The 225193-nt window shown below is 74.3% G+C and carries 199 protein-coding genes and 1 pseudogene (1 of these 200 running past the window's edge); 88 read left to right on the top strand and 112 right to left on the bottom strand.

What is annotated here, in order from left to right:
- On the top strand, positions 1 to 369 hold the 3' portion of the coding sequence (locus ABZ716_RS05965) for a rodlin (protein ID WP_358812647.1). Its footprint begins 42 nt before the window's first position; 369 of the gene's 411 nt are visible here — the last part of the coding sequence; its start codon lies beyond the left edge, outside the window; the stop codon is at positions 367 to 369.
- A gap of 67 nt (positions 370 to 436) precedes the next feature.
- Here ABZ716_RS05965 and ABZ716_RS05960 read toward each other — a convergent pair whose 3' ends face one another.
- The 3 genes from ABZ716_RS05960 to ABZ716_RS05950 all read right to left on the bottom strand — a co-directional run bounded on the left by ABZ716_RS05960 (position 437) and on the right by ABZ716_RS05950 (position 6427).
- Positions 437 to 3202, bottom strand: coding sequence for a LuxR family transcriptional regulator (locus ABZ716_RS05960; protein ID WP_358956896.1), 2766 nt, complete (start codon positions 3200 to 3202; stop codon positions 437 to 439).
- A gap of 257 nt (positions 3203 to 3459) precedes the next feature.
- Positions 3460 to 5235, bottom strand: a complete 1776-nt coding sequence (locus ABZ716_RS05955) for a S8 family serine peptidase (protein WP_358957092.1) — start codon at positions 5233 to 5235, stop codon at positions 3460 to 3462.
- A gap of 445 nt (positions 5236 to 5680) precedes the next feature.
- Positions 5681 to 6427, bottom strand: a complete 747-nt coding sequence (locus ABZ716_RS05950; RefSeq protein ID WP_358956893.1) for a DUF1838 family protein — start codon at positions 6425 to 6427, stop codon at positions 5681 to 5683.
- 161 nt (positions 6428 to 6588) lie between these two features.
- Here ABZ716_RS05950 and ABZ716_RS05945 point away from each other — a divergent pair, with 161 nt between their 5' ends.
- The 3 genes from ABZ716_RS05945 to ABZ716_RS05935 all read left to right on the top strand — a co-directional run bounded on the left by ABZ716_RS05945 (position 6589) and on the right by ABZ716_RS05935 (position 9039).
- Positions 6589 to 7575 (top strand): DUF1996 domain-containing protein, encoded by a 987-nt coding sequence (locus tag ABZ716_RS05945; protein WP_358812650.1) that lies wholly within the window; start codon positions 6589 to 6591, stop codon positions 7573 to 7575.
- Between the two features lie 118 nt (positions 7576 to 7693).
- On the top strand, positions 7694 to 8317 hold the full coding sequence (locus tag ABZ716_RS05940; RefSeq protein WP_358812651.1) for a sigma-70 family RNA polymerase sigma factor: 624 nt from the start codon (positions 7694 to 7696) through the stop codon (positions 8315 to 8317).
- Entirely contained in the window at positions 8314 to 9039 is a 726-nt protein-coding gene (locus ABZ716_RS05935) for a zf-HC2 domain-containing protein (protein ID WP_358812652.1), read from the top strand. The genes ABZ716_RS05940 and ABZ716_RS05935 overlap by 4 nt, the downstream gene beginning before the upstream one ends.
- 36 nt (positions 9040 to 9075) lie before the next feature.
- Here ABZ716_RS05935 and ABZ716_RS05930 read toward each other — a convergent pair whose 3' ends face one another.
- The 8 genes from ABZ716_RS05930 to ABZ716_RS05895 form a co-directional block, all read right to left on the bottom strand.
- On the bottom strand, positions 9076 to 10248 hold the full coding sequence (locus ABZ716_RS05930; protein ID WP_358956890.1) for an alpha/beta hydrolase: 1173 nt from the start codon (positions 10246 to 10248) through the stop codon (positions 9076 to 9078).
- A gap of 457 nt (positions 10249 to 10705) precedes the next feature.
- Positions 10706 to 11437: a hypothetical protein gene (locus tag ABZ716_RS05925; RefSeq protein WP_355966290.1), complete on the bottom strand. Its 732-nt coding sequence runs from the start codon at positions 11435 to 11437 to the stop codon at positions 10706 to 10708.
- Between the two features lie 54 nt (positions 11438 to 11491).
- Positions 11492 to 12742 (bottom strand): cytochrome P450, encoded by a 1251-nt coding sequence (locus ABZ716_RS05920; protein ID WP_358956888.1) that lies wholly within the window; start codon positions 12740 to 12742, stop codon positions 11492 to 11494.
- On the bottom strand, positions 12739 to 13968 hold the full coding sequence (locus ABZ716_RS05915) for a cytochrome P450 (protein WP_358812655.1): 1230 nt from the start codon (positions 13966 to 13968) through the stop codon (positions 12739 to 12741). The genes ABZ716_RS05920 and ABZ716_RS05915 overlap by 4 nt, the downstream gene beginning before the upstream one ends.
- Before the next feature lie 48 nt (positions 13969 to 14016).
- Complete coding sequence (locus ABZ716_RS05910) at positions 14017 to 14634, bottom strand: ATP/GTP-binding protein (RefSeq protein WP_351890836.1); 618 nt, start codon at positions 14632 to 14634, stop codon at positions 14017 to 14019.
- Positions 14615 to 14971, bottom strand: a complete 357-nt coding sequence (locus ABZ716_RS05905; RefSeq protein WP_358812656.1) for a DUF742 domain-containing protein — start codon at positions 14969 to 14971, stop codon at positions 14615 to 14617. The genes ABZ716_RS05910 and ABZ716_RS05905 overlap by 20 nt, the downstream gene beginning before the upstream one ends.
- The gene (locus ABZ716_RS05900) at positions 14968 to 15369 is read right to left on the bottom strand and encodes a roadblock/LC7 domain-containing protein (protein ID WP_351890831.1); all 402 of its coding nucleotides are present in this window, start codon (positions 15367 to 15369) and stop codon (positions 14968 to 14970) included. Before ABZ716_RS05900 ends, ABZ716_RS05905 begins: the two co-directional genes overlap by 4 nt.
- On the bottom strand, positions 15366 to 17006 hold the full coding sequence (locus ABZ716_RS05895) for an ATP-binding protein (RefSeq protein ID WP_358812657.1): 1641 nt from the start codon (positions 17004 to 17006) through the stop codon (positions 15366 to 15368). The genes ABZ716_RS05900 and ABZ716_RS05895 overlap by 4 nt, the downstream gene beginning before the upstream one ends.
- 234 nt (positions 17007 to 17240) lie before the next feature.
- Between ABZ716_RS05895 and ABZ716_RS05890 the strand changes: the two genes are divergently transcribed.
- On the top strand, positions 17241 to 18149 hold the full coding sequence (locus ABZ716_RS05890; RefSeq protein ID WP_358812658.1) for a hypothetical protein: 909 nt from the start codon (positions 17241 to 17243) through the stop codon (positions 18147 to 18149).
- Positions 18146 to 18934 (top strand): alpha-L-glutamate ligase, encoded by a 789-nt coding sequence (locus tag ABZ716_RS05885; protein WP_358956885.1) that lies wholly within the window; start codon positions 18146 to 18148, stop codon positions 18932 to 18934. The genes ABZ716_RS05890 and ABZ716_RS05885 overlap by 4 nt, the downstream gene beginning before the upstream one ends.
- An 86-nt stretch (positions 18935 to 19020) precedes the next feature.
- Here ABZ716_RS05885 and gap read toward each other — a convergent pair whose 3' ends face one another.
- Both gap and ABZ716_RS05875 read right to left on the bottom strand, forming a co-directional pair.
- Entirely contained in the window at positions 19021 to 20016 is a 996-nt protein-coding gene (gene gap / locus ABZ716_RS05880; protein WP_351890822.1) for a type I glyceraldehyde-3-phosphate dehydrogenase, read from the bottom strand.
- A gap of 122 nt (positions 20017 to 20138) precedes the next feature.
- On the bottom strand, positions 20139 to 21095 hold the full coding sequence (locus ABZ716_RS05875; protein ID WP_351890820.1) for a helix-turn-helix domain-containing protein: 957 nt from the start codon (positions 21093 to 21095) through the stop codon (positions 20139 to 20141).
- 100 nt (positions 21096 to 21195) lie between these two features.
- On the opposite strand from ABZ716_RS05875, the gene ABZ716_RS05870 reads away from it, so the two are divergent.
- Positions 21196 to 21681: a hypothetical protein gene (locus ABZ716_RS05870; protein ID WP_358812660.1), complete on the top strand. Its 486-nt coding sequence runs from the start codon at positions 21196 to 21198 to the stop codon at positions 21679 to 21681.
- On the opposite strand, the gene ABZ716_RS05865 is transcribed toward ABZ716_RS05870, so the two are convergent.
- From ABZ716_RS05865 to ABZ716_RS05845, 5 genes are read right to left on the bottom strand one after another with little or no spacing between them, the layout of a single operon-like run.
- A complete protein-coding gene (locus ABZ716_RS05865) occupies positions 21662 to 22324 on the bottom strand; it encodes an HAD family phosphatase (protein WP_358812661.1) in 663 nt (220 codons plus the stop codon). The two genes, ABZ716_RS05870 and ABZ716_RS05865, sit on opposite strands and share 20 nt — an antisense overlap.
- The gene (locus ABZ716_RS05860) at positions 22321 to 23415 is read right to left on the bottom strand and encodes an ABC transporter ATP-binding protein (RefSeq protein ID WP_358956883.1); all 1095 of its coding nucleotides are present in this window, start codon (positions 23413 to 23415) and stop codon (positions 22321 to 22323) included. Before ABZ716_RS05860 ends, ABZ716_RS05865 begins: the two co-directional genes overlap by 4 nt.
- Before the next feature lie 5 nt (positions 23416 to 23420).
- Complete coding sequence (locus tag ABZ716_RS05855; RefSeq protein ID WP_358956881.1) at positions 23421 to 24383, bottom strand: ABC transporter permease subunit; 963 nt, start codon at positions 24381 to 24383, stop codon at positions 23421 to 23423.
- Positions 24371 to 25270, bottom strand: coding sequence for an ABC transporter permease subunit (locus ABZ716_RS05850; protein ID WP_358956878.1), 900 nt, complete (start codon positions 25268 to 25270; stop codon positions 24371 to 24373). Before ABZ716_RS05850 ends, ABZ716_RS05855 begins: the two co-directional genes overlap by 13 nt.
- On the bottom strand, positions 25270 to 26433 hold the full coding sequence (locus ABZ716_RS05845; protein ID WP_358812665.1) for an extracellular solute-binding protein: 1164 nt from the start codon (positions 26431 to 26433) through the stop codon (positions 25270 to 25272). Before ABZ716_RS05845 ends, ABZ716_RS05850 begins: the two co-directional genes overlap by 1 nt.
- 231 nt (positions 26434 to 26664) lie before the next feature.
- Between ABZ716_RS05845 and ABZ716_RS05840 the strand changes: the two genes are divergently transcribed.
- The 4 genes from ABZ716_RS05840 (at position 26665) to ABZ716_RS05825 (ending at position 33544) form a co-directional block, all read left to right on the top strand.
- A complete protein-coding gene (locus ABZ716_RS05840; protein ID WP_358956876.1) occupies positions 26665 to 27417 on the top strand; it encodes a GntR family transcriptional regulator in 753 nt (250 codons plus the stop codon).
- An 82-nt stretch (positions 27418 to 27499) separates the two neighbouring features.
- Positions 27500 to 28384, top strand: coding sequence for a LysR family transcriptional regulator (locus ABZ716_RS05835; protein WP_358812666.1), 885 nt, complete (start codon positions 27500 to 27502; stop codon positions 28382 to 28384).
- A 93-nt stretch (positions 28385 to 28477) separates the two neighbouring features.
- On the top strand, positions 28478 to 32017 hold the full coding sequence (locus ABZ716_RS05830) for a hypothetical protein (RefSeq protein WP_358956874.1): 3540 nt from the start codon (positions 28478 to 28480) through the stop codon (positions 32015 to 32017).
- Positions 32018 to 32089: 72 nt separating this feature from the next.
- On the top strand, positions 32090 to 33544 hold the full coding sequence (locus tag ABZ716_RS05825) for a condensation domain-containing protein (protein ID WP_358956872.1): 1455 nt from the start codon (positions 32090 to 32092) through the stop codon (positions 33542 to 33544).
- Here the strand turns inward: ABZ716_RS05825 and ABZ716_RS05820 are convergent.
- The 4 genes from ABZ716_RS05820 to ABZ716_RS05805 all read right to left on the bottom strand — a co-directional run bounded on the left by ABZ716_RS05820 (position 33534) and on the right by ABZ716_RS05805 (position 36311).
- Entirely contained in the window at positions 33534 to 34769 is a 1236-nt protein-coding gene (locus tag ABZ716_RS05820) for an RNA polymerase sigma factor (RefSeq protein ID WP_358957090.1), read from the bottom strand. The genes ABZ716_RS05825 and ABZ716_RS05820 overlap by 11 nt on opposite strands.
- Positions 34770 to 34859: 90 nt before the next feature.
- Entirely contained in the window at positions 34860 to 35216 is a 357-nt protein-coding gene (locus tag ABZ716_RS05815) for a YciI family protein (protein ID WP_351890799.1), read from the bottom strand.
- A gap of 129 nt (positions 35217 to 35345) precedes the next feature.
- Complete coding sequence (locus ABZ716_RS05810; protein ID WP_358812669.1) at positions 35346 to 35966, bottom strand: hypothetical protein; 621 nt, start codon at positions 35964 to 35966, stop codon at positions 35346 to 35348.
- 75 nt (positions 35967 to 36041) lie between these two features.
- Positions 36042 to 36311 carry a hypothetical protein gene (locus ABZ716_RS05805; protein WP_351890794.1) on the bottom strand — a complete coding sequence of 90 codons (270 nt, stop codon included), beginning with the start codon at positions 36309 to 36311 and terminating at the stop codon, positions 36042 to 36044.
- 98 nt (positions 36312 to 36409) lie between these two features.
- On the opposite strand from ABZ716_RS05805, the gene ABZ716_RS05800 reads away from it, so the two are divergent.
- The 3 genes from ABZ716_RS05800 to ABZ716_RS05790 all read left to right on the top strand — a co-directional run bounded on the left by ABZ716_RS05800 (position 36410) and on the right by ABZ716_RS05790 (position 38312).
- Positions 36410 to 36787 (top strand): thioredoxin family protein, encoded by a 378-nt coding sequence (locus ABZ716_RS05800; RefSeq protein ID WP_358956870.1) that lies wholly within the window; start codon positions 36410 to 36412, stop codon positions 36785 to 36787.
- A gap of 107 nt (positions 36788 to 36894) precedes the next feature.
- Positions 36895 to 38097 carry a cytochrome P450 gene (locus ABZ716_RS05795; protein WP_358956867.1) on the top strand — a complete coding sequence of 401 codons (1203 nt, stop codon included), beginning with the start codon at positions 36895 to 36897 and terminating at the stop codon, positions 38095 to 38097.
- Positions 38098 to 38102: 5 nt separating this feature from the next.
- The gene (locus ABZ716_RS05790; RefSeq protein WP_351890787.1) at positions 38103 to 38312 is read left to right on the top strand and encodes a ferredoxin; all 210 of its coding nucleotides are present in this window, start codon (positions 38103 to 38105) and stop codon (positions 38310 to 38312) included.
- A gap of 67 nt (positions 38313 to 38379) precedes the next feature.
- Here ABZ716_RS05790 and ABZ716_RS05785 read toward each other — a convergent pair whose 3' ends face one another.
- Positions 38380 to 38583 (bottom strand): cold-shock protein, encoded by a 204-nt coding sequence (locus tag ABZ716_RS05785; RefSeq protein ID WP_351890785.1) that lies wholly within the window; start codon positions 38581 to 38583, stop codon positions 38380 to 38382.
- A gap of 437 nt (positions 38584 to 39020) precedes the next feature.
- Here ABZ716_RS05785 and ABZ716_RS05780 point away from each other — a divergent pair, with 437 nt between their 5' ends.
- Complete coding sequence (locus ABZ716_RS05780; RefSeq protein WP_358957087.1) at positions 39021 to 40397, top strand: DEAD/DEAH box helicase; 1377 nt, start codon at positions 39021 to 39023, stop codon at positions 40395 to 40397.
- A gap of 55 nt (positions 40398 to 40452) precedes the next feature.
- Here the strand turns inward: ABZ716_RS05780 and ABZ716_RS05775 are convergent, their stop codons facing one another.
- From ABZ716_RS05775 to ABZ716_RS05765, 3 genes are all read right to left on the bottom strand, one after another.
- Positions 40453 to 41394 carry a class I SAM-dependent methyltransferase gene (locus ABZ716_RS05775; RefSeq protein WP_358956865.1) on the bottom strand — a complete coding sequence of 314 codons (942 nt, stop codon included), beginning with the start codon at positions 41392 to 41394 and terminating at the stop codon, positions 40453 to 40455.
- A 108-nt stretch (positions 41395 to 41502) separates the two neighbouring features.
- Positions 41503 to 42132 (bottom strand): hypothetical protein, encoded by a 630-nt coding sequence (locus tag ABZ716_RS05770; protein ID WP_358956863.1) that lies wholly within the window; start codon positions 42130 to 42132, stop codon positions 41503 to 41505.
- 84 nt (positions 42133 to 42216) lie between these two features.
- Positions 42217 to 43224: an NUDIX domain-containing protein gene (locus ABZ716_RS05765; RefSeq protein WP_358956861.1), complete on the bottom strand. Its 1008-nt coding sequence runs from the start codon at positions 43222 to 43224 to the stop codon at positions 42217 to 42219.
- 276 nt (positions 43225 to 43500) lie between these two features.
- Between ABZ716_RS05765 and ABZ716_RS05760 the strand changes: the two genes are divergently transcribed.
- From ABZ716_RS05760 to ABZ716_RS05750, 3 genes are all read left to right on the top strand, one after another.
- The gene (locus ABZ716_RS05760; RefSeq protein WP_358956859.1) at positions 43501 to 43977 is read left to right on the top strand and encodes a hypothetical protein; all 477 of its coding nucleotides are present in this window, start codon (positions 43501 to 43503) and stop codon (positions 43975 to 43977) included.
- A 90-nt stretch (positions 43978 to 44067) separates the two neighbouring features.
- Entirely contained in the window at positions 44068 to 45816 is a 1749-nt protein-coding gene (locus ABZ716_RS05755; RefSeq protein ID WP_358956857.1) for an RNA ligase family protein, read from the top strand.
- A complete protein-coding gene (locus ABZ716_RS05750) occupies positions 45816 to 48662 on the top strand; it encodes a poly(A) polymerase (protein WP_358956854.1) in 2847 nt (948 codons plus the stop codon). The genes ABZ716_RS05755 and ABZ716_RS05750 overlap by 1 nt, the downstream gene beginning before the upstream one ends.
- 204 nt (positions 48663 to 48866) lie before the next feature.
- Here ABZ716_RS05750 and ABZ716_RS05745 read toward each other — a convergent pair whose 3' ends face one another.
- On the bottom strand, positions 48867 to 49784 hold the full coding sequence (locus ABZ716_RS05745) for an NADP-dependent oxidoreductase (RefSeq protein ID WP_358814383.1): 918 nt from the start codon (positions 49782 to 49784) through the stop codon (positions 48867 to 48869).
- A gap of 228 nt (positions 49785 to 50012) precedes the next feature.
- Here ABZ716_RS05745 and ABZ716_RS05740 point away from each other — a divergent pair, with 228 nt between their 5' ends.
- Entirely contained in the window at positions 50013 to 50756 is a 744-nt protein-coding gene (locus ABZ716_RS05740) for a glucose 1-dehydrogenase (protein ID WP_358956851.1), read from the top strand.
- 30 nt (positions 50757 to 50786) lie between these two features.
- Here ABZ716_RS05740 and ABZ716_RS05735 read toward each other — a convergent pair whose 3' ends face one another.
- Positions 50787 to 51515, bottom strand: a complete 729-nt coding sequence (locus tag ABZ716_RS05735; RefSeq protein WP_358956848.1) for a peptidoglycan-binding domain-containing protein — start codon at positions 51513 to 51515, stop codon at positions 50787 to 50789.
- Between the two features lie 420 nt (positions 51516 to 51935).
- On the opposite strand from ABZ716_RS05735, the gene ABZ716_RS05730 reads away from it, so the two are divergent.
- Positions 51936 to 52346: a hypothetical protein gene (locus ABZ716_RS05730; protein WP_358956845.1), complete on the top strand. Its 411-nt coding sequence runs from the start codon at positions 51936 to 51938 to the stop codon at positions 52344 to 52346.
- A gap of 17 nt (positions 52347 to 52363) precedes the next feature.
- Here the strand turns inward: ABZ716_RS05730 and ABZ716_RS05725 are convergent, their stop codons facing one another.
- On the bottom strand, positions 52364 to 52657 hold the full coding sequence (locus ABZ716_RS05725) for a hypothetical protein (protein WP_358814351.1): 294 nt from the start codon (positions 52655 to 52657) through the stop codon (positions 52364 to 52366).
- Positions 52658 to 52750: 93 nt separating this feature from the next.
- Between ABZ716_RS05725 and ABZ716_RS05720 the strand changes: the two genes are divergently transcribed.
- Entirely contained in the window at positions 52751 to 53206 is a 456-nt protein-coding gene (locus tag ABZ716_RS05720; RefSeq protein ID WP_358956842.1) for a hypothetical protein, read from the top strand.
- 16 nt (positions 53207 to 53222) lie between these two features.
- Here the strand turns inward: ABZ716_RS05720 and ABZ716_RS05715 are convergent, their stop codons facing one another.
- Complete coding sequence (locus ABZ716_RS05715; RefSeq protein ID WP_358956839.1) at positions 53223 to 55952, bottom strand: DNRLRE domain-containing protein; 2730 nt, start codon at positions 55950 to 55952, stop codon at positions 53223 to 53225.
- 125 nt (positions 55953 to 56077) lie between these two features.
- The gene (locus tag ABZ716_RS05710; RefSeq protein WP_358956836.1) at positions 56078 to 58018 is read right to left on the bottom strand and encodes a cellulase family glycosylhydrolase; all 1941 of its coding nucleotides are present in this window, start codon (positions 58016 to 58018) and stop codon (positions 56078 to 56080) included.
- 213 nt (positions 58019 to 58231) lie between these two features.
- Between ABZ716_RS05710 and ABZ716_RS05705 the strand changes: the two genes are divergently transcribed.
- Together ABZ716_RS05705 and ABZ716_RS05700 are read left to right on the top strand one after the other, a co-directional pair.
- Positions 58232 to 58702 carry a cyclic nucleotide-binding domain-containing protein gene (locus tag ABZ716_RS05705; RefSeq protein ID WP_358814355.1) on the top strand — a complete coding sequence of 157 codons (471 nt, stop codon included), beginning with the start codon at positions 58232 to 58234 and terminating at the stop codon, positions 58700 to 58702.
- A 246-nt stretch (positions 58703 to 58948) separates the two neighbouring features.
- A complete protein-coding gene (locus tag ABZ716_RS05700; protein WP_351889436.1) occupies positions 58949 to 59392 on the top strand; it encodes a subtilase-type protease inhibitor in 444 nt (147 codons plus the stop codon).
- A gap of 87 nt (positions 59393 to 59479) precedes the next feature.
- Here ABZ716_RS05700 and ABZ716_RS05695 read toward each other — a convergent pair whose 3' ends face one another.
- Together ABZ716_RS05695 and ABZ716_RS05690 are read right to left on the bottom strand one after the other, a co-directional pair.
- On the bottom strand, positions 59480 to 60322 hold the full coding sequence (locus tag ABZ716_RS05695) for a GNAT family N-acetyltransferase (RefSeq protein WP_358956832.1): 843 nt from the start codon (positions 60320 to 60322) through the stop codon (positions 59480 to 59482).
- Positions 60323 to 60344: 22 nt separating this feature from the next.
- Positions 60345 to 60842, bottom strand: coding sequence for a hypothetical protein (locus tag ABZ716_RS05690; RefSeq protein WP_358956829.1), 498 nt, complete (start codon positions 60840 to 60842; stop codon positions 60345 to 60347).
- A gap of 164 nt (positions 60843 to 61006) precedes the next feature.
- Here ABZ716_RS05690 and ABZ716_RS05685 point away from each other — a divergent pair, with 164 nt between their 5' ends.
- Positions 61007 to 61744, top strand: a complete 738-nt coding sequence (locus ABZ716_RS05685) for a Sir2 family NAD-dependent protein deacetylase (RefSeq protein WP_358956826.1) — start codon at positions 61007 to 61009, stop codon at positions 61742 to 61744.
- 10 nt (positions 61745 to 61754) lie between these two features.
- Here ABZ716_RS05685 and ABZ716_RS05680 read toward each other — a convergent pair whose 3' ends face one another.
- The 9 genes from ABZ716_RS05680 to ABZ716_RS05640 form a co-directional block, all read right to left on the bottom strand.
- Positions 61755 to 62246 carry a VOC family protein gene (locus tag ABZ716_RS05680; protein WP_358814360.1) on the bottom strand — a complete coding sequence of 164 codons (492 nt, stop codon included), beginning with the start codon at positions 62244 to 62246 and terminating at the stop codon, positions 61755 to 61757.
- A gap of 128 nt (positions 62247 to 62374) precedes the next feature.
- Positions 62375 to 65941: a bifunctional glycosyltransferase family 2 protein/CDP-glycerol:glycerophosphate glycerophosphotransferase gene (locus ABZ716_RS05675; protein ID WP_358956823.1), complete on the bottom strand. Its 3567-nt coding sequence runs from the start codon at positions 65939 to 65941 to the stop codon at positions 62375 to 62377.
- 197 nt (positions 65942 to 66138) lie between these two features.
- On the bottom strand, positions 66139 to 66513 hold the full coding sequence (locus ABZ716_RS05670; RefSeq protein WP_358956820.1) for a hypothetical protein: 375 nt from the start codon (positions 66511 to 66513) through the stop codon (positions 66139 to 66141).
- Positions 66514 to 66589: 76 nt separating this feature from the next.
- Positions 66590 to 67036: a roadblock/LC7 domain-containing protein gene (locus ABZ716_RS05665; protein WP_358814363.1), complete on the bottom strand. Its 447-nt coding sequence runs from the start codon at positions 67034 to 67036 to the stop codon at positions 66590 to 66592.
- A 71-nt stretch (positions 67037 to 67107) separates the two neighbouring features.
- Positions 67108 to 67911 (bottom strand): transcriptional regulator, encoded by an 804-nt coding sequence (locus ABZ716_RS05660; protein WP_358814364.1) that lies wholly within the window; start codon positions 67909 to 67911, stop codon positions 67108 to 67110.
- Positions 67908 to 68315 (bottom strand): hypothetical protein, encoded by a 408-nt coding sequence (locus tag ABZ716_RS05655; RefSeq protein ID WP_358956817.1) that lies wholly within the window; start codon positions 68313 to 68315, stop codon positions 67908 to 67910. The genes ABZ716_RS05660 and ABZ716_RS05655 overlap by 4 nt, the downstream gene beginning before the upstream one ends.
- Before the next feature lie 159 nt (positions 68316 to 68474).
- A complete protein-coding gene (locus tag ABZ716_RS05650) occupies positions 68475 to 70394 on the bottom strand; it encodes an APC family permease (RefSeq protein ID WP_358956814.1) in 1920 nt (639 codons plus the stop codon).
- A 136-nt stretch (positions 70395 to 70530) separates the two neighbouring features.
- The gene (locus tag ABZ716_RS05645) at positions 70531 to 70986 is read right to left on the bottom strand and encodes a (2Fe-2S)-binding protein (protein WP_351889462.1); all 456 of its coding nucleotides are present in this window, start codon (positions 70984 to 70986) and stop codon (positions 70531 to 70533) included.
- 18 nt (positions 70987 to 71004) lie between these two features.
- Positions 71005 to 73269: a molybdopterin cofactor-binding domain-containing protein gene (locus tag ABZ716_RS05640; RefSeq protein WP_358956811.1), complete on the bottom strand. Its 2265-nt coding sequence runs from the start codon at positions 73267 to 73269 to the stop codon at positions 71005 to 71007.
- Between the two features lie 302 nt (positions 73270 to 73571).
- On the opposite strand from ABZ716_RS05640, the gene ABZ716_RS05635 reads away from it, so the two are divergent.
- Together ABZ716_RS05635 and ABZ716_RS05630 are read left to right on the top strand one after the other, a co-directional pair.
- Positions 73572 to 73820, top strand: coding sequence for an SCO4226 family nickel-binding protein (locus ABZ716_RS05635; protein WP_351889467.1), 249 nt, complete (start codon positions 73572 to 73574; stop codon positions 73818 to 73820).
- 219 nt (positions 73821 to 74039) lie between these two features.
- Positions 74040 to 75476 (top strand): SpoIIE family protein phosphatase, encoded by a 1437-nt coding sequence (locus ABZ716_RS05630; RefSeq protein ID WP_358956808.1) that lies wholly within the window; start codon positions 74040 to 74042, stop codon positions 75474 to 75476.
- Positions 75477 to 75587: 111 nt separating this feature from the next.
- Here ABZ716_RS05630 and ABZ716_RS05625 read toward each other — a convergent pair whose 3' ends face one another.
- Positions 75588 to 77084 carry a hypothetical protein gene (locus tag ABZ716_RS05625; protein ID WP_358814369.1) on the bottom strand — a complete coding sequence of 499 codons (1497 nt, stop codon included), beginning with the start codon at positions 77082 to 77084 and terminating at the stop codon, positions 75588 to 75590.
- Positions 77085 to 77316: 232 nt separating this feature from the next.
- Here ABZ716_RS05625 and ABZ716_RS05620 point away from each other — a divergent pair, with 232 nt between their 5' ends.
- Together ABZ716_RS05620 and kstD are read left to right on the top strand one after the other, a co-directional pair.
- A complete protein-coding gene (locus ABZ716_RS05620; RefSeq protein WP_358814370.1) occupies positions 77317 to 78447 on the top strand; it encodes an aminoglycoside phosphotransferase family protein in 1131 nt (376 codons plus the stop codon).
- A gap of 196 nt (positions 78448 to 78643) precedes the next feature.
- The gene (gene kstD, locus ABZ716_RS05615) at positions 78644 to 80443 is read left to right on the top strand and encodes a 3-oxosteroid 1-dehydrogenase (RefSeq protein ID WP_358956805.1); all 1800 of its coding nucleotides are present in this window, start codon (positions 78644 to 78646) and stop codon (positions 80441 to 80443) included.
- 16 nt (positions 80444 to 80459) lie between these two features.
- On the opposite strand, the gene ABZ716_RS05610 is transcribed toward kstD, so the two are convergent.
- Positions 80460 to 80960: a hypothetical protein gene (locus tag ABZ716_RS05610; RefSeq protein WP_351889479.1), complete on the bottom strand. Its 501-nt coding sequence runs from the start codon at positions 80958 to 80960 to the stop codon at positions 80460 to 80462.
- A 353-nt stretch (positions 80961 to 81313) separates the two neighbouring features.
- Here ABZ716_RS05610 and ABZ716_RS05605 point away from each other — a divergent pair, with 353 nt between their 5' ends.
- From ABZ716_RS05605 to ABZ716_RS05590, 4 genes are all read left to right on the top strand, one after another.
- Positions 81314 to 81505: a hypothetical protein gene (locus ABZ716_RS05605; RefSeq protein ID WP_358956803.1), complete on the top strand. Its 192-nt coding sequence runs from the start codon at positions 81314 to 81316 to the stop codon at positions 81503 to 81505.
- 14 nt (positions 81506 to 81519) lie between these two features.
- The gene (locus ABZ716_RS05600) at positions 81520 to 82050 is read left to right on the top strand and encodes a toxin-antitoxin system, toxin component (RefSeq protein ID WP_358957084.1); all 531 of its coding nucleotides are present in this window, start codon (positions 81520 to 81522) and stop codon (positions 82048 to 82050) included.
- A complete protein-coding gene (locus tag ABZ716_RS05595; RefSeq protein WP_358956801.1) occupies positions 82047 to 83237 on the top strand; it encodes an MAB_1171c family putative transporter in 1191 nt (396 codons plus the stop codon). Before ABZ716_RS05600 ends, ABZ716_RS05595 begins: the two co-directional genes overlap by 4 nt.
- 143 nt (positions 83238 to 83380) lie before the next feature.
- Positions 83381 to 83956, top strand: a complete 576-nt coding sequence (locus tag ABZ716_RS05590; RefSeq protein WP_358814374.1) for a hypothetical protein — start codon at positions 83381 to 83383, stop codon at positions 83954 to 83956.
- Positions 83957 to 84055: 99 nt separating this feature from the next.
- On the opposite strand, the gene ABZ716_RS05585 is transcribed toward ABZ716_RS05590, so the two are convergent.
- From ABZ716_RS05585 to ABZ716_RS05565, 5 genes are all read right to left on the bottom strand, one after another.
- Positions 84056 to 84295 (bottom strand): DUF397 domain-containing protein, encoded by a 240-nt coding sequence (locus ABZ716_RS05585; RefSeq protein ID WP_351889489.1) that lies wholly within the window; start codon positions 84293 to 84295, stop codon positions 84056 to 84058.
- Between the two features lie 96 nt (positions 84296 to 84391).
- Positions 84392 to 85576, bottom strand: a complete 1185-nt coding sequence (locus ABZ716_RS05580; protein ID WP_358814375.1) for a thiolase domain-containing protein — start codon at positions 85574 to 85576, stop codon at positions 84392 to 84394.
- Positions 85573 to 86640, bottom strand: a complete 1068-nt coding sequence (locus tag ABZ716_RS05575) for a thiolase domain-containing protein (RefSeq protein WP_358956799.1) — start codon at positions 86638 to 86640, stop codon at positions 85573 to 85575. The genes ABZ716_RS05580 and ABZ716_RS05575 overlap by 4 nt, the downstream gene beginning before the upstream one ends.
- Complete coding sequence (locus ABZ716_RS05570) at positions 86640 to 87611, bottom strand: OB-fold domain-containing protein (protein ID WP_358814377.1); 972 nt, start codon at positions 87609 to 87611, stop codon at positions 86640 to 86642. Before ABZ716_RS05570 ends, ABZ716_RS05575 begins: the two co-directional genes overlap by 1 nt.
- A gap of 515 nt (positions 87612 to 88126) precedes the next feature.
- Complete coding sequence (locus tag ABZ716_RS05565) at positions 88127 to 88927, bottom strand: crotonase/enoyl-CoA hydratase family protein (protein ID WP_358956796.1); 801 nt, start codon at positions 88925 to 88927, stop codon at positions 88127 to 88129.
- 179 nt (positions 88928 to 89106) lie between these two features.
- Here ABZ716_RS05565 and ABZ716_RS05560 point away from each other — a divergent pair, with 179 nt between their 5' ends.
- The 4 genes from ABZ716_RS05560 (at position 89107) to ABZ716_RS05545 (ending at position 94190) form a co-directional block, all read left to right on the top strand.
- Entirely contained in the window at positions 89107 to 90744 is a 1638-nt protein-coding gene (locus tag ABZ716_RS05560) for an acyl-CoA synthetase (protein WP_358956794.1), read from the top strand.
- A 104-nt stretch (positions 90745 to 90848) separates the two neighbouring features.
- Positions 90849 to 92195, top strand: coding sequence for a phenylacetate--CoA ligase PaaK (paaK, locus tag ABZ716_RS05555; RefSeq protein WP_358956791.1), 1347 nt, complete (start codon positions 90849 to 90851; stop codon positions 92193 to 92195).
- A gap of 180 nt (positions 92196 to 92375) precedes the next feature.
- Entirely contained in the window at positions 92376 to 93254 is an 879-nt protein-coding gene (locus tag ABZ716_RS05550; protein ID WP_358956788.1) for a YhjD/YihY/BrkB family envelope integrity protein, read from the top strand.
- A 78-nt stretch (positions 93255 to 93332) separates the two neighbouring features.
- Positions 93333 to 94190: an oxidoreductase gene (locus ABZ716_RS05545; protein WP_358956786.1), complete on the top strand. Its 858-nt coding sequence runs from the start codon at positions 93333 to 93335 to the stop codon at positions 94188 to 94190.
- Positions 94191 to 94274: 84 nt separating this feature from the next.
- Here ABZ716_RS05545 and ABZ716_RS05540 read toward each other — a convergent pair whose 3' ends face one another.
- The 4 genes from ABZ716_RS05540 to ABZ716_RS05525 all read right to left on the bottom strand — a co-directional run bounded on the left by ABZ716_RS05540 (position 94275) and on the right by ABZ716_RS05525 (position 99727).
- Positions 94275 to 95774, bottom strand: coding sequence for a fatty acyl-CoA synthetase (locus ABZ716_RS05540; protein WP_358956784.1), 1500 nt, complete (start codon positions 95772 to 95774; stop codon positions 94275 to 94277).
- A 71-nt stretch (positions 95775 to 95845) separates the two neighbouring features.
- Positions 95846 to 96949, bottom strand: coding sequence for an ionic transporter y4hA (locus ABZ716_RS05535; protein ID WP_358956781.1), 1104 nt, complete (start codon positions 96947 to 96949; stop codon positions 95846 to 95848).
- A gap of 100 nt (positions 96950 to 97049) precedes the next feature.
- A complete protein-coding gene (locus ABZ716_RS05530) occupies positions 97050 to 98606 on the bottom strand; it encodes an acyl-CoA synthetase (RefSeq protein ID WP_358956779.1) in 1557 nt (518 codons plus the stop codon).
- Between the two features lie 5 nt (positions 98607 to 98611).
- Positions 98612 to 99727: a nitronate monooxygenase gene (locus ABZ716_RS05525; RefSeq protein WP_358811583.1), complete on the bottom strand. Its 1116-nt coding sequence runs from the start codon at positions 99725 to 99727 to the stop codon at positions 98612 to 98614.
- Positions 99728 to 100918: 1191 nt separating this feature from the next.
- Here ABZ716_RS05525 and ABZ716_RS05520 point away from each other — a divergent pair.
- Complete coding sequence (locus tag ABZ716_RS05520; RefSeq protein ID WP_358956776.1) at positions 100919 to 102949, top strand: serine hydrolase; 2031 nt, start codon at positions 100919 to 100921, stop codon at positions 102947 to 102949.
- Between the two features lie 68 nt (positions 102950 to 103017).
- Entirely contained in the window at positions 103018 to 103521 is a 504-nt protein-coding gene (locus ABZ716_RS05515; protein ID WP_358811585.1) for an NUDIX domain-containing protein, read from the top strand.
- A gap of 21 nt (positions 103522 to 103542) precedes the next feature.
- Here the strand turns inward: ABZ716_RS05515 and ABZ716_RS05510 are convergent, their stop codons facing one another.
- From ABZ716_RS05510 to ABZ716_RS05500, 3 genes are all read right to left on the bottom strand, one after another.
- Positions 103543 to 104874, bottom strand: coding sequence for an AMP-binding protein (locus ABZ716_RS05510; protein ID WP_358956774.1), 1332 nt, complete (start codon positions 104872 to 104874; stop codon positions 103543 to 103545).
- Positions 104875 to 104985: 111 nt separating this feature from the next.
- Positions 104986 to 105369, bottom strand: coding sequence for a VOC family protein (locus ABZ716_RS05505; RefSeq protein ID WP_358956772.1), 384 nt, complete (start codon positions 105367 to 105369; stop codon positions 104986 to 104988).
- 10 nt (positions 105370 to 105379) lie between these two features.
- Entirely contained in the window at positions 105380 to 106114 is a 735-nt protein-coding gene (locus ABZ716_RS05500) for a TetR family transcriptional regulator (RefSeq protein ID WP_358956769.1), read from the bottom strand.
- A gap of 80 nt (positions 106115 to 106194) precedes the next feature.
- Here ABZ716_RS05500 and ABZ716_RS05495 point away from each other — a divergent pair, with 80 nt between their 5' ends.
- Positions 106195 to 107430, top strand: coding sequence for an FAD-dependent monooxygenase (locus tag ABZ716_RS05495; RefSeq protein ID WP_358956767.1), 1236 nt, complete (start codon positions 106195 to 106197; stop codon positions 107428 to 107430).
- A gap of 50 nt (positions 107431 to 107480) precedes the next feature.
- The gene (locus ABZ716_RS05490; RefSeq protein WP_358811590.1) at positions 107481 to 107936 is read left to right on the top strand and encodes a nitroreductase family deazaflavin-dependent oxidoreductase; all 456 of its coding nucleotides are present in this window, start codon (positions 107481 to 107483) and stop codon (positions 107934 to 107936) included.
- A 50-nt stretch (positions 107937 to 107986) separates the two neighbouring features.
- Here ABZ716_RS05490 and ABZ716_RS05485 read toward each other — a convergent pair whose 3' ends face one another.
- Genes ABZ716_RS05485 through ABZ716_RS05475 form a run of 3 tightly spaced genes read right to left on the bottom strand, consistent with a single transcriptional unit; the run spans position 107987 to position 113756 of the window.
- Complete coding sequence (locus ABZ716_RS05485; protein ID WP_358956764.1) at positions 107987 to 109573, bottom strand: NAD(P)/FAD-dependent oxidoreductase; 1587 nt, start codon at positions 109571 to 109573, stop codon at positions 107987 to 107989.
- Complete coding sequence (locus tag ABZ716_RS05480) at positions 109570 to 112821, bottom strand: tetratricopeptide repeat protein (protein ID WP_358956761.1); 3252 nt, start codon at positions 112819 to 112821, stop codon at positions 109570 to 109572. Before ABZ716_RS05480 ends, ABZ716_RS05485 begins: the two co-directional genes overlap by 4 nt.
- Entirely contained in the window at positions 112803 to 113756 is a 954-nt protein-coding gene (locus ABZ716_RS05475) for an oxygenase MpaB family protein (RefSeq protein ID WP_358956758.1), read from the bottom strand. Before ABZ716_RS05475 ends, ABZ716_RS05480 begins: the two co-directional genes overlap by 19 nt.
- A gap of 210 nt (positions 113757 to 113966) precedes the next feature.
- Between ABZ716_RS05475 and ABZ716_RS05470 the strand changes: the two genes are divergently transcribed.
- Together ABZ716_RS05470 and lysA are read left to right on the top strand one after the other, a co-directional pair.
- Entirely contained in the window at positions 113967 to 114344 is a 378-nt protein-coding gene (locus ABZ716_RS05470) for an SAV_915 family protein (RefSeq protein WP_358956755.1), read from the top strand.
- Positions 114345 to 114359: 15 nt separating this feature from the next.
- Positions 114360 to 115694 carry a diaminopimelate decarboxylase gene (lysA, locus tag ABZ716_RS05465; RefSeq protein ID WP_358956753.1) on the top strand — a complete coding sequence of 445 codons (1335 nt, stop codon included), beginning with the start codon at positions 114360 to 114362 and terminating at the stop codon, positions 115692 to 115694.
- 375 nt (positions 115695 to 116069) lie between these two features.
- Here the strand turns inward: lysA and ABZ716_RS05460 are convergent, their stop codons facing one another.
- Both ABZ716_RS05460 and ABZ716_RS05455 read right to left on the bottom strand, forming a co-directional pair.
- A complete protein-coding gene (locus ABZ716_RS05460) occupies positions 116070 to 116546 on the bottom strand; it encodes an N-acetyltransferase family protein (protein ID WP_358957082.1) in 477 nt (158 codons plus the stop codon).
- 66 nt (positions 116547 to 116612) lie between these two features.
- Positions 116613 to 117032, bottom strand: coding sequence for an arsenate reductase ArsC (locus ABZ716_RS05455; protein ID WP_358956751.1), 420 nt, complete (start codon positions 117030 to 117032; stop codon positions 116613 to 116615).
- Between the two features lie 105 nt (positions 117033 to 117137).
- On the opposite strand from ABZ716_RS05455, the gene ABZ716_RS05450 reads away from it, so the two are divergent.
- Both ABZ716_RS05450 and ABZ716_RS05445 read left to right on the top strand, forming a co-directional pair.
- On the top strand, positions 117138 to 117452 hold the full coding sequence (locus tag ABZ716_RS05450) for a metalloregulator ArsR/SmtB family transcription factor (RefSeq protein WP_358956748.1): 315 nt from the start codon (positions 117138 to 117140) through the stop codon (positions 117450 to 117452).
- A 35-nt stretch (positions 117453 to 117487) separates the two neighbouring features.
- Positions 117488 to 118276, top strand: coding sequence for an MIP/aquaporin family protein (locus ABZ716_RS05445; protein WP_358956746.1), 789 nt, complete (start codon positions 117488 to 117490; stop codon positions 118274 to 118276).
- A 209-nt stretch (positions 118277 to 118485) separates the two neighbouring features.
- On the opposite strand, the pseudogene ABZ716_RS05440 reads toward ABZ716_RS05445, so the two are convergent.
- Together ABZ716_RS05440 and ABZ716_RS05435 are read right to left on the bottom strand one after the other, a co-directional pair.
- A pseudogene (locus ABZ716_RS05440) lies at positions 118486 to 118599 on the bottom strand (pyridoxamine 5'-phosphate oxidase family protein); the annotation flags it as partial.
- Positions 118600 to 118733: 134 nt separating this feature from the next.
- Positions 118734 to 118961 carry an SHOCT domain-containing protein gene (locus tag ABZ716_RS05435; protein WP_358956744.1) on the bottom strand — a complete coding sequence of 76 codons (228 nt, stop codon included), beginning with the start codon at positions 118959 to 118961 and terminating at the stop codon, positions 118734 to 118736.
- Between the two features lie 222 nt (positions 118962 to 119183).
- Here ABZ716_RS05435 and ABZ716_RS05430 point away from each other — a divergent pair, with 222 nt between their 5' ends.
- The 3 genes from ABZ716_RS05430 to ABZ716_RS05420 all read left to right on the top strand — a co-directional run bounded on the left by ABZ716_RS05430 (position 119184) and on the right by ABZ716_RS05420 (position 121099).
- On the top strand, positions 119184 to 119648 hold the full coding sequence (locus tag ABZ716_RS05430; RefSeq protein ID WP_358956741.1) for a cyclic nucleotide-binding domain-containing protein: 465 nt from the start codon (positions 119184 to 119186) through the stop codon (positions 119646 to 119648).
- Positions 119649 to 119674: 26 nt separating this feature from the next.
- The gene (locus ABZ716_RS05425) at positions 119675 to 120313 is read left to right on the top strand and encodes a CBS domain-containing protein (protein ID WP_358956738.1); all 639 of its coding nucleotides are present in this window, start codon (positions 119675 to 119677) and stop codon (positions 120311 to 120313) included.
- An 87-nt stretch (positions 120314 to 120400) separates the two neighbouring features.
- Positions 120401 to 121099, top strand: a complete 699-nt coding sequence (locus tag ABZ716_RS05420) for a response regulator transcription factor (protein WP_358956735.1) — start codon at positions 120401 to 120403, stop codon at positions 121097 to 121099.
- 15 nt (positions 121100 to 121114) lie between these two features.
- Here the strand turns inward: ABZ716_RS05420 and ABZ716_RS05415 are convergent, their stop codons facing one another.
- The 5 genes from ABZ716_RS05415 to ABZ716_RS05395 form a co-directional block, all read right to left on the bottom strand.
- A complete protein-coding gene (locus ABZ716_RS05415; protein WP_358956733.1) occupies positions 121115 to 122845 on the bottom strand; it encodes a GAF domain-containing protein in 1731 nt (576 codons plus the stop codon).
- Positions 122846 to 122924: 79 nt separating this feature from the next.
- Positions 122925 to 123206, bottom strand: a complete 282-nt coding sequence (locus ABZ716_RS05410) for a DUF1918 domain-containing protein (RefSeq protein ID WP_358956730.1) — start codon at positions 123204 to 123206, stop codon at positions 122925 to 122927.
- 2 nt (positions 123207 to 123208) lie between these two features.
- Positions 123209 to 125785, bottom strand: coding sequence for a cation-translocating P-type ATPase (locus ABZ716_RS05405; protein ID WP_358956727.1), 2577 nt, complete (start codon positions 125783 to 125785; stop codon positions 123209 to 123211).
- Positions 125786 to 125792: 7 nt separating this feature from the next.
- The gene (locus ABZ716_RS05400; RefSeq protein WP_358956724.1) at positions 125793 to 126656 is read right to left on the bottom strand and encodes a universal stress protein; all 864 of its coding nucleotides are present in this window, start codon (positions 126654 to 126656) and stop codon (positions 125793 to 125795) included.
- Positions 126653 to 127561, bottom strand: a complete 909-nt coding sequence (locus tag ABZ716_RS05395) for a universal stress protein (protein ID WP_358956722.1) — start codon at positions 127559 to 127561, stop codon at positions 126653 to 126655. The genes ABZ716_RS05400 and ABZ716_RS05395 overlap by 4 nt, the downstream gene beginning before the upstream one ends.
- 247 nt (positions 127562 to 127808) lie before the next feature.
- Here ABZ716_RS05395 and ABZ716_RS05390 point away from each other — a divergent pair, with 247 nt between their 5' ends.
- The 6 genes from ABZ716_RS05390 to ABZ716_RS05365 all read left to right on the top strand — a co-directional run bounded on the left by ABZ716_RS05390 (position 127809) and on the right by ABZ716_RS05365 (position 132787).
- Entirely contained in the window at positions 127809 to 128474 is a 666-nt protein-coding gene (locus ABZ716_RS05390; protein WP_358956720.1) for a CBS domain-containing protein, read from the top strand.
- A 33-nt stretch (positions 128475 to 128507) separates the two neighbouring features.
- Positions 128508 to 129377 (top strand): universal stress protein, encoded by an 870-nt coding sequence (locus tag ABZ716_RS05385; RefSeq protein ID WP_358956717.1) that lies wholly within the window; start codon positions 128508 to 128510, stop codon positions 129375 to 129377.
- Positions 129378 to 129534: 157 nt separating this feature from the next.
- Positions 129535 to 130167: a CBS domain-containing protein gene (locus tag ABZ716_RS05380; RefSeq protein WP_358956714.1), complete on the top strand. Its 633-nt coding sequence runs from the start codon at positions 129535 to 129537 to the stop codon at positions 130165 to 130167.
- Positions 130168 to 130180: 13 nt separating this feature from the next.
- Positions 130181 to 130777, top strand: a complete 597-nt coding sequence (locus ABZ716_RS05375) for a CBS domain-containing protein (RefSeq protein ID WP_358956712.1) — start codon at positions 130181 to 130183, stop codon at positions 130775 to 130777.
- Between the two features lie 111 nt (positions 130778 to 130888).
- Positions 130889 to 131767, top strand: coding sequence for a universal stress protein (locus tag ABZ716_RS05370; protein ID WP_358956709.1), 879 nt, complete (start codon positions 130889 to 130891; stop codon positions 131765 to 131767).
- Between the two features lie 30 nt (positions 131768 to 131797).
- Positions 131798 to 132787, top strand: coding sequence for a nitroreductase family protein (locus ABZ716_RS05365; protein ID WP_358957079.1), 990 nt, complete (start codon positions 131798 to 131800; stop codon positions 132785 to 132787).
- A 50-nt stretch (positions 132788 to 132837) separates the two neighbouring features.
- Here the strand turns inward: ABZ716_RS05365 and ABZ716_RS05360 are convergent, their stop codons facing one another.
- From ABZ716_RS05360 to ABZ716_RS05305, 12 genes are all read right to left on the bottom strand, one after another.
- Positions 132838 to 133659, bottom strand: coding sequence for an ABC transporter permease subunit (locus ABZ716_RS05360; RefSeq protein WP_358956707.1), 822 nt, complete (start codon positions 133657 to 133659; stop codon positions 132838 to 132840).
- Positions 133656 to 134573, bottom strand: a complete 918-nt coding sequence (locus ABZ716_RS05355; protein ID WP_358956704.1) for an ABC transporter ATP-binding protein — start codon at positions 134571 to 134573, stop codon at positions 133656 to 133658. The genes ABZ716_RS05360 and ABZ716_RS05355 overlap by 4 nt, the downstream gene beginning before the upstream one ends.
- 37 nt (positions 134574 to 134610) lie before the next feature.
- Entirely contained in the window at positions 134611 to 134895 is a 285-nt protein-coding gene (locus tag ABZ716_RS05350; RefSeq protein WP_358956701.1) for a dsRBD fold-containing protein, read from the bottom strand.
- 18 nt (positions 134896 to 134913) lie between these two features.
- Complete coding sequence (locus ABZ716_RS05345; RefSeq protein ID WP_358956699.1) at positions 134914 to 137589, bottom strand: cation-transporting P-type ATPase; 2676 nt, start codon at positions 137587 to 137589, stop codon at positions 134914 to 134916.
- Positions 137582 to 138178, bottom strand: a complete 597-nt coding sequence (locus tag ABZ716_RS05340) for a hypothetical protein (protein ID WP_358956697.1) — start codon at positions 138176 to 138178, stop codon at positions 137582 to 137584. The genes ABZ716_RS05345 and ABZ716_RS05340 overlap by 8 nt, the downstream gene beginning before the upstream one ends.
- A gap of 42 nt (positions 138179 to 138220) precedes the next feature.
- On the bottom strand, positions 138221 to 138718 hold the full coding sequence (locus ABZ716_RS05335; protein ID WP_099894140.1) for a flavodoxin domain-containing protein: 498 nt from the start codon (positions 138716 to 138718) through the stop codon (positions 138221 to 138223).
- Between the two features lie 42 nt (positions 138719 to 138760).
- The gene (ppsA, locus tag ABZ716_RS05330; protein ID WP_358956694.1) at positions 138761 to 141205 is read right to left on the bottom strand and encodes a phosphoenolpyruvate synthase; all 2445 of its coding nucleotides are present in this window, start codon (positions 141203 to 141205) and stop codon (positions 138761 to 138763) included.
- Positions 141206 to 141592: 387 nt separating this feature from the next.
- A complete protein-coding gene (locus ABZ716_RS05325) occupies positions 141593 to 142042 on the bottom strand; it encodes a universal stress protein (protein ID WP_358956691.1) in 450 nt (149 codons plus the stop codon).
- Between the two features lie 82 nt (positions 142043 to 142124).
- Positions 142125 to 144524, bottom strand: a complete 2400-nt coding sequence (locus tag ABZ716_RS05320; RefSeq protein ID WP_358956688.1) for a glycoside hydrolase family 65 protein — start codon at positions 144522 to 144524, stop codon at positions 142125 to 142127.
- Entirely contained in the window at positions 144521 to 145279 is a 759-nt protein-coding gene (locus ABZ716_RS05315) for an HAD-IA family hydrolase (protein ID WP_358956685.1), read from the bottom strand. The genes ABZ716_RS05320 and ABZ716_RS05315 overlap by 4 nt, the downstream gene beginning before the upstream one ends.
- Complete coding sequence (locus tag ABZ716_RS05310) at positions 145276 to 145473, bottom strand: hypothetical protein (RefSeq protein ID WP_358956682.1); 198 nt, start codon at positions 145471 to 145473, stop codon at positions 145276 to 145278. The genes ABZ716_RS05315 and ABZ716_RS05310 overlap by 4 nt, the downstream gene beginning before the upstream one ends.
- Complete coding sequence (locus ABZ716_RS05305; RefSeq protein ID WP_358956680.1) at positions 145474 to 146550, bottom strand: zinc-dependent alcohol dehydrogenase family protein; 1077 nt, start codon at positions 146548 to 146550, stop codon at positions 145474 to 145476.
- Between the two features lie 176 nt (positions 146551 to 146726).
- Here ABZ716_RS05305 and ABZ716_RS05300 point away from each other — a divergent pair, with 176 nt between their 5' ends.
- From ABZ716_RS05300 to ABZ716_RS05290, 3 genes are all read left to right on the top strand, one after another.
- Positions 146727 to 148148: an MBL fold metallo-hydrolase gene (locus tag ABZ716_RS05300; protein WP_358956677.1), complete on the top strand. Its 1422-nt coding sequence runs from the start codon at positions 146727 to 146729 to the stop codon at positions 148146 to 148148.
- Positions 148149 to 148243: 95 nt separating this feature from the next.
- Positions 148244 to 148543, top strand: a complete 300-nt coding sequence (locus tag ABZ716_RS05295; protein WP_358956674.1) for a hypothetical protein — start codon at positions 148244 to 148246, stop codon at positions 148541 to 148543.
- 10 nt (positions 148544 to 148553) lie between these two features.
- The gene (locus ABZ716_RS05290; protein WP_358956671.1) at positions 148554 to 149207 is read left to right on the top strand and encodes a CBS domain-containing protein; all 654 of its coding nucleotides are present in this window, start codon (positions 148554 to 148556) and stop codon (positions 149205 to 149207) included.
- A 536-nt stretch (positions 149208 to 149743) separates the two neighbouring features.
- On the opposite strand, the gene ABZ716_RS05285 is transcribed toward ABZ716_RS05290, so the two are convergent.
- The 3 genes from ABZ716_RS05285 to ABZ716_RS05275 form a co-directional block, all read right to left on the bottom strand.
- On the bottom strand, positions 149744 to 150934 hold the full coding sequence (locus tag ABZ716_RS05285; protein ID WP_358956669.1) for an acyl-CoA dehydrogenase family protein: 1191 nt from the start codon (positions 150932 to 150934) through the stop codon (positions 149744 to 149746).
- Positions 150935 to 151067: 133 nt separating this feature from the next.
- Positions 151068 to 151904: a class II fructose-bisphosphate aldolase gene (locus ABZ716_RS05280; RefSeq protein WP_358811603.1), complete on the bottom strand. Its 837-nt coding sequence runs from the start codon at positions 151902 to 151904 to the stop codon at positions 151068 to 151070.
- Entirely contained in the window at positions 151901 to 152806 is a 906-nt protein-coding gene (locus ABZ716_RS05275) for a sugar isomerase (RefSeq protein ID WP_358811604.1), read from the bottom strand. The genes ABZ716_RS05280 and ABZ716_RS05275 overlap by 4 nt, the downstream gene beginning before the upstream one ends.
- Before the next feature lie 167 nt (positions 152807 to 152973).
- Between ABZ716_RS05275 and ABZ716_RS05270 the strand changes: the two genes are divergently transcribed.
- A complete protein-coding gene (locus ABZ716_RS05270; RefSeq protein ID WP_358956666.1) occupies positions 152974 to 153753 on the top strand; it encodes a DeoR/GlpR family DNA-binding transcription regulator in 780 nt (259 codons plus the stop codon).
- 15 nt (positions 153754 to 153768) lie between these two features.
- Here the strand turns inward: ABZ716_RS05270 and ABZ716_RS05265 are convergent, their stop codons facing one another.
- The 3 genes from ABZ716_RS05265 to tdh form a co-directional block, all read right to left on the bottom strand.
- Positions 153769 to 154683 (bottom strand): LysR substrate-binding domain-containing protein, encoded by a 915-nt coding sequence (locus ABZ716_RS05265; RefSeq protein WP_351889569.1) that lies wholly within the window; start codon positions 154681 to 154683, stop codon positions 153769 to 153771.
- A 12-nt stretch (positions 154684 to 154695) separates the two neighbouring features.
- Complete coding sequence (locus tag ABZ716_RS05260; RefSeq protein ID WP_351889572.1) at positions 154696 to 155904, bottom strand: glycine C-acetyltransferase; 1209 nt, start codon at positions 155902 to 155904, stop codon at positions 154696 to 154698.
- Positions 155905 to 156148: 244 nt separating this feature from the next.
- The gene (gene tdh / locus ABZ716_RS05255; RefSeq protein ID WP_351883917.1) at positions 156149 to 157177 is read right to left on the bottom strand and encodes an L-threonine 3-dehydrogenase; all 1029 of its coding nucleotides are present in this window, start codon (positions 157175 to 157177) and stop codon (positions 156149 to 156151) included.
- Between the two features lie 229 nt (positions 157178 to 157406).
- Between tdh and ABZ716_RS05250 the strand changes: the two genes are divergently transcribed.
- A complete protein-coding gene (locus ABZ716_RS05250; RefSeq protein ID WP_358956663.1) occupies positions 157407 to 158318 on the top strand; it encodes an alpha/beta hydrolase in 912 nt (303 codons plus the stop codon).
- Positions 158319 to 158405: 87 nt separating this feature from the next.
- Here ABZ716_RS05250 and ABZ716_RS05245 read toward each other — a convergent pair whose 3' ends face one another.
- The gene (locus ABZ716_RS05245) at positions 158406 to 159131 is read right to left on the bottom strand and encodes a class I SAM-dependent methyltransferase (RefSeq protein ID WP_358956660.1); all 726 of its coding nucleotides are present in this window, start codon (positions 159129 to 159131) and stop codon (positions 158406 to 158408) included.
- Positions 159132 to 159233: 102 nt separating this feature from the next.
- Entirely contained in the window at positions 159234 to 160145 is a 912-nt protein-coding gene (locus ABZ716_RS05240) for a LysR family transcriptional regulator (protein WP_358956657.1), read from the bottom strand.
- Between the two features lie 222 nt (positions 160146 to 160367).
- On the opposite strand from ABZ716_RS05240, the gene ABZ716_RS05235 reads away from it, so the two are divergent.
- The 3 genes from ABZ716_RS05235 (at position 160368) to ABZ716_RS05225 (ending at position 165651) form a co-directional block, all read left to right on the top strand.
- Positions 160368 to 161786 carry an MFS transporter gene (locus ABZ716_RS05235; RefSeq protein WP_358957077.1) on the top strand — a complete coding sequence of 473 codons (1419 nt, stop codon included), beginning with the start codon at positions 160368 to 160370 and terminating at the stop codon, positions 161784 to 161786.
- A 4-nt stretch (positions 161787 to 161790) separates the two neighbouring features.
- Positions 161791 to 163929 (top strand): SpoIIE family protein phosphatase, encoded by a 2139-nt coding sequence (locus ABZ716_RS05230; protein ID WP_358956655.1) that lies wholly within the window; start codon positions 161791 to 161793, stop codon positions 163927 to 163929.
- Positions 163930 to 164244: 315 nt separating this feature from the next.
- Positions 164245 to 165651, top strand: a complete 1407-nt coding sequence (locus ABZ716_RS05225; protein WP_351883912.1) for an APC family permease — start codon at positions 164245 to 164247, stop codon at positions 165649 to 165651.
- A 72-nt stretch (positions 165652 to 165723) separates the two neighbouring features.
- On the opposite strand, the gene ABZ716_RS05220 is transcribed toward ABZ716_RS05225, so the two are convergent.
- Positions 165724 to 167511, bottom strand: a complete 1788-nt coding sequence (locus tag ABZ716_RS05220; RefSeq protein ID WP_358956652.1) for a glycoside hydrolase family 15 protein — start codon at positions 167509 to 167511, stop codon at positions 165724 to 165726.
- Positions 167512 to 167599: 88 nt separating this feature from the next.
- Positions 167600 to 168169 (bottom strand): DoxX family membrane protein, encoded by a 570-nt coding sequence (locus ABZ716_RS05215; protein ID WP_358956650.1) that lies wholly within the window; start codon positions 168167 to 168169, stop codon positions 167600 to 167602.
- 126 nt (positions 168170 to 168295) lie between these two features.
- On the opposite strand from ABZ716_RS05215, the gene ABZ716_RS05210 reads away from it, so the two are divergent.
- From ABZ716_RS05210 to ABZ716_RS05195, 4 genes are all read left to right on the top strand, one after another.
- Positions 168296 to 168760, top strand: coding sequence for a MarR family transcriptional regulator (locus ABZ716_RS05210; RefSeq protein WP_351883909.1), 465 nt, complete (start codon positions 168296 to 168298; stop codon positions 168758 to 168760).
- Between the two features lie 109 nt (positions 168761 to 168869).
- Positions 168870 to 169877 (top strand): dihydroxyacetone kinase subunit DhaK, encoded by a 1008-nt coding sequence (gene dhaK, locus ABZ716_RS05205; RefSeq protein WP_358956648.1) that lies wholly within the window; start codon positions 168870 to 168872, stop codon positions 169875 to 169877.
- A 36-nt stretch (positions 169878 to 169913) separates the two neighbouring features.
- Entirely contained in the window at positions 169914 to 170552 is a 639-nt protein-coding gene (gene dhaL / locus ABZ716_RS05200; protein ID WP_358811734.1) for a dihydroxyacetone kinase subunit DhaL, read from the top strand.
- Positions 170549 to 170947, top strand: a complete 399-nt coding sequence (locus tag ABZ716_RS05195; protein ID WP_351883905.1) for a PTS fructose transporter subunit IIA — start codon at positions 170549 to 170551, stop codon at positions 170945 to 170947. The genes dhaL and ABZ716_RS05195 overlap by 4 nt, the downstream gene beginning before the upstream one ends.
- Before the next feature lie 64 nt (positions 170948 to 171011).
- Here the strand turns inward: ABZ716_RS05195 and ABZ716_RS05190 are convergent, their stop codons facing one another.
- Positions 171012 to 171437 (bottom strand): RNA-binding S4 domain-containing protein, encoded by a 426-nt coding sequence (locus ABZ716_RS05190; RefSeq protein WP_358811613.1) that lies wholly within the window; start codon positions 171435 to 171437, stop codon positions 171012 to 171014.
- 133 nt (positions 171438 to 171570) lie between these two features.
- Between ABZ716_RS05190 and ABZ716_RS05185 the strand changes: the two genes are divergently transcribed.
- The 3 genes from ABZ716_RS05185 to ABZ716_RS05175 all read left to right on the top strand — a co-directional run bounded on the left by ABZ716_RS05185 (position 171571) and on the right by ABZ716_RS05175 (position 175033).
- Positions 171571 to 171966, top strand: coding sequence for a helix-turn-helix transcriptional regulator (locus ABZ716_RS05185; protein ID WP_042809951.1), 396 nt, complete (start codon positions 171571 to 171573; stop codon positions 171964 to 171966).
- A 183-nt stretch (positions 171967 to 172149) separates the two neighbouring features.
- Positions 172150 to 172965 (top strand): molybdate ABC transporter substrate-binding protein, encoded by an 816-nt coding sequence (gene modA / locus ABZ716_RS05180; RefSeq protein WP_358956646.1) that lies wholly within the window; start codon positions 172150 to 172152, stop codon positions 172963 to 172965.
- Between the two features lie 136 nt (positions 172966 to 173101).
- Positions 173102 to 175033, top strand: coding sequence for an ABC transporter permease (locus ABZ716_RS05175; protein WP_358956644.1), 1932 nt, complete (start codon positions 173102 to 173104; stop codon positions 175031 to 175033).
- Here ABZ716_RS05175 and ABZ716_RS05170 read toward each other — a convergent pair.
- Positions 175030 to 177705: a phosphodiester glycosidase family protein gene (locus ABZ716_RS05170; RefSeq protein ID WP_358956641.1), complete on the bottom strand. Its 2676-nt coding sequence runs from the start codon at positions 177703 to 177705 to the stop codon at positions 175030 to 175032. The genes ABZ716_RS05175 and ABZ716_RS05170 overlap by 4 nt on opposite strands.
- A gap of 224 nt (positions 177706 to 177929) precedes the next feature.
- Here ABZ716_RS05170 and ABZ716_RS05165 point away from each other — a divergent pair, with 224 nt between their 5' ends.
- The gene (locus ABZ716_RS05165; RefSeq protein WP_358956639.1) at positions 177930 to 178664 is read left to right on the top strand and encodes a DUF4328 domain-containing protein; all 735 of its coding nucleotides are present in this window, start codon (positions 177930 to 177932) and stop codon (positions 178662 to 178664) included.
- A 10-nt stretch (positions 178665 to 178674) separates the two neighbouring features.
- On the opposite strand, the gene ABZ716_RS05160 is transcribed toward ABZ716_RS05165, so the two are convergent.
- Both ABZ716_RS05160 and ABZ716_RS05155 read right to left on the bottom strand, forming a co-directional pair.
- Entirely contained in the window at positions 178675 to 180744 is a 2070-nt protein-coding gene (locus tag ABZ716_RS05160) for a SpoIIE family protein phosphatase (RefSeq protein WP_358956637.1), read from the bottom strand.
- Between the two features lie 65 nt (positions 180745 to 180809).
- Positions 180810 to 182120 carry a DUF6777 domain-containing protein gene (locus ABZ716_RS05155; RefSeq protein ID WP_358956634.1) on the bottom strand — a complete coding sequence of 437 codons (1311 nt, stop codon included), beginning with the start codon at positions 182118 to 182120 and terminating at the stop codon, positions 180810 to 180812.
- Positions 182121 to 182246: 126 nt separating this feature from the next.
- Here ABZ716_RS05155 and ABZ716_RS05150 point away from each other — a divergent pair, with 126 nt between their 5' ends.
- Entirely contained in the window at positions 182247 to 183512 is a 1266-nt protein-coding gene (locus ABZ716_RS05150; protein WP_358811620.1) for a streptophobe family protein, read from the top strand.
- 98 nt (positions 183513 to 183610) lie between these two features.
- On the opposite strand, the gene ABZ716_RS05145 is transcribed toward ABZ716_RS05150, so the two are convergent.
- The 3 genes from ABZ716_RS05145 to ABZ716_RS05135 are packed head-to-tail and all read right to left on the bottom strand — an operon-like array spanning position 183611 to position 187742.
- Positions 183611 to 184618: a serine/threonine-protein kinase gene (locus ABZ716_RS05145; RefSeq protein ID WP_358956631.1), complete on the bottom strand. Its 1008-nt coding sequence runs from the start codon at positions 184616 to 184618 to the stop codon at positions 183611 to 183613.
- Complete coding sequence (locus tag ABZ716_RS05140) at positions 184618 to 185328, bottom strand: hypothetical protein (protein WP_358956629.1); 711 nt, start codon at positions 185326 to 185328, stop codon at positions 184618 to 184620. The genes ABZ716_RS05145 and ABZ716_RS05140 overlap by 1 nt, the downstream gene beginning before the upstream one ends.
- Entirely contained in the window at positions 185325 to 187742 is a 2418-nt protein-coding gene (locus tag ABZ716_RS05135; protein WP_358956627.1) for an FHA domain-containing protein, read from the bottom strand. Before ABZ716_RS05135 ends, ABZ716_RS05140 begins: the two co-directional genes overlap by 4 nt.
- 159 nt (positions 187743 to 187901) lie before the next feature.
- Between ABZ716_RS05135 and ABZ716_RS05130 the strand changes: the two genes are divergently transcribed.
- The 5 genes from ABZ716_RS05130 (at position 187902) to ABZ716_RS05110 (ending at position 193164) form a co-directional block, all read left to right on the top strand.
- The gene (locus ABZ716_RS05130; RefSeq protein WP_358956625.1) at positions 187902 to 188966 is read left to right on the top strand and encodes a cation diffusion facilitator family transporter; all 1065 of its coding nucleotides are present in this window, start codon (positions 187902 to 187904) and stop codon (positions 188964 to 188966) included.
- A gap of 30 nt (positions 188967 to 188996) precedes the next feature.
- Positions 188997 to 189497, top strand: a complete 501-nt coding sequence (locus ABZ716_RS05125; RefSeq protein ID WP_358956622.1) for an NUDIX domain-containing protein — start codon at positions 188997 to 188999, stop codon at positions 189495 to 189497.
- Between the two features lie 48 nt (positions 189498 to 189545).
- Positions 189546 to 190802 carry a Tm-1-like ATP-binding domain-containing protein gene (locus tag ABZ716_RS05120; RefSeq protein WP_358957074.1) on the top strand — a complete coding sequence of 419 codons (1257 nt, stop codon included), beginning with the start codon at positions 189546 to 189548 and terminating at the stop codon, positions 190800 to 190802.
- A gap of 161 nt (positions 190803 to 190963) precedes the next feature.
- Positions 190964 to 192565 (top strand): serine/threonine-protein kinase, encoded by a 1602-nt coding sequence (locus ABZ716_RS05115; protein ID WP_358956621.1) that lies wholly within the window; start codon positions 190964 to 190966, stop codon positions 192563 to 192565.
- On the top strand, positions 192562 to 193164 hold the full coding sequence (locus ABZ716_RS05110) for a hypothetical protein (RefSeq protein ID WP_358811627.1): 603 nt from the start codon (positions 192562 to 192564) through the stop codon (positions 193162 to 193164). Before ABZ716_RS05115 ends, ABZ716_RS05110 begins: the two co-directional genes overlap by 4 nt.
- Positions 193165 to 193285: 121 nt before the next feature.
- Here ABZ716_RS05110 and ABZ716_RS05105 read toward each other — a convergent pair whose 3' ends face one another.
- Positions 193286 to 194572, bottom strand: coding sequence for a bifunctional GNAT family N-acetyltransferase/ATP-binding protein (locus ABZ716_RS05105; protein ID WP_351883869.1), 1287 nt, complete (start codon positions 194570 to 194572; stop codon positions 193286 to 193288).
- A gap of 256 nt (positions 194573 to 194828) precedes the next feature.
- On the opposite strand from ABZ716_RS05105, the gene ABZ716_RS05100 reads away from it, so the two are divergent.
- Positions 194829 to 195617, top strand: a complete 789-nt coding sequence (locus ABZ716_RS05100) for a trypsin-like serine protease (protein WP_358956618.1) — start codon at positions 194829 to 194831, stop codon at positions 195615 to 195617.
- Here ABZ716_RS05100 and ABZ716_RS05095 read toward each other — a convergent pair.
- From ABZ716_RS05095 to ABZ716_RS05080, 4 genes are all read right to left on the bottom strand, one after another.
- Positions 195614 to 196096 carry an NUDIX domain-containing protein gene (locus ABZ716_RS05095; protein ID WP_358956616.1) on the bottom strand — a complete coding sequence of 161 codons (483 nt, stop codon included), beginning with the start codon at positions 196094 to 196096 and terminating at the stop codon, positions 195614 to 195616. The genes ABZ716_RS05100 and ABZ716_RS05095 overlap by 4 nt on opposite strands.
- Before the next feature lie 12 nt (positions 196097 to 196108).
- Entirely contained in the window at positions 196109 to 197716 is a 1608-nt protein-coding gene (gene lnt, locus ABZ716_RS05090) for an apolipoprotein N-acyltransferase (protein WP_358956614.1), read from the bottom strand.
- A gap of 100 nt (positions 197717 to 197816) precedes the next feature.
- Complete coding sequence (locus ABZ716_RS05085) at positions 197817 to 198332, bottom strand: hypothetical protein (RefSeq protein ID WP_358811632.1); 516 nt, start codon at positions 198330 to 198332, stop codon at positions 197817 to 197819.
- 82 nt (positions 198333 to 198414) lie between these two features.
- Positions 198415 to 199215: an aspartate/glutamate racemase family protein gene (locus tag ABZ716_RS05080; RefSeq protein WP_358811633.1), complete on the bottom strand. Its 801-nt coding sequence runs from the start codon at positions 199213 to 199215 to the stop codon at positions 198415 to 198417.
- Between the two features lie 556 nt (positions 199216 to 199771).
- Here ABZ716_RS05080 and ABZ716_RS05075 point away from each other — a divergent pair.
- From ABZ716_RS05075 to ABZ716_RS05055, 5 genes are all read left to right on the top strand, one after another.
- Positions 199772 to 200941: a glycosyltransferase gene (locus ABZ716_RS05075; RefSeq protein ID WP_358956611.1), complete on the top strand. Its 1170-nt coding sequence runs from the start codon at positions 199772 to 199774 to the stop codon at positions 200939 to 200941.
- A 264-nt stretch (positions 200942 to 201205) separates the two neighbouring features.
- Positions 201206 to 201775 carry a DUF6643 family protein gene (locus ABZ716_RS05070; RefSeq protein ID WP_358956609.1) on the top strand — a complete coding sequence of 190 codons (570 nt, stop codon included), beginning with the start codon at positions 201206 to 201208 and terminating at the stop codon, positions 201773 to 201775.
- Between the two features lie 138 nt (positions 201776 to 201913).
- Entirely contained in the window at positions 201914 to 202741 is an 828-nt protein-coding gene (locus tag ABZ716_RS05065) for an MOSC N-terminal beta barrel domain-containing protein (RefSeq protein ID WP_358811636.1), read from the top strand.
- 376 nt (positions 202742 to 203117) lie between these two features.
- On the top strand, positions 203118 to 203735 hold the full coding sequence (locus ABZ716_RS05060; protein WP_358956607.1) for a hypothetical protein: 618 nt from the start codon (positions 203118 to 203120) through the stop codon (positions 203733 to 203735).
- Between the two features lie 144 nt (positions 203736 to 203879).
- Entirely contained in the window at positions 203880 to 206333 is a 2454-nt protein-coding gene (locus ABZ716_RS05055) for a right-handed parallel beta-helix repeat-containing protein (RefSeq protein ID WP_358956603.1), read from the top strand.
- On the opposite strand, the gene ABZ716_RS05050 is transcribed toward ABZ716_RS05055, so the two are convergent.
- Positions 206275 to 208704, bottom strand: a complete 2430-nt coding sequence (locus tag ABZ716_RS05050; RefSeq protein WP_358811639.1) for a hypothetical protein — start codon at positions 208702 to 208704, stop codon at positions 206275 to 206277. The two genes, ABZ716_RS05055 and ABZ716_RS05050, sit on opposite strands and share 59 nt — an antisense overlap.
- Before the next feature lie 238 nt (positions 208705 to 208942).
- On the opposite strand from ABZ716_RS05050, the gene ABZ716_RS05045 reads away from it, so the two are divergent.
- Positions 208943 to 209434: an SRPBCC family protein gene (locus ABZ716_RS05045; RefSeq protein WP_358956600.1), complete on the top strand. Its 492-nt coding sequence runs from the start codon at positions 208943 to 208945 to the stop codon at positions 209432 to 209434.
- Between the two features lie 24 nt (positions 209435 to 209458).
- On the opposite strand, the gene ABZ716_RS05040 is transcribed toward ABZ716_RS05045, so the two are convergent.
- On the bottom strand, positions 209459 to 210661 hold the full coding sequence (locus ABZ716_RS05040; protein WP_358956597.1) for a PLP-dependent cysteine synthase family protein: 1203 nt from the start codon (positions 210659 to 210661) through the stop codon (positions 209459 to 209461).
- Positions 210662 to 210860: 199 nt separating this feature from the next.
- Here ABZ716_RS05040 and ABZ716_RS05035 point away from each other — a divergent pair, with 199 nt between their 5' ends.
- On the top strand, positions 210861 to 211406 hold the full coding sequence (locus ABZ716_RS05035) for an ATP-binding protein (RefSeq protein WP_358811642.1): 546 nt from the start codon (positions 210861 to 210863) through the stop codon (positions 211404 to 211406).
- 45 nt (positions 211407 to 211451) lie between these two features.
- On the opposite strand, the gene ABZ716_RS05030 is transcribed toward ABZ716_RS05035, so the two are convergent.
- Entirely contained in the window at positions 211452 to 212723 is a 1272-nt protein-coding gene (locus ABZ716_RS05030; protein WP_351883840.1) for an ROK family protein, read from the bottom strand.
- Positions 212724 to 212764: 41 nt separating this feature from the next.
- Positions 212765 to 213424: an alpha-ketoglutarate-dependent dioxygenase AlkB gene (locus ABZ716_RS05025; protein WP_358956593.1), complete on the bottom strand. Its 660-nt coding sequence runs from the start codon at positions 213422 to 213424 to the stop codon at positions 212765 to 212767.
- A 38-nt stretch (positions 213425 to 213462) separates the two neighbouring features.
- Between ABZ716_RS05025 and ABZ716_RS05020 the strand changes: the two genes are divergently transcribed.
- A complete protein-coding gene (locus ABZ716_RS05020; RefSeq protein ID WP_358956590.1) occupies positions 213463 to 214206 on the top strand; it encodes a maleylpyruvate isomerase family mycothiol-dependent enzyme in 744 nt (247 codons plus the stop codon).
- Between the two features lie 138 nt (positions 214207 to 214344).
- Here the strand turns inward: ABZ716_RS05020 and ABZ716_RS05015 are convergent, their stop codons facing one another.
- A complete protein-coding gene (locus ABZ716_RS05015) occupies positions 214345 to 215043 on the bottom strand; it encodes a TetR/AcrR family transcriptional regulator (RefSeq protein ID WP_358956587.1) in 699 nt (232 codons plus the stop codon).
- 161 nt (positions 215044 to 215204) lie between these two features.
- Here ABZ716_RS05015 and ABZ716_RS05010 point away from each other — a divergent pair, with 161 nt between their 5' ends.
- Positions 215205 to 215663, top strand: coding sequence for a nitroreductase/quinone reductase family protein (locus tag ABZ716_RS05010; protein ID WP_358956583.1), 459 nt, complete (start codon positions 215205 to 215207; stop codon positions 215661 to 215663).
- 78 nt (positions 215664 to 215741) lie between these two features.
- Here ABZ716_RS05010 and ABZ716_RS05005 read toward each other — a convergent pair whose 3' ends face one another.
- Entirely contained in the window at positions 215742 to 216932 is a 1191-nt protein-coding gene (locus tag ABZ716_RS05005; RefSeq protein WP_358811736.1) for a geranylgeranyl reductase family protein, read from the bottom strand.
- 278 nt (positions 216933 to 217210) lie between these two features.
- Between ABZ716_RS05005 and ABZ716_RS05000 the strand changes: the two genes are divergently transcribed.
- Both ABZ716_RS05000 and ABZ716_RS04995 read left to right on the top strand, forming a co-directional pair.
- Positions 217211 to 218575, top strand: coding sequence for a dipeptidase (locus ABZ716_RS05000; protein WP_358956580.1), 1365 nt, complete (start codon positions 217211 to 217213; stop codon positions 218573 to 218575).
- A gap of 109 nt (positions 218576 to 218684) precedes the next feature.
- Complete coding sequence (locus ABZ716_RS04995) at positions 218685 to 219386, top strand: MBL fold metallo-hydrolase (protein WP_358956577.1); 702 nt, start codon at positions 218685 to 218687, stop codon at positions 219384 to 219386.
- A gap of 103 nt (positions 219387 to 219489) precedes the next feature.
- On the opposite strand, the gene ABZ716_RS04990 is transcribed toward ABZ716_RS04995, so the two are convergent.
- Positions 219490 to 220545 (bottom strand): NUDIX domain-containing protein, encoded by a 1056-nt coding sequence (locus ABZ716_RS04990; protein ID WP_358956575.1) that lies wholly within the window; start codon positions 220543 to 220545, stop codon positions 219490 to 219492.
- Between the two features lie 172 nt (positions 220546 to 220717).
- On the opposite strand from ABZ716_RS04990, the gene ABZ716_RS04985 reads away from it, so the two are divergent.
- Positions 220718 to 221707, top strand: coding sequence for a LacI family DNA-binding transcriptional regulator (locus tag ABZ716_RS04985; protein ID WP_358957072.1), 990 nt, complete (start codon positions 220718 to 220720; stop codon positions 221705 to 221707).
- A gap of 104 nt (positions 221708 to 221811) precedes the next feature.
- Here the strand turns inward: ABZ716_RS04985 and ABZ716_RS04980 are convergent, their stop codons facing one another.
- The 3 genes from ABZ716_RS04980 to ABZ716_RS04970 all read right to left on the bottom strand — a co-directional run bounded on the left by ABZ716_RS04980 (position 221812) and on the right by ABZ716_RS04970 (position 225087).
- Positions 221812 to 223110: an aldolase gene (locus ABZ716_RS04980; RefSeq protein ID WP_358956573.1), complete on the bottom strand. Its 1299-nt coding sequence runs from the start codon at positions 223108 to 223110 to the stop codon at positions 221812 to 221814.
- A gap of 171 nt (positions 223111 to 223281) precedes the next feature.
- Positions 223282 to 224244, bottom strand: a complete 963-nt coding sequence (locus tag ABZ716_RS04975; protein WP_358956571.1) for an electron transfer flavoprotein subunit alpha/FixB family protein — start codon at positions 224242 to 224244, stop codon at positions 223282 to 223284.
- 57 nt (positions 224245 to 224301) lie between these two features.
- Complete coding sequence (locus tag ABZ716_RS04970) at positions 224302 to 225087, bottom strand: electron transfer flavoprotein subunit beta/FixA family protein (protein WP_358956569.1); 786 nt, start codon at positions 225085 to 225087, stop codon at positions 224302 to 224304.
- Positions 225088 to 225193: the final 106 nt, after the last annotated feature.

The raw sequence follows: 225193 nt of genomic DNA, 5'->3' as shown, positions 1-225193 counted from the left end.
GTCCTGGGCGCGGGTGCCCTCACGGCCTCCCCGGCGATGGCGATCGGCAACGACAACGGCGTCAACACCGTCAACGGCAACGGCGCGCAGCAGATCTACGGCAACGCGGAGACCACCGGCGCCATGAGCCCGCAGCTGTCGGCGGTCCAGGGCTCGCTGAACAAGCTCTGCGTCGGCCTGCCGGCCAAGGTCAACGTCCAGTCGCTGGTGGCCCTGGTCAACGTCGGTGTCCAGGACATCAACGTCCTGTCCAACCCGCAGAACCAGCAGTGCGCCGAGAACTCCACCCAGGCCAAGGGCGACGAGTCCCTCTCGCACATCGCCTCCAACATCCCGGTCCTGTCCGGGAACCTGTCGGCCGGCAGCTGACCCAGCGGGCATCCGGAGCGGCGTGGCGACGCGGTCGTCACGCCGCTCCGGCGTGTCCGGGACCGGTTCAGTGGCCCCGTAGCGCGGTGGCCAGCTGGGCGCGGGAGCGGACGTCGAGCTTCTGGTAGATCCGGGTGAGCCGGGCCTCGACGGTCTTGACGCTGAGGAACAGCTTCGCCGCCGCCTCCTGGTTGCTGGCGCCCCCGCCGACCAGCTGGGCCAGCCGGGCCTCGGCGTCGGTCAGCACCCCCACCCCCGGGCGCGGGGCGCCGCTCTCGGGGGCGTTCTCCCGGGCCAGCTCCAGCCAGGGCTCGGCGCCGGCCCGCTCGAACACCGCGGCGGCCTCCCCCAGCGCCGCCCGGGCCGGCGCCCGGCGGCGGCGCCGGCGCTCCACCCGGGCCAGCGCGAGCAGCGTACGACCGTGCTCCAGGGGCAGGCCGAGGGCCTCGAAGCGCTGGGCGGTGGCCTGGAGCAGGGCGACGGCCGGCTCGGGCCGGCCCTGCGCCGACAGGGCGAGCGCCCGGGCCCGGTCCAGGGCGGCGAGGACCGGGATCCGCTCCAGGGAGCGGGCGACGGGGGTGACGGAGTCGAGGAACCGGAGGGCCCCGGCGGGGTCGTCGGCGGCGACCAGGGCCTCGGCGAGCTCTCCGTGCCAGCGCAGGATCGAGGGATCCACCACCTGCTGGGCCTCCTCCAGCTCGGCGACCCGGCGCAGGGTGGTGACGGCCTTCGCGGCCTCGCCGGTGGCCAGCTGGACGGTGCCGAGGGCGTACAGGCCCCGGGAGAGGAAGACCTGGTCGTGCTCCTCCTCGGAGGCGCGGATCCCGCGGCGGGCGTAGGCCGCGGCCCGGGCGAAGCTGCCGCCGGCCGCCTCGGCCGTGGCGGCGACGTACCAGGCGGGCCCCGGGGACAGGCCCGCCTCGATGGTCAGCTCCAGGGCGCGGCGGGCGTGCGCGGAGGCCAGGTCGCAGTGGCCGCGCCGCAGTTCGACCTCGGTGAGGCTGCGCAGCACCTCGAAGACGTCCTCGGCGGAACCGGTGCGCTGGACGGCGGGCAGCAGGGCGAGGAGCTGGCGGCGGGCGTCGGTGAGCCGGTCGTCGAAGAGGGCGTGGCGGACGGCGAGGTACTGGGGCGCGTTGCGCATACCGAGGGGGACCTCGGGGGCGGGCAGGGCGAGGGCCTCGGCCAGGATGTCCTCGGCGTCCGGGTCGGCGAGGATGCGGCCCATGCGGGCCCGGACGGTCAGGGCCATGGCCTCGGCGACCTCGTCTCCCCCGGCCTTGGCGAGGGCGCCGGCCGCGGCGGCGGCGTCGCGGGAGCGTACGGGGTCGCCGTCGCTGAGGTTGTGCTTCCAGGCGATGCGCAGCTGGACGGCGGCCAGCAGGGAGGGGTCGTCGGCGGCGTCGGCCTCGGCGCAGGCGAAGGCGAAGGTCTCGTCGAGGGCGGCCAGGGCCTGCCCGGCGGCGTCGATCACGGCGAGCCGCGCCCGTACCCGCTGGGCGGGTGAGGCGTCGCGGGCCAGGACGGCGCGGGTGGCGCGGCGGGCGAGGTCGGCGCGGCCGGCCCAGCCGGCGTCCTCGGCGGCGCCGACGAGCCGGGCGAGTTCCTCGGCGGGCAGGGCGGCGGGGGTGCGATCGGCGGCGAGGAGGCCCAGTTCGGCGGCGAGGGCCCGCTGGCCGCGGCGGCGGCAGGCGTCGGCGGCACGGGTGATCTCGGCGGCGAGTTCCGCGTCGGGGGTGTCGACGGCCAGGGCCCGGTGGCGTACGGCCTGGACGGGGTCGTCGACGGCGGCGGCGAGCGCGGCGTGTCCGGCGGAGCGCTCGGGCCAGCCGGCGTCGGCGGCGAGGGCGGTGGGCAGGGCGCCGGCGGTGAAGGCGACGGCTCCGTCCTCCCCCACGGTGACCAGCCCGGCCCGTTCGGCCCGCGCGAGGTCCGCTTCGGCGTCGGGGCGGCCGGCGCGGCGCAGCAGGGCGGTGGTGGGGCGGGTGGCGAGGGCGGCCAGCAGCAGGGTGGGGCGGGTGCGGGCGGGGGCTTCGGCGAGGAGCCGGCGGGCCACCTCGCGGGCCTGCCCGGAGACGGGCAGGGGGTCGGCGTGGTGGGCGCAGCCGCCCTGGCCGCCGGCGGCCTCGGCGAGGGAGTGGCCGAGGGCGAGGGCGAGCCGGGGGTTGCCTCCGCTGGCCTGGTGGATGCGGCCGGCGAGGCGGGCGGGCAGGCCGTGGCGCAAGAGCAGTTCGGCGACCTCGTCGGCGCCGAGGGCGGGGACGCGGACGGCGGGGGTGCCGGGGCCGCAGAGGGCTTCGGCGGCGGGGGCCGCGCCCTGGCCCCGTTCGGCGACGAGGACCCGGACGCGGGGCGGCGTCAGGCGCAGGGCGAAGCGGAGCAGGTCGGTGCTCTCGGCGTCGAGCCACTGGGCGTTGTCGATGAGGAGCAGGACGGGGCCGGGGGCTGCGAGGGTGCGCAGGATCTCGGCGAGGGCCAGGCGCAGGGCGATGTGGTCGCGTCCGGCGTGGGGCGCGTCGGTCTCGCGGCGCAGGAGGGCGACGGCCTCGCGCTGGGGTCCGGCGAGGCGGTCGAGGGCCCTGCGGGGGACGGTGGCGAGGAGGGCGGCGGCCGAAGCCTCGGGTATGTGCTGGTCGGCGGCTTCGGGGGCGAGCCGCAGGACGCTCTCGCCGCGGGCTTCGGCGGCGGCCGCGACGGTGTGGGCGACCGCGGTCTTGCCGGCTCCGGCGGGGCCGGTGAGGAGGGCGCGGCCGCACGTGGTCAGCGCGCGGCCGACGGCCTCGATGAGTACGCCGTGTCCGACGTTGGTGTCAGCGTTCGCCGTCGCCGCCACGCACAGCCACCAGCCTTTCGCTCCCCGCTCCGCACCCTTGTTGTGAGACGCGACAATACGAGGTCGGCCCCCCGGCGGACCCGGATTGTGACGCAGAATTCAGTCGGGTGACAGAAATGTCCCGCGGACCTGCCGGTACGGGAGGTATCGGCAGGTCCGCGGGGTGGGTTGGTCCGGACTATCACCCCGTCAGGCCGGAGGTGGGGGACTCCGGCGGGGGCCCGGACCGGGGGGTGTGGCGTGGGGGCCGGCGGGGATCAGAAGCCGAGGCTCCAGGAGTCGATCTTTCCGGTGTCGCCGCCGGCGTTGTCGTTCACGCGCAGCTTCCAGGTGCCGTTCGCCACCTCGGAGGAGGCGTCGACGGTGTAGGTCTGGTTGATGTTGTCGGTGCTGCCGCCGGCGCGGTTGTGGAGGGTGTAGACGGTGCCGTCGGGCGCGACCAGGTCGACCTTGAGGTCACCGATGTAGGTGTGGACGATGTTCACGCCGACCTTGAGGGTGGCCGGGGCGTTTCCGGTGACGCCGGAGACGGTGAGGGGGCTCTCCACCGTGCTGTTGTCCGCGATGGCGTAGTCCGCGGTGTTCTCGAAGAACGGCGTGGCGGGGGTGGAGGTCACCGCGTTGACGGTCGCGGCGGCGTCGGCGAGGCCGGCGCCGCAGCCGCCGGTGCAGGTTCCGGCCAGGGGTCGGGCGTTCGCCTTGATGGCGGCCTCGACCTGCGCCGGGGTGAGGGAGGGCTTGGCGGCCACGAGGAGCGCGGCGAGGCCCGCGATGTGCGGGGCGGCCATGCTGGTGCCCTGGTACGGCTTGTAGATCTCCGCGCCGGGGGTGGTGGCGCCGTCGTTCAGGGTGGAGAGGATGCCGTTCTCGGGCGTGGTGACGGTCCCGGGCGTGTCGGTGGCGCGGCGGGTCTCGCCGCCGGGGGCGGAGACGTCCACCTTGGCGCCGTAGTTGGAGTAGAAGGAGCGGTCGCCGGTGCGGTTGGTGGCGGCCACGGTGATGACGTTGTTGCAGCTGGCCGGCGTGAAGGAGCTCGCGTCGGCGTTGCTGTTGCCGGCGGCCACGACGACGGTGGTGCCGCGGGCGACGGCCGCGTTGATGGCGTTCTGGTAGCTGGAGGTGCAGGTGCCGGAGCCGCCGAGGCTCATGTTGATGACCTTGGCGGGGGTGGGGTTCGCCGGGACGCCCGCGACGGTGCCGCCGGAGGCCCAGGTGATGGCGTCGACGATGTCCGAGGTGGCGCCGCCGCACTTGCCGAGGACGCGGACCGGCTGGATCTTGGCGTTGTAGGCGATGCCCGCGACGCCCTTGCCGTTGTTGGTGGCGGCGGCGATGGTGCCGGCCACGTGGGTGCCGTGCCAGGAGGAGCCGCTGGCCTTGGAGCCGGTGCCGCACTCGTCGGCGGCGCTCCAGTCGCCCTGGTCGGCCGGGTTGTTGTCGCGGCCGTTGCCGTCGCGGGCGGCGGTGGAGTCGGAGATGAAGTCGTAGCCGGGGACGATGTTGGGGGCCACGTCCGAGTGGGCCACGTAGCCGGTGTCGATCACGGCGACGGTGACGCCGGAACCGGTGGTCTTGTTCCAGGCGGCGGGGACGTTCATACCGGCGGTGGGCTCGAAGAGGTCCCACTGCTTGGCGTACTCGGTGTCGTCCGGGGTGGCCATGGCGTAGGCGCGGGAGTCGGGCTCGACGTAGGCGACGTCCGGGTCGGCGCGGAACTGGGCCATCACGGCCGCGGCGTCGGCCGGGGCGGTCGCACCGCCCAGGCCGACGAGCGCGGCGCCGGTGCCCAGACGGCGGTCGAACGTGGCCTTCTTGCCGGCCTTCTTGCCCTTGGCGGTGGCGTCGGCGGCGGCCGCGGTGTTGGAGGCGGCCTCCGGAGCGGAGGACTTGTAGCCGACGATCAGGTTCTCGACCGGCGCGGCGGCGGGGGCGGCGGGGGCGCCCGAGGCCGGGAGGGCGTGGGAGCCCGGGTCGCTCGGCGGGGTCACGGCCACCGCGGCGGTGGCGGAGCCGGCGAGCAGGGTGACGGACATGGCCACGACGGATATGAGCCGTCGACGGGGTGCGTGCACGGTGTTCCCCTTACGGGCCGGTTCCGGGCAGGCCGGAGCGGCCGCTGTGTGCGGTGTGGGAGGCGGAACGGCGCGCCGCGGGGCCGGGAGGGCTGGTCGAACCGCCCCGGCCGCCGCCGCGCGAAGTCACCCGGCCGCAACGGCGGGGCTGGGTGACTCGTGTACCGGCGGTCCGCGCCACCCGCGCTCGGCTTCACACCATGTGGGGTTGGTGCGGGGGCAGTTCGGGGGTGCGGGAGACCGCCGGTGGGCAGACAGTAGGCAACGGGGGGATGAACCCGATACAGGGAAAACCCTTGTCCGGACCCTGCGCCATCCTGTGGGGTCCCTGTGCAACACCTGTGCAACACGCACGCAACACGCACGTGATCATCACCGCCCCGGGGGCCCCGGGGCGGCCGGCGGGCTACCGCGCCTCGGCGCGCGGGTGGAGGGCGCGGAAGTACGTCCAGCTGGTCTCGTTCGGCTCGGTCCACTTCTCGGGGGCCCGGGCGAACTCGGGGTGGCGGCCGGCGATGTAGGCGCGGGTGCGCTCGGGGACCTCGGCGTAGGAGCCGAGCTTGGCGCCCCGGCAGTGGAAGGTGAGGCCGCCGGGGCGCTGCCCCTGTTCCATCCAGGGCAGCCAGGGGGACATCCGCGTCCAGGACATGGCCGCCGGGACGCTCGGCGCCCCGCCGGCGAGGGCGGCGGCGGGGGTGAAGAACTGGAAGAGCTCCAGGGCCCTGTAGGTGTCGTCGGCGGAGTTCAGCGGATAGTCCGCCACGGGCAGCGGGGAGGGGTAGGCGAGCGGGATCTCCAGGCTGAAGCAGACCTGGTCGCCGAGTTCGGTCCGCGGGACGGGGAAGGGCCGCAGGCGCAGGTTCGCCGGGTCGTTCCAGACGTGGACCACGGGCTTCTCCTGCCAGGTCTCCAGGATCTCCCGGGTGACGGGGTCGAGGTAGAAGGCGGCCTCACGGGAGAGCATCCGGTAGCCGCCGCCCTCCTCCTCGGACACGAGGCGGGAGACGTTGACCCCTTCGAAGCCGAACAGGTGCCGGTAGGGCTCGCCGGGGGCCCACGCGTGGACGTCGCCGCTCCACCAGTAGGTGACCTCTTCTCCGTCGAGGGAGGCACGGGTGCGGGCGAAGTCGCGCAGCAGGTCGTCCGGTGTCATACGGAGAACTCTGGCCGGACGGGATCCGGCCGGGCAAGCGGCCCGCGCGCCAACTCCCGTACTCCGGTTCACGCCTGCCCCGACACCTACGAGCGGGCCGGGCGCCCCTCGTAGGGTCGCCCGGTTGACGGTTGTACGAGCGACCGGCGACCGTGACGGCCATGGGGAACCCCTTGGGGAAGGAACACCGGCTTCCGCTGCTGCTCGCCTGCCTGGTGCTGGGCCTCGGGCTGACCGCTGCCGTCCTGGGCGCCACACGGGCGGCGGCCCCCGCCTCCGTCGCGGGCCCGTACGTGGACCTGCGCCGGGTACCGCCCGGTCCGGCGGAACCGGCGCCCGGGCCGGGGGCCTCCACCGGCCGGGTGACGGTGGAGTGCGGGCGCAACGAGGAGGGGCACTGGAACGAGGACAACCTGGTGGTCTCGCCGGGGCTGCGGGCGGGCGCCCACCACACGCACGCGTACGTGGGGAACCTGTCCACGGACGCCCTGTCGACGGACGCCTCGCTGGCCGGGGCCGCCACCAGCTGCGCGGGCGGCGACCGCTCCACGTACTACTGGCCGGTGCTGCGCCGCACGGACCGGCCCGGGAGCGGCCCGCACGAGGGGGCCGCCGGGCACGGCAACGCGGGCGAGATCCTGCGGGAGGTCTCGGTGCGGGTGGAGTTCCGGGGCAGTCCGGTGAGCCGGGTGGTGGCGATGCCCCGGTTCCTGCGGGCGATCACCGGTGACGCCGTCGCCTACACGGCGGGCGGGGGCGCCGGGGTGCGGGCCCGCTGGGGCTGTTCCGGGCTGCCGGACCGGTCCACGACCGGCTACCCGCGCTGCCCGGCGGGTCAACTGCTCACCCGTACGCTGGTCTTCCCCAGCTGCTGGAACGGGCTGGACACCGCCACCCCGGACCACCGCTCCCACCTGCGGTTCCCCTCCGCCGACGGGGTCTGCCCGCAGGGCACCTTCCCGGTGCCGGAGCTGCGCCTGTCGCTGGCGTACGCGGTGGCGCCGGGGGTGCCGCTGGCGCTGGACTCCTTCCCCGAGCAGCGGCACAGCCCGCTCACCGACCACGCGATGTTCGTGGACGTGATGACGGACGAGCGGATGGGCGAGGTCGTCGCCTGCCTCAACGAGGGCCGCGACTGCCGGACGTGAGCCGAGTGACCCAGGTCACATGAACCGGCGCCGCCGCCAGGGCGTGTACGTACCGCACCAGGGACCGCACCCCTGGACACCGCACCCCTGAACCACCTCAAGCGGACGGAGAGCGTGAATGGCCGGACCACTGTGGCCCCGCGCGCGGCGGGGCTCGACCGACGAGGCGCTGATCAGGGCGGTGTACGAGGAACACGGCAACGCCCTGCTCGCGTACGCCACCCGGCTCACCGGCGACCGGGCCGCCGCGGAGGACGTCGTCCAGGAGACCCTGATCCGTGCCTGGCGGCATTCCGAGGCGCTGGTCAACGGCAAGGGCTCGGTACGCGGCTGGCTGCTCACGGTGGCCCGGAACATCATCACCGACCGGTACCGGGCCAGGGCGGCCCGGCCGGCGGAGGTCTCCGGCTCGGCGGCCGCCCCCGTGGCGGAGGGCGACCACGCGGAGTCCGTGGTGGACACGATGACCGTCCTGGGGGCCCTGGACCGGCTCTCACCGGAGCACCGCGACGTGCTCACGGAGCTGTACTACCGCCAGCACAGCGTGGCCGAGGCCGCCGACCGCCTGGGCATCCCGGCGGGCACGGTCAAATCGCGCTCCCACTACGCGCTCAAGGCCCTGCGCGCGGTGTTCGCGGACGGCGGCTCCGACGGGTCCGGCGCGTCCGCCGGGCCCGGCACCAACAGACGATCAGGCCGGCCGCCCCAGCAGCCCGGCGGACTGCGGGAGGTGGTGGCGTGAACGCGCCTCGGCACGAGGAGGAACTGCTCGGACCGTACGTGCTCGGCGTCCTGGAACAGGAGGACGTACGGCGCGTCGAGGAGCACGTCGGCGACTGCGCGGGGTGCCGGGAGGAGGTGGCGGCGTTGCGCGAGATGGAGAGCGTCCTGGGCGAGGTGCCCGAGGAGGCGTTCCTCGACGGGCCCCCGCAGGGCGGTGACCTGCTGCTCCAGCGGACCCTGCGGCAGGTGCGCGGTGAACGGGCCGCGCGGGCCCGGTGGCGGGGCGCGGTGGCGGGCCTGGCGGCGGCCGCCTCGCTGGCGGCGGTGTTCTGGGCCGGGGCGCGGCTGGGCGGGGACGCGGCGGGCACCGCCGCGCTGCCCCCGCCGCCGTCGCCGGGCGTGTCGGCCGCGCCGTCACCGCCGCCCGCGGGGACCCGGGTGGCCTCGGCGACCGATCCGGGGACCGGGGCGCGGCTGACCGTGCAGGTGACCCCGGCGGCGCGGTGGGTGCGGGTGCACGCGGCGGTGACGGGGGTGCCGGCGGGCGAGCGGTGCCGTCTGGTGGTGGTCTCCCGGGACGGTACGCGGTCCACGGCGGGCGGCTGGGTCGTGGGTACGGCGGAGCACGGCGAGGGCAAGGGAGCGGCCCTGGACGGCTCGGCGGCCGTGGACCCGGCGGATGTCCGGGCGGTGCTGGTGGAGAGCGAGTCGGGGCGGACGTTCGTGTCCGTGCCGGTATGAGGCCGGGCCCCGCGCGAGCGGGGCCCGTGGGGGCCGTCAGGGGGTGTGGAAGCGGACCTCGGGGGCCTCGGCGCGGGGGCCGTCCAGGACGGGTGCCGGCTTCCCCTTGAGGTGCCGGTCGAAGAAGGCGGCGAGGTAGGTCCGGGTCAGCTCGGCCGCGCGGGGGCCGGAGGTCGGCGCCTCGGGGTGGGGCAGGCCGAGCTGGTCGCGGATGGCGGGGAAGTCGGTGGCACCGAAGTGGTCGGTGCCGTCGACGGTGATCCAGCGCTTCCAGCCGTCGAGGTGCGGCCACGTCCTGCCCCAGTCGCCGTTCGACTGCCCCCCGGGCGCGCTGGCTGCGGAGCCGAACAGCAGGAAGGGACGGCCCGCGATCCCGGCGGGCGGGTAGGGGTCGGGCAGGCCCCCGTCCAGGTCGGCGCCCGCGCGGATCCGGGGGTCGGCGGCCATGGCGGGCAGGGCGGAGGCGCCGCCGATCGAGTGCCCGCCCATGGCGATGCGGCCGGGGTCGATGAGCCCCGCGTGCCGCCAGGCGGGGTGACGGCCGGTGAGGCGGTCCAGCAGGAAGGAGACGTCCGCGGACCGGGTCCGGGTGACGGCCTCGTGGCCGCCCGGGCGCTCCATCGGCTCGCAGGCCAGGCAGGTGAGGACGCGTCTGCCCGGGAAGGCGGTGGCGTCGCTTTCGTACGCGTGGTCGACGGCGGCGACGACGTAGCCGCGCGAGGCCAGGTCCTCGGCGAGCGAGGTGAGGGTGGCGCGGGGCACGGTGAAGCCGGGCGAGAGCACGATCAGCGGGTACCGGCCCTGGACCGGGCGGGCACCGACCCGGGCATGGGTGCGGGTGGCCGCGAGGACAGCGGGGTCGACGAGCTGGTCGAGGCCCCTCCGGACGAGGATCGGCAGCGCCTCCTCGGTGCTCAGATAGTGCGCCGGGGCGCGGCCGGTGCCGCGCTGCGCGGGATAGCGCAGGGTGACCATCAGCTCGCGCGGGCCGCTGTGGGCCCAGGGGTCGGTGCGGCTTCGGTCGGTGAGGTGCAGGTCCTCCGAGCCGACGGCGAAACGTCCGGTGGGGGCCGGGAGTTCGGGCCCGGTGACACGGGCGTCGACGGCGGCCGCGGGCGCGGCGGAGGCGGCGGAGGCCGCGAGGAGCGGGACCGGGAGCAGCAGGGCGAGTAAGGCAGCGGCGGCCGCGGTACGGCGTGTGGTGATCATGACGGGGAGCCTAGGCGGGCGGCCGGGGCGGTTCGTCGGTACGGAGGCGGACGCCTGCTCCTCCTGCGGTCGCAGCGGGCGTCACCGAGAAGTCGTACGGCGCGCCGCCGACCGGTCTTCAAAACGGTGACGGGGCCCGGGAATATGTCCAATTCCCGGGCCCCTGCGTGCCACCCAATTGCGCACACCGGCGGCGTTTAAGGGAGGGGATCATCCTGAGGCCGACGTGTTCTGCCTTTGAACTACCGCGCCGCGAAGAGGCGCAGGAGGGACTTGAACCCCCATCCGTCGGTGATCGTCCCCGCCCGGTCGGTCCGGTGTTCGGCGGCGAATGCTGAGACTGGAGCGATAGTCTGAGATTCAAGGGGCCGCGCTCGGGCCGCCCCTGTTCAGCTTCAACATCAGTTTCAGCTTGCGCTCTCGCGCACCCCCTGCGCTACAGGGGGCGTTCCGGAGGCTACCTGAACAGGTAGCCGAATACCGCGTCGCCCACCCGCTGGTCGGTGACCTCGGCGCCGTTGGCCTCCTCGCGGGCGAACTTCACGGCCTGCTGGAGCCGTTCCACCCGGTCGAGGAGCTCGTTGACCCGGCGGGCGGGCAGGGCGCCCGAGAACTTCACGGTCGTCCAGTAGCCGACCGCGACGTCCTCGTAGTACACCTCGACCTGCGCCGGGTGCTTGTCGGTGGCCTCGGCCTTGACGTGGTTGCGCGGCACCTTCTTGGTACGGATGGTGCGCACGGGTTCCGTCTTCCAGGAGTCCGTGGAGGGGTCGAGGTTCCAGGACTCCGAGGCGTCCAGGACCGGCAGCTTGCGCACGAAGGCGTGCAGGTCGGTCAGCTGCTTCTCCAGGAAGAGCAGGTAGGGCACCGGCACCTGGGCGAGCAGCACGGTGCCGTCGACGACCACGTCCGCGGCGGCGCTGCGGTTCGCCCAGTCCTTGGTCGCCGTCACGTCGAACAGCCGGGTGAGGGTGGTGGCCGTCGCGCGCAGTACGTCCTCCGCCTTGACCTGGACCCGGGTGGACTCGGGCGGCAGCTGTTCGCCCTCCTCGTCCTTGGGCTGGTAGGTACGCGAGATGCCGGCCAGCAGGGCGGGCTTCTGCACGTCGTGGTGAGCCTGCGAAAGCTCCTGGAGGGACTTGGACTTGACGCCCTTTTCGACTGCGATGATCTGATTCAGCTTCGGCACGTGAGCAACCTACCAACCGCTCGGGTACACATCTATTCGATTTTTCCGCGCAGGTCAGGGGTGCAGGCGCACCTGGAGGTCGAACAGGTCGTTCTGGGTGAGGACCGGCTTGTTGCGCAGCTCCTGGGCCGGTACGGCCAGCGACAGCCGCGGGAAGCGGGCGTAGAGCGCCGGGAGGGCCACGCCGGCCTCCAGGCGGGAGAGCGCCGCGCCCGGGCAGACGTGGGGGCCGTGGCCGAAGGAGATGTGCCGGTTCGGGGAGCGGGTGACGTCGAAGGCGCCGGCGTTCTGCCCGTGCTGGGCCTCGTCGCGGCCGAGGGCGCCGAAGGAGACGATCAGGCCCTCGCCCTTCGGCAGGATCCGGTCTCCGACCTCGATGTCCTCGGTGGCGAAGCGGATGAGGACGTGCGAGGTGGGGGTGGCCCAGCGCAGGGTCTCCTCGATGACGTTCTCCCAGGGGACCTCCCCCGCGAGGACCAGGGCCCGCTGCTCGGGGTGGGTCTCCAGGGCGACGACGGCGTTGACGATCAGGCTGATCGTGGTCTCGTGGCCGGCGGCGACCATCAGCTGGAGGGTGTTGGTGATCTCCTCGGTGCTGAGGCGGTCCCCGTCCTCGGAGGCGGCGATGAGCGCGCTGGTGAGGTCGTCGCCGGGGTTCTCGCGCTTGGCCTCCACGATGCGGGAGAAGAGCGCGCCGAGGTCCGCCATCATCTGCGGGACCTCCTCCGGCGGGGTCTGGGTGGAGAAGAACTTCTCGAAGAGGGCCTTCATCCGGGGGTGTTCGGCGGGGTCGACGCCCATCAGGTCGCTGATGACCCGCATCGGCAGCGGGTAGGCGAAGGCCGCCTTGAGGTCCACGGTCTCCCCGGCGGGCAGGGCGGCCAGCCGGTCGAGGGCCTCGGTGGTGAGGGCCTCGATGCCGGCGCGCAGCCTCTCCACGCGGCGGGCGGTGAGGGCCTGGGCGACGAGGGTGCGCAGGCGGCGGTGCTCGTCGCCGTCGACGGTCAGCATGGAGCGGCCGGGGTTGGCGAGGCCGATCAGCGGCCAGTCCAGGGGTATCTCCCCGCGCTGCCAGGCGCCCCAGACCCCGATGTCCTTGACGACCCGGGGGTCGGTGAGCAGGGCGCGGGCCTCGGCGTGGTGGGTGACGGCGTAGACGCCGACGCCGCCGGGCAGGACGACGCGGGCCAGCGGGCCGGCGGCGCGCAGGGCGGCGCTCTCGGCGTCGAGGTCGGCGACGAAGGGGTCGAGGGTGATCGGGGCGGCGGCCGCGGCGGCGCCGGTGTGGTCGATCGGGCAGCTCATCGGGTGGCTCCAAGCGCGGGGGTCGGGGTGTAGGTCACGGGGAGCGCGGTCAGACCGCGCAGCCAGGGCGAGGGGCGGCGGGTCAGTGCGTCGGCCGGTCCGGCGAGGTCGACGTCGGGGAGCCGGTCGAGGAGGACCTCGATGCCGGTCCGGGCGATGACCTCGGCGACCTCCTGGGCCGGGAAGGGGCAGCGGTGCTCGCCGTGGCCGAAGGAGAAGAACGCGTTGTTCCCGCCGGTGAGGGCGCCCGCGTCGGTGCGCACGTGCGGGTCGGCGTTGGCGGCGGCGAGGCCCAGCAGGACCAGGTCGCCGCGGGCGATGGCGCGGCCGCCCAGCTTGGTGTCGCGGCTGGTCCAGCGGCCGGCGACGTTCTGGGTCGGGGTGTCCTCCCAGAGCACCTCGTTCATGGCCTCGCCGACGCTGTGGCGGCCGCCGGCGAGGGAGGCGGCGAAGCGGTCGTCGGTGAGCATCAGGCGCAGGGAGTTGCCGATCCAGTCGGCGGTGGGCTGGTGTCCGGCGGCCATCATCACCATCAGGTCCTGGGCGACCTCGTCGAGGGTGAACCCGGCGGTGTTGGCGAGCATCCGGGAGGCGACGTCGGGGCCGGGGTTCTGCGCCTTGGCGGCGAGCAGCGCGTACATGGACTCACCGAGGTGGCGCTGGCCGTCCAGGGCGCCCTCCCGGCCGTTGATCATGTCGTTCATGGCGGTGACGAGGCCGGGGCCCTGCTCGTCGGAGAAGCCGTAGATCCGGGCGAGGACGCGCAGTGGCAGCAGCATGGCGTACTCGCCGACGATGTCGCAGGAGCCCTTGCCGCAGAGCCCGTCGATGAGCTCGTCCGCGAAGCGTTCGGCGTGGCCCCTGAGTTCGAAGGGGTCGACGGACTCCAGGGCCTCGCTGATGACGGCGGCGCGCTCGCGGTGGCGTTCGCCGGTGGTGTAGAGGATGGAGGGCTGCTTGCGGCCGATCATCGGCAGCAGCGGCCAGTCGGCGGGGATGCGGTCCCACTGGTTCCACAGGTCGGAGTCGCGGGAGAAGAGCTGCGGGTCGCTGGTGACCTGGTGCAGTTCGCGGTAGCCGAGGACCAGCCAGGCCGGGACGTCCCCGTCGAGGACGACGGGGGCGACGGCGCCGTGGTCGCGGCGCATCTCCCGGTACAGCTCGGCGGGGTCGCTCTGGAAGCGGGGTCCGCCGAGGTAGACGGGCTGCGGCTCGGGGGTGGTCACTGCGTGGGCTCCGGGAGGGTGCGGGGGACGGGGGCTGCGGAGGTGGCGCTACGGCAGGGGCTGGAGGCGCTGGACCTGCTGGAGGTGCTGGAGGTGCCGGACGAGGGAGATGAGCACCTGCTTGCTGGACTCGCGGGAGCGGGCGTCGCAGAACAGCAGCGGGATCTCGGCCGGCAGGTCGAGGGCCGTGCGGATCTGCTCGGGGGTGTGGGCGGGCCCGCCGAAGTCGTTGCAGGCGACGACGAAGGGCGTGCCGTGGTGTTCGAGGCGGTCGATGGCGTACCAGGAGTCCGCGAGCCGCCGGGTGTCGACGAGGACCACCGCGCCCAGGGTGCCGGAGAACAGGCGGTCCCACAGGAACCAGAACCGCTCCTGGCCGGGGGCGCCGAACAGGTAGAGCACGTTGCGGGCGTCGAGCGTGATCCGGCCGAAGTCGAAGGCGACGGTGGTGGCGGTCTTGGCGGCGATGCCGTCGGTGTGGTCGACGGCCTCGCCGGCCTGGGTCATCGTCTCCTCGGTGTTCAGCGGACGGATCTCGCTGACCGAGCGGACCATGGTGGTCTTGCCGACGCCGAAGCCGCCCACGATCACGATCTTCAGACCGTTGTCGGCGGTGCTGCTGAGTGCCGGCCGGGGCGCGCCGGGGTCAGAGGTTGCGGAGTCCAACGAGCACCTGTTCCAGGAGTTCGGGGTCGGGAAGGCAGTACGTCGTGGCGCGCGGGTGCCGGGCGCTGACGCGGCCGGCGGCCAGGAGGTCGGCGAGCAGGATCCGGACGATGGACACCGGCAGGCCCAGTCCGGCCGCCAGCTCCACCACGGCCGCCGGGTAACGGCACATCCGCAGGATGGCCGCGTGCTCCGACTGCATCCCCGGTACGGGGTCGCATTCGGCGACGATCAGGGTCACCAGGTCGAAGGCGTCGCTCCCGGAGCTGCTGCGGCCGCCGGTGAGGGTGTAGAGCCGGTCCGGGTTGTCGTCCCGGCCCGGCCGGACGCGGCTCATCCCCGGGGCCTGGCGATCAGATGCTCGCTCAGCTGCTCGACCAGTTCGGACATGTTGTGGCCGACGAGTCCGGCGTCGGCGTCCTCGGCGGCGACGAGGGCGAGGTGGGCGCCTTCGCCCGCCTCGACGATGAAGAGGATGCCGCCGTAGAACTCGGCCATGGCGGAGCGGACGCCGCCGGTGCCGTCGCCGAACTCGATGGAGGCGCCGTGGGAGAGGCTCTGGATGCCGGCGGCGATGGCGGCGAGCTGGTCGGCCTGGTCGACGGAGAGCTCGGGGGTGCGGCACAGCTTGAGGCCGTCGCGGGAGAGCACGAGGGCGTGCCGGGCGCCGGGGGTGCGCTCCAGGAGCCCTTCCAGGAGCCAGCTGAGCTTCTCGTCGGTGGTGGAGCCGGTCATCTCGTGTCGCCTTCCGGGTGCGGGGGGGTCGTGGGCTGCTGCCGCGCCGGCGCGTCGCGCACGGCCTGGCGGAAGCTGCCGAAGCGGGCGGCGGACCGGGAGGCACCGCCGGGGGCGGCCTGCGTACGGGCCGCCGTGGACGCGGCGTCGGGGCCTTCGGGGTGGGCGGCGGCCAGGGTGCGGCCGCGCCGCCGCTGGGGCAGTCCGCTCTCGCCGAGCAGCGGGGTCTGGTCGGTGGATTCGGGGTCGTAGGAGCCGTCGGAGCCGCCGGGGGCGGGCTCGGGCCGGGGGCCCGGGGCGGCGGCGGGCAGCGCCAGGGGCCGCTCCGCGCCGGCGGCCGCCGGGGGCAGGGCGGGGGTGCGGGCCGGGCCGGCCGCGGGCAGCGCCGGGGTGCGGGGCGCTGCGGCCGCGGGGGCCGCCAGGAGCGCCGGGGCGGGGAGGGGTTCGGCCGGGGCGTGGCTGATCAGCTCTTCCGGGATCATCATCAGCGCGCCGGTGCCGCCGCGCGCCGAGGGGCGGAAGGAGACGGTCAGCCCGTGCTTGCGGGCGAGGCGGCCGACGACGGCCAGGCCGAGGCGGGTGCCGGAGAGCCCGGCGAGGTCCAGGGTCTCGGCGCCGACGGCCTGTTCGGCGCGGCGCAGCTGGACCTCGCTCATCACGAGGCCGCTGTCCTCGACGGTGATGACGATCCCGGCCGGCACCTCCTCCACGTAGACGTGGACCTCGGCGCTCGGCGGGGAGAAGTTCGCGGCGTTGTCGAGGAGCTCGGCGAGGGCGTGCATGACCCCTTCGGCGGCGTGCCCGGCGACGGCGGCCTCACTGGTGGAGTGCAGGCGGACGCGCTGGTAGCCGCCGATCCGGCCCATGGCGCCGCGCAGGATCGACTCCATGACGATGGGCTTGGCCCAGCGGCGGCCCGAACGGGCGCCGGTGAGGACGGCGATGGAGTCGGCGAGGCGGCCGGCCTGGGCGGTGCGGTGGTCGAGGTGCAGCAGGTCGGCGAGGACCTGCTCGTCGGCATGCCGGTGCTCCATCTCGCGCAGGTCGGCGAGCATCCCGGTGGCCAGGGCCTGCATCCGGCCCGCCGCGTTGGCGGCGGCGGCCATGGCGGCGGCCCGGCCGGACTGGGCGCGCCGCAGCTCCTCGCCGAGGCGCTCGCGGGTGGCCTGCTGGGCGGCGGCCAGGTGGTCGAGTTCGGCGGTGTGGGCGGCGGTGAGCCGGGCGGCGTCGGCGCTGCGGGCGGCCGTCAGCCGGTCGGTCTCGGCGGCGTGCTCGGCGGTGAGCCGCGCGATCTGGGCGCTGTGGTCCGCGGTGAGCCGGGAGACCTCGGCGGTGAGGCCGGCCGTCTCGCGGGCCGCGTCGGCGGTCAGCCGGGCGATGTACCCGTCGCGGGTGGCGACTTCACCTCTGAGCAGGGCCAGCTCGGCGCGCAGCTGCCGGGTGGTGCGCGCCCACCAGGTCACGGCGCAGGCGGCGACGGCCAGCAGCAGGGTCCCGAAGGCGGCGAACCAGGCCAGGGGGGCGCGGACACCGGACGGTGCCGCGGCCACCGCCGCCGCGGAGATGGTGCCCGCGGCCACGGCCGTGACCAGCAGGGCGAGCGCGGAGGGGCGGAGGGGGGAGGGCGACGCCGTCATCAATCAAAGCCTCAAAAAAGGGGCGTATATGGAAGAGAGGGTTCCTGTGGCAACGAGCCATCACTATAAGAGGATTGGTGATCGTTTAGGAAAGCCCTTGGCAAAGATCACGCTCTGTAGCGCCCACTAAGGTTGCTTCTGAAGCGGTTTCGGGGCGTTGCCATGGCATCCTGTGACGTCACAACTCGCCGGACGGGATCGGCGGCGGACGTCCGGGGAATATGGGGAAGATCCATGAGGCTCTGCTTCCTGGTGGAGGAGCACTACCGCCACGACGGCATGCCGAACGAGGTGATCCGTCAGCTCACCGCCTGGGGCCACCAGGTGGACGTGGTGCGGCCCGGCGGCTCGCTGGTGCGCATGACGGACCTGGTCCGGGCCGGCACGCATGACGCGTGGGTGCTCAAGACCGTCTCGGGAGGCCCGGGGCTGACCCTGCTGGAGGCGGCGGCCGCCGCGGGGGTGACCACCGTCAACGACGCCCGGTCGATCCGCGGGGTGCGCGACAAGGCCCTCGCCGCCGCGCTCGGCAGCGCACGGGGGCTCCCCCTGCCGCGCACGTACGCGGTGGCCCGCCCCGAACTGCTGGCGGAGATACCGGACGCCGAGTACCCGCTCGTGGTCAAGCCGGCCGACGGCAGCTCCGGCCGGGGGGTCCACCTGGTGCCCTCGCCGGACCGGCTCGCGGCGCTGCTCCCCGAACTCGCGGCCGAGGGCGTGCTCATCGCCCAGCCGTACGTCCCGAACGCCGGGACGGACATCAAGGTGTACTGCGTGGGCGGCGAACTGCACGCCACCGAGCGCTGCTCCCCCCTGCACCCCGACGCGGCCGTCCGCGAACGCCGGGTGCCGCTGCCGGCCGAGGTCGCGGACATCGCCGCCCGGGTGGGCGAGGTGTACGGGCTGGACCTGTACGGGGTGGACGTGCTGCTGGGACCCGACGGGCCGGTGGTGGTGGACGTCAACGACTTCCCGAGCTTCCGCCAGGTGCCGCAGGCCGCGGCCCGGGTCGCGGGCGCCGTCCTGGACCTGGCCCGCGCGGGCGGCCGTACGCCCGCGCCGCTGTGCCCGCCGGTCCGCCCGTACGCCCTGCCGCTGGGCATACCGGCGCAGATGGGCGCGCGGGCGGGGGACGGCGCGTGAGGATAGGGCTGATCACCCCCGACCCGGGGCATCCGCTGCTGGCGGCCGCCGCCGCGCTGCTCGGCCAGCGGCACGAGGTGGAGGTGCTGCACCCCGGGGCGGGGTCCGGCGGGGCGCTCGCCGACGTGTACCTGCTGAAGGCGCGGACCGCCGAGGCGCTGGAACTGGCCCGCGCCCTGGAGCTGCGGGGCGCTCCGGTGGTGAACTCCGCCGCCGCCACCGAGGGCTGCCAGGACCGGACGGCGATGGCCGCTCGGGCCCTGGCGGCGGGTCTGCCGTTCGCCCCCACCCGCACCTTCGCCTCGCCGGCCCGGCTGGAGTCCGCCACGGATCTGGAATGGCCGCTGGTGGTCAAGAGCCGCCACAGCCGCAAGGACGATCTGGTGGTGCGCCTGGACGGCCCCGGCGGGCTGCGGGAGCTGGCGCCGCGCTGGGCCGGGGAGCCCGTCGTCACGCAGGCGTTCGCCCCCAACAGCGGCTGGGACCACAAGCTGTGGGTCGTCGGGGACGAGGTCTTCGCCGGCCTGCGCCGCTCCGAACTCGCCGACGGCGCCGGGCAGCCGCCCAGGGGCCCGCGGGGGCTGCCCGACGGGTGGGCCGGACTGGCCCTGCGGACCGGGCGGGTCTTCGGACTGGAGGTCTACGGGGTGGACGTCATCGCCACGGAAGACGGCAGGCCCCTCATCGTCGACGTCAACGCCTTCCCCGGTATCCGGGGCCAGTCGGGCGCCCCCGAGGCCCTCGCGGCCCTGACCCTGCGCCGGGCGGCCGCGGCCGCAGGGTAGGGCGACGGCCGGGGCCGGCCGGCGAGGGCCGGGATTCAGCCGCCGGGTTCAGCCGGAGGGCTCAGTGGGCGGCTCAGCCGGCGGGTTCAGCCGGCGAGGAGGGTGAGGGTGTCGATCACGCGGTTCGAGAAGCCCCATTCGTTGTCGTACCAGGCGACCACCTTGACGTGGCGGCCGTCGACGCGGGTGAGCTCCGAGTCGAAGATCGACGAGGCGGGGTTGCCGGTGATGTCGGAGGAGACGAGCGGGTCCTCGGAGTACTCCAGCACCCCGGCCAGCGGGCCCTCGGCGGCGGCGCGGTAGGCCGCCAGGACCTCGTCGCGGGTGACCTCGCGGGACACCGTCGTGTTCAGCTCGACGATCGAGCCGACCGGGACGGGGACGCGGATCGAGTCGCCCGACAGCTTGCCGTCGAGGTTCGGCAGCACCAGGCCGATCGCCTTGGCGGCGCCGGTGGTGGTCGGCACGATGTTCACGGCGGCGGCGCGGGCGCGCCGCGGGTCGCGGTGCGGGCCGTCCTGGAGGGCCTGCTCCTGGGTGTAGGCGTGGACCGTCGTCATGAAGCCGTGCTCGATGCCGGCCAGTTCGTCGAGGACGGAGGCCAGCGGGGCGAGGGCGTTGGTGGTGCAGGAGGCGTTCGAGACGATCGTGTGCAGCTCGGGGTCGTACGCGCCGGTGTTCACCCCGTAGGCCAGCGTCACGTCGGCGCCGTCCGAGGGGGCGCTGACGAGCACCTTCCGCGCGCCCGCCTTGAGGTGGGCGCGGGCGGCCTCGGCGGAGGTGAAGCGGCCGGTGGCCTCCAGGACGATGTCGACGCCGAGTTCGCCCCAGGGCAGCCGCTCCGGCTCCCGCTCGGCGAGGACCGTGATGCGCCGGCCGTCGACCACGAGGGTGCTGCCGTCGACGCTCACCGGGCGGCCGAGGCGGCCGGCCGTCGAGTCGTACGCGAGCAGCCGCGCGAGGGTGGCCGGCTCGGTGAGGTCGTTGACGGCGACGACCTCCAGGGCGCTGTCCCGTTCGAGCAGCGCGCGCAGCACGTTGCGTCCGATGCGGCCGAATCCGTTGATGGCGATACGAGTCATGAGCGGTGTCCCCTTCTTCTGTTCGCCCCCAGGTTCGCCCCGGCCGCCCGCCCACGACAGTGGCGAGATCGCCATGGTTCGAAAGGATCCCGCCAAGCCGCCGCCCGGGGCCGGCCGTCCGGCTACTCGCCCCGGGTGAAGGTGCGCCGGTACTCGGTCGGGGTGGTGCCGAGGATCCGCTGGAAGTGCAGGCGCAGGTTGGCGGCGGTGCCCAGCCCCACGTCGGCGGCGATCTGCTCGACGCTCCGCCCCGAGCGCTCCAGCAGCTCACGGGCCACGTCGACGCGGGCCCGCATGACCCACTGCATCGGGGTGTACCCGGTGTCTTCGGCGAAGCGCCGCGAGAACGTACGGGGCGAGACGGCCGCGTGCTGGGCCAGCGCTTCGAGGGTCAGGGGCTCTCCGAGCCGCCGCAGCGCCCACTCCCGGGTGGCGGAGAAACGCTCGCCGAGCGGCTCCGGCACGCTGCGCGGCAGGTACTGCGCCTGCCCGCCGCTGCGGTACGGGGCCGCCACCAGCCGCCGGGCGGCGTGGTTGGCCGCGGCCACGCCGAGGTCGCGGCGCAGGATGTGCAGGCACAGGTCGATGCCGGAGGCGGCCCCGGCGGAGGTCAGGACGCTGCCCTCGTCGACGAACAGCACGTTCTCGTCGAGCCGGATGAGCGGGTGCTTCGCCCTCAGGGCCCGCGTGTAGTGCCAGTGGGTGGTGGCGCGCTTGCCGTCGAGCAGGCCGGTGGCGGCGAGGGCGAAGGCGCCCGTGGAGATGGCGGCGAGCCGGGCGCCCCGGGCGTGGGCGGCGGTCAGCGCCTCGACCACCTCCCGCGGGGGCTCCTCGCGGTCGGGGAAGCGGTAGCCGGGGACGAAGACGATGTCGGCCCAGGCGAGCGCCTCCAGCCCGTGGGTGACGTGGTAGGAGAGGCCGTCGCCGCCGGTGACCAGCCCGGGGGCGGCCCCGCAGACGCGGACCTCGTACGGCATGCTCGCCCGGGTGCTGAAGACCTGCGCCGGGATCCCCACGTCGAGCGGTTTCGCCCCTTCGAGGACGAGGACGGCGACACGGTACGGGCGGGAAGCGGACACCCCGCCGAGGGTACGCGGGCGCGGCCCGCGCGCGTGACGGAGGCCGCGGGGGGGGTGCCCGGTCGACCGGGCACCCGGAGCGCTCCCATACTGGGTCCTCATGAGAGGGAAGGACAAGGACACCGCGCGCAGCAGCCCGCTGGTGCCCGCCGCGGTGGAGGACGAGATCGCACGGCAGGACTGGGCGTCCATCACGTGCGGCTGCGGCCGTTCGGCGGCCCATCTCCAGGACATGCTGTGGGATGCCGCCGAGGGGCATCCGGCCGCCTTCCACGCGCTGCAGGGGCATGTCTTCACCGGGCCCCGGCTCTGGCCGCCGGCCCCCGCCGCCTGTGCGGTGCTGATGGCCGTCTGGTCGGCCGGCCCGCCCCGGCTGGCCACCCGCGAGGTCCTGCTGCGGACGCTGCTCGCGCTGCTGACCGCCGAGGACGACGGGACCCCGTATGAGGCGGGGCTCTACGGGCAGTGCGCCGCCTTCGTCCGGGCCGGCCTCCCCCGGCTGAGCGGCGGCCGGGCGGGCCGGCCCGGCAGTGTGACCGCCGCCTACGCCGACGGCATCCGCGAGATCATCGGGCTGTGCGCCTGAGACCGTGCAGCAGCTCCGGGGTGACCTCCTCCAGGGAGGAGGCGAAGGTGCGCGCCGCCGAACGGGGCACCTCCAGCAGCGAGGGCACGACCAGCACCGGGCAGCCGGCGGCCTCGGCGGAGGCGGCCCCGTCCGGGGAGTCCTCCACCGCGACGCACTCCCCCGGCTCCAGGCCCAGGCGTGCGGCGGCCGTGCGGTAGGGGTCGGGGTGCGGCTTGGTGCGTACGGTGTCGTCGGCGGAGAGGGTGAAGGTGAAGGGGACCTGGGCCAGCGCCCCGCCCACCACCTGGTCGACAACCACCCGCGGCGAGGCGCTGACCAGGGCGAAGGGCACGCCCAACGTCTCCAGGGCGGTCAGCAGCCGCCGGGCTCCGGGACGGACGGGGGCGCCGGCCGCGACCCGGCGGAAGAAGCCCTCGGTGAGCTCCCGGGCCACCGCCCCCGGGTCGGCGGCGGCGCCGGCGGCCCGTACGAGGTGGGCGGCGGTGTCGGCGACCGCGCGGCCGACGACCTCGGGGGCGTCGGCCTTCCCGAGCCGGTGGCCTAGGCGGCCGGCGACCTCCTCGGTGGTCCGCCACCACAGCACCTCGGTGTCCACGAGGGTGCCGTCCATGTCGAAGAGGACGGCGGCGGGTGCGCTCACGCGGCCCTCGCCACGACGAGGACGGGCCGCTCGGCCAGGCCGACGGTGGCCCGGGCGCCGGGGGACAGGCCGCCCGCGTCCCGGGAGGGGACGTCGGCCTTGACGCGGGTGCCGCCGGGCAGTTCGAGGTGGAGGCGGGTGACGGCGCCGAAGAAGGAGGCCGAGGTCACGGTGGCCCCGCCGGCGGCGTCGGCGGCGACGGTGAGGTTCTCGGGCCGGACCAGCACCTCCACGTCGGTGGTGCCCGGGACCGGGCCGTCGACGGGCAGCCGGACCCCGGCGACCTCCACCTGTCCGGCGCCGGCGAGGCGGCCCGGCAGCCGGTTCATGGTGCCCACGAACTCGGCGACGAACGGGGTGGCCGGCCGCTCGTAGAGCTCGGCGGGGGCGGCGCACTGCTCCAGCTTCCCGGCGTTGAGGACGGCGACCCGGTCGGCCATGGACAGGGCCTCCTCCTGGTCGTGGGTGACGAACACGGTGGTGATGCCGAGGGAGAGCTGGAGCCGGCGGATCTCCTCGCGCAGGCTGGCCCGTACCTTCGCGTCCAGGGCGGAGAGCGGCTCGTCGAGCAGGAGCACGCGCGGGCGCAGCGCCAGGGCGCGGGCGAGGGCGACGCGCTGCTGCTGGCCGCCGGACATCTGGTGCGGGTAGCGCTCGCCGTGGGCGGGCAGGCCGACCAGGTCGAGGAGTTCGGCGGCGCGTTCACGGCGGCGGGCCGCCGGCACGCCCCGTACGCGCAGCCCGAAGGCGACGTTCTCGCGGGCGTTGAGGTTCGGGAAGAGGCTGTACGACTGGAAGACCATCCCTGCGTCGCGGCGGTTGGCCGGGACACCGGTGATGTCCTGTCCGTCGACCAGGACCTCGCCGGAGTCGGGGTGTTCGAAGCCGGCGAGGACGCGCAGGGCGGTGGTCTTGCCACAGCCCGACGGGCCGAGCAGGGCGAGGAGTTCGCCGGGTTCGACGGTCAGGTCGAGCCCGTCCAGGGCGGTGGTGGTGCCGAACGCCCGGCGCAGGCCGCGGAACTCGACGCGGGCGCCCCCGGGGGCGGCGGGCTGGGCCGGCTTCCCGGTCTCGGTCAGGGTGGTGGACATGCGGGTCAGGACTCCTTGCGGGAGGTGGCGGGGGCGGGGGCCGTGGTGGACGACGCGGTTCCGGCCCGCGAGAGGACGAGCAGCAGCAGCCAGGTGATCAGGAGGCTGAGGATGGAGACGGCCACCGACATCCGGGCCTGGGCGCCGGAGATGGAGACGATCCACACGGCGAAGGGCCGGAAGCCCAGCAGGGAGGCGAGGGTGAACTCGCCGAGCACCAGTGCCAGGGTGAGGAAGGCCGCTCCGGCGAGGGAGGTCCGCAGGTTGGGCAGCAGCACCCGCCCCACCACCTGGGGCCAGCTCGCGCCGCAGTTGCGGGCGGCCTCGACCAGGGTGGGCACGTCCACGGCGCGCAGGCCCGCGTCGAGCGAGCGGTGGACGAAGGGCAGCGCGAGCACGGTGTAGGCGAGGACCAGGACGACGGGGAACCGCTCGTCCTGTACGGCGATGAAGGTCTGGTAGAGCGGGGTCCGCGACAGGTGCTCGGGCCCCCAGCGGAGCACGGTGGTGATACCGGTGACCAGGGCGATGGGCGGTACCACCAGCGGCAGCATGCACACCACCTCGACCACGGGCCGCAGCCGGGGCGAGCCGATCCGTACGGCGATCAGCGCGGGCACGGCCAGCAGCAGGGACAGCGCGATGGTGGCGGCGGCCAGGCCCAGCGAGAGCAGGAGGCTCTGGGAGAAACCGTCGGCGCCGAGGAGCGCGGTGTACGCCTCGAAGGTGACGCCCTGGCCGGGGACGTGCACGGTGAACACGAAGGAGGCCAGGAGCGGCAGCAGGAAGTACGCGCCCGCCAGGGCGAGTACCGGGCCGCGCCACACCTGGGCGCGGCGGCGGCCCCTCGCCCTGGTGGCGGTGGCCGTCGCGGGGGCCGGGACGGCGGCGGCCGCTGCCGTCCCCGTGGTGGCCTCGGCGATCCGGGCGGTCTCTTCGCTCTCGGCGGTCTCGGTCATCGCAGCCATCGGGCGCTCCGTCGCTGGAGGGGCAGGTAGACCGCCATGACCAGGCCGGCGATCAGGATCATGTCGAGGCCGAGGGCGAGCGCCACGTTCTCCTGGCCGGTGAGCACATTGCCCGAGAGGGCGTCCGCGATCTTCAGGGTGACCAGCGGTACCGAGCCGCCGACCAGGGCGGCGGCCGTGGCGTGCGCCGCGAAGGCGGTACCGAAGAGCAGGACGAACCCGCCCAGCAGGGAGGGCGCGAGCACCGGCAGCCCGACGTGGCGCCAGAACTGCCGGGCTGTGGCCCCGTTGTTCTGGGCGGCCTCGCGCCACTGGGGGCGCAGCCCGTCCAGGGCGGGGACGGTGACCAGCACCATCAGCGGGATCAGGAAGTACAGGTAGACCACGGTGAGGCCGGTGAAGGAGTACAGGTCCCAGCCCAGGCTCGTGAGGTCGGCGAGCTGGGTGAGCACCCCGGAGATGCCGGCGGTGGCGATGAACGCGAAGGCCAGCGGGACACCGCCGAAGTTGGCGAGGACGCCGGAGGCGGTCAGGGCCGCCGAGCGCAGGGCGGTGGAGCGGGAGGTGACCAGCGCCTGGGCGATGAGGACGCCCAGGAGGGTGGAGAGCAGGGCGGTGAGCGCGGACAGCTCGACGCTGCCGGTCAGGGAGGCGAGGTAGGGGCCCTGGAGGGAGCGGGCCAGGTGCTCGCCGGTGAGCCGGGTGGCGCCGGTGGCCGGGTCGGTGCGGGTGACCGCGCCGAAGGCGATGGCGCCGAGCGGGACGCCGAAGCAGAGCCCGGTGAAGACGAGGAGGGGGAGGGCGGCGAGCCAGGTGCGCGGGCCGCGCCGCCGCCGACGGCGGGGGGTGCCGCCGCCGGCGGCCGGGTCGGTGGTGGGGGCGGACATCAGCTGAGGGCCTTGTCCCACTTCTCGGCGAGGACGGCCTTGGCCCGGTCGAGCTCGGCCGAGGCCGGGAAGGACGGGGTGCCCTGGACCTGGGGGAGCTTGGTGACGGCGTCCTTGTCGGCGGTGCCGTCCTGGGTCATGCCCGGGAGCAGCACGGGACGGGCGTGGCCCTTGAGCCAGATGTTCTGACCGTCGGTGCTGTAGAGGAACTCCATCCACAGGCGGGCGGCCGCCGGGTTGGGGGCGTCCTTGTTGATGGCCTGGGAGTAGAACTGGGCGTAGACGCCGTCGGCGGGGACGACGGTCTTCCAGTCGACGCCCTTGCCCTTGAACTGCTCGGCGTAGCCGGCGTTGAGGTAGTCCCAGTCGATCGAGATCGGGGTCTCGCCCTTCTCGACGGTGGCCGGGGTGGACTCGACGGGGATGAAGTTGCCGCTCTTGCGCAGCTGGCCGAAGAAGTCGATGCCGGGCTGGATGTCGGCGAAGGAGCCCTTGTTGGCGAGGGCCGCCGCGTAGACGCCGCCGAAGGCGGAGCCGGACTTGGTCGGGTTGCCGTTGAGGGCGACCTTGCCCTTGTACTCCGGCTTGAGCAGGTCGGCGAAGGTCTGCGGGCAGGTGGGGATCTTCGCGGCGTCGCAGCCGATGGAGACGTAGCCGCCGTAGTCGTTGTACCAGCGGGCGTCGGCGTCCTTCTGGGAGGCGGGGATCTTGTCCCAGGCGGTGACCTTGTAGGGGGCGAAGATGTTCTCGCCGGCTCCGCTGCGGGCGAAGGCGATGCCGAGGTCGAGGACGTCGGGGGCGCGCTTCTGGCCCTTGCGGGACTTGACGGCGGCGATCTCGTCGGCGCTGGTGGCGTCCGGGTTCTCGCTGGAGACCTTGATCTTGGGGTACTTGGCCTGGAACGCCTTGATCATCTCGCCGTAGTTCGCCCAGTCCGGCGGCAGGGCGATCACATTGAGCTGGCCCTCCTTCTCGGCGGCCGCGACGAGGGCGTCCATGCCGCCGAGGTCGGCCGCGGAGGCGGCGGTGGCCGGCTGGGCCTTGCCCTTGGCGTCGCCGCCGGCGGCGGGCTGGTCGGGGGCGGCGCCACACGCGCTGAGGGTGGCGAGGGCGGCGGCGCTGAGCAGGACGGCCGCACCACGACGGGCAGGGGAACGGAACACGGTCTCTCCCGGAGACGAAGGGGGGATCACTTGTCAGGCATCACTTGTCTGAACAAGTTGGCCCCAGTTCGCCCGGGCCGGCTGTACGGACGGTGAACGGAGCCTGGACCGGGGAGCACGGCTCGACGACAACACGAGAATGACCGGAATAAGCCGTGACAGAACCCGCTGGGATGATCATGAGTGGCGGTGCGGGAGGACCCGCACAGGGCGAGCGGGGGGGCGAACGGCATGGGTGTGGTCCGGTATCTGGAGATCGCGGAGGAACTGCGCCGGGCGATCCTGTCCGGCGTCTACCCGGTGGGCGCCCGGCTCCCGTCCGAGAGCGATCTGGCGGCCCGCTGGTCGGTCTCGCGCGGCACGGTCCGCCAGGCCGTCGCCACGCTGGCCACCGAGGGGCTCATCGGCTCCAGCCAGGGCGCCCGCAGGATCGTCCTGCGCCACGAGCGGCGGCACAGCTTCGGCGAGCTGAACAGCTTCGCGCAGTGGGCGGAGGGGGTCGGCCACGAGGCCCGCAGCCGCTTCCTGTCCCGGACCCGGCGGCAGGCGACGGCCGAGGAGGCGGAGCGGCTCGCGCTGGCGCCGGGTACGGAGATCCTGGCCGTACTGCGGCTGCGGCTGCTGGACGGGGAGCCCGTCATGGTCGAGCGGACCGCCTACGCCGACTGGGTCGCGGCGGCCGTCGAGGCGCTGGCGGAGGACTGCCGCTCGGTGATGGACGCCCTGGCGGCGGACTCCGGCATCGTGGCCCACTACGGGGAGCACCTGATCGACGCCCTCCCGGCGTGCAGTGAGGACGCCCGGCTGCTGGAGGTCCGGCGCGGCAGCCCGCTGCTCCGCCAACGGCATGTATCGGCCACTCGTACGGGCCGCCCGATCGAGTGGTCCGACGACCGGTACCGGGCCGGAAGCGTCACGTTCAGTGTGAGCAACTCGGCGGTAGCCGCCCCGTTGGAGCGGCACCCGGGCGGCGGGGAGCGCTGAGGGGCCTCCCGCGCCGCTGTATGCCTCCCCGCGCCGCTGTAGGGTCCGAACTCCCCCCTTCGAACGGCCCCGAGGAAGACCCTTGATCGATGTGCACCGGCTGCGCGTCCTGCGCGCCGTGGCCGACCACGGCAGCTTCAACCGGGCCGCGGCCGCCCTGCGGCTGACACCCTCGGCGGTCTCCCAGCACATCGCCGCGCTGGAGCGCGGCATCGGCCAGCGGGTGGCGGAGCGCAGCACGCGCGGGGTCACGCTCACCGAGGCAGGGCTGCTGCTGGTGGAGACGGCCGAGACGGTCACCGCCGAGCTGGACCGGGTCCGCGCGCGGATCGGCCGGCTGGCCGCCGGCCGGCCCCGGCTGACCGTCGCCACCTTCACCAGCGGGGGCCGCCACCTGCTGCCGGGGGCGCTGTCCGCCTTCGTCCGCGCGCGTCCGGAGGTGGAGCTGACGGTGCTGGAGGCCGAACCGGAAGCCGCGCTGCCGATGGTCCGCGCCGGTGCGGCGGACCTGGCGCTCGCCTACCACTTCGACGGCCCGCTGCCCTCCGCCACCGGGCTGTCCTGGCTGCCGCTGCTGGAGGACCCGCTGTACGCGGTCCTGCCGGCCGGGCACCGGCTGGCCGGGCGGGAGTCGGTCGAGCCGGCCGAACTGGCGGCGGACCGCTGGGTGCTGGGGTGCCTCAAGACGGAGGCGTACCTGCGCCGCTACGCGGACCGGGCCGGGTTCGCACCGCGGATCGCCGCCTCCACCACCGACTACTTCTTCGCCCAGACCCTCGCCGGGGCCGGCATGGGCGTCGCGCTGGTCCCGCACATCGCCCTGGCCCCGCCCGCCGGCGTGGCGGTGGTCCCCCTCGCCCCGCCCCGCCCGGCCCGCCACCTCGGTGTCGCCCTTCCCGCACGCTCCCCGCACCCCTGCGCCGAGGCCCTGTCCGAGGCCCTGCGGGCGTCGGTGGGCGACGGGTGACCAGGGGCGAGCCGGTCCGACCCGGGGACGGGAAGCCTCGGTTGCGGGGACGGCCCTCGCGGACCACGGGGGGCGCGGCTAGGTTCATCCCTCATGCAACGACGACCGCTCGCCCTGGTACTCGACGTCCTGCTCATGCTGGTGGGCGCCCTGCTGGGGATCGCGACCAACTACGCCACCAACGTGGAGGGCGAAGTACCGCTCCCGTTGCGGCTGTTGCGCCAGTGGTCGATCCCCCTCGTCGGGATCGGGCTCCTCGCGCTGGTCGGCGGCCAGGTGTGGCTGCGCTGGCTGGAGCGGCGCCCGGTGGCCGCGGCGCCGGTGTGGACGGTCGGGCAGCCGCCGTACCCGGGGCTGGAGGCGTTCGGGGAGGAGGACGCGGCCGTGTTCTTCGGGCGGGAGCGGGAGACCGCCGCGCTCGTGGCCCGGCTGCACCCGGCGGTGCCGGCCCGGGCCCACCGGTTCGTGACGGTGGTCGGGCCCTCCGGCTCCGGCAAGTCCTCGCTGGTCCGGGCCGGGCTGCTGCCCGCGCTGACCGGACGCCGGCCGCGCTGGACCGCGTACCCGGCGATCACCCCCGGCACCGACCCGGTCGGCGCCCTGCGGCGGGCCCTGGAGGGGGCCCCGGCGGACGGGCGGCCCCGGGTGCTGGTGGTGGACCAGCTGGAGGAACTGCTGACCCTGTCGGGGCCGGCCGAGCGGGACGCCTTCGCCGCCGCGGTGCGCGACGAGCTGGCGCGGCAGCCGAGGCTGTGGCTGGTGGGCACCCTGCGCTCGGACTTCCTGACCGGGTTCCTGGAGGCCGGACTCGCCTTCCTCGTACGGGATCCGGTGGTCGTCGGGGCCCTGGAGCGGGAGGCCCTGCACGAGGTGGTGGCCCGGCCCGCCGCGGCCGCCGGGGTGACCTTCGAGGCGGGCCTGGTGTCCCGGATCGTCGACGACTGCGGGGGCGGCGACGCGCTGCCGCTGCTCGCCTACACCCTCCAGGAGCTCTACCGGCGGGCCGGCGGCCCCGGTTCGGTGATCGGGTACGGGCACTACCGGGAGGTCGGCGGGGTCGCGGGGGCCCTCGTCGGGCAGGCCGACCGGATCCGCGCCGAGCTGCTGGGCCCCGGCGGGGACGGGGCGGCGGAGCCGGACCCCGTCATACGGACGTTGCTGCGGCTGGTCACCGTCCAGGGCGAGGAGCCCGTCCGCAGACGGGTCGCGCGGGCCGAACTGGAGCCCTCCGAGCGGGAGATCGCGGACGCCTTCGTCGCGGGCCGGCTGCTGACCTCCGACGCCGGGGTCCTGGACCTGGCCCACGAGGCGCTGCTGCGCCGCTGGCCACCGCTGCGGCGGGCCGTCGCCGAGCACGTCGGGCAGCTGCGCCGGCGCGGCGAGTGGGAGCGCTGGGCCCAGGAGTGGGAGTTCGCCGGCCGGGGTGACGCCTTCCTGCTGACCGGGGAGCGGCTGGCCGAGGCCCGTGCCTGGCAGGAGCAGGCCCCCGCCGGGCTGGAGGTGTCGGCGCTGGTCGCGGAGTACGTGGAGCGCAGCGCCCGGGCGGACGGGGCGGCCCGGGCGCGTACGGCGGACGCGGTGGCGGCGCGGGTGCTGGAGAGCCGTGAACCGGAGACGGCCGTCGCGGTCGCCCTGGCGGCGGTCACCGAGTGGGCGCCGACCCCGGCCGCCCTCCAGGCGCTGCGTACGGCGCTGGACGGCTCCCTGCTGCGGGGAGTGCACCGGGACTTCGGCGCGGCGGTGACCGGCGCGGCCTGGTCCCCCGACGGGTCGCGGCTCGCCGCCTGTGCGCAGGACGGCCGGCTCCGGGTCTGGCCGGCGCCCGCCCTGGAGGAGCCCGCCGCCCCGGACCGCGCGGCGGCGCCCGTCGTTCTCGACGTACCCGGCGAGTCGCCCCGTACGGTGGCCTGGTCGCCCGACTCGACCCTGCTGGGCTGCGCCACCGGGGACGGCCGGCTGACGGTCTGGGACACCGCCTCCTGGCGGACGGGGGCCGCTCTGCACCGGCCTCACAGCACCGACGGGCCCGTCGCGCTGGCCTTCTCCCCCGACGGCCGCAGGCTGGTGTGGGCCGACGGCGGCGGGGAGCCGGGGCTGTGGGACACCGCCGGCTTCACCCCGGCCGGGACCCTTGAGGGGGCGCCCGGCCCGCTGTGGTGCGCGGCCTGGTCCCCCGACGGCGGCCGGATCGCCGCCGCCGGGGAGGACGGGGCCGTACGGATCTGGCCGGCGGCCGGCGGAGCGCCCGTCGCGGCCTTCGCCGCCCACGCGGCGGCGGTGACGGCCCTGGCCTGGTCCCCCGACGGCGCCCTGGTGGCCTCGGCCTCCGCCGACCGTATGACGGTGATCCTGGACGCGGCCACCGGCCGGGGGGTGCGCGACCTGTCGGGCATGGACCGGATCGACTGCCTGGCCTGGTCCCCGGACCGGAGCCGGCTCGCCGCCGGCGACGGACACCGCAACGTCCGCGTCTGGGACCTGGAGGCCGGCCCGGCGGCCGACGGGGAGGTCCCGGCGCTGTGGCTGACCGGGCACCTGGACGCGGTGCGCGCCGTCGCCTGGAGTCCCGGCGGACGGCGGCTGGCCACCGCCTCGCGGGACCGGACGCTGGCCGTCTGGGAGCCGGGCGCGCCGCCCCGCGTGCTGCGCGGGCACACCGAATCGGTCTGGCAGAACGCCTGGTCGCCCGACGGAAGCCGGCTGGCCAGCGCCTCCGAGGACGGCACCGTACGGCTGTGGCCCGTACGGGAGCCGGGGCCCGCGCAGGTCCTGGCGACGGGGCAGTGCGGGGACCTGGCCTGGTCCCCGGACGGCACCCGGCTCGCCGTGGGCCGCCGTGACGGGACGGCCGCGCTGTGGCTGCGTGAGGGGACCGCCGCGGCCGAACTGCCGGGCGGGCACGGCGCGGAGGTGTCCGCGGTGTGCTGGTCCCCGGACGGCACCCGGCTGGCGACGGCCGCGCGCGACGGGCTCGTCCACCTCCGGGACGCGGCCGGCCGGGAGCCCTCGCGGGTGCTGCGCGGGCACGGGGACTGGGTCACGGGCGCCGACTGGTCGCCGGACGGCAGACGGCTGGCGACGTGCGGGACGGACCGTACGGTCATCGTCTGGGACGCGGGGACGGGCGAGCGGCTGCGGACCCTGGAGGGCCACGCCGACCAGGTGTGGGAGGTGGCCTGGTCGCCGGACGGGCGCCTGCTGGCCACCGGCTCCCGGGACCGCACCGTCCGCCTGTGGGACCCCGGTGCCGACGGCCCGGCCGCGGCGGTCGCCGTCCTGTCCGGGCACGAGGACCGGGTCCAGGACCTCGCCTGGTCCCCGGACGGCACCCGGCTGGCGTCCGTCTCCCGGGACCGGACGCTGCGGCTGTGGGACCCGGCGGCCCCCGGGCCGGTCGCCGTCGTCGGACTCCACGCCGACTGGATCAACGGCGTGTCCTGGGCCCCCGACGGCAGCCGGATCGCCACGTCCTCGCGCGACCGCACCGTCCGCCTGTGGACCCCGGTCCCCCCGGACGGCGCCGGACCGCTGCTGCGCCTCGCGGCGGGGCGCGTCCTGCACCCGCCGACGCCGGAGCAGCGCCGCAGCCACCAACTGCCCGCGAGCGGCCCCGGTCCGCGCCCGCGCGCGTGAGGGCGTCACTTCCGCGGTCCGGGTGTCGTTAGGCCCTCGGGGCTTGAAGCGGGGGACGAAGGGATGGCGTGAATGCGGCAGTTTCCACTGGAGATGCACGAGGTGGCGCCGGGGCGTCTGGTCGAGTGGCGGTTGCGCTCCACGACCACCCCGGCCGCGGCGGACCGGAGGGCTTCGTTCAATCAGGACAAGCACTTCACCGTCGCCGAGGAGTGCCGCGCGGACGGCGACCGCCTCGCCTCCTGGGTGGCCGTCACCTTCGAGGTCGAGGGCGCTCTGGACGAAGGAGTGCTGGCGCGGGCCCTGCTGGGCTTCGTCCAGCGGCACGAGGTGCTGCGGTGCGAGTTCCTGCGCCTGGCCGGGGAGGTGTCGTGCGCTCCCCTGCGGGCGGACGAACTCACCCTGGAGGCCCAGGAGGTGGCCGTGCACGGCTCGGCGGAGCGGCTGGGGGCCTTCCTGTCGGAGCGTTTCCAGCGGAGCATCGACACCCTGTCCTGGCCGCTGTTCGTGATGGGCGCCGTGGTGCGACCCGCCTCCGCGACCGTGTACCTGGCGTTCGACCACATCGTCTGCGACGGGATGTCGATGCCGGTCGTCGCCCACCAGGTGCTGACCTCCTACGAGGCGCTGCTGCGCGGTGAGGAGCCCGAGCTGCCGCCGGCGCCCAGCTACCTCGACTTCGCCGACGAGCAGCGCAGCCGCTACCTCTCCATCGGCGCGGACGACGAACGCCTGGGCTACTGGAAGTCCTTCATCGCCCGCAACGGCGCGTTCTTCCCCCGCTATCCGCTGGAGCTGGGCGTCGAGCCGGACCGGATGTACCCGATCGTCAACGAGGCGTCCTGGCTGCTGGACGCCGCCGAGGCCGAGGTCTTCGAGAAGGTGTGCCGGGAGACCGGCGGGAAGCCGTTCATGGGGCTGCTCGCCGCCGTCGCCGTGTGTCTGCGCGAGGCGGGCGGGCCGGGGGTGTACCGGGGGTTCATGCCGGTCAGCGAGCGCGGGCGGGAGAAGTGGACCAACTCGGTGGGCTGGTTCGTCAACACCCTGCCGATCGAGTTCGACGCCTCCCCCGGCAAGGACTTCGCCCAGGTGGTGGCCGGGGTCCAGGAGGGGTTCCGGGAGATGATGCGGCACCTGGACGTGCCGTTCGTACGGGCCTGGGAGCTGCTGGCGCCGGAGGAGTTCGCGCTGCGGTCCTGGCCGTACGCGGTGAACTTCTTCTCGTACATCGACATGCGCCGCTGTCCGGGCGCCGAGCGGCACGAGGAGTGGCGGCCGACCACGCACGTGTGGTCGGCGACCGGCAACGGGACGTGCTCGTGGTTCCAGCGGGACGCGGACGGGCTGCACATGAACTCCCTGTACGTGGACACCCCGGCCGCGCGGCGCACGATGGACGACTTCCAGGAGGCGCTGCGCAGGACGGTGCAGAGCATCGCCCGCACCGGCGGCTTCCGCAGGCCGGTCGGGCTGACCGCCCCGCGGCGGCCCGAGCCGGATCCGCGGCCGGCGGTCGTCAGGGGCTGAGGCCGGTCAGGGCGGCGGCCCGGCCCAGCAGCAGGTCCCGTTCGCGGGCGTTGCGGGTCAGGGAGGCCGCCCTCTCGAACTCGGCGCGGGCCTCGGAGCCCCGCCCGAGCCGCTCCAGCAGGTCTCCCCGTACGCTCGGCAGCAGGTGGTAGGAGCGCAGGGCGGGTTCCCCGGCGAGGGCGTCGACCAGCGGCAGGGCCGCTTCGGGGCCTTCGGCCATGGAGACGGCGACGGCCCGGTTCAGCTCGACCACCGGTGAGGGGAGCAGGCGCACGAGGCGTCCGTAGAGGGTGGCGATGGCCCTCCAGTCGGTGTCCTCGTAGCGCAGGGCCGCCGCGTGGCAGCCGGCGATGGCGGCCTGGAGGGAGTAGGGTCCGGTGCCGGCCCGCTGGAGGGCGTCGAGGCCGCGCCGGATCAGGAGCCGGTTCCAGCGGGAGCGGTTCTGCGCGGCCAGCAGGACCGGCTCGCCGTCGGGGCCGGTGCGGGCGGCGGTGCGGGACGCCTGGAACTCCAGCAGGGCGGCGAGGCCGTGCACCTCGGGCTCGTCCGGCATCAGGGCGGCCAGCTGCCGGGCCAGGCGCAGGGCGTCCTCGCAGAGGGCGGGGCGCAGGAAGTCATCCCCGGCGGTGGCCGCGTAGCCCTCGTTGAAGATCAGGTAGATGACTTCGAGGACGGAGGCGAGGCGCTGCTCGCGGTCGGCGCCGTAGGGCACCTCGAAGGGCACGCCGGCCTTGGCCAGGGCCCGTTTGGCGCGGACGACGCGCTGGGCGACGGTGGGCTCGGAGGCCAGGAAGGCGCGGGCGATCTCCTGGGTGGTGAGGCCGCCCACCAGGCGCAGGGTGAGGGCGATCCGGGCCTCGGTGGCGAGGACCGGATGGCAGGCGGTGAACACCAGCCGGAGCAGGTCGTCGTCGATGTCGTCCGGACCGGCGGGCTCGGCGGGCGGCGGGACGTCCTCCAGGGCGCGGCCGACCTCGGCGAGCTTGCGGGCGTAGGTCTCCTTGCGGCGTACGAGGTCGACGGCCCGGTGCCGGGCGGTGGCCATGAGCCAGGCACCGGGCCGGTCGGGGATCCCGGAGACGGGCCACTGTTCGAGGGCGGCCACCAGGGCGTCCTGGGCGAGCTCCTCGGCGATGCCGACGTCCCGCACGATGCGGGTGACACCGGCGATGATCCGCGCGGACTCCATCCGGAACACCGTCTCGACCGCCGCGGCCGTGGTCACTGCTGTCACGGCCACCCATCAGATCAGCCCCTGACCGGCGGGGCAAACGCGGTGCGGGGGGCGGCCGTGGCCGCTCCCCGCGGGCGGGGCTCACATCTCCTGGATCTCACGGAGCTCGGCGCCGACGTGCCAGGACGCCGGGTGGGTCTCCAGGAACCGCTTGGTCCACTCCAGGGCCTCGGCCTTGTCCTTGCACTGGAGGAGGGCGTACCCGCCGACGACCTCCTTGGACTCGGTGAAGGGGCCGTCGGTGACGCTGATCCTGCCTCCGGACCAGTCGAGGCGGGTGCCCTGGGCGGTGGGGAGCAGTCCGGCGGTGTCGAGCATGACCCCGGCCTTGGTGATCTCCTCCAGCAGGGCGCCCATGCGCTGCTGGAACTCCGGCGGGAAGTCCTGCGGGGGGAGGTCCTGCTCGTCGATGCGGATGAGCGACAGGAAGCGCGGCATGGTGACTCCTCGGTCGGGAGGGCGGGGACCGTTTCCCCGCCTCTCACCCCTGCGTCGAACGGGAGCGGCCGGGATCGACAGCCCCCGCGAGATTTCTTCCGGGGAATTCGTCAGGCGTGCCAGAAGGACTCAGGCGCACCAGAAGTACATCGTGTCCTGGCGGGCGCGCAGGCTCTCCTTCGTGGAGGCCCATTCCTCGGCCTCGCAGCGGATCGCCTTGAGGAAGACCTCGACGGTCTCCCGGACCTCCCGGTCCAGCCGGTCCAGCACCGCCTCGTGCGCGGCGACGAACTCGGCGGCCAGCTCCGTCGGGAAGGTCCCCATCCAGGGGGTGCTGTCACCGGGGTGGGGCAGGCGCACGGGCGGCCCGGACAGGAGGATCTGGGAGAGGGCGAGCCGGGCCGGGATCCCGGCGCGCGACACCTCCTCGTCCACCGTCCAGAACCAGGACTGGCGCGCCCAGTCCCCGAGGTCGTGGGGGTCCGAGAAGTGCGCGGAGATCAGCGCGTGCAGGGCGTAGTGGTAGCCGGGGCCCTGTTCGGCGCTGACGCGGCCGTCGAGGAGCTCCTCCAGGGCCTGGGCCACGGAGACGTCGAGGTCGATGCCCTCGGCGTGCAGCCGCCCGTCCACGGTCCGGCACTTCTCACGGACGGTGGCCAGCGTCCGCTCCTGCTCCGGCGTGCGCTCGACGGCGGTGAGCAGCCTCATCGGATCGCGCATACTGCCGGTGCTCATGACAAGGTGACCCACGGTTACTTCCTTCCCCAGGTGGTGCCTCATGATCCACGAACCGGGCCCTTCCGGCGAAACCGGCGCCGCGGACTCCTACCTGCTGTCCCCCGACCAGTCCCAGCGGGCCGGGTCCGCGGCGCGTCGGCGGTAGTGGGCGCGGCCGCCCGGCCCGTAGCGGCCTATCTCGGTGGGCAGCCGGGCCTCCTCGGCCAGCCGGGCGGGGCTCCAGCCCGTGACGTCGAGGAGCAGCCCGTCGAGGGGGCCGCCGACGAGCTCGCCGTAGGCGCGCCCGGGGCGGGGGCCCGGATCGGGGTCGTCGTGATCGGCGCCGTAGACCCTGCGGCGCGGTGTGCTGAGGTCCATGCGCCCAGGATCACAGGCGCCACTGACAACCGGGCCCGCCGCCGCGCGGCCTAGGCTGACGGTGAGCTGAGACCACTTGTCCGAGGAGAGCACCGCGCATGATCCACCGGGTACACCGTCCCCTGGAGGACCAGGAATTCGAGTTCATCACCGGGATGGCGCGGGGCGGCCCCGTACTGGCCTACTTCACCGGCACCTGGCCGAAGGCCGTCGCGGCCTCGCGGGCGATGGACGCCGTCGTCGAGGAGCTGGCGCGGGAGTACGGCGCCGGGCTGACGGCCGTCCGTACGGACATCACCCGCTGCCCGCAGACGACCCGCCGCTACGGGGTGACGGGCGCCCCCACCGTGGTCCTGCTCCGCGCGGGCGAGGCGGTGGCGACCCACGAGGGCCCGATGACGCCGGAGGGGCTGCGCACCCTCCTGGAGGAGGCGGGCGTCCGGGCCGGCGGCGCGGAGCCGGGGGCGCGCTCCTGAGGGTGAACTCGGGCAGGCTGGCCGAAAGTGGCATAGGGAAGATAGGTGCCTGAGGCATGTAATGGATTCCGGCGAGACGGAACCATCCTTGCGAGGTGTTGTTCTCCATGTCCGAAACCCTGCCCGCCGCAGCAGTCCCCTTCCCGCAGGACCGCACCTGTCCCTACCACCCCCCGGCCGCGTACCAGCCGCTGCGGGAGAACCGGCCGCTGACCCAGGTGAGCCTCTTCGACGGCCGGACCGTGTGGATGGTCACCGGCCACGCCGAGGCGCGGGCCCTGCTCGCCGACGGGCGGCTCTCCACCGACCGGACCCGTGAGTCCTTCCCGATCCCCACCGCCCGGTTCCAGGGCATCACCCGGCAGCGGACCGCCCTGCTCGGGGAGGACGACCCCGTCCACAACACCCAGCGCCGGATGCTGATCCCCAGCTTCTCGGTCAAACGGGCCAACGCCCTGCGGCCGCGGATCCAGGAGACCGTGGACGGGCTGATCGACGCGATGGTGGCGAAGGGCCCGCGGGCCGAGCTGGTCAGCGCCTTCGCCCTGCCGGTGCCCTCCATGGTGATCTGCGCCCTGCTGGGCGTCCCGTACGAGGACCACGAGTTCTTCCAGGCCCAGTCGCGGCGGCTGCTGCGCGGCCCGGCGCCCGCCGACGTCGAGGACGCCCGCACGCGGCTTCAGGACTATCTGCGGCAGCTGATCCTGCGCAAGCGCGCCGAGCCCGGCGAGGGCCTGCTGGACGAGCTGATCGTGACCCGGCTGGAGAACGGCGACACCGATGTCGAGGAGCTGGTCTCCCTGGCCGCGATCCTGCTGATCGCCGGGCACGAGACCACCGCCAACATGATCTCCCTGGGCACCTTTACCCTGCTGCGCCACCCCGAGCGGCTGGCGGAGCTGCGTGCCGACCCCTCCCTGCTGCCGGGGGCGGTGGAGGAGCTGATGCGGTTCCTGTCGATCGCGGACGGGATGCTGCGGGTCGCCACCGAGGAGATCGAGGCCGGCGGGGTCGTGATCCGGCCGGGCGACGGGGTGGTCTTCTCCACCTCGGTGATCAACCGCGACGAGGCCGTGTTCCAGGACCCCGACGCGCTCGACTGGAACCGCCCCGCCAACCGCCACCTGGCCTTCGGCTTCGGCATCCACCAGTGCCTGGGCCAGAACCTGGCCCGCGCCGAGATGGAGATCGCCCTGGGCACCCTCTTCACCCGGCTGCCCGGCCTGCACCTGGCGGCCGACCCGGAGACGATCCCGTTCAAGCCCGGGGACACGATCCAGGGCATGGTCGAGCTGCCGGTGGCGTGGTGAGCGGCATGCGGATCTCCGTGGACCGGGACGTCTGCATCGGCGCGGGCCAGTGCGTGCTGACCGCCCCCGAGGTCTTCACCCAGGACGACGACGGCCTCAGCGAGGTGCTCCCGGGCCGCGAGGACGGCCACGGCAGCCCGCTGGTCCGGGAGGCGTCCCGCGCCTGCCCCGTCTCGGCGATCACCGTACGGGAGGGGGCCCCGGGGAGGGAGTGACGCAGCGTGCCCCCGCCGGCCGGGCCGGCGGGGGCACGCTGTCACGCACGGGGTGTGCGGGGCGCGGTCAGAGAGAGCGCACCATCTCCGCCTGCGGGCCCTTGGCCCCCTGGGTGACCTCGTACTCGACCTGGGCGTTCTCGTCGAGGGACTTGAAGCCTTGCGCCTGAATGGCGGAGAAGTGCACGAACACGTCGGGGCCGCCGTTGTCCTGCTGGATGAACCCGAACCCCTTTTCCGCGTTGAACCACTTCACGGTGCCTGTTGCCATCGGTACTGATCCTTACTCGACGTTCCGCTCGGGCCGCCTGCGCGGCCGTCCCGATCCTTCCCGCCCGTCCCGCGCGCCACACCCGGGACGCCGCCAACCGGGGGCTGATCGAACATCCGGCCGACCCTGCCGCGGGGGTGGGAGGCCGCTGGTAAAATGGGCGGAAGACTTCAGGCGCGGGGCGCTTTCGCCCGGTGCGGACGCGTACGACGAGCCGGGGACCGTACCGACGGGTACGGACCCCGGCTCGTCGCCGTTGCGGACCCCGCCCTCGCTCCGTCCCCCCTCGTCCTCCTCACGGAAGGTTCTGCATGAAGAACCCGTCAGCTCACGGGCGTTTCGGCATCAAGGCCGGGGCGCCGGCAGGTTCCCGGTCCAAGGCCGGGGCCGGCGCCGGCAAGACCCCGCGGACCCTGGGCCCGCAGGGCGAGTTCGCGATGCCCCGGACGGGCACCCCGGCCCTGCCCCCGGTGGCCTCGTTCGACGAACTCGGGCTGCCCCCTGAGCTGGTGGAGACCCTGGCCGCCCAGGAGGTGCGGGAGCCCTTCCCGATCCAGGCGGCCACCCTGCCCAACGCTCTCGCGGGCCGCGACGTCCTCGGCCGGGGCCGCACCGGCTCCGGCAAGACCCTGGCCTTCGGCCTGGCCCTGCTGGCCCGCACGGCGGGCCGGCGTGCGGATCCGAAGCGGCCGATCGCGCTGGTCCTCGTCCCGACGCGGGAGCTGGCGCAGCAGGTGACCGAGGCGCTGACCCCGTACGCGCAGGCCCTGGACCTGCGCCTGGCCACCGTCGTGGGCGGGCTGTCGATCGGCCGCCAGACCGGGACGCTGCGCAGCGGCGCCGAGGTCGTGGTGGCCACTCCGGGACGGCTGAGCGACCTCGTCAAGCGGCGTGACGTGCACCTGGAGCGGGTGCGGATCACGGTGCTGGACGAAGCCGACCAGATGTGCGACCTGGGGTTCATGCCGCAGGTCACCGAGATCCTGGACCAGGTGCACCACGAGGGGCAGCGGATGCTGTTCTCGGCCACCCTGGACCGCAACGTCGACCAGCTGGTGCGCCGCTACCTCAAGGACCCCGTCTCGCACTCGGTGGACCCGCAGTCCGCCTCGGTGGGCACGATGGACCACCACGTGCTGCACATCCACGCGGCGGACAAGGTCTCGGCGGCGACCGAGATCGCCGCGCGCGAGGGCCGGGTCCTGATGTTCCTGGACACCAAGCACGGTGTCGACCAGTTCGTGAAGCACCTGCGCGCCATGGGCGTGCGGGCGGAGGGCCTGCACAGCGGGAAGTCCCAGCCGCAGCGCACGAAGACCCTCGGCCAGTTCAAGGACGGGCTGCTGACAGTCCTCGTCGCGACGAACGTCGCGGCGCGCGGTATCCACATCGACGACCTCGACCTCGTGGTCAACGTGGACCCGCCGGCCGACAGCAAGGACTACCTGCACCGCGGCGGGCGCACCGCCCGCGCGGGAGAGTCCGGCAAGGTCGTCACCCTGGTCACGCCCCACCAGCGGCGTGACATGGTCCGGCTGATGGCCGACGCGAAGATCCGGCCGACCATCACCCAGGTGCGCTCGGGCGAGGCGGCGCTGAGCCGGATCACCGGCGCGCGCAAGCCTTCCGGGGTCCCACTGTCCGGGGCGCTGCCGACCGACGCCAAGGGGCGGCCGAGCGGCACGGAGCTGGGCTTCCGCGGGCTCGGTACCCGCCCGGGCCGGACGGGCCGGGGCAAGGAGTCCCGTAAGACGATCGAGGCCCGCCAGGCGGCCGAGGCCCGCCGCGCGGCCCGGGTCCGCAAGGGGCTGTAGGCGCCTCCGGCGGTCCGGGGGTGTCCGGCCCTGACGCCGGACACCCCCGGGGGCCTCAGGCGCGGCGCCGCCGGGCGGTGACGATGGCGCGGGTGAGCACGGGCGGGAGCAGGTCCTTGGCCAGCTTGCGCCAGGCGGCTCCCGGCCGGGGCGCGGGCCTGCGCGCGGGCGGCGTCACCGGCGCGGCCGGCTTCTCCGGCTCGGCCGGGGCGTGGAGCGGCTCGGGGGCGGGCGGGGCGGTCACGCCGTGGTCCCCGACGCGCACCAGCGGGCGCCCGCAGACGATGTCCACGCCGTGCCACAGGCCGGGGCGGCCGTCCAGCCAGTCCCGCAGCGCCGCCTGGTGCGGTTCGGGATCGTCCCAGGTGGCGTACAGCTTGAGGCCGGACACGGCGATCACCCGCAGGCCGCCGACGGCCACCGCCTCCCAGACCGCGGCCGCGACGCCGGGACAGTGTTCGGAGCGGTAGTCGTCGAAGACGACGACGGCGCCGGGGGCGGCCACGAGCTTCGACGAGGCGATGTCCTGGACCACGTGCTCGTGCAGGTGCGAGGCGTCGATGTGGATGAAGCGGCAGCTGCCGGGGCGCACCCGGTCGGCCACGACGGAGGTCGGCGCCTGTATGACGGTCGGCAACTCCTCGTGGAAGGCGAGGTAGTTGGCCTCGAACCCGCGCCGGGTCAGGGTGGGGTAGGACTCCCGCACCTCTTCGAGGTTGTCGTCGTCGGGCGCGGGCGAGTCGAAGAGGTCGACGACGGTGAACTCCTCGCCCTCCCTGAGGTACCGGGCGAGGAAGATCGCGCTCTTGCCCATGAACGCGCCCAGTTCGAGGAGGTCGCCCTTCGCCTCTCCGGTGTCGTTCTGGCGGGCCAGGAACCAGTCGAAGAGCACCTGGTCGTTCGCCGAGAACCAGCCCTTCACCTCGTCGAAGGAACGGGGCGCGGGCGGTGCGGGCTCGACGTCGACGGTGACGGGAGCCTGGGAAACGTGCGACACGGAGAGTCATCCTCCAGCGGAATGGCATCGGTTCAACGCTGATACCCGGCCGGGTAACCAGACCTTAAACCCCCGAACAGCCGTATGGCGAGAACTCCCGCGTATTGATCATTCCCTTCCGGGGGCGGCGCGCCGGAGCAGCCGCCGGGCGGCGGCTATGCGGACGCGGCGACTCCGGGCGGAGGCGGCCAGCAGGGCGAGGGCCTCGTCGCAGACCTGCGACTGGACGGCGGTGCGCTGACACCAGTCGGAGGCGCCGGTGAGTTCGGCGGCGGACCAACTGCCGCCGCCGGTCAGCGCCTTGAGCAGGGTCCACTCGCGCAGCCGGCGCGCCGGGAAGGCGTGGCCCTCGAGTACGGGGCGCAGCGCGCGGGCCCAGTCACCGAACGCGGCATCGGCCGGCAGCCGGACGGCGCGGCGGTCGAGGTGGGTGACGACGGCGCTCTGCGCCATCACCGGGTCGAAGTCGCGCAGCACGTCGGCCACCGCCCCGGCCTCCCCGGCCGCACCGGCCGCCCCCGCGACGGCGAGGCGGTCGAGGTGGCGCGCGTACCGCCAGCGGTCGGGCGCCTCGGGCTGCGGGGCCGCTTGCGCGGGAGCCGCCTCCGGGGCGGCGTGCCGGGGGGCCGCCTCCGGCTGTCCGGCGGGCGGCCGCCGGTCCTGCGGTGCCGGCCGCCCGGCCGGGGTCTCCCGGGCGCCCCCCGGCAGCCCGCCCGTCTGTGTCTCACTGCTCCCCATACCCCCATTCCACACGACCCCCCGAGCCGCCCGGGGGCCGGGGGCCGTGAGGGCGGGGCGGCGGCCGTCACCCTCGCGGGCCGCTCACCAGCGCAGGCCCTGCTCGGGGAGGTCCGTGGGCGGGGTGCGGGGCGGGAGGGGGAGGCCGAGCTGGGCGCGGGCCGCGTGCACCGCCGCGAGCTCCTGATGGCCGGCCGGCCCCCAGTCGCTGAGCTCCCGCACCTGCTCCGGCGTGGCCAGCAGCCGGGCGTACGCCGGGTCGCCGGCCGGGGCGAGCCCCGTGAGGCGGGCGGCCGTACGGGCCAGGGCGGCCCGGTCGGCGTACCGGTAGCCGAGGGGCAGGGCCGCCACGGCGGGCTCCGCCTTCGGGGCGGGCAGGTACGCGGCGCCGGTGGCGCGGGCGATGAGCAGCAGGACCCGGCCGTCGGGGGCGAAGAGCCAGCCGGAGTGTCCGCGTACGGGCAGGTGCGTGGGGACGGGGCCGGGGTGCCAGGTGCCGTGCTGCGGGACGCGCCGGGTGCGCAGGACCCCGAGCCGGTCGAGGGCGGTGGGGGCGGTGGGACGGCCGTCCTCCAGCAGGACGGGGCCGCAGCCGTTGATCCGGGCCCGGAGGGCGGCCAGGGCGCGGCGGGCGTCGCCCGGCTCCATCAGCGTGCTCAGGTCGGCGGGCTCGGCGAAGTCGATGCCGGTGATCTCCTGGGCGGGCAGGCGGATGGAGCGGATCCGCTCAGAGCTCCAGGTGCCGCCGTCGTAGACGTGGAGGATCTCGCCGGGGAAGCCCATCTCGGGCGGGATGCCGGGGGTGTCGGCGGGGATCCAGTCCACGGCGAGGCCGCGGGGGTAGCGGCCCTCGACCCCGAGTTCCTCGCGCACCTCACGGGCGGCGGCCGCCGCGGGGGCCTCCCCGGCGTCGACCGCGCCGCCGGGGAGCAGCCGGTCGGGGCGGTAGTCGACGCTCTGGACGAGGACCCGCCCGTCGGCGTCGGTGACGAGAACCACCGCCGCGGCCCACAGGGCGGCGCGCGAGGCCCCGTATTCCGCCGGGGTCATCCATGTGCCCGCCCGTCCGGGGTCGTCGGTCAGCTGGGGCATGGGCACTCCGTTCACCGTGGGTGGGTCCGCCGCCTGTGCAACAGCGGGCGCGAGCACGGGGTTACGGCGCGCGGCGGGTGGTCGGGAACGGTCCGGCTTTACCCCCCGCATACCTTCCCGGTCTTCCTTATTTGCCCGTTATGTGGATCTTGATACGGTCCGTCGTGCGGGCTGGCGATGTGAAAGTCGCTGGTCCGACCACGTATGCGTCCCCACACTCACCCGTCCGTGTGAGCGGGGGCGCCGGACGGTGCTCCGGTGCGGCAGGGTGGATGGATGCCGTCGCGCCTCCGCCTCCCGCTCTGGGTCGCCGTCCTCCTCCTGGCCGCCGGATGTGTGACGGTCCGTCCGCCGGCGCCCGCCGGAGCTCCCGCGCGGGAGCCCGCCGCGTCCCGGCCGGCCGGGACGCCACGGCCGCCGGCGGCCCCCGCGCTCCCGCTGGGGCCCGCGCCGGATGCGCAGGACGCACCGCCCGCCGGGGAAGCGGACCCGCAGGACGTACCGCCCGCCGGGGAAGCGGACCCGCAGCCGCAGACCGGGCCGCGGCGGCCCGACGCCTCCGCCCGGCAGCGCTCCGAGGACCACCGGCCGCGCCGCTCCCCCGCCCGGCCGGCCCCCGCGGTCGAGCCCCGCACCCGGGAACCCGTACGCAGCGCGCCCCGGCCCGCGCCGAGGCGTTCGTACGACATGTCCGCGCTGTGCGAGGCCGCCAAGGGCCGCGTGGACCCGGCGATCGTGGCCCTCTGCCGATAGGTCCACCCTGGAGGAAATGGGTGGTGGCACCGGCGCCGGCTACCTACAGTGACCGGACGCCCTTCCCCCTCCCCCGAGCAGGAGCCGTCCATGCGCACGCCCTATCCCCGCACCGCGCACCTGCCGTGGTCCCCGGGCACCACGGCGGACGACCTGCGCGCCGGCGGGACGGCGGCACTGGCCGGCCGGGAGGTCGTCGTCACCGAGAAGCTCGACGGGGAGAACACCACCCTGTACGCGGACGGGCTGCACGCCCGCTCCCCGGACTCCGGCCACCACCCCTCCCGCGCCTGGGTGAAGGGCCTCCAGGGCCGCATCGGGCCCCGGATCCCGGCGGGCTGGCGGGTGTGCGGGGAGAACGTGTACGCCCGCCACTCGCTCGGCTACGACGCGCTCGACAGCTGGTTCTACGGGTTCTCGGTGTGGGACGCCGACGACCACTGCCTGGACTGGGACCGCACCGTGCGCTTCCTGCGCGGGCTCGGCGTCCCGGCACCCCGGGTGCTCTGGCGCGGGGTCTACGACGAGCGCGCCCTGCGCCGCCTGCGGATCGACACCTCCCGGCAGGAGGGGTACGTCGTACGGACGGCGGCCGGTTTCAGCCGCGCGGACTTCGGGCGGTGCGTGGCCAAATGGGTGCGCGGCGGGCATGTGCAGACCGACACGCACTGGATGTACGCGCCCGTGGTCGTGAACGGGCTGGGCCCCGCCGCCCCGCTGTGGGACGTCCGCTCGGGTTCGGAGCCCGACACGGGCGCGCTGCTGGCCGCCGTGGGGGCGGACGCCCCGGCCGGCCCCGAGGACGAACGGGCCGTGGCGGCGGTCGCCGCGCGGCTCGACGGCGCCGGCCGTACCGGCGAGGCCCGGCTGGCCGGCGTCCTCGCCGCCGCCCTGCGCCACGAACCCCGGGCCGTCCTCGGGGCCCGGCTGGCGGCGGGGCCGCTCGGGATGCGGACGGCGCGGCGGGTGGCGGACCTGGTGGGGCTCCACCCGCTGCTGCGCCGGCCCTACCCGGACGAGGAGCGGCGCGCGGGGCTGGTCCGGCTGGCGTCGTCCGCCGACCTCGGGGTGCTGCACGCGCTGGCGGCGGCGCTTCCGGGCGCGACGGCCGAGGAGAGGGAGTACGCCGAGTGGTCCGCGCTGTGCGCCGAGGAGGCCGGGCTGCTCGGCCCGGACCCGCTGGGCCCCCTGCGGGCCGGGCTGCGCGAGGCCCTCGGCGGCCTGGAGCCCGACGCCGCCGACCGCTGCTGGGCGCAGGCCCGCGAGGCGTTCGGGCGGGGCGCCCTGTCCACCCCGCAGGAGGCCGAGGCCGCGACCTGGCGGTGGCGCGACGGGGCGGCGTACCCGCGGCTGGTGCAGCTGTGCGGGCCCTCGGGCAGCGGGAAGAGCACCTTCGCACGGAACCTGCCCGGAGTGGACGCGTACATCGCCCTGGACGACCTGCGCGCGGCCCGGGGCGCGCGCGCCGACCAGCGGGCCAATCCCGAGGTGCTGCGCGAGGGACTGGAGCGGCTCGACCGCGCCCTGGCCGCCGGGGGCACGGTGGTGTGGGACGCCACCTCCCTGACGGAGCAGCAGCGCGGCCTGGCCGGGGCCGTCGCGCGGCGCCGGGACGCGCTGGTCACCCGGGTGGTGGCGCTCGTCGGGGAGGCCGAACTGCTGCGGCGCAACGCGGTGCGGCCGCATCCGGTGCCGGAGGCCGTACTGGCCGCGCAGCTGCGCCGGTTCAGCCCGCCCTACCCGGGCTCGGCGCACCGGACCTGGTACGTCGGGGCGGCCGGAACGGTGGAGGACGTGGCCGGCTCCCTCGGGGCGGCCGGCGAGGGGGAGGAACTCTGATGCGGACCAGCGAGCAGCTCTACCACCAGGTCGTCTGGGACCCCCGCTTCGATCCCGCCCGGTTCACCCTCGGCCTGCTCCAGCGCGGGGCCGCGCCCAAGCGGGTGCCGCTGCCCTCGTTCGTGCCGGGCGGGGAGATCCCCTGGCACCGGGTGCTGTTCGTCGAGGCCGACGGGGAACTGGTGTGGGACCGGGCCGGCGGGCTGGACCGGCTGGACGCGACGCGGGCCGGGCGGGTCCGCGGCCCGCGGCTGCTGCCCGAGCCCTTCTTCACCGCCCGCACCCCGCACGCCTGGGACCCGCAGGGCGGCGCCTGGCGGCCCCTCCCGTCAGATCCGGCCGCCTGCCCCCCGGCGCGGGTGCGGCTGCTGACCTGGAACACCCTGTGGGACCGGTACGACGCCCCGCGCATCGCCACCGCCCGGCGACGGCCGATGCTGCTGGCCGAACTGGCGGTGGCCGACGCCGACGTGATCGCCCTGCAGGAGGTGGAGCCGGCCCTGCTGGCCCTGCTGCTGGCCGAGCCGTGGGTGCGGTCCGGGTACGTCCTGGGCACCGATCCGGGCGGGGCGGACGTGGCGGACAGCGGGCTGCTGCTCCTGAGCCGGCTGCCGGTGCGCGAGGCGGGGCTGCACCTGCTCGGTCCGCACAAGGCCGTCGCCGCCGTCACCGTGGACACCGCCGGCGGCCCCCTGGTCGTCGCCGCGACACACCTCAGCAGCGACCACTCCGAGAACGGCGCCGTCCGCCGGGAGGCCGAACTGGCCCGGCTCGCCGGGGGGCTGGGCGGGATCGGCGCCGGGCTGGCGCTGCTCGGCGACTTCAACGACGGCCGCTCCGGGGCCGCCGGGCCGGCCCCCGCGCTGGGGCTGCGGGACGCCTGGAACGAGGTGCACGGCCCGGGCGACGACACGCCCACCTTCGACCCCGGCGCCAATCCGCTGGCCGCGGTCGGCTCCCTGACGGGCCGGGCCGCCCGGCTGGACCGCATCCTGCTGTCCTCCGCCGCCGGGGCCCGGGTGCGGGAGGCCGCGCTGCGGGGCGACTCCCCCGGCCCGGACGGCCTGTTCGCCTCCGACCACTTCGCGGTGGAGGCCACCGTGGAATACGGGACGCGGGAGGAGGCCGACGCGCTGCCCGGCGTACCGGCGACGGTGCGGACGGCGGTGGTCTGGCTGGCGCCGTACGATCCGGCGGTGGCGGAGCTGCGCCGGGCGCACGACCCGGGCGTGGAGCGCTGGCCGGCGCACGTCACCCTGCTGTTCGGCTTCGTACCGGAGTCCTCCTTCGAGCGGGCGCTGCCGTTGCTGGCACAGGCCGCGGCGGGGATACGGCCGTTCACGGCCCGGCTGGACGGGGTGCACTCCTTCGGCCGGCGCGAGGACGCCGTCCTGTGGCTGGACCCGGCTTCCGGCGAGGAGGGCGCCGCCCCCTGGCAGTCCCTCCGGCGCGCCCTGACCTCCCGCTTCCCCGCCTGCCGGGGCCGCTCCGCCGACTGGACCCCCCACCTCACCCTCGGCCGCAGCCGGGACCCCCGGCAGGCGGAACGCGACTGCGCCGAACGTCTCGCCCCGGCCGCCCCGCGCACGGCCCGCGTCGCCGAACTGGCCGTCGTGTCCCGCCGGGGCGACGGCCCGATGCGGGTCCGCGCGGTGGTGGAGCTGGGCACGGGAACCTGGCACTGGACGGACCCGGCGGCGTCCGGCGGCCTCCCCGGACCGGCCGGGTCCGGGGACCTCCCCGAACCGGTCATGGCGCGGCTCGCCGGGGCGCTGCCCGAGGGGATGGTGCGTGAGGCCGGGTCGCGGGCGATGGGGTGCGCCCTGCCGGGGGCCGACCTGGACCTGGTGGCGGTGCTGCCCGGTGCGGCCGACGCCGGGGCGGTGCGGGCGCGGGTGGCGGCCGCGCTGCCGGAGGCCGAGCGGCTGCGGGAGGTGACGGGGGCACGGGTCCCGGGGCTGCGGCTGCGCGCGTCGGGGCTGGACGTGGACCTGGTCGTCGTCGGAGCCGGTGCGCTGGACCCGGCGCGGGCCGTGGAGCGGCGGGCCGAGCTCGGTGAGGCGGCGGCGGCGGCGCTGAGCGCCCTCTCCGACGCGCGGGCCGTACGGGAGTCGGTGGGCGGCCGGCACCCCGCCTTCGCCCGGCTGGCGCGGGAGGTCAAGGCATGGGCGCGGGCCCGGGGTCTGGACTCGGCGCCCTTCGGCGGCCTGCCGGGGCTGGCCTGGGCCGTGCTGGCGGCGCGGACGGTGCGGGAGGCCGGGGACCGGTCGCCGGAGGAGTTGCGGCGGGAGTTCTTCGGCACCTGGGCGGCCTGGGACTGGCGCGAGCCGGTGTCCCTGGACCTGTCGGCCGCCGCCCCTGCGGCCGCTGCGCCGGTGACCGTCCTGACCCCCTCGGCTCCGGTCCGCAGCTGTACGTCCCAAGTGCAGCCGGGGATGCGCGACCTGATGGTCCGTGAGCTGTACGGGGCCTGGGAGCGGCTGGAGGCGGAGCCGGAGGGGCTCGCCGGGATCCTGACGGCGCCCCCGCTGCACCGCCGGCACGCGGCGTGGGCGGCGGTGACCGTACGGGGTGACGGCGCAGGGGAGTTCGAGGAGAACCTCGGCCGGGCGCGCGGGCGGCTGCGGGCTCTGCTGGCCGCGTTCGAGGAGGCCGGCATCGCGGAGGCCCACGCCTGGCCCCGCCCCTTCGACCGCTCGGCGACCTCGGCCCGCTACGCGGTGGGCCTCGGCACCACCCCGCCCCCGGCCACCGCCCTGGCCGCCCTCACGGCCCCGTGGGCGGCGACCCTGCCGGGGGTGGAGGTGACCTGGGCAGACGGCGGCGAGGTCCCGGACCTGCTCTAGGCCGTCTCTTCCGGATCCTGCCTGACCCGCGCCGCCCGGCACCGCACCTCGCCGCCTCGGCCGGGCACCAAGTACGCGCCGTACGGCGGCGCCCAGCCAAGGCGCCGACGCACGGCACCTGGGGGCACCTCCCAGCGGTAGCTGGGGGAACGACGCGGGCCTGACCGACAAGACCCGAAAGAGACGACCTGGCCCGCGGGTGCGTCAGGGTTCGACGATGATCTTTCCGGCCGTGTGGCCCTCCTGGCTGAGGGCGAAGGCTTCGGCCAGGCGGGACAGGGGGAAGGTCTCGGCGACCGTGACCGTCAGGCGGCCCTCGTCCGCGAGCCGGGCCAGGGCCGTGAGGTCCTCGCCGAGGGGGCGGACCCACATCCACTGGCCGCCCGCCCCGAGGACCGTGTGGTCGGCGATGGACGCGTGCCGGCCGCCGGCGGCGAGCACGGCGGTGGTGACGTCCAGGACCCCGCCGACGAAGTCCGCGACGACGTTCACCCCGTCGGGAGCGAGGGCGCGGACCCGCTCCGTGAGCCCGTCCCCGTACTCCACGGGCTCGCAGCCCAGCTCCCGCAGCCGGTCGTGGTTGCGCGGCGAGGCGGTGCCGATGACGCGGGCGCCGAGGGAGCGGGCGATCTGCACGCCGAGCGAGCCCACCCCGCCCGCCGCGCCGTGGATGAGGACGGTGTCGTCCTTCCCGGTGCCGAGGCGGGTGAGCAACTGGTAGGCGGTGAGCCCGGCCAGCGGCAGGCCGGCCGCCTGCCGCCAGTCGAGCGAGGCCGGCTTGCGCGCGAGGGCCCGTACGGGAACGGAGACGAACTCGGCGAAGGTGCCGCCGTGCACGTAGTCCTTCCGGGCGTACGCGATGACCTCGTCGCCCTCCGCGAACTCGGGGACGTCGATGCCGACCTGCTCGACGGTGCCGGACACGTCCCAGCCCGGCACCACCGGGTAGACCACGTCCATCAGGCCGTCGAGCCCGCCCGCCATGATCTTCCAGTCCACGGGGTTGACCGCCGCGCACCGGACGCGGACGAGGACCTCGCCGGGGGCGACCTTGGGGACCGGGAGCCTGGTCTCGGCCAGCACCTCCGGTCCTCCGTACCTCTCGTACGCCATCGCCCGCATGGTGGGCCGGCCGTCCTGGGAGTCCTGCGACATGGGTGTGCCCTTTCGGTGAACCGTCAACGAAGCCATCCCCTACCCATCCCACCACGAACCACACGGCGCCCTGCGGCGCGACCCGCGGCCGCTCCAGGGGCAACTGCGCTGGTCCAGCGGACATCCCGCTGTTGTAGCCTGCGCCGGGGCCGGCCCGCACAGCCGGCCCCGCGGCACGAGTCGGAGGACCATCCCATGCAGCAGCGCCCCGTCACCGTCGTCACCGGAGGAAGCCGCGGGATCGGCGCGGCCACCTGTGTCCGGCTCGCGGCCGAGGGCCACGACATCGTGCTGGGCTACGCGCGTGAGGAGGCGGCCGCCGAGGCCGTCGCGGAGCGGGTACGGGCAGCGGCCGGCCGGTGCGTGACGGTGCGGGGGGACACCTCGCGGGAGCGGGACGTGGAGCGGCTCTTCGACGTCGCCGGGGCCGAACTGGGCCGCGTCACCGGCCTGGTCAACAACGCCGGGGTGACCGGCCCGCTGGGCCGCCTCGCCGATGCCCGGACCGAGGACCTGCGGCGGGTGGTGGAGGTGAACCTGCTCGGCTACCTGCTGTGCTGCCGCCGCGCCGCCCGGGACATGGCGCAGGGGGGCGGCGGGGCCGTCGTGAACGTCTCCTCGGCGGCCGCCACCCTGGGCAGTCCCGGCGAGTACGTGCACTACGCGGCGACCAAGGCGGGCGTCGACGCCCTCACCGTCGGGCTGTCCAAGGAGCTGGGGCCGGACCGGATCCGGGTCAACGCCGTGGCCCCGGGCGTCATCGAGACCGATATGCACGCCACGATGGGGGACCCCGGCCGCCCCGCCCGCACGGCCGGCACGACCCCGCTGGGGCGGCCCGGGCAGCCGGAGGAGATCGCCGGAGCCATCGCCTGGCTGCTGTCCCCGGACGCCTCGTTCACCACCGGTGCCGTCCTGCGGGTCTCCGGCGGGCGGTGACCCGGCCGCGGGGCCGGGCCGGTGGCCGGGTCAGCCGAAGGCGGCCTGGGTGGCCGGGCCGTAGACGCCGTTCGGGTCGCCCTTGATGTCGCGGTCGCGCTGGAGCTGGGAGACCCCGCGCTTGGTCTGGCCGTCGTACACCCCGTTCACGTGGACGTAGGTGAACCCCTGGTCGTAGAGCCGCTGCTGGAGGGCTCTGACCTCGGGCCCCTTGTCCCCCGGACGCAGCGTCACGAACTCCGCCGGCTTCGCCGGCCGGCTCGTGCCGGCCGAGGGGCTCGGCGACGGTTTCGCGGAGGACGGGGAGGCGGAGGGGCCGCGTGTGGAGGCGGAGGCCGAGGGCTTCGCGGGGGCGGCCTTGCTGCGTACGTCGGGCTCCCCGGCGCCGGGGCTGCGGGCGGGCAGCGCCGGCAGCTCCAGGTCCGGGCGGACCGCGGCCCGGGTGGACTCCGGTTCGGGCCCGCTCATCAGGAACGCCGCCGCGCCCGCCCCGGCGGCCACCACCGCCAGCGCGAGGACGGCCAGGGGAAGCGGGCTCCGGCGCCGCTCAGGCGTATGGCGGGGCGCCCCCGCCACCGGGCCGGCCGGGGACGGAGAGGGCACGCGCGGCAGGGGCTGCGTCGTCTCCTCCGGCGTTTCGGCGAGCGTGGGCCAGGCGGGGTAGGCCGAGCCGTGCGGGCTGCCGGGGCCGGCGACGTACGGGCGTACGAACAGGCGGTCGTCGGGCTCGGGCCCGCTCTCATCGGGGTGTGGGGACACGGTCGTCTCCCGGCACGGTCGGGGTCCGGTGCGGCGCTGCGGCGCCGGCCCCCACCCGCCGGTCAGGCCCTGCGCCGCCGGGCAGCCGGGATCCGGCCCGCTCCGGGGGGCGGCGGAGTGAGCGGGGAGCGGGCGGATATCGGCATCTCAGGCGTCTCCGAAGTGCGGCTCTACGGTTGGTTCATACCGTCGGTTCATACGGTCGGTCTTGAGCGGACTCTTTCCCTCCAGGGCGGCTCCGGTCAAGCCGGGTGTCCGATCCGCCCCATCCATCCGCTCTCCATCCGCCCCACGGGCGCCGCTCAGCGGGGGCGGCGGACCAGCAGACCCGTCCCCCACGCGCCTGCGAGCCGGCCGTCGCCTCACCCGGACGGGTGAGCGGCGGGGCCGGGGCGGGCCGGACTGCGGCATGGTGGTCGGGTGCTGTTACGCCGGGCCGCCCTGCCCCTCTCCCTCCTGGCCCTCCTGGCGAGCGCCGGCTGCGTCTCCGTCGGCCCGGAGCACCGCGCCCCGGGTCCCGCCCGGGGTTCCGCACCGCCCGCCGGTGCCCCGGACGCCGGTGCCCCGGACGCCGACCGGCCCGAGGTGGTCCCTCCGCTCCCCCTGGGCGAGGCGCCCGATCCGTCCCCCTCCCCGGCAGCTCCGGCCCGCGAGGGCCGCCCTCCCGCCGCACGCCCGCCGAAGCCCGCCCCGCCCCGCCGCGCCCGGCCGCCCAAGCCGGTGCCGCAGCGCCGTGCGGCGCCGGCGCGCGGGAAGGAGCTGTGCGAGGCGGCGGAGGGAACGCTCCCGCCGTCCGTCGTGGACCTCTGCGTCCGCCAGTACGGCCGCTGACCGGCGCGAGCGCCCGGTCACCGACGCCCGGGAGCCGCCGGTTCCCTGAGGGCCCCGCACCGGCTGCGGACGCCGCGGCGGGCCGTGCGCAGCCGCCGCAGCGCGGCGTGTCCGCGCCGGCTCCATTCGCCGTGCGGCAGCCCGGCGGGCCGGCCGCCGCCGGTCATCAGGGCGTTGACCGGGCCGTGCGGGTCGGCGCCCGTCCCCTTGGCGACGAGGACCCCGACCACGAGCGGTACGAGGGCCACGGCGAGGGCGGAGCCGGCGCAGGTCACCCGCTGAAGGCGCGGGCGGGAGGATACGGAGGTCATGCGGCCCATTCCAGCAGCGGCGGCGCGGCGGGGAATCGGCGCGGATACTCAGGCCGTTGCACGGGCGTACTCAGGCGGCGGAGGGAGGGCGTGGTGACGGATCCCCAGGGGCGGGGTTTCGAACCCGCGACCGGTGACGGCCCGGAACCGGCGGGTCCGGCGCGGGCGGCCGAGCTGCGGACCGCGTACGAGGGGCTGCTGCAGATCCGCCGCCTGCTGACGGGCGGGACCTCCGCGCCCGCCCCGTGGGAGCTGCGGATGATGCCGCGCGCCGTGGCCCTCGTCCTGGAGGCGGCCGGTTTCCCGCCGTCGGCGGTCGACGCCGAGGGGCGGCGGTGCCGGGCGGGCTACCGGGTGGCGGCCGGGGCGGAGGGGCTGGTGGAGGTCACCTGGCCCGGTCCGCCCGGGAGCGGAGCGGCTGCCGAGGAGCGGGAGCGGCTGACGGCCTGCGCGGCGGAGCTGGAACGGCACGGCTGGGACTGCCTGCTCTACCGGGGCCGGCGCGGCCGCCGGTTCCTGGAGGTGGGCGCGCCCCACCCCGGAGGGTGAGGCGCGCCCGCCCCGCTTACGGCGTCCCGAAGGTGAGGGTCAGCCGCGGGGTCGCCTCCGAGGCGGCCGCCTCCGAGGACCACAGCCACAGGGCGTCGGTGCCGGTGCTGGTCAGCGCCAGGCTGTAGGAGCCGCCCAGCGCCGCGGCCACGGCGGCCGTGTCCAGTCCGGCGGTGTGGACCGCCGAGCCGTCCGGGATCCCGGGGAAGGCGCCGAGCGCGGGAGCGCCCGTACCGGGGCGGTTGGTGTAGGTGGTCTGGTCTTCCGTCCAGGCTGCGGTGACGGGGACGACCGAGACGGTGTCCGTGGTGCCGGCGCCGGCCATGGTGCTGGTCTTGACGCTGAGCGAGGCCGAGGTGAGCACCTTGCCGGCCGGGGCGGCCGGCAGGGTGAAGCGCAGGTAGCTGGTGTACAGGGAGGTGCCGCGGACGGCCAGGGAGCTGGAGCCGCCGTAGTTGGTGTCGGGGGCGCCCGCGTTGGCGTAGGTGTCCTCGGCCGCGGTGACCTGGACCGTCGAATCGGCGGGGGCGGAGGCGAGGGCGAAGTGGCGCTGCACCTGCGCCGCGCTGAGGACCGTCGGGTAGACGGCCGTCTCGTCCATCAGGCCCGCCCAGTGCTCGCTCGCGGGGCGGTCCGGCCAGCCGCCGAGGCTGTCGAAGCCGACGCGCCAGTAGCCGGTGTAGTTCTCGTGCGTGGTGACGTTCAGGGTGCCCCGCTGGACGCCGTCCACGTACAGGGTCATCCCTCCGGGGCCCTGGGTGGCGACGACGTGGTGCCACGTGTCGTCGTTGAAGGCTGCGGCGGTGGTGATCGTGCGGGTGGCTCCGGTGTAGACCCCGTAGACCAGCCGGCCGTCGTTGGTCATGTAGAGGTGCTTGTCGTACTGACCGCTGCCGGTGGTCTGCTGGTTGCCGAAGCCGATGAGCTTGCCGCCCCGGGTGGTGTTCGTCCGGAACCAGGTCTCGATGCTGTAGGTGCTGCCGACGCTCTGGCGGCGGTCGCCGTAGACGTGCGCGTCGGTGCCGTTGAAGCCGATCGCCGTGCTCGCGCCGGACACCGCCCCGGGGCTCTGGCGCAGGGCCGGCCCGTTGTGGTGCACGCCCGCCTGGTTGCCGTCGGAGGAGTCGGCGACGTACGGCAGGACCGTGTCGTCGTAGCGCCAGTACAGCTGGGCGCCGTCCGCGCGGACCTGGCTGGGGTACGGCTGCGCCGAGGCGGGGACGGTCACGCTCGCCGGGGCGGAGAGCGCGCTGACGTTGCCGGCCGCGTCGGTGGCGCTCACCCGGTAGGTGTACGACTGGCCCGGCTGGGCGGTGGTGTCGGTCCAGGACGCCTGCGGGCGCTTGAAGAACAGCGAGTCCGCGGTGACCGTGCCGACCGGGGTCGCCGCGCCGTTGCGGTAGATCCGGTAGGTGAGGGCGCTGTCGTCGAGGTCGAGGCTGGTGCGCCAGCGCACCTGGACCTCGCCGGGCCTGATGCTCGCCGCGCTGGCGACGGGGACCGTCGGAGCGCCCGTGTCGCCGGTGGAGGAGAAGTGCGTCAGGCTCTGCTGCGCCGCCCCGTTGACGGTGGTGAACTCACCGCCGACCCACAGGTACGGGGTGCCGTTGCGGGAGCCGACGGTCATCACGCGCGGGCCGATGCCCTCGCCGACGCCGTCGTTGGTGTCGGGCGCCCAGCCCAGTTTGCCGACGCCGGTGGTGGGTTCGGCCAGCAGGTGGTGGCGCTGGCCGTCGGGGTACTCGCCGACGCTGGAGCAGTCGTGCGCGTGCGAGGCGCTGTAGAGCACGTTCTGGTACGGCAGGACGGCCTGGGTGGCGCCCAGGCAGGTGTCGCGCCAGCGCTGGCCGAAGTCGGAGAGGTTCAGGGCGATGCGCCCGTCGAAGACGCCTCCGCCGGTGCCCTCGTTGGCGGTGTAGAAGCCCGTGGCATCGGTGGCGATGTCCTTGACCACGGAGTTGGTCTCGATGAAGCCGGGGTAGCCCTTGGTGAGGGACCCGCTGGCGGAGTCGACGACGGCCAGCGCGTGCGTGTCCGTACCGTTGACGGTGAAGAAGTCGCCGCCCAGCAGGACGTTCTCGCCGTCGGGGGTGACCTCGACGGCGCGGCCCGGCTCGTCGGCGTCGGCCCGGAAGGGGCGCAGCGCGCCGTCCGAGGCGGCGACGGCGGCGAAGCGCTGCCGGGGCTGGCCGCTCACCGTGAGGAAGTCGCCGCCCGCGTAGACGGTGTCGGCGGTGACGGCGATGGCCCGGACCGTGGCCGCGAAGGCGGGGCGGAAGGACGGCTTGACGGTGCAGGTGGCCACGTCGATGGCGGCCATGCTGGACACCGGGGTGCCGTTGACGGCGCCGAAGTAGCCTCCCGCGTAGAGGGTCTTCTTGTCCGGTGACAGGGTGAGCGCGCGGACGGTGGCGGTGCCGCCGGCGACGGTGAAGGACAGGGTGCAGGAGGTCGGGGCTCCGGTCGCGGCGTCGAAGGCGGCGAAGTTCACCGCCGGCAGCTCGCTGCCCGCGCCGCCCGCGGGCGGGCGGACGGCGGAGAAGGTCCCCCCGACGAAGACGGTGCCTCCGGCCTCGGCGAGGGCCCAGACGATGCCGTTGGGCTGCCAGGTGGGCAGCGCGTCGGCGGTGAAGGCCACGGGCGGGGTGACGGCGGCGGCCTGCGGGACGGGCCCGAGCCCCACGACCGCCCCGGTGGCGGCCAGGGACAGGGCGAGCGCGGCGGCCGGCCCTCTGGATCTGCGCATGAACCCCCCAGTTCGGTATGCGTGGACGTTACGGGCGCACCCTAGGCCCGATCGCCTTTCGGCTCACCGGACTTGACCCATCACATGCCGAACTACCGCCTTCCCTGCGGTCGTTGTGCGCGGGCTCAGCCTGCCGGCAGTGCCCGGCACAGCAGGGAGGCCGGGGAGGGGCGGAAGCCCGCCCGGGCGGTGAAGGCGATGCCCGCCGCGTACTCGGTGGGCGCGCACTGGCCCTTGAAGTGGCCCCAGGCGTAGTCCCCGCCCGGGGAGCCGGCCGGGCGGTCGTCGCCCCGGTCGAACCACACCGTCCGGGCGGAGCCCGCGAGGGGCACGCCGGCCGGGGCGCACAGGGCGGCCGAGACCCGGTCGCCGCGCAGGCTGTAGCCGATGAGGAACTGCCCGGCCGGGCACTGGAGTTTCGTGTAGCCGGTGGCCCAGTCCCCGCCCGGCGGCACGGAGGACTCGTCGCGGACGACGGTCTGGCCGCCGCCCGGGGCGCGCAGGGCGGAGGTGGAGCACAGCCCGCGTCCGCCGGTGTGGCTCAGGCCCGCGAGCCGGGCGCCGTCGGGGCAGACGGCCTTGCGGGCGCCGGGGTCCCAGTCGCCGGCGGCCCGGGAGAGCAGCGAGGCGGTGTGGTCCCGGTGGTCGGTGCTGAGCTGGTACCAGGAGGGGGTGGCGGGGACGGGGCCGGTGCGGCCGGGGGCGGTGGTCAGGGCGGTCCAGGGGGCGGTGCGCCAGTCGGCGGGGTCGGGGACGCCCGACCCCGCGCGCCGGCCGGTGTTGTCGTAGCGGAGCAGCGCCCAGGTGTCGCCGCCGGGGGCGCCCTGCGCGGTGGTGCTCCAGCCGACGAGGGGCCAGTAGGCGAAGTCGGCGTCGGAGGAGGCCAGGTAGCCGGTCATGTTCTGGAACCAGGCGCGCGGGGCGGCGCCGGTCTCGTCGGAGCCGATGCCGAACTCGCTGATCCACACGGGTGCGGTGAAGTGGGTGCCGGTCTCGGCGGAGACGAAGAACGCCTGGTCGTAGAGGGCCTGTTCGAGCTGGTCCCGGCTCATGTCCTGGTAGCGGGGGTCATGGGTCTCGCCGAGGCCGGTGGCGCCGCTGTGGTGGGGGCCGGTGTAGCCGTAGAAGTGGGCCGAGTAGACCAGCTTGTTGGATACGACGAGGGTGTGGGACAGGGTGCGGGCGGGGGTCAGGGCGGGGCGGCCGTGCGGGAGGCCGTCGGCGGGGATGCCCGTCCAGTTGATGCCCTCGATGACGATGAGCAGGTCCGGGTTGGCCTCGGTCAGGATGCGGTCGGCTGCCTCCTCGGCGGCGGCCTGCCAGTCGTGGCCGTCGCCGAGGCCCCAGTTGGGGTCGTCCCAGGTGTCGCGGCGGACCTCGTTGTAGAGGTCGGCGCCGACCACCCGCGGGTTGTCGCGGTAGCGGCGGGCCAGGAAGACCCAGTCGTCGGCCCACTGAGCGGTGGAACGGGTGCTGTTCCAGCGCTCGTTGCCGTCGAGGCCGCAGCACCAGCGGGTGGTTCCGGTGTGGTTGTTGAGGATGACGGCGAAGCCGGCGTCGGTGAGGGCGCCCACGACGGCGTCGTAGACCTGGAGCGGGGTGCGGCCGCGCAGCGCCGGGTTGGCGGCGACGGCCGCGTCCGGGACGGGGGTGCCGGTGTGGAGCATCTCGTTGGAGAAGGGCAGCCGGACGCTGTTCAGCCCGAGTGCGCGGAAGTCGGCGAGCAGGGCGGCCAGCGGGACCCGGTCCAGGCCGAGGGGGATGCCGTGGGAGTCCTGGCCCGCGTGGTGGGTGGCGGGGTCGTCGCGGTCGCCGGAGCCGTTCCAGGAGCCCTGGGCCCCGTCCCAGTTCCCGGAGCGCAGGCGGAAGCGCTCGCCCCGGGCGTCGACGATGTACCGGCCGCGGGTGGAGAGCGGGGGTGTCCAGGGCGCCGGGCCGGCGGCCTCCGGAGTTCCGGGCGAGTCCGGTACGGCCGGTACGGCGGCCAGGGCGGGGGCGGCCGCCGGCAGGACCGCGCCGCCCGTCAGGAGGAGCACGCTCAGCAGCACCCGTACAAGGCTCTTCATCCGCCACCCAACCGGTCCGGCCGCCCCGTCCGGGCGGCTGCGGCGGACAAGTTACCGGCCGGTCGCCCAGGAGGGAAGGCGCCCGGACCACCCGGCGGGAGGGCGCGGGGGACGGCGGCCGCAGGGACCCGGCCCGGGGTATGCCGCGATCGGGCCCGCGTCGGCGACACTGGGGGGACCAGAAGCTTGCGGGGGGTCTGAACGGAGGCCGTCGTGAGCACACCTTCCCCCATCCGGATCGCCGCCGTACTGTCCGCCGAGCACCGCGGCCGGCTGATGTCCTCCGCCCGTGAGGTCAATTTCCCCGAGGGTGCCCGGATCTTCGAAGAGGGCGGCAGGGCGCGCGCCTTCTGGATCGTGCGTTCCGGCACGGTGACCCTGGAGGTGCCCGTCCCCTCCGGCGGCCACCGGGGCGCGGTGACCGTCGAGAGCCTCGGCCCCGGGGAGCTCGTCGGCTGGTCCTGGCTGTTCCCCCCGTACACCTGGCAGCTGAGCGCCGAGGCGATGACCCCCGTACGGGCCCACGAGTTCGACGCCCAGGCCGTGCGGATGCTCATGGACGCCGACCCCGCCTTCGGCTCGGCCGTCGGCCACTGGGTCGGGCGGATCCTCGCGGTACGGCTCCAGCAGACGCGCACCCGGCTCCTGGACCTCTACGCCCCCCGGTCCATCCCCACCCGCTGAACACCCCGGCGCCGGGCGCCCGCCTCCCGCACGCCCCACCGGCCCCACGCCGATCGCGTCCGGGGGGCGTGTTCGGCCGTTTCCCGGGCCCTTCCCCGCACAGGTCACCGCGACGGACCCCACTGCGGACTGCACTCATGCGCTCACGATCGGTGACGAGAAACAGCGGTACGAACGGGCGTTCCCGCCCCGGATGAGCAAGACTCCCGTCCGCTATCCGAAACACCGACCCGAGGAGTGTTCGAAATGCGGTCCATCACCAGGAGTCTGGGACTGGCCTCCGGAGCAATGGCGCTCACCGCCCTCACCGCCCTGGCCGGGACCGGAGCCGCCGACGCGGCACCGGCCGGAACGCAGGTCCTGTACGCGCCCTCCGCGCTCGTGGTCAGCGTGACGGCCGGTCAGAGCTCCGAGGGGACCGTGCTGCGCGCGGTGACCCTCGTGTGCGCCCCGCGCCCCGGCGGCACCCACCCCTCCCCCGCCGCCGCCTGCGCCGAGCTGAAGGCGAACAACGGGTCCTCGCTGGACGTGCTGGCCGCTCCGCGCCCCGACTCCGCCTGCACCCGCGAGTGGAACCCGGTGACGGTCACCGCCGAGGGCGTGTGGCAGGGCCGGCGGATGAGCTACACGTACACCTTCGGCAACCCCTGCGGTCTGCGCAGCAGCACCGGCACGCTCTTCGGTATCTGAGCCGCCGCGCGCGGCGCCCCGGGCGCCGGCCGCGGACCGGCCGGGCGGCGCTGCCGACCGCCGCCCGGCCCCCACGGCCCCCGCCCGTCAGCCCAGTTCGAGGCTGGTGATCCCGTACAGCCCGGCCAGGTCCAGCTCCGGCGCCGGGCCGGTGTACATACGGGCCGTCTCGAAGGCCGGCACCAGCCCCAGCCCGGCCGCCACGGCGGCCGCGGCCGGGTTCACGCCGGGCACGTCCACCGCCACCTCCCCGGCGGGGGCGTGCCCGGCGAGCCGCCGCACCAGGGCGGCGGCCACCTCCGGGGTGGCCGCGTACAAGGGGCCGATCCGGGCGGCGGAGCTGCACGGGCGGATCACCCCGAGGCCCTCGATCCGTCCCTCGCAGACGGCCGCCAGGGCGGTCCGGCCGGGCAGGGCGGTCCAGACGCGGAGGAAGGCGTCGCGGGCCTCGGGGAAGAACCGGCGGTCGTAGGCGGCGAGCTCGGCGAACGGCAGCGAGGCCGCGTCCACGACCTCCACCCCGGTGTCCTCACCCGGCAGCGGGACGCCCTCGTAGCGCAGGGTCGTCCAAGCCGAACGGAACCCGGACTTGCGGTAGTTGTCCTGTTGCTCCACGACCCCGTCCAGGCCCACCAGCCGCCCGTCGAGCCGCTCCATCCCCGCCCGCCACAGCCGGATCCCGTAGCCCTGGCCGCGTACGTCGGGGCGGGCGATGTAGAAGCCGATGAACCCGAATCCGCTGCCGTAGCGCACGGCGGAGATGCAGGCGACGGGCTCGCCGTCGAGCCGGCCGACGAGGAAGCCCTCCGGGTCGGCGACCGCGAAGGCGAACCGGTCGCTGTCCCCGGGGTTCCAGCCCTCCTCGTCCGCCCAGGTGCGCATCATGGCCATGTCGGCGGCGCTCGCGCCGGTGATCTCGAATCGCGTCATGCCGGGTGTCCTACCCAGGAAATCACCCCGCGCAGATCACGTCGTCGAGGGTGATCGGACGGGAGTCGGTGCGGACGTAGGCGGTGAAGGTGTCCGTGACCCCGGCGGGCCAGGTGGTGGTGACGGTCGCCCAGCCGACGAACGCGGACGGCATGGCGGTGGCCTGGCCGACGGTGACGGACAGCGGGGTGCCCGGACGGCAGAGCAGCACGTCGGTCTCCGGGGCGAGCGCCTGCTTGTCCTTGAGCAGCTGGGAGACCCGGTGCTCCCGGTCCTCGGCGGACGGGCCGTGGCTGCCGTAGAAGGCCCGCAGGAAGCTGGTGATCTCCTCCGTGGTGTGCCGGTGGGTGTGCCGGTGGTACCAGCGCGGCTGCGGGTCCGCCGCGGTGGGGCTCTGGTACCGGCGGGGCTGCGGGTCGGCGAGAGCGGCCGCCGGTGCCGACGACGCGACGAGGGGGAGCAGGACGGACACGGCGGCGGCGGTCAGCAGGGCGCCGGTGCGGGGCGGGGTGAGCGTCATGTCCGGTATGTAACCGGCGGCGTGTCCGGGCCGCGGGGGGCGCGGCGGGTTCTCACTCCGGTGGGCGCGGAGATTCACCGCAAGCACCCCCTTCCGCTTGCGCCGACCGGCCCCGGGGCGCAAATCGTTCGCGGGGGCGCACAGGGCCCGCCTAGGGTCGGCGCATGGGAAAGCAGCTTGTCGCAGTGTTCAGCGGGGCGGGGATCTCGACCGATTCCGGGATCCCGGACTACCGCGGGCCGCAGGGCTTGTGGCGCCGTGACCCGGAGGCCGAGAAGCTCGTGACGTACGGGCCCTACATGGTCGATCCGGACATCCGCCGCCGCTCCTGGCTCATGCGCGCCGAGATGGCGGCCCTCGCGCCCCGGCCCAACGCGGCGCACACGGCCGTGGCGGAACTGGAGCGGTCGGGCACCCCGGTGCGGGTGATCACGCAGAACGTGGACGGGCTGCACCAGCTCGCCGGGATGCCCGCGCGCAAGGTGTTCGAGCTGCACGGGACGGCCCGGGCGGTGGTGTGCACCCGCTGCCGTGCCCGCTCGGGCATGGACGAGGCGCTGGCCCGGGTCGCCGCCGGGGAGCCCGATCCGGACTGTCCGTCCTGCGGGGGGATCCTCAAGGCGGCGACCGTGATGTTCGGGGAGGCGCTGGATCCGGAGGTGCTCGCGCAGGCGGTGGCCGTGGCCAAGGGCTGCCAGGTGTTCATCGCCGTCGGGACGACCCTCCAGGTGCAGCCGGCGGCCTCGCTCGCCGGGATGGCGGCCGAGGCCGGGGCGCGGCTGATCATCGTCAACGCGGAGGAGACCCCGTACGACCCCTTGGCGCAGGAGGTCATCCGCGAACCGATCGCCACCGCCCTCCCGGCGCTCCTGGCCCGCTTCGCCCCGGCGAACGGCGTCTGAGCGACGCCGCCTAGGCGGCCGGCTCCGCGTCGGCGGCCCGGCGCATGGCCGCCACGTCGAGCTTCTTCATGCCCATCATCGCGGCGGTGGCGCGGGCCGCCCGGCCCGGGTCCGGGTCGCTGACCAGGTCGATGGCGCCGGGCGGAACGACCTGCCAGGAGACGCCGAAGCGGTCCTTGACCCAGCCGCAGGCCGACTCCTGGCCTCCGCCGGAGGTCAGGGCCTCGTAGTAGTAGTCCGCCTCGGCCTCGTCGGAGCAGTGGATCTGGAACGAGATGGCCTCGGTGAAGGGGAACTGGGGGCCGCCGTTGAGGCCGACGAACCTCTGGCCGTTGATCTCGAACTCGACGATCATCACCTCTCCGGCCGGGCCGGGTCCCGCCTCGCTGTAGCGGGCGGTGCGCAGGATCCGGCCGTCCTTGAAGACGGAGAGGTAGTAGTCGGCGGCGGCCTCCGCGTCGCCGTCGAACCACAGGCACGTGGTGAAGCCGTTGCTGGTCATGGCTGCTGCCTCCCGGAGCTGGGTGGGGGGGCCGGGCGGCCCTCCCTGACAAAGGGACCGGCCCCGCGCCCGAAACTCATCGGTGGGCGCGGGGCCGGTCGCTGTATTCACCCGTCCGGGTCAGCCGGCTACTTCCCGAGCATCCGGTCCACGACCCGCTCGGCGGCGTGGCCGTCGTCCAGGTCGCAGAACTCGGCGCGGAACGCAGCCCGTGCCTCGGCGAACCGGGCGGCGACGGCGTCGGCGTCGCGCACGGCCTCGATCAGGCTCGCGGAGTCCCTCAGCAGCGGGCCGGGGGCCTTCTCCTCCAGGTCGAAGGTGAAGCCGCGCAGGGTGTCGCGGTAGTGCTCCAGGTCGTACGTGAAGAGCAGGAGCGGCTTGTCGGTCAGCGCGAAGTCGAAGACCGCGGAGGAGTAGTCCGAGATCAGCACGTCGGCGACGAGCAGCAGGTCCGTGGCGTCGGGCCAGCGGGAGACGTCGCGGACGAAGCCGTCGCGCACCCCGTCGCGGAGCTGCTCCCCCACCCGGTAGTGGCCGCGGACGAGCAGGACGTGGTCCTCGCCGAGCTCGCGGCGGGCCGCGTCCAGGTCGATCTGCAGGTCGAGCTTGTAGCCGCCGCTCCAGCCCTCGCGGTTCTCGCGCCAGGTCGGCATGTAGAGGACGACCTTCTTGCCCTCGGGCAGGCCGAGCCGGCGGCGGACCTCGGCGATCCGCTCCGCGTCGGGGCGCAGCAGCGCGTCGGTGCGCGGGCTGCCGGACTCGATGACCTCACCGTCGTAGCCGAGGGCCCGCTTGAGGACCGGGGTGGCGTACGAGCTCGGGGAGGCGAGGAGCGTCCACTGGGCGCTGTCGTGCGCCAGGGCCTCCAGGATCTCGGGGCTGGTGTAGTAGTCGTGCGTGAAGTCGTAGCCGATCTGCTTGAGCGGCGTCCCGTGCCAGGTCTGGACGACGGTCTGGCCCGGGCGGCGCCGGAAGGACCTCGGCACGCTGTCGTTGAGGACGTAGTACCGGGCGCGGGCCAGGACGTCCCATGCCTCCAGGCTGTCGTACTGGACGGCGCGGGCGGTCGCGGGGACCTCGGCGCGGCCGTCGCGGACCAGCCAGACGTGCTCCAGCTCCTCGCCCCGGCGCAGCAGCTCCTCGTGGATGGCGCGGGGCGCGTCGCCGGCGCCGTTGCCCTGGAAGGTGTCGTACACGACGAGGTCCTTGACCGGGAGCCGGCGCTGCGCCGGGTAGGTCTCGTCGCGGGCGACGCGCTGGGCGTAGCGGGAGCGGTCGTGGGGGCTCAGCAGCGGGTCGGTGACCAGGGCCATCCGGTCGTGGAAGCGCGCCTCGACCCGCATCCGGCGGCCCAGGACGGTGACCGGGTGGGGCCCGGTGTTCAGGGCGGGGCCGACGAGCTGGAGGGGGGCACCGCGGTCGACGCCGAGCAGGCCGGCGGTGGTGCCGCCCTGGCTCACCGGGCGCAGGGTGGGCCACCAGCGGCCCCACGGGAGGCTGGTGCGGCCGGCGTACGCCTCGGGGAGCACGGGCTCGAAGGTGGCTTCGAAGCGGTCTCCGTCGCGGGTGACGGGGTAGCTGAACTCGGTGCCGTGCTGGTCGTGCAGGACCAGCTCGTACGGCTCGTCGGCGCTGTCGGCGGGGGCGTGGAAGGTGCCGCGCAGGGTCAGCGTGCCGGCCTCGGCGGTGACGGTGTCCACGAGCGGCGGGGAGGGCTGCACGGAGAGGATCAGGTGGCCGTTCTTGGCACGCTTGGCGAAGACGGCCAGGTCGCCGTCGGCGCCGGGCAGCGGTACGGCCAGGCCGGCGAAGCCGCCGCGTTCGTCGTGGACCACGGGGTGGCTGGTGCCGTCGGCGCGGACCACGGCCAGCGTCCATGCCTGCGGGCTCCACTGGCCGGGCTCCAGGTCGGCGGGCGCGACGGCGCCCAGTCCGGCGAGCGGGACGACGGCGGTGAAGGGGATCCGGCCGCCCGCCGGGGCGGTGCCCTGGGTGAGCGGGATGTCGAGGACGCTGCCGCTGGCGGCGTGCTCGGCGCGCAGGGTGATCCCCTCGCCGGCGCCGGCGGCGAGCTCTCCGGTCAGCTCCAGGGCGTCGTCGCCGCTGGGGCGGACGTCGAGGACGCGGGCCCGGACGATCTCCACCTGGACGGTGAGGGAGCCCGCGACGGTCGGCACGATGCGGACGTCGGGGGTGGCCCAGTAGGAGGGCGGGTTCATGCCGCTGTCGTGCTCGCCGCCCCGCAGGCGGGCCCGGTGCAGACCGCCGGGGCCGGTGACGGCGACGGAGGTGGTCCATATGCCCTCGCGCCAGGTGCCGCCGGACTGGAAGACCGTGGGGTCGACGACGGCGGTGAAGCCGGCCCAGTCGGCGTGCCGCAGGGCGAGGTGCGGGGCGTTGACGGTGGCCATCGGGGAGGCCACGGTGCGGGCGGGGACGACGCTGCGGCGGCGCTTGCCCTGCTCGCGGAAGACCAGCATCTTGCGGGAGCCCAGGCGGCTCTCGGCGCCCAGGTGCCCGGGCAGGGCGTAGCCGCGCAGGAGCAGCTTGCCGTCGCTCCAGGCGGCCTGCTCCAGCCGGCTGACGACACGGCGCTCGCGCGGGCCGAGGGTCAGCAGCTTCGGCGGCACGGGCGCCTTGAGGAAGGGGTAGTCGGCCTGCGGGCGGGCCAGGCCCTTGACGGGCACGCTGTAGCTGAAGTCCCGCTGGTGGTGCAGGAGGGCGATGAACTCCTCGACGCGGCCCTCGCGGGCCAGGTACGCCTTGAGCCGGTCGGCGACGGTGAGGTCGTTCCAGGGACCGGTGCCGATCTCGCGGACGAGGCCGCCGACCTCCTTGACGAAGGCGGCGCGGAAGTCCTCGCCGCCCTCGGCGACGTACTTGTAGATGAGCGGGAGCTCCTCGCTCAGCACGTTGTAGTCGTAGTCGCGCAGGTAGCGGGTGTACTTCTCGCCGGACTTGGCGAGGAGGGCCTCGCGCACCAGCCGGACCGAGGTGACGCGGTCGATGACGGAGACCGGGTCGGTGGAGCGCTGGGTGATGGAGCGCTCGCCGGTCTCGCGGACCCGCCAGTGGTAGACGCAGTCGCTGATCACGTCGACGCTCTTGGCGAAGTAGTGCGCGGGGATGCTGACGGGGGCGTCCTCGTACAGGATGCCCTCGGGGTACTGGAACCCGTGCTCCTCCCAGAAGCCGCGCCGGTAGACCTTGTTCCAGGCGGTGCGGTCGGTGACCAGCGCGGGGAACTTGGAGATGTGGGTCTTCAGGCGGGTGTTCGCGAATGCGGCGCGGTGGCCCCAGGACTGCTGCATGCCGACGGAGCGGAACCGCTTGACGTTGCCGGCGGCGAAGTCGGAGCCGGTCTCGTCCAGGGCGTCGATCAGCTTCTGGTAGGCGTCCGGGGGCATGGTGTCGTCGCTGTCGACGAAGGCGAGGTACTCGCTGTCGGGCGAGGCGTGACGGAAGCCTACGTTGCGTGCGGCGCCGAGACCGGCGTTCTCCTGGAGCACGACGCGGAAGCGCTTGTCACGCTCAGCGAAGGCTTTGGCGATGACCGCACTGCTGTCCGTGGACCCGTCATCGACGATGACGACTTCGAAGTCGTCGAACGTCTGAGCTGCTAGGGATTCCAGGCACTCGTCGAGGTAGAGCTCGACGTTGTAGGAGGGCACGACGATGCTCAGGCGCGGGGGCATGGGTGACGGGTTCTCCAGCGTTTATATCTTTGTCGACCGGGTTTGATGATCAGCCAATTAGAGCATCTTACTCTGTAACGGGATGATAACCTTGCCCCATTTCGGGCATAACGGTCAGACTGCCGGGACGAGCGGCAAGAATTCAGCCGCCCGCCACCGCGCCGTCACGGCCCCCGGGGGCGCCGCCGTCCCGGACGTCAGACCTCCAGGCTCTGTTCGATCTTCTTCAGCTGGTGGCGGGCCATGGCCAGATTGGCCCTGCCCCGGTCGAGGGCCAGGTAGAGGAAGAAGTTCTCGCTGTTGCGGCCCTTCATCAGCCTGATCAGGTGGTACTGGGTACCGAGAGTGATCAGGATGTCCTCGATCTCGTCCTGCAGGCCGAGCATCTCCATGGTGCGGACCTTGGCCCGCACCACGTCCGTGTTACCGGCCGCCGCGACCGTGAGGTCCAGGTCCTTGCCGCCGCCGGCGAGACCGAGGGCCATACCGCTGCCGTAGTCGACGAGGGCCGCGCCGATCGCGCCTTCGATGCTGGTGACGGCTTCCTTGAGGGCAGTTTCCACGTTGACCATGAGACTTCCTTTGCAGTCGTGTACGAGGGTCGTGCTTGTTCTGCCGTGCTTGTTCTGTCGTGCTTGTTCTGTCGCGTCAGGAGCGGTCGGGGTGGTCCGCCGCCGGCGCCTCGGGGCCGGACCGGCGGCCCAGCCCGTGCTCGATGAGCTCGGTGATCCGGACGCTGGAGCGGCGGGCCTCCAGGTGCAGCCGGCCGACGTTGACGCGCGGCTCGGCGATCAGGGTGAGGACGGCCGCCTCGCCCGCCGCGTACGTGGCGACGTAGCCGTGCTCGCCCCGTACGAGCAGCTCCCGGAAGCCGCCCTGCCCGGTGCAGTCGCTGAGCCGCTGGGCCACCCCGAGGGCGGCGGCGGTCAGGGCGGCGACGGACTCGGCTTCGGCGGCGGCGCTGTCCTGGGCCAGGACCAGCCCGTCGGCGCTCGCCGCGAGAGCCCCGCTGAGCTGCGGGACGCGGGCCCGCAGCCGGCGGAGCTCGGCGAGTATCCCGGCTTCGGTCTCGGCGGGCACCATGGCCGTATTCATGTCGGCCTTCCTCCCTTCGGGCGGCCTCCGCTCGAAACGGTCGGCTCGCAGAACCGGTCGGAGCGGGAGCTTCACAGGCTTGCCTCCAGTGCGTCGCGTAACCGGCGGAGCAGCGCCACGTCCGGGGGCTGGGTCTGGGTCATCCAGTCGGGCAGCGGCGGGACCGGCGCCGGGGTGGGGGCCGGAGTCGGGGCCGGGCTGGTACGGGGGGTCTCGACGAGGCCGGCGGCCGCGAGTCTTCGGACGTCGAGCAGGGTGTGGAAGGCGGGCCGGCCCAGCACCCACGCCAGGTCGGCGGGGGTACGGACGCCGTCGGCCTGGCCGAGCAGCGCCCGCTGGCGGGCGGTGACGATCTGCCCGGGCGCGGCCTCCCGGGGCACGACCGGGGCGGTGTCGAGCTGCGGGTAGGGCCATACGGCGTCCAGCAGCTCGCGGCGGCGGCGGGTCTCGCGTTCGACGGTGGCCGCGGGGACGGACCGGACGGGGCCGATCCAGTGCGTGGCGCCGCGGCGGAAGCGGGAGGGGCCGCTGCCCGGGGAGAGGGCGAAGAAGGCGGCGTCGAAGATCGCCGCCATATGGCATATCTCCAGCTCCCCGTCGGCCAGTCCCCCGCTGTCCACCAGGAACCGGGCGACCCGCCGGGTGGCCCCGGCCTCGTTGACGGCCTCGTTCCAGCGCTCGGGGGCCAGGCCGCCGCCGGTGGTGAGCAGCACGCCCAGTCCCGGGGTGGAGGGGCTCTCGGCGTGCACGATGCGGCCGTCCTCCAGGAAGAGGGTGCCGCGGTCGCGCAGCAGGGCGCCGGTGGCGCGCTCGGCGGCGAGCCGGGTCAGCAGGGGGGAGACGGCGGCGAGGCTCTCCACGGAGGCGGGGGTCACCGGAGCACCAGCCCTTCGGCGAGGGCGCGCAGCCGGAGGCGGGCCAGTGCCAGGTTGCCCTCGGCGCGGTCGAGCCAGAGGTGGAGGAAGACGCTGCTGTCGAAGCTGGTCTCCACGAACCGGAGCACGTGGTAGCCGGTACGGGTGGTGACGATCACGTCCTCGACGGGGGGCTCGGCGAGCCCGCCCCCGGGCGGCGCCTCGTCGCCGGGCTGGGCGAAGGACTCGTACTCGGCGGCCGCCCGGGCCAGTTCGGCGGTCTCGGCGGCGGTGGTCTCGTGGTCGCCGACGGGGGACTCCCCGGCGGTGCCGAGGGCCAGTCCGCTGCTCCAGTCGACCAGCGCGGCCCCCCTGGCACCCGGCAGGGCCATGGCTTCGAGCAGGCATTCGTCGATCCCGGGCACGCGGGCTCCCCTCCCGGCCGAACGTGCGGCGAACGGTCGTCGTACGGCATGACAGGAGGGAACTTACTCAACTTCCACCCTGCGAAAGGGTGTTCTGGCATTTTCCGCTGGAACATGCCCGGTGACGCGACACCTTGGCCGGAACCCGTCCGCTTTTGATCAAGGCTGACGGGCCGACTCCAGCAGATACGGCACGTCGATCACCACGATCCCCGGGGTGAACAGCAGCCGCGTCTTGAGCCGCAGCGCGTTCTGATTGTGCAGGGGCTGCTCCCACCAGTGGCCCACGACGTACTCGGGAATCACCACCGAGAGCACGTCGGTGCCCTCGGCGGCGGCCGCCTCCTGCAAGTACCCCACCACGGGCCCGATCACCTCCCGGTACGGCGAGTGAAGCACCTTCAGCGCCGTCCCGGGGACGGTCCGCGCCCATGCCTCGCGCAGCCTCCGCGCCTCCTGCTCGTCGGCGGCCACGGAGAGCGCGCTCAGCGTGTCGGGCCGCAGCCCCTGGGCGTAGCCGAGGGCCTTGAGGGTCGGGGCGTGGACGCGGGAGACGAGGACGACCACATGGTGGCGGGAGGGGGTGCGCGGCCGCTCCCCGGGGGCGACGGCCACCTGCCGGGCGACCTGGTCGTAGTGGCGGCGGACCTCCTTCATGCCGAGGAAGAGGGCGGGCATGGCGATGACCACCAGCCAGGCGCCGTGCGTGAACTTGGTGATCAGGACGATGACCAGGACCACGGCCGTCATGAGGGCGCCGACCGCATTGATGGCGAGCCGGCGGTGGATGTGGACCCGCCCGGCGCGGGGGGTGGCCGGGGAGGCGAGTTCGCGCCGCCAGTGCCGGACCATACCGGCCTGGGAGAGGGTGAAGGAGACGAAGACGCCGATGATGTAGAGCTGGATGAGGCGGGTCAGCTGGGCGTCGAAGGCGACGATGAGGGCGATGGCGGCGAGGGCGAGCAGGACGACGCCGTTGGAGTAGACGAGCCGGTCGCCGCGGTTGGCGAGCTGGCGCGGGGCGTAGCCGTCCCTGGCGAGGATGGAGGCGAGCATCGGGAAGCCGTTGAAGGCGGTGTTCGCGGCGAGGATCAGCACGCCCGCGGTGGCGGCCTGGAGCACGTAGAAGAGGAGGTCCCAGTCCCCGAAGGTGGCCCGGCCGATCTGGGCGAGGGCGGTGGACATGGGGGTGTCCGGGGGCAGGCCGAGTTCGGTGGGGTCGGCGGCGACGTGCACCTGGTAGACCATGGCGAGGGCGGTGATACCGGCGAACATGGTCACCGCCAGCGCGCCCATCGCGGCGAGGGTGGTGGCCGCGTTCCTGGCCTTGGGCTTGCGGAAGGCGGGGACGCCGTTGCTGATGGCCTCGACGCCGGTGAGGGCGGTACAGCCGGAGGCGAAGGCGCGCAGGGCGAGGAAGACCACGGCGATGCCGGTGTAGGTGCCGGCGGCGTCGATGGGCAGGTGGGCGGACTCCGCCCGGATGGTGGCTCCGGTGCCCAGGCGGACGGCGGCCACGGCGAACATGACGTAGATGATGAGCACGAACCCGTAGGTGGGGACGGCGAAGAGGCGTCCCGACTCCCGCACCCCGCGCAGGTTGGCCACGGTCAGCAGCACCACGAAGGCGACGGACAGCCCGACCTGGTGGCCGTTGAGGGAGGGGATCGCCGAGGTGATGGCGGCGACCCCGGAGACCACGGACACGGCGACGGTCATCACGTAGTCGACGAGCAGGGCGCTGGCGGCCGTGAGGGCCGCCGTGGGGCCGAGGTTCTCGGAGCTGACGACGTACGCCCCGCCTCCGCCGGGGTAGGCGTGGCAGGTCTGCCGGTAGGAGGCGACCACGACCACCAGCAGGAAGACGATGGCGGCGGCCGCGTACCAGGCGAGGTGGAGCAGCGCGACGCCGCCGAGGGCGAGAATCAGCAGGATCTCCTCGGTGGCGTAGGCCACGGAGGAGAGCGGGTCGCTGCAGAAGATGGGCAGCGCGAGCCGCTTCGGCAGCAGGGTCTCGCCCAGGCGCGCGGTGTCGAGGGGCTCACCGACCAGCAGCCGTTTCGCGTGGATTCGCCTCATTCCGCCATGGGTATCCGATTCCGGCGGATCTCAGACGTCCACGGTGGTACTCCGCCGGATCGGTGTCCCCCGTACGGACCAGTGGCGGCCTCGGGCGGCCGCCGCGCCGGTGGTGCGGGCGTTCACCTCCGGGCGTTCACATCCGGGCGGCCGCGCTGCGGATGGCCTCGCGGATGCGGAAGTAGGTTCCGCAGCGGCAGATGTTGGCGATGGCGTCGATGTCCTCGTCCGTGGGCTCAGAGGTCCGGCGGAGCAGGGCCACGGCGGCCATGATCTGCCCGGGCTGGCAGAAACCGCACTGGGCGACGTCCTGTTCGAGCCAGGCTTCCTGGACGGGATGCAGCCGGTCGCCGTCCGCGAGCCCCTCGATGGTGGTGACCCGCCGGCCCGCGCAGGCCGAGACCGGCACCACGCAGGGGCGGACGTCCGCCCCGTCGAGGTGGCTGGTGCACGCCTTGCAGACGTCCACCCCGCAGCCGTACTTGGGTCCGGTGACCCCCAGCAGGTCACGGAGCACCCACAGCAGGGGCAGGTCGTCGGGGGCGTCGACGGTGACGCTGCGCCCGTTGAGGGTGAAGGTGTGCGAGGGCACGGCGGCGTACTCCAGGGGTCAGCGCGGGTAGGGGGTGAAGTCGACGTCGAAGGAGAGGGGGAAGCTGCGCGGCTTGGCACCGGTGGCCCGGGCCCAGGCGTTGGCGATGGCGCCCACGGCGGCGGGCACCCCGAGTTCGCCCGCGCCGCCCGGTTCGCCGCCGGTGGCCGGGAGCACGAAGACCCGTACGTCCTGCGGGGTGTCGCGCTGCCTGGCCCAGTGGAACTGGCTGTAACTGCCTTCCAGCGGCAGCCCCTTGTCCAGGTGCAGTCCGGCGCGCAGGGTGGTGGAGATCGCGTCGGTGAGGCCGCCGGTCATCTGGGCCTCCAGCCCGCGCGGGTTGACGGGCAGGCCCACGTCGACGGCGATGACCGCCCGGGTGACGCGGACGTGCGCCGGGTCGCGGGTGTCGATCTCCACCAGGCAGGCGGTGCGCGACTTGTACTCCTCGTGGAAGGCGATGCCCTGCGCGCAGCCGGCCGGCAGGGCGCGCCCCCACTGCCCTTCGGCGGCCACCTTGTCGAGCACGGCGCGCTGGGCGTCGGTCTTGAGGAAGGTGCGCCGGAAGCGGTACGGGTCCTTGCCCGTGGCGGCGGCCAGTTCGTCGACCATGATCTCCTCGGCGCCCCGGGTGTTGGCCGAGTAGACCGAGCGCCAGGAGCCGGTGGGGATCCCGGTCGGCACCTCCGTCAGTGCCTGGGTGGTGAGCCCGAAGTGGTACGGGGACTTCACCGTGGTGAGGAAGAGGGTCTGGGCGAGGGTGGCGTTGCCGAGGCCCGGGGGCAGGCTCGCGGCGGTGGCGGTGAGGATCTCGCCGAGGCCGTGCCGGAAGTCGGTCTCGGCGGCGGCGACCCGGTGTTCGAAGCTGAGGACCTCGCCGAGCAGGTGGGTGGCCCGGATGCGGTGGTGGGTGGCGGGGCGCATCCGGCCGTGCCGGGTGTCGTCCACGCGGGTCCACATCAGCTTCACCGGGCGGCGGCAGGCCCTGGAGACGCGGGCGGCCTCCAGGGCGGCGTCGAAGAACAGGCGCCGGCCGAAGGAGCCGCCCGCCTGGACCACGTGGACCGTGACCTTGTCCAGCGGGAGCCCCAGCTCGGCGGCGATGGTCTGGCGGGCGACGATGGGGGACTTCAGGCCGGACCAGATCTCGGCGCGGTCGTCGCGGACGTCGGCGACGGCCGAGTTGGTCTCCATCGGGGCGTGGCTGACGAAGGCGAAGTCGAACTCGGCGTCCACGTACGGGGTGAGCAGCGGCGGCACCAGCGGCGGCGGAGTGGCGGCGCGCAGCCTGGCGCGGATCTGCTCGTCCGAGAGCTGGTCGGCGGGGCCGGGGCCCCAGTCGACCTGGAGGGCGGCCTTGGCGTCGAGGGCCTGCCCGAAGGTCTCGGCGACGACGGCGACCCCGCTGGGGATGGTCACCACGTGCAGGACCCCGGGCATCGCCTGGACGGCGGCGCGGTTGGCCACGGAGCGGACGGTCCCGCCGAGGCTGGGCGGCCGGCGCACCACACAGGGCTTCGCGCCCGGTACGTCGAGGTCGAGGGTGTAGCGCTGGGCGCCGGTGACCATCGCGCGGGCGTCGATGCGGCTGGTCGGGGTGCCGACGAGGGAGTGCCGGCCGGCGGGTTTCGGTGTGGCGCCGGGGACGGGGAGGCCGGGCGCGGCGGCGGCCGTGGCGAGGCTCCCGTAGCCGGCGGTGCGCCCGTCGGGGGCGCTTACGGAGCCGTTCGCGGTGGTGAGGGAGGCGGCGGGGAGGTTCCAGCGGGCGGCGGCGGCCGCGACGAGACGGGCCCGGGCGGTGGCGGCGCACTGGCGGACCGGCCCGTAGAGGGAGCGGATGGAGTTGGAGGAGCCGGTGAGCTGGTTGAACAGCAGCTCGGGGCGGGCGTCGTCCAGCTCCACCCGGACGCGCTCCAGCGGGGCGTCGAGTTCCTCGGCGACGAGCATGGCCACGGCGGTGGTGAGTCCCTGGCCGACCTCCTCGCGGGGCAGCCGGAAGCGGATCGTTCCGTCCTCCTCCACGACGAGCGCCAGGAGGGCGGAGGTGGGGGCGCCGGCCAGGATGAACAGGTCCCCGAGGTCGACCAGGTCGGCGATGGCGGGCACGCTCGGCACCACGGCGTGCGCGGGCTGCGGGGCCAGGGCGTCGGCGCCGGCCCGTGTGACGAGCGCCAGCGTCGGGGCGGCGACGAGGCAGGTCAGGAAGGACCGGCGACTGTGCCCGTCCGCCCCCGCCCGCCCGGCCGGTGCCCTGCTCTCTTCGGCCATCTGGTCCTGCCCCACCCTCCCCGGCTCCGGCGCCCGGCCCGTGCGCCGGGGAGCGGGCCGCCCCGGCTCGTTACCGACACGTAGGGTAGCGATCACGGGGTGAGGTGGGAAGCGCAAGTGACGGACGGGGTCCTTCGTTCGGGTGAGCCCCCGGACGGGCCTCCGATCCCGGGTCCGGACGGCCTCCCGGCCGGCCGGGACTCGTACGTCTCGCCTGTACGAGCGAGCCGGGCCGCCCGGAAGGCCGTTTTCCGGCCACGGGCGGACGATGGAAGCAGAGCCGTACGCGGCGGCGACACAAGAGGAGGTGTACGGCGATGGCCCAGTTCATGGATGTCCACCACGGTATGAAGGGCATCACCGCCGATCAGCTGATGGAAGCCCACAAGGCGGACCTCGCCATCCAGTCGGAGGAGAAGGTCACGTTCCAGCGCGCCTGGGCGGACCCGATGTCCGGCGAGGTGTACTGCCTGTCCGAGGCCCCCTCGGCGGACGCGGTCCAGAAAGTCCACGAGCGCGCGGGCCACCCGGCCGACGAGATCCACGCGGTGCCCCTGAGCGTGTGACGGGCGGAGCGCTCCGGCAGCGACCGGAGCGGTGACCGGAAATGTTCGTACGGACGGGAGTCAAACGGGAGGCCCTCGGCATATGCCGTGAGCAAGAACGTTACGGATGTTGCCAAACGCCTTACAGGCCGTCCCGGGCTGTGCCACAGTCGTAACCGGTCCTTCTTTCAGACCTGGCCGTGCCGCGCCTGTGTCGCTCGCGCCTGTATCGGAGTGCTCATGCCGTCCCACCTGTACGCGGACCGTTCCGCGCAGCCGCCCGAGCCGGGATCCGTGGACGCGCTGATCTCGCAGACCCGCCGGCTGCGCGGCGAGGTGGATGCCGTACGCCGCGACACCGTCGTGGACGACGACGACGCCCAGGGCCGCTGGCAGCGCGCCCTGTGCGACCTCGCCGTGCACCACCTCGACGACCTGGGCCAGCACCTGGGCCAGCTCAAGGAGGGACTGCCGGCCGTCCCCGAGCAGTCCGTGCCCCCGTCGGCGCTTGCTCCGGCGCGCCCGGAGGACCCCTCCGAGGACCGCCAGACCCGCGTCGGCAGCGCCGAGTGGAACCTGCTGACGGACGAGGTCACCTGGTCCGAGGAGCTCTTCGAGATCTTCGGCCGCTCCCCCGAGGCCGGCCCGCTCCCCCTGGACGAGCTCGGCTCCACCCTGTTCTCCGAGGACCAGCCGGTGCTGACCGCGATGGTCACCGACTGCCTGGTCGACGGGAAGCCGATCGACGGCGAGTTCCGCATCGTCCGGGCCGACGGCCGGGTCCGGACGCTGCACATGAGGGGCGAGCCGGTACTCGACGCCGACGGCTGTACGGCCTCCATGTGGGCCGTACTGCGCGACGTCAGCGAACTGCGCCGGAGCCAGCGGGCGGAGCGCGAGTCCCGTGACTCGCTCCAGCGCCAGCGGGAGATCGCGCAGACCGAGCACCGGCTCGCGGTCGAGCTGCAGGAAGCCGTGCTCCCCCCGTGGCGCGGCTCCCTGCGGTTCCCGCACGACCACGCCGGCACGATGGACGTCGCCGCGCACTACCTGCCCTCCGCGAACAGCACGCTGATCGGCGGGGACTGGTACGACGCGTTCGAACTCCCCGACGGACGCTCCCTTCTGACGGTCGGTGACCTGACCGGGCACGGGGTGAGCGCCACCTCCGGCATGGCCATGCTGCTCGGCGCCCTGCGCGGGATGGCCATGGCCGGCATCGAACCGGGCCCGCTGATGGGCTGGCTCGACCAACTGCTGGAGAACTCCGCCCAGCCGGCCCTCGGCTCCGCCGTCTGCTGCCGTTACGACCCGGCCCGCCGGCTGCTCTCCTGGGCCCAGGCCGGGCACCCCGCACCGCTGCTCTTCCGCCACGGCCAGGGCCGGGCCCTCCAGCCGCCGGAGGGGGTCCTCCTGGGTGCCACCTCGGGGGCCGTGTACGGGCAGGCGGAGGAACTGCTCGAACCGGGCGACGTACTCGTCCTGTACACCGACGGACTGACCCCGCGCAGCATCGAGTTCAGCCGGGCCGACGGGACGCAGCGGCTGCTGGCTCTCGCGCCGCACTTCTCGGCGGCGCGTTCGGCGCGCGACTGCGTGCGGATGGTGACGGAGGAGTTCGGCGAGTCCCGCCGGGCGGACGACGCCTGCGTCCTGGTGGCCCGTATCGGCGGCTGACCCCGGCCGTCCTTCCGGCCGGCCCGGTTCGAGGGGCCGCGCCTTGCACGCGGCCCCGTCCGGCGTCCGCTCCCGTCCCCCTGCTCCTCCCCGGTGTACGGCACCGGCCCCCTAGACCTCCACTCCGCGGGCCACCCGGGGGGAGGGGCTGTCGGGGAGGGCCTGCGCGATCTCCTCACGGAGGTCCTCGATGCGCCCGTACCCGGCGTACTGGCCGGTGAGCCGGTACATCTCGCGGAGCCGGTCCCACGTGCGGTGCGAGGAGGTCTCGTTCATCGACACCAGGGCCAGGCGGGCGTACCGGTCGGCCTGTTCGGGCTCGTCGGCGATGAAGCAGGCCGAGGCCATGGAGATGTAGTCGAAGATCTGCGAGCGCTGGTAGCCGTCGCCGCGCAGCCGCAGCGCCTCCCGCGCGTGCCGGGCCGCGACGGGCGCCGCCGAGGCGTCGTGATCGGCGAGCGTACGGTAGGCCAGCGCCTCCATCCCGTGCAGGTCGGCCTCGTCGAAGTGCTGCATCCACGACGGCGGCGGTACGTCGCCCTTGTCGGACACGAAGAGTTCCTCGGCCTCGCCCAGGGTGCGGCGCATGGCCTGCCCCTTGCCCATGGCGGCCTGCGCCCACGCCTCGATGGTGTGCAGCATGGCGCGGGTGCGCGGCAGGGTCGCCTCGCCCGAGCCGGCCTGGGCGAGCTTCATCAGGTCCAGGGCCTCGTGGGGCTTGCCCAGGTGGACCATCTGCCGGGCGGCCCGCGACAGCGCCTCACCGGCGCGCGGGCGGTCGCCGCCCTCGCGGGCCGCGTGCGCGGCGATGACGAAGTACTTCTGCGCGGTGGGTTCGAGGCCGACGTCGTGCGACATCCAGCCCGCGAGCACCGCCAGGTTGGCCGCCACCCCCCACAGTCTGCGCTGGAGGTGGTCGGGGTGGTGGTAGGCGAGCATCCCGCCGACCTCGTTCAGCTGGCCGACGACCGCCTTGCGCTGGAGGCCGCCGCCCCGGGAGGCGTCCCAGGCGCGGAAGACCTCGACCGAGCGCTCCAGGGCCTCGATCTCCTGCGAGCCGATGGGGGCGGCCTCGTAGCGGTCGAAGCCCGCCGGGTCGGCCTGGTAGGGGTCGCCGAAGGACTGCGCCTTCCGGGTGCTGGCCGGCTCGGTGTGCAGCCAGTCGTACAGGGCGTTGCTGAGGGCTGAGCCGGCGGTGAGCGCGGCTCCCGCGCCCATCAGGCCGCGACGGTTGAGCATGAGGTCCATTCCCGTGAATTCGGTGAGGACCGCGGCTGTGCGTTCGGGCGCCCAGGGCATTCCGTCGGGGTTCTCCTTCGCCCCGTCCGGCTGCCGTCTGGCGGTGCGCCGCTGTCGTACGAACCCGAGGTCCTCGATGGTCACGACACGACCGAGCCGCTCGGTGAACAGTGCTGCCAGTACCGTGGGCACCGGTTCGCGCGGGGTCTCCCCCATGTCGATCCAGCGCCGCACCCGCGAGGTATCGGTGGCCAGTTGGTGGTGGCCCATCGCGGCCGCCTGCCGGTTGACCATCCTCGCGAGTTCGCCCTTCGACCAGCCGGCCAGGCCGAACAGGTCGTTCAGACGGGTGTTTGGACCTTTGCTCACGTCAAGCCCCCAGGTTCTCGGCTGAGTTGACAGTAGCCCGCTGTCAGTTCCCCGTGGACTATTCGCCAGGGTTCGCCAGGGCACGCCCCGTGGTTCGCCACCTGCCGCCGGGTGTCATGTAGGAATGCGCCTCCCCGACCCGGTTCACCGGCGGAACTCCCCAGGGTGAAGTACGGGATCCGGCGGGGCGGCGTACGCAACTCGTCGGCGCACGAAGGGAACCGTAAACGCCATGTACGCAGCAACGTCCTCCGTGTCCGCCCCGGTCCGCCCGCACCGCACCCTCCAGGCGGGAGGCGGCGGTATCTCCCTCGAACCGGGCCGCCAGCCGTTCTCGGCGGCGCCGGGCGCCGTACGGGCCCGGCGGATGCCGGCGGCCGGATCGCAGCCGCTCAGCGGAAGAATCGACCTCTCCGGGCCGCAGGGAGCGCAGTTGCGCACCGCGCTCGCGTCGGTGCAGCGGATCTGTCCGGAGTTCGCCCCGGTGCAGGTGCTGCGGCGCAGCGGCCGGTCGGTCCTCCTGGTGGGGACGACGGGGCGGATGACCGCCGTCGCGAAGGTTTTACTGGACCACTCGCCCGAGTGGCGCGAGCGGTACCGGCATGAAATAGCGACGTACCGGACCTTCGTCCGGCACCGCCCGCCGGTCCGCGTGCCCCGGCTGATCGCCGCCGACCCGGAGAACTGCGTCCTGGTCGTGGAGCGGATGGCCGGCCGGGTCGCCGCCCTCCAGCGGCACCCGGTGGAGGCCCCGCCGCGGCCCGACGTACGGGCGGCGCTGGGCGCGGTGTGCCGGGTCAACCAGTGGCGTCCGCCGGCCGACCTGTTCGGCCACCCGGTGGACTACACGCGGCGGATCGCCCGGGACCACCACCTGGGGCTGCTCACCGACCGGGACTACGGCGACCTGCAGAAGCTGCTGCACGGGCTGCGGCCGGCCGGGATCACCTGGCAGTTCAACCACGGTGACGCCCTGCTGTCGAACCTGCTGCTGTCCCCGGCCGGTCCGGTGCTGCTGGACTGGGAGCACGCGGGCTGGTACCTGCCGGGCTACGACCTGGCGACGCTGTGGGCGGTCCTGGGTGACGCCCCCGCGGCGCGCAGCCAGATCAGCCGGCTCGCCCAGTCCGCCGGTCCGGCGGCCCGGGACGCGTTCCTGGTGAACCTGATGCTGGTGCTGACCCGGGAGATCCGGATGTGCGAGACCGCCGTACAGCGCTCGATGCTGGCGGCCCCGTCGGCCCAGCCGCTGCCCGCGGGGGCCCTGTCCTCCGGGGAGGAGCAGCGCCTGCTGCTGCGCCGCCTCCACGACGACGCGGGCATGGCCCGCAGAGCCGTCCGGGCGGCGGTCGGCACCCGCTGACCCTCCCGTCTGGCGTTCCTTCGTACGCGAGCCCGTGGTCCCCGCACCTGGTGCGGGGGCCACGGGCTCGCGCGTGTCCGGGAACGGATCGGCCGGGCGCGGGTGCCCTTGACATCGCATGCTCCTGCGCACACCTTTTCTGATTCAGCATCAGCATGTCGGTCCGCCGCCCGTCACCCACCCCTGGAGCCCGTCCATGACCGAGGCCGTGTCCGTGTCCGCAGGCGCCGAACCGGTGCGCCCCGCCCTACCCTCCCGCCGGACGGTCCTCGCCGGGGCGGGAGCCGGGGCGGTCGCCGCCGCCGTGCTGCCGGGAGCCGCCGCACGGGCCGACGGAGCTCCGCTCGGCGTGTACGACGTCGTGGTGGTCGGGTCGGGGGCGGCGGGGATGACCGCCGCCCTCACCGCCGCCGGGCGGGGTCTGAGCGTGCTGGTGGTGGAGAAGGCCCCGACGTTCGGCGGGTCGGCGGCGCGCTCCGGGGCCGGGATCTGGCTGCCGAACAACTCGGTGATCCTGGGCGCGGGGGTGCCGGACACCCCGGAGAAGGCGGCGCGGTACCTGGCGGCGGTGGTGGGGCCGGAGGTGCCGGCGGACCGGCAGCGGGCCTTCCTGGCCAACGGTCCCCGGATGCTGGACTTCGTCATGGCGAACAGCCCGCTCAGGTTCCGCTTCATGGACGGCTACAGCGACTACTACCCGGACCTGCCGGGCGGCCTGCCCAACGGCCGCTCCATCGAGCCGGACCAGATCGACGGGAACCTCCTGGGCGCCGAGCTGGCGCGTCTGAACCCGGCGTACATGCAGGTGCCGGCGGGGATGGTGGTGTTCAGCCAGGACTACAAGTGGCTCAACCTGGCCGCGGTGACCGCGAAGGGGCTGGCGGTGTCCACGGAGTGCCTGGCGCGCGGCACGAAGGCCGCGCTGCTCGGCCAGAAGCCGCTGACGATGGGCCAGGCGCTGGCCGCCGGTCTGCGGGCCGGGCTGATGCGGGCGGGGGTGCCGGTGTGGCTGAACAGCCCGCTGGTGGACCTGGTCCAGGAAGGCGGGGCGGTCACCGGGGTGGTGGTGGAGAAGGAGGGCGTACGGGGTGTGGTCCGGGCCCGCCGCGGGGTGGTGGTCGGCTCCGGCGGCTTCGAGCACAACGCGCGGATGCGCGAGCGCTACCAGCAGCAGCCGATCGGCACCGCGTGGTCGGTGGGCGCGAAGGAGAACACCGGCGACGGGATCCTGGCGGGGCAGCGGGCGGGCGCGGCGCTGGCGTTGATGGAGGACGCCTGGTGGGGGCCGTCGATCCCGCTGCCCGGGGAGCCGTACTTCTGCCTGGCGGAGCGGACCCTGCCGGGCGGTCTGATCGTCAACCGCGCGGGGGCCCGGTTCGTGAACGAGGCGGCGCCGTACAGCGACGTGGTGCACGTGATGTACGAGAAGGACCGGGGGGACCCGGGGTCGCACATCCCGGCGTGGCTGATCGTCGACCAGAACTACCGCAACCGGTACCTGTTCAAGGACATCCTGCCGACGCTGCCCTTCCCGGACGCCTGGTACGAGGCGGGCGCCGCGAGGAAGGCGTGGACCTGGGACGCGCTGGCCGGGCAGATCGGCGTGCCGGCGGCGGCGCTGCGGGCGACGCTGAACCGGTTCAACGCCCAGGCGTGGAGCGGATCGGACCCCGACTTCCACCGGGGGGACACCGCGTACGACCACTACTACACGGACCCGAACGTCTCGCCCAACTCCTGCCTGGCGCCGATCTGGGCGCCGCCCTTCTACGCCTTCAGGATCGTGCCGGGCGACCTGGGGACCAAGGGGGGCATCGTCACCGACGCCCGGGCCCGGGCGCTGCGGGCGGACGGATCGGTGATCCGGGGCCTGTGGGCGGCGGGCAACGCGAGCGCGGCGGTGATGGGGCACAGCTACGCGGGGGCCGGGTCGACGATCGGGCCGGCGATGACCTTCGGCTATGTGGCGGCGAACGACATCGCGGACACCGCCTGACCTCTCCTGGGCAGGGTCAGCCCTGCTGGAAGAGCTCGGCGGGGAGCGGCTTCAGCAGCGCGTAGAGGTCGTCGGTGATGGGGCGGTCCCAGCTGGCGATCGTCACGAGGACGTTGTCGCTGCGGTCGAACTGCACGCAGGAGATGCGGCTTTCGGACAGCTTGACCTTGCGGACGATGAGGAGGTTGTCGCCCTGCATGACGGGGCAGTCCTCGGTGCCGGTGACCTCGACCTCCTCGTCGTTCTCCAGGGCGTCGAGGAGCTGGGCCACCTCGAAGGGCACCTGTCCCTCGCCGAGGTCCCGGGCCGGGGAGCCCTCGGGGAGGTTGCCGATGATCATCGCGGGGCCGCGTCCGCCGAAGAGGTCGTAGCGGAGGAAGACGCCCTGGCAGCTGCCGTCGGGGGCGGGCAGCAGCCCGGCTCCGAGGTTGCCCGGCCAGTCCCCCGGGTCCATGGCGAGGACGTCGAAGTCCGGGCCGGCGGGTGTGGCGGCGCGGTGGCGGCGGAGGAAGGACATGCGGCCCATGGTACGTGGCCGCGCGGGTTTTCCGGTCCCGGGGGGCCTCGCGGAGGCTTCCGGGCATGCACTCTTTTCTGCCACCCCCAGCCGCTGTGGCTGTATCTTGCTGTCCGTCCCCGCCGCCGGTCCGCGATCGTTTTCGAATCGGCGGTCGTTTTCGAATCGGCGACTACGATCCGAAGGTGGGGACCAGGATGGCCGGGGGTGGCATACCGCCGTCCCGGGCGCGCAGCCGGCCTTCGGACGTATGGGAGCACAGACGGATGACCGTGTCTGCCGGCGATGCGCCGCTTCCCCTCGCCTCGACGCCCGAGCGGATACGGGCGCGTGCGGAGGAGAGGCGGCTGGCCGTGGACGAGACCCTAGACCCGGTGGCCCTCGCGGAGCGGGCCGGTGTCCCGCTGCCGGTGGCGGTCCGCGGCCGCGAGCGGCCGCACCCGCGGTACTGCGCGGCGTCCGCCGCGTCCTTTGGCCGCGCCGCCTCCTTCCTGACGATCGCGGGGACGCTCTCCGCGGAGCCCCACGCCGGGGTGGCCCGGTGAACCGGTCCCGGTCCATGCGCAGGCTGTGCACCGCGCTGACCTCCTCGCTGGACCTGGAGGCGCCGGTCGATCCGCAGACCCTCTTCCGCGCCCTGTGCGAGGCCATGAGCCGCACGCGCGGCGGGCGTCCGATCGTGCTGCGCTTCGAGCGCTTCCCCACCGAGCTGACCACCTCGGGTCTCTGGCTGAACATGGAGAAGTACGACATCGTCGTGGTGGAGAAGCACACCACCCCCGACCACCAACTGGTCATCCTGGGACACGAGCTGTGGCACATGAACGCGGGGCACTGCGGTGAGCACGGGCGCGGGGCGGCCGACGCGGCGCGCTCCCTGCCGGACGCCTCGTCGCTGACGTACGCGAGCGTCGCCGCGCGGTCCCACTACGAGGACGCCCAGGAGATCGAGGCCGAGCGGTTCGGCCTGATGCTCGGGGACCGCTGCCGGCCCTGGCTGCTGGGGGCCGAGACCCCGGGCGGCGGCCACGGGAACGGTGTCGCGGGCCGGATCGGCAACGCGCTGGGCTACCGCGGGCCGCTCGGTTGACGTTGACCTCCGACAAGTACTACATCCCGCTGCTCATCCCGGCGGTGATCCTCACCCTGGCGTTCGCCCTGCGGCTGCCGGCGATCATGAGGTTCTGGCGCGACGATCCGGACGTGCGCTCCCTCGGGGGCCTGCTCCTGCTGGGCTCGGCCGTCTTCTACTGCGGCAGGCCCTCGACCCTCGCCCTGGTGAACCGTTCCACCGGCGTCAGCAACCTCGCGGCGCCGCTGGTCTACTCGCTGATCACGATGTTCTGCGCCGCCTGCCTGATCCTGGTGATCCACTGGCGCGGCGGCGACCCCCGCCGGGTACGCCGCACCACCCGCGCGATCGCCGCCGTGTACGCGGCCGTGGTCGCCGGCCTGTGGATCACCTTCGCCCTCGCCGACCTGCCGGCCGAACGGCTGCGGGACCTGGACACGTACTACGCCACCACGCCCTGGATGCGCGAGCACATCCTGCTCTACCTGGGGGCCCACACGGCCGCCTGCCTGATCACCACCGTCGTCACCTGGACGTGGCTGCGCGAGGTGGCGGGCTGGCTGCGGGCGGGCCTGGTGTTCCTCGTCCTCGGGTTCCTGGCGAACCTCTGCTACGACGCCGTAAAGCTGGTCGCGGTGTCCGCCCGCTGGGCGGGGCGCGACCTCGACTGGCTCAGTACGTACGTCGCACCGCCCATCGCCGCGGTGGGCGCCCTGCTCATCGCCGTGGGCTTCATCCTGCCGCACGCCGGCCAGGCCGGGCGGGCGCTGTGGACGGACTACCGCCAGTACCGCTCCCTCGACCCGTTCGTCCGCGAGCTGGCCGGGCTGGACACCGGCTCGCTGCGGCTGCCCCGGCGCTCCCCGCTGAGCCGGCGCCTGGTCCACCGCAGGACGCGGATCAGCGACGGGCTGCTGCGGCTCCAGCCGTACATGGACCCGGGGGTCCGCGCCCGGGCGTTCGCCGAGGCCCTGGCCCGCGACGAGACCCCCGCCCAGGCGGCGGCGACGGCCGAGGCGGTGGCGGTGCTCGCGGCGGTACGGCGCCTGCGTCTGGGCGCCCCGGCCGCGGTGGCCGCGGCCCCGGGGCCGGCCCCGGCCCCGGACCTCGTCGCGGTGTCCCGGGCCCTGCGCCGCTCCCCGCTGGTCGCCGCCTTCCGCGCCCGCCCACCCGCGCCGGACCGCCCCGAGGGCGTACGGCGCTGAGCGGCCGGCCGGGCGGGATCGGGGTGCGGCCGCGGGTTTGGTGGGGCCGTGCGCGGACAGTCGCCAGGCGAGGCACCTGACGTGCCGGTCAACGGCCGGCCCCGGGCTCCGCGCGGGACCGTGCCCCGACCCGGAGGCGAAGGATGGACACGAACCGCGGCCACGAGGACCCCGGACGGGGCGGCGTGCCGCTCCCGGACGCGGGGGCGATGGTGGACGAGCACGGCCGGCCGCCCGGCGAGCCCTCCCGTACGGGTACGGGTGCGGGCCCGGCCGCCGACCCCGGGCGGGTGGACGCGGCGCGGACACCGCGGGCGCCGCAGGGGTCCTCGGCGGAGGGGCCCGTGGGGGAGGCCGAGGTGAACGTACTGGTCAGCCACTGCGACCGGGAGGGCGCCGAGGCCGTGCTGGGGGTCCTGGCGGAGGCGTTCCCCGGGATGACCCCGCCGGCCCCCGTCCCGGCACGGGCCGCCGCCGCGCCCGGGGCGGCCCCGAGCATCTGGGCGGTGACGGTGGACGTCCGCCGGCGGGTACCCGCCGCCGGGCCCCCGCCCCGGCCGGCCTCGGCCGTGCGGGCGGAGCTGGACGGCGCCGCCGAGCCGGTGCGCCGGGTCCGTGCCGTCCTGGAGGAAGCCTTCACCGGGGAGCACCTCGGCACGGTGTCCGGCGAACACGAACTCCAGGTGGCCCTGCGCCTGACGGCCCGCGCCGGCATCTGACCCGGGCCGCCCCGACCGCTGACGGCGCGCGCCGACATCCGACCCGGGCCGCCCCGGCCGCGTCCGTACCGGGGCCCGCGGCTCGGGCCGTCGCCGTGGCTAGCCCAGGTCGAACCGTCCGGCCCGGGCGCCCAGGACGAACTTGCGCCAGCCGTTCGGGGCGAAGACCAGCGACGGGTCGCCCGGGCGGTCGCTGTCGCGCATGGCGATGAAACCCTCCACGAAGGCGACCTGGAGGTCGCCCGCACCCCGCCTGCTCGGCTGCCAGTCCGCCGCGCTGAGATCGAGCTCGGGCCTGCCCCGGTGGGCGGGGATCCGCGCGGTGGTGCTCTCGGCCATGTGCCTGCTCCTCCCGTACGTGGTCGTCCGGTGGCCAGGGTAGCCAGCGCGGCGTGCCCCGCACAGACCGCGGACGGCGCCCGTGCCCGGCGCGGCTCAGCTGTCCGGCCGCCCGGCCCCCACCAGCCACATGGCGAAGAACTGCGCTCCGCCGCCGTACGCGTGCCCGAGTGCCCGGCGGGCGCCCGGCACCTGGTGCTCCCCGGCCAGTCCTCGCACCTGGAGGGCCGCCTCCGCGAAGCGGATCATGCCCGAGGCCCCGATCGGGTTGGTGGACAGGACGCCGCCGGACGGGTTGACCGGCAGGTCCCCGTCGAGTTCGGTGACCCCGGCCTCGGTGAGTTTCCAGCCCTCCCCCTCCTGCGCGAAGCCCAGGTTCTCCAGCCACATCGGCTCGTACCAGGAGAAGGGGACGTACATCTCGACCGCGTCGATCTCCCGGCGCGGGTCGGTGATCCCGGCCTGCCGGTAGACGTCGGCGGCGCAGTCCTTCCCGGCCTGCGGGGAGACGAAGTCCTTGCCGGCGAACAGGGTCGGCTCGCTGCGCATCGCCCCGCCGTGCACCCAGGCGGGGGGCCGGGGCGAACGGGCGGCGCCCGCCCGGTCGGTGAGGACCATCGCGCAGGCCCCGTCCGAGGAGGGGCAGGTCTCGGAGTAGCGGATCGGGTCCCAGAGCATGGGTGAGGACTGGACCTTCTCCAGGGTGATGTCGTGCTCGTGGAGGTGGGCGTAGGGGTTCTTCAGCGCGTTGCGCCGGTCCTTGTAGGCCACGAGCGACCCCACCGTGCCGGGCGCCCCCGTCCGCCGCATGTACGCGCGCACGTGCGGGGCGAAGAACCCGCCGGCGCCCGCCAGCAGGGGCTGCTGGAAGGGGACGGGCAGGGACAGGCCCCACATGGCGTTCGACTCGGACTGCTTCTCGAAGGCCAGGGTGAGGACGGTGCGGTGGACGCGGGCGGCGACGAGGTTGGCGGCGACGAGCGCGGTGGATCCGCCGACCGAGCCCGCCGTGTGCACGCGCAGCATCGGCTTGCCGACGGCTCCGAGGGCGTCGGCGAGGTAGAGCTCCGGCATCATCACGCCCTCGAAGAAGTCGGGGGCCTTGCCGATGACGACGGCGTCGATGTCCGCCCAGGTCAGTTCCGCGTCGGCGAGGGCGCGGACCGCCGCCTCCCGGACCAGGCCGGCGAGGGAGACGTCGTGGCGGGCGGCGACGTGCTTGGTCTGGCCGACGCCGACGACGGCCACCGGCTCCTTGCCCGGCGTACCGGATGCGCTCATGCTCGGTCCCCTTCCAGGACGGCGACCAGGTTCTGCTGGAGGCAGGGGCCGGAGGTGGCGTGGGCGACGGCCCGGTGGGAGTCCCCGCGGTGGATCCGGGCGGCGGCCTCGCCGATGCGGATGAGGCCGGCGGCCATGACGGGGTTGGCGGCGAGGGCGCCGCCGGAGGGGTTGACGGTGACGTCCTCGCCGAGGGCGAGCGCCTTGCGCAGGACGACCTCCTGGGAGGAGAACGGCGCGTGCAGCTCGGCGGTGTCCACCGGGGCGTCGAAGAACCCGGCGTGCTCGGCGGCGGTGCGGGTGGACGGGGAGTCGGTGAGGTCGCGCACGCCCAGGGCGTGGGCCTCGATGCGGTGGTCGATGCCGGTGATCCAGGCGGGCCGCGCGCACAGCCGGCGGGCGGTGTCGCCGGCGGCCAGGACGACGGCCGCCACCCCGTCGCCGATGGGCGGGCAGTCCCCGGTGCGCAGGGGTGCCACCTGGTAGCCGCCCTGCGGGACCGCTCCGCGCAGCTGGGCGTGCGGGTTGCGGGTGGCGGCGGCCCGGCTGCGGGCGCCGATGGCGGCCAGGGCACGCTCGTCGGTCTCCCCCGCGTCGATGAGGGCCTGGGCCTGGAGGGCGGCCAGGGCCACCGAGTCGGGCCAGAGGGGGGCGAGGTAGTAGGGGTTGAGCTGGCGGGTGAGGACGTCGCGGACGGAGCCCGGGGAGGACTTCCCGTACGCGTAGACGAGTGCGGTGTCGGCCTCGCCGGTCTGGATCTTGACCCAGGCTTCGTAGAGCGCCCAGGCGCCGTCCATCTCGACGTGCGACTCGGAGATCGGCGGCCAGGCGCCGACGCCGTCGAGGGTCATGGTGAAGGAGAAGGCCCGGCCGGCGAGGTAGTCGCTGGAGCCGGAGCAGGTGAAGCCGATCTCCCCGGTCTTCAGGCCGGTGGCGTCCAGCACCTGGTGCAGGACGGGCATGACCATCTCGACTTCGCTGAGTTCGTCGGTGCGGCGCAGGTGGTCGCTCTGCGCGAAGGCGACGACGGCCACGTCCCGGGCGTGCCTGCTCTTCCCCGGCATCAGATGAGCTCCTTGTACGCGTCGTAGTCCGCGTCCGGTTCTCCGGTGGGGCGGTAGTGGTCGGGGTAGCGGCCGCCGTCGGTCCACACCGGTTCGACGCGCAGGCCCATGCGGACCTGGTCGTAGGGAATGCCGCCGATCCGGCCGTGGAGGGCGAGGCCGGCGCCGTCGAGGGCGATGTGGGCGTACACGTAGGGGACTTCGATGTCCAGGTTCTTCGCCTTGATGTTGACGATGCAGAAGGTGGTGACCGTGCCGGCCGGGCCGACCTCCACCCGGTCGGTCGTGGCGACCCCGCAGGTGGGGCAGGCGCCGCGCGGGGGGACGTAGACCTTGTGGCAGGAGGGGCAGCGCTCGCCGACGGTGCGGCGTTCGGAGAGGGCGTTGATGTAGGCGCTCTGGGCCCGGCCGGGGCTGTAGGTGTAGTCCAGGCGGGCCTCGGCGACGATGCCGGTGACGGGTTCGCCGAAGACCCCGTCATGCGGCGCGGCGCCCCTCTCGCCCCCGCGCCCGTCCTCCCCCTCCGGCTCGAAGCAGGCGATGTCGGTGATGGCCCCGGTCCGCTCCCCCGCCCAGCGCACGCGTACCCGCATCCCGGTGCGCACGGCGTCGGGCCCGGGGACGTCGAGCGCGTGCAGGACGGCGGTATCGGCCCCGTCGAGCCGGACGAGCACCCAGGCGAAGGGGGTGCGCAGGGGCTGCTGGGGGCGCGGCTCACCGTTCCAGGCCCAGGTGGTGACGGTCCCGGTGGACGCGACCTCGACGAGCTCGCGCAGCTCCTCGGCGGTGACGGGGTCGTACTCGACGGGCGGCACCATCACCGCCCCGGCGGAGGTCCGCACCCCGAGCACGACACGCTCCCGGAGCCCGGTGAGAAAGGCACTCTGCACGGGCCCGAGGGACCGGGTGAACGGAAACTCGACGACAAGAGGCGCACGCAGCACCTCGGGGGGCGGGGACGCGGCTGTCATGGGGACCTCCGGGGGGGTGGAAGGGACGGGGAAGAGGGGCGCAGACTCGGGGTCGGGGCTTGGGACCCGGGGTGGGAGCGTTGGGCCCGGGGTTGGGCATGGTGCCCGGGTTGGGGGCGGGGGCCCGGGGTTGGGACGTTGCCCCGGGGGGGTAGGGCCGAGCACCAGGGCGGGGCAGAGCCCCCGGGTCCGGGGCCTAGCCCGGCGGGAGCCCTGCCCCCACGGGGTCCGGGGCGCAGCCCCGAGGTGGGGCGCAGCCCCGTGGTCGCGGGTGGCAGCCGAAAGCGGTCGCAGCCCCGAGGCCCGGGGCGCACCCCGACGGGGGCCCGGGGCGCAGCCCCACGGGGCCCGGGGCGCAGCCCCGGGGAACGGGCGAAGGGTGGGTAGGGGACCAGCCCCGCAGGGCCGCCCGACCCCGCCCCGCGCTCCGGCCCCGGCGCCACCGGCCCCGCACCCACCCGCCGGGGACGCCGGGCAAAACCGGGCGGGACCGGGGCGCCGGGCCGGGGGCACGGCTAAGCCCGCCGGTACACCGGCTCCCGCTTCTCCGCAAAGGCCCGCGCCCCCTCCCCCGCATCGGCGGTGTCGAACACCGGCCACCCCCGGGCGAGTTCGGCCGCCAGCCCCTCCGCCTCCGTCATCCCGGCCGTCTCGTAGACGGACGCCTTCACCGCCTCGACGGCCAGCGGCCCGCACCCGTTGATCCGCTCGGCGATCTCCAGCGCGGCGTCCAGCGCCGTCCCGTCGGGCACCACCCGCCCCACGAGCCCGATCCGCGCCGCCTCCTCCGCCCCGTACGGGCGCCCGGTGAGCAGCATCTCCAGCGCGTGCGTGTGCGGCACCTGCCGTGGCAGCCGTACCGTCGAGCCGCCGATGGGGAACAGCCCGCGCCGGACCTCGAACAGCCCGAACGTGGCCCCGGCGCCCGCGACCCGGATATCGGTGCCCTGGAGGATCTCGGTCCCGCCCGCCACGCAGTAGCCCTCCACCGCCGCGATCACCGGCTTGCGCGGCCGGTGGTGGCGCAGCATCGCCTTCCAGTGGAGGTCGGGGTCGGCCTTGAGCCGGTCCCGGTACTGGTCGCCCGCCATGCCCTTGCCGGCCAGCGCCTTGAGGTCCATGCCGGCGCAGAAGTCCCCGCCCGCGCCCGTGAGGACCACCGAGCGGATGGCGTCGTCGGCGTCCGCCTCCAGCCAGCCGTCGTACAGCCCCACGAGCAGCGGAAGCGAGAGCGCGTTCTTCGCCTCCGGCCTGTTCATGGTGAGCACCAGCGTGGCGCCCCGGCGCTCCACGGTGAGGTGTTCCGTCCCACCCATTGCCGTCCTCCCGTCTCCAGACCTAGAACAGGTTGCAGGAGGGCCGGGTGCAGTACAAGGGTTTTCTGACGCCCAGTCAGTTTTCTTGCCGGGCGCCCTTCCCAGTTGGGCCGGGCGACGCTCTAATGACCGCCGAGCGGAGACCGGTCGACGCCCGGTCCGGGCCAGGAGGAGGAACGGTGGAGTACAACCTTGCCGACCTGTTCGAGTCGGTCGTCGACGTGGTCCCCGACCGCGAGGCGCTGGTGTACGTGGACCACCCGGGGACCGGCACCGAGCGCCGGCTGACGTACGCGCAGCTGGACGCCGCCGCGAACCGCGTCGCGCACCACCTGACCGACAGCGGTCTGAGGCCCGGAGAGCACGTGGGGCTGCACCTCTACAACGGCGTCGAGTACCTGCAGACCGTACTGGCCTGCCTCAAGGCGCGCCTGGTCCCGGTGAACGTCAACTACCGCTACGTGGAGGAGGAACTGGTCTACCTCTACAACGACGCCGACCTCGCCGGGCTCGTCTTCGAGGGCGAGTTCACGGAGCGGGTGGCGGCCGCGCTGCCGCAGACGCCGAAGCTGCGCCACCTCGTCCGGGTGGGCGAGTCCCCCGCAGGCGCCCCGGAGCCGGCGATCGCGCCTGTGGCGTACGAGGACGCCGAGGCGGCCGGGTCCCCCGGGCGCGGGTTCGCGCCGCGCAGCCCGGACGACCTGTTCATCATCTACACCGGCGGCACGACCGGCATGCCCAAGGGGGTCATGTGGCGGGCCGAAGACCTGTTCTTCGCGGGGCTGTTCGGCGGGGAGCCGTCAGGGGAACCGGTCAAACGGCCCGAGGAACTGGCGGAACGGGTCGCGGCGCGCGGCGCGGGGCTGACGTTCTTCCCCGCACCCCCGCTGATGCACGGCACCTCCACCCTGACCTCGTTCATCGCCTTCAACTACGGCCAACGGGTGGTGATCCACCGCAAGTTCGCGCCCGAGGAGGTGCTGCGCACCATCGCGAAGGAGAAGGTGTCGAGCGTGTCCCTGGTGGGCGACGCGATGCTCCGGCCGCTGATCGACGCCCTGAACGGCCCGCTCAAGGGGACGGACCTGTCCTCGCTGTTCAGCGTCTCCTCCTCGGGGGCGATCATGTCGGAGTCGGTGCGCGCCGAGTTCCAGCGGCTGGTGCCGCATGTGGTGCTGCTGAACAACTTCGGTTCGTCGGAGTCGGGTTCGAACGGGCGGGCCACGGCCGACTCGGGCCCGGAGAAGGGGTTCCGGCTCCAAGTCAACGACCGTACGCAGGTGGTGGATCCGGTGACGCACGAGCCGGTGGCGGTGGGCGTGCCGGGGCGGCTCGCGCAGCGGGGGCACGTCCCGCTGGGCTACTACAACGACCCGGTGAAGACGGCGGAGACCTTCTTCCAGAAGGGCTCCGAGCGGTGGGTGCTGCTGGGCGACATGGCGACGGTCGACGCGGAGGGCATCGTCACCGTCCTCGGGCGCGGTTCGCAGTGCATCAACACGGGCGGGGAGAAGGTGTACCCGGAGGAGGTCGAACAGGCCCTGAAGTCCCATCCGGACGTGTACGACGCCCTGGTGGCGGGGGTACCCGACCCTACGTGGGGCAGCCATGTGGCCGCCGTGGTCCAGGTACGGGCCGGCGCCCCGGAGCCCTCGCTGGAGGAGATCCAGCAGCACTGCCGCACCCGGCTGGCGGGGTACAAGATCCCCCGCCAGCTGGTGATCACCCCGGCCATCCAGCGCTCCCCGAGCGGCAAGGCGGACTACCGCTGGGCCAAGACGGTGGCCACCCAGGCGGAGACGGGGGCCCAGGGCTAGGCCGGACGATCACTCGTTCGAGTCATTGATTCGCGGGTCAGGGTCGGGCAAGCTACCGAATGAACGTTCGGTTGGGTTGGTCGGTCCTTGATGAGGTGACGGCGATGGCGGCGAACACGGAGCTCGGCGGACAGGGCGCTGCGGGCACAAACGGTGACGAAGGGGAGCGGCTCGGACCCGACGAGCTGGCGGCACTCCAGCTCACCCGGCTGCGGGCCACGCTGCACCGGGTCTACGACCGCGTGCCCTTCTACCGTGACGCCTTCGACAAGGCAGGGGTGCACCCCGACGACTGCCGCTCCCTGGCCGACCTGGCGCTCTTCCCGCTGACCACCAAGGCCGACCTGCGCGAGCAGTACCCCTTCGGGATGTTCGCCGTCCCCCGGACCGATGTCCGCCGCCTGCACGCCTCCAGCGGCACCACCGGCCGGCCCACCGTGGTGGGCTATACGGACGGGGATCTCGCCGTCTGGGCCGATGTGGTCGCGCGGTCGCTGCGCGCGGCGGGCGCCCGGCCCGGGCAGATGGTGCACATCGCCTACGGGTACGGCCTGTTCACCGGCGGTCTCGGCGCCCATTACGGGGCGGAGCGGCTGGGCTGTACGGTCGTGCCCGCTTCCGGGGGCATGACGGACCGCCAGGTCAGACTGATCGAGGACCTCCGCCCGGAGGTGATCATGGTGACCCCCTCCTACATGCTCACCCTGCTCGACGAGATGGAGCGCCAGGGCATCGACCCGCGCGCGACCTCCCTGCGGACGGGCGTCTTCGGCGCGGAGCCCTGGACCGAGGAGATGCGCCGGGAGATCGAGGACCGGCTCGGTATCGACGCCGTCGACATCTACGGCCTGTCGGAGGTGATGGGGCCGGGCGTGGCGCAGGAGTTCGCCTCGCACAAGGACGGGCTGCACGTCTGGGAGGACCACTTCTACCCCGAGGTGATCGACCCGCTGACCGGGGCGGTCCTGCCCGACGGCGAACCGGGCGAGCTGGTGTTCACCTCCCTCACCAAGGAGGCCATGCCCCTGGTCAGATACCGCACCCGGGACCTGACGCGGCTGCTGCCGGGGACCGCGCGGCCCGCCTTCCGCCGGATGGAGAAGGTGACGGGCCGCAGCGACGACATGATCATCCTGCGCGGGGTGAATCTCTACCCCACCCAGATCGAGGAGATACTCCTGCGCGTCCCCGCCCTGGCCCCCCACTTCCAGCTGCGGCTGACCCGGCAGGGGCGGATGGACGCGCTCACGGTACGGGTGGAGGCGCGCCGGGAGGCCGATGCCGGTCAGCGGCGGGCGGCGGCGGCCGAGCTGGGGCGGGCCGTCAAGGAGGGCGTCGGGGTGTCGGTCGGGGTGGAGGTGGTGGAGCCGGAGAGCCTGGAGCGCTCGGTCGGCAAGATCAAGCGGGTGAAGGACCTGCGCGAGACCGGGCAGGGCCCGGTGGACGGCTGAGCGGGAGGGAGGCGGGGACGGGAGGCGGAGCGCAGGGCCCGCCGGCCGGCGGTCCCCACGGGTGGCGCCCACCCCATCGACCCTCCTTCGACCCTCCTTCGGCCCTCCTTCGGCCCTCGTTCGGCCCCGCTGCGGCGCGGCTGCCGGGAGCCGCCGGGCCGTCCGGGTAAGGGATGGGGGGTGACCTCGACCTTCCGGCAGCTGCAGAACCGGTTCCTGGCCTCCCCCGCCGGGCTGGCCTGGAGCCGTGGCCGCGAGATCGAGCTGATGCACCGGGCGATGGGCTTCGCCGCCCTCGGGTTCCTCACCCTGGTGCCGCTGCTGGTGGTCGTGGCGGCGGCCGCGCCGGGCAGCGGGTCGGGGTTCGGCCGCTGGCTGGGGCAGGCCCTCGGGGTCACCGCGCCCTCCCGGAGCAGGGTGGAGACGGTGTTCGGGGCGGCCGACCTGGCGCTGGAGCGGACCACCGCCTTCGGGCTGGCGGCCCTCGCGGTGTTCGGCCTGACCTTCGGCTCCGCCGTGCAGACCGGCTACGAGAAGGTGTGGGACGTGCCGACGGCCCGCTGGCACACCATGTGGCGGCATGTGGTGTGGCTGGCCCTGCTCGTCTGCTACCTCGGGCTGCTCGTCGAGATCCCCGCACCCTCCGACAGCACGCTGGGGGCGATCCTGGGCACCATCAGCGACCTGGTCGGCACCTGCCTGTTCTTCTGGAGCTCCGGGCGGCTGCTGCTGGGCGGGCGGGTGCGCTGGGGCGCGCTGTTTCCGGGGGCGGTGGCGACCAGCCTCGGCCTGCTGGGCCTGCGCATCTTCTCCCAGCTGGCGTTCTCCCCGCTGATCGCCTCGAACGCGGTGACGTACGGCCCGTTCGGCACGCTGCTGGTCGTCCAGTCCTGGCTGGTCGGCGTCGGCTTCGTGGTCTACGGCGGGGCGCTGGTGGGCCGTCTGGTCCATGAGCACCTCACCCTGCGACGGCATCCGCCCGGCGAAGCCCCCGGCTCCGGCTCCGGCTCCGGGTCCGGCTCCGACGAGGACGCTTCCCGCGATCCGGGACAGGAATGAGCCCCGGGCCGGAGCATGGCAGGATCAGGCCCGTACGCGTGCACCCACCTACAACACCGTTGCGCCACAGGGGGATTGATGTCTACGCAGGAACACGTCACCGGACGGGTATGGCTGATCACCGGGGCTTCCTCGGGCTTCGGACGGACGCTGGCGGAGGCCGCCCTGGCGGCCGGGGACACGGTCGTCGCGGCGGCCCGCCGGCCCGCCGCCCTGGACGACCTGGCGGCCGCCCACCCGGAGCGGCTCGTACCGGTCGCGGCGGACGTCACCGACACCGCGCGGGCCGGGGAACTCGTCGCCGAGGCCGTGGACCGGTTCGGCCGGATCGACGTCCTCGTCAACAACGCCGGCCGGGGCCTGATCGGAGCGGTCGAGGAGACCTCCGAGGCGGAACTGCGCGACCTGATGGAGCTGCACTTCTTCGGCCCGGCCGCCCTGATCCGCGCGGCCCTGCCGCACATGCGCGAGCGCAAGTCGGGTGCCATCGTGCAGATGAGCAGCATGGGCGGACGGCTGTCCTTCCCGGGCGTCGGCGCCTACTCGGCGACGAAGTTCGCCCTGGAGGGCCTCACCGAGGCACTGCGCGGCGAGGTCGCACCCTTCGGAATCAAGACGCTGATCGTGGAGCCCGGAGCCTTCCGTACCGGGTTCGCGGGAGGCGGCGTGCTCCAGCAGTCGGCCGCCGTCCTGCCCGCCTACGCGGACACCGTCGGTGCGGTGCGCCAGGGGCTGCCCGACAGTGACGGCAAGCAGCCCGGTGACCCCGTCAAGGCCGCCGCGGCGATCCTGGCCGCGCTGGACGCCGAGGAGACCCCGCTGCGGCTGGCCCTGGGCGACGACGCCCTCGACGCGATCCTCGCCCACGCCGACGCCGCCCGCGAGGAGGCCCGTATCTGGGAGCCCATCAGCCGGGGCACCGGCTTCGACGCCTGACGGGGCGGGCACCGGCCCGGCCCGGCCTCGCCAGGCCGGGCCGGCCTCGCCGGGCCGGGCCGGTTCGGACCAGGTCAGGTCAGGTCAGGGCGTGCCGAGGCGGGTGCGGAGCTCGCGCTTGAGGATCTTGCCGCTGGCGTTGCGCGGGAGGGCGTCCACGAAGAACACCCGCTTGGGCGCCTTGAAGTGGGCGAGCCGCTCGCGGGCGTACGCCAGGAGCTCGGCCTCCGTGACCTGCCCGCGCGGGACGACCACGGCCGTGACCGCCTCGACCCACCGCTCGTCCGGGAGCCCCACCACGGCCGCCTCGGCCACCCCCGGATGGGTGTAGAGCACGTCCTCGACCTGCCGGGAGGCCACGAGCACCCCGCCCGAGTTGATGACGTCCTTGACCCGGTCGACGACCGTGAAGTACCCCTCGGCGTCCCGCACGGCGAGGTCACCGGAGCGGAACCAGCCGTCCCGGAAGGCCCTGCGGGTGGCCTCCGCGTCGTTCCAGTAGCCCAGGCACAGCTGCGGCGAGCGGTACACCACCTCCCCCGCCGTGCCGTCCGGAACCTCGGCGCCGTCCTCGTCGGCCACCTTCGCCTCCACGTGGAGCACGGGCCGGCCGCAGGACTCCATCCGCCCCTCGTGCTCCTCCGGCCGGAGCACCGTGGCCAGCGGGCCGATCTCGCTCTGCCCGAAGCAGTTGTAGAAGCCCAGCCCCGGCAGCCTCTCCCGGAGCCGCTCCAGGACCGGGACCGGCATCACGGAAGCCCCGTAGTACGCCTTGCGCAGCGCGCCGAGCTCCCGCTGCCCGAACTGCGGGTGGCCGGCCAGGGCGATCCACACGGTCGGCGGCGCGAACAGGCTGTCCGCCCGGCCCGCCTCCACCAGGTCGAACACCTCCTCCGCGACCGGCCCGTCCAGGACGGTGTTGTCCGCGCCCACCGCCAGGTACGGCAGCAGGAACACGTGCATCTGCGCCGAGTGGTACAGCGGCAGGGAGTGCAGGGGGCGGTCCCCCTCCGCCAGGTCCAGGGCGGCGATCGCGCTCTCGTACTCGTGCGCCAGTGCCCGGTGCGTCATCATCGCGCCCTTGGGCAGGGCCGTGGTCCCCGAGGTGTACAGCAGTTGCACCAGGGCCGAGGGGTCCGAGGACGGCTCGTACGGCCGGGAGCCGGCGAGCTCCGCCAGGAAGGAACCGGGCTCGTCGCGCAGCGCCCGTACGGGATGCCCGGCGGGGACCCGGCCGGCCAGGGCGGGGTCGGCGAGGACCAGGGCGCTCGCGCAGTCGCCGAGGATGTGGGCGAGGTCCTCGCCGGTGAGGTTCTGGTTGACCGGGACGTGGACGAGGCCGGCGCGGGCGCAGGCGAGGAAGGCGATGAGATAGGCGTCGGAGTTGTGCGCGAAAGCCGCGACCCGGTCCCCCGCGGCCAGCCCGTAGCGCTGCCGCAGCACGGCGGCGCCGGTGGAGACCGCCGCGTCGAGTTCCCCGTACGTCCAGGTCCGCTGCCGGTAGCGCAGGGCCGTCCGGCCGGGGTGCCGCTGGGCGGCGGCGTGGAGGAGTCCGTCGACCGTGTGGTGCCGTACTGCCTTCATGGCGCGATCCTCGCCCCGCCGCGGGGCCGGGTCAAGATCGGTGCGGCGGCCGGACGCACCGGGCGGGGGCGCTACGGGCTGACGGCGAGGAAGAGGTAGGCGGCCAGCAGGACGAGGTGCACCCCGCCCTGGAGGAGGGTGGCGCGGCCCGGCACCACGGTGAGGGCGCCGACCACCACGGTCAGGGTGAGCAGCACCATGTGGGTGGGGCCGAGACCGAGCAGCAGCGGGCCCTTCAGCCAGACGGAGGCCAGGGCGATGGCCGGGATGGTCAGGCCGATGCTGGCGATGGCCGAGCCGTAGCCGAGGTTGAGGCTGGTCTGGACGCGGTCGCGGCGGGCGGCCCGGACGGCGGCGAGGGTCTCGGGGAGCAGGACGAGCAGGGCGATGACGACGCCGACCACGGCGTTCGGGAGCCCGGCGTCGGCGACGGCCTTCTCGATGGTCGGGGAGACGGCCTTGGCGTTGCCGACGACCGCGACGAGGGCGACGAGCAGCAGGCCGCAGCTGGTCAGGGCGGCGCGGGCGGTGGGCGGCTCGGCGTGCTCCTCGTCGCCGGCGGCGCTCTTCGCCGTGGCGACGGGCAGGAAGTAGTCCCGGTGGCGGACGGTCTGGACGGCGATGAACAGCCCGTAGAGGGCCAGGGAGGCGACGGCGGCGAAGGTCAGCTGGGCGCTGGAGAACTCGGGGCCGGGCCTGCTGGTGGTGAAGGTCGGCAGGACCAGGCTGAGCGTGGCGAGGGTCGCGACGGTGGCCAGGGCGGCGCCGGAGCCCTCGGCGTTGAACACGGCGACCCGGTTGCGCAGGGCGCCCACGAGGAGGGACAGGCCGACGATGCCGTTGCAGGTGATCATGACGGCGGCGAAGACGGTGTCGCGCGCGAGGGAGGCGGTCTTGTCCCCGCCGTCGGCCATCAGGGTGACGATGAGGGCCACTTCGATGACGGTGACGGCCACGGCGAGGACGAGCGAGCCGAAGGGCTCCCCGACCCGGTGGGCGACGACCTCGGCGTGGTGGACGGCCGCGAGGACCGCCCCCGCGAGGCACAGCGCGACCAGGCCCACCAGGGCTCCGGGCAGGTCGCGGCCCCAGCTGAGGACGAGCGCGGCGAGCGCCGCCACGGGGACCAGGAGGGTCCAGTCGGTCAGGGGGGATCTGCGCGTAGCCGTACTCATGTCAGCCAAGTTGCCAGACCGGCCGCGCGGACGCGGCGCGAGGCGCGCGTCCGGGGCCTCGGAGTGGCACTTCTCACGACATGTCGGGTACGACCATCGCTCAGACGGCGCGCTCGCGGCCCTCCCAGTACGGGTCGCGCAGACGGCGCTTGTACAGCTTGCCGTTGGGGTCGCGGGGCATCGTCTCGATGAAGTCGACCGACTTGGGACGTTTGTAGCCGGCCAGCTGTCCCTCGCAGTGGCGCAGGATCTCGGCGGCCAGCGCCTCGCCCGCCTCGAATCCCTCGGCGGGTTCGACGACGGCCTTGACCTCCTCGCCCCAGCTCTCGTGCGGAATGCCGAAGGCGGCGGCGTCCGCGACCGCCGGATGGGTGAGGAGGGCGGACTCGATCTCGGCCGGGTAGATGTTCACCCCGCCCGAGATGATCATGTCGATCTTGCGGTCGCGGAGGAAGAGGTAGCCCTCCTCGTCGAGCAGGCCGAGGTCGCCGACGGTGAAGAAGTCGCCGATGCGGTTCTTCCGCGTCTTGCCCTCGTCCTTGTGGTAGCTGAAGCCGCCGGTGTTCATCTTCAGGTAGACGGTGCCGAGCTCGCCGGGCGGGAGCCGGTTGCCGTCGTCGTCGAAGACGGCGAGCTCGCTGATCGGCCAGGCCCTGCCGACGGTTCCCGGTTTCTTCAGCCAGTCCTCGGCGGTGGCGAAGGCCCCACCGCCCTCGCTGGCCGCGTAGTACTCCTCCACGCAGCGGCCCCACCAGTCGATCATCGCCCGTTTGACGTGGTCGGGGCAGGGGGCGGCGCCGTGGATCGCGTGCCGCATGGAGGAGACGTCGTAGGCGTCCTTCGTCTCCTGCGGGAGGGCGAGCAGGCGGTGGAACTGGGTCGGCACCATGTGGGTGTGCGTGCAGCCGTGGCGGTCGATCAGGCGCAGCATCTCCTCCGGCCCCCACTTGTCCATCACGACCAGCCGGTGCCCGATGTGCAGGGACGCGCCCGCGAACTGGAGCACGGCGGTGTGGTAGAGCGGCGAGCAGACCAGGTGCACGTTGCCGTCGAAGGGACGGATGCCGAAGATGCCGAGGAAGCCCCCGAGGTAGGTCTCCTCCGGGAGCTTGCCCGGCAGGGGGCGGCGGATGCCGCGCGGGCGTCCGGTGGTGCCGGAGGTGTAGTTCATGACCCAGCCGAGGGTGCGGCCGGCGGGGGGCTGCGGGCTCTGTCCGCCGAGGAGTCCGGCGTACGGGCGGAAGCCCGGGACGGCTCCGACGGCGTAGCGGTGGTCCGCCGGGAGCGCGGCCTCGTCGGCGGCCGCGGTGGCGGCCTCGGCGAAGCGCTCGTGGGCGATGAGGACCTTGGCGCCGGAGTCGGAGACGATCCAGGCGATCTCGGGTCCGACGAGGTGGTGGTTGACCGGGACGAGGTAGAAGCCGGCCTGGGAGGCGGCGAGGTAGGCGGTGAGGAACTCGGCGCCGTTGGGCAGGACGACGGCGAAGGCGTCGCCCCGCTCCAGCCCCGCGGCGCGCAGGCCGTGGACGAGCCGGTTGGCGTCGGCGTGCAGCCGTCCGGCGGACCACTCCTCGCCGTCGGGGGTGACGAGTACGGTGCGCCCGGGCTCGGCGGCGGCCTGCGCCCAGAAGCCGTTGGGGGGCTGGTCCTCGCTCATGCTGATCACACCTCTCGGAGCCGGCCGGCGATGCGGTTGATGCGGTCGACGGCGCGCTCGAAGCCGCTGGTGAGCTCGTCGAAGACGGCCTGGACGCTGCGTTCGCTGTTCATCCGGCCGACGATCTGGCCGACGGGGGTGCCGAGCAGCGGGCCGACCTCGTACTTCTGGATCCGGGAGACGGCCTCGGCGACCAGCAGGCCCTGGAGGGGCATGGGGAGGGCTCCGGGTCCGTCCGGGTCGTCCCAGGCGTCGGTCCACTCGGTGCGCAGCTGGCGGGCGGGTTTGCCGGTGAGGGCGCGGGAGCGGACGGTGTCGCCGGAGCCGGCGGCGAGGAGTTTCCCGGTGAGGGCCCGGGAGTGGAGTTCGGCCTCGGTGGTGGTGAGCCAGAGGGAACCGAGCCAGACGCCCTGGGCGCCGAGGGCGAGCCCGGCCGCGATCTGCTCGCCGCTGCCGATGCCGCCGGCGGCGAGGACCGGGAGCGGGGCGACGGCCTCGGCGATCTCGGGGACCAGGACCATGGTGGCGATGTCGCCGGTGTGGCCGCCGGCCTCGTAGCCCTGGGCGACGACGACGTCGATGCCGGCCTCGGCGTGGCGGCGGGCGTGTTTGGCGCTGCCGGCGAGGGCGGCGACGAGGATGCCGTGGTCGTGGGCGCGCGCGATGACGTCGGCGGGCGGGGAACCGAGGGCGTTCGCCAGGAGTTTGACGGGGTAGTCGAAGGCGACGTCGAGCTGGGACCGGGCGACCTGCTCCATCCAGCCGGTGATCCGCCAGCCGGATGCCTCTCCCTCGGCGAGCTCGGGTACGTGGTGCTTGGCGAGGGTGTCGCGGACGAAGGCGCGGTGCCCGGCGGGGATCATCGCCTCGATGTCGGCTTCGCCGATGCCGTCGACGGCCTTCTTGGCGGGCATGACGACGTCGAGGCCGTAGGGCTTGCCGTCGGTGTGCGCCTGCATCCAGTCGAGGTCGCGCCTCAGGTCGTCGGGGGCGGTGTACCGGACCGCCCCGAGCACGCCGAACCCGCCGGCGCGGGTGATGGCCGCGGCGACCGCCGGGAAGGGCGTGAAGCCGAAGAGGGCGTGCTCGACTCCGAGTTTCTTGCTGAGCTCCGTCTCCATGGGCGTGAGGATGCCGTAGGGGGGCGGCCGAGGGAAGAGGTTTTCTGATGCTGCGTCAGATTCTTGCGGGCCGGCCCGTGCGGAGGGTACGCGGCGGGCGGGCAGATACCCAGTAGCGTGCGGAACGCCTCCGGCGGCCTCGGGCACATCCGGCCCCGGCCGGGGTCGGCCCGTGCGGGCGCCGGCCCGGGCGGCCCCGGGCCGGGGTCGGTCCGGGCAAACGTCGGGTCAGGGTCAGTCCGGCCGGACCCGGGTCGGGGTCGGTCCGAGCGGACCCGGGCCGGGGTCGGTCCGGACAGACGTCGGGCCGGGGCGAGTCGGCGGCTGGTGCGGCGCGAGGCCGAGGCCGGTCCCGTCCGGGTCCGGCCCCGGGTCGGGTCTGGTCGGGCCGGGCTGGCCCCGGGTCGGGTCCGGTCGGGCCGGGCTGGCCCCGGGTCGGGTCCGGTCGGGCCGGGCTGGCCCCGGGTCGGGTCGGACTGAGCCGGCCCCGGGTCGGGTCGAGTTCGGCCGGGTCGAGTCCGGTCAGGCAGGGTCCGGTCGGGCGGCATCGGTAGTCGGTGCGGCGCAAGGCCGGGGTCGGTGACGGTGCGGTGCCGGGTCGAGATCGGTGCGGCTCGCGCCGCTCCTTCGGCCGACGCGGCCGGGGCCGGTGGCCGTGTGCGGCAACGCGCGGCGGCGAGTGGCCGGCACCGGCGGCCGGCGGCGACCAGTCGTCGCAACGGTGGTCGGCCGGTGGTAGCTGGCCGGTGGCCGTGGCAGCGGCGGCCGGCCAGCAGTGGGTGGCCGGTGGCTGCGGCAACGGCGGCCGGCGGTGGCCAGTAGGCGGCAGCTGGTGGCCGGAGACGGCTAACGGCGGCCGGGGACGGCTGGCGGCGGCCGGGGGCGAGGGAAAGCGGCCGTTCGGCTGACGGCGGGTGGCGAGGGGGCGCAGCGGTGGGCGTACGGCGTACGAAGGGCAGTTCGGAGCGGACAGGAGGGCCGATCATGCTGGGAATCACGGGGGCCGGCGCGCCGGAGAACGGGCCGACGACCGAAGCGGCAGCCGGAGCCGGACGTGCACCGGGAAGCCGAAGCGGGACGAGGCCGGGCGCCCGGCCCGGCGACGGAGGCGAGCCCGGGAACGGCCCGGCCGACGTCACCTCCCCCGCCCGCCCGGCGCCCCGGCCAGACGCCCTGGCCGAAGAGGGCGCCATGCACCCCACCCCGGACGGCTGCGGCGGCGCGAGGGCACACGGCGTCGCGGAGCCGGACCTACGGGGCCGGAACGCAAGCCGCCACAGCGGCACGGACGGGGACGGGACCGACTCCGACGCACACGCCCGGGGCGAGAGCCGGGGCGGAAGCACGGACCGGTACGCGGACTCGGGCGAGGACGGGATCGGGGGCCCGCACGCGGGCGGCGGCGGGGAGGGGGAAGCGCAGGAGCGCCCGGTGGGCGGGGCCGGGCTGGGGCGGCGGGGGCTCGGGGCGCGGTTGCTCGCGCTGGGCGGGGTCCTCGTACTGCACGCGGCCCTGCCCGGAGGGGCCGCCTCGGCGGCGGGTGGGGCGGCCGAGCGGCGGGCCCTGCAGGGGCTGCGCCTGCGGTACGGGTCCCCGCGGCAGGCCGGGCTGGTGGAGCGGCACCTGGAGGGCGTGGTGGAGGAGACCCGTCGCTTCCTCGGCCCCTCCCCCGAACACCCCTACTACGCCGGGGCGGTGGTCCTCGCGGGGCGCGGCCGCACGGTCGCCCTGCACCGGGCCGTGGGGGACGCCCTCCGGTACGCCGACTATGACGGCCGTACCGACCGGCCCAGCGAACTCCCGGCCGCCGAGCGGATCGCGATGGCCGAGGACACCGTGTTCGACCTGGCCTCCCTCAGCAAGCTGTTCACCTCCATCATCGCCGTGCAGCAGATGGAGCGGGGCAGGCTGGAGCTGGAGGCGCCCGTGAACCGGTACCTGCCGGAGTTCACGGGCGGCGGCAAGGAAGCCGTCACCGTCCGGCACCTGCTCACGCACACCTCGGGCCTGCGTTCCTGGGCGCCGTTCTACCAGCAGTCCACCCGTGAGGGGCAGTTGAGGCTGCTGTGGTCGGTGCGGCCGCAGGACACCCCGGGGACGGTGTACCGGTACTCGGACCTCAACCTCATCACGCTCCAGCTGCTCTTGGAACGGATCACCGATCGCACTTTGGACACCCTGGTCCACGACGAGATCACCGCTCCGCTCGGGATGCACCGCACGCGCTACAACCCCCCACGCGCCTGGCGCCGCGCCATCGCCGCCACCGAAGTGCAGCGCCCGCCCTGGTCGGGGCTGGACCGGGGCCTGGTCTGGGGCGAGGTCCACGACGAGAACGCCCACGCCCTCGGCGGCGTCGCCGGCCACGCCGGGCTCTTCGGCACCGCCTGGGACCTCGCCGTCCTCTCCCGCACCCTCCTCGACGGCGGGTCCTACGCCGGGCGCCGCATCCTGCGCCCCGCCTCCGTCGAACTGCTCTTCACCGACTACAACACCGCCTTCCCCGGCGACGACCACGGACTCGGCTTCGAGCTCTACCAGCACTGGTACATGGGCGCCATGGCCACCCCCCACTCGGCCGGCCACACCGGCTTCACCGGCACCTCCCTCGTCCTCGACCCCTCCACCGACTCCTTCCTGATCCTCCTCGGCAACTCCGTGCACCCCGTCCGCACCTGGCGGGCCGGCAGCGCTCCCCGGGTGGCCACCGGCAACCGCTTCGCCCGGGCCGTGCCCGTCCGGACGAAACACGGCGGCCCGGCGTGGTTCTCCGGCATGGAGACGGGCGGCTCGGGCACCCTCACCCTCCCCCCGCTCACGCCCGCCACCGCCGGGGCCCGGCTGCGCTGCGCGGTCTGGTGGGACACGGTTCCCGGCGCCGGAGCCTTCCACCTGGAGGCATCCGCGGACGGCGCCACCTGGCAGCCCGTCCCGTTCTCCACGGTCCGCACCACCGGCGGCACCCCGGAACAGTGGCCGGAGGGCTCGGCCGGCGGCTGGTCGGGCCGCATCTGGCACCGCCTGGAGGCCCCCCTCCCCGCCTGGGCGGGCCGCGAGGTCAGACTCCGCTTCCGCCACGCCTCGACGGGCCGCTACGTGGGCCGGGGCGTCTACGTGGACCTCATCCGCGTCTGCGAACCCCGCACCCTGCTCTTCTCCGAAGACCGCGCCGCCGACGCCTCCCGCCTGAACCCCGTCGGCTGGACCCGCTCATCGGACTAGAGCCCGGCAACGCCGGCCGGACGCCCGCTCCCCGCAAGGCCCGAGGGCACGGCCCTTACAGTGAGGCCATGTCAGACCACCACCCCCACGCGGCCGTGGACCACGGCGTCGAGTTCCCCGTCCCGGCCGAGGGGGAGGTCTGGGCGGTCGGAGCCGTCGTCCTCAACCGGGACGGCAGGGCCTTCGCCCAGAGGCGCAGCCCCGGCCGGCGGCTCTTCCCCGACTGCTGGGACATCGTCGGCGGGCACGTCGAGGCCGGCGAGTCCCTGCTGGACACCCTGACCCGCGAGGTGCGCGAAGAGACCGGCTGGCGTGTGCGCCGGGTCCGGCGCCTGCTCGGGATCACCACCTGGACCGGCGACGACGGCGGCGGCACCCGCCGGGAGGCCGACTACCTCGTCGAGGTCGACGGCGATCTGGACCACCCCGCCCTGGAATGGAACAGACACACCGCCTACGACTGGTTCGGCCCCGACGACCTCCACCGCCTCAAGGAGAACCGCGCCCCGGGTGAACACCTCATCCACGACCTGATCGCCAAGGCCCTGCGCGAACGCCCGGCCCACCCCTGACCCCCCGCGATCAGAGCCCGGTCAGCCGGCGTCGTCGATGCGGCCCGTCACCACCAGGTGGCCTTCGGGGGTGCGGTGGGCCAGGTGGCCCGTGCGGAGGTAGCCGTCGGGGGTGAAGGTGCGGGCGTCGTGGGCGGGGGCGCGGTAGTAGCCGCGGATCGTGTGCGGGCCGCGGGCGAGGAGTTCGCCGGGGGTTCCGTCGCGGACGGGCTCCCCCTCGGTGCCGACCAGGCGGATCTGGTCGTCGGGGGAGAGCGGGCGGCCGTGGGTGGCGAGGGCGGGCGCGGCCGGGTCGGCCGGGCGGGTGAGGGTGAGGATCCCCTCGGGCAGGGCGAAGACCTGCTGGACCCGGCAGTTCAGGGCCGTGCCGAGGCGTTCGGCGGTCGCCCGGTCCGGCGGCGCCCCGAGGATCTGCACCAGGCGCAGGGCCGAGGGGGCGGGCCCGGCGTCGAGCCATCGCCGGGCCGTGCCGGAGGTCAGGGCGGTCACCGTCACCCGCTCCCGGGCGAGGAGAGGGAGGCAGCCGGCCGGGTCCGTCACGTCGGCCAGGACCACGGCCCCTCCGGCCGAGAGGGTGCCGATGAGGCCGGGGCCGCCCAGGGCGAGGTCGGTCTCGGGGGGCAGCACGCCGAGGTAGACGTCGTCCTCCCCGAGCCCGGCCAGCGCGGCGGCGGCCGTCACCTGGTAGGCGAAGTCGTCGTGCGTACGCGGGACGAGCAGCGTGCCGCCGGAGACCACCAGGAAGGCCACCTGCCCCGCGCTCAGTGTGAGCGCCGGCTCCGGCGGGGCGTCGAGGGAGCCGAGCGGGGCGTACTGGCAGTTCGACGGGTCGGTGGTGAGGCCGCCGTACGGGGACTCCGAGCCCGGCGCCTCGTAGGTGAACACCCGCCGCAGGAACGGCCAACGGGCCGCGATACCGCCGGCCATCGCCGTGTGGTCGAACCCCCGGTACGTCGAGGGGCCGACGTAGCCGACCGCCTGGGTGATCCGTACGAGCTCGGGCACCTCCGGCTCACGGGAGGAGACCGGGCAGAACACGGGCACCAGCCCGGCGCGCATGAGCGCGAACGCGGTGACCACGAACTCCGGCACGTTCGGCAGCTGGACGACCACCCGCATCCCCGGCCGCAGCCCGCGCCCCCGGAACCCGGAGGCCATCCGGTCCACACGCCGGTTCAGCTGCGCGTACGTGAGCCGGACGTCGCCGTGGACGAGCGCGGTGCGCGGCCCGTACTGGAGGGCCCAGCCGCGCAGCAGGTTGTCCAGGGTGTTGCCCTGCCAGTGCCCGGCCGCCCAGTAGTGGTCGGTGAACTCCTCCGGCCAGGGCGTACAGCCGTCGAGCATCGATGCCATGGTCCTTCGCCTTCCCCCTTGATCAGGACCAGCCAAGCTCCCCGCCCGCCGCTCGGGCAATGCCCCGTCCCGACCAGGCGGGAGACCCCGCTTCAGTGGAACGTCCAACCGTCAGGCGGGTTCGCGGATCAGGCAGAAGGGGTGCCCGGCCGGGTCGGCGTAGACGCGCCAGCCGCGGGCGTCCGGGGTGGCGTCGAGGAGGGTGGCGCCGAGGGCCAGGACCTGGTGCTCGGCGGTGTCCAGGTCCCGGACGGCGAGGTCCAGGTGGGACTGCTGGGGGTGGGCGGGGTCGGGCCAGCGCGGCGGCCGGTGGCCGGGGACCCGCTGGAAGGCGAGGACCGCGCCGGCGGTGGGGTGGAGGGTGGCCCAGTGGTCGTCGCAGGTCCAGCGCCGGTCCGGCCGGTTGACCTCCCCGCCCAGCAACGCCTGGTAGAAGCGGGCGAGTTCGAGAGGGTCGGGACAGTCGAGTACCACGCACTGGAGTTCGCCGATCATGACGGGGATCCTAGACGGTCGCCTCCAGGACGGCATCGATCATCCGGCGGGCGGTGGCCGCCAGTTCGGCCGGATCCGGGGCGGGGCGGGAGTGGGCCAGGGCGCCCGCCAGGCGGTCGTAGAGCAGGCCGTCGGCCCAGGCGGCCAGCAGCTCGGCGGACTCCTGCGGCTCCCGTGCGCCGAGCGCCGCCAGGACCGCCGCCCCGCGCGCCCGGACGGCGAGGCCCGCCTCGCGGAGGCCGGGCTCCAGCTCCGGGTTCCGTGCGGCCTCCAGGCTCAGCTCGAAGCGGGCCAGCTGGCGTTCCCGGCCGGCCGTCAGCCAGTGGTACAGCAGGGCGCCGAAAGCCCGGGCGGCCGCGTCCCGGTCGGCCGTGAGCTCCAACGGGCCGTCGGCCACGTCCAGTTCGGCCAGCCGCCGGTAGCAGGCCGCGATCAGGGCGGTACGGGTGCGGAAGTAGTACGAGGTGCTGCCGGCCGGGAGCCCGGCGGCGCCGTCGACGGCGCGGTGCGTGAGGCCGCGCAGACCGCCGGAGGCGACGAGGCCGATAGCGGTGTCCGCGATCAACGTCCTCCGGTCCGGGGCCCTTTCACCCCCGGCGGGGGCGGTGGCTTCGGCGATCGGATCGCGTACGGCTGCCGGCTCCTGCGGGGCCGGGGCCGGTGCGGCCGGCTTCGAGGCGACCGAGGGCGCGGTGGCCGGGGGTTCGGCGGCCGGCTTCTGGGTGGGCGGCTTGCGGGGTGACATGACAGCACTCTACAGCTGTAGAGTGCCGGTATACCCTCTACGGATGTAGAGGGTTGTGCCGTGGTCCAGGAGGCCGTGCCATGCCCGTACGCCAGCGTCACGCCGTCATCGTCGGAGCCGGCATCGGCGGCCTCACCGCCGCCCTGGCCGTGCGCCGCCAGGGGTGGAAGGTCACCGTCTGTGAGCGGGCGGCGGGGCCCGCGACCGTCGGCGCCGGGATCGTGCTCGCGCCCAACGCCCTGCGCGCCTTCGACGCCATCGGCTTCGACCCCGCCCCCGCCACCGGCCGGGGCCGGGCGGTGGCGATGGGGCTGCGCCGCCCCGGCGGCGGCTGGCTCGACCGGGCCGACCCCGCCGCCCTGGCCGCCCGTTACGGCCGGGCCCCACTGGCCCTGCACCGGTCGGCCCTCACCGCCGCACTGGCCGCCGAACTTCCCACGGGCGCCCTGCGGTACGGGGCCGCCGTCACCGCCGTGGAGGAGTCCGACGGGCGCGCGGTGGTGCGTACGGCCGCCGGAGACCTCACCGCCGACGTCGTGATCGCCGCCGACGGCATCCACAGCCCGCTGCGCCGCCGCCACTTCCCCCGCCACCCCGGCCTGCACTACAGCGGGGAGACCGCCTGGCGCACCGTGCTCCCCGCCGGAGCGGTGCCCGCGGGCGTCGAGGGGGCCGCCGAGACCTGGGGGCGCGGGGAGCGCTTCGGGACGGTGCCGCTCGCCGACGGCTCGCTCTACGCGTACGCCACCGCCGTCGCCCCGGCGGGGTACCGGCCCGCCGACGTCCGCACCGAACTCCTGCGGCGCTTCGGCACCTGGCACCACCCCGTCCCGGCCCTGCTGGAGCGGATCGACCCCGGCCAGGTGCTCCAGCACGACCTGTACGACCTCGCCGCCCCGCTCCCCCGGCTGCACGACGGCCGCATCGCCTGGATCGGTGACGCCGCGCACGCCATGACCCCCAACCTCGGCCAGGGCGGCTGCCAGGCCGTCGAGGACGCCGTCGTCCTGGCCCGCCTGCTCACCGGCCCGGACGTGCCGGCCGCCCTGGCCGCCTACACCCGCGCCCGCCTGGCCCGGACCGATGCCCTCCGGGTCCGGTCCCGCCGCGCCGGGCGGGTCGCGGCCCTGCGCCACCCGGTGGCCGTCGCGGCCCGCGACCTCGCCGTGCGCGCCGTCCCCGCCCGTGCCTCGCTGCGCGCCCTGGACGACCTGTTCGACGGCTTCACCCTCCCGGGGCCCGCTCCGGACCGGGGCGGGCCCGGCGGGGGCCGGACGGGTTCAGGGCGGAATGGGCGCCGTGCCCGGGGGCGTTGAGGCTCGTTGTCGAGTTTGTCGACCGGTCATACGAACTCAGGGAGAACGACATGACGAGCGCCATCGACTGGGACCACCCCGCCGACCCCAAGCCGGGCACCTGGCAGCTGGACCACCTCCGGCAGTACGTGGAGTCGGACGGGGCCGAGGGCCACCACTGGCGCGGCACCCGGACCCTGCTGCTCACCACCGTGGGCCGGGTCTCCGGCAAGCCCGTACGTACCCCGCTGATCTACGGCGAGGCCGACGGACGCTACCTCCTGGTCGCCTCGAAGGGCGGCGCCCCCGAGCACCCCCTGTGGTACCGGAACCTCACCGCCCACCCCGAGGTCCGCATCCAGGTCGGACCGGACGTCATGCAGGGCATCGCCCGCACCGCCACCCCCGAGGAACGCGCCGCGTACTGGCCGGTGATGGTGGCGGAGTGGTCCGACTACGACGAGTACCAGACCAAGACGGACCGGGAGATCCCGGTCGTGGTCATCGAGCCGGTACCGGCCGCCTGAGGACGGACCGGCGGCGGCCGGGGACCGCCTCCCGGAGCCGCCGCCGGGGGTCAGTGGCCCAGCAGCGCCATCGCCGCGTTGTGCCCCGGGATCCCGCTGACCCCGCCGCCGCGGACCGCTCCCGCCCCGCAGAGCAGGACGTGGGGATGGGCGGTCTCGACGCCCCAGCGCCCGGTCTCCCCGTACGGCCAGGACAGGTCGCGGTGGAAGATGTGCCCGCCGGGCAGGCGCAGTTCCTGCTCCAGGTCCAGCGGGGTCTTGGCCTCGATGCACGGCCGGCCGTCGGCGTCGAAGGCCAGGCAGTCGGTGAGCGGTTCGGCGAGGCCCGCGTCCAGCTGGGCGAGGGTGGCGGTCAGCAGGACCTCGCGCGTCTGCCGGTTGTCCTTCTCGAACAGCCGGGCGGGGGTGTGCAGTCCGAAGAGGGTCAGCGTCTGGAAGCCCTGCGCGCTCAGCTCCGGCCCGAGGATCGTGGGGTCGGTCAGCGAGTGGCAGTAGATCTCCGAGGGCGGTACGGACGGCAGTTCCCCGGCGGCGGCCTCGGCGTGGGCGCGGGCGAGCTGCTCGTAGCCCTCGGCGACGTGGAAGGTGCCGGAGAACGCCTCGCGGGGGTCCACCGAGGTGTCGCGCAGCCGCGGCAGCCGGCGCAGCAGCATGTTGACCTTGAACTGGGCGCCCTCGGGGGCGGGTCCGGCCGTGCCGGGGGCCTCGCCGAGGAGTTCGGCGAGGGCCCTCGGAGAGGCGTTGACCAGGACGTCACGTCCGACGACCGTGCCCTCGCCGGTCGCGGTGCGGAAGCTGACCTCGGCGGGCGAGGTGCCGTCGGTGTGGATCCGCAGCGCCTCGTGGCCGGTGGCGATCTGCGCACCGGCCGCGCGGGCGGCCTCGGCCAGCGCGGCGGTGAGCGCGCCCATGCCGCCGACGGGTACGTCCCAGTCGCCGGTTCCGCCGCCGATGACGTGGTAGAGGAAGCAGCGGTTCTGGGCCAGGGAGGGGTCGTGGGCGTCGGCGAAGGTGCCGATCAGGGCGTCGGTGAGGACGATCCCGCGGACGAGGTCGTCGCTGAAGCGTTCCTCCACCGCCCGGCCGAGCGGCTCCTCGAACAGCATCCGCCAGGCCGCCTCGTCGTCGACCCGGGCCCGTAGCTCCTCGCGGGTGGGCAGCGGTTCGGTGAGGGTGGGGAAGACGCGTCGGGCGAGGCGGCCGGTGGTGGCGTAGAAGGCGCGCCACGCCTCGTACTCGCGGTCGGAGCCGGTGAGGCGTGCGAAGGACTCCCGCGTACGGTCCTCCCCGCCGCCGACGAGGAGTCCGCCGGGGCGGCCGCCGCGTTCGAAGGGCGTGTACGAGGACACCGTGCGCCGGCGCACCCGGAAGCGCAGCCCCAGATCGCGGACGATCTTCTCGGGGAGCAGGGAGACGAGGTAGGAGTAGCGCGAGAGCCGGGCGTCGACCCCGGCGAAGGGCCGGGCGGAGACCGCGGCGCCGCCGGGGTGCCCGAGGCGTTCCAGGACCAGGACGGAGCGGCCCGCGCGGGCCAGGTAGGCGGCGGCGACGAGGCCGTTGTGGCCGGCCCCGACGATCACCGCGTCGTACACGTCGTGGGCTAAGCCGCGGGAGTCTGCGTCTGCGTTGACGGTCATGGCTCTTGGTAACACACGCGCCCCAGCCGCTCCAGACAGTGTGCCTCGTCGGCGTGGGCGAGGACGGTGTCGGGGTGCTCGTCGCCGAGGGAGCGCTCGCGGATGCCGGACAGCTCGCGGTAGATGGGCAGCGCCTTGTCCCAGCGGCCGAGCCGGCCCAGCCCGACGGCCAGTTCGCGGCGGCTGGCCAGGGTGTCCGGGTGCTCCGCGCCCAGGGCCTTGGCGCGGGCCTCGCCCACCTCGCGCGCCTCGGCCACCGCCTCCTCCCAGCGGTCCAGCCGGCCGAGGTTGACGCCGAGGACGTGCCGGGCGCGCAGGGTCTCCGGATCGGCCGCTCCGTAGGCCCGGGTGCGGTCGCGGACCAGGGCCCGGAACAGGTCGAGGGCCTCGGCGGCGCGGCCGGTGCGGCCGAGGGCGATGCCCGTCTCGTAGCGGGCGGCGAGGGCGTCGGGGTGGTCGCGGCCGAGGACGCGTTCGCGGGCGGCGGCGACCTGGCGGAACACGGTCAGCGCCTCGTTCCAGCGGCCGAGCCGGCCGAGGGCGTAGCCGACCTCGTAGCGGGTCAGGAGGGTGTCGACGTGCTCGGGGCCGAGCACGTCGGTGCGGTCGGCCGCGACCTCGGCGGCGGCCTCGTGGGCCTCGGCGTGCCGGCCGAGGGCGCCGAGGGAGCAGGCCAGGTTGTGGCGGCAGCGCAGGGTGTCGGGATGGCGCGGGCCCATGGTGCGGATGCGGGCGGCGAGCACGGCGCGGTACCGCTCGTACGCCTCGCCGTGGCGTCCGAGCCGGCCGAGCTCGTACGCCTCCTCCTGGCGGGCGGCCAGGGTGTCGGCGTGCTCGGGGCCGAGCACCCTCGCCCGTCCGTCGGCCACGGCGGCGTACACGGCGAGCGCTTCCTCGGGGCGGCCGGCCCGGCTGAGCGCGAACGCGCGGATATGGCCGGCGTCGAGGGAGTCGGGCCGGCCGGGATCGGTCGGAGCGTGGGCACGGACCACGCCGGGCCGGTAGGCACCGGTGAGCCGGGGATCCTCACCGGGAGCAGGCCGCACGATCCGCTGCTCACCGGACCCCCCGCCCCCGAACGGATTCCCGTCCACCGCCCCGCCGAAGCCATGACCGGCCCCGGGCAGGAGGGCGTGGCCGGCGTCGGACGCGCCGGGGTAGCCCGCCCCCGAGCCACCGGGGTGGCCGGCACCGGGGACGCCGGGATAACCGGCACCGGGCAGGGCGGGGTAGCCGCCCCCGGGGGCGCCGGGGTAGCCGGAACCGGGCACGCCGGAGTGGCCGACCCCGGGCACGCCGGAGTGGCCGGCGCCGGGCGCACCGGGGTAACCATCACCGGGCGTGGCGGCGTGCGCAGCCCACGGCGCGACGGGACCGCCCGGTCCCGGGGCCGCAGCGAGAGCCGCCCCGGAGGCGGGGGCCAGGCCGGCCTGCGGCATGGATACCTCGGGCTCCCGACCCGGCTCACCGGAGGGGCCGGGGTCGGTCGCATAGCCGGACAGCGGCATGGAGGCCGTACCCGAGGCGGGCGGGGCCGGCGCCGTGCCCGGCACGGGCCCGTACACCGAAAACCCGCCACCGGGACCGGGGTGTCCCCCACCGGGCACGGCGTGGCCGCCGGACCCGGAAGAGCCGCCGGGACCGGGGTGGTCACCCGATACCGGCTGACCCTCACGAGGCGCGGAGTATCCCCCGGACAGGGGAGCGCCGCCCGGCGCGGAGTATCCGCCCCCTGCCGGGTGACCCCCACCAGGCACAGGCGGGCCACCCAACACAGGAACGCCGCCCGACCCGAGGGGGTTCCCCCCGGGCCCGAGGTGGCCGCCGGAGGCGGGAAGGCTGGCTGTCCCAGGACGGCCCTCCCCGAGCGGCGCCTGGCCACCCGTCACGGGGAAGCCGCCCGACACAGGATGGCCGCCGGACACAGAGAAGCCGTCCGCCCCGGAACGGCCCTCCCCGAGCGGCGGCCGGCCACCCGTCACGGGGAAGCCGCCGGACACGGGGTGCCCGCCCGGCACAGGGTGGCCACCCGACACGGAGGGGCCGCCCGGCGCAGGGAAACCGCCCGGCTGGGCGGAGTCGCCCGTCGCGGGCAGGCGGCCCGGCTCCGGGTGCCCGCCCGACGCGGGGTGCGAGGACGGCGCGGGGTGCGAGGACGGCGCGGAGGGGCCGCCCGGCACGTGGCCGTCGGCACCGGACGCCACCCCGGCACCCGGCACCATCCGGCCCCCGTCACCCGCACCGGGTGCGGCCGACGGGCGCGGGGCCGTCCAGGAGCCGGTGAGTACGGTCCACTCGCCGCTCGCCGGGCGGGCGTCCGTGCCCGCCTTGCGGCCGGCCGTCATGCCCGCCGCCCACGCCGGCAGCGGAGCCGGGGTGCCGCCGGCGCCGGAGCGGGCGTCGATCAGCCGGCGGTGCAGGTGGCGGGCGTCGCCGGGGCGGTCCTCGGGGCGCTTCGCCAGCAGGTCCAGCACGATCCGCTCGAAGTACTCCGGCAGCTCGGGCCGGTGGTCGCGGGGCGGCACCGGCGCGGTGTCGCGGTGGCCGACCAGCACCGACCAGGAGTCGCCGAGGTCGAACGGCGGCGCCCCGGTGGCGATCTCGTACAGCACGCACCCCAGCGAGTAGAGGTCGCTGCGGTGGTCGACCTCGCCGCCCGCGATCTGCTCGGGCGACATGTAGTGGGGGGTGCCCATGGCCATGCCACCGCCGGTCAGCTTGGCGGTGAAGCCGATGTCGGCGGCCAGGCGGGCGATGCCGAAGTCGCAGATCTTCACCGTGCCGTCGGTGAGCCGCATGATGTTCGCCGGCTTGAGGTCGCGGTGGACGACGCCCTGGTCGTGGGTGTAGCCGAGGGCCGCGGCCATCTGCTCGGCGATGTCGAGGACCACGTCCACGGGGAGCGGGCGTGCCTCGTTCTCCTCCATCAGCTGGCTGAGGTTACGGCCGTCGAGGAGCTCCATCACCAGGTAGAGCGGGCCCCCGGCGGCACTGTCGTCGCCGAAGTCGTGCACGACGGTCACGCCCCGGTGCTGGAGCGAGGCCGCGACCCGCGCCTCGCGGCGGAAGCGCTCGCGCAGCACCTGGGTGAAGTGCGCGTCCTGTTCGGCGCCGACCGGCTTGAGGCATTTCACGGCGACCTGCCGGCCCAGCGACTCGTCGCGGGCGCGCCACACCTCGCCCATGCCGCCGCGCCCGATCAGATCGAGTGACCGGTACCGGCCCTGGATCAGTCTGGACTCCGCCATGTCTTGAAGCCGCCCCCGTCATCGTGCCCGTCGTCGTATCGCGCCCTCCCCGGCCGGTCCAGTATGGCCGCTGCCCTGCGCAGTGTGTACGCGGAGGGGCGGCTCCCGGGGCCCAGTCGGCGCATCGCTCTCAAGATGTGACCTGGGGGCAGCTGCCAGCGTAGACCTGCGGGAATGCTGCGCAGTAAGCGACCCGTGAGACGCAGGCGCCGGGTGACCGTACGTGAGGCTGGTGCGGGCTTTGCGTACAGCTGGTGCGCCCAGCCGGGAAGGGTGGCGTAGGCGAGTCCGGTGAGCGGACGCCACAGCAGGTTTCGGCCAGGCACGAGGAGCGGCGGAACGGGCGGTGAGCGCAGGAACGCGTCGACGGCCCGGGCGTCCGCGCCGGCGGCCAGCCGGGGGCGGACCCGCTCGAAGTAGGCGGCCAGCTGTGCGGTGTCGGCGGGGACCTCGGTGGGGTCGAGGCCGACGAGGCGGGCGCTCACCCGGTTCTCGTCCACGTACCGGTCGGCCTGGGCGGGGGTGAGCGGAACGCCCGAACGGCGCAGTACGTGCAGGAGGCTGTCGATCTGGGCGCAGTGCACCCACAGGAGGAGTTCGGGGTCGTCGACGGGGAACCGCTCCCCGGTGTCCGGGTCGGTGGCGGACAGCCGGCGGTGGAGGGCGCGAACATGGGAGCCGGCCCGTTCGGCGGCCTCGGTGGTGCCGTAGGTGAGGGTGCCGACGAAGTCGGCGGTGCGCAGCAGGCGCCCCCAGGCGTCCTCGGCGAAGGCGGAGTTCTCCATGACCCCGCGGACGGCGCGCGGGTGGAGGGCCTGGAGGTAGAGCGCCCGGACCCCGGCGATCCACATGACCGGGTCGCCGTGGCACTGCCAGGTCACGGACCCGGGCCCGTACAGTCCCGGGTCGGCGCCCTCGTACGGAGCTCCGCTCATCGCCCGCCTCCTGTCGGGAGCCTACCCAGCCGGGCGCGGGGTGTCAGCGGGGCGTCAGGACGGGGCCGCCCGGTGTCAACGTCCCGTCAAGGGGAGTCGGCGGGGCCGCGCGTGCGGGGATAGCTTCGGGTGGCGCGCCCCGGACCCGCCTCCCCGCGGCCGGGGCTCCGCCGTCATCCCGTCATCCGTGGTTCCCCTTGGGAGGGCCCCATGTGTCTGTTCCAGTACGACGACGACCCCGAGCCCGAGGAACGCGTCCCGGCCGGACCCCTGTTCGTCCCGGTCCGGCCGGGTGCCGGGGAGGTGGTGGTGCGGCTGTTCCGCACCCCGCTGGGCGCCCGTACCGCCGTCGGCTTCACCAGTGCGGAGCGGCTCGCCGCCACCCTGGGGGCGGGGCACCCCTGGATCCGGCTCTCCGAGGGGGCGCTGCGTGCGCTGGCGCGGCCTCTGGGGGCGGCGCCGTTGACCGTCGACCCGACACTGACGGCGCCGTCCGCCACCCCGTCGGAGGCGCCCGGGGTGGCCGCGGGCGGCGCGGGCGCGGGCTCCGGCGTGCCGGTGGCCGGGATCTCCGTCGAAGCCGTCTGAGGGGGCCGGGACCTCATGACCATCGAGGCACTCCCCGAGGTAGCGGCCGACGCCGGCGACCTCACCGTGTGGCCCGCCTCCGCGACCCCGCTCCCGCACGGCGGTCTGGCCGTCGGCGGGGTGTCGCTGGCGGAGGCCGCCCAGCGGTTCGGCACTCCGGTGTACGTCCTGGACGAGGGTGAGGTGCGCGGCCGCTGCCGCAGCTACCGGGCGGTCTTCCCCGACGCCGAAGTGCTCTACGCCGCGAAGGCGTTCCTGTCCCGTGCGATGGTGCGCTGGGTCAGGGAGGAGGGGCTGGGTCTGGACGTGTGCTCGGCCGGGGAGCTGGAACTGGCCGTCACCTCGGGGTTCCCGCCCGAGCGGATCGTGCTGCACGGCAACGCCAAGTCCCCCGGGGACCTCGCCTCCGCGCTGCGGCTGGGGGTGGGCCGGATCGTCATCGACAGCCGCTGCGAGATCGCCCGAATCGCGGCGGCCGTCGGCCCCGGGGGGCGCCAGCGGGTGCTGGTGCGGGTGGTGCCGGGCGTCGCGGCGGGCGGCCACGAGAAGATCCGTACGGGTACGGAGGGCCAGAAGTTCGGGCTGTCCGCCGTCGACGGGAGCGCCCAGGAGGCCGTCGCCCGGATCCTGGACCAGCCGCGGCTGGAACTGGCCGGTCTGCACTGCCACATCGGCTCCCAGATCACCTCGGTGGAGCCCTACCGGGTGGCGCTGGGCCGCATGGTGGAGCTGATGGCCGCCGTGCGCGAGGCACATGGCGTGGCCCTGCCCGAGCTGGACCTGGGCGGTGGGCACGGCATCGCCTACCGGCCCGGCGAGCCGGCCCTGGACCTCCCGGCGCTGGCCCGGGAGCTGCGCACCTCGCTGGCGGACCGGTGCGCGGCCGCCGGACTGCCGGTGCCCCGGCTGACCGTCGAGCCGGGGCGGGCGATCGCCGGGCCCGCGGGGGTGGCGGTGTACCGGGTGCTCGCCGTCAAGCGCTCCGGGGGGAAGGTGTTCGTGGCGGTGGACGGCGGGATGAGCGACAACCCGCGGCCCGCCCTGTACGGGGTGCGTTACGCGCCCCGGCTGGTGGGCCGGCACTCCGCGGCGGGTTCCCGCACCGCCACGGTCGTCGGCCGGCACTGCGAGGCGGGCGACGTCCTGGCCGTGGACGCCGAGCTGCCGGCGGACGTCCACCCGGGCGACCTGCTGGCCGTCCCGGTGGCCGGCGCCTACCAGTCGTCGATGGCGTCCGGCTACAACCTGGTCGGCCGGCCCCCGGTGGTCGCCGTCCACGAGGGCGCGGCGCGGATCCTGCTGCGGCGCGAGACCCTGGAGGACTTCCGCCACCGCGACATCGGCGCCTGAACCGGCCGCCGCCCGTCGCCGGCCCGCGGCGACGGGCGACGGCCGGCGCGAGGACCCTGGACACGATGGAGCCGCCCGGCCCCGGCATCCCCACACCGGGAGCGGGCGGCTCCTGTGACGCGCAACGGCGTTCGGCGCGCGGTCGCCTCGATCCGGGCCCCCCACGGGCCGGATACCGCACCCTCGGACGGGGTTCACTCCCCCGCCCTCGGCCGCACGCCGCGGAACTGCCATTCCGCTCCGTCGCCCCTCCAGTCTGCTGCCGCCCCGGAGGCCCCTGTGCCGCCCTTGACGTGTTCCTTCCGTTCGTTCACCGATCCTTGACGCGCCCTTGATCTCCCCAGGGGCCTACGCACAGGTCCGGGCCGGGCCCTGTCAGAAGTCCTGGTCGCTACGACGTTCGAGCAGTACGACGTCACGCCAGCGGCCCCGGTGCCGGGCGATGCGTTCGCGCGTTCCGATGACGCGGAAGCCCGCGCGGCGATGGAGGGCGAGGCTGGCGGTGTTCTCGGGGAAGATGCCGGACTGGATGGTCCAGATGCCGCCCGCTTCCGTCGATGCGATGAACGCGTCGAGCAGCGCGCCGGCCACGCCCCGTCCCCGGGCCTCCGGGTGCACGTAGACCGAGTGCTCCACGACGCCCGCGTACGCGCGGCGGTCGGAGACCCGGGTGGCCGCGATCCAGCCGAGGACCCGTTCGCCGCCGTCGTCCGTGGCGACGAGGCGGTGTGCGGGAAGTCTCGCCGCGTCGAAGTCCGGCCAGCCGGGCGCCCGCGTCTCGAAGGTCGCGTCGCCTTCGTCGATGCCCGCCTGGTAGATCGCCAGGACCTGCTGGGCGTGGCACTCGGCCATGGTGGCGATGTTCACGGTTCCCCCATGATGGCTCGGACCGCCGCCGGGGCGGACGGTCGCGTCGGTTCAGCCCCTGGGCTGGGCGTCGATCTCGGCGATCAGACCCTCGACGAGGCCCTTGATCTCGTCACGGATGGGGCGGACGGCCTCGACGCCCTGGCCGGCCGGGTCGTCGAGCCGCCAGTCGAGGTAGGTCCTGCCGGGGAAGTAGGGGCAGGCGTCGCCGCAGCCCATCGTGATGATGTAGTCGGACGCCTGAGCGGCCTCGGGAGTGAGGACCTTCGGCCTCTGGTCCGAGATGTCGATGCCCAGCTCCGCCATGGCCGCCACAGCGGAGGGGTTGATCCGGTCGCCGGGGACGGAGCCGGCCGAGCGCACCTCGACGCGGTCTCCGGCGAGGTGGCGCAGGAAGCCGGCGGCCATCTGGGAGCGGCCGGCGTTGTGGACGCAGACGAACAGCACGGAGGCGGCAGGAGCGGAGGACATCGTTCTTCCTTGGGGGTCAGGGGCGAGGACATGAGAACCCTCCGCCGGCTCCAAGAGGTCAGCCCGGGCTGGTAACAGGACCGGGCGGTGTGACAATATCAGCCCATGCTGATGTCAGTCGACACTGAACTGATTCGGGTGCTGGCCGACCCGCTCAGGCTCCAGATCGTGACCCTCCTCGCCAAGGAGACGCTCTGCACCACCCATCTCGTGGAGGAGACGGGTGCCAGGCAGACGAACCTCTCGAACCACCTGAAGGTTCTCCGCGAGGCGGGGGTCGTGGATACGGAGCCGTGCGGACGGTACGTCTACTACCGGCTGCGCCCGGACGTCGTCGAGGCCCTCGCCGGTCAGTTCGCAGACCTCGCCCGGACCGCCCGCGCCACCGCCGAGGCGAACCTCAAGCGGTCCTGCTCCTAGACCCGCTTCCCGCCCCACCTGCCCGAGGAGAACCGTTGTCCGTCACCGAGCCCGCCGCCGCCGCTCCCGCAGCGGCGTCCGGTACAGCCGCCGAGGCGCCCCGGCCCGCGCCCGGCGCGGCCCCGCCCCGGATCCCGTTGACCGCCCGCGCCGCCGCCGAGCTCGTCGGCACCGCGGCGCTCGTGGCGGTGGTGGCCGGCTCCGGCATCCAGGCCACCGGGCTCAGTCAGGACGTGGGCCTGCAGTTGCTGGCGAACTCCCTGGCCACCGTCTTCGGCCTCGGCGTACTCATCGCCCTCCTCGGCCCGGTGTCCGGCGCCCACTTCAACCCGGCCGTCACCCTGGCCGAATGGTGGACGGCCCGCCGCGGTGGCGCGGGCGTCACCGCCCGCGAACTGGCCGTGTACGTGCCCTCGCAGATCGTCGGCGCGATAGCGGGCGCCGTCCTCGCGGACGCGATGTTCGGCAAGCCGCTGGTGAAGTGGGCCACCCACGACCGCTCCGCCGGGCACCTCCTCCTCAGCGAGGTCGTGGCGACCGCCGGTCTGATCATGCTGATCTTCGGCCTGGCCCGCACCGACCGGCTGCGCTTGGCACCCGTCGCCGTGGCCTCGTACATCGGCGCCGCGTACTGGTTCACTTCCTCCACCTCGTTCGCCAACCCGGCGGTCACCATCGGCCGCGCTTTCACCGACACCTTCGCGGGCATCGCTCCCGCTTCGGTCCCGGGGTTCGTCGCCGCCCAACTGGCCGGTGTCGTCGTGGGCCTGGCCCTGGTGGCGGCCATCTTCACGCGAGGCGGGACCGCCGCCTCCACCCGGTAGAAGACCCAGGCATCGCCAGATCCCGGAACAGCGAGGAGTCGACCGTGAACGCGCCCGCCCACACCGAGCTGCCCGTCGTCGTTATCGGGGCAGGCCCCATCGGGCTCGCCGCCGCCGCGCACCTCGTCCACCCCCGCATCCCCCTGGGCTGCGAGCACGGCTGCCGGCGTCGAGCCGTCCTGGGCCTGGACGATGATGTCGTCGGCGTCGAGAAGGTGGCTGACCGGACGCACGGCGGGCAGCGCGTGACGGGTGAACACGATCCGGCCCAGTTCGACGGAATCCGGCAACTGCAGCGCCTCGTCCGCGCTGAGCTCTTCCATCTTTCGTCCCGGCATGCTGACGGCAGGCGAGCTGGTGGTCGTATCGGCCGGGTCGCTCTTCATCGTGTGTGCGTCCTTGGTCAAGCGGGCGGGAGGCCGGTGCCCCTGGCCGCTGTCGGCTCCTCAAAGGGGCGTTAGCCCGGGGCATGGCTTCGCAGCACCGCGAGCCGCCGGCCGTATTCCTCGTCGTCGATCTCGCCTCTGGCGAATCGTTCCGCGAGAAGTCTCTCGGCCCCCTTGTCGGAGGCTGGGTCAGGCGCGGGCGCTGTGCGCCCGTCCGCACCGTCTCGGCTGAGGGCGCGGACCACAAGGACGGTAGCCGCGACGATCAGGCTCCAGACGATCAGCGTGGTGAGGGACATGGCGAACCATCCCCAGGCCCCCATGCCATGGCCATTCCAGTACATCGCGCACCTACCGGGTGGACGGGGTCGACGGCCGCGTGCCGGCCGTCTGGTACCAGGATCTCCGGCTGTACCGATCCCGGGCATGGGCCGGTCGGCCCACGGACGGGGCCACAGGGCCCATCCCCGGGACCGGTTGCAGGGCCAAGACTGAAGACGGACTCGAACAGGAGGCCGTTCATGAGCACCCCTTCACCCACCCGCATCTCTGAGGCGCTGCCCCCCGACTGCCGTTCCCGTCTGATGGAGCTGGCCCAAGAGGTCAACTTCGACGAAGGGACCCACCTCTTCCGCGAAGGTGGCCACGCCGACCGGTTCTGGATCGTCCGGTCCGGCACCGTGACCTTGGATGTCCATGTGCCCGGGCGGCGCGCCGCGGTCATCGAGAGCCTCGGCGCCGGCCAGCTGGTCGGCTGCTCGTGGCTCTTCAAGCCGTATGCCTGGCGTCTGGGCGCCGAAGCGATGACGCCCGTCCGCGCGTACGAGTTCGACGCGGAGCGCGTACGGACGCTGATGGACGCCGACGCCGCCTTCGGCTCGGCCCTGGGCCGCTGGGTCGGGCAGGTCCTCGCCAACCGCCTGCAGGCCGCCCGCGTGCGCCTTCTCGATCTGTACGCGCCCTACGGCAGCGGCAGCTTCCTCTGATCCTCCGCACAGCGAAGGAGCCGGTCATGCCCGCATCCCGCTACACCGTCAGTGACGTCATGACGCACACCGCCGTCGCCATCGGCCGGGAGGCGTCCTACAAGGAGATCGTCGAGCTGATGCACCAGTGGAAGGTCAGCGCCGTTCCCGTCCTGGAAGGCGAGGGCCGGGTCGTCGGAGTCGTCTCCGAGGCGGATCTCCTGCCGAAAGAGGAGTTCCGGCGGACGGATCCCTCTCTGCCCGGTCAGCTGGAGGAGGCGTCGAAGGCCGCCGGGGTGCTCGCCGAGGAACTCATGTCGAGCCCGGCGATCACCGTTCACCCTGACGCACCCGTAGCCGAAGCCGCCCGGATCATGGCGCTCAGGCACGTCAAACGCCTGCCCGTGGTGAACGCGCTCGGCATGCTGGAAGGTGTGGTGAGCCGCAGTGACCTCCTGAACGTGTTCCTGCGGCCCGACGAGGAGCTCCAGGAGGAGATCCGCCAGAGCGTGCTCGCCGAGCTGATACCGGGCGTGGATGTGGACTTCGCCGTGCAAGACGGCGTCGTCACTCTGCGCGGCCCGCTGCGGGACCGGGCCCTGGTCCCCCTGCTCGCACAGGCGATCCGCGCGGTCGAGGGTGTCGTGGACGTCCGGATGGACCTGAACGGCGCCGTTGCTGCCTAGAGCCTTCGCACGGCCACGGAGTGCTTTGCCCACCTCCCTGGGACAATTCGGACGGAAGACGTCATGGGGACCGAACCAGGGGCGATCATGTCCGATGATCCGAAGGCATCCGCCGAGGCGCCGATCAGGGTGTTCCTCCTCGACAACCACGAAGTGGTCCGGCGCGGGCTGCGAGACCTCCTGGACGCCGAACCGGACATCAGCGTCGTCGGTGAGGCGGGCACGGCCGAGCAGGCGCTGGCCCGCGGGCCGGCGCTGCGCCCGGACGTGGCCGTGCTCGACGTACGGCTTCCCGACAGCGACGGCATCACCGTCTGCCGCGAGCTGCGCTCTCGCATGCCGGCCCTGGCCTGCCTGATGCTGACGAGCTTCGATGACGAGGACGCGCTGCTGGACGCGATCATGGCGGGTGCCTCGGGATACGTGCTGAAGCAGATCAAGGGCTCCGATCTGGTCTCCGCCGTACGGACGGTGGCCACCGGGCAGTCCATGCTGGACCCGGCCACCACCGCACGTCTCATGCACTCCCTGCGGGACCCCGAGACCGCCAGGGAACCGGATGACGCCCGGCTGGCGGCTCTGTCGGAACGCGAGCGGGCGGTGCTGGAGCTCATCGGCGAGGGCCTCACGAACCGCCAGATCGTGAAGCGGCTCTACCTGTCCGAGAAGACGGTCAAGAACCACATCTCACGGCTGCTGGGGAAGCTCGGCGTGGAGCGCCGGGTCCAGGCCGCCGTCATCGCCGCCCAGGTACACGAGCAGGACATCGGGACTGCGAAGCAGTAGGAACGTCGGCGACGGTCACACCCGGGGCGGGTCCAGGGGCACCTGCCACTCCAGGCGAGTGCCCGGCTCACCGTCGACCCGCGCTGCGACGTCCATCCGGCCGCCCAGTCTCTCGGCGCGCTCTGCCAGGTTGCGCAGTCCGCTGCGCCGGCCGCCCGCGGACAGGCCGACGCCGTCGTCCGTCACGGTGAGGGTCAGGTTCCCGTCGGCGGCGACGATCGAGACCTCGGCCCGCGCGGCCCCGGCATGGCGCGCGACGTTGCTGAGGGCTTCCCCCACGACGGCGAGGGCCTCCTCCGCGACGGCCGACGGTACGTCGGTGTCGATCAGCCCTTCCATCCGCAGGGCGGGGGCGAAGCCGAGGGCTGCGGCTGCCTCGTCCAGGGCTTGGACGGTGCGGGAGCGCAACTTGGGTGCCTGACCGGGGGCTTCGTGCTCGCGGAGCCCGAAGATGGTCGAACGGATGATCTTGATGGTGGTGTCGAGGTCGTCCACGGCGCGGGCGAGGCGTTCGGACGCCTGGGGGTGGTCGACGAAGCGCTGAGCACTCTGGAGGGTCATACCGGTGGCGAAGAGGCGCTGGATGGCGAGGTCGTGCAGGTCGCGGGCGATGCGGTCGTGGTCCTCCAGCAGGCTCATCTGCTCGGTGGCACGGCGCCGGTCGGCGAGTTCGAACGCGAGGGCGGCCTGGCTCGCGAACCCCGGAAGCAAGGCGACCTCCGCGGTGGTGAACACGGGGCGACCGCGCCGCCGGGCGAGCATCAGGACGCCGCTGAGCTTGTCCTTGGTGCCCACGGCGACGGCCACGGCCGGGCCGAATCCCGCCCACCGCTCGGCTTGCACGGTGACGCGCTCGTCGGCTGCCACATCGGGAACCGTGATGAGGCCGTCGCGGGCCACCGCGGCCTCGGCGAGAGTGCCCTGGGTGCTGGGCAGGACGATCCCGCGGTGCGCTTCGGCTCCCGTCCCGAGTGCGAGGGAGCCCCGCAGTTCACCGGCTGCGCCGAGCAGGTAGAAGACGCCCATGTCGGCGCCGGTGATGTCCTTGGCCCGTTCCAGCATGCCCTCGAGGACCTCATCCTCAGGCGCTCCCGAAAGCAGGGCGCTGGTGATGTCGGAGTTCGCCTCCAGCCAGCGCTCGCGCAGCTGGACCTCCTCGAAGAGCCGGGCGTTCTCGATGGCGATGCCGGCCGCGACGGCGAGGGTGGACAGGACCGCCTCGTCCTCGGTGTCGAACTCGGCACCACCGCGCTTCTCGGTCAGATAGAGGTTGCCGAAGACGTCCTCGCGGACCCGGATCGGGACACCGAGGAAGGAGTGCATCGGCGGGTGGTGGGCCGGGAACCCGTACGAGGCAGGGTGCTCGGACAGCTCCGACAGCCGCAGCGGTTCGGGATGGCGGATCAGCTCGCCCAGGATGCCGTGGCCCAAGGGCAGGTCTCCGATCCGGGCGCGGAGGCCGTCGCTGATGCCGACGGGCAGGAACTCGGCCAGCTTCTTGTCGTTCCCGATGACTCCGAGGGCCCCGTACTCGGCGTCCACGAGCACCACGGCGGCCTCGACGATGCCGCGCAGCACCTGCGGCAGGTCGAGTTCCCGGCCCACGGACATGACGGCCTCAAGGAGACCGTTCAGCCGGTCCCGCGTGCCCCTGACCTCGTCGATCCGTACCTGTAGCTCGTCCAGCAGTTCGTCGAGCCGCAGTCGAGGAACACCGCTCCCGGTGGGCTGTTCCCCTGAGCTCATGCCCACCTCCAGCCGGACGTGACGGCGAGATGGCCATCACGTCCACGGTATGCCCGGCCGGAAGGCCCGGCCTTTCGACTCAGTGGGAGGCCGTTGCGCCGTTCGGCCTCTCCTCGTTCCGTGGCGTGCCGTCGTCGTGCGGGTGCAGGTGCCGGACGTGGGCGTCCGGGCCGGGGAAGAATACGCTGGTACGGCCGGTGTCGGACCAGCGCACGTCGTACGGCGGGGTTCCGTCGTCATGGTGCAGGGCGATGACTTCGCCGTCACGGCCGGGCTTGCCGATGGTGGGGCCGCCGACGACGATCTGGTCGCCCACCGTGGCGTGGAACCCGTGCCCGTCCGCAGGTGAATGAGCGTTCATGGTCATGCCTTTCTGTGGAATGCGCCTCGCAGGAGCCGGGCGGTGACGAATGCTGCGAGGGCTGCCGCCGTGGCGAGCCCTGCGCCGGTCCAGCCGGCCGGCTGGGTGTCCAGCAGCGACTGCAGAGCGGGAACGTGCAGGGCAGCCATCGCGAGGAGGGCGGAGGCCGCCACGGAGCCGGGGAGGAAGAGGTTCTGGGTGGTGAGCAGCCGGGCCCGTAGCCCCAGGGCCACGCCCAGCTGGGCGCCGAGCAGAGACAGGAAGAGCACGCTCTGCCAGGGCAGGTCCATGGCGCGCGCGCCGATGCCGGCGGTCAGGCTGAACGCCGTCACGGCCGCGGCCAGGATGAGGAGGCGTTGCCACACGCCTGCGGCCAGGATGTGCTGTCCGGGCGGCCGGGGCGGGCGCCGCATGGCTTCCGGTGCGGCGGGTTCCGCGCCCATGGCCACGCCGGTCAGGCCGTGAGTGAGGAGGTTGATCCACAGGATCTGCCCCGCCCGCAGCGGCAGGGCCAGGCCGAGTAGAGGACCTGCCAGCATCACGAGGATCTCGGCCATTCCGCCGGCCATGGCGTAGACGAGGAAGCGTCGGATGTTGTCGTAGACGCGGCGGCCTTCCTCGACGGCCGTGACCACGGTGGAGAGCTCGTCGTCCGTGAGGACGAGGTCGGCGGCCTGGCGGGCCACCTCGGTGCCGCGTGCCCCCATGGCAACGCCGATGTCGGCCTGGCGTAGGGCTGGGCCGTCGTTGACGCCGTCCCCGGTCATGGCGGTCACTGCGCCGCGGGCCCGCCAGGCGTGGACGATGTCCAGCTTCTGCTGGGGATCGGTCCGGGCGAAGACCCGGACCGCGGTCAGGTCGGTGTCGGGCGCTGCGGCCAGCTCGGGGCCGGTGACCACCGCATCGGCCGGACCGTCCTCTACGAGGCCGATGCGTACGGCGATGGCGTGGGCCGTCGCGGGATGGTCGCCGGTGATCATGACCGGGGTGATGCCGGCGGCGCGGCAGGCTGCCAAGGTGGCCGCTGCCGTCGCTTTCGGCGGATCGCTGATGGCGATCAGGCCGAGAAGGCCCAGTCCGCGTTCCGCTTCGGCGGCGGGCGGACTCCACTGGAGCCGTTCGGTGCCTGCCACAGCCAGGACCCGGAATCCGTGCGAGGCCAGCTCTGCTGCCCGTCGGCGGGCCTGGTCGAGGGCCTCGGGCGGCTCGGCGAGCACCGTGGGAGCGAGAACGGCCTCGGGCGCCCCTTTGAGGCAGATCAGGACGTTGCCGTCGGGCAGATGGTGGAGGGTGGTCATCCGTTTGCGCAGGCTGTCGAACGGCGCCTCTCCGATCCGGGGACAGGCTCTTTGCAACTGGGCCGGGTCGGGACAGCCTGCCTTGGCAGCGGCTGCCAGCAGTGCGGCCTCCATGGGATCGCCCACGGCCGTCCACATGTCGGAACCGCTCTGGGGCGGTTTGAGGCTCGCGTCGTTGCACAGTGTCGCCGTGGTGAGCAGCTCCTGTAGCGGGCGGAGCTGCTCGGGTGCCAGGGAGCGTCCGGAACGGGTCAGGGTTCCTTGGGGCTCGTATCCGCTGCCGGAGACGTCGGCTGCTCCGGACGGCGTCCACACGTGCTGGACGACCATGCGGCCCTCGGTGAGGGTGCCGGTCTTGTCCGTGGCCAGCACGCTCACCGAGCCGAGTGTCTCGACCGCCGGAAGGCGCCGGATCAGGGCACCCCGGGCCGCCATGCGGTGGGCCCCGAGGGCGAGGGCGAGGGTGACGACGGCGGGCAGGGATTCGGGCACCGCAGCGACGGCCAGGCTGATGGCGGTGACGGCCATCGTGCTCACGCCAAGCCCGCGTACGAGGCCCAGGGCGAAGAACAGCACGCACAGGGCGAGGGTGGCTGCGGCCAGAATGCGGCCGAGGGAGGCGAGGCGGCGCTGGAGCGGGGTCGGCCCGTGTTCCCCGTCGAGGAGCGATGCGATCCGGCCGAGGGCACTGGAGGATCCGGTGGCCGTGGCGGTTGCGGTACCCCTCCCGCGCACCACGACGGTGCCTGCGCCGACCGTGTCACCGGGAGTTTTGGCGACGGGTTCCGATTCGCCGGTGAGCATCGACTCGTCCATCAGGAGAGCGGATGCCTCGGTGAGATCGGCGTCCGCGGCGACGATGTCTCCCTCCCCCAGGAGCAGGCTGTCACCCGGCACCACGAGCGCTGCCGCCACTTCGTAGGCGGCGCCGTCGCGCCGCACCCGGGCGTGCGGGGCTGAGAGAGCGGAGAGCGCAGCCACCGCGCGGTCCGCCCGGACCTCTTGGGAGACCCCAACGGTCGTGTTGAAGACGACCACCAGCCCGATGACGATGGCGTCCGGGTGGTCGCCGATCGCGATGGTCAGGAGTGCGGCACCGAGCAACACCATGATCAGCGGGTCACGCAGCTGCGCCAGTACCCGACGGTGGAGGGGCGTGGGCGGCGGAGGTGCCACCTCGTTGCGTCCGTAGCGGGCCAGCCGGCGTTCGGCCTCGGCCTGCGTCAGTCCCGCCGGGACCGAGGAGCCGACGGACGGAGCGTCGATCGCGCGGCTGGTCATCGCGGGCTCAGCCGGTGGGGACGGTGATCACCGGGCAGTGCGCGCGGTGCAGGAGGCCGTGGACGACGGATCCGATCCGCATGCCGGTGTATCCGCCGCGTCCGCGGCGGCCCACGACGACGGCCAGGGCGTGCTCGGCGGCCCGGGCCAGTTCCTCGATGGGGTGGCCGGTGAGGACCTCGTGCGTCACGTGCACGTCCGGGTACTTCTCCGACAGGCCGGCGGTGGCCTCGGAGAGCAGGGTGCGCTGTGCCCGCAGTGCCACCTCCTCGTCGTCCAGCTTGACCAGGGGCCGCTGCCACACGCAGACGACCCGCAGCGCTGCCCCCCGGAGGTCCGCTTCGTCGAAGGCGAAGGCCAGCGCGGCGGTGGCGGAGGCGCTGCCGTCGATGCCCGCGACGAGGTAGGGCGGCTGCTGGCTGATGTGCTCGGCGTCGCCCACGACGACGACCGGGCAACGGGCCTGAGCGGTGATGGGGACAACGAGTGAGCCGGCGCCGAAGAACTCGGCGGTACGGCTCAGGTGCCGGGATCCGAGGACGATCATGCGGGCTTCTCTCGCTGCGCCGCCGAGGACAGGGACGGGGAAGCCGCCGAGCAGATCGCCGGTGACGCTCACTTCGGGGTGACGGTCACGTACCCAGTTGCACGCTTGTTCGAGCCTGTCGGATCCGGCCTGCCGCAGGGCCGTCTGGCCGGGGGTGGCATCGACGTGCTGGGTGTCGTGCCGGGGCGGTACCGCGAGCACCAGGCGCAGCGGGAGCCGGCGCCGTTGTGCCTCGTCGGCGGCCCAGGCCAGGGCGAGGTGCCAGTTTCGGTCCGGGTCGATGCCCACGACGATGTCGTGGCTTCCTGTCTGGTGGCTGGTCATGACTGGCTCCCGAAGTCGCTGCCGGTCCGGGGGATGAGGAGGACGGGGCAGTGGGCGTGGTGCAGCATGCTGTGCGTGGCCTTGCCCAGGCGGGGGGTGAGTCCGAGGGGCCCTGGGACCCGGCGCCCGCCCATGACGAGCAGGTCGGCGTGCCGGGACGCCTCGACCAGGACACCGGCCACGGAGATGCTCTTCTCCGCATCGGCCTGAACCTCCAGGTCGGGGAACTCGTCGCGGACCACGTCCGTGACGGCCCTCAGGGTCTCTGCGTGGCCGCTGGCGATCTCGTCGATGCCGTCGAGCATGCTGACCACCACACCGACGGACTGGAACATGTTCCACACGTGCAGCAGCCGCAGGGACGCCTTGTGCAGTTCGGCTTCCCGGGCGGCGTACCGGGCGATCAGGAGGTCGTGTTCGTCGCGGATCGCCGCGAGGACCGTGCCGGTCTCCCCGGCCCCGTCGGCGCCTCGGACGACAATGACGGGGGTCATGGCGATCGCCGCGGTTTCCAGCCCGACCGAGCCGAGCATGAGGGAGTCGAACCCGCCCAGGCCGCGGTTGCCCACCACGATCGTGCCGTGGAGCCCGCCGGCCCGGTGGAGGCTGTCGACGGCGCCCGCGCGGCTGAACTCGGTGGTCACGATCAGCCCCGGATACTCGGCCGAAACGGCCTTCGCCGTGTCGTCCAGGAGCTCTCGGCCGTGGAATCGGACCCGCTCGACGGTCTCCGCCGACAGGTACAAGGCTGTGCCGTCGGTGTCGGCACCGTGGACGATGTGCAGGGGGCGGTCTCTGCGGACGGCTTCCCTGGCCGCCCACAGAACAGCGACGCGCGCCGATTCCGAGCCGTCCACACCGACGATGACCGAGCTGGTGTCCGGGGTTCGGAATGTGCTTTCCACGATTCCTCCCAGCCGAGCCGTTGAGGGACACCCCTCACGCTGGCACCGTCGACGCTCTGGGAAGAGGGCCGCCCGGGGCCGCGGGCGGGACCAAAGGTCCCCATCGTCCCGCCCGGCACCCCGGGCCCCTACGGGTCCCTGGACGGGACCGTTCGGCCCTCGCTCACCAGCGGTCGGCGACGGATGGTGGGGGCAACACCCACACCGGACACCAGCCTCACGTGACACGGCGGAGCAGGAGGGCCTCATGAAGCATCTCAAGGTGGCGGACCTGATGACCGACGAAGTCGTCTCCGCGGCCCCGGGCACGGCCTTCAAGGACGTCGCGAAGCTCCTCGCCCAGTACGACGTCTCCGGAGTCCCTGTCCTGGACGACGAGGACCGCGTGGTGGGCGTCGTCTCGCAGACGGACCTGCTGGCTCACGCGATGTCTGGCTCCCATTCCGCCGAGCAGAAGGGCACGGCAGCCGGGCCGCCGTCCGCGGGGCAGGTGATGTCCGCGCCCGCGGTCACCGTCCATGCCGAAGAGACAGCGGCTGACGCCGCGCGGCTGATGACCCGCCGGAGTATCGAACGCCTCCCCGTCGTGGATGTGGAGGACCGGCTCGTCGGCATCGTCACCCGCCGGGACCTGCTGCGCATGTTCCTGCGCCCGGACTCCGAAATACGCCGGCGTGTCAGCGACGAAGTCCTCACGGAGGTGCTCGGTGTGCCGGCGGGCGACGTCGACGTTCATGTGGTGGACGGCATCGTCACCCTGGACGGCCAGGTCGAGCGCCGGAGCCAGCTCCCCGCACTACTCGCCCTCGTCGAACGGCTCGACGGGGTCGTCGCGGTGGCATCTCGTGTCACCGCCCGCACCGACGACACGGCAACCCACGCGGACCATGCCCGGCACGCGATGCCCTGGTGATGAGCGCCGGAGCGCACGAAGGGAACGGGAGCGATGAAGAACCACGTGAGCGTCGGAGTCGACGGCTCCGACGAGAGCCGGGCAGCAGCACGCTGGGCCGCGCGGGAAGCAGCCCTGAGGCAGGTGCCGCTGCGTCTCGTGCACGCCGTGGACTGGCCCCTGGACCCGGTGTTCCCCGGCCTGGGCCGCCAGGACGTGGACCGCTGGGCGGATCAGGCCCTGACCGAAGCCGCGCAGGAGTTGCACGGGCGCCACCCGCAGCTGGAGATCACGACCCGCTGCCTGACAGCGCGGCCGGCCGCCGCCCTCGCGGCCGAGGCCGCCGACGCCGGGCTGCTGGTTCTGGGATCGCGCGGCCTGGGCGGCCTGGTCGGATTCATCGTCGGCTCGGTGGCGCTGTCCACAGCGGTCGCGACCGACACCCCGGTCGTCCTCGTCCGCGTCGCCGACGACCTGGACGGCCCGGGCAGCGGATTCGCAGCCGAGGTCGTCGTAGGTGTCGACATTCACGAAGCGTGCGACCGGGTACTCGCGTTCGCCTTCGAAGAGGCGGCCCGGCGCGGCTGCCCGCTGCGGGCTGTCCACGGCTGGAAGATGCCGGCCGCCTACAGCTACGTCCCGTTCTTCGACCCGGACAACGAACGGGACATCGGCAGGAGCGTCACACACATGGTGGAGGACATGCTGCTGCCCTGGCAGCACAAGTTCCCCGGCGTGAAGGTCAGCCACGACGTCTTCGTGGGTTCGGCGGGCGAGCATCTTGTCCGGGCCTCGCAGGGCGCGGGACTCGTCGTCGTGGGACGTCGTATGCGCCGCTCTCCCCTCGGGCCTCACCTGGGCTCGGCCGCCCACGCGGTCCTGCACCACGCAGCAGCCCCCGTGGCCGTCATCGCCCACGACTGAAGGAGCGAAACCGGTGAACGGCCGTGCGGGGCACGCAGCAAGGGCGGAAGGAGTCCGCCCGCTTCTCGCGGATCCCGATGTGCGGTGCACGGCCCCCACGGGAAGGTCGCCCTGCACACCGTCGCAAGTAGCGGCAGTCCCATCGAGGAGGAAGGCCATGAAGCATCTGCGCAACGTCGAGGACGTCATGACGCATGCCGTGATCTCCGTCGACCGGGGAACCGCGTTCAAGGACATCGTGGAAGCGCTGCGGATGTGGAACATCAGCGCCCTTCCGGTCCTGGACCGTCACGGCCAGGTGGTCGGCGTCGTCTGCGAAGCCGACCTGCTGCTCAAGCCCCAGGACACCGAAACGGCTCGCGACACCACGGCCGAGCAGCTGATGACCCGCCCGGCCGTGACCGTGACGAAGGACGCCACCCTCCCCACCGCGGCGCGTCTGATGGCCCGCCGGCACCTCAAGCGCCTTCCCGTGGTCGACGGCGACGGCCGCCTCGTCGGCGTCGTCAGCCGCGGCGACCTGCTCAAGGTCTTCCTGCGCCCGGACGAGGACATCGGCGCCGAGATCCGCGAACTGATCATGTACCAGCTGCTCCCGCAGGTTCCCGCAGAAGCACACGTCCACACGCACGGCCCCGTCGAGGTGCACGTCCACGTCGCCAACGGCATCGCCTACCTCAACGGTTCGCTGCCGGACCCCGCGATGGAAGACATCGTCGTACGCGCCGCCAGTACCGTACCGGGCGTCGTCGACGTCAAGACGGACTTCACCGCCCCCGTCTCCGCATGAAGGCACCACCGCCATGAGGCATCACAGTGTCGTGGACCTGATGACGCCCAGCGCCGTCACCGTCCGGCGCGCGACCGCGTTCAAGGAGATCGCCCGGCTCCTGAAGGAGTTCGACATCACCGCCATGCCGGTGATCGACGAAGCCGGCCACCCGGTGGGTGTCGTCTCCGAAGCCGACCTTCTCCGCCGGCGGCCCGCCGGTGGTGCCGCAACCGCCGAGGAGCTGATGACAAGCCCGGCCGTCACGGCGCGGCCCGAGTGGAGCGTGGTGCGCGCGGCCCGCGTCATGCAGCGGCACCGGGTCAAGCGGCTGCCGGTGGTCGACCAGGAAGGCCGCCTGGTCGGCATCCTCAGTCGCAGCGATCTGATCCAGCTCTTCCTCCGCCGCGATCACGCGATTCAGGAAGAGATCCTCGAGGACGTTCTCACCCGGACACTCCACCTCGCTCCTTCGGCCATCACCGTCGAAGTCGACGACGGCTTGGTGACGCTCAGTGGCACCGTGCCGCAGCCGGGACTGTTGCCCGTGGTGGTCCGCCTCTGCCAGAGCGTCGACGGGGTCGTCGACGTCGACAACAGACTCACCTGCGCTGAGGCCGAACAGAGCTGAGCGGGCGAGGAGGGCCGAACGGTCCCCGGTTGGACCGCTCGGACCTTCCCAGGGGTATGGCAAGCGGAAGAGCCTGAAAGAAGACGACCATTCGCCCGCTGGAGGAACACCATGTCGAACCTGATCACGGTAGGTCTGGACGGATCGAGCGCCGGCAGCGCCGCAGCCGACTGGGCCGCCGACGAGGCAGAACTACGGGGTGCGGCTCTGGAACTCGTCCACGCGGAGGACTGGGCGCAGTACGGGCCCTTCGCCGCGCCGCCCCCCGAACCGCGTCCTCAGTGGGCCGAGGACCTCCTTTCACTCACGCGGGACCGGCTGCTGCGCGAACACCCCACGCTCGGCGTCAGCACCCGCGGCACGAAAGGGCTCGCGGCCTCCAAGGCCCTCGCCTCCGCCGCAGCCGAGGCGGACCTGCTCGTCCTCGGCTCACGAGGTCTCGGCACCGTCGCCGGGTTCATCGTGGGCTCGACCGGCTCGGCGACGATCCCCGAGACCGAGACCCCCGTCGTCCTCGTGCGCTCGATCGACGGCGAAGAGCGTCCGCCCGGCCACGCGGACGGTGCCGGACCGGTGGTGCTCGGTGTGGACCTGCGCAGCAACTGCGACCGGCTCCTCGCCTTCGCCTGCGAGGAAGCGGACCGGCGGTCCTGCCCACTCGTCGTCGTACACGGCTGGTCGCTCCCACCGGTCTTCTCCTACGCTCCCGCCCTCGATCCCGGTGTCGAGCAGGAGATGGCCGACGGACTCGAAGCCACGCTCCGCGAGCTGCTGAGCCCCTGGGAGCAGAAGTACCCGCAACTCGCCGTCGACGCACGCATCGTCATCGGCCAGCCCGCGGTCCAAATCCTCGACGCCGCGTCCGGCGCGGCACTCGTCGTGGTCGGCCGGCGTATCCGCCGTCCGGCAGTCGGTGCCCGCATCGGTCCCATCACCCACGCGGTGATGCACCACGCCACCTCACCGGTCGCCGTCGTGGCGCACGGCTGAGGCCGCACAGACAGGAACAGTCCCGTGTCCATCACAACACACTTCGACCCCGACACCGTCACCCGGCTCGTCGGCGACGCCGTCACCGCCCCGTCCATGCACAACGCCCAGCCGTGGAAGTTCGTCGTCCATGTCGGCACCGGCGCACTTTCCCTGTACGGCGATCCGGAACGCGCCATGACCCGAACCGACCCGGTTCACCGCAGCCTCCACCTCGGTTGCGCCGCGGCCCTGTTCAACCTGCGCGTGTCCGCGGCCTGGATCGGTCTCCCCGTCCGCGTGCGGATCTTGCCCGACGACGCCGAACCGTGGCTGCTCGCCACGGTGACCATCGACGAAGCCGAAGGGGCGGACCGCGAGCTGGCCTCCCTGCACGACGCCATCCGGCGCCGGCACACCAGCCGGTACCCCTTCAGCGAGGAACCGGTGCCGACCGCGCTCCTGGACGGTCTGTGGGCCGCGGCCCACTTGGAAGGCTGCCGCCTTACCGTCCCGGACACCTGGCACATCGACACCGTGCTCGGGCTGGTACGGGACGCAGAACACCGCGAGGAGATCGATCCGTTCGCCCGTGCGGAAACCGCGGCCTGGACCTCTCACACTCAGGACGCTTCGGGCACGCGTAGTGACGGCATTCCCGCCGCCGCATTCGGACCAAAGGGTTCCGGCGGCCGCACCCCCGTACGTGACTTCGGCTGGGCCAACCCGATACCGGATCGCGGCTGGGCTGTGTTCGAGAAGAGGCCGCAGCTGGCTCTGCTGAGCACCTCGCAGGACACGAGGGCCGACTGGCTGCGCGCCGGCCAGGCGATGGAACGCGTCCTCCTGCAGGCCACTGCCGATGGACTTGCCACGTCGATGACGTCCCATCCCCTGGAATGGCCGGAGCTGCGCTGGACGGTGCGCGACCCCGTCGCGGCCATGGGACACGTACAGATGGTCTTCCGCCTCGGCTACGGCCCTCCGGGGCCCGACACGCCCCGCCGTCCGTTGACCGAGGTACTGGAAATCCGAGAGTAGAAGCCGGTGAGACCGGTGCGATACGTGCAGCCGCTCAACAGCGGATCCGCTCACGGCGCGAGGTCTCGGCGCTGGAGCAGCAGGTGAGCCAGCAGGATGCCCAGCACTCCCGCTCCGACCAGGATCCCGAGCTGGGGCCAGAGCACGCCGCCCTTGGCCAGGGCGTCGCCCGGGGCGTAGTAGTGGAACGGGCTCAGGAACCTCAGCGGGGCTGCTGGGGCCCACGCCAGGGCGATGAAGTTGACGGCGAATCCCACGGCTCCGATCGCGATGGTCGCGCCGACCACCTGGGCCCGCCGTCGTCCCGCCGCCGATACGGCCATCGCCGGCCCGATCAGGCAGAGGGCGAAGCCGAGGCCCATCACCCCGGCGGCGAACACTCCGCCGATCGGCACCGCCCGGTGGATGTCCGGTGACAGTGCCACCCCCACCGCGACCGTGACGGTGGCTGCCAGATTCAGGGCCAGGGCCGCGAGTACCAGTGCGGCCGTTCGTTCGGACAGCAGCCGGGTGCGGCTGACGGGACGCACCATGACGAGTTCCACGGTCCCGGATTCCACGTCCGCGGCCACCGCGGCCGCGGCGAGCGAACCGATCGCGGTGAGCTGCATGGCGATCCAGAACGGGTGGGTGAGGCCGGCGCCCAGCAGCCCGGGGTAGCTGGCGATCGACACGTCGCCGCTGGACCCGCTGAAGGCCCGGTAGGCCGAGGGCGGTCCCTTCCCGCCCGCCGAGAAGAGCTGACCGGGCGGGACCGCATGGGCGACCACGACGATGAGCGCCTCGAAGACGACCATCCCGACGAGCAGGGCGCCCAGCATCCGGCGCCGCCGGTAAAGGGCGAGCCACAGCAGTGGCCACTGCCGTTTCACGGCTCCTCCCGCACGGTGCCATGGCGATACAGATCCATGAATGCCTCGTCCAGCCCGGCTTCCTCCACCGTGACGTCGGCCACCGCCATTCCGAGAAGGGTGCGCAGCGCACCCACCACCGCGCTCGGCGGTACGAGCAGCTCCACTCGGTCCCCTTGCCAGCGCGGGGCCCAACGCTCGGCATCGCCCAGTGGTCGTGCCCCCTGCCCGTCCGCGAAGGACAGCCTGATCCGCCGGGCACGGGCCTCGCGAAGGCCGGCGACGCTCTGGACCGTGACCAGTCGTCCGTCCCGGATGATCGCCACCCGCCCGCACGTGCGCTGTACCTCCGGCAGGATGTGGCTGGAGAGCAGCACGGTGCGTCCGGCGGCGGCCACCTCGCCCAGCAGGGCGAAGAACGTCTCCTGGACCAACGGGTCCAGTCCCTCGGTCGGTTCGTCCAGCACCACCAGATGCGGGTCGTGCTGCATCGCCTGCACCAGCCCGAGCTTCTGCTTCATGCCCCGCGAGTAACCCCCGACGGGGCGGCCGAGGACCGCGGGCGTCAGCCCCAGCCGATCGCACAGCTCGCCGCGGCGGGGCACAGGTGCTCCCTGGAGCGAGGACAGCAGATCGAGCGTTTCCGCTCCGGAGAGTTCCGGGTACAGGCGCAGTTCACCCGGCAGGTATCCCAGCTGCGGTGCCACCCGGCGGTGATCGGCGATCGGGTCCAGCCCGAGAACCGTCACGCGTCCCTCACTCGGCCGGAGCAGTCCGGTCAGGCACCGCAGCGTGGTCGTCTTGCCCGCGCCGTTCGGCCCGAGGAAGCCGAACACCTCACCCGATTCCACGGTGAGGCTCAGCCGGTCGACACCCACCACCGGCCCGTACCGCTTGGTCAGCCCGGTCAGCTCGATCGCCGGCCCGTCACCCATGGGTCCAGTCTGAGACCACCACCGCAGAGCCGCCCGTTCACCCAACGTCGTAGGCCGTGAGGGGAGCGTGCTGCGGTGCGGCCCCGGCCGCTGCCATGTCTCCGTAGGCGGTGCGCTTGAGCTGTTCCGCCAGGTTCTCCAGTGCCCGGGCGGCCGCGAGTTCGCCGCCGATCTCGGGCACGTCCTTGTCCGTCGGGTTGCAGCGCGCAGTGCCGTGGCCCGTGAGGCGGGTGGTTCCGGTGTCGAGTTCGACGCGGACCTTGGTGGTGTGCTCTTCCTCGAAGAGGTAGAGGTGGGTCTTCCATTCGCTCGTGTGCGACATGGCGTGCCTCCGGTCGGATCAGGAGTAGCGGTGGTGTCGGCGTCGGGCCCAGCGCCGGATCTCGTCGGTTCCCCAGACGAGCGGCGGGAAGGCAGAAATGAGGAGGACCACGTCCAGCGGGAGGGCGGCAGTGCCGAAGAGGTTCTGGAGCGGCGGCGCGTACACGAGCGCCGCGGTGAAGACGAGTTCGAAGGCGATGCCGGCCAGGAGCAGCGGGTTGGTGAAGAAGCCGATGTCGCGCAGCGCGGCGTGGTCGGTTCGGGCGGCGACGGCCGTGCCGACCTGGCAGGTGACGATGCCTGCGAAGGTGGCGGTGGTCGCGGTGAGGTAGGCGTGGTGGAGTGGGGTTCCGGGTCCGGTGGGGTCGCCGGGGTGCCAGCCGGCGCGCCACAGGACGTAGAAGAAGGCGGTCATGACCAGGGCCGCGGAGACGGTGCCGAGCCAGCCCCAGCTGCGAATGAGCATGTCCTTGTTGATGACGCTCTGGGAACTGGGCCGGGGCGGGCGGGACATGATCCCCGGCTCGGCGCGCTCGCGGCCGAGGGCGAGTGCGGGAAGGGTCTCCGTCCCCAGGTCGATGGCGAGGATCTGCAGGACGGTCAGCGGCAGCGGTACGGCCCCGGCGGAGAGGGCGAACACCAGGAAGGGCACGACCTCGGGGGTGAGGTGGGCGAAGATGTAGACGATGAACTTGCGGACGTTGTCGTAGACGCGGCGGCCGGACTCGATGGCCGTGACGATGGTGGCGAAGTTGTCGTCGGTGAGGACCATGGTCGACGCCTCGCGCGCGACGTCGGTGCCCGAGAGCCCCATGGCCACGCCGATGTGGGCACGGTGCAGGGCCGGAGCGTCGTTCACGCCGTCGCCGGTTATGGCCACGATCTGCCCATGAGCACGCAGTGCATCGGCCACCTTCAGCTCGGTCTCGGGCGAGGAGCGGGCGAAGACGATCTCCGTGCCGTCCTGGCGGAGGAGGCGGTCGAGCTCGTGGTCATCGATCGCCTCGGACTGGGCGACCACCTGGAGGTTCGGTGTACCGATGCCGACGGCGCGGGCCACGGCCGCGGCGGTGGCTCCGTTGTCGCCGGTGACGATGTGGACGGTAAGGCCCGCATCGTGGCAACGCTGGACCGCGGCGGCGACCTCGGGGCGCGGCGGGTCGTACAGACCGACCAGTCCGAGCAGGTGCAGGTCCCTCTCGACGTCCTGCCGCTGCGGCGGTGCTGCTGTGCCGGGCGCCAGTTCGCGCACCGCGACGGCCAGCACGCGCATACCGTCCGCAGCCAGGGTGTCGGCGGCATCCTGGGCCCCGCCGGACGGCTCTCCTTCGGTCAAGAGCGCCAGGACGGCTTCCGGTGCTCCCTTGACGATCACGCGGCGGCTGCCGTTCTCCGCAGCCTGGATCACCGACATGCGGCGCATGCGCGGGTCGAAGCGGAAGCAGGATCGTCGGTGGGCATCCCGGTCGGCCGGGTCGACCGGCGCGGCGTGTTGCGCGGCTCCCTCGACCAGCGCGATCTCGGTCGGGTCACCGTGCAGCCCGCCATCGCTTTCGCGGGTGACGGTGGTGCACTGGGCCGCGGCACGGACCAGTTCGGCGGTCTCCGAACCGCTTGCAGCCTCGTGCGGCGGGGTCCATGTGGAACGGAGGCGCATCTGGTTGCGGGTGAGGGTGCCGGTCTTGTCAGTGCAGATGACGTTGGTGGATCCGAGGGTCTCCACGGCGCTCAGCCGCTTGATCACGGCGCCTTGACGGGCGAGGACCCGTACGCCGACGGCAAGCGCCAGGGTGATGGTGGGCAGCAGCCCTTCCGGCACGTTGGCAACGAGCAGACCGATCGCGAACATCAGCGAATCGGTGAGCGGCAGCCCGACCGCGACGCCCAGCACGAGGAAGACGGCTCCCATGGCGACCGCGACGGCGGCGATCAGCCAGGCGACCTTCTTGACCTGGGTTTCCAGCGGGCTGGGTTCGCGGCGGGTGCGCTGGCTGAGGGCGGCGATCCGGCCGAGCTCGGTGTGGTCTCCGGTGGCGAAGACGATCGCCCGCGCCTGCCCCTCGGTGGCGGTGGTACCGCTGAAGACGAGGTTGGGCTCCTGCAGCGGCGAAAGACCTTCCAGACTCGGGCCGGCAACCCGCTCGACGGGCGTGGATTCGCCCGTCAGCATCGAGAGGTCGGCCTCGATTCCCCCCTCGGTCAGACGCGCGTCGGCGGGTATCCGGGCGCCCTCGTCAAGGGCGATGAGATCGCCGGGGACCAGGTCCCGAGCGGGGACGTGCTGTGGCTGCCCGTCGCGGATCACCTGTGCCTGTGCGGGGAGGTATTGGGCCAGGGTTTCGACGGCCTTCTCAGCTTGGCGTTCCTGGACGAGGGCGAATCCGGCGTTGACGAGGATGACCGCGACGATCGCCCAGCCGAGCACCTCTATGGCGGCGATGAAGGCGAGGGCCGCCGCCGCCCACAGCAGCAGGGCCAGTGGGTGGACCAGCTGCCGCAGCAGCTCCCTCAGGACGCTCGTCCGAGCGGTGCCGCGGACCTCGTTCGGGCCGTACACAGCCAGGCGGCGTGCCGCTTCCCGGCTCGACAGGCCCAGAGGGCCGGTGCGGAGCTCGCGACGGAGCAGGGGAAGCGGTTCCAGGGGATCCGGCGCGGTGTCCGTCGGGAGGTCCTGGCCGGCGGCGGTCTCAGTCATCGCCGGCTCCCTGTCCGGGGCGCAGGCGGCCGGACCAGAGGGGCTCGATGCCCGACCACTCGGATTCCCAGGCCCTTGCACTGCGGGCGTCCACGATACGGAGGCGCGCGGCGATGAGGGCGCCGCCGACGAGCACGATCCCGGCCAGAGCTCCGGTGCCGATGCCCACTGCGTTCAGAGCGACGTCGGCTTGGCCGGGCGGCGCGGTCGTCTTCTTGCCGTCGTCGTCGACCCACACGAGGACCGTGTCGCCGTTGCGGGTTCCTCCTGGAACGGGGATGGTTTCCGTGTGCCGGCGCTGCGTGGGGTAGTGCCATGTGGCGGTCGCCATGGATATCGGCTGGCTGCTCGGCTCGTCTCCGGCTCGGTAGGTGGTCTCGCTGACCGTGGTGGCCGTCACGTTGTGCCGGTGGCGCGCTATGTTTTCGGCGGTGCGGTTGCCGTCGGTCCAGGCGGCCCGCCCCAGGGCGAAGCCGACGACCATTGCCAGCAAGCAGGTCAGCGCGAGGGCGGCACGCATGCGGGTCCGGGTGCGGTCGGCATCACGCCTGAGCGGGTTGGCCCCCACCCCTTGCGTCCGGTGGTGCATGGCACGCCTCCGTGCTGGTGCGTGCCGAGCCGGGCCGTCCCTTCAGGCGGCGAGCTCGGCGCTGATGTGGTGGGCCCAGTTCTGGATCCGCTCGGGGTTGCGGAAGTCTCCGCCTTTGCCCTGGCGGGTCAGTGCCTTGGCGAGGAAGCCCGGGGTGTGGGCCGTGATGCTGCCGCCGAAGGTCATGTGCTCGCGCGCTCCGACCAGCTGCATTTCCCGGGCGACCGCGGAGACCGGGGGGATGTCGTGTTCCTCGGCAGAGCGGTCGAGTGGGCCGCTGCTGAACATCCACACGGGGCGGTGCCGCAGGGAGTCGGCGTTGCGTTCGGCGCAGTGCTTTGCCTTGGTGCTCCAGTGGCCGGCGTAGAGGGAGCCGCCGAGGACGACGGCGTCGTAGGCGCGGACGTCGTGGACGTCGTCGGCGGGCAGGACGACGGCGTCGAGACCGTCTTCTCGGAGGGTCACCGCGATCTGTTCGGCGATCCCTGCGGTGGCTCCGTGCTTGGTCCCGTAGGCGACCAGGACTCGCTTGGTGCTCATGGCGGTGCTCCTTGGTTCCATGGTGCGTTGCTGATGCCACTGTCACGCGGCCGATGGCTGGTCCGCTTGGGCCGGACGGATCCCTGTGGGGACCATCCGGTCCTCCCCGTAGCGGCTCTCCTCGGCGGCGGCGACGTGCTGCTTGACGGCTGCGAAGCTGTCGGGGGCGACGGAGATCGAGTCGATTCCCACGCGGACGAGGAAGGCGGCGTAGGCGGGGTCGTCGCTGGGACGCTGGCCGCACAGGCCCACCGGGCGTCCCAGGGTCTGGACCCGTGGGAGGAGGATCCGGATGAGGTCGGTGACTGCCGGGTCGTTCTCGTCGAAGACGTGGGCGAGGGCTTCACAGTCGCGGTCGACGCCGAGGGTGAGCTGGGTGAGGTCGTTGCTGCCGATGGAGAAGCCGTCGAAACGCTCGGCGAAGTCCTGGGCGAGGAGGATGTTGGCCGGGATCTCGGCCATCACATAGACCTTGAGGCCGTTCTCGCCTCGCCGGAGTCCTTCAGCCGCCATTACCTCCAGGACCCTGTCGGCCTCTTCCAAGGTGCGGCAGAACGGGATCATCACGATGACGTTGGTCAGGCCCATCTCCTCGCGCACCCGGCGCAGGGCCTGGCATTCGAGGGCGAAGCCCTCCCGGTAGCCTTCGCTGTAGTAGCGGCTGGCGCCACGCCAACCGATCATCGGGTTGGCCTCCACCGGTTCGAAGGGACGGCCGCCGAGGAGCTTGGCGTACTCGTTGGTCTTGAAGTCGCTGGTGCGGACGACGACGGGGTCGGGCCAGCGGGAGGCGGCGATCCGGGCGATGCCATACGCGAGGCGGTCGGTGAAGTAGCGGCCGCGGTCGAGGTAGCCCTCGGTGAGCTGGTCGACGGCGCAGCGGTCGGCGGGATCCAGGCGCTCCGGATGCAGGAGGGCCATGGGGTGGACCTTGACCTGGTGCGCGACGATGAATTCCAGACGGGCCAGGCCCACCCCGTCCGCAGGCAGCCGCCACCAGCGGAAGGCAGCGGATGGGTCGGCGAGGTTGAGCATCACGCGGGTTCGGGTGGCGGGGAGAGCGGCGAGGTCCGTCTGGGTCTCCTCGTAAGGGAGGCGGCCCTCGTAGACCTTGCCCCGGCTGCCCTCGGTACACGCGACGGTGACGTCGGCGCCGTCGCGCAGCACCTCGGTGGCGTTCCCGGTGCCGACGACCGCCGGGACGCCGAGTTCCCGGCTCACGATCGCGGCGTGTGAGGTGCGGCCGCCGTGGTCGGTGACGATGGCCGCGGCACGCTTCATGACCGGTTCCCAGTCCGGGTCGGTGATCGAGGTGACGAGCACGGCTCCGGCCGGGAAGCGTTCCAGCTCCACCGGCGTGTCCATGCGGCACACGGCACCCGCTCCGATGGCTTCGCCCACCGCGATGCCTTCGACCAGTGCATCGCCCGGGGCGGCGGTCAGACGGCAGCGGCGCAGGGTCGCGGGGCGGCGGCGGGACTGCACGGTCTCGGGCCGCGCCTGCACGATCGCCAGGTCGCCGGTGATGCCGTCCTTCGCCCACTCCAGGTCCATCGGGCGGCAGCCGTAGTGCTCCTCGACGGCGACGGCCCACTCGGCGAGCTGCCGCACCTCGGCGTCGGTCAGAACCCGCCGGGCCTGCTCTTCGGGGGTGGTGTCGACGGTGTCGGTCAGCCCGCGCTCCGCGTAGACGGCCTTGCGGAGCTTGGCGCCGGTCCGCACGTCGATGACGGGGTTCAGGGCCGGGTCCTTGAGGCCGGGCTTGAAGACGGTGTACTCGTCTGGATCGGTCTGCCCGCTGACCACGGTCTCGCCCAGCCCCCAGGCCGCGCTCACCACGACGACGTTCGGGAAGCCGCTCTCGGGGTCGAGGGTGAAGATCACCCCGGCCCCGGCGAGGTCGGAGCGGACCATGACCTGGACGCCGACGGACAGGGCGACCTGGAGGTGGTCGAAGCCCATCCGCTCCCGGTAGTCGATCGCGCGGTCGGTGTAGAGGGAGGCGAAGCAGCGGTGCACAGCGTCCAGCAGCTGCACGGTGCCGCGCACGTTCAGGTAGGTCTCCTGCTGGCCGGCGAAACTGGCCTCCGGCAGGTCTTCGGCGGTGCCGCTGCTGCGTACGGCGACCTCCGGGTCGGAGCGGCCCAGCTCCCGGCCGAGCTCCTGGTACGCCGTGATGATCTCGGCCGTCAGTGCTTCGGGCAGGGTCTCGCCCATGATCATTGAGCGGATGCCCGCACCGACGTCTTCAAGCGCGACACCGTCGTGGAGCCGGTCGAGCTGCTCCTGGATGCGGGTGCGCAGGCCGTGCCCGTCGAGCAGCTCCTCGTAGGCTTCGGCGGTCGTGGCGAAGCCGGGCGGCACACGCAGGCCGGCGCCGGTCAGCAGTCTGGTCAGCTCTCCGAGAGAGGCGTTCTTGCCGCCGACCCTGCCGGTGTCGCCTCGGCTGAGCTCGGTGAACGGTACGGCGCGTCGCGTGTGTCCCATGACGTCCTCCGAGGCTGCGTAATGGCAGGGATCAGTACGGCAGGGGGCGCCCGGACGGCGTGCGCAGATCCAGCGGTGAGGGCCTGGGGGGCTGCTTGGGCCGGGTCTGGATGCGAATGCGCTGCATCGTGGTCACCCTCGTCGGAAGGCGGCGCCGGATTGGCGTCTGGGTTCCACGATCACGCAGGGGGCCAGGAAGACCGCAGTGCCGAGGGGGCCACTCACTCGGGGCCGAGTGGCCCGGTGCCGAGCGGGGCCGATCGGCCCCGGTTCCGGCACTGAGTGGCTGCCTGGCCTACGGCAGGACTATGTCCGTCCTGCTCAGGAGCATGCCGAAATCACCGTTCACCGCGCCAGGACGCGACCACAGATCAGCCCGAGGTTGGGCTATTCGGCGGGGATGTCCGACCGGACGATGGTGATCGGGCAGGGTGCGTGGAGCGCCGTCTGATGGCTCACCGAACCGAGCATGGCTCGGCTGAAGCCGCCGCGACCACGGCTGCCCACGACCAGCATGTCCGCGCCGTCTGCCGCATCCACCAGGACGTCTACCGGATTGCCGCGTACCAGGCGCTGGTGCACGGAGGAGGCACCGTCCTCACCGAGCACCGCGCGGACCTCCTCGACCAGACGCCGCTCGGCCTCCTCCTCGTCGAACGTGGTGTCCACCGCTGGAGCCGACCATGATGCGGCACCGGGCACGTCCCATGCCGCGACCGCCTCCACTCGACCGCTCACCAGACCTGCGTACCGGACCGCCCAGCGCAGCGCGGCCTGGGACGAGGGCGATCCGTCGACGCCCACCACGATCCGCGGAGCCTCTTGCTGCCTGTCCATTCCGTTCATCCTTCCGACGGCTGATACATCCACAGTGTGCGCATCACGAACGCAGCGCCACGCGAGCATGCGCGACTGCCGGTCAGCCCTTGGGCAGCCGGAACCACCGTTCCTGGCCTGCGGAAATGTGTTCGTGCCGGTCCCCGGGCAGGACCAGGGGCACCGGGCCCAGAAGTGACGCGGGGACGCTGATGCCGAGCCGGCCGGGCCGGAACCGGATACGGATGTCCCGGTGCCCCAGGTAGGAGATCGAGAACGAGGAACCGGGCACTTCGGAGAGGGGCACGGGGTCGATGTGCAGGCCGTCGCCGTGGGGTTCGAGCCCGACGATGCCGCGCTCGACGAGGTCCAGGGTGCCCCCCATGGCGCCGAGGTGGATCCCCTCGCCCGTGGTGCCGCCCTGGACGTCCGTGATGTCACTGAGCAGGGCTTCCTGACAGTAGCGCCAGGCGTCCGCGCCCTGCTCCCTGGCGATTACCCAGCCGTGGACGAGGCTGCTGAGCGTGGAGCCGTGGCAGGTGCGCCGCAGGTAGTGGTCCACCGTCCTGCGCCAAAGGCCGTCGTCCAGGCCGTAGCCGAGCCGAAGGAAGAGTTGCTCCAGCTCTGAAGGGCGGAAGAGGTAGCCGAGCATGAGGGTGTCGGCCTGCTTGGACGCCTGGTAGCGGTTGGGCGTGTCACCTTCGGCTTCCAGGATGCGGTCCAGGCGGCGGATGTCGTAGTAGCGGGCGCGGTAGCCGTCCCAGTCGAGCTCGGCGAGGTCGCCGTAGCCGTGGAACTGGCTGATCACATCACGATGGAACGGCACGTACAGGTGGCGGGAGATGTCCTCCCAGACGGTGAGGCCGTCGGGACCGATGCCCAGTTGCGTGAGGAGCTCGGCGCGGCGGGCGGCAGGGAGTTCCCCGTACAGGTCGAGTGCGCGGGCCAGTACCCAGGCGGCGGTGACGTTGGTGTAGGCGTTGTCGTCGATGCCGGGGGCGGCGGCGTCCGGGTAGGCGTCGTGGTACTCGTCCGGTCCGACGACGCCGCGGATCCGGTAGCGGCCGAGGTCGGTGTCCCACGTCGCCGTGTCCGCCCAGAAGTGGGCGGTGTGCAGCAGGAGTTCGGCGCCCGGGCCGTGCATGAATCCGGCGTCGCCGGTGGCCAGCCCGTACTGCCACACGTTCCAGGCGATGGCCGACCCCACGTGGTGCTGGAGGTGGGAGTGGTCCGGGAGCCAGCGGCCGGAGCGCGGATTGAGGTGCAGCCGCTGTGTCTCCTCGGTGCCGGAACTGCCGCTCTGCCAGGGGAACATGGCTCCCTTCGCCCCGGCCCGGCGAGCGGCCTCCCGGGCCGCGGGGAGCCGTCGGTGCCGGTACATCAACAGGGCGCGAGCGGTCTCGGGGAGGTGGAGGGCCAGGTAGGGCAGGACGAACAGCTCGTCCCAGAAGACGTGGCCCCGGTACGCCTCGCCGTGCAGGCCGCGGGCGGGGACGCCGGCATCGAGCTCGGCGGTGTGCGGCGAGAGGGTCTGCAGGACGTGGAAGGCGTGCAGCCGCAGAACCTTGCCCGTCTCTCCGGGTACTTTCAGCTCTCCTTCGCTCCAGAGACGTTGCCAGGACGCCCGGTGGGACGCCAGCAAGGAAGGGAAGTCCGGGGCGTGTGTGGCGCAGTCGATGCTCCGCCGCAGCGGATCGGCCGGGGGACGGTCGAGCGAGGTACACAGGGCGGCTGTCTTCACAACGACCGCCGGGGCGGTCCGCTTGATCGGCAGGACGAACGTCTGCGTGGCGGTGGCGGCTGTGCATGCCCGGCCCACCGGCGCAGGTGGACGTGCCGATGTCCGGACCGCGAGCCCGATCTTCACCCTGGAGGTGGCCGTGGTGCAGGCGATCCAGGCGGTGCCCTCCGCCTCCACTCCGGCCCGGTGCTCGACCAGGTGCCGGCCGGCCAGCGCGCGGTAGCGGTCGACTCCCGCGTTGGTGACGTCGCCGTCGAGTACGGCCTCGATCTCGATCCTGCCGCTCCAGCCGTACGCTCTGAACACCGTGTTCTGAGCGGCCAGGTTCGGGTCGCCCATGTGGACGAGGCGGGTGTGGGTGACGCCCAGGCGGCGGCCGTCGGCGTCGTGGAAGAGCATGCGGCGGGTGAGCGTTCCGGCGCGCAGGTCCAGCGACACGTGGCTGTGGCGCAGGGTCGGGTGGTCGGGTGTGAGCCAGTCGCCGGGCGGTGCGCCCTCGGGCAGGCAGCGGTACCGCAGCGCGGTCCAGTCCGGGAGCCGGACCATGTCCTCGTTGGAGACCGTGCGTCCGCCGACGGCGGAGTCGAGCCGGTCGTAGCAGCCTGCGAGGTAGGTGCCCGGGTAGTGGATGTCGTCGGCGATGCTCTCGGGCGCGGAACCGCGCGTGGCGAAGCGGCCGTTGCCCAGGGTGCACAGGGACTCGACCAGCCGCTCGGTCTTGGGGTCGTAGTGGGGGTACTCCCAGCACCAGGCCGTGGTCACGGGCGGTCGCCTTCGAGGGCGGCGGGCAGCCCGCCGAGGTCGGGGAGGACGAGGTGGGCGCCGTGTGCGCGCAGGCCGTCCCTCATGTGCGGGTCCTCTTCACGGTTGACTCCGACCACCAGCCGGAATCGGCCTCGGCGTCCCGCTTCGACACCCGCGAGTGCGTCCTCCACCACGGCGGTGTGACCGGGGGTCGCGCCGAGCCGGCCGGCGGCTTCGAGGAAGAGGGCGGGGTCTGGCTTGCCCGGAAGATCGAGTGCGGCCGCGTCCCGGCCGTCCACCAGGGCTTCGAAGTAACCGATGAGCTCCGCGGATTCCAGGAGGGAGCGGGCATGCCGTGAGGCCGAGACGGCCGCGCACCGCACCTGCCTCTCCCGTAGTGCCTGGAGAGCGGGCCGCACGTCGTCGAAGGTGCGGACGCCGTCGGTCCGCAGCATCGCGGAGAAGACCTCTTCCTTGCGGGCGGCGACCGCGCGGATGGTGTCACACCCCGGCGGATCCTCGGGCGTCCCTGGCGGGAGGTCGATGTGACGGGCGTCGAGGAAGGCCCGTACGCCGTCGAGGCGGGACCTGCCGTCCACCAGGGCCCGATACTCGCGGACGGCGTCGAACGGGCATGGTCGTGCACCGGCGTGCGACGGCTGCCACTCGGGGAGGCAGCCGTCGAAGGTCTCCTTCCAAGCGGCCGCGTGGCGGTCCGCCGTGGCGAGGAGCACTCCGTCGGTGTCGAAGACGACCGCGCGCAGGTCGTTCATGAGTCGTGCACCACGCGGCGGCCGGTGATCCGGCCGGGGTGAGCTTCATCCAGTGGCTGTGCGGACCGGCCCATGTCGTCGCGGCTCAGGCCAAGGGCTTCGCGGAGGGCCGCCAGGCGGCGGCCCAGGTCGGTGTGTCCGGCCATCTCGCCGGACGGCTGCGGGTGGGTGCTCGGTGTGCTCTTCAAGGTCACTCACCGCTCCTGGGGCGGTACGGCGAGCGTGTCGTGCTGCGGTCCGCCGAGCACGACCTTGAGGGCGCCGGTTTCGCCGGCGCGCGAGAAGACGTCGTACGCCTCTTCCATCTGGTCCAGCTCGAAGCGGTGGGTGACCATCGCGGTGCCGGGGAGGCGGCCGGCGGCCATCATGCGCAGCAGCATGGGGGTGGAGTGGGTGTCGACGAGGCCGGTGGTGATGGTGACGTCCTTGATCCACAGGTCTTCGAGGTGGAGGACGGCGGGCTTGCCGTGGACGCCGATGTTGGCGACCCGTCCGCCGGGACGGACCATGCGGGTGCACATCTCGAACGCCTCGGGCACGCCGACGGCCTCGATGACCACGTCGGCCCCGAGCCCGTCGGTGAGGTCCTCCACCAGGCGCTCGGGCTCCTCGTCCACGCTCACGGTGGCATCGGCGCCGAGGTCGCGCGCGGCAGCGAGCCGGGGGGCGGCGAGGTCGACGGCGATGATCCGCCCGGGGCTGTAGAGCTGTGCGGTGGCGATGGCGGCCAGGCCGATGGGGCCGGCGCCGACCACGACGACGGTGTCGCCGGGGCGTACGTTTCCGTTGAGCACGCCGACCTCGTAGGAGGTCGGGAAGATGTCGGCGAGCAGGACGGCGTCGTGGCTGGCCAGGGCACTGGGCAGCGGGTGGACGGAGAGGTCGGCGAAGGGGACGCGTACGAATTCGGCCTGGGTGCCGTCGATGGTGTGACCCAGGACCCAGCCGCCGCCTCCGCGGCACTGGCCGTAGTGCCCTTCGCGACAGAAGCGGCAGCGGCCGCAGGCGGAGATGCAGGAGATCAGGACGCGGTCGCCGGGGCGGACGCTGCGGACGTCGCCGCCGGTCTCGACGACGGTGCCGACGGCCTCGTGGCCCAGGATGCGGCCGGATGTCACTTCGGGGACGTCGCCCTTGATGATGTGCAGGTCGGTGCCGCAGATGGTGACGGCGTCGACCCGGACGATCGCATCGGCGGCGTCCTTGATGGAGGGGTCCGGGACGTCCTGCCAGGAGGTCTGCCCGGGACCGTGGAAGACGAGTGCCTTCATGGCGGGCCTTCTCTCTGTGCGCTGTGCGGGAGGGGGTCACCGTCAGGCTGTGCCCGTGTCCCTCCGTCCCGCTTGGGCCGGTCGGCCCCAACCGAGGACCGGTAGGTCCCCAGCGGACAGCGCGTTCCGGTGCGACGGTGGAGACCGGTGTCCGTTCCGAAAGGAGGGCTGCTGCCATGTCCCGCTCGGCCCCGTCTCCTGCTTCCGCCCGCCCGGCTCTGCTGAGGTTCCTCGGCGGAGTGCGGACGGTCACCGGCAGCAAGTTCCTGGTCGAGAGCGACCACGCCCGGATCCTCGTCGACTGCGGACTCTTCCAGGGTGTCGCTGACCTGCGCCGTCGCAACTGGGACAAGCTGCCCTGCGTTGCATCGGACATCCACGCCGTCGTCGTCACCCACGCCCACCTGGACCACTGCGGCTACCTGCCGCGACTGGTCCGGCACGGCTTCCGCGGACCGATCCTGACCAGCGCCCCCACCGCCCGGCTCGCCGAGATCGTGCTCCGCGACAGCGCCCGCCTCCAGGTGGAGGCCGCCGAGCACGCCAACCAGCACGGCTGGTCCAAGCACCGCCCCGCCAAGCCGCTCTACGACGATGACGACGTGGACCACACGATCAAGTACTTCGACCCGGTCGCGGTGGGCAGCGAGGTCGAGATCATGGCCGGCACGAAGCTGATGCTGCACCACGGCGGGCACATCCTCGGCTCCGCCTGGGCACATCTGACCCTGGAGGACGGCCACACCCTCGCCGTCAGCGGCGACCTCGGCCGCCCCGGCCACCCGCTCCTCCTGCCGCCCGAGCCGTTCTCCCGCGCCGACGTCCTCCTGATGGAGTCGACGTACGGCAACCGCCGCCACGACCACGAGAGCGCGCGACGCGCATTCGCCTCGGTGATCACCCGGACGCTGTCCCGGGGCGGGACCGTGGTCATCCCGGCCTTCGCGATCGACCGCACCGAGGTCGTCCTGCACGAGCTGGCCACCCTGCGCGGCGACGGCATCCTGCCCCGCCACGTACCCGTCTACGTCGACAGCCCCATGGCCCTCGCGGCCCTCGACGTCTACCGCGACGCCGTACGGGCCCGCTCGCCCGAGCTACGACCCGAGATCCTCGCCCAAGGCGAGGCGGCGATCAGCCCGGAGCCCTTCCTGGCCGCCCGGACCGTCCAGGAGTCGATCGACATCAACAACGCCACCGGGCCGGCGATCATCGTCTCCTCCGCCGGCATGGCCACCGGCGGCCGCGTCCTGCACCACCTCCAGCGCACCCTGCCCGACCCCCGCAACGCCGTGGTCATCGTCGGCTTCGCCGCCGCCGGCACCCGCTCCCGCGACCTCGTGGACGGCGCCCGCACACTCAAGATGTTCGGCGAGTACGTCCCCGTACGCGCCGAGGTCGCCGACGTACCGCACTTCTCCGCGCACGCAGACGCAGACCAGATCATCGACTGGCTGCGCTCCGCCCCGGCCCCGCACACCACCTACCTCGTCCACGGCGAGGAGAGCGCCTCCGAAACCCTGCGGGACCGCATCGATCACGAGTTGGGCTGGACGGCCGTCGTACCCAAATCCGGGGAGGCCGTCCTGGTCCGCTGACCGGGGCCGGACGGTCCCCGCGGTGTGCACCGCGCGGCCCTCCCGGACACGGCGGCCCACCGAGCAGGGTGGATGCGAGGGGTTGGAGGCACTCCATGAGCACCATGCACACCGTCCTCGAAGCGATGGCACCCGAAGCCCGCGAAGCCCTGCTGGCCCACTCCCACCAGGTGACCTTCCCGGCCGCATCCGCGTCTTCAACGAACGCCGGCGGGCTGAGAAGCCTGGAGTTCGACGCCGCAGCCGTACGCACACTGTGCGACGAGGACTCGGCCGTCGGCCGGTCCGTCGCCGTGGCCGCCGTCATCGCCGACCGGCTCGACTCCGCCCGCACCCGGCTCCTCGACCTGTTCGCCCCTCACGGCAGCGGCACCCCGCTCGCCTACACACGCTGAGGACCCCGCCATGACCTCCACCCCGTACACCGTCGCCGACGTCATGACCACCAGGGTCATCGCCGTCACCCCCTCGACCGGCTTCAAGGACATCGCCACCGCGATGGAACGGTGGAAGGTAACCGCCCTCCCCGTCATCGAGGGCGAGGGACACGTGGTCGGCGTGGTTTCCGAGGCCGATCTCCTGCCCAAGGAGGAGTTCCACGAGCACCGCCCGGGCCTGATCGAACAGATGCGCCGCCTCGGCGACACCGCCAAGGCGGGCTCCACCCGCGCCGAGAACATGATGACCACCCCGGCCGTCACGATCCGCCCCGACGCCACCCTGCCTCAGGCCGCCCGCCTCATGGCCGACCGGCACATCAAGCGCCTCCCGGTCGTCGACGCCGACGGCACCCTCAAGGGCATCGTCAGCCGCGCAGACCTGCTCAAGGTCTTCCTCCGCACCGACGAGGAACTCGCCACCGAGATCCGCCGAACGGTCGTCGACCGCCTCTTCCCACTCTCCCACGAAGCGGTCAAGGTCACCGTGGCCCAAGGGATCGCCACGCTGACCGGCGAGGTCCGCGACGGCAACCTGATCCCCCTGGCCGAACGCCTCACCCGCTCCGTCGAGGGCATCGTCGACGTCCACTGCCGACTGGATGCACCGGCCGAGGCGTGAAGTCCGACCGCGGAGCCGTGCCGGGACGATGCCGCGCAGAGCCCGTACCGACAAGGAGCCCAGCGACGAGCAATTGTCCCCTGCCGTAGACCAGCCGGTCGGGGTTGGCCTCCAAGTCAGCGATTGGCCACTCCTTGCCATGGGTGGCGACGCCGGCAGGGGTTTGGCAGTCGTCGTCGCTAACATGGTCACCCGGACGTCGGCGAGCGCCTTCAGTGGCTCGGCGTGCGGCTTGTCCTTCACGAAGGCCAGCAGCTGGCTCAATTCGAGCTCGCCGGTCTCGATCACTTGGGCTCCGCGTCGAATGCGGAACGCCTCAGCCGAGCTGTGGCTTTTCTGACAGGCATCGGGAACTCCGGTGGTGAGACGGGGACTGCCCGGGTCTGCGAGGGGGCCCTCGAGGATCTTCTGGGCTTCCTCATAGTCGGCGCCGTCAAGGTGCGGACGGTGGTATCCGAGCCCACCGTGCGTTCGCACGCATGTCCCGTGACAGCACCGGCTGTTATGTGCCGACTAACGTTGTGAGTCACAGCCCGTCAGCGGCGGACCCTCGGCATGCCCAGGCCGATCCAGGAGATGATTTCGCGCTGGATCTCGTTGTTGCCGCCGCCGAAGGTGAAGATGACCGCGCTGCGGTAGCCGCGTTCCAGTTCGCCGTGGAGGACCGCACCGGCCGAGCCGTCCTTGAGGGGGCCCGCCGCGCCGGTCACCTCCATCAGCCAGGCGTACGCGTCCCGGCGCGCCTCCGAGCCGTAGACCTTGACGGCGGAGGCGTCCTGGGGGGTGAGGGTGCCCGACTGGACGGCGTTCACCATCTGCCAGTTGAGGAGTTTCATCGCGTCCAGCCGGGCGTGGGTGCGGGCCAGGAGGGCGCGGACCCAGGGCAGGTCGATGACGCGGCGGCCGTCGGCGAGTTTCGTGGCGGCGGCCCAGCGCTGGACGTCGTGGAGGGCACGGATGGCCATCGTGCCGTGGGCGGCGAGGGTGACGCGTTCGTGGTTGAGCTGGTTGGTGATCAGGCGCCAGCCCTTGTTCTCCTGGCCCACGCGGCGGCTCGCGGGCACCCGGATGTTCTCGTAGTAGCTGGCGGTGGTGTCGTGCGAGGCCAGGGTGTTGATGAGGGTGCAGGAGTAGCCGGGGTCGGAGGTCGGGACGAGGAGCATCGTGATGCCCTTGTGCGCGGGGGCGGCCGGGTCCGTGCGGACGGCCAGCCAGACCCAGTCGGCGGTGTCGCCGTTGGTGGTCCAGATCTTCTGGCCGTTGACCACGTAGGTGCCGCTCTCCTCGTCGCCCTCCCGGACGGCCCTGCACCGGAGGGCGGCGAGGTCGGTCCCGGCGTCGGGCTCGCTGTAGCCGATGGCGAAGTCGATCTCGCCGGAGAGGATCTTCGGGAGGAAGTACGCCTTCTGCTCGTCGGTGCCGAACCGCATCAGGGTCGGGCCGACCGTGTTGAGCGCCATCAGCGGCAGCGGGACGACGGCCTGCGCGGCCTCGTCGAAGAAGATGAACTGGTCCATGGGGGACATGCCGCGCCCGCCGTACTCCTTCGGCCAGCCGACGCCGAGCCAGCCGTCCGCGCCGAGGCGGCGGATGGTCTCGCGGTAGAAGCGTTTCTGCGCGGCCGGCTCCGCGTAGCGGGCGTGGACGTCCTGCGGGACGAGCTCGGCGAAGTACGCACGCAGCTCGGCGCGCAACTGCTGCTGCTCGGGCGTGTATTCGAGGTGCACGGCCCCTCCGGGATCCTCACGCTCCAGCCGGTCGCTGGGACGGCGGCGGTCAGATTAGAACCCGTTACAGGAATACGGAAGAGCGGGGAGGGAACCCCTCCCCGCTCCCCCCCCTTCTTCCGCCGCCGCCGCGTCAGTTCAGGGCCGCGATCATCGCCTCCGCCGTCGCCGCCATCGCCGTGCGGGCCGCGGTGAGGTAGGGGCGGGGGTCGGCGCCGGTCAGGTGGGTGCGGATGGCCTCGGTCATGGCCACGTTGAGCGCGGTGCCGATGTTGACCTTGCGGATGCCCCCCGCGACCGCCGCCGCGAGCTCCCGGTCCGGCAGCCCGGAGGAGCCGTGCAGGACCAGCGGCACCTCCACCGTCTTGGCCAGCCGCGCCAGCAGGGCGTGGTCCAGGGAGGCCGTCCTGCTGGTCATGGCGTGCGTGCTGCCGATGGCCACGGCCAGGGCGTCCACCCCGGAATCGGCGACGAACCGCCTCGCCTCGTCCGGGTCGGTACGGGCGCCCGGCGCGTGCGGGTCCAGCGGCGCGGCGCCGTTCTTCCCGCCGACCTCGCCCAGCTCGGCCTCGATCCACAGCCCGTTCGCATGGGCCCAGTCGGCGGCCGAGCGGGTGGCCTCCAGGTTCTCGGCGTAGGGCAGGTGCGCGGCGTCGTACATCACGGAGCCGAACCCGGCGTCGGCGGCCCGCCGCAGCAGGTCGGGGCTCTTGACGTGGTCGAGGTGGAGTCCGACGGGCACCCGGGCGGCCTCGGCGCAGGCGGCGGCGGCCCGGGTGATGGGCAGCAGGGCCCCGCCGCGGAACTTCACCGCGTTCTCGCTGAGCTGGAGGATGACGGGCAGACCGGCCCGCTCCGCCCCCTCGACCACGGCTTCGGCGTGCTCCAGGGTGATGACGTTGAAGGCGGCGACGGCGCGCCCGGCGGCTGCCGCCTCTGCGACGAGGGTCCCGGCGGGGGCGAGGCTCATCGGACCGCCCCCTCACGGCCGCCGCTGAGGATCACGGAGCGGGTGAGGTTGCGGGGCGCGTCGGGGTCCAGCTGCCGTACGGCGGCGACCGCGACGGCCAGCCGGTGCACCCGGACCAGTTCGGCGAGCGGGTCGAGCGTGCCGTCGACCCAGTCGGCGCCGGTGCCCAGGACCAGTTCGGCGATGCCCTCAGGGGTGCCGCCCAGCGACCAGGTCACCGATCCGGGGCCGGTGACGCTGACCGGGCCGTGCCGGTACTCCATCGCCGGGTACGCCTCGGCCCACGACAGGGACGCCTCCCGCATCTTGAGGGCGGCCTCGTGGGCCAGGCCCACGCTCCAGCCCCGGCCGAGGAAGGTGAACTGCCGGCGCTCGTCCAGCCCGGCGGGCAGCGGCTCGGCCAGCGCCGCGCGGGCGTCGGCGACGACGGCCGGGGTGTGCGCTCCCACGTGGGCCCGGAGCAGGGTGAGGGCGGTGGTGGCGAAGCGGGTCTGGACGACGGACCGCTCGTCGGCGAAGTCCAGCACCACCAGGGCGCCGGCGAGGGCGGCCACCGGGGTGTCGGGGTCCCCGACGACGGCGGTGGACGGGATCCGGGCCTCCCGCAGCCCGGACAGCAGGTCCAGCACCTCGGTGGTGGTCCCGGAGCGGGTCAGGGCCACCACCCGGTCGTAGCGGCGGTGGCGGGGGAACTCCGAGGCGGGGAAGGCGTCGGTCTCCCCCTGCCCGGCCTCCTCGCGCAGGGCGGCCGCGGCCTGGGCCATGTAGTACGAGGTCCCGCAGCCGACGATCGCGGTACGCTCCCCCGGTCCGGGCAGCACCGCCCGGTGGGCCGGGGCCAGTTCGGCGGCCCGCTCCCAGCTCTCGGGCTGCGTGGCCAACTCGTACGCGACGTGACTCATGCGGGCTCCCTGCGCGGTGGATGGGTCATCCTGGCGGTTGCTGCGTGCGGCATGTGGTGCGTTGGTGCGTGTTCGTGCAAGGTAGCGGGCCGTTTCACGCAACTTCAAGCATCGGCAGGTGTGTTCCGCTGGGTTAATCTCGACGGGGACGACACGGGAGGGGCGCCATGACCCGCACGGAGCGCTGGCAGAGACTGCTGGACCTGCTGGTGGAGCGGGACGGGCTGGAGGTGGAGCCGGCGGCCGAGGCGCTCGGCGTCTCCGCCGCGACCATCCGCCGGGACCTGGACCAGCTGGCCGAGCAGCAGCTGCTGGTGCGCACGCGCGGCGGGGCGGTCCCGCACGGGGTCTCGTACGAACTCCCCCTGCGCTACCGCAGCTCGCGGCGGGCCGCCGAGAAGCGGCGGATCAGCGAGGCCGTCGCGGCGCTCATCACACCGGGCGAGGTGGTCGGCCTGACGGGCGGCACCACCACCACGGAGGTGGCCCGCGCCCTGGCGGCCCGCCCGGACCTGGCGGGCGGCTCCCCCGCCCTGACGGTGGTCACCAACGCCCTGAACATCGCGGGCGAGCTGGTGATCCGGCCCCAGTTCAAGATCGTGCTGACGGGCGGGGTGGCCCGTCCGCAGTCGTACGAACTCACCGGCCCCCTGGCCCAGCAGACGCTCGGCCAGCTGACGGTGGACACGGCGGTGGTCGGCGTCGATGCCTTCGATCCTGCGGACGGCGCGGCCACCCGCCACGAGGACGAGGCCGCCGTCAACAGCCTGCTGTGCGCCCGCGCCCGGCGCGTGGTGGTCGCGGCGGACTCCACGAAGCTGGGCGTCCGCGCCTTCGCCCGTATCTGCCCCACCACCACGGTCCACACCCTGGTCACGGACACCGCCCTCACCGCCCCCCTCGCGGCGGCGTTCGAGGAGGCGGGTGTGGAACTGATACGGGTCTAGGGGCGGTTCGCCTCCTCAGTGCCCGGGTACCCGTTCCCCTTCGCGGGACAGGGCCGCCAGGACCGGGGCGATCAGCGGGTGGGACTCCGCGCCGCGGCGGGTGGCGGCGAAGACGCGACGGGTGGCCGCCGGGCCGGTGACCGGGCGGACGCGGACCTCCTTGAGGTCGATGCCCCGCAGGGCCGAGCGCGGCACCAGGGCCACCCCGGCGCCCGCGCCGACCAGGGCGGCGACCGCCCGGAAGTCGTCGGAGGAGTGCGCGAACCGGGGCTCGAAGCCGGCCAGTTCGCAGGCCAGCAGGGTCACGTCATGGCAGGGGTTGCCCGGGTACTGGCCCACCCAGTCGGAGTCGGAGAGGTCCGCCAGCGCCACGGCGGGCAGGCCCGCCAGGGGGTGGTCCGACGGCAGGACCGCGTCGAAGGGCTCCGCGTACAGCGGGATCACCGACAGGCGGCCGTCGTCGGCGCCCGGCGCGCCCCGGTACTCGACCGCGAGGGCCAGGTCCGCCTCCCCGTCGAGCAGTTGCAGCAGGCTCTGGTCGCCCTCGGCGTCCCGGACGCGGAGCCGGATGCCCGGGTGCTCCCGCGCGAGGCGGGCCAGGGCCGGGGCCAGCACCTCGGCGATGCCGGTCGCGAAGGCGGCCACCGTGACCTCGCCGGCGGCCCCGCCGGCGTAGGCGGCGAGTTCCGCCTCCGCCCGCTCCAGCTGGGCGAGCACCTCGTGGGCGTGGCCGAGGAGGATCTCCCCCGCCGCGGTCAGCCGGACCCCGCGGCCGCTGCGGTGGAGCAGGGTGTGGCCGGTCTCCTGCTCCAGCGCGGCGAGCTGCTGGGAGACGGCGGAGGGGGTGAGGTACAGGGCTGCGGCCGCGGCGGTCACCGTACGGTGGTCCGCCACGGCCCGCAGGATGCGCAGCCGGCGGGGGTCGATCACCCCTCCATGATGTCAGCCCTGAGCAGCGGAAAGTGCCGTCCGGGCGTCCACGAAGGCGGCCACCGCGCGCTCCACGTCGGCCGTCGAGTGGGCCGCGGAGAGCTGGACGCGGATACGGGCCTGGCCCATCGGGACGACGGGGTAGGAGAAGCCGATCACGTACACCCCGCGCTCCAGGAGAAGCTCGGCCATCCGGGCCGCCTCGGCGGCGTCGCCGATCATGACGGGGGCGATGGCGTGGTCGCCGGGCAGGATCTCGAAGCCCGCCTCGGTCATCTTCGTACGGAACAGCCGCGTGTTGGCCGCGAGCCGGTCGCGCAGGTCGCCGGCGGACTCCAGCAGGTCGAGGACCTTGAGGGAGGCGGCGGCGATGACGGGGGCGAGGGAGTTGGAGAAGAGGTACGGGCGCGAGCGCTGGCGCAGCAGTTCGACGATCTCGGCGCGGGCGGCGACGTAGCCGCCGGAGGCGCCGCCGAGGGCCTTGCCGAGGGTGCCGGTGATGATGTCGACGCGGTCCATGACGCCGTGCAGTTCGGGGGTGCCGCGGCCGCCGGGGCCGACGAAGCCGACGGCGTGGGAGTCGTCGACCATGACCATGGCGTCGTAGCGGTCGGCGAGGTCGCAGATCTCGGCGAGCGGGGCGACGTAGCCGTCCATGGAGAAGACGCCGTCGGTGACGATGAGCTTGCGGCGGGCGCCGCCCTCGGTGGCGGTCTTCAGCTGGGCTTCCAGGTCGGCCATGTCGCGGTTGGCGTAGCGGAAGCGGCGGGCCTTGGAGAGGCGGATGCCGTCGATGATGGAGGCGTGGTTGAGGGCGTCGGAGATCACCGCGTCCTCGGCGGACAGGAGGGTCTCGAAGACTCCGCCGTTGGCGTCGAAGCAGGAGGAGTAGAGGATCGTGTCCTCCTGGCCGAGGAAGGCCGACAGGCGGGCCTCCAGCTCCTTGTGCACCTCCTGGGTGCCGCAGATGAAGCGGACCGAGGCCATGCCGTAGCCCCAGCGGTCGAGGGCGTCCTTGGCGGCGGCGACGACCTCGGGGTGGTCGGCGAGGCCCAGGTAGTTGTTGGCGCAGAAGTTGAGGACCTCGCCGGGGGCGCCGCCCGCGGTCACCGCGACGGCGGCGCTCTGCGGGGTGCCGATGACGCGCTCCGGCTTGTGCAGGCCGGCGGCGCGGATCTCGGCGAGGGTGGCGCGGAGGTCCTCGCGGACGGACTCGAACATGGTCGGTTCTCCTTGTGCGGTATGCCGTCCGGCGGACGGGAGGGGGCCGGGCCCCGCGGAGGGGGTGGTGGGCGGGGCCCGGCCGGAGGGGGATGGTCGAGGGGTGGCGCCGACGGCTGTCGGCCGCCGGGGTCACGGCGGCCGCCGCCGGGGGCCGGCCGGCGGGCGGGGGCCCCGCCGGTCCGGTCGGCGCCGGCGGCCGGCCCGTACGCCGCGGTCGCGGCCCGGCGGCCGGGCCCGGGGTCTACTTCGTCCAGTCGAGGATGATCTTGCCGCTCCGGGCCGTGGACGCCTCGTCGAAGGCGGCCTGGAAGTCGGTGTACGCGTAGCGGCCGGTGATGACGGGGGTCAGGTCGAGGCCGCCCTCCAGCAGCACGGTCATCGCGTACCAGGTCTCGAACATCTCCCGGCCGTAGATGCCCTTGATGGTGATCATCGAGGTGACGACCTTGGCCCAGTCGACCGGGAACTCCTGCGCCGGCAGGCCCAGCATCGCGATCCGGCCGCCGTGCGTCATGTTGTCGATCATGTCGCGCATGGCCTCGCCCCGGCCGGACATCTCCAGGCCGACGTCGAAGCCCTCGCGCAGGCCCAGGCGGGTCTGCGCCTCCGCGATGGAGGACTCGGCGACGTTCACCGCGAGCGTGGCACCGGCCTTGCGGGCGATCTCCAGGCGCTCGGGGCTGACGTCGGTGATCACCACGTTGCGCGCCCCGGCGTGCTTGGCGACGGCCGCCGCCATGATGCCGATCGGCCCGGCGCCGGTGATCAGCACGTCCTCGCCGACCAGCGGGAAGGACAGGGCGGTGTGCACGGCGTTCCCGAAGGGGTCGAAGATGGCCGCGACGTCCAGGTCGACCGGCGTCCGGTGCACCCACACGTTCTGCGCGGGCAGGACGACGTACTCGGCGAAGGCGCCGTCGCGTCCGACGCCGAGCCCGATGGTGGAGCGGCACAGGTGGCGGCGGCCGGCCAGGCAGTTGCGGCACTTGCCGCACACCAGGTGGCCCTCGCCGCTGACCAGGGCGCCGACCTCGATGTCGCGGACGTCGGCGCCGAGCGCGGCCACCTCGCCGACGAACTCGTGGCCGAGGACCAGCGGGGTCTTCACCGCACCCTGCGCCCAGCCGTCCCAGGCGCGGATGTGCAGGTCGGTGCCGCAGATCCCGGTACGCAGCACCTTGATCAGCACGTCGCCGGGGCCGTACTCGGGCTCGGGGACGTCCATGAGCCACAGCCCGGGTTCGGCTTGGTGCTTGACGAGTGCCTTCATGGGGGTGGCTCCAGGCGTGCGGAAGGAGGGGCCGCCGGGCCCGCTGGTGCGCGCGCGGCGTGGTGACGGTCACCAATCTGCCGATCGGTGCGGTGATCAGTCCATCGAGACTTTCTTAAGCGGGTCCACAGCGCAGCTTCACGCCTATGCTCCTCCCTGGAACGGGGTAGGGCCCGGACCGGGACCGCCGTGGCGGTCCGGGACCGGGGTGAAAGGGGAGGTGAGGGGCGTGCCGAGTCTGCGCAGCAGGGCGTTTTCGGCCGCACTGGTCGCGACGGGCCGGCGAAGACGGTTCGCCACCGCGGAGGCGGTACGGGCGACGGTGGCGCGGGCGGCCCGCAGGCCCGCCTCGCACCTGCCGCCGCGTTCGCTGGGGCGGGTCGCCGAGGTGTCGCGGACCTTCGTCGGTGCCTGGCCCGTGTACGACGTCTGCCCGCTCGGACAGGAGCCGGTGGCACGGGTGCTGTACGTGCACGGCGGCGCGTTCGTCGACGAACTGGTGCGGCCCCACTGGTCGCTGATCCGGACCCTGGTCACCCGGGCCCGGGCCCGGGTGGTGGTGCCGGCGTACGTGCTGGCCCCGCGCGGGACGGCCGACCGTACCGTCCCGGTGGCCACGGACCTGCTGAGCGGCCTGATCGAGAGCGGCGGCGCGGGCGGGACGGTGCTGCTCGGGGACTGCGCCGGTGCCGGGATGGCGCTGGCCGCGGCGCAGCGGCTGCGGGAGCGGACGGGGGCGCAGCCGTCCCGGATCGTGCTGATCTCGCCCTGGCTCGACGTGAGCATGAGCCACCCCGGCCAGGCGGCGATCGAGCCGGCGGACCCGGTGCTGGCCCGGCCGGGGCTGGCGGAGGCGGGGCGACTGTACGCGGGGACGCTGAGCGCGGACGACCCCCGGGTGAGCCCGCTGCACGGCTCCTTCGCGGGGCTGGCACCGCTGACGGTGTTCACCGGGACCCGGGACGTGCTGAGCACCGACAGCCGGGAGCTGCTGCGCCGGGCGCGGGCGGCCGGGGCGGAGGTGGAGTGGCACGAGGAGCCGGGTCTGCCGCACGGGTACCCGCTGCTGCCGGTCCCGGAGGGCCGGGCGGCCCGCGACCGGATCGTGGAGCTGGTCCGGGAGGCGGCCGACGAGGAGTGAGCGGTGGCCCGCGCGGCCGCCGGGGCGGGGAGGGCCGGGGGCCGCGCGGCGGCCGGGACCGGGTGAGCCGGGGGCACGGGCCGCTTCCTAGGCCGTACAGGTCATCAGGGAGCTGACGGGCGCGGCGCGGTAGGCCGACCAGTACGCCTCGTCGCGCTTCGCGTCGGCGGGCGGGGTGCGGCTGGGCTGCCAGGCGACGGTGGAGAACCCGGCGTCGACGGCGGCCTCGGCGAAGTCGGCGTGCGCCCATTCGCGGTACTCGAAGTGGAGCGGGGGCTCGGTCAGGAACTGGGCCCTGAGCAGGGGCGCGTCGCCGTCCGGTACCCGGTCGAGGATGCGCATCCCGTACGGGGACCAGTCGACGTGCGGGTAGGCGCCGGGGTTGCGGACCAGGGACAGCAGCCGGCCGCCGGGGCGCAGGTTGGCGCGGATGCCGCGGAACATGGCGTGCAGGGCGGCGCGGTCGGGGGCGTGGTTGAACGCGTAGACGGCGGTGACCAGGTCGAAGGGGCCGAGGGCGGGCATGTCGGCGGCGTCGGCGACGACGTACTCGACGGCCGGCCCCTGCCCCTCCCGGCCGGTCTGCCGTTCGCGGGCCCGCCGGATGCGGTCCGGGCAGTTGTCGACGCCGACGGTCCGGCGGGCGCCGCCGCGGGCGAGCAGGGTGGCGGTTCCGCCGTGCCCGCAGGCCACGTCGAGGGTGTCGAGGTCGCGGACCCCGCCGAGGGCGTCGAGGGCGGTGCGCAGGGTGTGGGCGTCGGCCGCGGTGAAGGCGGCGCGGGGCGCGGGGTGGCTGGAGATGTCGTCGTACATGCCGGATGCCTCCCCGGCGGCGGCGCGCGGGGCGGCCGGTGGGGGCGGTGCGTCCCCCGTACGGGGGAGGCGTTCGGGTCAGCGGGGGCGGGGCCGCCGCCGTCAGACGGGGACCAGGTCGCGGGCGCAGATGCGGAGCCAGGTGTGGGCGGGGTCGGCGTCGTGGCGGGGGTGCCAGGCGAGGCCGAAGGGGAGGGCGGGGAGGTCCAGGGGGACCTCGAAGGTGACCAGGCCGAGCGCCTCGGCCTGGGGGACGGTCCGGGTGGCGATCAGGCCGACCAGGTCGGTCTCCCGCAGGACGAACAGCGAGGCGGGGTAGGAGCCGATGCTGCCGACGACCCGCCGGGACAGGCCCCGTTCGGCGAGGGCGGTGTCGACGGGGCCCTCCAGCCTGCCGCGCCGCGAGACGATCAGGTGCTCCCCCTCGGCGAACCGGCGTGCGGTCAGTGGGCCGTCGAGGAGGGGGTGTCCGGGCCGGACGACGCCGAGCATCCGCTCGTCGAAGAGGTGCTCGGAGCGGACCTCGGGCGAACGGGTGTCGATGACGCCGACTTCCAGGTCGGCGACGCCTTCGCGCAGGGCCGGCACGTCGACGTGGCTCTCGGAGAGGAAGCGCAGCCGCACCCCGGGGGCCTCTCGGGCCATGCGCTGGAAGAGGGTGGCGCCGAAGGTGGCGGCGAAGGAGTCGTGGGCGAGGACGGTGAAGGTCCGCTCCAGGGTCCTGAGGTCGACCGTTCCGCCGGTGAGGAACAGGGCCCGGGCCCGTTCGACCACGGAGCGGACCTCGCCCTGGAGGGAGAGGGCGTGCGGGGTGGGGACCATCGTCCGGCCGGCCCGGACGAGGACGGGGTCGCCGAGGGCCTTGCGGATGCGCCCGAGGGTGCGGCTCATGGCGGGCTCGGAGAGGTGGAGGCGGGCGGCGGCCCGGGAGACGCTCGACTCCTCCAGCAGCACGTCGAGGGCCAGGAGCAGGTTCAGGTCCAGCCCGGCCGATCCGGATTGCGTCACACGCATTCATCCCTTGCAGAACTTGCACTGGAAAGCAGGTCACCCCGACTCTACGGTGGTCGCACGGGGTTGACCTCCCCGGATCCCACTGTCCACCGACTCCCAGGAGGAGCCGTGCTCCGCCATGCCCGCACGCCGGCCGCGCCCGCGTCCCGCGCCGCCGCACCCCCGACCACCGGCCCGGCCGCCGGCTCTCCGGGCGACTCCCCCGGCCGCCCCGCCGACGGGCTGTCCCGCGCCGCCCTGCTCGTACTGTGCGCCTGCGTGCTCGTCGCCCAGGGCATGGTCGCCGCGGTCAACCTGCTGATCCCGCAGCTGGCCGCCTCGACCCTGCACCCCGGCCCGGGCCAGCTGCTGTGGGCGGTCGACGCCTACGTGATCGTCTTCGCCGCCCTGCTGATCCCTGCCGGGGCCCTGGGCGACCGCTACGGCCGCAAGGGCGCGCTGCTCGCCGGGCTCGGGCTGTTCGCGGCGGGCGGTGCGCTGAGCGCCCTCGCGCAGGACCCGGCGGTGCTGATCGCCGGGCGCGGGCTGTGCGGGGCGGGGGCCGCCCTGATCATGCCCGCCACCATGTCGGTCCTGGTCCACCTGACCGCGCCCGAGCGGCGCCCGCAGGCGCTCGCCACCTGGACGCTCTCCGCCGGCCTCGGGGGCCTCGCGGGCAACGTCGGCGGCGGTCTGGCCGGGGAGTTCCTGACCTGGCGGGCGCTGTTCTGGGCGGTCGTGCCGCTGGCGGCGCTGCTCGCCGTGGCGGTGGCGCGCACGGTGCCGCGTACGCCCTCGCGCCCCGACGCGGCCGTCGACCCGCTGGGGGCGCTGATCCTCGCCGGGGCGATGTTCGCGGTGGTCTTCGGGATCATCGAGGGGCCCTCGTACGGCTGGTCCTCGGCCCCGGTCCTGACCGCCTTCACGGCCGGAGCCGCGCTGCTGGCCGCCTTCACCGCCTACGCGCTGCGCGCCGCCCGGCCGCTGCTGGACCCGCGGATCTTCGCCTCGCAGAAGCTGCGCGCCGGGGCCCTGGGCATCGGCGCCGCCTTCTTCGGCCTGTTCTCCCTGTTCTTCGTCAACGCCCAGTACCTGCAGTACGCGAAGGGCTTCTCACCCACCCAGACCGGCTTCGCGATCGTCCCGCTGACCGTCGGCATGGCGCTGGTGCCGCGTCTCGGCGCCCGGCTGCAGCAGCGGACCGGTCCCCGGCTTCCGGTGGGGCTGGGGCTCGGCCTGATCGCGGGGGGCCTGCTGCTGGTGTCCACCGCCGACGCGGGGACCCCGTACGCGGTGTACGCCTGCTACCTGCTGGTGCTGTCGGTCGGGACGGGGCTGTGCGCGCCCTCGCTGACCGTGACGGTGGTCTCCTCCCTGCCGCCGCACCAGGCGGGGCTGGGTTCGGGGCTGAACACGGCCGCCCGGGAGATCGGCGCGGCACTGGGCGTGGCGGTGGTCGGCACCGTGCTGGCCTCCCGGTTCCACGGGAACCCGGCGGCGGACCCCGCGCAGGCGGCGGCCTTCACGGACGCCATGGGGGTGGCGCTGCGCACGGTGGCGGCGGTGCTGCTGGCGGCCTCGGCGGCGGTGGTGGCCGGCTACCGCGCCGGGGGCGGGGGGCGACGCCGGAGTGCGGGGGCCGGGGACCAGGGAGCATCCTGACGGTGTGACGGCGACACCGGACCGCGGCGGCCCGGCGTCCGACGCCGCGGGCCGGGTGCTCGCGCGGGCGGCGGTGGATGCCGTACGGGCCGTCGGCGGCTCGGCGGGCGGGGTGTACCTGCGCTCGCGCACCGAGGGGCTGCTCAGGATGGCGGTGCTGACGGGCCTGCCGGGGGCGCTGTTCCGGCCCTGGTGGCGGATCCAGGTGAACCGCCCGTACCCGGTGGCGGAGGCGTTCCGCAGCGGCCAGGCCGTGCACCTGCCGGACGGGGAGGCGGCCGTGCTCCGCTTCCCGCAGCTGATGGCGGGGCTGCCCTTCCCGTTCGGGTCGCTGTACGAGCCGGTGCGCGCGGGGCCGGAGCGGTTCGGGGTGCTGCTGGTGGTGCGCCCGGCCACGCCGGGGGTCCCGGTCGGCGCGGGCGACCGCAGGCTGATGCGGGAGACCGCCGAGGGGCTGGCGCGGGAGCTGGCCGGGCTGGCGGAGGCGGGGGATCCGGTGTGCTGGGACGCGGACCCGCTGTGCGTGCCGTGGCCCCTGCCAGCGGGGGGCGCGGGGGAGGCCGTGGACCGGCTGGCGCAGGGGGTGCTGTCCGTGGACCGGCAGGGGGTCATCGGCTTCGCCAGCGCGGCCGCCGGCCGGCTGGCCGGGGTGCCCGCGGCGCAACTGGCGGGGCGCGGGCTGTGGGAGGCGCTGCCGTGGCTGGGGCACCCCGCGTACGAGGACCACGTCCGGAGGGCGTTCCTGTCCGGCGAGCCGGTGTGCTTCGAGGCCCGGCGTGGGCCGGACGCGGATCCGCCGGCCCTGTCGGTCTGCCTGTACCCGACGGCCTCGGGGGTGACGCTGACCCTGGAGGCGCCCGGCCTGCCCGTGTACCCGCCCGACCCGGAGGCGGCCCAGCCCGACACCGGAGCCGGCGCCGCAGCGCGGGCGGCGGGTGGGCGGGCTTCGGCGTTGTACCGGCCCGTGGCGCTGGCGATCGCGCTGACCGGGGCGATGACCGCCCGCCAGGTGTCGGCGGTGGTCACCGAGGAGCTGCTGCCCGCGTTCGGCGGCCGGCAGCTGGCGATCTACCTGCTGGACGAGCGCCACCTGTACCTCGCCTGGGAGACGGGTTTCCCCCGCGGGTTCCTCGACCGCTTCGACGGGGTCTCCCTGGACACGCGGCTGCCGGGGGTGGAGACGCTGACCTCGGGGCGGCCCCTGTTCTTCGAGTCCATGCAGCACCTGGCGTCGGCCTACCCGGGGATCCCGCTGGACGCCGATGTCGGCGCCCGCGCCTTCCTGCCGCTGATCGCCTCCGGCCGCCCGGTGGGCTCCTGCATCCTCGGCTTCGACACGCCCCGCGGCTTCAGCCCGGAGGAGCGTACGGTCCTCACCGCGCTGGCCGGCCTCATCGCGCAGGCCCTGGCCCGGGCGCGGCGCTACGACAGCGAGGCGGCGCTGGCCCGTGGGCTCCAGGCGGCGCTGCTGCCGCACCGGCTTCCGGTGACGGGACGGGTGGCCACGGTGGGCCGCTACCTGCCGGGTTCGGCGGGGATGGACGTCGGCGGCGACTGGTACGACGTCATCGAGACGGCCTCGGGCCGGCTGGCCCTGGTCATCGGGGACGTCCAGGGGCACGGGGTGGCGGCCGCCGCGACCATGGGCCAGCTGCGCAGCGCGGTACGGGCCTTCGCGCTCAGCGGGAACACCCCGGCGCAGGTGGTGCGGGGCACCAACCAGCTCCTGATCGACCTGGATCCGGGACAGTTCGCCAGCTGCTGCTACGTGCTGCTCGACCCGGCGTCCGGCCGCGCCCTCGCCGTCCGGGCCGGGCATCCGCAGCCGCTGCTGTGCCGGGCGGACGGCCGCGCCGAGGTGCTGGACCTGCCGGGCGGGGTGGTCCTCGGCGTCGACCCGGCGGCCGCCTATCCGGAATCGGAACTGTCGCTGGAACCGGGGGCGCTGCTGGCCCTGTACACCGACGGGCTGGTGGAGGTGCCGGGCCGGGACATCGACGAGGGCGTGGAGCGGCTGCGGGCCGCCCTGGCGGCCGCCTGTCCGGCCCCGTTGACGGAGATCGCCGACCGGCTGGTGGCCGGGGCGGAGGGGCAGGCCGACCGCCCGGACGACATCGCCCTGCTCCTGGCCTCCCGGTCCTGACGACTCAGGCCCCCGTCTCACGGTCCGGCCCCGGCGGCGTCCGCCGAGCAAAGCGGAAGAAAATTCGTGCCGATCTCCGTGCGGTTCCCGCACCCCTCGGCGCCCCGGTGTTTACGCGGCCTTAACGCTCGGAACGGCGTGTCGGGCTTGCACCGCACGATGGAATCCGTAGATGGACACCTATTGACCTGCGGATGTCGTCGAGCTTCCATAACGGCCCGGGAGCCACCAACGGAAGTGACCACCACCGCCTCGGAGGCGATACCGCTCCCGCACCCTCTTCTTCTCGCAACTGCCGATCGGAATCCCGCACCGATGACTGAAACGATCAGCGCTCCCCAGGCGCTCGCCCCCGCCACCGGGCCCACCCCGCAGAAGCTCAAGCGCTCCATCGGCGTCGTCGGCGGGACCCTGCTCACGCTGTCGTGCGTGACGCCCGCCTCGACCCTGTTCGTCGTCGTGCCCGATCTCTTCTCCAGCCTCGGTACCTGGACCGCGCTCACGATCGCGATCGGCTCGCTGCTCTGTATCGGCGTGGCGTTCTGCTACTCGGAGCTGGGCACCCTGATCCCCAGCGCGGGCGGCGAGTACGCCATGGTCTCCACCCTCGCGGGCCGGCTCGCGGGCTGGCTGGTGTTCGTCCTGTCCCTGCTCGTGGTGATGATCGTGCCCCCGGTGATCGCCATGGGCACGGCCGACTACCTCGCCCCGGTGGTCCACATCCCGGCCCCGGTGGCCGGCGGCGCGGTGATGCTGCTCGCGACCCTGGCCGGTCTGCTGGACCTGCGCGCCAACGCCTGGATCACCGGCATCTTCCTGGTCCTCGAGGTGATCGCGGCCGCGCTGGTGGCCGTGCTGGGCTTCGCCCACAGCGAGCGGGGCGCGGACGCCCTGGTGCACGGCACGGTGGCCGCCGAGGGCGGCGGCACCTCCACGGTGACGGCCATGATGGTGGTCTCCGGGCTGGCGATCGCGCTGTTCATCACCCAGGGCTTCTCGACGGCCGTCTACCTCTCGGAGGAGCTGGAGAAGCCGCGGCGCAACGTCCCGCGGACCGTGCTGGCCACGCTCGCCATCTCCACCGCCGTCATCCTGGTTCCCGTCATCGCGATCACCCTGGGCGCCCCGGACCTGGAGGCGCTGACCTCCGGTGACCTCGGCGCGATGGTGACCGCCTGGTCGAACTCGGCCGTCGGCACCTTCGTGAGCCTCTGCGTGGCCCTCGCGATCATCAACGCCGGCATCGTCATGGTGATCCAGAACTCCCGGGTGCTCTTCGCCTCCGCCCGCGACAAGGCGTGGCCCGAGCCCGTCAACCGCGGCCTGTCCCGGCTCGGCCGCTTCGGCTCCCCCTGGGTGGCCACCCTGCTGGTCGGTCTGCCGGGCGCGGCGATGTGCTTCGTCAACCTGGACACCCTGTACGGGGTGACGGGCGTGTCGGTGACCGGCATGTACCTGCTGGTCGCGGTGGCGACGCTGTTCAGCCGGCGCGGGGCGCACCGCGAGGCGGCCGCCTGGCGGATGCCGCTGTGGCCGGCCGTGCCGATCGCGCTGATCGCCGTCCTGGCCTACATCCTGACCCAGCAGGAGACCGTGTACCTGCTGTGGACCGGCGGCATCACCGCCGTCGCCACCCTGTACTGGGCGCTGTACCTGCGCCCGCGCAAGGACACCCGCTGGCTGGTCAGCATCCCGGAGGACGAGGAGCCGGCCGTGGCGTGAGCGCCCGCTGCGACGAAACAGACGGCCGGTGGGGCCGCCGCACACCGCGGCGGCCCCGCCGGCCATCGGTGCTCAGGGGGCCTCGCCGCCCAGGGTGAGGGCGGTGTTCACCAGGCCGATGTGGCTGAACGCCTGGGGGAAGTTGCCGAGTTGGCGTCCGAGGGCGGGGTCGTACTCCTCCGCGAGCAGGCCCACGTCGTTGCGGACGGCCAGCAGCCGTTCGAAGAGCTCGCGGGCCTCCTTGGGCCGGCCGGTCATGTGCAGGGCGTCCGCCAGCCAGAACGAGCAGGCCAGGAAGGCCCCTTCGTCCCCGGGCAGTCCGTCGACGGAGGGCCCTTCGGTGCTGTAGCGGCGGACCAGGCCGCTGCTGCCCAGCTCGTCGCGCACGGCGTCGACGGTGCCGATGACGCGCGGGTCGTCGGGCGGGAGGAAGCCGACGCGCGGGATGAGCAGGGTCGCCGCGTCCAGTTCGCGGGAGCCGTAGTACTGGGTGAAGGTGCCCCGCTCGGGGTCGTAGCCGTGCTCGCAGACGTCGCGGTGGACCTCGTCGCGCATGGTCCGCCAGCGTTCCACGTCGCCGGGCATGTGCGGGGCGGCCTCCAGGGTGCGTACGGCCCGGTCGGCCGCGACCCAGGCCATCACCTTGGAGTGGGTGAAGTGGCGGCGCGGGCCGCGCACTTCCCACAGGCCCTCGTCGGGGCGGCGCCAGTTGCGCTCCAGGAAGTCCAGCAGGGCGAGCTGGATCTTCCAGGCGTGCCGTTCGGAGGCCAGGCCGGTGGAGCGGGCCAGGAACAGGGAGTCGAGGACCTCTCCGTAGACGTCCAGCTGGAGCTGGTCGACGGCCGCGTTGCCGATGCGCACCGGTGCGGAGTCGGCGTACCCGCGCAGCCAGGGCAGTTCCATCTCGGGGATACGGCGTTCGCCCGCGATCCCGTACATGATCTGGAGGTCGGCCGGGTCGCCGGCGACGGCGCGCAGCAGCCAGCCCCGCCAGGCGCGGGCCTCGTCGACGAAGCCGGTGGCCAGGAGGGCGCCGAGGGTCAGGGTGGCGTCGCGCAGCCAGCAGAAGCGGTAGTCCCAGTTGCGGACGCCTCCGAGGTCCTCGGGCAGCGAGGTGGTGGCCGCGGCGGCGATCCCGCCGGTGGGGGCGTAGGTCAGGGCCTTGAGGGTGATCAGGGAGCGGGTGACGGCCTCCTCGTAGGGGCCCTTGTAGCGGCACTTCCCGGCCCACTCCCGCCAGTCGGCGAGGCTGTGTTCCAGGGCCTCGTACGGGTCGACGCGCTCAGGGCGCCGTTCGTGCGAGGGGTGCCAGGTCAAAACGAAGGCGACCTTCTCGCCGGAACCGACGGTGAACTCGGAGCGGGTGCTGTGGTCCTCGCCCCAGGTGCGGACGGAGGGCTCGCTGCGGAACCAGACCGAGTCAGGTCCGGCGACGGCGACCCGGTCCCCCTCGCTGCGGCGGACCCAGGGGATGACATTGCCGTAGTCGAAGCGCAGGCGCAGGGTGCTGCGGACGGTGACCTGTCCGGAGATCCCCTCGACGACGCGCATCACGTCGGGGGCGACATCGCGCTGGGGCATGAAGTCGGTGACCTTGACGGTGCCCTCGTCGGTCTCCCAGAGCGATTCCAGGACGAGTGAACCGTCGGCGTACGCCCGCCGCGTGCACGGCTCGCCGTCGGCGGCGCCGGCCGGGGCGATCCTCCAGTGGCCGTTGTCCTTGTCCCCGAGGAGGGCGGCGAAGCAGGCGGCGGAGTCGAAGCGGGGCAGGCACAGCCAGTCGATGGACCCGTCGCGGCCGACCAGTGCGCAGGTCATGAGGTCGCCGATGAGTGCGTAGTCTTCGATGGGTTGTGTCATTCCTCCGCTGTTCCCCTGATTTTGCCGGGCCAATCAGGGGACGCGCCGATCCGCCCGCCCCCCGCTGACGGGGGGGCGGGCCGGGTCGTCAGCCGCGTACGAGGAGGGTGAGGCCGGCGAGGACCACGCCGAGGGCGAGGGCCGCCGCGCCGAGCGACGGGCGGGCGGTGCGCAGCGCCGGGAGCGGCAGGACGCGGTCCAGGGCGTGGCGGCCGGGGCCGGTGAGGGTGAGGGCCGCGGCGGCCGCAGCGAGGAGGAGTTCGTACTCCATGCCCTTGGGGGCGAAGAAGGCCCCGGTGCCGTGGACGGCGAGGGCGTTGATCATCGTGCCGGTGACGGCGGCCCCGGCGAGCGGGGCGAGCAGGCCGGCGGCCAGGCCCAGGCCGCCCAGGGTCTCGCTGAGTCCGGCGAGGGCGGCCATGGCGTCGCCCGCCGGGTAGCCGACGGAGCTGAAGAACCGGCCGGTGCCGCTGATCCCGCCGCCGCCGAACCAGCCGAAGAGCTTCTGGGTGCCGTGGGCGGCCACGGTCAGGCCGAGGACGAGGCGCAGGAGCAGCAGGCCCGCGTCGAGGCCGGAGGCGGAGGGCGCGGTGGGGGTGGCGGGGGCGGCCGGGGCCGTGGCCGGGGCCTTCGTCGCGGTGGCGGAGGCGCTGGTCATGGGGGAGTTCCTTCCGGTGGGGGCGGCCCGAGGAGTCGTTCGTCGAGCAGGTTGTTCAGATTCGAACCACCGACGCCGAGACTAGACCAGTGATTCAAATTCGAACAACTCGTGTATCCTGGCGGCATGGACGGAACGCGATGGCTGGACGAGCGCGAGATGCGGGCCTGGAGGGGCTTCCTGGCCGCTTCCGCCCTGGTGAACCGGCATCTCGACCAGCAGCTCAAGGACGACTCCGGACTCTCCCACCCCCAGTACGAGATCCTCGTCCGGCTCGCCGACGCACCCGGCGGCGAGCTGCGCATGACGGAACTCGCCAACGGGTTGATCAACTCCAAGAGCGGGCTGACCTACCAGGTCACCCAGCTGGAGAAGGCCGGCCTGGTCCGGCGCCGCAGCTGCCCCTCCGACGTGCGCGGGATCTTCGCCGTCCTCACCGAGGCCGGCCGCGCCCGGCTGGAGGCGGCGGCGCCCGGGCACGTCACGGCCGTCCGGGCGGCCCTCGTGGACGTCCTCACCCCCGAGCAGCTCGACGCGCTGGCCGACGGCCTCGGCGAGGTCAGCCGCCGGCTGCGGGAGCAGGGCGGCTGACCTGCCGTCCCTCTCGGCCGTTCCTCCCCTGATCCGGCGGCCCGCCGTGGTTGACTTCGAAGCCCCGGCCGCATCGGGGCCGGACGGCCGCGCCACCTGGGAGGCAGTTTTGAGGATGCTCATCAACTCCGCGGACACCGTAGTCGCCGACGCGCTGCGCGGGATGGCGGCCGCACATCCCGGCCTCGACGTGGACGTGGAACGGCGGGTGGTGCTGCGGCGCGACGCGAAGACCGGCGGCCGGGTCGGCCTGGTCTCCGGCGGCGGTTCCGGGCACGAGCCGCTGCACGGCGGGTTCGTGGGGTACGGGATGCTCTCGGCCGCCTGTCCGGGAGAGGTGTTCACCAGTCCCGTTCCCGAGCAGATGCTGCACGCCGCGAGCAGCGTGGACTCCGGGCAGGGCGTCCTGTTCGTCGTCAAGAACTACACCGGTGACGTGCTCAACTTCCAGATGGCCGCCGAGCTCGCCGAGGAGGACGGGCTGCGCGTGGAACGGGTGCTCGTCAACGACGACGTCGCCGTCACGGACAGCCTGTACACGGCGGGGCGGCGCGGTACGGGCGCCACCCTGTTCGTGGAGAAGATCGCCGGAGCCGCCGCCGAGGAGGGGGCGCCGCTGGAGCGGGTCGCGGCCCTCGCCCGGCAGGTCAACGACAGCTCGCGCAGCTTCGGCGTCGCGCTCAGCGCCTGCACCACCCCCGCCAAGGGCAGCCCCACCTTCGAACTCCCCGACGGGGAACTGGAACTCGGGATCGGCATCCACGGCGAGCCGGGCCGGGAGCGGCGGCCCATGATGAGCGCGCGGGAGATCGCCGAGGTCGCGGTGGGCGCCGTGCTGGACGGCCTCGCGGAGACCGGCGGCCCCGCGGACAGGCCCGTCCTCGCCCTGGTCAACGGAATGGGCGCGACTCCGCTGCTGGAGCTGTACGGGTTCCACGCCGAGGTGGCCCGGGTACTGGAGGCGCGCGGCGTCCCGGTGGCCCGCGCCCTGGTCGGCAACTACGTCACCTCCCTGGACATGGCGGGCTGTTCGGTGACCCTGTGCCGGGCCGACGAGGAACTGCTGCGGCTCTGGGACGCCCCCGTGCAGACCCCGGCGCTGCGCTGGGGCCGTTGAGGAGGCGGGGCGGAAGTGACGGACGAAGGGATGCACGTGCGTGACGCGGAGTTCTTCCGACGCTGGCTGGAGGCCGCCACGGCGGCGGTGGAACGGGAGGCGGACCGGCTGACCGAGCTCGACTCCCCCATCGGCGACGCCGACCACGGCACCAACCTCCTGCGCGGCTTCACGGCCGTCCGCGCCGCACTCGCCGCGGCGGACCCCTCGACGCCGCCCGGCACGCTCCTCCAGCTCGCGGGCCGCACCCTGATCTCCACGGTCGGCGGCGCGTCGGGCCCCTTGTACGGGACGCTGCTGCGCCGTACGGGCAAGGAGCTCGGAGATGCCGCCGAGGTCTCGGACGCCGCGCTGCACCAGGCGCTGGAGGCCGGGGTGAACGCGGTGGGCCAGCTGGGCGGGGCCGCTCCGGGCGACAAGACGATGCTGGACGCCCTGGTCCCCGCGGTGGCGGCCCTGGGCACCTCCTACGCGGCGGCCGGGGAGGCGGCACAGGCCGGGGCCCTGGCGACGGTGCCGATACTGGCCCGCAAGGGCAGGGCCAGCTACCTCGGCGAACGCAGCGTCGGCCACCAGGACCCGGGCGCCACCTCCTCGGCCCTCCTCCTGGCCGCCCTCGCACAGACGGCGGGCGCGGCCGACGGCACGGGCACGGCGGAAGGGGCGGGCGCATGATCCCGGTGGGAATCGTCCTGGTCTCGCACAGCGCCCAGGTCGCGGAGTCGGTGGCGGAGCTGGCCCGGGGCCTGGCGGCCGGCGGAGCGGTCGTACCGGTGGCCCCGGCGGGCGGCGGCCCGGACGGCGGTCTCGGCACGAGCGCGGACCTGGTCCTCGCGGCGGCGGAGTCGGTGGACCGGGGGGCCGGGATCGCCCTGCTGGCGGACCTGGGCAGCTCCGTCCTGACCGTCAAGGCCCTCCTGGAGGACGGCGAACTCCCCGCCGACTCCCGCCTCCTGGACGCCCCCTTCCTGGAGGGCGCGGTGGCGGCGGTGGTGTCCGCCTCGACGGGCGCGTCCCTGGAGGCGGTGGCGGCCGCCGCCGCGGAGGCGTACGACTACCGCAAGCGCTGACGGGCTCCGGGGGCGGGGCCGCCCGGCGGCGGCCCCGTCCCACCGGGCCTGAGGCAGCGTGACGTCACCGCCCGCGCAGGCTGTCGAACTCCCGCCGCTCCCGCTTGGTGGGCCGCCCGGCCCCGCGCTCGCGGAGGCCGACGGCGGCGGCCTCCACCTTGGTGGGTGCCGGCGGGCTGTTGTCGATGTAGCACTCCGCCGCCACCGGCGGCCCGACCCGCTTCGTCACGGGCCTGCGCACCACCACCACACGCTCGCGCCCCGCGTGGAACAGCCGTACCTCGTCCCCCGCGCGCACCTGCTGCGCCGGTTTCGCCCGGTCCCCGTTGACCTTGACGTGCCCCGCACGGCAGGCGGTCGCGGCGACGGACCGGGTCTTGGTGAGCCGGACCGCCCAGATCCAGGCGTCCACCCGTGCGGTGCCCGCCTCCACCGGACCCGGACCGGACGCTCCGCCCGCGGGGTGGGTCTCAGCCTTCGTATCAGCCATGGGCCGAGCCTACCGATCCCCGGCCCCGGAGGCGGAACGCTTTTGGCGGATACCACAACATGCGTTGCATCTGCCATAGAGAACGCGCCAAACGAATTGCACATGCCGCCTTCCTGCCCCTACCGTGACGCGCATGCAGTCCTACACGATCGGACAGGCGGCGCGTCTTCTGGGCGTCAGCCCCGACACCGCACGCCGCTGGGCCGACGCCGGCCGGGTCGCGACCCATCGCGACGAGGCGGGGCGCCGCCTGATCAACGGCCGTGACCTGGCGGCCTTCTCCGTCGAGGTGGGGCAGGGCGCCCACACCGAGGACGGGGAGCCGTACACCTCGGCGCGCAACGCCTTCCCCGGCATCGTCACGGCCGTCACCCTCGGCGACGTGGCCGCCCAGGTCGAGATCCAGGCGGGACCGCACCGGCTGGTCTCCCTGCTGACCCGGGAGGCCGTCGAGGAACTCGGGCTGGAGGTCGGCATGCAGGCCACCGCCCGCGTGAAGTCGACCAGCGTGCACATCGACCGCACCTGACCACCCGGCCCCGCGCGGCACCTGCGCCACCCCCGTCCACCCGGCGCCACCGCTCACCCCGGCGCCGCCGGACGGGGCGCGCACCCACCGCCCGTCCCCGCCCGCTCCGCCCGTCACGGCGCGGGTCACACCGAGCGGCCCGGCACCCCGCCGGCCGCCGACCCGACCGAGGAGCCCCCTGTCATGCACGCCCTGCTGAACGGCCGCCGCGCGGCCGCCGCCGCGCTGACCGCCGCCCTGCTCGTCCCGCTCTCCGCATGCGGCGGCAACGGTGCCGACGACGCCAAGAAGGACGACGCGGCCGCCTCGGCCCCGGCCTCCGCCGCGGCGAAGGCCGCGAACCTCACGGTGCTCGCCGCCTCCTCGCTGACCGACGTCTTCAAGACGGCGGGCGCGGCCTACGAGAAGTCCCACCCGGGCACCAAGGTGACCTTCTCCTTCGCCGGCTCGCAGGAGCTCGCCGCCCAGGTCAAGCAGGGCTCGCCGGCCGACGCGCTGGTCACCGCCGACACCAAGACGATGGACGGCCTCAGGGCCGACACCGGCGACGCGACCGTCATCGCGAAGAACCGCCTGGTCATCGCCGCCGGCAAGGGCAACCCGTTCAAGATCGACGAGCTCAAGGACCTGGCGGACTCCAAGATCAAGGTCGTTCTCGCGGCGCCCGAGGTCCCCGTCGGCCGCTACGGCAAGCAGATCCTCGACGCCCAGAAGATCGAGGTGAAGCCGGTCTCCCAGGAGCCCAACGTCCGCGCCGTCCTGAGCAAGGTCGAGCTGGGCGAGGCCGACGCCGGGCTCGTCTACAAGACCGACTCCGCCAAGTCCGGCGACAAGGTCGTCACCGTCGACATCCCGGACGACCAGAACGCCGTCGCCTCCTACCCGGCCGCCACGCTCAAGCAGTCCAAGAACGCCGAGGCCGCGGCCGCGTTCGTGGCCTGGCTGAGCACGCCGGAGGCGCAGAAGATCCTCCAGGACGCCGGTTTCCAGAAGCCGTGACCCCAGGCCCGAAGGGGGCTGCCCGGTCCGGGGGGACGGGCAGCCCCCTTCGCCATGTCCGCCTTCGCCGTGCCCGGGACGCCGGCGCGCCGCCGTAGGCTCCGTACGCGCCCCTCCGACTTCAGCCAGGAACGCCATGAGCAGACTCCGCACCCGCACCCGGCCCCCCGTGACGCTGGCGCTCCCCGCGCTGCTCGCCGTCGCGTTCCTGCTGCTGCCCCTGGTCGGCATCCTCGCCCGCACCCAGTGGGGAGAGCTCGGCGCGCACCTCACCAGCCCCGGTGTGGTCGAGGCCCTGCGGCTCTCGCTGCTGGTCTCCGCCTGGGCGCTCGGCCTCTCGCTGCTGCTCGGGGTGCCGCTCGCCTGGCTGCTGGCCCGGGTCGAGTTCAGGGGCAAGGCCCTCGTCCGCTCGCTGGTGCTGCTGCCGATGGTGCTGCCGCCCACCGTCGGAGGTGTGGCCCTGCTGCTGGGCTTCGGGCGGCGCGGGCTGCTCGGACCCTGGCTGGAGAGCGCCTTCGGGGTCACCCTGCCCTTCCACACCTCCGGCGCCGTCGTCGCGGCCACGTTCGTCGCCATGCCCTTCCTGGTGATCAGCCTGGAGGGGGCCCTCGGCGGGCTGAAGCAGAGCTACGAGGAGACCGCCGCCTCCCTCGGCGCCCCGCCGGTGAGGGTGTTCTTCACCGTGACCCTGCCCATGGTGGCCCCCGGGCTGATCGCGGGCGCGGCCCTCACCTGGGCCCGGGCGCTGGGCGAGTTCGGCGCGACCATCACCTTCGCCGGGAACCTGCCCGGCACCACCCAGACGCTGCCGCTCCAGGTCTACCTGCTGCTCCAGGACCGGCCCGAGGCGGCCACCTCCGTGTCGCTGCTGCTGCTGGCCATCGCCATGGGCGTCCTCATCGCCCTGCGCGGCCGCTGGACCGGCGCCCCGGCCGCCCGCGAGCCGGCCCTCCCGGTGTCCGCCGACGAGCCCCCGGCCACCCCGGACGGCGTCCCGCACAAGGACGTGGCGCCGGCCGGCCCCGACGGCGGGCGCTGGCCCCTGCACGCCGAGGTCACCGGCTACAACCAGCTCACCCTCGACGCCGCACCGGGCACCACCATCGCCGTGGTCGGGGAGAACGGCGCGGGCAAGACCACCCTGCTGCGCGCCCTGCTCGGCCTGACCCCGCGGGCCCACGCCGAGCTGCGGCTCGGCGACACCGACGTCACCGCCCTGCCCCCGCACCGCCGCCAGGTGGCCTGGGTCCCGCAGGACGGGGCGCTGTTCCCGCACCTGAGCGCTCTGGCCAACACCGCGTACGGGCTGCGCGCCCGCGGGGTGCCGCGCGCCGCGGCCCGGCGGGAGGCGCAGGAGTGGCTGGACCGGCTCGGCGTCGGCCACCTCGCCCAGCGCAGGCCCGCCCAACTGTCCGGCGGGCAGGCACAACGGGTGGCGCTGGCCCGGGCGCTGGCCGCCCGGCCCCGGCTGCTGCTGCTCGACGAGCCCCTCGCCGCCCTCGACCAGACCACCCGGGCCCGTGTGCGGCACACCCTGCGCACGCATCTGGGGGGCTTCGGCGGGGTATGCCTGCTCGTCACGCACGACCCCGTCGAGGCGGTGTCGCTGGCCGACCGGGTGCTGGTACTGGCCGACGGCCGGACCCTCCAGGACGCGCCGCCCGCCGAGGTCACCCGGCATCCGCGCTCCCCGTGGGTGGCCCGGATGCTGGGCCGCAACGCCTGGGCGGGTACCGCCTCCGCCGACGGGCTGGTCCTGGCGGGCGGCGGGCGGCTGGTGGTGGCCGAGGCGCTGCCGGAGGGGGCGCAGGCCCTGGCGATCATCGCCCCGGAGGCGGTGTCCGTGCACCGGGAGCGGCCCGGCGGCAGCCCCCGTAACGTCTGGCCCGGAACCGTCCGGGAGGTCACCTCGGTCGGCAGCAGGCTGCGCGTACTCGTCGGTTCGGCGCAGGCCCCCGACCTGGTCGCGGAGATCACCCCGGAGGCGGCGGCCGAACTGGGCGTGGCCGACGGGGCGGCGGTGTGGACGAGCGTGAAGGCCACCGAGGTCACCCTCGTACGGCTCTAGGCTCCGCTCCCGGACGGTGCCACCGACAGCCAGTCGCGGCCTGGTGGGGCGAAGGCGTCGGCGCCGAACAGGGTGGGCCCGGTGCGGGGCGCGGCGACGGTGAGGACGCCCTCGGTGCGGCCGGCGGTGAAGCGGGGGGCGCCGACGGTGATGACCGCCGCGTTCTTCCCGGTGGTGCGGCGGAACTCCGCGAGGCGCAGCGCCAGCAGGGCGGTCTCCTTGCGGTCCAGGGTGTCCGGTGCGTAGGGCAGGACGACGGCCAGCGCGGCCGTCCCCGGTTCCCGGGCTGCGGTGTCCAGGGCCTGGCGCAGGGCCCGCATCCGGGCCAGTCCGGCGCCCCCGTCGAGGGTGCGGCGGGCGGTGTCGAGCGGGACGAAGCGCACCCCGCGGTGCACGAAGGGCGCCCGCTCGGCGCCGGTCAGCACCAGCTCGGCGCCCCGGGGCGGGGCTCCTGCGGTGGCGAACCGCCAGGGCCGGGCCGCGGCCTGGGCGGGGGTGGCCACCATCGGGTCGGGCCGGGCGGTGCTGCGGGCGGCGGGGCCGGTGGGCGGGGTCGTGGCCGTCAGGGTGTCCAGCAGCAGCCGGCCCGCACGGGCGCCGGGGATCGCCGAGAGCCGGGTGACGCGCAGGGGCTGCTCGGCGGTGGCGGGGAGCGGCAGCCGGACCTCCCGCCAGCCGGTCCAGTCGGCGGCGGGCCCGCGCAGGGTCACCGCCGCGCCGTCGGCCCCGGCCAGCTCCACCACGGCCCGGGCCCCCGAGCCGTCGCCGCCGACCCACAGGGACAGGGCGCGGGTCAGCTCCGGTACGGGCAGCGGCCGGGGCGGGGTGGCGGCGGCTCCGGCGCGCGCTGCGAGGGCGAGCCCCGGGCCGGGGTGGCCCTCGGCGGGGGCGGCGCCCGTTCCGGTCCAGGCGGCGGCGTCCTCGAAGCCGGTCAGGGGCGCGGCCACCGAGCCGACGCCGAGGGCCAGTCGTGTGGTGGCGCCGGTGGCCTTGACGGTGGCGGTCAGCCTCCCGGCGGCCTGGGGGACGAGCGCGGTGACGGTGAGGCCGCCGCGGCCGTCGTCGGTGACCCGCCAGCGGGTGCGGTCGTACTCCAGGGCCAGGTCCCGGGGTTCGACGGGTGCGGCCGCGCCCTGGGCGTCGTAGCCGTGCACGGTGAAGGTGGCGCTCTCCCCGGGCGCGGCGAGCCCGATCCGGTCGGGCACGGCCCGCAGGCCGGTGAGCGGCCCGAGCACGTCGAGCCGTACGGCCCCCTCGGGCGGCCCGGCCGAGGGGGCCGCCGCGACGCGGACCACGGCGGGGCCCGGGCGGGCGGCACGGTAGACGCCGTCGGGGCCGATGCGGCCCCGGTCGGCGCTCCAGTGCGGGGTCGCGGCGGCCGGGGCGAAGGCGGTGTCGTAGGCGGTGGCCGTGAGGGTGCGGGTCAGGCCGGGGAAGACCCGGCCGGCGCCGCCGAGGGGCTCGACGCGGAACCCGGCGAGCGGGCCCGGCACGGCCGGGGCGGTCAGCACCAGGCCGTTGGCCACCGGGCGCGGCGTTCCGTCGGACGGGGAGTTCTCCAGGGTGAGGGCGGCCGCGCCGGGGTGGGCGGCGAGCAGGGTGGTGGAGCCGCCGCCGTCGAGGTTGAGGGCCTCGTACGCGCCGAGCCGGTGCATGAGCGCCCCGAGCCCGGTGAGGGTCAGGCCGCCGCTGTCGCGCTGGCGGCCGTCGACGGCGACCAGGCTGAGGCGGTGGCCGTCCCGCGAGAGGCCCACGGCGGTGCGCGGGGCGGCGGCGTCGTTGGCCTCGCCGTCGTGGCGCAGCGGGGTCCCGCCGGCGACCAGGGTTCCGCGTCCGCCGAGCGCCGTGACGGGGGCGGGCCCCGACGCGGGCAGCGCCCGGGCGGTGACGGCCACCGCGTCCCCCGGCCGCAGGGCGGCGAGGGCGGCCGCCTGGGCGGTGCCCCGGGCGGTCAGCAGGGTGGTGCCGGGGGCCGGCCGGGCCGTCGGTGCGGGGCCGGCGGAGGTCACCCTCCCGTCGCGGAGCTCCACCGCCGGACCGGGCCCCAGGGCAGGGAGCCGCGTGCCGCCCCAGTCGGCGGTGTAGGCGGCGAAGCCTCCGGCGGGCGGCTTGGCGGCGTTGTAGCCGGCCAGGGGGTACGTCCGGCCGCCGGGCAGGGTCACCGCCGCGTCGAGGCCGAGGCGCAGCAGGCGGCCGGCCCCGTCCGGGCCGAAGCAGACGGCCGCGCCGCCGCCGGGCCCGCGCGAGGCCGAGTGCAGCAGCCGGCCGGAGCTCACTCCGGGACCGAGAGGGGCTCCGGTGCCCCGGATGTCGAAGAAGTCGCCGTTCACGGCGGCGACCACGCGCCGCCCGGGCCCGGGACGGTACCGGGCAGCGGCTTCGGCGAGGGTGACCGGGCCGGCGCCGCCGCCGGTGCCCAGGTACTCGGCCCGTACGCCGCTTCGCGGGCCGAGGTCGGCCACCAGCTCGTCGATCCGCAGCCAGCGGTCGGCCTCCAGCCGGTCGTACGACTCCAGCCGGACCCCGGGCGCCAGTTGCCGGCCGGTCCGGGCGGTCTCGATCCCGTCCCCGGAGCCGGGAGCGGGGTCGCCGGGCGCGGTCGCGGCGTACGCGGGGGCGGGACCCAGGAGGACGGCGCCCAACAGGGCGGCCAGCAGCGGCCGGAGGCTCATCACCCCGGCAGGATCGCCGTACTGTACGACCATCAGACCCGGGGCGCACCGCGGGGACCAGCAGGTTCAGCCATTCGCACCCCGCGCACAACCGCCTCGCACACCCGTGTGGACGGCGCACCCGGAGCTGACATAGGTTCACCCCCGCTGCCCTGCCCGGCGACCGGCCGGCCAGGGCGTGCTTCCGTCCCGTTCTCAGACGTTCCCGTGGGGGGTACCCCGTCATGTCCTTCGGCCCGCCCGGATCACCACCGTCCGCGTTCGCCTCACGTCCTGCCCCGCTCCGGCTGCCGACGCTGCCGGTGCTGCGCTCCCCGCAGGGGCTGGCGACCGCGCTGACCGTCCTGCTGTCGGCGGCGGCCCTGGTGAACCTCGTCGCGGCCGGCGTGGGCGTCTACAGCTGGTCGCTGCTTCAGGACATGACCGCGGAGACCGGCACCGCCTCGGCCGCCGCCTTCGACCGGGCCGCCGACGCCGCCATGGTGGCCGCGTCCTTCCAGCTGCTGGCCCAGCTCGGCACGGCCGTCGTGTTCCTCATCTGGTTCCACCGGGTGCGCGCCAACGGCCAGGTCTTCGACCCCACCGCCTTCACCTGGTCGCACCGCTGGGCCGTCGGGTCCTGGTTCGTGCCCGTGGGCAACTTCTTCCTCCCCTATCTGATCGCCCGGGAGACCTGGAGGGCCAGCGCCCCGCTCGCGCCCGACGGTTCGCGCCGGCCGACCTCCCTCGCGCCCGTCGCCTCCTGGTGGATCGTGTGGCTGCTCTCCGTCCTGAGCAACCTCCCGGCCGAGCAGCTCTACAAGCGCGCCGACAGCATGGAGCAGCTGGCCGGGGCCTGTGCCGTCGACGCGTTCTCCGCACTGGTCACGGTGGCCGCCGCCGTCCTCGCGATCCTCTTCGTGCGCAGGCTGACGGCCTTTCAGGACGCCAGGGCGCGGGGAACGTACGCCGCCGTCTGACGGCCGGTCCTCACCGGCCCGCGGCCGCCACCGGGACGGCGAACTCGCACCACACGCACTTCCCGTTCCCCCGGGGCTCCACGCCCCAGCCGTCCGCGAGCCGGTCCACCAGCATCAGGCCCCGGCCCGACACGGCCCAGTCGTCCGCCGTGCGGCGGCGCGGCAGGGCGCTGCTGGCGTCCTCGACCTCGATGCGGATCCGGCCCTCGGCGGTCAGCCTCATGCCGACCTGCCCGCCCCCGTCGGTGTGGACCAGGGCGTTGGCCATCAGCTCGTCGGCGGCGAGTTCGATCTCGTCGGCCCGTTCCCGGGCGCCCCAGGCCGCGGCCGCCGCCCGGATCAGGTGCCGGGCCAGGGCCGGGCCGTCGGGGTCGCCCGGTGCCAGGTGCCGGCTCAGCGGGCCGCCGCCGCGCGGGGCGGGGGCGCCGCGCCGGCGCAGGACGAGCAGGGCCATGTCGTCCCCGCCGCCCGCGTCGCCGACGAGGTCGCACAGCACGTCGGCGAGTTCCTCCACGTCGGCCGGGCCCTCGCAGGCCGCGTCCATCAGCTCCCGCATCCCGGCCTCCGGATCCCGGCCGGGCCGTTCGATCAGGCCGTCGGTGCACAGCAGCAGGGTGTCCCCGGGGTGCAGCTCCATGCTGGTGACGGGGTAGCCGCAGCCGTTGCCCGAGGGCTCGTGCTGGGGCAGGCCGAGCGGGAGCCCGCCCGCGACCTGGACCCGGTGGCAGGTGCCGTCCCCGCGCCGGACCACCGGGTCGAGGTGACCGGCCCGGACCACACGCACCATCCCGGTGTTGAGGTCCGCCTCGGCGTAGGTGCAGGTGGCGAAGCGCTCGGTGGCGAGGTCGTGCAGGAAGGCGGAGGCCCGGGCCATGGCCGTCCCCGGGGTGTGGCCCTCCAGGACGTACGCGCGGAGCACGATGCGCAGCTGGCCCATGACGGCCGCCGCGTCCGTGTCGTGGCCCTCGACGTCGCCGATGACCACCCCGACGCGGCCGTCGCCGAGCGGGATGACGTCGTACCAGTCGCCGCCGATGTCCCGTCCGATCCGGGCGGCCCGGTACCGCACGGCGATCCGCGCGCCCGCCACTTCCGGGACACTGCGGGGCAGCATGGCCCGCTGGAGGCCCTCGGCCAGGTCGTGTTCCTGCTCGAAGAGGATCGCCCGCTGGAGGCTCTGCGCGATCCCGCTGCCGAGCGCCACCAGCAGGTTGCGTTCCTCGGCGGTGAAGTCGCCGTCGCGGGTGTAGAGCAGCCCGAGGGCGCCGATGGGGCGTCCTTGTGCGATGAGCGGCAGGTAGACGCCGCTGCGCACGGACAGCGGCTCGATGTACGGCCACAGGTCGGGGTAGCGTCGGCTGAACTCCTCCCGCGAGGAGAGGTACACCGCCTGGAGGGTCCGTACGGCTTCGCTCATCGGCAGCCGCGCGTCGACGCGGGTGTACTCGGTCTCGGGGACGTACGCGCCCAGCTGCCCCTCGGCGACCAGGTGGATCCGGCCCCCGTCGACCACGCCGAGCATGACGCTGACCGCGCCGAGGTGGCCGAGGGCCTCAGGGTCCTTGAGGATGTCGGTCACGTCGTTGACGGTGCGGGCGTGCGCGAGGATCGCGGCGGTCCGTTCGACCACCCCGGTCATCCGGCGCCGCCCTTCGTCGCGTTCGCCTTCCGCGCCGGGGTCCCCGGGGTCGTGGGCGGCGTCGCGGAGGATGCCGATGACGCGGTACGGGTGGCCCGTCCGGTCGCGCAGGACATGGCCCTGGAGGTGGGTCCAGCGGGAGGTGCCGTCCTGGCGCAGGGCGCGGCAGTAGGCCCCGTAGTGGCTGTGCCCCTCCCGGAGCGCCTGCTGGACGCGGTGGTCCAGGCGGGCGGCGTCGCCCGGGAGGATACGGGCGCGCAGTCCGTCGGGGGTGCCGTCGAACTGCTCCGGGCGCAGACCCAGGACCCCGAGGGCGGTGGCGTCCAGGTGCAGACGCCCGCCGTCGAGGTCCCAGTCGAAGGTGCCCATGCGGTTGAGTGCCAGGCTCAGGTCGGGCCGCGCCGGCCAGTCGACCGCCGGGATCCGTCCCCGCTGGTCCATGCAGCCAGGGTCTCACTCTTCCCCGTCCCCGGCAGCGCGCCCGCCGCCGGGAGCCGGAGCCGCGTCTAGTAGGGGTTGGCCGGAGGGGCGGGGGGTGTGGTCGCCGGGGCGGGCGGGGGCGTGGCCGGCGCCGGCGGCTCCACGGCGGTCTCCGAGGGAAGCTCGGTGGGGACCTCGGTCGGTACCTCGGTGGGCACCTCGGAGGGGGTGCTGGGCGGCGTCTCGGTGGGTGTGCTGGGAGGCGTCTGCGTCGCGGTGTCGGTGGGCTTCGGGGTCGGGGTCGGGGTCGGTGTCGGCGGCGGCGGGGCGGAGGAGGTGGCCGGCGGGGTCGGGGTGCCCGTCGGCGTGCCCGGGGTGCTGGGCGTGGCGGGCCGGCTGGTGGTGGGCACCGGGGTGGGCACGGGCGGCGGCGGGACCGGCTTGTCGTTCCTGGGGACGGGACCGCGTTCGCGTTCGAGCCAGATGCGGCTCTGGGAGTCGTAGATGACGAAGACGTTCACGATGGTCTCCGCCGGTGCGATGACCACCACCTTCGCCGGTTCGTACGAGCTCCACGGCTGCCCGTACCGGGTGGGGTTGGCCTTGAGCGCCACCGGCGGGCCCAGCGGGTTGCCGCAGGAGCAGCGCACCCGGGGCACGCCCCGGCCGTCCGCCAGCACGGCCGTCCCGGCCTGGAGCACCGCCTGGTAGGCGGTGGCGGCGCCGTCGCGGTAGCCGTGGTTGGTGACCCGGGTGTCCAGGCGCAGCTGGACGGGGGTGAGCCCGCGCAGGTAGACGGGTACGGCGCCCGGCTCGATGCCGAGGGCGGAGGCGAAGGCGGCGTTCTTGGCGGGCTGCCCGGACAGGGCGGCGATCTGCTTCCCCACGTCGCAGCTGGCGACGTCCTGCGTGCCGCCGTAGAGGCCGGGGGCGGAGCCGCTGACGCTGCGGGTGGCCGTCGTCCCGGCGGTCGTGCTCGCGGGCGCGGCCGTACTGGGGGCGGGTGCCGTGGGGCTCTGTGGCGGCGGGGTGGCCTGCCGGTTGGCCGTGGACTCGGTGAAGGGGTCCGGTCCGGCGGCGGCCGCCGGCTGGAGGAACACCTCGCTCGCGCCCTGCCCGGAGGAGCCGCCGGGCCGGGTCAGCACCACGGCGAGGGCGGCGACGGCCGCCACCGCCACGACCGCCGTCACCAGCCGGGGAACGGACCGCCACCAGGGCCGGCCGGGCGGTTCGCCGCCACCGCCCCCGTGGGATCCGCCGGGGGGTGCGGGCGGCGGGGGTGTGGACCCCCGGTCCCCGCCGGAGAGGGGTCCGGAGGGAGGGCCGGTGGGGCGCTCCGACGCCGGCGGCTGAGAGGAGAACGGGGGCGGCTGCCCGCCGTCAGGCTGAGTGGTCACGCGCCCCTTCTTCCCGAGCACCGAACCATGCGCTTCCGGACATCTGCCGGATTTCAGGCACTCATGCCGCTCATTGTGTGCGTGGTCCGAGTGGTGCCCGCAAGCCGGGGATGCCACGGTTGCAGGGTGACCAGCACCTCCGTGAGGGCATTGCGCGACGCCGTCGTCGCCGTCGTGGCGGGCTTCGCGGTGATGACCGTGGTGGCCGCGGCCGGCCTGGCCTGCGCCGGCGCGGCCGATCTGCCGGGCGGCGCGTTCCCCCATGTGGTCGCGGCCGTCGTCGTGATGGCGGCCGGCGGCGAGATCGGCATCACGGGTGACGCCGGGCTGCTGGGCGGCGCCGGTGCGGAACTGTCCGTGCTCCCGCTGTCGGTGAGCCTGGCCGGCGCACTGACCACCGGCTGTCTGTTCCTGCGCCCGCTGCGCCACCGCGCGGTGGCCCGGCCCCGCGAACTGCTGGCCCGGGGCGCCCTGCCGGCCGTGCTGTGGCTGGTCCTGCTCACCGTCTTCGCACTGGTCGCCCGCCACACCTTCCGGCTGCTCAGCGGGGATTCCCCGCTGGAGGGCCTGGGCGACCTCCTCGACTCCACCCCGACGGTGGGGTTCCACGCCGAGCTGCCCGCCACCCTGCTGTACGGGCTGCTGTGGATCGCGGGCCTGCTGCTGATCTCCCTGCTGGTCTCCCGCCGCGCGCCACTCCCCGCGCGTCTGCTGCGCTTCCACACGGCGGTGCGCCCGGCCGCGTTCGCCACCGCCGTGCTGCTCGTCGGGTACGTGGTCCTCGGTCTCGTGACCGGCCTGGTGGTGGCCGCCACCCAGGGCCATGCCACCCGGACCCTGGCGGTGCTCCTGCTGGGGCTGCCCAACCTGGTCTGGCTCGCCCTGACGCTGGGCTTCGGGGGCGCCTGGCAGGGCCGGGCCGACGGCCCCTTCGGCCTGCCGGTGCCCCAACTGCTCGACCGGGTACTGCGCGGGCCCGACCTGTCCACCCTCGACGTGTCCTCGCTCGCCCAGCACGACGGCCGGGCCTGGTGGCTGGTCGTGGTGGCCGCCGTCGCCCTGCTCGGCACGGGCGTGCTGGCCGCCGTCCGCTCCCCCGCCGGGGTGCGCCCGTGGCAGCACGCCCTGCACCTGGGGGTGGCGCTCGCGCTGGCCACCCTGGCGGTGTGTCTGCTGTGCCGGGTCCAGGCGCAGTTCGGGCTCTCGCTGCTGGGTATCGGCGACGACTCCGGGCTGGGCGGGAAGGTCGAGCTGACCCCGCTGCTGTGGCGCACGACCGGCCTGGGGCTGCTCTGGGGGGCGGTGGCCGGCTTCCTCGGCGCCCTGCTGGCCCGTCCCCTGCGCCACCGGGGCCGCGCGGACGAACCGGAGCCCGCGCACCGGAACCCGTAGACGCCGGAACCCCATAAGCGCCGGCTCCTGTAGACGCCGGATCCCATAGGCGCCGGTCCTGTAGGCACCGGAACCCGTAGGCGCCGGAAACCCGCAGGTCAGACCGGCCCTCGGAACACCGGCAGCGCCCACCGGGGCGGCGGAGGAGGGGGCGGCGGTCCGGCCGCCTGGGCGAGGGCCCCGCCGTCCGAGGCGGACGCGGCCACCGCGCCGGCCACCGGTGCGACGGCCGGCCGGCTACCCGCCCGGCGCAGGGCCCCGGTGAATTCCAGGCAGCTCTCCCAGCGGTCCTCCGGGGTCTTCGCCAGCGCCCGGGCCAGCACCTCGTCCACCGCCGGCCCCAGCTGCGGCCGCCGCGTCGACGGGGCGGGCGGCGGATCGAACTGGTGGGCCCACAGCAGGGCCATGTCGTCGTCCCGCTGGAACGGCGGCCCACCGGTGAGCATCTCGTAGACCACACAGCCCAGGCTGTACACGTCGCAGCGCCCGTCCACCGGCTTCCCGGCGATCTGCTCCGGCGCGACGTAGTCCAGGGTGCCGACGAACTGCCCGACGCTGGTGAACCCGGTCAGCGAGAGCGACTTCTTGGTCAGCCCGAAGTCCGTCAGGTAGACGTGCTCCGGGTGCTCGCTGTCCGTGCCGTCCGCGACGAGGATGTTGCCGGGCTTGACGTCCCGGTGGACGAGGTCGTGGTCGTGGGCCGCGTCGAGCGCGGAGGCGACCTGGCCCGCGATCCGGGCGCACGTCTCCACGGGCAGCGGACCGGTCCGGTCCAGCAGGGCCCGCAGGTCCTGCCCGGCGACGAACCGCATGGCGATGTAGAGCAGCCCGTCGGTCTCCCCCGCCTCGAAGACGGGCACGATGTGGGGGTGGTCGATGGCCGCCGCGACCTTCGACTCGTGGGCGAAGCGCTTGCGGAAGGTGTCGTTGCGGGCGAGTTCGGGGGCCAGCAGCTTCAGCGCCACCGGCCGGTCCAGCCGCAGGTCCCGCGCCAGGTAGACCACGGCCATCCCGCCGCGCCCGATCTCGCTCTCCACCAGGTACCCGGCGATCTGCTTGCCGAGCAGTCCGGAGGGCCGGCCGCCCAGCGAGTCGGCGGCCCCCATCAGCGCTCTCCGGTCCCGGGGTGGTCCACGACGCGGGTCGGGTCATGGCCGGTACCGGACGGCGGTACGGGGCTGCCCGCCGCGGTCTCGGAGGCCGGTACGGGGGCACCCGCCGCGGTTTCGGACGCCGGTACGGGGGCACCCGCCGCGGTCTCGGCCTCCTCCGCGGACGCCGCCGGGGGCGCCTGGGGTTCGGGCGGCGCGGAGGCGGCTCCCGGCCCCGCGACGACCGCGTAGGTCGCCAGGCGGTTTCCGTCGGCGTACATCCACCGCCGGGAGGTCTCGTCGTAGAGCCACGCCGACTCCCCGTCGATCACGATCCCGATCCGCAGCCCCCGTACGGACCGCCCGAAGTCCTCGCCGCCCGCCGCGCCCTCGGCGTGCTCCCGTACCGCGCGCCGGTAGCGTTCCAGGGCCGCGGCGGCGCGGGCCAGCAGGGGCGCCGGGTCCTCGGTCCGGGCGAGGGGCCGGCCGGAGGTGGGCGGGGGCTGCGGGACCGCCACCAGGAGCCGTCCGTCGACCCAGGCGGACCAGCCGTTGGCGCAGAGGATCTCCGTCCACTCCCCGCGCCGGGACAGCAGCTGCACCGGCAGGAAGGGGTCCAGGGGCGCGGTCGGCCGGGTCACGTCGGGGGCCTCCCAGGCGGGCAGTCCCTCCTGCGGCACCACGTGCGTGGGGTGGAACTCCGGGACGGGGTCGGTGAAGGTCATCGCTTCGGCTGCTTCCGCATGACGGCCGGCTCCTGCCGGCGCAGCAGCCGGCCCACCGCCGCGCCGAAGAGCAGGGACAGGGCGAGCAGCATGACGATGCAGAGGAGCCACCCGCCGGACTCGTGGCGGAAGAGCGGGTCCTGGGTGAGCTTGCCGGGGACGATCTTGCCGAGCTCGACGGTGGCGCCCATCGCGCCCATCGCCCACCGGGAGGGCGACAGCCAGGCCACCTGGGAGAGGAAGGGCACGCCGTAGAGCTTGAGCAGGGTGCCGCAGAAGACGACCTGGACGATGGCGAGGAGGACCAGCAGCGGCATGGTCACCTCCTCCTTGCGGACCAGGGCGGAGATCATCAGGCCGAGCATCATCGCGGTGAAGGACAGCAGGGCGACGGCGAGGGTGATCTCGATCAGCGGGGGCATGAGGACGCCCTTGCCGCCCGGCGCGTTGAGGTTCACGCCGGCGAGGGCGATGAGGGTCAGCACCACCGCCTGGGCGACCGTGATCGTGCCCAGCACCACCACCTTGGACATCAGATAGGCCGAGCGGGACAGGCCGACCGCGCGTTCGCGCTGGTAGATCACCCGTTCCTTGACCAGTTCACGGACGGCGTTGGCGGCGCCCGTGAGCACTCCGCCGATGGTGAGGATGAGCAGGGCGTTGAGCACGGTGTCGAAGTTGAGGGTGCTCCCCGCGAGGGCGCGGGCCATGGCGCCCATCATGAACGGCAGCGCGACCATGATCGCGAGGAAGGTGCGGTCGGCGCTGAGCACGGCGGCGTACCGGCGGACCAGGGTGGACAGCTGGGAGCCCCAGCTCTGCGCCTTGGGCGGCGGCGCCGGCGGCGCGGCGCCGGCGGGCACCGCGGCGGCAGGCATCGCGCCGACGGGCATCGCGGCGGCGGGTGTCGCGGGTCCCGGGCGGCGGGCGGTGAGGTCGACGTAGCGCCGGTGGACGGGCGAGCCGCGGAAGGCCCCCGCCCAGTCGCGCTCGCGGTCGTTCTCGAAGACCTCGAAGGCTTCCGGCCACTCGGCGAAGCCGAAGAACTCCAGGGCCTCCTGGGGCGGACCGAAGTAGGCGACGCGCCCTCCGGGGGCCAGGAACAGCAGCCGGTCGCAGACGTCGAGGCTGAGCACGCTGTGGGTGACGACGATGACCGTACGGCCGTCGTCGGCGAGGTTGCGCAGCATGTGCATGACGGAGCGGTCCATGCCGGGGTCGAGGCCGGAGGTGGGCTCGTCGAGGAAGAGCAGGGAGGGCTTGGTGAGCAGTTCGAGGGCGACGGAGACCCGCTTGCGCTGGCCGCCGGAGAGGCTGTGGATGGGCTGGTCGGCCCGCTGGACGAGGCCGAGCTCGCGGATCACCTCGTCGACGCGGGCCTCGCGTTCGGCCCGGCTGGTGTCCTGGGGGAAGCGCAGTTCGGCGGCGTAGAGGAGGGCGCGGCGGACCTTGAGCTGGGCGTGCAGGATGTCGTCCTGGGGGACGAGGCCGATGCGGCTGCGCAGCTCGGCGTAGTCGCGGTAGAGGTCGCGGCCGTCGTAGAGGACCGAGCCGCTGTCGGCGGGGCGCAGGCCCGTGAGGGCGCCCAGGAGGGTGGACTTCCCGGCGCCGCTGGGGCCGACGACGGCGAGCAGGCATCTGGCGCCCACGGGGAAGGTGACGTCCTGCATCAGGGTCTTGCGGCCGCGGTCGACGGTGACGCCGAGGCCCTGGACGTCGAGGGAGACCTCGCCGGTGTCGGTGTACTCCACGAGCTGGTCGCCGACCAGGCAGAAGGCCGAGTGGCCGATGCCGACGATGTCGCCCTGGGCGATCCGGGCGCGGGTGACGCGGGCGCCGTTGAGGTAGGTGCCGTTGTGGCTGCCGACGTCGACGATCTCGTAGGTGCCGTCGGCGAGGGCGCGCAGCTCGGCGTGGCGGCGGGAGACGACGAGGTCGTCCACGACGAGGTCGCTGCCGGGGTCGCGGCCGATGCGCAGGGCGGTCCGCGCGGGCACCGGCCGGATGCTGGTGGGCTGCCGGAAGGTGCCCGTCATGGCCGGGTTGGTGACCGAGGAGGGGCGGCCGGCGGGAGCCGGGGGCGGGGGCGGCGTACGGCCGACGAGGACGGCGCGGGGGCCGTCGACGGCGTTGCCGAAGCGCAGCTCGCTGCCGGGGCCGACGCTCTCGACGCGGACGCGGTGGCCGTCGGGGGCCCAGGTGCCGTTGGTGCTGTTCTCGTCCTCGACGGTCCAGTGGTCCCCGTCGGGGCGCAGGACGGCGTGGTGCCAGGAGACGCGGGCGTCTTCGAGGCAGATCTCGCAGAGGGGGTCGCGTCCGACGTGATAGGTCCTGCCGGGGCTCAGCTCCGTGGAGCCCCGGGCGGTTTCCAGGACGAGTTCGGGCGCGGTCGGCACACCGGGGCGCTGGACCATGAACAGATTTTCCCACGATCTGCCGGTCCCGGCATAAGCGCAGGTCAAGCGGGTCTTATGAGTAATGACAACGGTCCCCGTTGCAGCCTTTGCCCTCTTCGCGCAGGTGCGCTTCACTTCACGCGTCGGAACCGAACAGCCGAACAGACGGGGGACGCGATGACCGGCCGCGCCAGCCACGACCTCGAACACCAGCACGACCACGAGCATGCGCGCGACGAGCACGCGCACGGCCACGGCCACAGCCACGGGCCCGGCGGGCACAGCCACGGCGTGGACCCGGACGCCGACCGCCGCTGGCTGGCGATCGCGCTCGCCCTGATCGGCGGCTTCATGGCCGTCGAGGTGGTCATCGGCGTAGTGGCCCACTCGCTGGCCCTGATCTCCGATGCCGCGCACATGCTCACGGACGCCGTCTCGATCGTCCTCGCGCTGATCGCGATGCGGCTCGCGGCCCGTCCGGCGCGCGGCGGGTTCACGTTCGGGCTCAAGCGCGCCGAGATACTCTCCGCCCAGGCCAACGGCCTCACCCTGCTGCTGCTGGCGGTCTGGCTGGCGTACGAGGCCGTACGGCGGCTGATCGACCCGCCGCCGGTGGAGGGCGGGCTGGTGCTGGTCACGGCGCTGGCCGGGATCGTGGTGAACGTGGCCGCCGCCTGGTGCATCTCGCGGGCGAACCGGTCCTCGCTGGCCGTGGAGGGCGCCTACCAGCACATCCTCAACGACCTGTTCGCCTTCATCGGGACGGCGGTGGCCGGCCTGATCGTGCTCACCACCGGTTTCGTGCAGGCCGACGCGATCGCCTCGCTCGTGGTGGTGGTGCTGATGGTCAAGGCGGGCTACGGGCTGGTGCGCGAGTCGGGACGGATCTTCCTGGAGGCCGCTCCGGCGCACCTGGACCCCGACGCGGTCGGCGACCGGCTCGTCGGGCAGCCGCCGGTCACCGAGGTGCACGACCTGCACATCTGGACGATCACCTCCGGCACGGCGGCCCTGTCGGCGCACGTGCTGGTGGAGCCGGCGGGCGACTGCCACGCCGTGCGGCGCGATCTGGAGGCGCTGCTGGCGAAGGAGTACGGGATCACCCACACCACCCTCCAGGTGGACCACGTCCAGGACGAGCTGCTCACGGTCGGCCGGGCGGGCGAGGGCCCGGACGCCGCCGACCCGCACTGCGCGGACGCGCACGGCCCGGTCCACCGCGAGGGCCCGCACGATCACTGACGGGGGCCGGGGCGGGGCATGTATGGGACCGTGACGCAGCCGAAGAGGTACAAGCAGAGCGCCGGACTGCTGCTGTTCCGGCGGACCCGGGGCGAGGGCGCCGCTGGTGAGGGCGGGATCGAGGTGCTGCTCGGCCATATGGGCGGGCCCCTGTGGGCACACCGGGACGCCGGGGGCTGGGCGATTCCCAAGGGCGAGTACGGGCCGGACGAGACCCCGCGCGACGCGGCCCGCCGGGAGTTCACCGAGGAGCTGGGGCTCCCCCCGCCGGAGGGCGAGTACCTGCCGCTGGGCGAGGTCCGGCTGAGCAGCGGGAAACGGGTGACCGTCTGGGCGGTGGAGGGCGACCTCGACCCCGCCCTGATGGTGCCCGGGACCTTCACCATGGAGTGGCCCCCGCACTCCGGGACGCGGCAGGAGTTCCCGGAGCTGGACCAAGTGGCCTGGTTCCCGCCCGAGATGGCCCGCAGCAAGCTGATCGCCGGTCAAGTCCCCTTCCTGGAACGGCTCGTGGAGCTCCTGGCGGATTGACCTGACCTTTACTTGCCAACAAACCTCACCTGCATGGACATTGCACATATGACGAACGTCGTGCTGGTGGGGACCTTGGACACCAAGGGTGTCGAGTACGGCTGGCTGCGCGAGAGGCTGCTGCGGGCCGGCGTCGAGGTGGTACTGGTCGACACGGGGATCATGGGAGAACCCCGGGTTCCCGCGGACATACCGCGCGAAGAGGTGGCGCGGGCCGCGGGAGCCGGACTCCCGCAGCTGCGCGCCGCCGCCGACCGGGGCGCGGCCGTGACGGCGATGGCCAGGGGCGCCGAGGCGATCCTGTCCCGGCTGCACGCCGAGGGCCGGCTGCACGGGGTGCTCGCGATAGGCGGCAGCGGGGGGACCTTCCTCGCCACCCGGGCGATGCGGGCCCTTCCGCTCGGCGTGCCCAAGCTGATGGTGTCGTCGATGGCCTCGGGGGACGTCTCCTCCTACGTCGGCTCCTCGGACATCACCCTGATGTACAGCGTGGTGGACATCGCCGGGATCAACAGCGTCTCGGCGCCGGTCCTGGCCAACGCGGCGGAGGCGGTCGCCGGGATGGCCAAGGGCTTCGCCCGCTCCGCGCTGGACCGCGGCCGCCCGGCCCGGCTCGGTCCGGGTGCGCGGCCGCTGGTGGCCGCGAGCATGGCGGGGGTGACCACGGCGGGCGTGGACGCCGCCCGGGAGCGGCTGACCGAGCTCGGCTACGAGGTGCTCGTCTTCCACGTCAGCGGAACCGGCGGCCGCACCCTGGAGAATCTGGCCGGACAGGGCATCTTCGCAGGGGTGCTCGACCTCACCCTCAGCGAACTCGCCGACGACCTCTGCGGGGGCATCCTCACCGCCGGCCCCGACCGGCTCAGCGCGGCCGGGCGCGCCGGGATCCCGCAGGTGGTGAGCCTGGGCGCCCTGGACATCGTCAAGTTCGGGCCGCTGGAGACCCTCCCCGAGCGGGCCCGCTACCGCAGGGTGCGGATCCACAACCCTTCCCTCACGGTGATCCGCACGACCGAGTCCGAGTGCGCCGAACTCGGCCGGCGGGTGGCGGCCAAGCTGCGCGCGGCGACCGGGCCGACAGCGGTCTGCGTGCCGCTGCGCGGGCTGTCCACGCTGGGCGCGCCGGGGGGCCCGTACCACGACCCGGGCGCGGACGGGGCCCTGTTCTCGGCGCTGCGCGAGGGCCTGCGGGGCAGTTCCGCGCGGCTCTACGACTACGACACCGATATCAACGACCCAGTCTTCGGGCGGGCGGCGGCGGACCGGCTGCACGCGATGATCGGCGCGGTGTCGGCCGCGGCATGACCCCTGGCCCGGGCTTCCGGCCCCCCGGGGTCGTCCACGGGCCGGACGGCCCGGCGCTCCGGGAACCGGCCGTGGCTCAATGGTGTCCCTGGGTGTGGCCGGTTCGAGCCGGCCGGTCCGGCTCCCGGAGCCGGGTGAGACCACGGAGGGGGGCGGACGGGATGGACAACGGCTGGGCGGTACCCGGGTACACCGAGGTCCGCGAGCTCGGCTCGGGCGGCAGCGGCCGGGTCGTGCTCGCGGTCCACGCGGCCACCGGCACCGCGGTCGCGGTGAAGTACCTGAGCGACCGGCTGCGCCAGGACCCGGCCTTCGTCGCCGAGTTCCGCGCGGAGGCCCGGCTGCTGGGGGGCCTGGTCTCGCCGTACGTGACGGGCTTCTACGAGTACGTGGAGGCGCCGGACGGGGCCGCGATCGTCATGGAGCTCATCGACGGGGTCTCCCTGCGCGCGGTGCTGCGCGAGTCCGGGCGGACGGATCCCGAGGCCGCGCTGGTGGTCCTCAAGGGTTCCCTGCTCGGGCTGGCCGCCGCCCACCGGGCCGGGGTCGTCCACCGCGACTACAAGCCGGAGAACGTGCTGGTCGCGGCCGACGGCTCCTCCAAGCTGGTGGACTTCGGCATCGCCGCGGGCCGGGGCAGCACCCCCGGGGTGGCGGGCACCCCCGCCTACATGGCCCCCGAGCAGTGGCAGGGACAGCCGGCCTCACCGACGGCCGACGTGTACGCGGCCACCGCGACCTTCTTCGAGTGCCTCACCGGCCGCAAGCCCTACGACGGCGGGAACTTCGCGGAGCTCGCCGTCCAGCACGTCGAGGCGCCGGTCCCGGAGACCGAGGCCCCCGAGCCCGTACGGCCGCTGATCCGGCGGGGCCTGGCCAAGCGGCCGGAGCAACGGCCGGAGGACGCCGAGGCGTTCGTCGCCGAGCTGGAGGCGGTGGCGGTGGCCGCGTACGGGCCGCGGTGGGAGGAGCGCGGGCAGCGCAAACTGGCCGCGCTGGCGGCGCTGCTGCCGCTGCTGTTCCCGTCGGCGGGCGGCGCGGCCGCGGGCACCACAGCGGTGGCCACCACCTCGATCGGCTCCGGCTGGGCCCCGGGACGCGGCGGCTGGCTCGCGACGGGCCTGGCCCTGGTGCTGGGGGCGGTACTGATCCTCACCACGGACGCGGCCGGGACCCCGCCGCCGCCTTCGGCGCTCAGCGACTTCGCCACCACCGGCCCGGCAGCGCCCGCTTCGCCGCCCCCGGCCGGCCCACCGTCAGCGGCGCCGTCCCCCTCGGCCCCGCCGTCGCTCTCGGCCAGTCCGACGCCCTCGGCCTCCTCCCCGTCCCCGACCCCGACTCCCACGCCCACCGCCTGGCCCTCCAGCCCCAGCCCTTCCTGGAGCCCCACGCCGACGGCCAGCCCGTCCCCCACACCGACGCCGTCGCCCACGCTCCAGGTGACCCAGCTCGACGTCTCCCTCAAGCCCGGGGTGTACCGGGCCGACGCCGCCGTCTCCCTGACGGCCCGGGGCAGCGGGCCGGTGACGGTCGTCGTGCAGTGGTACCTGGGAAACGCTCGAGGCGTCTACGCGGTTCCCGACGGCAGCGACACGTTCGTGGTCCAGGCCGGCGCCCCGGCCACGGTCGTGCGGTCCCACACCTTCCCGCGCGGCCGGGGCTGCTACGCCGGTGTCCGGGTCACCACCAAGCCCGCCGCGGCCGCCCCGGCCGCCGACTCCCAGCCCCTGCTGCGCTGCACCGACGTGGAGCCCCCGCGATGAGCGATCCGCACGCCCCGGCCCCGCAGAGCGAGGACTACAGCGCCACCGTCCTCGGCAGCCACTGGTTCAGCGGCCCGCCACCCCCGGCCGACGCGGCCCCCGACCGGGTCGAGGGCGCCCTGCTGCGCTTCGGCCCCGGCGTGACCGCGGCCCTGCCCGCACCCTTCCCCGTGGCGGCCGCTCCTGCCCCGCCCCGGCGGCGGGGCGGGGGCTGGCGGCGGTACACCCTGGCCGCCGTGGTGCTGGCCGGGGTGCTGGCGTACGTGGGCTGGCAGCGGTTCGGGCCGGCCGTCGAGGTCCGCGAGGTGGCGGTGAGCACCGACCCGCGGGGTCCGGGCTGCGACGCGGCGGCCGATGTGGTGGCCGTCGTACGGACAAACGGGCGCCCCGGGACCCTGAGGTACCGCTGGCTGCGCAGCGACGGCACCCGGTCGGAGGAGCTCACGGAACGGGTCCCGGGCGGCCGCCGGGAGGCGACCCTGCACCTCATGTGGACCTTCAGGGGGACGGGCACCTACCCGGCCCGTGCGGAACTCCAGTTGCTCTCCCCCGCCGGACCGACGGCGGCGGCGGAGTTCACGTACACCTGCCCGCGCTAGCGCGGGAAGCGGGTGCGGTCCGGTCTAGGGCCGTCCGCGCGAAACGGCCCGCGGCCGCTCCGGGGAGCGGCCGCGGGCCGTTTCGCGTTCCCGTCCCCCGCCGCAACCGGGGGAGGGAGCCTCAAAGCCGCGCGTGGGCGGTGATGTCGGCCTGGAACTCCCCCGTCATCGCGGGGGTCACCGTCGGCCGGCACTGGGCGACGGCCGCCAGGTAGTCAGCCGTGGTGGCGCCGGGCTGGGCGGCCGCGCCGCGGGCGCCGACGGCCTCCAGGTCCCGTTCGAAGGACACCTGCGCCGCGGTCCGCGCCGCGTGCTCGATGTCGGCCGGCGTGAACAGCTCGGTCGCCGCCACCAGCGCGGCCACGTCCACGTCGGCGCGCCCGGCCGTGTACCGGGACCAGATCGCGGCGCGGGCCCCGGCGTCCGGGGTGCCGATCGGGATCAGGTAGTCGAAGCGGCCGGGGCGCAGGAAGGCCGGGTCGAGGGAGCGGATGGAGTTGGTCGCGCAGACCAGCAGCCGCTCGTCCCCCTCCCGGAACCCGGGTATCAGCTTGAGCAGTTCGTTGGTCACCCCGTGGGCGCCGCCGGGCTGTGCGGGCTCGGTCCGTACGGGGGCTATCTCCTCGACCTCGTCGATGAAGACCAGCACGCGCTCCAGCTCGCCGATCCGGGCGAAGGCGTGGCGCAGGGCGGCGGCGAGGTTCCCGCCGTCGGCGAGGCGGGAGGGCAGCAGTTCCACGAAGGGCCAGCCCAGCCGGGAGGCGATGGCCCGGGCGAAGGTGGTCTTGCCGGTGCCGGGCGGCCCGAAGAGCGTGATGGCGCGCGGCGGGCGCACCCCGTGCGCGGCGGCCCGTTCGGGCTCGGCCAGCGGGAGCACCACCCGGCGTTCGATGAGCTCCTTCTCCTTCTCCATGCCGGCGACCTTGACCCACAGGTCGTTCGGCAGGAACCGGCCGCCGAGGTCGTCGAGGAGCCCCGCCGCCGGTCCGTGCAGCGGCTCGGTCTTCTCGAAGTAGGCGACGGCGGGCTGGCGGGTGTAGCCGGCGTTGAGCAGGCCCTCGCCGAGGAGGTCCTCCTCGGGCAGCACGTACGCGATCCGCCCCACGCGGGCGGCGATCAGGCGGCGCTCCAGCTCGACGAGGAGGGCGCTGGCCAGGCCGCGGCCGCGCCACCCGGCGGCGATGGCGATGCGCATCACCCAGGCCCGCTCGCCGGTGACGCAGGCGAGGGCGGCGCCGATGGGGACGCCCTGGTGGACGGCGACCACGCAGGGCTGCCGGCTGGTCAGGGCGCTGATGCACTCGGCGAGCGAGAAGACCGACTCCTGGCCGAGTTCGGCCGTCGTGTCGATCAGATGGACCACCGCCGCGAGATCGCCCTCACGGTAGTCGTGGATGAGCCAGTTCACCGGGTACCGCCCCTCGTTCGTGCTCCTGCGGCGAGGCTAGGGGCGGGCGGGCCCGGCGCTCACGTACCGCCGTGCACAACATCGCGGGGGGAAACCGTCCGCGGCGTCCATAGACCGGGAGGTTCCGCCGAAAGCCCGGCGCCGGGGCGGGAGCCGGTTCATGACTTCCGACAGGGCGGCGGCGCCGCGGCATTCACAGCTGATTCATACGCGATTCCCTGTCATGGCCACAGTTTTTCCGGGGAGGCTCGGAGGCATGATCCAACGCTTCCTCCCCCGCAAGACGGCCGGCCGTCCCGGCGCCCGTGCCCGGCGGACGTCACGGATCCTGCTCGCGGTGACCGCGATGAGCGCCCTGGTCAGCCTGGACCTGCCGGAGGCGGGGGCGGCGGTCCCGCTCGGGGTGACCGACGAGGCCCCCGCCGGCGCGGAGGCGGGGCGGGTCGGGGCGCTGTTCGCCGGCGGGCTCGACGGCGGGCACTTCTGCACCGCGTCCGTGGTGCGCAGCCTGGGCCACGACGTGATCGCCACCGCCGCGCACTGCCTCGACCACCCGGACACCACCGTCTTCGCCCCCGGATACCGCGACGGCGAGGCCCCGTACGGGCTGTGGCGGCTGACCCGGGTGTACGTGGCCCCGGGCTGGACGACGGGCCAGGACCCCGACGCGGACATCGCCTTCGCGACGGTGGCGCCCGCCGACGGCGGGGAGACCCGGGCCGTGGAGGACGTGGTCGGCGCCTTCCCGGTGGCCGCCGCCCAGCCCGGTGACGTGACGGTGACCGTGCTCGGCTACCCGAGCGTGGCGGACGCCCCGCTGCGCTGCTCCAACGCGACGAGCCTGTTCTCGCCGACGCAGCGCCGGATCGACTGTCCCGACCTCAGCGGCGGCACCAGCGGCAGCCCCTGGCTGGCGGGCGGTGCGCTGGCCGGGGTCCTCGGCGGCTACCAGGGCGGCGGGACCGTCCCGGAGGTGTCGTACAGCGCGGTCATGGGTGACGAGGCGATGGCCCTGTACCGCGAGGCGGCACAGACCGCCCGCTAGGGGGTGCCCGGGGGCTGGAACCAGGTGGGTTCCTCGACCCGGGAGCGCTGGATCCGGTTCAGGGCGAAGGGCTCCAGGGGCGGCAGGGCGTCCAGGTGGAACCAGGCCACCTCCAGCAGTTCCCCGTCCGCCGGGCGGCCCTCGCCGCCGGTGGCCCGGCAGCGGAAGGTGATGTCCTGGTACTGGCAGACGTCGCCGTTGGCGTAGGTGACCGGTTCGAGCATCTGGACGAGGACGACCCGCTCGGGCACGCACCGCACGGCCGTCTCCTCGTAGACCTCGCGCACGGCCGTCTCGGCGGGCTGCTCGCCGGGCTCGGCTATCCCGCCGACGACCGACCACCGCCCGGTGTCGGCCCGGCGGCCGAGCAGGACCCGCCCCTCGTCGTCGAAGACGACGGCGGTGACCCCGGGCAGCAGGAGCAGCAGGTGTCCGGCGCCGGCGGCCCGGACCGCGCGGATGAACTCGGGGGTGCTCACGCGCCGGCCGCCCTACGGGTTCGCGCGGCGGGCGCGCAGCCGGCGGGCCAGGACGGTCCCGAGGCCGCCGGCGGCGACCAGGACGAGGGCGTACTCGGGCAGCGGGCCCAGCCGGGTCGCCGGGGTCTGGGCGGAGCGCAGCGGGACCTCGGCGACGAGCGCGTCGGCGGTGAACATCTTCGTCTGCGAGACGATCGTCCCGTCGGGCCGGATGACGGCGCTGACCCCGCTGGTGACGGGGACGAGGACGCTGCGGCTGTGCTCGACGGCGCGGATCCGGTCCATGGCGAGCTGCTGGTAGGTCATCTCGGTCCGGCCGAAGGTGGCGTTGTTGCTGGGGACGGCGATGATCTGGGCGCCGGCCTGGACGGTGGAGCGCACGGCGTCGTCGAAGGCGGCCTCGTAGCAGGTGACCATGCCGACGTCGCTGCCCGCCATGTCGAAGACGCCGGGCTCCTTGCCGGGGCCGAAGTCGCGGCGGACCCGGTCCACGTCGGAGCTGAAGAGGCGGACGAAGGAGCGCATCGGGATGCGTTCGCCGAAGGGCTGGATCTTGCGCTTGTCGTAGGTGTCCACGGGCCCCTTGGCCGGGTCCCACAGGATCATGGTGTTGCGCAGCGGGCCGGTCTCGGGGGCGAGGACGGATCCGATGGCGGTGGGCACGCCGATGGTCCGGACGGCGTTGTCGATGACGGCGTGGGCGTCGGGCTGGGTGAAGGGGTCGATGTCGGAGGAGTTCTCCGGCCACAGCACGAAGTCGGGCTTGGAGACCCGGCCGGCCTTGACGTCCTCGGCGAGCTGGAGGGTGCGGTTGGCGTGGTTGTCGAGGACCTGGCGGCGCTGGGCGTTGAAGTCGAAGCCCGCGCGGGGGACGTTGCCCTGGATGACGGCGGCGACGGCCGTACCGTCCTCGGCGGCGTCGGAGACCAGCGGGCGGGCGGCGAGGGCCGCGCCGACGGGGGCGACGACGGTCAGGGCGGCGAGGGCCGCAGCGGTACGGGCCGGCTGCCGCCGAGTGAGGCGGGCCGCCGCGTACAGGCCGAACCCGCAGAGGGCGACGGCGAAGGAGAGCAGCGGGGTGCCGCCGACGGCGGCGAGCGGGAGGAAGATCCCGTCGGCCTGCCCGTAGGCGAGCCGGCCCCAGGAGAAGCCGCCGAAGGGGGCCCGGGCGCGCAGGGCCTCGACCGCGACCCAGACGGCGGCCGACCACACGGGGGCGGCGGGCAGCCGGCTGACGAGGGCGATGCCGAGGCCGGCGAGGCCGATGAGCAGGGACTCCAGGGTGACCAGGGCCAGCCACGGCACCGGGCCGACGCCCTCGCTGGTCCAGACGAGCAGCGGCAGCAGGTAGCCCAGCCCGAAGAGGAAGCCGAGCCCGAACCCGGCCCGGGCGCGGCGGCCGCGCAGGCAGCCGGCGAGCAGGGCGAGGGCGAGGGGCGCCAGCCACCACAGGGGGCGGGGCGGGAAGCTGAGGTAGAGCAGCACCCCGGCCAGCCCTGCGGCACCGGGCCGCACCAACCGCCCGGCCCACCGCTGGGCGATCCCCGGGGAGGCGGCGTCGGCGGATCCGGCGGACTGCGAGGGCTCGCTCTCGGCGACCCGGGTGACACTGCTGCTCATCTGGCGGAGTGTACGTGGCCCTGCCCCAAGGGGAGGTAAGCCGACGCCTCGCGGCTCGGGGGGCGGCCGTGGGCCGTCCGGGGGTGAGGCCCGGGGCGGGTCAGCGGGCGAGGGCGCGGAGGTGGGTGCGGATGACGCGGACCGCGTCTTCGGCGTCGTCCACGGTGACCGTGAACCGCTTTCCGTCGCCCAGCCGCAGCTCCACGCCCTCCCCGCGCCGGACGATCACCGCCGTGCCCTTGTCGGGCCGCCAGCGGTACCCCCAGCCGCCCCATTGCTGCGGGGTGACTTCGGGGAGGAACTCGGCGGCGGCGATCTCCGCGAGGCGGATCCGGCGGCGCGGCAGCCCCATGTGCCCGCAGCGCACTTCCATGGCCTCGGAGTCGACGGTGACGGCCACGTGCACGAAGGCGAGGGTGCCGTAGAGGATCAGCACCCCGGCGGCCAGGCAGCCGATCACGGACATCAGCAGCGGAACGTAGCCGTTGGCCCAGGAGTTGTCGACGGCCAGCTCGACGCCCAGCGCGAGGCAGGCGGCACCGGCCGCGGCGAGCAGCCACTGCGCACGGTTGGAGGCCCGGCCCGTCCACAGGGGGCCAGGGGGATGACCCGTCATGAGCAGCAGCGTACCCACGTTCGGCGGGCCCGCCACCACCTCTGCGCCAGTCGGCGCAGACCGCCTCGTGACGCCCCGGCGGCTACCGGGCCGCCGGGGCGTCCTGCGCCTGGGCGGCGAGGAGGCGGCCTTCGGCGTAGCCGAGCGCGGCGGCGGGGAGGGCGGCGGGGCGTCCACTGTGCAGCACGGCCAGGGAGCCGGTCAGCGGCAGCCCCGGCGCGGGCTCGGCGCCGATCCGGCGCAGGGCCTGGACTGCGACGGCTTCGGCGGAGCCGTAGAACCGCAGCGGGGCGCCGCCCGTGCGCACGGCGAGGGCGGCGCGGATGGACTCCTCCACCAGCTCGTAGTGCGTGCAGCCGAGGACGACGTCCGTCACGTCGGCCGGGGTCAGCGCGGCGGCGGCGGCGACCGTGCGGGCGACGGCTTCCTCGTCGCCGTGCTCGACGGCGTCGGCGAGACCCGGGCAGGGCACCTCGGTGACGGCGACGCCGGCGGCGAACTCACGGATCAGCCCGCGCTGGTACGGGCTGCCGGTGGTGGCGGGGGTGGCCCAGATGGCCACCCGGCCGCCGGCCGCGGCGGCGGGCTTGATCGCCGGGACGGTGCCGATCACGGGGATCCCGGGCTCCAGATCGGCCCGCAGGGTGGCCAGGGAGTGCACGGAGGCGGTGTTGCACGCCACGATCAGGGCGTCGGGCCGCAGGGCGGCGGCGGCCCGGGCGACGGCACGGGCCCGCTCGGTGAGGTCGGCGGGGGTGCGGGGTCCCCAGGGCATCCCGTCGGGGTCGGAGGACAGCAGCAGATCGGCGTCGGGCCGGAGCCGACGCGTCGCGGCGGCCGCAGCGAGGAGGCCGATTCCCGAGTCCATGAGCGCGATCTTCACCGCCTCACCTTAGACGACCCCCCGCCCGACCACCCGAACACCGACCGCTCAAACAACCCCAAACCGCTCCAAAACCCACCGACCTCGGGGAGAAAGGCCCGCGAAGACCGGCCCCCCGCCCCGCACCCCGAGCGACCCCACCCCGCCGCCCTCCGGCCGCCCCGGAGTCCCCGCCTCCCCTCCGCCCGACGGCGCCACCGGGCACGCGAGACGAGTCCAGGCGGGGTGGGGCGAGGTGAGCCGGACCAGCCGAGGCCGGGCCGCGCCGGCGGGCGGGCCGAGCCGGCGGGGGCGGGCCTGACTGGGACGCGCCGGACGGGCCGGGCGTCGCTGGACCGCGCCGGACCAGGCCGGGCCGGGCCGGACCAGGCCGGGCCGGGCCGCGCCGGACCGACCGGACCGACCGGGCCGGGTCGGGTCGGACCGACCGGGCGGACTGGCTGGCGGGCTGGCGGCCCGGCGGGCCGGCCCGGCGGACTGGCTGGCGGGCCGGGTGCGGCCAGGGGATCGGCGCGGGTGCGGGACAGGGGTGGGCCGGGTCGGCCAGACTGCCGCCATGGGCCTCCTCATCGCCGCCTACGCCTCCCTCGCCGCCTGGCTCTGGCTCACCCTCGCCCAGGGCATGTTCTGGCGCACCGACACCCGCCTCCCCCCGCGCACCGCCCCCGCACGCTGGCCCTCCGTCGCCGTCGTCGTCCCGGCCAGGGACGAGGCCGAGGTGCTGCCCCGCAGCCTGCCCTCCCTCCTCGCCCAGGACTACCCCGGCCAGGCCGGCATCGTCCTCGTCGACGACGGCAGCACCGACGGCACCGGCGCGCTCGCCCGGCGCCTGGCCGCCGAACAGCCCGGCCTCCCCCTCACCGTGCTCTCCCCCTGCGACCCCCCGCCCGGCTGGACCGGCAAGCTCTGGGCCCTGCGCCACGGCATCACCCACGTCACCCAGGGCGTCCCCGAGGCCCCCGAGTACCTGCTGCTCACCGACGCCGACATCGCGCACGAGCCCGACAGCCTCCGCGAGCTGGTCGCCGCCGCGACCACCGGCGGTCTCGACCTGGTCTCCCAGATGGCCCGTCTGCGCGTCGTCAGCGTGTGGGAGCGGCTCGTCGTGCCCGCCTTCGTGTACTTCTTCGCCCAGCTGTACCCCTTCCGCCGGATCAACCGCCCCACCGCCCGCACCGCCGCGGCCGCCGGCGGCTGCGTCCTCCTCCGCACCGAGGCGGCCCTTCGCGCCGGCGTCCCGGACTCCATCCGCCAGGCCGTCATCGACGACGTCGCCCTCGCCCGGGCGGTCCAGCGTTCCGGCGGCCGGATCTGGCTCGGGCTGGCGGAGCGGGTGGACAGCGTGCGCCCGTACCCGGCCCTGGCCGACCTGTGGCGGATGGTCTCGCGCAGCGCGTACGCCCAACTCCGCCACCAGCCCCTGCTGCTGGCGGGGACGGTGGCCGGTCTGGTCCTGGTCTACCTGGTCCCCCCGGCCGCCCTCCTCGCCGGACTCGCCTCCGGGCGCACCGCCGTCGCCGTCACGGGCGGGCTGGCCTGGCTGCTGATGGCCGGCACCTACCTGCCGATGCTGCGCTACTACCGCCAGCCCGCGATGCTCGCGCCCCTGCTGCCCTTCACCGCGCTGCTGTATCTGCTCATGACCGTCGACTCGGCCGTGCAGCACTACCGGGGGCGCGGGGCCGCCTGGAAGGGCCGGACCTATGCCCGCCCCAGCGACGCCTGAAACCTCTGCGCCCGCAATCCTGCCTGACGACCCGTCACCCCTGCGTCATCCGAGGTCACGGCCTTGTGACGAACCGTCATTCCGGGAGGGGTGAACCGGTAGGCCGACCCGTACGAGTGCACACAAGATGGGGCGCATGTGGCGAACCGTGCAGGTGAACGCCAAGTGACAGCTGTGGCTCTGACCTGCGAATATGCAGGTCAGAGCGGTGTTGGTCACACCTGGCTATGGACCCCGTGAAGCCGTGGGCTTAACTTGTCTCCCATGACCTCCCCCCGCTCCACTTATGGCGGCGGTTACTACTCCGCGCCCTCTTTCCCGGACACCCCCATCTACGACTCCCTGGTCGCAGAACGCGGGACTCCGCAGATCGCCCCGATCCGCGTTCCGGCCGCCTACGACTACCCCAGTGCCGGTTACTCGAGCGGTGGATACCTCCCGGCCCTCGCCTCCTCCATGCCCGCGCTCCCGCCCACCCAGCCCCAGCCCGCGCCTGCCCCGGCATACGGCTACGGGTACCCGCAGCAGCCGGCCGCGCAGGCCCCGATGCCGGTTCCGCTTCAGCACGCGCCGGCCCCGTACGTACCGCAGCAGCAGCCCATGGCCCGGCCGGGGTACGTCCCGCAGCCCCAGCCTCAGCAGCCGCGCCCGCTCGCCGCGGGCACGGGGTACGAGGCCATGCGCCCGGCGGCCCCGCGCCCGATGACGGCCCCCATGCAGATGGCGGCGCCCATGCAGATGGCGGCTCCCGTACCGGCGGCCGTGCCGACGGCCGCGGCGGCGCCCGCCTACCAGGACCCGTACGGAGGCCAGTACCAGGGCCGCGGCTACTGACAGACGGCGACGCCCCGCCCGCCGGCCGCCCGGCTCCCGGCGGCCGGGCACTGCGGTCACCGCGCCCTACGCCCTGCGCCCCGCGTCCTGCTCGAAACGGGCTGGGGCGCCGGCAGGGGCGGCTGGCAAGATGGCCCCATGTCGAACTTGTATGTCCGGTCCCTCCACCTCCATCCCGTCAAGTCGGTGGCGGGGACCGCTCCCGCCGAGATGGCCGTGGAGCCCTGGGGCCCGGCCGGTGACCGGCGCTGGGCCGTGGTCGACACGGCGGGCGCGGTCATCACCCAACGCCAGCAGGCGCGCCTGGCGTTGGCCTCGGCCCGCCCGCTGACCGGCGGAGGGGTCGCGCTGTCGGCCCCTGGTATGGCGGACCTGGTGGTGGAGGTACCGGAGCCGGGCCCGCTGGAGCCGGTCACCCTGTTCGGCAAGAAGGTCGAGACGGTGGTCGCCTCGACGGCCGCCGCCGAGTGGTTCAGCGCCTTCCTCGGGCAGCCCGCTCGGCTGGTGCACCTCGACGACCCGGCCGTGCGCCGGCCCGTGGACCCCGACTACGCCCTGCCCGGCGAAACGGTCAGCCTCGCCGACGCCTACCCGGTGCTGCTGGCCACCACCGCTTCGCTGGAGGCCCTCAACGCCCTGATCGCCGAGGGGGAGAACCCCGAGGAGGGCCCCCTCCCGATGAACCGTTTCCGCCCCAACCTGGTGGTCGGCGGAACCCTCGACGCCTGGGCCGAGGACCACTGGCGGCGCATCGCCATCGGCGACGCCGTCTTCCGCGGGGTGCGCGAGTGCGGGCGGTGCATCGTCACCACCACCGACCAGGCCACCGCCGAGCGCGGCCGCGAGCCCCTCAAGACCCTGGCCCGCCACCGGCGCATCGGCAAGTCGCTGGCCTTCGGGCGCCAGCTGGTGCCGGTCGTCCCGGGCACGGTCCGCGTGGGCGACGAGGTCCGCGTCCTGGAGTGACCCCGCCCCGCATCCCGGACCCGTATCCCCGGACCCGCATCCCCGGACCCGCATCCCGGGCCCCGGCCCGGCCGCCACTGACCACGGCGGGCACGCCGGACGGACGGACGGGCGAGCGCGCCGGACGGACGGGCGGGGACATGAGAGCGGATTGACACCTTCGAGGGGCTCCTGGGGCATGCCGGAACCAACCGGCGGCGCGGGGCCGTTGGAGCATGCGGGACGGACGGACACCGCGAACCGGAGCGGGAACACCGGATCGGGTGCCGGCTGTCCCGCGCGTCCCGTGGAAATGCGCGTCTTCCGGGTATGCGGGAGGCTGGGACGCGCGAAACAGACGCAGACGCAGACTGGCATGGGCAGGGGGAGCCGGACCGTGCGGACAGCAATGGGTGTGTGGCGTTGGCGGCGCAATCCGCTGCGCAGGCCGACCGATCTGATCGAGGCGTGGGTGGCCTGTGCCGCGCTGGTGTGCGTGCTGCTGGTGGCTCCGGCCGTCGGCTGGGCCGCCGGCCTGAAGGTGGACGGGGTCCTGCAGCGCGCCGCCCGCGAGCAGCGGCAGGAGAGATACCTGGTCCCGGCCGTGGTGGTGCGGCCCGAGGCGGAGACGGCCGCGCGGGCCGGCGCCTCCGGCGCCCCGTCGGCACAGCGCACCGCGCCGGCCCGGACGACGATCGTGGCCTCGTGGACCGCGCCGGACGGGACCCGTCATGAGGGGGCGGTGCCGGCGGCGGAGGAACCACCGCGTCCGGGCGACCGGTTCCGGATATGGACGGACCTCCGGGGCCGGCTGGTGGGGCAGCCGCTCGACCCCGGCGCCGCCTCCTTCCACGCCGCCATGGCCGGGCTGGCCGCCGCGCTCACCGCGGCCGCGCTCGCGGAGACGCTGCGCCGGCTCGTCGTACGAAGGCTCATGCATCGGCGGTACATACATCTGGACCGCGCGTGGGCGGCGGCCGGGCCCGACTGGGGCCGGGCGGGGGCGGGCAGCTGACCTGGCAACTCCCGGGCCCCGCGCGCGCTACGGTGGAGCCGCGGACCCGTCCGGCCGCTTCGGCGCCCGGGCTGGGCCACGGCCGGCAGAGCCGCTCCGGCACGGGCGGCGGCGCGAGTACGAGGGTGGGGGCGCGACAGCACGATGGCTCAGGGCACGGTCCAGGTGACGCACGGCGGGGCCTCGCGGTGGCGGCGGCGCTCCGGTGAGTACCCGACGCTGAGCGCGGCGCTCGCGGTGGCGGGCGACGGCGACGTGCTGTCCGTCGCCCCCGGTACCTACCGGGAGAACCTGGTGCTGTCTCATGCCGTGACCCTGCGCGGGCCGGAGGGAGCGGCGGCCGGTTCGGTGCGCATCGCCCCGCTGGACGGGGTCGCGCTCACGGTGCGCGCCTCGGCGGTGGTCCAGGACCTCTATCTGGAGGGAGCGGACCGGGCGGCGCCCGCGCTGCTCGTCGAGGAGGGGTCCCCCGAGTTCAGCGACCTGCGGGTGCACACCCGGTCGGCGTCCGGCATCGAGGTGCGCGGCGGGGCCCGTCCCCTGGTGCGCCGCTGCACGGTGGAGAACCCGGCCGGGGTGGGGATCGCCGTGCTGGACGGCGGGGGCGGGGTGTTCGAGGAGTGCGAGGTCGTCGCCGCGGGACAGGCGGGGTTCTCGGTGCGCGGCGGGCATCCCCGGCTGGAGCGCTGCCGGATCCACCACGCCGTCGGCGCGGGTATCGCGGTCACCGGCGAGGGCTCGGGTCTGGAGGCGCTGGGCTGCGAGGTGTACGAGATCAAGGGCAGCGGGGTGCAGGTCGCCGCGCGGGCCGCGGCCCGCCTCACGGACTGCTCGGTGCACCGCACCTCCGGCGACGGGGTCACCCTCGACACCGACGCCGTGCTGGCGCTCGCCGGCTGCGACATCCACGACATCCCGGAGAACGCGGTCGACCTGCGCTCCCGCTCCGTACTGACCCTCAGCCGCACGACGGTCCGCCGGTTCGGGCGCAACGGCCTGTCGGTGTGGGACCCGGGGACCAGGGTCGAGGCCGAGTCCTGCGAGATCCACGACAGCACGGGCGACTACCCGGCGGTGTGGATCAGCGACGGGGCCACCGCCTCCCTGGAGTCCTGCCGGCTGCATGACGTACCGGACGCCGTGTTCGTCCTGGACCGGGGTTCGCGCGCCGATGTGGTGGACAGCGATCTGGCGCAGGTGCGCAACACCGCCGTCTCCGTGAGCGACGGCGCGACCGCCCGGCTGGAGCAGTGCCGGATCCGGGAGGCGGGCACGGGGGCGTGGTTCCGCGACCACGGCAGCGGCGGCACCGTGAGCGACTGCACCGTGGACGGGGTGCAGACCGGGGTGATCGTCACCAAGGGCGCCGACCCCGCCCTGGAACGGGTGACGGTCGCCTCCCCCGCCGAGGCCGGGTTCTACGTGTCGGCGGGCGGCCGGGGCACCTTCACGGACTGCCGGGTGACGGACAGTTCCGGCTTCGGCTTCCACGTCCTCGACGGCTGCCGCAGCACGCTCACCGGCTGCCACACCGAGCGCTGCGCGCGCGGCGGCTACGAGTTCGCCGAGGACGGCCCGCTCGTCGAGGGGTGCACCGGAGATGGAACGGGGACCCGGCTGACCGCCGAGTCCGCCGCGGGCTCCGCACCCGCCGGGACCCGGCCGGGCGTCCGTACGGTGACGGCCGCGCAGACCCCGGTGGGACGGCCCGCCGAAGCCCCCGCGTCGGTACCGCCGGCCCGCCCCGGAGAGGCGGCGACCCCGGTCGGCCGCGGCGCGGGCGAGGTGCTGGGGCAGCTCGACGCGCTGGTGGGGCTGGAGAGCGTCAAGCGCGAGGTACGCGCCCTCACGGACATGATCGAGGTCGGGCGCATGCGGCAGCAGGCGGGCCTCAAGGCGGCCTCGGTGCGCCGGCACCTGGTCTTCACGGGCTCCCCGGGCACCGGCAAGACCACCGTCGCCCGGCTGTACGGGGAGATCCTCGCCTCCCTGGGCGTGCTGGAGCGCGGCCACCTGGTGGAGGTGTCCCGGGTGGACCTGGTCGGGGAGCACATCGGATCCACCGCCCTCCGCACCCAGGAGGCGTTCGAACGGGCGCGCGGCGGGGTGCTGTTCATCGACGAGGCGTACGCGCTGGCGCCGGAGGACTCGGGCCGCGACTTCGGGCGCGAGGCGATCGACACGCTGGTGAAGCTGATGGAGGACCACCGGGACGCCGTGGTGGTGATCGTCGCCGGGTACACGGCGGAGATGGAGCGGTTCCTGAGGGTCAACCCGGGGGTGGCCTCGCGGTTCTCACGGACCATCACCTTCGGTGACTACGGGCCGCAGGAGCTGCTGCGGATCGTGGAACAGCAGGCCGAGGAGCACGAGTACCGGCTGGCGGAGGGGACCGGGGAGGCGCTGCTGCGGTACTTCACGGAGCTGCCCAAGGGCCCGGCCTTCGGCAACGGCCGGACCGCGCGCCAGACCTTCGAGTCGATGGTGGAGCGCCATGCGAGCCGGGTGGCCCAGCTGGCCGAGGCCGGCACGGACGAGCTCACCCTGCTGTTCCCGGCGGACCTGCCGGCCCTGCCGGCTCTTCCGGCGTCCTGCTGATCCGCTGGGCGGGCAGCCCCGCGTCCTGCCGCCCGCCGGTGCCGTCGGGCCGGGGGGCGGTCGCCAGGCGGGCGAGGAGCGCGTCGCGTTCGGCGGTGAAGGCCGGGTCCGCCTGGTAGTCGCCGTGCCGGAGGATCGGCGCGGGCAGCGGGTGCAGGGCGTCGCGCCCGTAGGCGACCGGGTCGGCCAGCGGGCCCCGGTCCACGGGGCCGTCCGTGCCCGCGCCGGCGCCGACGGGACCGCCGATGGGGTCGGTGGCCCGCCACAGGTTGCGCCAGCAGTCGAGGTCGCGGTGGAGGGCGGCGAGCGCGCCGGGGCCGAAGTAGGCGGGGAACCAGCGGCCGTAGAGCCGGGCCAGCGGTGATCCGTACGTGAGCAGGGCCACGCGCCGCCGGGCCGCGGGCGGCAGCTGCCAGACCGCGGCCGCCGCGAGCACGCTGCCCTGGGAGTGCCCGGAGATGACGAGCCGGCCGCCGGTCCGGGCGGTCCAGCCGGTCATCCGCCAGGTCAGGTCCGGCACGGCCCGTTCGGCGTAGCAGGGCGGGGCGAAGGGGTGGGCGGCGCGCGGCCAGAAAGTGCCGACGTCCCAGAGGATGCCGACGGTGCGGCGGGAGGCGGGGTCCCGGTAGGCGCGGCGGCCCAGGGCGACGAAGGCGGCCATGCCGAAGCCGATGAGCCAGGACCCGCTGTCCTGGGCGGCCCGGGCGGCGGCCGCCAGCAGCGGGTGCGCTCCGCGGGCCGCCTCGGCCGGGACCCGGCCGCTCGCCCAGGCCCCGGCGAGGGCCGCCGCGCCGAGCACCAGGGTGACCACGCAGACGGCGCCCACGAACCACGGCGCGGTGTCGGTCAGCGCGGCCGCTGCCCGCGCCCCGGCGATACGCCGGCTGCGGTCGGGGTCGGGCACGGCCCCCGGGTACTCGGCGGCGACGGTGGCGGCCACCCCGCGCCGTATCACGACGGCCCGGATCCCGGCCACGACGGCGACCAGCGCCAGCGCGAGCAGCAGCGGCGGGAGGACCGCGGCCTGCCAGGACAGCAGGACGGGCGGCCCGGGCAGCGGGGCTCCGGGCGTACCGGGGGTGGCGGCCCCGTCGAGCCAGTCGGCCATGCGCTGGGCGAGCCCGCCGGTCAGGACACCGCCGAGGGCGCAGCCGAGCAGGGCGGCGGCCGGCCCGCCCAGCCCGCCGAGGGCGGCCCCCGGGACCGGCGTCCGGCGGTGCAGGCGGCGGGCGACGAGGGCCAGGGCGAGGACGCAGCCGCCCTGGCCGAGCATCAGCGCCCCGAACGCGACGTCGCCGGGGAGCCGGCCCGCCGAGGTCCACCCGGGCCGGGACCAGCCGGCGTAGAGCAGGACGGCGGCCAGCAGCGCGAGGGCGCCGGACGGCAGCAGGGTGACGGCGGCGCGGTCGAGCCGGTGGTCGGGCCGGGCCTCGGAACGGCCGCGCCGGCACACCACCCACAGCACCGTCACCGCCCCCGCCGCCAGCAGCGCCTGCACCGCCCAGCCGGCGAGGAGCAGCCCGGCGGGGGTGGTGGCGGAGCCGAGGTCCTCACGCAGTGCGGGGAGGGCGACGGCGAGGGCCGCCGTGAGGAACCCCGCGGCGGTGTGGGCGGCCCGCAGCCGGGCCACGATCCGCCGCCCGTACCAGAAGCCGGGCCGGCCGAGCGGGGCGTCACCGCTGCCGGGGGCCGGGACCGAGCCGGCGCCGGAGGGCGGGGGCTGGGACTCGTAAGCGCTCCAGGTCCGGGCCGACAGGAACCAGAGCAGTCCGGTGAGCGCCACCGGGACGAGCGCCCCGAGCGCGAGGCGACGGCCCGGCTGGGCCCACCAGCTGCCGGGGCCCGGGAAGGCCGCCCGGCCGGCGCAGGGGCCCGCCCCCGCGCACTGCCAGGCGAGGAGGTCGAGCGCCACCTCGCAGGCGGCGGCGACGAGCAGCACGGTGAGACTGAGGGCGAGCAGCCGTACGAGGAGCCCGTACGCGCGCACCGCCGGCGGCGGCGGCCCCGCCGGGGCGGTGGCGGGCCGGGCCCAGTGGGCGAGGTTGGCGACCATGAAGGGCAGGAGCAGCAGCCACAGGGCGCGGGCACCGTTGCCGGAGGTGAGCCGGGACCAGCAGTACGCCTCGGGGACGGGCCGCCCGGCGTAGCGCTCGGGGTGGGCCTCCGCGTCGGCGTCCTCGGCGCGGCGGAACACGGCGGCGGTGGAGTCACCGGTCACCCGGACGGGATGCGGATCGCGGAGCAGCTCACCGGGACCGGCTCCGGCGACCCCGTGCACGAGGAGTTCGAGGGCGAGCGGGGGCGCCGACGGCTGCGTCGGGGCCCCGTCCGGCGGGACGGCGTCGGGTGCGGGGACGGCGGGCTGCGGCATGGGGGGCCTCCGCGGGGAGGGCGGGATCGGAGCCCGCGCGCCGAGGGCGGTCCGGGCCGCTTCCAGCATCCCGCGCCGAGAAGCCGCTGCCCAGGCCCCGTTAGCGTGAAGCCGCTCCTTCGCGGCCGTTTCCCCTTGAGCCGCACAACGACAGCCCCGCCAGGGACATCTGACGCATCGCCAGCTAGAGTGCGGGCGCCGGCGCTCCTGCCGGCGCCACACCTCCGGGGGTAGCTCCATGACCAGACGACTCCGCCCCGTGGGGCTGGACTTCCTCGACCGGGCCCCGACGCGGCTGGTCTTCACGGCCAGGGCGGCGGCCCCGCCCGAGCAGCTGTACCGGGCGCTCGCGGAGGAGGTGACCGGCTGGCCGGCCTGGTTCCGTGCGGTGTCGCTGGCCCGGCCCACCGGGGGCGGCGCCGGGCGGGAGATCAGGCTGCGGGGCGGGGTCCGGTTCCAGGAGACGATCGTGGCGGCGGAGTCCGGGCGGCGCTACGCCTACCGGGTCGACCAGACCAACGCGCCCGGCCTGCAAGCCCTGTTGGAGGAGTGGCGGCTGGTCCCCGCACCCCGCTCCCCCGGCACCCTCGTCCGGTGGACCTTCGCCGCCGACGGCCCGGCGCCCCTGCGCCTGGCCCTGGCCGCCGCCCGCCCGGGGCTCGGCCACGCCTTCCGTACGGCGGTCCGCACCCTCGACACCCGGCTGGCGGCGGCCCCCGGCCGCCGCTGACCCGGCACGGGCCGCGGACGGGCCTCAGACCGCCTGGGGTTCGCGCCAGTCGCCGGTCTCCAGCAGGGTCCGGATCGTCTTCGCGTAGGGCTCGATGTCCAGGCCCTGCGCCGCCAGCCACTCGTCGGAGTAGTACTTGTCGAGGTAGCGGTCGCCCGGGTCGCACAGCAGGGTCACGACGCTGCCCTTGCGGCCCTCCGCCACCATCTCGGAGACGATCTTCAGGGCGCTCCACAGCCCGGTGCCCGTGGAGCCGCCGGCCTTGCGCCCTATGGCCTGTTCGAGGGCGCGGCAGGCGGCGACGCTCGCCGCGTCCGGGACCTTCATCATGCGGTCGATGGCCCCCGGCACGAAGCTCGGCTCCATGCGGGGCCGGCCGATGCCCTCGATGCGGGAGCCGCAGTCGCTGCTGGCGTGCGGGTCGTGGTGCGTCCAGCCGTCGAAGAAACAGGAGTTCTCCGGGTCCGGGACACAGATGCGGGTGTCGTGCTGCATGTAGTGGACGTAGCGGGCGATGGTGGCGGAGGTGCCGCCGGTGCCGGCGGTGGCCACGATCCACGCGGGCTCGGGGTAGCGCTCCAGGCGCAGCTGCTGGTACATCGACTCGGCGATGTTGTTGTTGCCGCGCCAGTCGGTGGCCCGCTCCGCGTACGTGAACTGGTCCATGTAGTGGCCGCCGGTGCGGGCGGCGAGGTCGGCGGACTCCTCGTACATCTTCATGGAGTCGTCGACGAAGTGGCATTCGCCGCCGTGGAATTCGATGAGCCGGCACTTCTCCGGGCTGGTGGTGCGGGGCATGACGGCGATGAAGGGGACGCCGATCAGCTTGGCGAAGTACGCCTCGGAGACGGCGGTCGAGCCGCTGGACGCCTCGATGACGGGGCGCCCGGGGCGGATCCAGCCGTTGCACAGCGCGTACAGGAACAGGGAGCGGGCGAGGCGGTGCTTCAGGGAGCCGGTCGGGTGCGTGGACTCGTCCTTGAGGTAGAGGTCGATGCCCCATGCCTCGGGGAGCGGGAAGCGCAGCAGGTGGGTGTCGGCGCTGCGGTTGGCGTCCGCCTGGACCTTGCGCACGGCTTCCTTGAGCCAGGCGCGGTACTCGGCGTCGCTGCGGTCGACGTCGACGGTGGTCGTCACCGCGGTCGCCGCCGCGCTCGCCGCCTCGGTCGTCACCGTGCTCGCGGCCGTGTTCGAGGCCGTCGTACCGGTGGTGCCGGTGGTGCTCATGCGCCTTGCTCCTTTGTCGGTTCCTGCGCCCCCTCCTTTCGAAATGTACCCCCCTCACCTGCGCAAACGGTCACTTTGGGTTTCTATGCGGATCGCTTTCGGTCGCGTTCGGTTGCAAGCGGCGCGACGGTGGGTGACCCTTGGGAGTGCGTCACCGAGGGTGCAGCACCCGTAACACTGATGTCGGGGAGTCGCAGCCGTGATCACACATTCCCGCAGGCACTGCGTCGTGGAACTGCAGGCCCACCCCGCGCGGATCGGACAGGTCCGCAGGATCGTCTCCGCCCAACTGCGCCACTGGCAGCTCGACCCACTGATAGACCGGGCCGCGCTCGGCGTGACGGAGCTGCTCAGCAACGTCCACCGCCACGCGCGGCCCGACAAGGTCTGCAGGGTCGAGATCGAGCTCCGCCTCGGGCGGCTCACGGTCTCCGTCCATGACAGCGATCCGCGGCTCCCCGTCGTGCGCGAGGCAGGCGGTCTGGAGACCTGCGGCCGCGGGCTGGCGCTCGTGGAGGCGGTCAGCGAGGCATGGGGGGCACGCCATCAGCCGGACGGCACCGGCAAGGTGGTCTGGTTCTCCCTGCGGGCCGCCCCCGCGCCGGCGGCTCCGGCGCACACGGTCCGTATCGATGTGAAGATGCCCGTACGAGAACCCGCCCGGGCGGTGATCGGCGCCGTGGACGCGCAGCCCGTCGGAACGGCCGTGCCGGCGTCGGTGTCGGTCGGCACCGGGCCCGGCTGACGCACCCCGGGCCACCCCCGCCCCACCGGGACGGCCCGGCGCGGCTCAGACCGCCGCGCCCAGCGTCCCCAGCGGATCGTCCAGCACCGGCTGCCAGGCCAGCTCCGCCGCCCCGACCAGGCTGTTGTGGTCGAGGGTGCACGGCAGGATCGGCACTCCCCCGCTGCGCCCCCACAGACTGCGGTCCGCCACCACGGCGCGCAGCCGCTCCGGGTCGGCGTGCAGCAGCTCGCGGTGGAGCCCGCCGAGGATGATCCGGTCCGGGTTGAGGATGTTGACCAGCCCCGCCAGGCCCAGCCCGAGCCGGTCGATGAGCTCCTCGGCGGCCGCCCGTACGGAGGGCTGCGCGTACTCGGTACGCAGCAGGTCACGGGCCTGCTGGAGCAGCGACACCTCGGGGCCGGGCGTACGGCCGGCCGCGGTCAGGAAGGCCAGCGGGTCGGCCTCCACGTCCAGGCAGCCCCGGCTGCCGCAGTGGCAGGGGCGTCCCTCGGGGTTGACGGTGAGGTGGCCGACCTCCAGGGCCAGGCCGGAGCTGCCGCTGTGCAGCCGGCCGTCCAGCACGAGCGCGCCGCCGACGCCCCGGTGCCCGGTGGCCACGCACAGCAGGTGCTGGGCGCTGCGGCCGGCGCCGTGGCGGTGTTCGGCGAGCGCGGCGAGGTTGACGTCGTTGCCGGTCAGGGCCGGTCCGTCAATCCCGGCCGCCTTGACGCACTCGGCGAAGACGGCCCGTACGGGAGAACCGGCCGGCCAGGCCAGGTGCAGCGGGTTGAGGGCCGTTCCCTCGGGCTCGGCGACCGCCGAGGGCACCGCGAGGCCCGCGCCGACGCAGCGCCGCCCCGTCGCGGCGAGCAGTTCGGCGCCCGCCGCGACGACCGCGCCGAGCACCTGGGCCGGGTCGGCGGAGACGGTGACCTTGCCGGGCGCGGTGGCCACGATCCGCCCGCCGAGGCCGACGAGCGCGGCCCGGAACCCGTCCGAGTGCACCTGGGCGGCCAGCGCCACGGGCCCGTTCTCCTCGATGGCGAGCCGGTGCGAGGGGCGCCCCTGGGCACCGCCCGCGCCGCCCGGGCGGGAGTCGACGCGGATCAGGCCGAGGGCCTCCAGCTCGGCGGCGACGGCTCCGGCGGTGGCACGGGTGACGCCGAGCTCGGCGGTCAGGACCGCGCGGGTGGGGGCCCGTCCGGTGTGGACCAGCTCCAGGGCCGGACCCAGCGCGCTGCGGCCCCGTTCCAGCTTGCTCTTGGTGGACGCCGTGGACGCCGTCGACGCCGTGTTCCCGTCCCCCACCCTCGGCGGGGCGCCGTTGCCGTTCATGGAGGGATCCTCGCATGATCGGGCGGCCGGGACCGCAGCGGCTACGCCCGGCCCAGGCCGCCGACCCGCAGGGTGACGTTGAGCCGCCCGGTCAGCCCCAGTCCGGGCGGGGCGGTGCCGGGCAGGACCTTGGGGACCCCGTGGTAGGCGAGCCTGCTGGGGCCGCCGAAGACGAACAGGTCGCCGCTGCGCAGCTCGACGTCCCGGTAGGGGCGCCCGCGGGAGGCGGTGTTCCCGAAGCGGAAGAGGCAGGAGTCGCCCAGGCTGAGCGAGACGACGGGGGCGGGCGAGCGCTCCTCGGCGTCGCGGTGCATGCCCATGCGCGAGTCACCGCCGTAGAAGTTGACGAGGGCGATGTCGTACGCCTCGGCGTCCGGCGGGGGCGTGCCGTAGGCGTCGGTGACGGCCCGCCGCCCGAGCTCGGCGAGCCAGGCGGGCATCGGCTTGACGGGGGCGCCGTCCCCGTCGACCGCGGTGGACGCGTAGCCGTACGGGTACCAGTGCAGCCCGAGGCACACCTGCCGTGCGGTCATCGTCCCGCCGCCGGGGGTGCGGACGGTCCGCAGTCCGGCGGGCGGGCGGGCCCAGGTGCGGCAGGCGTCGAGGAGCTCGCGCTGGCGCCGCGGCCCGAGCCAGCCGGGCAGGTGCACCGCGCCGGGCGCTACCTCGGTCCGCTCGCGCGGGAAGAGTTCACCGTCCACGCCTTCCATTGTCGGAGGCTGCTGGCACACTCGGGGCCATGAAGATCACCGAGTACGTGGAGACGCTCGCGCGGGAAGGCGAGCTGCTGGCCGACGAGGCCGAACGGGCGGGCACCGAGGCCCTGGTGCCCACGTGTCCCGAGTGGCGGGTGACCGATCTGCTGCGCCACACCGGGGCGGTGCACCGCTGGGCGGCGGGCTACGTGAGGGACGGCCTCCTGGAGCCGGCGCCGTTCCCGCCGGCCCCGGAGCTCGCGGGGGCGGAGCTGCTGGCCTGGTTCCGCGAGGGGCACGCCGAGCTGGTGCGCGTCCTGGAGGCGTCCCCCGAGGAGCTGCGCTGCTGGACCTTCCTGCCGACGGCCCCGCCGTCGCCGCTGGCGTTCTGGGCCCGGCGCCAGGCGCACGAGACCGCCGTGCACCGCTTCGACGCCCAGGCGGCGCGGGGCCTGGCCTTCTCGGAGGTGACCCCGGAGTTCGCGGAGGACGGGGTGGACGAACTCCTGACCGGCTTCCACGCCCGCCCGCGCAGCCGGGTGCGGACCGAGGAGCCGAAGGTGATACGGGTCCGGGCGGCGGACACGGGCGCGGTCTGGACGGTCCACCTGTCGAAGGAACCGGCCCGCGCGGTCCGCGGCGACACGGACACCTTGGCGGACTGCACCCTCACCGCCGAAGCCTCCTGGCTGTACGCGGCCCTGTGGAACCGGCTCCCCCTGGCCGGCCCGGGGGTGACCGGCGACACGACACTGGCCCGGCTGTGGCAGGAGACGGCGGGCATCTGAGGGCGCCCGGACCGGCACCGTCCCCGCCCGGAGGCAGGGCCCGTCCGGGGCGCGCACGCCGCGCTCCCGGGGAGCGGGCACTGCCGGACGCCGGCTGGCGGGCCGGGGCCGGGGCCCGGCCGGATCCGGGCGCGGGGGTCAGAGAGCGGGGAGGCCGACGGCGTGGGCGAGTTGGGTGGTGGCGTGGGTGAAGAACGCTTCGCGTTCCTCGACGACCCGGTTGAACTGGCCGAACAGCTCGAAGGAGACCAGTCCGGACAGCTGCGCCCAGGCGGCGACGAGGGCCGCGGTGACCTCCGGCGGGAGGCCGGGAGCGAAGTCGGCCGTCATGCGGGCGGCCTCGTCCCGTAGTTCCGGGGGCAGGGGCGGCAGGGACAGGCCGCGGCCTTCGTGTGCGGAGCGGACGATGCCGAGGAGGACGCCGGCCACGCGGGAGGCGGGGCCGATGGTGTCCTGGGGGGCGCTGTAGCCGGGGACGGGGGAGCCGTAGATGAGGGCGTACTCGTGAGGGTGGGCGAGCGCCCAGGAGCGGAAGGCCGCGCAGACGGCGGTCCAGCGGTCGCGGGGCGGGGCGCCGGCGGCGAGGGCGGCCGCCGCGGCGGCTTCGGCGGCGGCGCCGACGCTGTCGTACGCGTCGATGATCAGCGCGGTGAGCAGCTCGTCGCGGCTCGGAAAGTAGCGGTAGAGCGCGGAGGAGGCCATGCCGAGTTCGCGGGCGACCGCGCGCAGCGACAGTTTGGCGGCGCCCTCCTCGGCGAGCCTGCGGCGCGCCTCGTCCTTGATGGCGGCGGTGACCTCGATACGGGCCCGTTCCCTGACCCCGCGCACGGTACTCATGCGGATCAGTGTGGCATACATGCGGAGCGGTGCACACCGATGTGAGCGGTGCTCGATTTCGAGAGCACCGCTCTTGTTTTAGAGCGCCGATCCGGGCACACTGTTCTCAAGCGAGAGCAGTGCTCTCGAAATCGCAGTCCGCCCGTGCCCCGGAGGCCCTCGTGAACGCGTCCACCCCGCACTACGTCAAGGCCGGCCCGCTCGAAACCCGCTTCAACGCGCTCTTCGGCAAGCTCGCCCGCCTCGGCATCAGCCTGGCCGGCACCGCGGAGCTGTCGGTGCGCGGCCGAAACTCCGGCACCATGCAGCGCATCCCGGTCAACCCGCACACCTTCGAGGGCTCCCAGTACCTGGTCTCGGCCCGCGGTCACTCCCAGTGGGTCCGCAACATGCGCGCGGCGGGCGGCGGCGAGCTGCGGCTCGGCCGCAAGGTCCGTCCCTTCACCGCCACGGAACTCACCGACCCGGCCGAGAAGGCGGCCGTGCTGCGCGCCTACCTGGAGAAGTGGGGCTGGGAGGTCAACCGGTTCTTCCAGGGCGTCACGGCGCGGTCCACGGACGCCGAGCTGCAGGCCGCCGCCGGGGACCACCCGGTCTTCCGCATCGCGGTGACCGGCTGATCCCCGCCCCCCGCCGGAGGCGGCCCGGCGGACGGCCACCCGCCCGACAGTCACCCGCCCGGCGGCAGCCCGCAGCCCTCAGGCGCGCCCGCTGCGCGCCAGGCGGGCGTCCAGCAGGTGCAGCGCCCTGCGCGCCAGCGGGTGCCGGCGGACCAGGTCGGCCAGGTCCGTCGAGCCGCGGGTGATCCCCGCGAAGGCGTTCCAGGCGGGCCGCAGCCCCGTCAGCACACCGTGCATCAGCCCCGGGCGGGACTCGAAGAGGGTCAGCATCCGCTTGCCGACGCTCATCTCCACGCCGAGCCCGGCCTTGACCGCGAAGGCGTAGTTCAGCGCCTGGCGCCGCGCGTCCACCGCGTCCTGCGCCTCGGCGATCTTCGCGGCCCACTCCCCCGCGAGCCGCCCGGAGCGCAGCGCGAAGGAGATGCCCTCACGGGTCCACGGCTCCAGCAGCCCGGCGGCGTCTCCCGCCACCAGCACCCGGCCGCGCGACAGCGGCGACTCCGGCGTGCGACAGCGCGTCAGGTGCCCGGAGGAGACGGCCGGTTCGAAACCGGCCAGGCCCAGGCGCGCGATGAAGTCGTCCAGGTACCGCTTGGTGGCCGCGCCCTCACCCTTCGCCGAGATGACCCCGACGGTCAGCGTGTCCCCCTTGGGGAAGACCCAGCCGTAGCTGCCCGGCAGCGGACCCCAGTCGATCAGGATCCGTCCCTTCCAGTCCTCGGCAACGGTCGCCGGTACCGGAATCTCCGCCTCCAGTCCGAGGTCGACCTGGTCCATCTCCACCCCGACGTGGGCGCCGATGCGGCTGGCGCTGCCGTCCGCGCCGACCACGGCCCGGGCCAGTACGGTCTCCCCGTCCGCCAGCACCACGGCGACCGTACGCCGGTCGGGCACCGAGGCGCCGTGCTGCTCGACCCGGCTCACGGCCGTCCCCGTACGGAGCGTCGCGCCGGCCTTCTCGGCCTCCGCGACCAGCGCCGCGTCGAACTCGGGCCGGTTGATGAGCCCGAACAGCATGCGCTTCGAGCGCCGGGTGCGGGCCAGCTTCCCGTCCAGGGAGAAGGTGACCGCATGGACCCGGTCCTTGAACGGCAGCACGAACCCCGGCGGCAGCGCGTCGCGCGAGGGTCCGATGATGCCGCCGCCACAGGTCTTGTACCGGGGCAGTACGGCCTTCTCCAGCAGCAGGACGCGCCGCCCCGCGCTCGCCGCCGCGTACGCGGCCATCGCCCCGGCCGGCCCCGCGCCGACCACGACGACGTCCCACACCTCGCCGGCCGCCTCGGCCGCCTCCTCGCCCGCCTCCCCGGCCCGCGCCCCCGCCTGGGGCTCGGGCCCGGCCTCCTGCTCCGCTTCCCTGCCGGATCCGCCGTCGATGCTGTCGTCGCTGGTCACGATGGGCTGCTACTCCTGATCACACGTTGCTCCGATGCCGTGAAGATCCTACGGCGAGAGTCCCGCTCGCCCTGCTGTGCGAGGATCGGGCGGACCCCGCCGTCACCCCGGCATACACCGTGCACAACGTCGCACCCAAGAGGAGCGTGCCCATGTCGCAGAATCCGATCGCCGAGACCGTCGCCTCGCTGATGCCCCGCGCGAAGGCGGAGCTGGCCGAGCTGGTGGCGTTCCAGTCGGTCGCGGACTGGGCGCAGTTCCCCAGGAGCGAGAGCGAGGGCGCGGCGAACCGGGTCGCCGAGGCGCTGCGTGCCGAGGGCTTCCAGGACGTGGCCCTGCTCGACACCCCCGACGGCACGCAGTCGGTGTACGGCTTCCTGCCGGGCCCCGAGGGAGCCCCGACCGTTCTGCTGTACGCGCACTACGACGTGCAGCCGCCGCTGGACGACGCCGCCTGGATCTCCCCGGCCTTCGAGCTGACCGAGCGCGACGGCCGCTGGTACGGGCGCGGCGCCGCCGACTGCAAGGGCGGGTTCATCATGCACCTGCTGGCGCTGCGCGCGCTGAAGGCGAACGGCGGGGTGCCGGTCTCCGTGAAGGTGATCGTGGAGGGCTCCGAGGAGCAGGGCACGGGCGGCCTCCAGCAGTACGCCGAGGCACACCCCGCGCTGCTGGCGGCCGACACCATCGTGATCGGCGACGCGGGCAACTTCCGCCTGGGCCTGCCGACGGTGACGGCGACCCTGCGCGGAATGACCCTGGTCAAGGTCAGGATCGACACGCTGGGCGGGAACCTGCACTCGGGGATGTTCGGCGGCGCCGCCCCCGACGCGCTGGCCGCGCTGATCCGTCTGCTGGACTCCCTGCGCTCCGAGGACGGCTCGACCACGGTCGACGGCCTGGCCTCGGACGCGGTCTGGGAGGGCCTGCAGTACCCGGAGGCGGACTTCCGCGCCGACGCGAAGGTGCTGGACGGGGTCGAGCTGATCGGTGAGGGCACCATCGCGGACCGGCTGTGGGCCCGTCCCGCCGTCACCGTGCTCGGCATCGACTGCCCGCCGGTGGTCGGCGCGACCCCGTCGGTGCACGCGAGCGCCGGCGCGCTGATCAGCCTGCGCGTGCCGCCGGGCGTGGACACCTCCGAGGCGATCAAGCTGCTGGAGGCGCACCTGACCGCGCACACGCCCTGGAAGGCGAAGCTGGAGCTGGAGGTCGTGGGCCAGGGCCAGCCCTTCCAGGCGGACACGAGCAGCCCGGCGTACGCCTCGATGGCGGCGGCCCTGCGGGAGGCATACGACGGCCAGGAGATGCAGATCAGCGGTATGGGCGGCTCGATTCCGCTGTGCAACACCCTGACCTCGCTCTACCCGCAGGCGGAGATGCTGCTGATCGGCCTGAGCGAGCCCGAGGCGCAGATCCACGCGGTGAACGAGAGCGTGTCCCCGGAGGAGCTGGAGCGGCTCTCGGTGGCCGAGGCCCTGTTCCTGGTGAACTACGCGGCCTCCAAGCAGGTCTGAGCCGTAGCCGGCTGCCGCCTGTACGCCCAGGGCGCAGTGCGCCCTGGGCGTACTGCGCTTCCGGCGAAGTCCCCTGCCCGGGAGGGGCCTTCGTGCCTACGGTCACCGTATGGATCTTGTCGAAGTACTTCCCGGCCGGCTGCACATGCTGCGCTTCCCCATCGGTCAGTCCTACCTCTGGCAGGACGGGGAGGCCCTGACCCTGGTCGACTCCGGCCCGGCCGGCGCCGCCGACGCGATCGAGGCGGCGATACGCTCGCTCGGGCTCGCCCCGGAGCGGCTGGAGCGGATCGTCCTGACCCACTGCCACCGCGACCACGTGGGCTCCGCCGGTGAACTCGCCGCCCGCTGGGGGGCGCAGGTGCTGGCCCACCGGCTGGACGCCCCGGTGGTGCGGGGCGAGCGGCCGGTGCCGGAACCGGTGCTGCTGGAGTGGGAGATCCCGCTCTACGCCCATGGCCTGACGGTCCCCGAGGCTCCGCCGGTCCCCGTCGACCGGGAGCTGGAGGACGGCGAGGTGCTGCCCTTCGGCGGCGGGGCGGTGGTGGTCCACTCCCCCGGGCACACGCCGGGCAGTATCGGCGTCCATCTCCCGGAGCACGGCGTGCTGTTCACCGGGGACTGTGTGGCGGGGGTGGGCCGGGTGATGCTGGGCGTGTTCAACACCGACCGCGCCCAGGCCATCGCCTCCTTCCGCCGCCTGGCCGCTCTGGCACCGTCCGTGGCCTGCTTCGGCCACGGCGACCCCTGGACGAAGGACACCGCCGAGGCCCTCGGCACCGCTGCGGCCGCCTGCGCGTCCCAGGGCTGACCCGCCGGCGGCCCCGGACCTCACGGGCGCGGGGGCTGGGGGCCACGACGTCGTGCCTGCGGCTCACGGCGTGGGACTGGGGTCACGGCGCAGGGTCTGCGGCTCACGGCGTAGGGCGGCCCGCCTCCAGGTACAGGGGGCGGCCCCGCTCGCGGGCGCGCAGGGCCCAGCGGAGCCGTTCGTAGCGCTGCGGCGGCAGGAGGTGCGCGGCCTCCCGCTCAGTGACGAAGCGCCAGGCCCGCAGTTCGGGGCCGGGCAGCCGCAGCCGTCCGATCTCCGGCTCCGCCAGCCGGCCCCCGTCGAACAGCAGCCGCAGTCCCCCGTAGCCCGGGGGCCGGGGCGGCTCCCAGTCGACCACCAGCAGCCCGGGCAGCCGCTCCAGCGTCAGCCCCACCTCCTCCGCGACCTCCCGTACGCCGGCCCGCGCCGGTGCCTCGCCCGGCTCGACGACCCCGCCCGGGAACTCCCAGCCCGGCTTGTACGTCGGATCCACCAGCAGTACCCGGTCCTCGTCGTCGAACAGCAGCACGCCCGCCGCCACCGTCTCCCGCGTCGGCTCCGGGGTCTGCACGATGTCGCAGACCGGGGCCGCGTCCGTGCGTACGGCTTCGGCGATCCGCTCCGCCGTCTCCCGTACGCTCAGGGCGCTGTTGTCGATGACGTGCGCGTCGGCCGTCAGCCAGCCCAGCGCCTGCTGATAGGCGGGGATGTGGTCGTAGGCCCACTGCCGCACCCGTACGTCCACGTCCGCGGGGGCCCCCGGCTCCTCGCGGGAGGCGATCCGCTCGCGAAGGATCGTTTCCGCCGGGGCGAGCAGCACATGCCGGACCGGGATCCGCCGCGCCGCCAGGGCGCCGAAGATCTCGTCCCGGTACTCCTGCCGCAGCAGGGCCATCGGCACCACCAGCACCCCGCCCACCTCCGAGAGCATCGCGGCGGCGGTCTCGGCCACCAGACGCCGCCAGCTCGGCAGGTCCTGGTAGTCGGAAACCTCCGCGAGGCGTTTGCCCGGTAGGAGTTGGCGCAGCACGTCGCCGATGAGCTCCGGGTCGTACAGGGTGCTCTCCGGGAGGATTCCGGTCAGTTCGCGGGCCGTGCTGGTCTTCCCGGCGCCGAATGTGCCGTTGATCCAGACAATCACGTCTCCACCTCTCCCCATGGCTCGTCCGGAGCCCCCAGTGGCTTGCCCGCATCACCCTGCCACGGAAACCCGCGCCGTCGGCCCAGTCCTTATCCTCAAGGTCACAGACGTGCCCGTCAGCTCCGGAGGTTTCCGTCCCGTGCCGCACAACCGCCGCCCGTCCGAGCCCCGTTACGACAGCCGGCCGACCATGAAGGACGTGGCGGCCCGGGCGGGCGTCGGCCTGAAGACGGTCTCCCGGGTCGTCAACGGCGAGCCGGGGGTGACCCCGGACACCGAACGGCGGGTCCAGGACGCCATCGATGCGCTCGGCTTCCGCCGCAACGACAGCGCCCGCGTCCTGCGCAAGGGCCGCACCGCGACCGTCGGCCTGGTCCTGGAGGACCTCGCCGACCCCTTCTACGGCCCCCTCAGCCGGGCCGTAGAGGAGGTCGCGCGCACCCACGGCGCCCTGCTGATCAACGGCTCCAGCGCCGAGGACCCCGACCGGGAGCGGGAGTTGGCGCTCGCGCTGTGCGCCCGCCGGGTGGACGGGCTGATCGTGATCCCGGCCGGTGACGACCACCGCTACCTGGAGCCGGAGATCCGGGCCGGGGTGGCGACGGTGTTCGTGGACCGTCCGGCCGGCGGCATCGAGGCGGACGTGGTCCTGTCCGACCACGCCGGAGGCGCCCGCGACGGGGTGGCCCACCTGATCGCCGCCGGGCACCGGCGGATCGGCTTCATCGGCGACCACCCCCGCATCCACACCGCCACGCAGCGCCTGCGCGGCTACCGGGAGGCGATGGCGGACGCGGGCCTGCCGGTGTCCGACGCCTGGGTCTCCCTCGGCTCGACGGCTCCGGAACGGGTCACCGAGGCCGCCCGCGCCCTGCTGACGGGCCCGCAGCCGGTCACCGCCCTCTTCGCGGGCAACAACCGGGTGACCGTCACCGTCGTACGGGTCCTCGCGGCGCTCCCCCGGCCGGTGGCCCTGGTCGGCTTCGACGACTTCGAACTGGCCGACCTGCTGCGCCCGGGGGTCACGGTGGTCGCCCAGGACCCGGCGGCCCTGGGCCGGACGGCCACGGACCGCCTCTTCCAGCGCCTCGTCGGCACCGCCCTCCCCCCGGCCCGCACCGTCCTCCCCACCCGCCTGATCCCCCGGGGCTCGGGCGAGCTCCCGCCGGCCGACGCGTGACGGACACCCCCCGGACACGCCGACACCCCGGACACGCTGACACCCCGGACACGCCGACGGCCCCGCCCCGGTGATCCGGGGCCGGGCCGTCGGCGACGGGTGCGTCAGGCGGTCGCCGTCAGGGTGGCCGAGCGGCGCGGGATGGCGAAGGCGTCCAGTTCGGCGCGGGTCAGGCCGGTGAGGGCGGTGACCTCGTCGGCGCCGACGGCCCCGCAGTCGAGGCCGCGGACCAGGTAGCCGGCCAGGGCCTTGGCGGTGGCGGGCTCGTCCATCACGTCGCCCTCGATCTTGGCCACGTACGCCTTGAGGCGGGCGGCGGCGGCTTCGAGGCCCTCGCGGTAGAAGGTGAAGACGGCCGCGTAGCGGGTCGGCAGGTGCGCCGGGTGCATGTCCCAGCCCTGGTAGTAGGCGCGGGCCAGGGCGCGGCGGGTCAGGCCGTAGTGCAGCCGCCACGCCTCGTGGACCTGCTCGGTGGTGCCGACGGGCTTGACGTTGGTCGAGCCGTCGGAGACGCGTACGCCGGTACCGGCGGCCGCCACCTGCATGATCGCCTTCGCGTGGTCGGCGGCGGGGTGGTCGCTGGCCTGGTAGGCGGCGGAGACGCCGACGCAGGCGCTGTAGTCGAAGGTGCCGTAGTGCAGGCCGGTGGCACGGCCCTTGGCGGCCTCGATCATCCGGGCCACGGTGGCGGTGCCGTCGGAGGCCAGGATGGACTGGCTGGTCTCGATCTGGATCTCGAAGCCGATCCGGCCCGGGCGCAGGCCGCGGGCGGTCTCGAAGGCTTCCAGCAGCTGGACGAAGGCGCTGACCTGCTCGGCGTAGGTGACCTTGGGCAGGGTCAGGACGAGGCCCTCGGGGAGGCCGCCGTGTTCCAGGAGGCCGGAGAGGAAGATGTCGGTGGTGCGGATGCCGCGGTCGCGGACGTTGGACTCCATGCACTTCATGCGGATGCCCATGTACGGGGCGTTGGTGCCGTTGGAGAACGCCTCCGAGACGAGACGGGCGGCGCAGGCGGCGGCCTGGTCCTCCTCCTCGTCGGAGCGGACGCCGAAGCCGTCCTCGAAGTCCACGCGGAGGTCCTCGACGGGCTCCGAGGCCAGCTTGGCGCGGACCCGGTCGTAGACCGGGACGGCCAGTTCGTCGGAGATGCCGAGCACCTTGGCGAAGGTGGCCGCGTCGGGGGCGTGCTGGTCCAGGGCGGCGAGGGCCTGGTCGCCCCAGGAGCGGATGGTGTCGGCGGCGAAGACGTCGCCGGGGACGTAGACGGTGTGGATGGGCTGGCGGGTGCCGGGGTCGCCCGGGTAGTGGCGCGCGAGTTCCGCGTCCACCGGCGCCAGGGAGGCGCTGATGCCCTCGCTGACCGCGCCCGCGAGGCTCGTCGCCACCTTCTCCTGCTGACCCATCGTGCACTCTCCTCTTTTCCGCTTCACGGAAGCCTAGATCCGCATAGCAGAACTTAGTCCCGGGCGTTCCGCTCCGTCAATGGTCCCTCCACCGGCTGGGACAAACGACCCGGGGCCGTGCGGTGACAATCACCACACGGCCCCGGAGCGAGAAGAAGCGCAGGTCAGGTACTAGCCCTTGCGCGCCTTGATCTCACCGGTCAGCTGGGGGACGACCTCGAAGAGGTCGCCGACCACGCCGTAGTCGACCAGGTCGAAGATCGGGGCCTCGGCGTCCTTGTTGATGGCCACGATGGTCTTCGAGGTCTGCATGCCGGCCCGGTGCTGGATCGCTCCGGAGATACCGGTGGCGATGTACAGCTGCGGGGAGACAGACTTGCCGGTCTGGCCGACCTGGTTGGTGTGCGGGTACCAGCCGGCGTCGACCGCGGCACGGGAGGCGCCGACCGCCGCACCGAGGGAGTCCGCGAGCTCCTCGATGAGGTGGAAGTTCTCCGCGCCGTTGACGCCGCGGCCGCCGGAGACGACGATCGCGGCCTCGGTCAGCTCCGGGCGGCCCGTGGACTCGCGCGGGGTGCGGCCGACGACCTTGGTACCGGTGGCCAGCGCGCCGAAGGTGACGGCGAGCGCCTCGACGGCGCCCGCGGCCGGGGCGGCCTCGACGGCGGCCGAGTTCGGCTTCACCGTGATGACCGGGGTGCCCTTGGAGACGCGGGACTTGGTGGTGAACGACGCGGCGAAGGCGGACTGCGTCGCGACCGGGCCCTCGTCACCGGCCTCCAGGTCGATGGCGTCGGTGATGATGCCGGAGCCGATGCGCACGGCGAGGCGCGCGGCGACCTCCTTGCCCTCCGCGGAGGACGGGACGAGCACGGCGACCGGGGAGACGGCTTCGTACGCGGCCTGGAGCGCGTCGACCTTCGGTACGACCAGGTAGTCGGCGAACTCGGGGGCGTCGGCGGTGAGGACCTTGACGGCGCCGTGCTCGGCGAGCACCGCGGCGGTGGCCTCGGCACCGGCGCCCAGGGCGACGGCGACGGGCTCGCCGACACGGCGGGCCAGGGTCAGCAGCTCGAGGGTGGGCTTGCGGACGGCACCGTCCACGTGGTCGACGTAGACGAGAACTTCAGCCATGGGACTGCTCTCCTGCTTGTGCGAGGTGTCTGGGGGCTACGGGTGAGGCCGGAGCCCCTAGATGAACTTCTGGCCCGCGAGGAACTCGGCCAGCTGCTTGCCGCCCTCGCCCTCGTCCTTGACGACCGTGCCGGCGGTGCGGGCCGGGCGCTGCGCCGCGGACTCGACCACGGTGTAGGCACCCTCGAGGCCCACCTCTTCGGCGTTCAGGTCCAGGTCGGACAGGTCCCAGGACTCCACCGGCTTCTTCTTGGCCGCCATGATGCCCTTGAAGGACGGGTAGCGCGCCTCGCCCGACTGGTCCGTCACCGAGACGAGCGCCGGCAGGGACGCCTCCAGCTGCTCGCTGGCGGAGTCGCCGTCGCGGCGGCCCTTGACGGTGCCGTCCTCGACCTTGACCTCGGAGAGCAGGGTGACCTGCGGGACGCCCAGGCGCTCGGCCAGGATCGCCGGGAGGACGCCCATGGTGCCGTCGGTCGAGGCCATGCCGGTGATGACCAGGTCGTAACCGGCCTTCTCGACGGCCTTGGCCAGCACCAGGGAGGTGCCGATGACGTCGGTGCCGTGCAGGTCGTCGTCCTCGACGTGGATGGCCTTGTCGGCGCCCATCGACAGCGCCTTGCGCAGCGCGTCCTTGGCGTCCTCCGGGCCCACCGTCAGGACGGTGATCTCGGCGTCGTCGGCCTCGTCGGCGATCTGGAGCGCCTGCTCGACGGCGTACTCGTCGAGCTCCGACAGCAGACCGTCGACGTCGTCGCGGTCGACCGTCAGGTCATCGGCGAAGTGCCGGTCGCCGGTGGCGTCGGGCACGTACTTCACACAGACAACGATCCTCAGGCTCACGCCGGCTCTCCTACCGCATCGTCTTTTACTGATACCGCTACTGATACCGCCTTGTGGAGGCAGCATAGGCGCCTTCCGGCGCGGATCCCGGTCGGGGCGGGCCCCG

The organism is Streptomyces sp. NPDC006687, assembly GCF_040636215.1.
GTDB lineage: Bacteria > Actinomycetota > Actinomycetes > Streptomycetales > Streptomycetaceae > Streptomyces.
Note: the sequence above shows the minus strand (reverse complement) of the source record. Positions and strands in the feature narration are given on the sequence as shown.

Coding starts and splice junctions, on each gene's coding strand:
- ABZ716_RS05955 (WP_358957092.1), bottom strand. CDS start 5,235: ATGTCCGTCACCCTGCTCGCCGGCTCCGCCACCGCCGCGGTGGCCGTG.
- ABZ716_RS05950 (WP_358956893.1), bottom strand. CDS start 6,427: ATGACACCGGACGACCTGCTGCGCGACTTCGCCCGCACCCGTGCCTCC.
- ABZ716_RS05945 (WP_358812650.1), top strand. CDS start 6,589: ATGGGGAACCCCTTGGGGAAGGAACACCGGCTTCCGCTGCTGCTCGCC.
- ABZ716_RS05940 (WP_358812651.1), top strand. CDS start 7,694: ATGGCCGGACCACTGTGGCCCCGCGCGCGGCGGGGCTCGACCGACGAG.
- ABZ716_RS05930 (WP_358956890.1), bottom strand. CDS start 10,248: ATGATCACCACACGCCGTACCGCGGCCGCCGCTGCCTTACTCGCCCTG.
- ABZ716_RS05920 (WP_358956888.1), bottom strand. CDS start 12,742: ATGAGCTGCCCGATCGACCACACCGGCGCCGCCGCGGCCGCCGCCCCG.
- ABZ716_RS05905 (WP_358812656.1), bottom strand. CDS start 14,971: ATGAGCCGCGTCCGGCCGGGCCGGGACGACAACCCGGACCGGCTCTAC.
- ABZ716_RS05900 (WP_351890831.1), bottom strand. CDS start 15,369: ATGACCGGCTCCACCACCGACGAGAAGCTCAGCTGGCTCCTGGAAGGG.
- ABZ716_RS05895 (WP_358812657.1), bottom strand. CDS start 17,006: ATGACGGCGTCGCCCTCCCCCCTCCGCCCCTCCGCGCTCGCCCTGCTG.
- ABZ716_RS05890 (WP_358812658.1), top strand. CDS start 17,241: ATGAGGCTCTGCTTCCTGGTGGAGGAGCACTACCGCCACGACGGCATG.
- gap (WP_351890822.1), bottom strand. CDS start 20,016: ATGACTCGTATCGCCATCAACGGATTCGGCCGCATCGGACGCAACGTG.
- ABZ716_RS05870 (WP_358812660.1), top strand. CDS start 21,196: ATGAGAGGGAAGGACAAGGACACCGCGCGCAGCAGCCCGCTGGTGCCC.
- ABZ716_RS05860 (WP_358956883.1), bottom strand. CDS start 23,415: ATGTCCACCACCCTGACCGAGACCGGGAAGCCGGCCCAGCCCGCCGCC.
- ABZ716_RS05855 (WP_358956881.1), bottom strand. CDS start 24,383: ATGGCTGCGATGACCGAGACCGCCGAGAGCGAAGAGACCGCCCGGATC.
- ABZ716_RS05850 (WP_358956878.1), bottom strand. CDS start 25,270: ATGTCCGCCCCCACCACCGACCCGGCCGCCGGCGGCGGCACCCCCCGC.
- ABZ716_RS05840 (WP_358956876.1), top strand. CDS start 26,665: ATGGGTGTGGTCCGGTATCTGGAGATCGCGGAGGAACTGCGCCGGGCG.
- ABZ716_RS05830 (WP_358956874.1), top strand. CDS start 28,478: ATGCAACGACGACCGCTCGCCCTGGTACTCGACGTCCTGCTCATGCTG.
- ABZ716_RS05825 (WP_358956872.1), top strand. CDS start 32,090: ATGCGGCAGTTTCCACTGGAGATGCACGAGGTGGCGCCGGGGCGTCTG.
- ABZ716_RS05815 (WP_351890799.1), bottom strand. CDS start 35,216: ATGCCGCGCTTCCTGTCGCTCATCCGCATCGACGAGCAGGACCTCCCC.
- ABZ716_RS05805 (WP_351890794.1), bottom strand. CDS start 36,311: ATGGACCTCAGCACACCGCGCCGCAGGGTCTACGGCGCCGATCACGAC.
- ABZ716_RS05800 (WP_358956870.1), top strand. CDS start 36,410: ATGATCCACCGGGTACACCGTCCCCTGGAGGACCAGGAATTCGAGTTC.
- ABZ716_RS05795 (WP_358956867.1), top strand. CDS start 36,895: ATGTCCGAAACCCTGCCCGCCGCAGCAGTCCCCTTCCCGCAGGACCGC.
- ABZ716_RS05790 (WP_351890787.1), top strand. CDS start 38,103: ATGCGGATCTCCGTGGACCGGGACGTCTGCATCGGCGCGGGCCAGTGC.
- ABZ716_RS05785 (WP_351890785.1), bottom strand. CDS start 38,583: ATGGCAACAGGCACCGTGAAGTGGTTCAACGCGGAAAAGGGGTTCGGG.
- ABZ716_RS05780 (WP_358957087.1), top strand. CDS start 39,021: ATGCCCCGGACGGGCACCCCGGCCCTGCCCCCGGTGGCCTCGTTCGAC.
- ABZ716_RS05770 (WP_358956863.1), bottom strand. CDS start 42,132: ATGGGGAGCAGTGAGACACAGACGGGCGGGCTGCCGGGGGGCGCCCGG.
- ABZ716_RS05765 (WP_358956861.1), bottom strand. CDS start 43,224: ATGCCCCAGCTGACCGACGACCCCGGACGGGCGGGCACATGGATGACC.
- ABZ716_RS05760 (WP_358956859.1), top strand. CDS start 43,501: ATGCCGTCGCGCCTCCGCCTCCCGCTCTGGGTCGCCGTCCTCCTCCTG.
- ABZ716_RS05755 (WP_358956857.1), top strand. CDS start 44,068: ATGCGCACGCCCTATCCCCGCACCGCGCACCTGCCGTGGTCCCCGGGC.
- ABZ716_RS05750 (WP_358956854.1), top strand. CDS start 45,816: ATGCGGACCAGCGAGCAGCTCTACCACCAGGTCGTCTGGGACCCCCGC.
- ABZ716_RS05745 (WP_358814383.1), bottom strand. CDS start 49,784: ATGCGGGCGATGGCGTACGAGAGGTACGGAGGACCGGAGGTGCTGGCC.
- ABZ716_RS05740 (WP_358956851.1), top strand. CDS start 50,013: ATGCAGCAGCGCCCCGTCACCGTCGTCACCGGAGGAAGCCGCGGGATC.
- ABZ716_RS05725 (WP_358814351.1), bottom strand. CDS start 52,657: ATGACCTCCGTATCCTCCCGCCCGCGCCTTCAGCGGGTGACCTGCGCC.
- ABZ716_RS05715 (WP_358956839.1), bottom strand. CDS start 55,952: ATGCGCAGATCCAGAGGGCCGGCCGCCGCGCTCGCCCTGTCCCTGGCC.
- ABZ716_RS05710 (WP_358956836.1), bottom strand. CDS start 58,018: ATGAAGAGCCTTGTACGGGTGCTGCTGAGCGTGCTCCTCCTGACGGGC.
- ABZ716_RS05700 (WP_351889436.1), top strand. CDS start 58,949: ATGCGGTCCATCACCAGGAGTCTGGGACTGGCCTCCGGAGCAATGGCG.
- ABZ716_RS05695 (WP_358956832.1), bottom strand. CDS start 60,322: ATGACGCGATTCGAGATCACCGGCGCGAGCGCCGCCGACATGGCCATG.
- ABZ716_RS05690 (WP_358956829.1), bottom strand. CDS start 60,842: ATGACGCTCACCCCGCCCCGCACCGGCGCCCTGCTGACCGCCGCCGCC.
- ABZ716_RS05685 (WP_358956826.1), top strand. CDS start 61,007: ATGGGAAAGCAGCTTGTCGCAGTGTTCAGCGGGGCGGGGATCTCGACC.
- ABZ716_RS05680 (WP_358814360.1), bottom strand. CDS start 62,246: ATGACCAGCAACGGCTTCACCACGTGCCTGTGGTTCGACGGCGACGCG.
- ABZ716_RS05675 (WP_358956823.1), bottom strand. CDS start 65,941: ATGCCCCCGCGCCTGAGCATCGTCGTGCCCTCCTACAACGTCGAGCTC.
- ABZ716_RS05670 (WP_358956820.1), bottom strand. CDS start 66,513: ATGGTCAACGTGGAAACTGCCCTCAAGGAAGCCGTCACCAGCATCGAA.
- ABZ716_RS05665 (WP_358814363.1), bottom strand. CDS start 67,036: ATGAATACGGCCATGGTGCCCGCCGAGACCGAAGCCGGGATACTCGCC.
- ABZ716_RS05650 (WP_358956814.1), bottom strand. CDS start 70,394: ATGAGGCGAATCCACGCGAAACGGCTGCTGGTCGGTGAGCCCCTCGAC.
- ABZ716_RS05635 (WP_351889467.1), top strand. CDS start 73,572: ATGGCCCAGTTCATGGATGTCCACCACGGTATGAAGGGCATCACCGCC.
- ABZ716_RS05630 (WP_358956808.1), top strand. CDS start 74,040: ATGCCGTCCCACCTGTACGCGGACCGTTCCGCGCAGCCGCCCGAGCCG.
- ABZ716_RS05620 (WP_358814370.1), top strand. CDS start 77,317: ATGTACGCAGCAACGTCCTCCGTGTCCGCCCCGGTCCGCCCGCACCGC.
- kstD (WP_358956805.1), top strand. CDS start 78,644: ATGACCGAGGCCGTGTCCGTGTCCGCAGGCGCCGAACCGGTGCGCCCC.
- ABZ716_RS05610 (WP_351889479.1), bottom strand. CDS start 80,960: ATGTCCTTCCTCCGCCGCCACCGCGCCGCCACACCCGCCGGCCCGGAC.
- ABZ716_RS05600 (WP_358957084.1), top strand. CDS start 81,520: ATGCGCAGGCTGTGCACCGCGCTGACCTCCTCGCTGGACCTGGAGGCG.
- ABZ716_RS05590 (WP_358814374.1), top strand. CDS start 83,381: ATGGACACGAACCGCGGCCACGAGGACCCCGGACGGGGCGGCGTGCCG.
- ABZ716_RS05585 (WP_351889489.1), bottom strand. CDS start 84,295: ATGGCCGAGAGCACCACCGCGCGGATCCCCGCCCACCGGGGCAGGCCC.
- ABZ716_RS05580 (WP_358814375.1), bottom strand. CDS start 85,576: ATGAGCGCATCCGGTACGCCGGGCAAGGAGCCGGTGGCCGTCGTCGGC.
- ABZ716_RS05575 (WP_358956799.1), bottom strand. CDS start 86,640: ATGCCGGGGAAGAGCAGGCACGCCCGGGACGTGGCCGTCGTCGCCTTC.
- ABZ716_RS05570 (WP_358814377.1), bottom strand. CDS start 87,611: ATGACAGCCGCGTCCCCGCCCCCCGAGGTGCTGCGTGCGCCTCTTGTC.
- ABZ716_RS05565 (WP_358956796.1), bottom strand. CDS start 88,927: ATGGGTGGGACGGAACACCTCACCGTGGAGCGCCGGGGCGCCACGCTG.
- paaK (WP_358956791.1), top strand. CDS start 90,849: ATGGCGGCGAACACGGAGCTCGGCGGACAGGGCGCTGCGGGCACAAAC.
- ABZ716_RS05545 (WP_358956786.1), top strand. CDS start 93,333: ATGTCTACGCAGGAACACGTCACCGGACGGGTATGGCTGATCACCGGG.
- ABZ716_RS05540 (WP_358956784.1), bottom strand. CDS start 95,774: ATGAAGGCAGTACGGCACCACACGGTCGACGGACTCCTCCACGCCGCC.
- ABZ716_RS05535 (WP_358956781.1), bottom strand. CDS start 96,949: ATGAGTACGGCTACGCGCAGATCCCCCCTGACCGACTGGACCCTCCTG.
- ABZ716_RS05530 (WP_358956779.1), bottom strand. CDS start 98,606: ATGAGCGAGGACCAGCCCCCCAACGGCTTCTGGGCGCAGGCCGCCGCC.
- ABZ716_RS05525 (WP_358811583.1), bottom strand. CDS start 99,727: ATGGAGACGGAGCTCAGCAAGAAACTCGGAGTCGAGCACGCCCTCTTC.
- ABZ716_RS05520 (WP_358956776.1), top strand. CDS start 100,919: ATGCACCCCACCCCGGACGGCTGCGGCGGCGCGAGGGCACACGGCGTC.
- ABZ716_RS05515 (WP_358811585.1), top strand. CDS start 103,018: ATGTCAGACCACCACCCCCACGCGGCCGTGGACCACGGCGTCGAGTTC.
- ABZ716_RS05510 (WP_358956774.1), bottom strand. CDS start 104,874: ATGGCATCGATGCTCGACGGCTGTACGCCCTGGCCGGAGGAGTTCACC.
- ABZ716_RS05505 (WP_358956772.1), bottom strand. CDS start 105,369: ATGATCGGCGAACTCCAGTGCGTGGTACTCGACTGTCCCGACCCTCTC.
- ABZ716_RS05500 (WP_358956769.1), bottom strand. CDS start 106,114: ATGTCACCCCGCAAGCCGCCCACCCAGAAGCCGGCCGCCGAACCCCCG.
- ABZ716_RS05495 (WP_358956767.1), top strand. CDS start 106,195: ATGCCCGTACGCCAGCGTCACGCCGTCATCGTCGGAGCCGGCATCGGC.
- ABZ716_RS05490 (WP_358811590.1), top strand. CDS start 107,481: ATGACGAGCGCCATCGACTGGGACCACCCCGCCGACCCCAAGCCGGGC.
- ABZ716_RS05485 (WP_358956764.1), bottom strand. CDS start 109,573: ATGACCGTCAACGCAGACGCAGACTCCCGCGGCTTAGCCCACGACGTG.
- ABZ716_RS05480 (WP_358956761.1), bottom strand. CDS start 112,821: ATGGCGGAGTCCAGACTGATCCAGGGCCGGTACCGGTCACTCGATCTG.
- ABZ716_RS05475 (WP_358956758.1), bottom strand. CDS start 113,756: ATGAGCGGAGCTCCGTACGAGGGCGCCGACCCGGGACTGTACGGGCCC.
- ABZ716_RS05470 (WP_358956755.1), top strand. CDS start 113,967: ATGTGTCTGTTCCAGTACGACGACGACCCCGAGCCCGAGGAACGCGTC.
- lysA (WP_358956753.1), top strand. CDS start 114,360: ATGACCATCGAGGCACTCCCCGAGGTAGCGGCCGACGCCGGCGACCTC.
- ABZ716_RS05460 (WP_358957082.1), bottom strand. CDS start 116,546: ATGGCCGAGTGCCACGCCCAGCAGGTCCTGGCGATCTACCAGGCGGGC.
- ABZ716_RS05455 (WP_358956751.1), bottom strand. CDS start 117,032: ATGTCCTCCGCTCCTGCCGCCTCCGTGCTGTTCGTCTGCGTCCACAAC.
- ABZ716_RS05450 (WP_358956748.1), top strand. CDS start 117,138: ATGCTGATGTCAGTCGACACTGAACTGATTCGGGTGCTGGCCGACCCG.
- ABZ716_RS05435 (WP_358956744.1), bottom strand. CDS start 118,961: ATGTCCCTCACCACGCTGATCGTCTGGAGCCTGATCGTCGCGGCTACC.
- ABZ716_RS05430 (WP_358956741.1), top strand. CDS start 119,184: ATGAGCACCCCTTCACCCACCCGCATCTCTGAGGCGCTGCCCCCCGAC.
- ABZ716_RS05425 (WP_358956738.1), top strand. CDS start 119,675: ATGCCCGCATCCCGCTACACCGTCAGTGACGTCATGACGCACACCGCC.
- ABZ716_RS05420 (WP_358956735.1), top strand. CDS start 120,401: ATGTCCGATGATCCGAAGGCATCCGCCGAGGCGCCGATCAGGGTGTTC.
- ABZ716_RS05415 (WP_358956733.1), bottom strand. CDS start 122,845: ATGAGCTCAGGGGAACAGCCCACCGGGAGCGGTGTTCCTCGACTGCGG.
- ABZ716_RS05410 (WP_358956730.1), bottom strand. CDS start 123,206: ATGAACGCTCATTCACCTGCGGACGGGCACGGGTTCCACGCCACGGTG.
- ABZ716_RS05405 (WP_358956727.1), bottom strand. CDS start 125,785: ATGACCAGCCGCGCGATCGACGCTCCGTCCGTCGGCTCCTCGGTCCCG.
- ABZ716_RS05400 (WP_358956724.1), bottom strand. CDS start 126,656: ATGACCAGCCACCAGACAGGAAGCCACGACATCGTCGTGGGCATCGAC.
- ABZ716_RS05390 (WP_358956720.1), top strand. CDS start 127,809: ATGAAGCATCTCAAGGTGGCGGACCTGATGACCGACGAAGTCGTCTCC.
- ABZ716_RS05385 (WP_358956717.1), top strand. CDS start 128,508: ATGAAGAACCACGTGAGCGTCGGAGTCGACGGCTCCGACGAGAGCCGG.
- ABZ716_RS05380 (WP_358956714.1), top strand. CDS start 129,535: ATGAAGCATCTGCGCAACGTCGAGGACGTCATGACGCATGCCGTGATC.
- ABZ716_RS05375 (WP_358956712.1), top strand. CDS start 130,181: ATGAGGCATCACAGTGTCGTGGACCTGATGACGCCCAGCGCCGTCACC.
- ABZ716_RS05370 (WP_358956709.1), top strand. CDS start 130,889: ATGTCGAACCTGATCACGGTAGGTCTGGACGGATCGAGCGCCGGCAGC.
- ABZ716_RS05355 (WP_358956704.1), bottom strand. CDS start 134,573: ATGGGTGACGGGCCGGCGATCGAGCTGACCGGGCTGACCAAGCGGTAC.
- ABZ716_RS05350 (WP_358956701.1), bottom strand. CDS start 134,895: ATGTCGCACACGAGCGAATGGAAGACCCACCTCTACCTCTTCGAGGAA.
- ABZ716_RS05345 (WP_358956699.1), bottom strand. CDS start 137,589: ATGACTGAGACCGCCGCCGGCCAGGACCTCCCGACGGACACCGCGCCG.
- ABZ716_RS05340 (WP_358956697.1), bottom strand. CDS start 138,178: ATGCACCACCGGACGCAAGGGGTGGGGGCCAACCCGCTCAGGCGTGAT.
- ABZ716_RS05335 (WP_099894140.1), bottom strand. CDS start 138,718: ATGAGCACCAAGCGAGTCCTGGTCGCCTACGGGACCAAGCACGGAGCC.
- ppsA (WP_358956694.1), bottom strand. CDS start 141,205: ATGGGACACACGCGACGCGCCGTACCGTTCACCGAGCTCAGCCGAGGC.
- ABZ716_RS05325 (WP_358956691.1), bottom strand. CDS start 142,042: ATGGACAGGCAGCAAGAGGCTCCGCGGATCGTGGTGGGCGTCGACGGA.
- ABZ716_RS05315 (WP_358956685.1), bottom strand. CDS start 145,279: ATGAACGACCTGCGCGCGGTCGTCTTCGACACCGACGGAGTGCTCCTC.
- ABZ716_RS05305 (WP_358956680.1), bottom strand. CDS start 146,550: ATGAAGGCACTCGTCTTCCACGGTCCCGGGCAGACCTCCTGGCAGGAC.
- ABZ716_RS05300 (WP_358956677.1), top strand. CDS start 146,727: ATGTCCCGCTCGGCCCCGTCTCCTGCTTCCGCCCGCCCGGCTCTGCTG.
- ABZ716_RS05295 (WP_358956674.1), top strand. CDS start 148,244: ATGAGCACCATGCACACCGTCCTCGAAGCGATGGCACCCGAAGCCCGC.
- ABZ716_RS05290 (WP_358956671.1), top strand. CDS start 148,554: ATGACCTCCACCCCGTACACCGTCGCCGACGTCATGACCACCAGGGTC.
- ABZ716_RS05280 (WP_358811603.1), bottom strand. CDS start 151,904: ATGAGCCTCGCCCCCGCCGGGACCCTCGTCGCAGAGGCGGCAGCCGCC.
- ABZ716_RS05275 (WP_358811604.1), bottom strand. CDS start 152,806: ATGAGTCACGTCGCGTACGAGTTGGCCACGCAGCCCGAGAGCTGGGAG.
- ABZ716_RS05270 (WP_358956666.1), top strand. CDS start 152,974: ATGACCCGCACGGAGCGCTGGCAGAGACTGCTGGACCTGCTGGTGGAG.
- ABZ716_RS05260 (WP_351889572.1), bottom strand. CDS start 155,904: ATGTTCGAGTCCGTCCGCGAGGACCTCCGCGCCACCCTCGCCGAGATC.
- tdh (WP_351883917.1), bottom strand. CDS start 157,177: ATGAAGGCACTCGTCAAGCACCAAGCCGAACCCGGGCTGTGGCTCATG.
- ABZ716_RS05245 (WP_358956660.1), bottom strand. CDS start 159,131: ATGTACGACGACATCTCCAGCCACCCCGCGCCCCGCGCCGCCTTCACC.
- ABZ716_RS05240 (WP_358956657.1), bottom strand. CDS start 160,145: ATGCGTGTGACGCAATCCGGATCGGCCGGGCTGGACCTGAACCTGCTC.
- ABZ716_RS05225 (WP_351883912.1), top strand. CDS start 164,245: ATGACTGAAACGATCAGCGCTCCCCAGGCGCTCGCCCCCGCCACCGGG.
- ABZ716_RS05220 (WP_358956652.1), bottom strand. CDS start 167,511: ATGACACAACCCATCGAAGACTACGCACTCATCGGCGACCTCATGACC.
- ABZ716_RS05215 (WP_358956650.1), bottom strand. CDS start 168,169: ATGACCAGCGCCTCCGCCACCGCGACGAAGGCCCCGGCCACGGCCCCG.
- ABZ716_RS05210 (WP_351883909.1), top strand. CDS start 168,296: ATGGACGGAACGCGATGGCTGGACGAGCGCGAGATGCGGGCCTGGAGG.
- ABZ716_RS05195 (WP_351883905.1), top strand. CDS start 170,549: ATGATCCCGGTGGGAATCGTCCTGGTCTCGCACAGCGCCCAGGTCGCG.
- ABZ716_RS05190 (WP_358811613.1), bottom strand. CDS start 171,437: ATGGCTGATACGAAGGCTGAGACCCACCCCGCGGGCGGAGCGTCCGGT.
- ABZ716_RS05185 (WP_042809951.1), top strand. CDS start 171,571: ATGCAGTCCTACACGATCGGACAGGCGGCGCGTCTTCTGGGCGTCAGC.
- modA (WP_358956646.1), top strand. CDS start 172,150: ATGCACGCCCTGCTGAACGGCCGCCGCGCGGCCGCCGCCGCGCTGACC.
- ABZ716_RS05175 (WP_358956644.1), top strand. CDS start 173,102: ATGAGCAGACTCCGCACCCGCACCCGGCCCCCCGTGACGCTGGCGCTC.
- ABZ716_RS05170 (WP_358956641.1), bottom strand. CDS start 177,705: ATGAGCCTCCGGCCGCTGCTGGCCGCCCTGTTGGGCGCCGTCCTCCTG.
- ABZ716_RS05165 (WP_358956639.1), top strand. CDS start 177,930: ATGTCCTTCGGCCCGCCCGGATCACCACCGTCCGCGTTCGCCTCACGT.
- ABZ716_RS05160 (WP_358956637.1), bottom strand. CDS start 180,744: ATGGACCAGCGGGGACGGATCCCGGCGGTCGACTGGCCGGCGCGGCCC.
- ABZ716_RS05145 (WP_358956631.1), bottom strand. CDS start 184,618: ATGGGGGCCGCCGACTCGCTGGGCGGCCGGCCCTCCGGACTGCTCGGC.
- ABZ716_RS05140 (WP_358956629.1), bottom strand. CDS start 185,328: ATGACCTTCACCGACCCCGTCCCGGAGTTCCACCCCACGCACGTGGTG.
- ABZ716_RS05135 (WP_358956627.1), bottom strand. CDS start 187,742: ATGGTCCAGCGCCCCGGTGTGCCGACCGCGCCCGAACTCGTCCTGGAA.
- ABZ716_RS05130 (WP_358956625.1), top strand. CDS start 187,902: ATGACCGGCCGCGCCAGCCACGACCTCGAACACCAGCACGACCACGAG.
- ABZ716_RS05120 (WP_358957074.1), top strand. CDS start 189,546: ATGACGAACGTCGTGCTGGTGGGGACCTTGGACACCAAGGGTGTCGAG.
- ABZ716_RS05115 (WP_358956621.1), top strand. CDS start 190,964: ATGGACAACGGCTGGGCGGTACCCGGGTACACCGAGGTCCGCGAGCTC.
- ABZ716_RS05110 (WP_358811627.1), top strand. CDS start 192,562: ATGAGCGATCCGCACGCCCCGGCCCCGCAGAGCGAGGACTACAGCGCC.
- ABZ716_RS05100 (WP_358956618.1), top strand. CDS start 194,829: ATGATCCAACGCTTCCTCCCCCGCAAGACGGCCGGCCGTCCCGGCGCC.
- lnt (WP_358956614.1), bottom strand. CDS start 197,716: ATGAGCAGCAGTGTCACCCGGGTCGCCGAGAGCGAGCCCTCGCAGTCC.
- ABZ716_RS05085 (WP_358811632.1), bottom strand. CDS start 198,332: ATGACGGGTCATCCCCCTGGCCCCCTGTGGACGGGCCGGGCCTCCAAC.
- ABZ716_RS05075 (WP_358956611.1), top strand. CDS start 199,772: ATGGGCCTCCTCATCGCCGCCTACGCCTCCCTCGCCGCCTGGCTCTGG.
- ABZ716_RS05070 (WP_358956609.1), top strand. CDS start 201,206: ATGACCTCCCCCCGCTCCACTTATGGCGGCGGTTACTACTCCGCGCCC.
- ABZ716_RS05065 (WP_358811636.1), top strand. CDS start 201,914: ATGTCGAACTTGTATGTCCGGTCCCTCCACCTCCATCCCGTCAAGTCG.
- ABZ716_RS05055 (WP_358956603.1), top strand. CDS start 203,880: ATGGCTCAGGGCACGGTCCAGGTGACGCACGGCGGGGCCTCGCGGTGG.
- ABZ716_RS05050 (WP_358811639.1), bottom strand. CDS start 208,704: ATGCCGCAGCCCGCCGTCCCCGCACCCGACGCCGTCCCGCCGGACGGG.
- ABZ716_RS05045 (WP_358956600.1), top strand. CDS start 208,943: ATGACCAGACGACTCCGCCCCGTGGGGCTGGACTTCCTCGACCGGGCC.
- ABZ716_RS05040 (WP_358956597.1), bottom strand. CDS start 210,661: ATGAGCACCACCGGCACCACCGGTACGACGGCCTCGAACACGGCCGCG.
- ABZ716_RS05030 (WP_351883840.1), bottom strand. CDS start 212,723: ATGAACGGCAACGGCGCCCCGCCGAGGGTGGGGGACGGGAACACGGCG.
- ABZ716_RS05020 (WP_358956590.1), top strand. CDS start 213,463: ATGAAGATCACCGAGTACGTGGAGACGCTCGCGCGGGAAGGCGAGCTG.
- ABZ716_RS05015 (WP_358956587.1), bottom strand. CDS start 215,043: ATGAGTACCGTGCGCGGGGTCAGGGAACGGGCCCGTATCGAGGTCACC.
- ABZ716_RS05000 (WP_358956580.1), top strand. CDS start 217,211: ATGTCGCAGAATCCGATCGCCGAGACCGTCGCCTCGCTGATGCCCCGC.
- ABZ716_RS04995 (WP_358956577.1), top strand. CDS start 218,685: ATGGATCTTGTCGAAGTACTTCCCGGCCGGCTGCACATGCTGCGCTTC.
- ABZ716_RS04990 (WP_358956575.1), bottom strand. CDS start 220,545: ATGGGGAGAGGTGGAGACGTGATTGTCTGGATCAACGGCACATTCGGC.
- ABZ716_RS04985 (WP_358957072.1), top strand. CDS start 220,718: ATGAAGGACGTGGCGGCCCGGGCGGGCGTCGGCCTGAAGACGGTCTCC.
- ABZ716_RS04980 (WP_358956573.1), bottom strand. CDS start 223,110: ATGGGTCAGCAGGAGAAGGTGGCGACGAGCCTCGCGGGCGCGGTCAGC.
- ABZ716_RS04975 (WP_358956571.1), bottom strand. CDS start 224,244: ATGGCTGAAGTTCTCGTCTACGTCGACCACGTGGACGGTGCCGTCCGC.